The organism is Budvicia diplopodorum (assembly GCF_009800925.1).
Taxonomy (GTDB): Bacteria; Pseudomonadota; Gammaproteobacteria; order Enterobacterales; family Enterobacteriaceae; genus Budvicia; species Budvicia diplopodorum.
Genome location: NZ_WOYF01000001.1, coordinates 346,029 through 576,714 on the forward strand (window position 1 = coordinate 346,029; position 230,686 = coordinate 576,714).

194 protein-coding genes, 2 tRNA genes and 3 pseudogenes (2 of these 199 only partly in view) are annotated in these 230,686 nt (G+C 48.1%); 72 read left to right on the forward strand and 127 right to left on the reverse strand.

All coding sequences use genetic code 11. The annotated features are described in order from the left end of the window. From GVI43_RS01460 to GVI43_RS01480, 5 genes and pseudogenes are all read right to left on the reverse strand, one after another. On the reverse strand, nt 1-2,518 hold the 5' portion of the coding sequence (locus tag GVI43_RS01460; protein ID WP_159564674.1) for a fimbria/pilus outer membrane usher protein. It extends 44 nt beyond the left edge of the window; only the first 2,518 of its 2,562 coding nucleotides appear in the window; its start codon is at nt 2,516-2,518; the stop codon falls past the left edge of the window. A gap of 72 nt (nt 2,519-2,590) precedes the next feature. Beyond that, nucleotides 2,591-3,268: a fimbrial biogenesis chaperone gene (locus tag GVI43_RS01465; RefSeq protein ID WP_159564676.1), complete on the reverse strand. Its 678-nt coding sequence runs from the start codon at nt 3,266-3,268 to the stop codon at nt 2,591-2,593. 395 nt (nt 3,269-3,663) lie between these two features. Continuing rightward, entirely contained in the window at nt 3,664-4,185 is a 522-nt protein-coding gene (locus GVI43_RS01470; RefSeq protein WP_159564678.1) for a fimbrial protein, read from the reverse strand. 127 nt (nt 4,186-4,312) lie between these two features. After that, complete coding sequence (locus GVI43_RS01475; protein ID WP_159564680.1) at nt 4,313-4,834, reverse strand: fimbrial protein; 522 nt, start codon at nt 4,832-4,834, stop codon at nt 4,313-4,315. 1,008 nt (nt 4,835-5,842) lie between these two features. Further along, nucleotides 5,843-6,000, reverse strand: a pseudogene (locus tag GVI43_RS01480) (integrase core domain-containing protein); the annotation flags it as partial. Nucleotides 6,001-7,339: 1,339 nt separating this feature from the next. On the opposite strand from GVI43_RS01480, the gene ptsG reads away from it, so the two are divergent. Then, complete coding sequence (gene ptsG, locus GVI43_RS01485) at nt 7,340-8,800, forward strand: PTS glucose transporter subunit IIBC (protein WP_159564682.1); 1,461 nt, start codon at nt 7,340-7,342, stop codon at nt 8,798-8,800. A 141-nt stretch (nt 8,801-8,941) separates the two neighbouring features. Here the strand turns inward: ptsG and tmaR are convergent, their stop codons facing one another. From tmaR to gndA, 3 genes are all read right to left on the reverse strand, one after another. Further along, nucleotides 8,942-9,259 (reverse strand): PTS system regulator TmaR, encoded by a 318-nt coding sequence (gene tmaR / locus GVI43_RS01490; protein ID WP_029094100.1) that lies wholly within the window; start codon nt 9,257-9,259, stop codon nt 8,942-8,944. Between the two features lie 115 nt (nt 9,260-9,374). Continuing rightward, a complete protein-coding gene (galE, locus tag GVI43_RS01495; RefSeq protein ID WP_159564684.1) occupies nt 9,375-10,394 on the reverse strand; it encodes a UDP-glucose 4-epimerase GalE in 1,020 nt (339 codons plus the stop codon). A gap of 75 nt (nt 10,395-10,469) precedes the next feature. After that, nucleotides 10,470-11,873 carry an NADP-dependent phosphogluconate dehydrogenase gene (gene gndA, locus GVI43_RS01500; protein WP_159564686.1) on the reverse strand — a complete coding sequence of 468 codons (1,404 nt, stop codon included), beginning with the start codon at nt 11,871-11,873 and terminating at the stop codon, nt 10,470-10,472. Nucleotides 11,874-12,294: 421 nt separating this feature from the next. Here gndA and GVI43_RS01505 point away from each other — a divergent pair, with 421 nt between their 5' ends. Further along, complete coding sequence (locus GVI43_RS01505) at nt 12,295-13,872, forward strand: TerC family protein (RefSeq protein ID WP_159564688.1); 1,578 nt, start codon at nt 12,295-12,297, stop codon at nt 13,870-13,872. Nucleotides 13,873-13,963: 91 nt separating this feature from the next. Here GVI43_RS01505 and asmA read toward each other — a convergent pair whose 3' ends face one another. The 3 genes from asmA to apbC all read right to left on the reverse strand — a co-directional run bounded on the left by asmA (nt 13,964) and on the right by apbC (nt 17,896). Then, entirely contained in the window at nt 13,964-15,826 is a 1,863-nt protein-coding gene (asmA, locus tag GVI43_RS01510; RefSeq protein ID WP_159564690.1) for an outer membrane assembly protein AsmA, read from the reverse strand. Between the two features lie 45 nt (nt 15,827-15,871). After that, the gene (gene dcd, locus GVI43_RS01515; protein WP_159564692.1) at nt 15,872-16,453 is read right to left on the reverse strand and encodes a dCTP deaminase; all 582 of its coding nucleotides are present in this window, start codon (nt 16,451-16,453) and stop codon (nt 15,872-15,874) included. Nucleotides 16,454-16,780: 327 nt separating this feature from the next. Beyond that, entirely contained in the window at nt 16,781-17,896 is a 1,116-nt protein-coding gene (gene apbC, locus GVI43_RS01520; protein ID WP_159564693.1) for an iron-sulfur cluster carrier protein ApbC, read from the reverse strand. A gap of 292 nt (nt 17,897-18,188) precedes the next feature. Between apbC and metG the strand changes: the two genes are divergently transcribed. Further along, a complete protein-coding gene (gene metG, locus GVI43_RS01525; RefSeq protein ID WP_159564695.1) occupies nt 18,189-20,228 on the forward strand; it encodes a methionine--tRNA ligase in 2,040 nt (679 codons plus the stop codon). 91 nt (nt 20,229-20,319) lie between these two features. On the opposite strand, the gene cirA is transcribed toward metG, so the two are convergent. The 5 genes from cirA to GVI43_RS01550 all read right to left on the reverse strand — a co-directional run bounded on the left by cirA (nt 20,320) and on the right by GVI43_RS01550 (nt 27,458). Continuing rightward, entirely contained in the window at nt 20,320-22,296 is a 1,977-nt protein-coding gene (gene cirA / locus GVI43_RS01530; protein WP_159564697.1) for a catecholate siderophore receptor CirA, read from the reverse strand. Between the two features lie 414 nt (nt 22,297-22,710). Next, the gene (locus GVI43_RS01535; protein WP_159564699.1) at nt 22,711-23,502 is read right to left on the reverse strand and encodes an ABC transporter ATP-binding protein; all 792 of its coding nucleotides are present in this window, start codon (nt 23,500-23,502) and stop codon (nt 22,711-22,713) included. Beyond that, nucleotides 23,502-24,584 (reverse strand): FecCD family ABC transporter permease, encoded by a 1,083-nt coding sequence (locus GVI43_RS01540; RefSeq protein WP_159564701.1) that lies wholly within the window; start codon nt 24,582-24,584, stop codon nt 23,502-23,504. The genes GVI43_RS01535 and GVI43_RS01540 overlap by 1 nt, the downstream gene beginning before the upstream one ends. 52 nt (nt 24,585-24,636) lie before the next feature. Then, nucleotides 24,637-25,782: an ABC transporter substrate-binding protein gene (locus tag GVI43_RS01545; RefSeq protein ID WP_159564703.1), complete on the reverse strand. Its 1,146-nt coding sequence runs from the start codon at nt 25,780-25,782 to the stop codon at nt 24,637-24,639. A 176-nt stretch (nt 25,783-25,958) separates the two neighbouring features. Next, nucleotides 25,959-27,458 (reverse strand): amino acid permease, encoded by a 1,500-nt coding sequence (locus GVI43_RS01550; protein WP_159564705.1) that lies wholly within the window; start codon nt 27,456-27,458, stop codon nt 25,959-25,961. A 315-nt stretch (nt 27,459-27,773) separates the two neighbouring features. On the opposite strand from GVI43_RS01550, the gene GVI43_RS01555 reads away from it, so the two are divergent. Then, complete coding sequence (locus GVI43_RS01555) at nt 27,774-28,865, forward strand: YeiH family protein (RefSeq protein ID WP_159564707.1); 1,092 nt, start codon at nt 27,774-27,776, stop codon at nt 28,863-28,865. Nucleotides 28,866-28,947: 82 nt separating this feature from the next. After that, on the forward strand, nt 28,948-29,793 hold the full coding sequence (nfo, locus tag GVI43_RS01560) for a deoxyribonuclease IV (RefSeq protein WP_159564709.1): 846 nt from the start codon (nt 28,948-28,950) through the stop codon (nt 29,791-29,793). 105 nt (nt 29,794-29,898) lie between these two features. On the opposite strand, the gene fruK is transcribed toward nfo, so the two are convergent. Next, the gene (gene fruK / locus GVI43_RS01565) at nt 29,899-30,837 is read right to left on the reverse strand and encodes a 1-phosphofructokinase (protein WP_159564711.1); all 939 of its coding nucleotides are present in this window, start codon (nt 30,835-30,837) and stop codon (nt 29,899-29,901) included. A gap of 279 nt (nt 30,838-31,116) precedes the next feature. After that, nucleotides 31,117-31,371 carry a YkgJ family cysteine cluster protein gene (locus GVI43_RS01570; RefSeq protein WP_159564713.1) on the reverse strand — a complete coding sequence of 85 codons (255 nt, stop codon included), beginning with the start codon at nt 31,369-31,371 and terminating at the stop codon, nt 31,117-31,119. 193 nt (nt 31,372-31,564) lie between these two features. On the opposite strand from GVI43_RS01570, the gene mtr reads away from it, so the two are divergent. Then, the gene (gene mtr / locus GVI43_RS01575; protein ID WP_159564715.1) at nt 31,565-32,806 is read left to right on the forward strand and encodes a tryptophan permease; all 1,242 of its coding nucleotides are present in this window, start codon (nt 31,565-31,567) and stop codon (nt 32,804-32,806) included. 195 nt (nt 32,807-33,001) lie between these two features. Continuing rightward, complete coding sequence (gene yeiP, locus GVI43_RS01580; RefSeq protein ID WP_159564717.1) at nt 33,002-33,574, forward strand: elongation factor P-like protein YeiP; 573 nt, start codon at nt 33,002-33,004, stop codon at nt 33,572-33,574. A 100-nt stretch (nt 33,575-33,674) separates the two neighbouring features. On the opposite strand, the gene GVI43_RS01585 is transcribed toward yeiP, so the two are convergent. Further along, complete coding sequence (locus GVI43_RS01585) at nt 33,675-33,998, reverse strand: hypothetical protein (RefSeq protein WP_159564719.1); 324 nt, start codon at nt 33,996-33,998, stop codon at nt 33,675-33,677. A gap of 142 nt (nt 33,999-34,140) precedes the next feature. Between GVI43_RS01585 and GVI43_RS01590 the strand changes: the two genes are divergently transcribed. The 7 genes from GVI43_RS01590 (at nt 34,141) to yejF (ending at nt 42,640) form a co-directional block, all read left to right on the forward strand. Further along, nucleotides 34,141-35,118: a CobW family GTP-binding protein gene (locus tag GVI43_RS01590; protein WP_159564721.1), complete on the forward strand. Its 978-nt coding sequence runs from the start codon at nt 34,141-34,143 to the stop codon at nt 35,116-35,118. Nucleotides 35,119-35,196: 78 nt separating this feature from the next. Next, on the forward strand, nt 35,197-35,904 hold the full coding sequence (locus tag GVI43_RS01595; protein WP_159564723.1) for a phosphatase PAP2 family protein: 708 nt from the start codon (nt 35,197-35,199) through the stop codon (nt 35,902-35,904). A 294-nt stretch (nt 35,905-36,198) separates the two neighbouring features. Then, nucleotides 36,199-36,780: a bifunctional murein DD-endopeptidase/murein LD-carboxypeptidase gene (mepS, locus tag GVI43_RS01600; RefSeq protein ID WP_159564725.1), complete on the forward strand. Its 582-nt coding sequence runs from the start codon at nt 36,199-36,201 to the stop codon at nt 36,778-36,780. Between the two features lie 262 nt (nt 36,781-37,042). After that, a complete protein-coding gene (locus tag GVI43_RS01605; RefSeq protein WP_246201400.1) occupies nt 37,043-38,926 on the forward strand; it encodes an extracellular solute-binding protein in 1,884 nt (627 codons plus the stop codon). Nucleotides 38,927-38,935: 9 nt separating this feature from the next. After that, nucleotides 38,936-40,027, forward strand: coding sequence for a microcin C ABC transporter permease YejB (locus GVI43_RS01610; RefSeq protein WP_159564727.1), 1,092 nt, complete (start codon nt 38,936-38,938; stop codon nt 40,025-40,027). Continuing rightward, nucleotides 40,024-41,049, forward strand: a complete 1,026-nt coding sequence (locus GVI43_RS01615) for an ABC transporter permease (RefSeq protein ID WP_159564729.1) — start codon at nt 40,024-40,026, stop codon at nt 41,047-41,049. The genes GVI43_RS01610 and GVI43_RS01615 overlap by 4 nt, the downstream gene beginning before the upstream one ends. 1 nt (nt 41,050) lies before the next feature. Then, nucleotides 41,051-42,640, forward strand: coding sequence for a microcin C ABC transporter ATP-binding protein YejF (yejF, locus tag GVI43_RS01620; RefSeq protein WP_159564731.1), 1,590 nt, complete (start codon nt 41,051-41,053; stop codon nt 42,638-42,640). 48 nt (nt 42,641-42,688) lie between these two features. On the opposite strand, the gene GVI43_RS01625 is transcribed toward yejF, so the two are convergent. The 3 genes from GVI43_RS01625 to rsuA form a co-directional block, all read right to left on the reverse strand. Then, nucleotides 42,689-43,045, reverse strand: a complete 357-nt coding sequence (locus tag GVI43_RS01625; RefSeq protein WP_159564733.1) for a YejG family protein — start codon at nt 43,043-43,045, stop codon at nt 42,689-42,691. Between the two features lie 349 nt (nt 43,046-43,394). Next, nucleotides 43,395-44,591 (reverse strand): Bcr/CflA family multidrug efflux MFS transporter, encoded by a 1,197-nt coding sequence (locus GVI43_RS01630; protein WP_159565069.1) that lies wholly within the window; start codon nt 44,589-44,591, stop codon nt 43,395-43,397. Between the two features lie 101 nt (nt 44,592-44,692). Continuing rightward, nucleotides 44,693-45,397 carry a 16S rRNA pseudouridine(516) synthase RsuA gene (gene rsuA, locus GVI43_RS01635; RefSeq protein ID WP_159564735.1) on the reverse strand — a complete coding sequence of 235 codons (705 nt, stop codon included), beginning with the start codon at nt 45,395-45,397 and terminating at the stop codon, nt 44,693-44,695. Nucleotides 45,398-45,651: 254 nt separating this feature from the next. On the opposite strand from rsuA, the gene GVI43_RS01640 reads away from it, so the two are divergent. The 3 genes from GVI43_RS01640 to rplY all read left to right on the forward strand — a co-directional run bounded on the left by GVI43_RS01640 (nt 45,652) and on the right by rplY (nt 48,077). Beyond that, complete coding sequence (locus GVI43_RS01640; RefSeq protein ID WP_159564737.1) at nt 45,652-45,891, forward strand: YecH family metal-binding protein; 240 nt, start codon at nt 45,652-45,654, stop codon at nt 45,889-45,891. Then, the gene (gene radD, locus GVI43_RS01645) at nt 45,891-47,651 is read left to right on the forward strand and encodes a DNA repair helicase RadD (protein WP_159564739.1); all 1,761 of its coding nucleotides are present in this window, start codon (nt 45,891-45,893) and stop codon (nt 47,649-47,651) included. The genes GVI43_RS01640 and radD overlap by 1 nt, the downstream gene beginning before the upstream one ends. A 141-nt stretch (nt 47,652-47,792) precedes the next feature. Then, nucleotides 47,793-48,077 carry a 50S ribosomal protein L25 gene (gene rplY / locus GVI43_RS01650; protein WP_159564741.1) on the forward strand — a complete coding sequence of 95 codons (285 nt, stop codon included), beginning with the start codon at nt 47,793-47,795 and terminating at the stop codon, nt 48,075-48,077. A gap of 94 nt (nt 48,078-48,171) precedes the next feature. Here rplY and yejK read toward each other — a convergent pair whose 3' ends face one another. Further along, nucleotides 48,172-49,182 carry a nucleoid-associated protein YejK gene (gene yejK, locus GVI43_RS01655; protein ID WP_159564742.1) on the reverse strand — a complete coding sequence of 337 codons (1,011 nt, stop codon included), beginning with the start codon at nt 49,180-49,182 and terminating at the stop codon, nt 48,172-48,174. Between the two features lie 344 nt (nt 49,183-49,526). Between yejK and GVI43_RS01660 the strand changes: the two genes are divergently transcribed. From GVI43_RS01660 to GVI43_RS01670, 3 genes are all read left to right on the forward strand, one after another. Continuing rightward, nucleotides 49,527-49,754 (forward strand): YejL family protein, encoded by a 228-nt coding sequence (locus GVI43_RS01660; protein WP_159564744.1) that lies wholly within the window; start codon nt 49,527-49,529, stop codon nt 49,752-49,754. 20 nt (nt 49,755-49,774) lie between these two features. Continuing rightward, nucleotides 49,775-51,556 carry an LPS biosynthesis-modulating metalloenzyme YejM gene (gene yejM, locus GVI43_RS01665; RefSeq protein WP_159564746.1) on the forward strand — a complete coding sequence of 594 codons (1,782 nt, stop codon included), beginning with the start codon at nt 49,775-49,777 and terminating at the stop codon, nt 51,554-51,556. Nucleotides 51,557-51,628: 72 nt separating this feature from the next. Beyond that, nucleotides 51,629-51,705 (forward strand) — tRNA-Pro (locus GVI43_RS01670). A 109-nt stretch (nt 51,706-51,814) separates the two neighbouring features. Here GVI43_RS01670 and GVI43_RS01675 read toward each other — a convergent pair. Both GVI43_RS01675 and GVI43_RS01680 read right to left on the reverse strand, forming a co-directional pair. Beyond that, nucleotides 51,815-52,096 carry a type II toxin-antitoxin system RelE/ParE family toxin gene (locus tag GVI43_RS01675; protein WP_159564748.1) on the reverse strand — a complete coding sequence of 94 codons (282 nt, stop codon included), beginning with the start codon at nt 52,094-52,096 and terminating at the stop codon, nt 51,815-51,817. Next, entirely contained in the window at nt 52,065-52,301 is a 237-nt protein-coding gene (locus GVI43_RS01680) for a ParD-like family protein (RefSeq protein ID WP_159564750.1), read from the reverse strand. The genes GVI43_RS01675 and GVI43_RS01680 overlap by 32 nt, the downstream gene beginning before the upstream one ends. A gap of 174 nt (nt 52,302-52,475) precedes the next feature. On the opposite strand from GVI43_RS01680, the gene GVI43_RS01685 reads away from it, so the two are divergent. The 4 genes from GVI43_RS01685 (at nt 52,476) to GVI43_RS01700 (ending at nt 55,825) form a co-directional block, all read left to right on the forward strand. Then, nucleotides 52,476-52,859, forward strand: a complete 384-nt coding sequence (locus tag GVI43_RS01685) for a GtrA family protein (protein ID WP_159564752.1) — start codon at nt 52,476-52,478, stop codon at nt 52,857-52,859. A gap of 6 nt (nt 52,860-52,865) precedes the next feature. After that, nucleotides 52,866-53,825 (forward strand): glycosyltransferase family 2 protein, encoded by a 960-nt coding sequence (locus tag GVI43_RS01690; protein ID WP_159564754.1) that lies wholly within the window; start codon nt 52,866-52,868, stop codon nt 53,823-53,825. A 76-nt stretch (nt 53,826-53,901) separates the two neighbouring features. Continuing rightward, nucleotides 53,902-55,332, forward strand: coding sequence for a glucosyltransferase domain-containing protein (locus GVI43_RS01695; protein ID WP_159564756.1), 1,431 nt, complete (start codon nt 53,902-53,904; stop codon nt 55,330-55,332). 253 nt (nt 55,333-55,585) lie between these two features. Next, the gene (locus GVI43_RS01700) at nt 55,586-55,825 is read left to right on the forward strand and encodes a DinI-like family protein (RefSeq protein ID WP_159564758.1); all 240 of its coding nucleotides are present in this window, start codon (nt 55,586-55,588) and stop codon (nt 55,823-55,825) included. A gap of 86 nt (nt 55,826-55,911) precedes the next feature. On the opposite strand, the gene GVI43_RS01705 is transcribed toward GVI43_RS01700, so the two are convergent. From GVI43_RS01705 to gyrA, 3 genes are all read right to left on the reverse strand, one after another. Next, nucleotides 55,912-56,214 (reverse strand): hypothetical protein, encoded by a 303-nt coding sequence (locus GVI43_RS01705; RefSeq protein WP_159564760.1) that lies wholly within the window; start codon nt 56,212-56,214, stop codon nt 55,912-55,914. 10 nt (nt 56,215-56,224) lie between these two features. Further along, nucleotides 56,225-56,431 (reverse strand): hypothetical protein, encoded by a 207-nt coding sequence (locus GVI43_RS01710; RefSeq protein WP_159564762.1) that lies wholly within the window; start codon nt 56,429-56,431, stop codon nt 56,225-56,227. 317 nt (nt 56,432-56,748) lie between these two features. Next, nucleotides 56,749-59,433 carry a DNA topoisomerase (ATP-hydrolyzing) subunit A gene (gene gyrA, locus GVI43_RS01715; RefSeq protein ID WP_159564764.1) on the reverse strand — a complete coding sequence of 895 codons (2,685 nt, stop codon included), beginning with the start codon at nt 59,431-59,433 and terminating at the stop codon, nt 56,749-56,751. 262 nt (nt 59,434-59,695) lie between these two features. Here gyrA and ubiG point away from each other — a divergent pair, with 262 nt between their 5' ends. The 3 genes from ubiG (at nt 59,696) to nrdB (ending at nt 64,271) form a co-directional block, all read left to right on the forward strand. Next, complete coding sequence (gene ubiG / locus GVI43_RS01720; protein ID WP_159564766.1) at nt 59,696-60,406, forward strand: bifunctional 2-polyprenyl-6-hydroxyphenol methylase/3-demethylubiquinol 3-O-methyltransferase UbiG; 711 nt, start codon at nt 59,696-59,698, stop codon at nt 60,404-60,406. Nucleotides 60,407-60,804: 398 nt separating this feature from the next. Beyond that, a complete protein-coding gene (gene nrdA / locus GVI43_RS01725) occupies nt 60,805-63,090 on the forward strand; it encodes a class 1a ribonucleoside-diphosphate reductase subunit alpha (RefSeq protein WP_159564768.1) in 2,286 nt (761 codons plus the stop codon). A 44-nt stretch (nt 63,091-63,134) separates the two neighbouring features. Beyond that, on the forward strand, nt 63,135-64,271 hold the full coding sequence (gene nrdB / locus GVI43_RS01730) for a class Ia ribonucleoside-diphosphate reductase subunit beta (protein ID WP_159564770.1): 1,137 nt from the start codon (nt 63,135-63,137) through the stop codon (nt 64,269-64,271). 86 nt (nt 64,272-64,357) lie between these two features. On the opposite strand, the gene GVI43_RS01735 is transcribed toward nrdB, so the two are convergent. From GVI43_RS01735 to GVI43_RS01745, 3 genes are all read right to left on the reverse strand, one after another. Next, nucleotides 64,358-64,711, reverse strand: a complete 354-nt coding sequence (locus tag GVI43_RS01735; RefSeq protein ID WP_159564772.1) for a hypothetical protein — start codon at nt 64,709-64,711, stop codon at nt 64,358-64,360. 141 nt (nt 64,712-64,852) lie between these two features. Further along, nucleotides 64,853-66,058, reverse strand: a complete 1,206-nt coding sequence (locus GVI43_RS01740; protein ID WP_159564774.1) for a nicotinamide mononucleotide deamidase-related protein YfaY — start codon at nt 66,056-66,058, stop codon at nt 64,853-64,855. Between the two features lie 222 nt (nt 66,059-66,280). After that, nucleotides 66,281-78,361: an autotransporter outer membrane beta-barrel domain-containing protein gene (locus GVI43_RS01745; RefSeq protein ID WP_159564776.1), complete on the reverse strand. Its 12,081-nt coding sequence runs from the start codon at nt 78,359-78,361 to the stop codon at nt 66,281-66,283. 599 nt (nt 78,362-78,960) lie between these two features. On the opposite strand from GVI43_RS01745, the pseudogene GVI43_RS01750 reads away from it, so the two are divergent. The 5 genes and pseudogenes from GVI43_RS01750 to pabB all read left to right on the forward strand — a co-directional run. Beyond that, nucleotides 78,961-79,912, forward strand: a pseudogene (locus GVI43_RS01750) (transposase); the annotation flags it as partial. A 494-nt stretch (nt 79,913-80,406) separates the two neighbouring features. Next, the gene (tyrP, locus tag GVI43_RS01755; RefSeq protein ID WP_343032120.1) at nt 80,407-81,552 is read left to right on the forward strand and encodes a tyrosine transporter TyrP; all 1,146 of its coding nucleotides are present in this window, start codon (nt 80,407-80,409) and stop codon (nt 81,550-81,552) included. A gap of 541 nt (nt 81,553-82,093) precedes the next feature. Next, nucleotides 82,094-83,539 carry a catalase gene (locus GVI43_RS01760; protein ID WP_170324301.1) on the forward strand — a complete coding sequence of 482 codons (1,446 nt, stop codon included), beginning with the start codon at nt 82,094-82,096 and terminating at the stop codon, nt 83,537-83,539. Between the two features lie 166 nt (nt 83,540-83,705). After that, nucleotides 83,706-84,287 carry an anthranilate synthase component II gene (locus tag GVI43_RS01765; protein ID WP_159564782.1) on the forward strand — a complete coding sequence of 194 codons (582 nt, stop codon included), beginning with the start codon at nt 83,706-83,708 and terminating at the stop codon, nt 84,285-84,287. Nucleotide 84,288: 1 nt separating this feature from the next. Further along, a complete protein-coding gene (gene pabB / locus GVI43_RS01770; RefSeq protein ID WP_159564784.1) occupies nt 84,289-86,016 on the forward strand; it encodes an aminodeoxychorismate synthase component I in 1,728 nt (575 codons plus the stop codon). Between the two features lie 21 nt (nt 86,017-86,037). On the opposite strand, the gene menE is transcribed toward pabB, so the two are convergent. The 22 genes from menE to nuoA all read right to left on the reverse strand — a co-directional run bounded on the left by menE (nt 86,038) and on the right by nuoA (nt 111,833). After that, nucleotides 86,038-87,444: an o-succinylbenzoate--CoA ligase gene (gene menE, locus GVI43_RS01775; RefSeq protein WP_159564786.1), complete on the reverse strand. Its 1,407-nt coding sequence runs from the start codon at nt 87,442-87,444 to the stop codon at nt 86,038-86,040. Then, nucleotides 87,432-88,403 (reverse strand): o-succinylbenzoate synthase, encoded by a 972-nt coding sequence (gene menC / locus GVI43_RS01780; RefSeq protein ID WP_159564788.1) that lies wholly within the window; start codon nt 88,401-88,403, stop codon nt 87,432-87,434. Before menC ends, menE begins: the two co-directional genes overlap by 13 nt. Further along, the gene (gene menB / locus GVI43_RS01785; RefSeq protein ID WP_159564790.1) at nt 88,403-89,260 is read right to left on the reverse strand and encodes a 1,4-dihydroxy-2-naphthoyl-CoA synthase; all 858 of its coding nucleotides are present in this window, start codon (nt 89,258-89,260) and stop codon (nt 88,403-88,405) included. The genes menC and menB overlap by 1 nt, the downstream gene beginning before the upstream one ends. A gap of 2 nt (nt 89,261-89,262) precedes the next feature. After that, complete coding sequence (menH, locus tag GVI43_RS01790) at nt 89,263-90,048, reverse strand: 2-succinyl-6-hydroxy-2,4-cyclohexadiene-1-carboxylate synthase (RefSeq protein ID WP_159564792.1); 786 nt, start codon at nt 90,046-90,048, stop codon at nt 89,263-89,265. Beyond that, nucleotides 90,048-91,721, reverse strand: a complete 1,674-nt coding sequence (gene menD / locus GVI43_RS01795) for a 2-succinyl-5-enolpyruvyl-6-hydroxy-3-cyclohexene-1-carboxylic-acid synthase (protein WP_159564794.1) — start codon at nt 91,719-91,721, stop codon at nt 90,048-90,050. Before menD ends, menH begins: the two co-directional genes overlap by 1 nt. 203 nt (nt 91,722-91,924) lie before the next feature. Further along, a complete protein-coding gene (locus tag GVI43_RS01800; RefSeq protein ID WP_159564796.1) occupies nt 91,925-92,203 on the reverse strand; it encodes a hypothetical protein in 279 nt (92 codons plus the stop codon). 317 nt (nt 92,204-92,520) lie between these two features. Next, complete coding sequence (locus GVI43_RS01805) at nt 92,521-93,126, reverse strand: YebB family permuted papain-like enzyme (RefSeq protein ID WP_159564798.1); 606 nt, start codon at nt 93,124-93,126, stop codon at nt 92,521-92,523. Nucleotides 93,127-93,275: 149 nt separating this feature from the next. Further along, nucleotides 93,276-94,898: a Na/Pi cotransporter family protein gene (locus GVI43_RS01810; protein WP_159564800.1), complete on the reverse strand. Its 1,623-nt coding sequence runs from the start codon at nt 94,896-94,898 to the stop codon at nt 93,276-93,278. A gap of 341 nt (nt 94,899-95,239) precedes the next feature. Further along, a complete protein-coding gene (menF, locus tag GVI43_RS01815; RefSeq protein WP_159564802.1) occupies nt 95,240-96,559 on the reverse strand; it encodes an isochorismate synthase MenF in 1,320 nt (439 codons plus the stop codon). Between the two features lie 286 nt (nt 96,560-96,845). Next, the gene (nuoN, locus tag GVI43_RS01820) at nt 96,846-98,303 is read right to left on the reverse strand and encodes an NADH-quinone oxidoreductase subunit NuoN (protein WP_159564804.1); all 1,458 of its coding nucleotides are present in this window, start codon (nt 98,301-98,303) and stop codon (nt 96,846-96,848) included. Between the two features lie 6 nt (nt 98,304-98,309). Next, on the reverse strand, nt 98,310-99,839 hold the full coding sequence (nuoM, locus tag GVI43_RS01825; RefSeq protein ID WP_159564806.1) for an NADH-quinone oxidoreductase subunit M: 1,530 nt from the start codon (nt 99,837-99,839) through the stop codon (nt 98,310-98,312). Nucleotides 99,840-99,912: 73 nt separating this feature from the next. Continuing rightward, entirely contained in the window at nt 99,913-101,760 is a 1,848-nt protein-coding gene (gene nuoL / locus GVI43_RS01830) for an NADH-quinone oxidoreductase subunit L (RefSeq protein ID WP_159564808.1), read from the reverse strand. Further along, nucleotides 101,757-102,059 carry an NADH-quinone oxidoreductase subunit NuoK gene (nuoK, locus tag GVI43_RS01835; protein WP_029094171.1) on the reverse strand — a complete coding sequence of 101 codons (303 nt, stop codon included), beginning with the start codon at nt 102,057-102,059 and terminating at the stop codon, nt 101,757-101,759. The genes nuoL and nuoK overlap by 4 nt, the downstream gene beginning before the upstream one ends. After that, complete coding sequence (gene nuoJ / locus GVI43_RS01840) at nt 102,056-102,628, reverse strand: NADH-quinone oxidoreductase subunit J (RefSeq protein ID WP_159564810.1); 573 nt, start codon at nt 102,626-102,628, stop codon at nt 102,056-102,058. The genes nuoK and nuoJ overlap by 4 nt, the downstream gene beginning before the upstream one ends. 11 nt (nt 102,629-102,639) lie before the next feature. Continuing rightward, nucleotides 102,640-103,182, reverse strand: coding sequence for an NADH-quinone oxidoreductase subunit NuoI (gene nuoI, locus GVI43_RS01845; RefSeq protein ID WP_159564812.1), 543 nt, complete (start codon nt 103,180-103,182; stop codon nt 102,640-102,642). A gap of 16 nt (nt 103,183-103,198) precedes the next feature. Then, a complete protein-coding gene (gene nuoH / locus GVI43_RS01850) occupies nt 103,199-104,176 on the reverse strand; it encodes an NADH-quinone oxidoreductase subunit NuoH (protein ID WP_159564814.1) in 978 nt (325 codons plus the stop codon). After that, the gene (nuoG, locus tag GVI43_RS01855) at nt 104,173-106,914 is read right to left on the reverse strand and encodes an NADH-quinone oxidoreductase subunit NuoG (RefSeq protein ID WP_159564816.1); all 2,742 of its coding nucleotides are present in this window, start codon (nt 106,912-106,914) and stop codon (nt 104,173-104,175) included. Before nuoG ends, nuoH begins: the two co-directional genes overlap by 4 nt. A gap of 97 nt (nt 106,915-107,011) precedes the next feature. Beyond that, nucleotides 107,012-108,379 carry an NADH-quinone oxidoreductase subunit NuoF gene (nuoF, locus tag GVI43_RS01860; protein WP_159564818.1) on the reverse strand — a complete coding sequence of 456 codons (1,368 nt, stop codon included), beginning with the start codon at nt 108,377-108,379 and terminating at the stop codon, nt 107,012-107,014. Continuing rightward, on the reverse strand, nt 108,376-108,861 hold the full coding sequence (gene nuoE, locus GVI43_RS01865) for an NADH-quinone oxidoreductase subunit NuoE (RefSeq protein WP_159564820.1): 486 nt from the start codon (nt 108,859-108,861) through the stop codon (nt 108,376-108,378). The genes nuoF and nuoE overlap by 4 nt, the downstream gene beginning before the upstream one ends. Nucleotides 108,862-108,863: 2 nt before the next feature. Beyond that, nucleotides 108,864-110,678, reverse strand: coding sequence for an NADH-quinone oxidoreductase subunit C/D (nuoC, locus tag GVI43_RS01870; RefSeq protein WP_425482110.1), 1,815 nt, complete (start codon nt 110,676-110,678; stop codon nt 108,864-108,866). 33 nt (nt 110,679-110,711) lie between these two features. Next, on the reverse strand, nt 110,712-111,386 hold the full coding sequence (locus GVI43_RS01875; protein ID WP_159564824.1) for a NuoB/complex I 20 kDa subunit family protein: 675 nt from the start codon (nt 111,384-111,386) through the stop codon (nt 110,712-110,714). Between the two features lie 15 nt (nt 111,387-111,401). Then, nucleotides 111,402-111,833, reverse strand: coding sequence for an NADH-quinone oxidoreductase subunit NuoA (nuoA, locus tag GVI43_RS01880; protein ID WP_159564826.1), 432 nt, complete (start codon nt 111,831-111,833; stop codon nt 111,402-111,404). Between the two features lie 1,079 nt (nt 111,834-112,912). Between nuoA and brnQ (GVI43_RS01885) the strand changes: the two genes are divergently transcribed. The 3 genes from brnQ (GVI43_RS01885) (at nt 112,913) to yfbR (ending at nt 116,759) form a co-directional block, all read left to right on the forward strand. After that, nucleotides 112,913-114,295: a branched-chain amino acid transport system II carrier protein gene (brnQ, locus tag GVI43_RS01885; RefSeq protein WP_159564828.1), complete on the forward strand. Its 1,383-nt coding sequence runs from the start codon at nt 112,913-112,915 to the stop codon at nt 114,293-114,295. 214 nt (nt 114,296-114,509) lie between these two features. Further along, nucleotides 114,510-116,012 (forward strand): pyridoxal phosphate-dependent aminotransferase, encoded by a 1,503-nt coding sequence (locus GVI43_RS01890; RefSeq protein WP_246201402.1) that lies wholly within the window; start codon nt 114,510-114,512, stop codon nt 116,010-116,012. A 141-nt stretch (nt 116,013-116,153) separates the two neighbouring features. Next, a complete protein-coding gene (gene yfbR / locus GVI43_RS01895; RefSeq protein ID WP_159564830.1) occupies nt 116,154-116,759 on the forward strand; it encodes a 5'-deoxynucleotidase in 606 nt (201 codons plus the stop codon). 62 nt (nt 116,760-116,821) lie between these two features. Here yfbR and GVI43_RS01900 read toward each other — a convergent pair whose 3' ends face one another. From GVI43_RS01900 to yfbV, 7 genes are all read right to left on the reverse strand, one after another. Then, nucleotides 116,822-117,985, reverse strand: coding sequence for an ABC transporter permease (locus GVI43_RS01900; RefSeq protein WP_159564832.1), 1,164 nt, complete (start codon nt 117,983-117,985; stop codon nt 116,822-116,824). Continuing rightward, entirely contained in the window at nt 117,982-118,671 is a 690-nt protein-coding gene (locus GVI43_RS01905; protein ID WP_159564834.1) for an ABC transporter ATP-binding protein, read from the reverse strand. Before GVI43_RS01905 ends, GVI43_RS01900 begins: the two co-directional genes overlap by 4 nt. Before the next feature lie 14 nt (nt 118,672-118,685). Next, on the reverse strand, nt 118,686-119,165 hold the full coding sequence (locus GVI43_RS01910) for a hypothetical protein (RefSeq protein WP_159564836.1): 480 nt from the start codon (nt 119,163-119,165) through the stop codon (nt 118,686-118,688). A gap of 9 nt (nt 119,166-119,174) precedes the next feature. Further along, nucleotides 119,175-120,932, reverse strand: a complete 1,758-nt coding sequence (locus GVI43_RS01915; protein ID WP_159564838.1) for an alkaline phosphatase — start codon at nt 120,930-120,932, stop codon at nt 119,175-119,177. A 256-nt stretch (nt 120,933-121,188) separates the two neighbouring features. Beyond that, nucleotides 121,189-121,839, reverse strand: coding sequence for a sugar phosphatase (locus tag GVI43_RS01920; RefSeq protein ID WP_159564840.1), 651 nt, complete (start codon nt 121,837-121,839; stop codon nt 121,189-121,191). Nucleotides 121,840-121,920: 81 nt separating this feature from the next. After that, nucleotides 121,921-122,427 carry a YfbU family protein gene (locus tag GVI43_RS01925; protein ID WP_159564842.1) on the reverse strand — a complete coding sequence of 169 codons (507 nt, stop codon included), beginning with the start codon at nt 122,425-122,427 and terminating at the stop codon, nt 121,921-121,923. A 326-nt stretch (nt 122,428-122,753) separates the two neighbouring features. Next, the gene (yfbV, locus tag GVI43_RS01930; protein WP_159564844.1) at nt 122,754-123,206 is read right to left on the reverse strand and encodes a terminus macrodomain insulation protein YfbV; all 453 of its coding nucleotides are present in this window, start codon (nt 123,204-123,206) and stop codon (nt 122,754-122,756) included. 398 nt (nt 123,207-123,604) lie between these two features. Between yfbV and ackA the strand changes: the two genes are divergently transcribed. Both ackA and pta read left to right on the forward strand, forming a co-directional pair. Next, nucleotides 123,605-124,807: an acetate kinase gene (ackA, locus tag GVI43_RS01935; RefSeq protein WP_159564846.1), complete on the forward strand. Its 1,203-nt coding sequence runs from the start codon at nt 123,605-123,607 to the stop codon at nt 124,805-124,807. A gap of 181 nt (nt 124,808-124,988) precedes the next feature. Next, complete coding sequence (gene pta, locus GVI43_RS01940) at nt 124,989-127,133, forward strand: phosphate acetyltransferase (RefSeq protein ID WP_159564848.1); 2,145 nt, start codon at nt 124,989-124,991, stop codon at nt 127,131-127,133. A gap of 120 nt (nt 127,134-127,253) precedes the next feature. Here pta and yfcD read toward each other — a convergent pair whose 3' ends face one another. The 7 genes from yfcD to GVI43_RS01970 form a co-directional block, all read right to left on the reverse strand. After that, complete coding sequence (gene yfcD / locus GVI43_RS01945) at nt 127,254-127,790, reverse strand: NUDIX hydrolase YfcD (RefSeq protein ID WP_159564850.1); 537 nt, start codon at nt 127,788-127,790, stop codon at nt 127,254-127,256. 13 nt (nt 127,791-127,803) lie between these two features. After that, nucleotides 127,804-128,349, reverse strand: a complete 546-nt coding sequence (yfcE, locus tag GVI43_RS01950; protein ID WP_159565073.1) for a phosphodiesterase — start codon at nt 128,347-128,349, stop codon at nt 127,804-127,806. 273 nt (nt 128,350-128,622) lie between these two features. After that, nucleotides 128,623-128,775 carry a hypothetical protein gene (locus GVI43_RS01955; RefSeq protein ID WP_159564852.1) on the reverse strand — a complete coding sequence of 51 codons (153 nt, stop codon included), beginning with the start codon at nt 128,773-128,775 and terminating at the stop codon, nt 128,623-128,625. A 46-nt stretch (nt 128,776-128,821) separates the two neighbouring features. Further along, nucleotides 128,822-129,238: a cupin domain-containing protein gene (locus GVI43_RS01960; RefSeq protein WP_159564854.1), complete on the reverse strand. Its 417-nt coding sequence runs from the start codon at nt 129,236-129,238 to the stop codon at nt 128,822-128,824. A gap of 36 nt (nt 129,239-129,274) precedes the next feature. Then, the gene (locus tag GVI43_RS01965; RefSeq protein WP_211959060.1) at nt 129,275-129,814 is read right to left on the reverse strand and encodes an FMN-dependent NADH-azoreductase; all 540 of its coding nucleotides are present in this window, start codon (nt 129,812-129,814) and stop codon (nt 129,275-129,277) included. 17 nt (nt 129,815-129,831) lie between these two features. Beyond that, a complete protein-coding gene (locus GVI43_RS15835; RefSeq protein ID WP_246201407.1) occupies nt 129,832-129,939 on the reverse strand; it encodes an NAD(P)H-dependent oxidoreductase in 108 nt (35 codons plus the stop codon). A gap of 198 nt (nt 129,940-130,137) precedes the next feature. Further along, nucleotides 130,138-130,674 (reverse strand): RrF2 family transcriptional regulator, encoded by a 537-nt coding sequence (locus GVI43_RS01970; RefSeq protein WP_159564856.1) that lies wholly within the window; start codon nt 130,672-130,674, stop codon nt 130,138-130,140. Between the two features lie 193 nt (nt 130,675-130,867). Between GVI43_RS01970 and GVI43_RS01975 the strand changes: the two genes are divergently transcribed. Next, nucleotides 130,868-131,770 carry a TIGR01777 family oxidoreductase gene (locus GVI43_RS01975; RefSeq protein ID WP_159564858.1) on the forward strand — a complete coding sequence of 301 codons (903 nt, stop codon included), beginning with the start codon at nt 130,868-130,870 and terminating at the stop codon, nt 131,768-131,770. 55 nt (nt 131,771-131,825) lie between these two features. Here GVI43_RS01975 and GVI43_RS01980 read toward each other — a convergent pair whose 3' ends face one another. From GVI43_RS01980 to pdxB, 10 genes are all read right to left on the reverse strand, one after another. After that, entirely contained in the window at nt 131,826-132,395 is a 570-nt protein-coding gene (locus tag GVI43_RS01980) for a UbiX family flavin prenyltransferase (protein WP_159564860.1), read from the reverse strand. Between the two features lie 140 nt (nt 132,396-132,535). Next, the gene (gene purF, locus GVI43_RS01985) at nt 132,536-134,053 is read right to left on the reverse strand and encodes an amidophosphoribosyltransferase (protein WP_159564862.1); all 1,518 of its coding nucleotides are present in this window, start codon (nt 134,051-134,053) and stop codon (nt 132,536-132,538) included. Nucleotides 134,054-134,102: 49 nt separating this feature from the next. Further along, on the reverse strand, nt 134,103-134,597 hold the full coding sequence (cvpA, locus tag GVI43_RS01990; RefSeq protein ID WP_159565075.1) for a colicin V production protein: 495 nt from the start codon (nt 134,595-134,597) through the stop codon (nt 134,103-134,105). Nucleotides 134,598-134,730: 133 nt separating this feature from the next. After that, the gene (dedD, locus tag GVI43_RS01995; protein WP_159564864.1) at nt 134,731-135,528 is read right to left on the reverse strand and encodes a cell division protein DedD; all 798 of its coding nucleotides are present in this window, start codon (nt 135,526-135,528) and stop codon (nt 134,731-134,733) included. Then, nucleotides 135,521-136,801 (reverse strand): bifunctional tetrahydrofolate synthase/dihydrofolate synthase, encoded by a 1,281-nt coding sequence (folC, locus tag GVI43_RS02000; protein WP_159564866.1) that lies wholly within the window; start codon nt 136,799-136,801, stop codon nt 135,521-135,523. Before folC ends, dedD begins: the two co-directional genes overlap by 8 nt. Nucleotides 136,802-136,892: 91 nt before the next feature. Next, nucleotides 136,893-137,801, reverse strand: a complete 909-nt coding sequence (accD, locus tag GVI43_RS02005; protein ID WP_159564868.1) for an acetyl-CoA carboxylase, carboxyltransferase subunit beta — start codon at nt 137,799-137,801, stop codon at nt 136,893-136,895. 186 nt (nt 137,802-137,987) lie between these two features. Then, a complete protein-coding gene (locus GVI43_RS02010) occupies nt 137,988-138,650 on the reverse strand; it encodes a DedA family protein (protein WP_159564870.1) in 663 nt (220 codons plus the stop codon). A gap of 13 nt (nt 138,651-138,663) precedes the next feature. Further along, a complete protein-coding gene (gene truA / locus GVI43_RS02015; RefSeq protein WP_159564872.1) occupies nt 138,664-139,479 on the reverse strand; it encodes a tRNA pseudouridine(38-40) synthase TruA in 816 nt (271 codons plus the stop codon). After that, on the reverse strand, nt 139,479-140,489 hold the full coding sequence (locus tag GVI43_RS02020; RefSeq protein ID WP_159564874.1) for an aspartate-semialdehyde dehydrogenase: 1,011 nt from the start codon (nt 140,487-140,489) through the stop codon (nt 139,479-139,481). The genes truA and GVI43_RS02020 overlap by 1 nt, the downstream gene beginning before the upstream one ends. A 116-nt stretch (nt 140,490-140,605) precedes the next feature. Then, complete coding sequence (gene pdxB / locus GVI43_RS02025) at nt 140,606-141,733, reverse strand: 4-phosphoerythronate dehydrogenase PdxB (protein ID WP_159564876.1); 1,128 nt, start codon at nt 141,731-141,733, stop codon at nt 140,606-140,608. Between the two features lie 392 nt (nt 141,734-142,125). Between pdxB and queC the strand changes: the two genes are divergently transcribed. Next, the gene (gene queC / locus GVI43_RS02030; RefSeq protein ID WP_159564878.1) at nt 142,126-142,815 is read left to right on the forward strand and encodes a 7-cyano-7-deazaguanine synthase QueC; all 690 of its coding nucleotides are present in this window, start codon (nt 142,126-142,128) and stop codon (nt 142,813-142,815) included. 89 nt (nt 142,816-142,904) lie between these two features. On the opposite strand, the gene GVI43_RS02035 is transcribed toward queC, so the two are convergent. The 8 genes from GVI43_RS02035 to bolA form a co-directional block, all read right to left on the reverse strand. Continuing rightward, nucleotides 142,905-143,243 carry a ComEA family DNA-binding protein gene (locus GVI43_RS02035; protein ID WP_159564880.1) on the reverse strand — a complete coding sequence of 113 codons (339 nt, stop codon included), beginning with the start codon at nt 143,241-143,243 and terminating at the stop codon, nt 142,905-142,907. Between the two features lie 171 nt (nt 143,244-143,414). After that, the gene (gene ppiD / locus GVI43_RS02040; protein WP_159564882.1) at nt 143,415-145,301 is read right to left on the reverse strand and encodes a peptidylprolyl isomerase; all 1,887 of its coding nucleotides are present in this window, start codon (nt 145,299-145,301) and stop codon (nt 143,415-143,417) included. A 256-nt stretch (nt 145,302-145,557) separates the two neighbouring features. After that, nucleotides 145,558-145,830, reverse strand: a complete 273-nt coding sequence (hupB, locus tag GVI43_RS02045) for a nucleoid-associated protein HU-beta (protein WP_029094964.1) — start codon at nt 145,828-145,830, stop codon at nt 145,558-145,560. Nucleotides 145,831-146,018: 188 nt separating this feature from the next. After that, a complete protein-coding gene (gene lon / locus GVI43_RS02050; RefSeq protein ID WP_159564884.1) occupies nt 146,019-148,376 on the reverse strand; it encodes an endopeptidase La in 2,358 nt (785 codons plus the stop codon). Nucleotides 148,377-148,767: 391 nt separating this feature from the next. Continuing rightward, nucleotides 148,768-150,036 (reverse strand): ATP-dependent protease ATP-binding subunit ClpX, encoded by a 1,269-nt coding sequence (clpX, locus tag GVI43_RS02055; protein WP_159564886.1) that lies wholly within the window; start codon nt 150,034-150,036, stop codon nt 148,768-148,770. 132 nt (nt 150,037-150,168) lie between these two features. Continuing rightward, complete coding sequence (gene clpP / locus GVI43_RS02060; protein ID WP_159564888.1) at nt 150,169-150,792, reverse strand: ATP-dependent Clp endopeptidase proteolytic subunit ClpP; 624 nt, start codon at nt 150,790-150,792, stop codon at nt 150,169-150,171. Nucleotides 150,793-150,897: 105 nt separating this feature from the next. Next, nucleotides 150,898-152,202, reverse strand: a complete 1,305-nt coding sequence (gene tig / locus GVI43_RS02065; protein ID WP_159564890.1) for a trigger factor — start codon at nt 152,200-152,202, stop codon at nt 150,898-150,900. Between the two features lie 314 nt (nt 152,203-152,516). Further along, nucleotides 152,517-152,831 carry a transcriptional regulator BolA gene (bolA, locus tag GVI43_RS02070; RefSeq protein ID WP_159564892.1) on the reverse strand — a complete coding sequence of 105 codons (315 nt, stop codon included), beginning with the start codon at nt 152,829-152,831 and terminating at the stop codon, nt 152,517-152,519. Between the two features lie 372 nt (nt 152,832-153,203). Here bolA and GVI43_RS02075 point away from each other — a divergent pair, with 372 nt between their 5' ends. After that, the gene (locus tag GVI43_RS02075; RefSeq protein ID WP_159564894.1) at nt 153,204-153,791 is read left to right on the forward strand and encodes a lipoprotein; all 588 of its coding nucleotides are present in this window, start codon (nt 153,204-153,206) and stop codon (nt 153,789-153,791) included. 51 nt (nt 153,792-153,842) lie between these two features. Beyond that, nucleotides 153,843-155,321 (forward strand): muropeptide MFS transporter AmpG, encoded by a 1,479-nt coding sequence (gene ampG, locus GVI43_RS02080; protein ID WP_159564896.1) that lies wholly within the window; start codon nt 153,843-153,845, stop codon nt 155,319-155,321. Nucleotides 155,322-155,394: 73 nt separating this feature from the next. Here ampG and araD read toward each other — a convergent pair whose 3' ends face one another. The 3 genes from araD to GVI43_RS02095 all read right to left on the reverse strand — a co-directional run bounded on the left by araD (nt 155,395) and on the right by GVI43_RS02095 (nt 159,723). Beyond that, on the reverse strand, nt 155,395-156,090 hold the full coding sequence (araD, locus tag GVI43_RS02085) for an L-ribulose-5-phosphate 4-epimerase (protein WP_159564898.1): 696 nt from the start codon (nt 156,088-156,090) through the stop codon (nt 155,395-155,397). A 395-nt stretch (nt 156,091-156,485) separates the two neighbouring features. Continuing rightward, entirely contained in the window at nt 156,486-157,988 is a 1,503-nt protein-coding gene (gene araA, locus GVI43_RS02090; protein WP_159564900.1) for an L-arabinose isomerase, read from the reverse strand. A 55-nt stretch (nt 157,989-158,043) separates the two neighbouring features. Then, nucleotides 158,044-159,723, reverse strand: coding sequence for a ribulokinase (locus GVI43_RS02095; RefSeq protein WP_159564902.1), 1,680 nt, complete (start codon nt 159,721-159,723; stop codon nt 158,044-158,046). 396 nt (nt 159,724-160,119) lie between these two features. Between GVI43_RS02095 and GVI43_RS02100 the strand changes: the two genes are divergently transcribed. The 8 genes from GVI43_RS02100 to GVI43_RS02135 all read left to right on the forward strand — a co-directional run bounded on the left by GVI43_RS02100 (nt 160,120) and on the right by GVI43_RS02135 (nt 169,907). Continuing rightward, the gene (locus GVI43_RS02100) at nt 160,120-161,103 is read left to right on the forward strand and encodes an arabinose ABC transporter substrate-binding protein (RefSeq protein ID WP_159564904.1); all 984 of its coding nucleotides are present in this window, start codon (nt 160,120-160,122) and stop codon (nt 161,101-161,103) included. Nucleotides 161,104-161,292: 189 nt separating this feature from the next. Then, nucleotides 161,293-162,813: an L-arabinose ABC transporter ATP-binding protein AraG gene (gene araG, locus GVI43_RS02105; RefSeq protein ID WP_281350968.1), complete on the forward strand. Its 1,521-nt coding sequence runs from the start codon at nt 161,293-161,295 to the stop codon at nt 162,811-162,813. A 17-nt stretch (nt 162,814-162,830) separates the two neighbouring features. Then, a complete protein-coding gene (gene araH, locus GVI43_RS02110) occupies nt 162,831-163,835 on the forward strand; it encodes an L-arabinose ABC transporter permease AraH (protein ID WP_159564908.1) in 1,005 nt (334 codons plus the stop codon). A 17-nt stretch (nt 163,836-163,852) separates the two neighbouring features. Then, entirely contained in the window at nt 163,853-164,761 is a 909-nt protein-coding gene (araC, locus tag GVI43_RS02115) for an arabinose operon transcriptional regulator AraC (protein WP_159564910.1), read from the forward strand. A gap of 653 nt (nt 164,762-165,414) precedes the next feature. After that, a complete protein-coding gene (locus GVI43_RS02120; RefSeq protein WP_159564912.1) occupies nt 165,415-166,398 on the forward strand; it encodes an autoinducer 2 ABC transporter substrate-binding protein in 984 nt (327 codons plus the stop codon). A 94-nt stretch (nt 166,399-166,492) separates the two neighbouring features. After that, nucleotides 166,493-167,974 (forward strand): sugar ABC transporter ATP-binding protein, encoded by a 1,482-nt coding sequence (locus GVI43_RS02125; protein WP_159564914.1) that lies wholly within the window; start codon nt 166,493-166,495, stop codon nt 167,972-167,974. Next, nucleotides 167,967-168,941 carry an ABC transporter permease gene (locus GVI43_RS02130; protein ID WP_159564916.1) on the forward strand — a complete coding sequence of 325 codons (975 nt, stop codon included), beginning with the start codon at nt 167,967-167,969 and terminating at the stop codon, nt 168,939-168,941. The genes GVI43_RS02125 and GVI43_RS02130 overlap by 8 nt, the downstream gene beginning before the upstream one ends. A 3-nt stretch (nt 168,942-168,944) precedes the next feature. Further along, on the forward strand, nt 168,945-169,907 hold the full coding sequence (locus GVI43_RS02135) for an ABC transporter permease (protein WP_159564918.1): 963 nt from the start codon (nt 168,945-168,947) through the stop codon (nt 169,905-169,907). A 190-nt stretch (nt 169,908-170,097) separates the two neighbouring features. Here the strand turns inward: GVI43_RS02135 and GVI43_RS02140 are convergent, their stop codons facing one another. Beyond that, a complete protein-coding gene (locus GVI43_RS02140) occupies nt 170,098-170,589 on the reverse strand; it encodes a YajQ family cyclic di-GMP-binding protein (protein ID WP_159564920.1) in 492 nt (163 codons plus the stop codon). Between the two features lie 117 nt (nt 170,590-170,706). On the opposite strand from GVI43_RS02140, the gene yajL reads away from it, so the two are divergent. After that, nucleotides 170,707-171,294 carry a protein deglycase YajL gene (yajL, locus tag GVI43_RS02145; RefSeq protein WP_159564922.1) on the forward strand — a complete coding sequence of 196 codons (588 nt, stop codon included), beginning with the start codon at nt 170,707-170,709 and terminating at the stop codon, nt 171,292-171,294. Between the two features lie 39 nt (nt 171,295-171,333). On the opposite strand, the gene thiI is transcribed toward yajL, so the two are convergent. Beyond that, on the reverse strand, nt 171,334-172,788 hold the full coding sequence (gene thiI / locus GVI43_RS02150; protein WP_159564924.1) for a tRNA uracil 4-sulfurtransferase ThiI: 1,455 nt from the start codon (nt 172,786-172,788) through the stop codon (nt 171,334-171,336). 249 nt (nt 172,789-173,037) lie between these two features. Next, complete coding sequence (locus tag GVI43_RS02155) at nt 173,038-174,480, reverse strand: protein adenylyltransferase SelO (RefSeq protein WP_159564926.1); 1,443 nt, start codon at nt 174,478-174,480, stop codon at nt 173,038-173,040. Between the two features lie 461 nt (nt 174,481-174,941). Here GVI43_RS02155 and xseB point away from each other — a divergent pair, with 461 nt between their 5' ends. From xseB to dxs, 3 genes are read left to right on the forward strand one after another with little or no spacing between them, the layout of a single operon-like run. Beyond that, a complete protein-coding gene (xseB, locus tag GVI43_RS02160) occupies nt 174,942-175,184 on the forward strand; it encodes an exodeoxyribonuclease VII small subunit (RefSeq protein ID WP_159565077.1) in 243 nt (80 codons plus the stop codon). After that, nucleotides 175,184-176,086 carry a (2E,6E)-farnesyl diphosphate synthase gene (gene ispA / locus GVI43_RS02165; protein ID WP_159564928.1) on the forward strand — a complete coding sequence of 301 codons (903 nt, stop codon included), beginning with the start codon at nt 175,184-175,186 and terminating at the stop codon, nt 176,084-176,086. Before xseB ends, ispA begins: the two co-directional genes overlap by 1 nt. Nucleotides 176,087-176,123: 37 nt before the next feature. Beyond that, nucleotides 176,124-177,989: a 1-deoxy-D-xylulose-5-phosphate synthase gene (gene dxs, locus GVI43_RS02170; RefSeq protein WP_159564930.1), complete on the forward strand. Its 1,866-nt coding sequence runs from the start codon at nt 176,124-176,126 to the stop codon at nt 177,987-177,989. Between the two features lie 88 nt (nt 177,990-178,077). Here dxs and thiL read toward each other — a convergent pair whose 3' ends face one another. The 10 genes from thiL to queA form a co-directional block, all read right to left on the reverse strand. Then, nucleotides 178,078-179,076, reverse strand: coding sequence for a thiamine-phosphate kinase (gene thiL / locus GVI43_RS02175; protein ID WP_159564932.1), 999 nt, complete (start codon nt 179,074-179,076; stop codon nt 178,078-178,080). Between the two features lie 339 nt (nt 179,077-179,415). Continuing rightward, complete coding sequence (gene nusB / locus GVI43_RS02180; protein ID WP_159564933.1) at nt 179,416-179,838, reverse strand: transcription antitermination factor NusB; 423 nt, start codon at nt 179,836-179,838, stop codon at nt 179,416-179,418. A 120-nt stretch (nt 179,839-179,958) separates the two neighbouring features. Then, nucleotides 179,959-180,429, reverse strand: a complete 471-nt coding sequence (gene ribH, locus GVI43_RS02185; protein ID WP_159564934.1) for a 6,7-dimethyl-8-ribityllumazine synthase — start codon at nt 180,427-180,429, stop codon at nt 179,959-179,961. Nucleotides 180,430-180,540: 111 nt separating this feature from the next. Next, on the reverse strand, nt 180,541-181,650 hold the full coding sequence (ribD, locus tag GVI43_RS02190) for a bifunctional diaminohydroxyphosphoribosylaminopyrimidine deaminase/5-amino-6-(5-phosphoribosylamino)uracil reductase RibD (RefSeq protein WP_159564935.1): 1,110 nt from the start codon (nt 181,648-181,650) through the stop codon (nt 180,541-180,543). 8 nt (nt 181,651-181,658) lie between these two features. Further along, nucleotides 181,659-182,108: a transcriptional regulator NrdR gene (gene nrdR, locus GVI43_RS02195; protein WP_159564936.1), complete on the reverse strand. Its 450-nt coding sequence runs from the start codon at nt 182,106-182,108 to the stop codon at nt 181,659-181,661. Between the two features lie 308 nt (nt 182,109-182,416). Then, entirely contained in the window at nt 182,417-183,385 is a 969-nt protein-coding gene (gene secF, locus GVI43_RS02200; protein WP_159564937.1) for a protein translocase subunit SecF, read from the reverse strand. Nucleotides 183,386-183,395: 10 nt separating this feature from the next. Beyond that, nucleotides 183,396-185,246, reverse strand: a complete 1,851-nt coding sequence (secD, locus tag GVI43_RS02205; RefSeq protein WP_159564939.1) for a protein translocase subunit SecD — start codon at nt 185,244-185,246, stop codon at nt 183,396-183,398. Between the two features lie 40 nt (nt 185,247-185,286). Next, nucleotides 185,287-185,619, reverse strand: a complete 333-nt coding sequence (gene yajC / locus GVI43_RS02210) for a preprotein translocase subunit YajC (protein WP_159564941.1) — start codon at nt 185,617-185,619, stop codon at nt 185,287-185,289. A gap of 28 nt (nt 185,620-185,647) precedes the next feature. Continuing rightward, on the reverse strand, nt 185,648-186,772 hold the full coding sequence (gene tgt / locus GVI43_RS02215) for a tRNA guanosine(34) transglycosylase Tgt (protein WP_159564943.1): 1,125 nt from the start codon (nt 186,770-186,772) through the stop codon (nt 185,648-185,650). Between the two features lie 48 nt (nt 186,773-186,820). Further along, nucleotides 186,821-187,897: a tRNA preQ1(34) S-adenosylmethionine ribosyltransferase-isomerase QueA gene (gene queA / locus GVI43_RS02220; RefSeq protein ID WP_159564945.1), complete on the reverse strand. Its 1,077-nt coding sequence runs from the start codon at nt 187,895-187,897 to the stop codon at nt 186,821-186,823. Nucleotides 187,898-188,100: 203 nt separating this feature from the next. Here queA and GVI43_RS02225 point away from each other — a divergent pair, with 203 nt between their 5' ends. Together GVI43_RS02225 and GVI43_RS02230 are read left to right on the forward strand one after the other, a co-directional pair. Continuing rightward, entirely contained in the window at nt 188,101-188,682 is a 582-nt protein-coding gene (locus GVI43_RS02225) for an acyl carrier protein phosphodiesterase (RefSeq protein ID WP_159564947.1), read from the forward strand. 229 nt (nt 188,683-188,911) lie between these two features. After that, nucleotides 188,912-189,514: a peroxiredoxin C gene (locus GVI43_RS02230; protein ID WP_159564949.1), complete on the forward strand. Its 603-nt coding sequence runs from the start codon at nt 188,912-188,914 to the stop codon at nt 189,512-189,514. Between the two features lie 206 nt (nt 189,515-189,720). On the opposite strand, the gene proY is transcribed toward GVI43_RS02230, so the two are convergent. Both proY and brnQ (GVI43_RS02240) read right to left on the reverse strand, forming a co-directional pair. Next, a complete protein-coding gene (proY, locus tag GVI43_RS02235) occupies nt 189,721-191,091 on the reverse strand; it encodes a proline-specific permease ProY (RefSeq protein ID WP_425482112.1) in 1,371 nt (456 codons plus the stop codon). Nucleotides 191,092-191,174: 83 nt separating this feature from the next. Further along, nucleotides 191,175-192,551, reverse strand: coding sequence for a branched-chain amino acid transport system II carrier protein (brnQ, locus tag GVI43_RS02240; protein WP_159564953.1), 1,377 nt, complete (start codon nt 192,549-192,551; stop codon nt 191,175-191,177). Between the two features lie 498 nt (nt 192,552-193,049). Between brnQ (GVI43_RS02240) and GVI43_RS02245 the strand changes: the two genes are divergently transcribed. The 3 genes from GVI43_RS02245 (at nt 193,050) to GVI43_RS02255 (ending at nt 195,428) form a co-directional block, all read left to right on the forward strand. Then, nucleotides 193,050-194,540 (forward strand): DNA-3-methyladenine glycosylase 2 family protein, encoded by a 1,491-nt coding sequence (locus GVI43_RS02245; RefSeq protein ID WP_159564955.1) that lies wholly within the window; start codon nt 193,050-193,052, stop codon nt 194,538-194,540. Next, complete coding sequence (locus GVI43_RS02250) at nt 194,524-195,036, forward strand: methylated-DNA--[protein]-cysteine S-methyltransferase (protein ID WP_246201409.1); 513 nt, start codon at nt 194,524-194,526, stop codon at nt 195,034-195,036. The genes GVI43_RS02245 and GVI43_RS02250 overlap by 17 nt, the downstream gene beginning before the upstream one ends. 68 nt (nt 195,037-195,104) lie before the next feature. Next, complete coding sequence (locus GVI43_RS02255; RefSeq protein WP_159564957.1) at nt 195,105-195,428, forward strand: YnfA family protein; 324 nt, start codon at nt 195,105-195,107, stop codon at nt 195,426-195,428. A 44-nt stretch (nt 195,429-195,472) separates the two neighbouring features. Here the strand turns inward: GVI43_RS02255 and GVI43_RS02260 are convergent, their stop codons facing one another. Further along, nucleotides 195,473-196,381, reverse strand: a complete 909-nt coding sequence (locus tag GVI43_RS02260) for a bifunctional helix-turn-helix transcriptional regulator/GNAT family N-acetyltransferase (RefSeq protein WP_159564959.1) — start codon at nt 196,379-196,381, stop codon at nt 195,473-195,475. Nucleotides 196,382-196,577: 196 nt separating this feature from the next. On the opposite strand from GVI43_RS02260, the gene GVI43_RS02265 reads away from it, so the two are divergent. Both GVI43_RS02265 and GVI43_RS02270 read left to right on the forward strand, forming a co-directional pair. Next, the gene (locus tag GVI43_RS02265) at nt 196,578-197,210 is read left to right on the forward strand and encodes a LysE family translocator (protein ID WP_159564961.1); all 633 of its coding nucleotides are present in this window, start codon (nt 196,578-196,580) and stop codon (nt 197,208-197,210) included. 97 nt (nt 197,211-197,307) lie between these two features. Further along, nucleotides 197,308-197,598, forward strand: a complete 291-nt coding sequence (locus tag GVI43_RS02270; RefSeq protein WP_159564963.1) for a hypothetical protein — start codon at nt 197,308-197,310, stop codon at nt 197,596-197,598. 131 nt (nt 197,599-197,729) lie between these two features. Here GVI43_RS02270 and proA read toward each other — a convergent pair whose 3' ends face one another. From proA to frsA, 4 genes are all read right to left on the reverse strand, one after another. Beyond that, nucleotides 197,730-198,983 carry a glutamate-5-semialdehyde dehydrogenase gene (proA, locus tag GVI43_RS02275; RefSeq protein WP_159564965.1) on the reverse strand — a complete coding sequence of 418 codons (1,254 nt, stop codon included), beginning with the start codon at nt 198,981-198,983 and terminating at the stop codon, nt 197,730-197,732. An 11-nt stretch (nt 198,984-198,994) separates the two neighbouring features. Further along, entirely contained in the window at nt 198,995-200,098 is a 1,104-nt protein-coding gene (proB, locus tag GVI43_RS02280) for a glutamate 5-kinase (protein ID WP_159564967.1), read from the reverse strand. Nucleotides 200,099-200,224: 126 nt separating this feature from the next. Further along, nucleotides 200,225-200,617 (reverse strand): sigma factor-binding protein Crl, encoded by a 393-nt coding sequence (gene crl / locus GVI43_RS02285; RefSeq protein WP_159564969.1) that lies wholly within the window; start codon nt 200,615-200,617, stop codon nt 200,225-200,227. A gap of 55 nt (nt 200,618-200,672) precedes the next feature. Next, complete coding sequence (frsA, locus tag GVI43_RS02290) at nt 200,673-201,920, reverse strand: esterase FrsA (RefSeq protein WP_159564971.1); 1,248 nt, start codon at nt 201,918-201,920, stop codon at nt 200,673-200,675. Between the two features lie 626 nt (nt 201,921-202,546). Between frsA and GVI43_RS02295 the strand changes: the two genes are divergently transcribed. The 7 genes from GVI43_RS02295 to rraA all read left to right on the forward strand — a co-directional run bounded on the left by GVI43_RS02295 (nt 202,547) and on the right by rraA (nt 209,226). Then, nucleotides 202,547-203,083 carry a Csu type fimbrial protein gene (locus GVI43_RS02295; protein WP_159564973.1) on the forward strand — a complete coding sequence of 179 codons (537 nt, stop codon included), beginning with the start codon at nt 202,547-202,549 and terminating at the stop codon, nt 203,081-203,083. A 61-nt stretch (nt 203,084-203,144) separates the two neighbouring features. Beyond that, nucleotides 203,145-203,678, forward strand: coding sequence for a Csu type fimbrial protein (locus GVI43_RS02300; RefSeq protein ID WP_159564975.1), 534 nt, complete (start codon nt 203,145-203,147; stop codon nt 203,676-203,678). Between the two features lie 7 nt (nt 203,679-203,685). Then, entirely contained in the window at nt 203,686-204,279 is a 594-nt protein-coding gene (locus GVI43_RS02305; RefSeq protein WP_246201417.1) for a Csu type fimbrial protein, read from the forward strand. A gap of 28 nt (nt 204,280-204,307) precedes the next feature. After that, entirely contained in the window at nt 204,308-205,099 is a 792-nt protein-coding gene (locus GVI43_RS02310) for a fimbrial biogenesis chaperone (protein WP_159564977.1), read from the forward strand. A gap of 22 nt (nt 205,100-205,121) precedes the next feature. Then, on the forward strand, nt 205,122-207,644 hold the full coding sequence (locus tag GVI43_RS02315; protein ID WP_425482113.1) for a fimbria/pilus outer membrane usher protein: 2,523 nt from the start codon (nt 205,122-205,124) through the stop codon (nt 207,642-207,644). Between the two features lie 5 nt (nt 207,645-207,649). After that, a complete protein-coding gene (locus GVI43_RS02320; protein WP_159564979.1) occupies nt 207,650-208,642 on the forward strand; it encodes a Csu type fimbrial protein in 993 nt (330 codons plus the stop codon). Nucleotides 208,643-208,734: 92 nt separating this feature from the next. Next, the gene (gene rraA, locus GVI43_RS02325; protein ID WP_159564981.1) at nt 208,735-209,226 is read left to right on the forward strand and encodes a ribonuclease E activity regulator RraA; all 492 of its coding nucleotides are present in this window, start codon (nt 208,735-208,737) and stop codon (nt 209,224-209,226) included. Between the two features lie 145 nt (nt 209,227-209,371). Here the strand turns inward: rraA and gpt are convergent, their stop codons facing one another. Together gpt and GVI43_RS02335 are read right to left on the reverse strand one after the other, a co-directional pair. Beyond that, nucleotides 209,372-209,830 (reverse strand): xanthine phosphoribosyltransferase, encoded by a 459-nt coding sequence (gene gpt, locus GVI43_RS02330; RefSeq protein ID WP_159564983.1) that lies wholly within the window; start codon nt 209,828-209,830, stop codon nt 209,372-209,374. Between the two features lie 160 nt (nt 209,831-209,990). Continuing rightward, entirely contained in the window at nt 209,991-210,476 is a 486-nt protein-coding gene (locus GVI43_RS02335; RefSeq protein ID WP_159564985.1) for a glutathione peroxidase, read from the reverse strand. A 336-nt stretch (nt 210,477-210,812) separates the two neighbouring features. On the opposite strand from GVI43_RS02335, the gene GVI43_RS02340 reads away from it, so the two are divergent. After that, entirely contained in the window at nt 210,813-212,273 is a 1,461-nt protein-coding gene (locus tag GVI43_RS02340; protein WP_159564987.1) for an aminoacyl-histidine dipeptidase, read from the forward strand. A gap of 172 nt (nt 212,274-212,445) precedes the next feature. Here the strand turns inward: GVI43_RS02340 and dinB are convergent, their stop codons facing one another. Both dinB and GVI43_RS02350 read right to left on the reverse strand, forming a co-directional pair. Then, on the reverse strand, nt 212,446-213,501 hold the full coding sequence (dinB, locus tag GVI43_RS02345) for a DNA polymerase IV (protein ID WP_159564989.1): 1,056 nt from the start codon (nt 213,499-213,501) through the stop codon (nt 212,446-212,448). An 85-nt stretch (nt 213,502-213,586) separates the two neighbouring features. After that, nucleotides 213,587-214,588 (reverse strand): FAD:protein FMN transferase, encoded by a 1,002-nt coding sequence (locus GVI43_RS02350; protein WP_159565085.1) that lies wholly within the window; start codon nt 214,586-214,588, stop codon nt 213,587-213,589. A 200-nt stretch (nt 214,589-214,788) separates the two neighbouring features. Here GVI43_RS02350 and GVI43_RS02355 point away from each other — a divergent pair, with 200 nt between their 5' ends. Next, nucleotides 214,789-215,529 (forward strand): L,D-transpeptidase family protein, encoded by a 741-nt coding sequence (locus GVI43_RS02355; protein ID WP_159564991.1) that lies wholly within the window; start codon nt 214,789-214,791, stop codon nt 215,527-215,529. On the opposite strand, the gene GVI43_RS02360 is transcribed toward GVI43_RS02355, so the two are convergent. The 5 genes from GVI43_RS02360 to dnaQ form a co-directional block, all read right to left on the reverse strand. After that, nucleotides 215,526-216,293, reverse strand: a complete 768-nt coding sequence (locus GVI43_RS02360) for a class II glutamine amidotransferase (RefSeq protein ID WP_159564993.1) — start codon at nt 216,291-216,293, stop codon at nt 215,526-215,528. The genes GVI43_RS02355 and GVI43_RS02360 overlap by 4 nt on opposite strands. A 67-nt stretch (nt 216,294-216,360) precedes the next feature. Further along, nucleotides 216,361-216,939 carry a D-sedoheptulose 7-phosphate isomerase gene (lpcA, locus tag GVI43_RS02365; RefSeq protein WP_159564995.1) on the reverse strand — a complete coding sequence of 193 codons (579 nt, stop codon included), beginning with the start codon at nt 216,937-216,939 and terminating at the stop codon, nt 216,361-216,363. 104 nt (nt 216,940-217,043) lie between these two features. After that, complete coding sequence (locus GVI43_RS02370) at nt 217,044-217,646, reverse strand: hypothetical protein (RefSeq protein WP_159564997.1); 603 nt, start codon at nt 217,644-217,646, stop codon at nt 217,044-217,046. A gap of 151 nt (nt 217,647-217,797) precedes the next feature. Continuing rightward, nucleotides 217,798-217,874: transfer RNA gene (locus tag GVI43_RS02375), tRNA-Asp, on the reverse strand. A gap of 116 nt (nt 217,875-217,990) precedes the next feature. Further along, a complete protein-coding gene (dnaQ, locus tag GVI43_RS02380) occupies nt 217,991-218,755 on the reverse strand; it encodes a DNA polymerase III subunit epsilon (RefSeq protein ID WP_170324302.1) in 765 nt (254 codons plus the stop codon). Nucleotides 218,756-218,804: 49 nt separating this feature from the next. On the opposite strand from dnaQ, the gene rnhA reads away from it, so the two are divergent. Further along, a complete protein-coding gene (rnhA, locus tag GVI43_RS02385; RefSeq protein ID WP_159564999.1) occupies nt 218,805-219,272 on the forward strand; it encodes a ribonuclease HI in 468 nt (155 codons plus the stop codon). A gap of 13 nt (nt 219,273-219,285) precedes the next feature. Here the strand turns inward: rnhA and GVI43_RS02390 are convergent, their stop codons facing one another. Then, nucleotides 219,286-220,008 (reverse strand): class I SAM-dependent methyltransferase, encoded by a 723-nt coding sequence (locus GVI43_RS02390; protein ID WP_159565001.1) that lies wholly within the window; start codon nt 220,006-220,008, stop codon nt 219,286-219,288. Nucleotides 220,009-220,052: 44 nt separating this feature from the next. Between GVI43_RS02390 and gloB the strand changes: the two genes are divergently transcribed. Continuing rightward, the gene (gene gloB / locus GVI43_RS02395; RefSeq protein ID WP_159565003.1) at nt 220,053-220,808 is read left to right on the forward strand and encodes a hydroxyacylglutathione hydrolase; all 756 of its coding nucleotides are present in this window, start codon (nt 220,053-220,055) and stop codon (nt 220,806-220,808) included. Nucleotides 220,809-220,880: 72 nt separating this feature from the next. Continuing rightward, the gene (mltD, locus tag GVI43_RS02400; RefSeq protein WP_170324303.1) at nt 220,881-222,404 is read left to right on the forward strand and encodes a murein transglycosylase D; all 1,524 of its coding nucleotides are present in this window, start codon (nt 220,881-220,883) and stop codon (nt 222,402-222,404) included. A gap of 22 nt (nt 222,405-222,426) precedes the next feature. Here mltD and GVI43_RS02405 read toward each other — a convergent pair whose 3' ends face one another. The 9 genes and pseudogenes from GVI43_RS02405 to GVI43_RS02440 all read right to left on the reverse strand — a co-directional run. Further along, entirely contained in the window at nt 222,427-223,197 is a 771-nt protein-coding gene (locus GVI43_RS02405) for an endonuclease/exonuclease/phosphatase family protein (RefSeq protein ID WP_159565005.1), read from the reverse strand. A 417-nt stretch (nt 223,198-223,614) separates the two neighbouring features. Further along, nucleotides 223,615-224,067, reverse strand: coding sequence for a type VI secretion system baseplate subunit TssE (tssE, locus tag GVI43_RS02410; protein WP_159565007.1), 453 nt, complete (start codon nt 224,065-224,067; stop codon nt 223,615-223,617). After that, complete coding sequence (gene tssJ / locus GVI43_RS02415; protein WP_246201421.1) at nt 224,067-224,600, reverse strand: type VI secretion system lipoprotein TssJ; 534 nt, start codon at nt 224,598-224,600, stop codon at nt 224,067-224,069. The genes tssE and tssJ overlap by 1 nt, the downstream gene beginning before the upstream one ends. Continuing rightward, nucleotides 224,578-225,663 (reverse strand): type VI secretion system baseplate subunit TssG, encoded by a 1,086-nt coding sequence (gene tssG, locus GVI43_RS02420; protein WP_159565009.1) that lies wholly within the window; start codon nt 225,661-225,663, stop codon nt 224,578-224,580. Before tssG ends, tssJ begins: the two co-directional genes overlap by 23 nt. After that, on the reverse strand, nt 225,627-227,390 hold the full coding sequence (tssF, locus tag GVI43_RS02425) for a type VI secretion system baseplate subunit TssF (RefSeq protein ID WP_159565011.1): 1,764 nt from the start codon (nt 227,388-227,390) through the stop codon (nt 225,627-225,629). The genes tssG and tssF overlap by 37 nt, the downstream gene beginning before the upstream one ends. A gap of 201 nt (nt 227,391-227,591) precedes the next feature. Beyond that, nucleotides 227,592-228,443, reverse strand: a complete 852-nt coding sequence (gene xopAK, locus GVI43_RS02430) for a XopAK family type III secretion system effector (protein WP_246201423.1) — start codon at nt 228,441-228,443, stop codon at nt 227,592-227,594. Nucleotides 228,444-228,478: 35 nt separating this feature from the next. Continuing rightward, nucleotides 228,479-228,697, reverse strand: coding sequence for a PAAR domain-containing protein (locus GVI43_RS15840; protein ID WP_246201425.1), 219 nt, complete (start codon nt 228,695-228,697; stop codon nt 228,479-228,481). Nucleotides 228,698-229,850: 1,153 nt separating this feature from the next. Beyond that, a pseudogene (locus GVI43_RS16010) lies at nt 229,851-230,132 on the reverse strand (PAAR domain-containing protein); the annotation flags it as partial. A gap of 135 nt (nt 230,133-230,267) precedes the next feature. Then, nucleotides 230,268-230,686 carry the end of an ImcF-related family protein gene (locus tag GVI43_RS02440; protein WP_246201427.1) on the reverse strand. 3,031 nt of this gene lie beyond the right edge of the window, so only the last 419 of its 3,450 coding nucleotides appear in the window; the start codon falls outside the window, past its right edge; its stop codon occupies nt 230,268-230,270.

Sequence of the window (230,686 nt, forward strand, 5' to 3'; positions counted from 1 at the left end):
GCGTATCCGGTATACTGTAGTTAACCGCGCACTGCTGGGATGAGTCATCTCCCCACTTCACGTTTAGCTTTCCACTCGTATCCATTCCGCTCAAATAAACCTGGCCTTCTTCTCCTACAATGTTCGCATTATCACTGGTTTTATTCGCACTGACGATTGCACCAAAAGGAACAAACTCGCCGTTGCTTTGGCGTAAGGTCAGTAACCCCCGAAGACCAACGCTAGGGTTGTATTCAGCGCGAACAACCGCACCGCGAGTAGGCGTAACCATTTGGCTGGTCAGGGTCATATCTACGTCATCAGAGAAGGAGGTTGTATCCAGTGATACCACGTTTTTACGATATGCGGTGACGTAAGGAACCACGGCATATCCCCGCCAGTCGGTGCGAACGCCAACGCCGTTGGTTACGCCAATATTATCGGCGCCCGGCGCTTTCACCAGTGCGACCGTCTCACCCATGGATTGAGATAATGTTAAACCATTGGCATGTAACATCATGCCGCCTTCTAGGCCATAATTGACTCGGTTGATATTGCTATCATAGCTATATCCAACGTTAGCCCGACCATATCCACCCCGGTAATCTAGGCCCGCGTTACCGCTGTTGCCCTCGCCCTGACTGGTATAGCCTTGGTTGACGTTATAGGTAAGGTTATTATTTTTTAACAGACTACCGCTGACGCCAACATTATTGCTGGTCTTGCCATTACGGCTGGTGTTTAAACTGTAGTTGGCATAGCTATTGGATAGCCACGCATCTAACGGCACGCTGATATTCAGTGAGAATATATGGTCCGTGAGATGAGTTCGGTCACCGTCGCTATCAACACTATTTTTATTGTAAGAGTAATTTAGTCCGTAGCTAATGCCGGACCAGTTATTGCTATAGCCAAGGCTGGCCGATTGATTACTATTTTCATTCCAGTAATCTTCATCGATGTAGCTGATGGAAAAACTACCCAGACTTTCGCCAATGTCCTGACTTACCGACATCTCCTGCCGACTCTTTCTATGGTCATTGCGGCTGTCACCAATATAACGGCCATTGGTATAGCTATTTAATGTGTCCGTCAATGAATAGAAGCCTTCAGTAGAATAACGGTAGCTGGCTATTGCTAGGTTAGTGCCCGTTTCAATGAAGTTTTTACTATAACGAACGCGCCAAGACTGCCCTTCTTGTTCCCGATCGGGTAGATTATCGACGGTGGCTTTAGCCTGCTCCACATCCACAGACACCGCACCGATATAACTCATGTTCTTGCCCAGACCGAACATAACGGATTGATATACATTACCTGAAGCCTGTACACCACCATAGCCAGTCATCGCCCACGGCAAGCCATAAGCCATTGCGGCCTGAACAAAAGGTTTTTTATCGATGTCAGAACCAGAAGGTCTATATTCCCCACCGACCAGACTGTATTTAAACCGCCCTTCTCGTTGTAAAACAGGAACGGCAGCGTAAGGAACTAAAAAGTTCTGCTCAGTACCATCAGCCTCTTTAATCGTGACGTTTAAGTCACCGCTGCCCGCCGTTGGGTAGAGGTCGGTAATTTCAAATGCGCCGGGAGGAACATAGTCTTGATAAATCTGGTAGCCGTTCTGAGTAATAATCACCTGAGCATTGGTATTGGCAATACCCTTTACGATAGGAGAGTACCCCTGCATGCTGTCCGGCAGCATGCCATCGTCTGAGGCCATCATGGCTCCACGGAAAGGTACGCTATCAAAAATATCGCTTGGAGAAGTGCTATCGCCCATAACTAACTTGCTGTTCAGGGCAATAATATCCCGCTGAACATAAGTATTAATCGAATCCCAACGATCTTCACCGGCCCCATTCCGGCTCCAGGTTGAATAATTACGCAAGCGCCAAGCACCAAGATTCGCGCCTGAACGTAGGTTCAAATAATAATCATTACTATTCTGCCCATTATTATCTTTGCTCTGGTTGGAAGCACCGCTAAAACTATAATTGAGCAACAGCGCATTAATGCCCTGATCCAATTTATCAGGCGCAACGTAACCACGGGCACGAAGGTCTAGCGCCGCTTGAGGAATAGTTAGATTCAGACGCTGTTGACTAAAGTCGAAATATGCCGAAGCCATAGGAAGAGTTTGGGATAAATTGACGCACTGTTCATCCCCAACATATGACGATAGCGCTCTTGACTTAACGCCTAAAATCTTAAGTAGGTCAACACTCAGACAGGGCAACAGTGCATCTTGCCCTTCAGCATTTTTTTGCACTTCAAAATCAATATCTAGTGAGTCAATTTGCTCACTATTAAGAAAAAGGTCAACGCGATATTTACCCGGAGCCTGTGGACCATCCTGCTCAAATACCGTCAGATCCGTATCCGACAGAGCCTGCTTATCGAGTGATAATAGTGCCGGATTAAAATAATCTTTTGCGTACCCTTGGCTAATACTTCCCAATAATAAATTAAGGTAAAGTGCAATTAGCGTGAGTTTAGCGCCACGAGGACGATAAGGATAGCGTACGCCTCCAATCATTTTAAATTGCTCCTATCGAAAAAAAACAATGAAAATCCGCGTTTCACTGATAAAACAGTCATAGTCGTTAACTTATAAATTGCCAGCATATGGTTTAGTGACGCCGCCGAAGTCATTAATAATCGTCCAATTTAATGCACCGCTGCTTACATTCGCTTTTGTCTTAAAACTGGCCGTAGAATTAGGCGCCACCATAGAAACTTCAGGTAACGTAACGCCATTTAACTTAACGGAAAAAAAGGTGATGTAATAAGGGGTAGGATTAGTGACGCTAATTGAGTTACCTCGGCGCTGCCATGTTAACTTACCGGCTGCCTCTTCCAGAGTTCCGGTTACACCTTTAGGGCGATACAACAATTTAATCCGCGTTTTTACTGCAATTTGCAGCGAGTTATCCGTTTTCTCAGCAGAAGGAATTGATTTGATGTTTAGCCAAAAAAGAGATTCTTTATCTTCAGGTAAATTACCACCCGTACGAATTACGCGAATGACGTTTTCCTGCCCGCCACCGTTTAATCGAAATAAAGGCGGAGTGACCACAAAAGGGGGTTTACTGGTAACACCATCCTGATTATCAACCCATGACTGTATCAAATAAGGGATATTGTCAGGATTGGTGACGTTAATCGTAGACTCTTTCGCTTCCCCATTATAAACCAGACGAGTACCACCCACAGTGACGCCCGCCTGCGCTAATGTGCTCATGAAAATTAATAGTGCAGCAGTTAATGTTTTTAGGCCCATTTTCATTGTGTTACCCCTTAGAAATCATCGTAATAAAAGGTAAATCAGGAATGTAACATTACCTCCAGATTTAACTTCGTTAACTTATCAATTAAAATTGAGTTATTAACCTTGAGAATAGTTGAGAGTCAAATGAGCTACAACTGATTCATTAAAACGCTTCACAAAATATTAAAGATAAACAGCAACTAAATTAGCAACCAAATTGGTCTCACCTACCGCCACGTCAACTACTAACTGCGAAATAGTGGGAAGAAGAATCCAATGTATTACTTCTGGTAGTCAATGGAGCCTATGTATTAGATTCTGTGCCAACTCATTCTTCTCTACATAGAACTACAAAAAGCCTGAAGCAATTATCAGGCTAGATTTCTATTTATTTAAAATTACACAAAGTAAGATTAAGGATAAACTAGGGTAAAGTTAGCCATTGAGTTGGCTGCACCTGCCGTCACTGTCGCTGAAGTAGAAATATAATAGGCGGTAAAATCTAAGCTGTTACTACCGACAACCAAAGGTTTTGCAATAGTATCAGAGCCTAATACAACGATATTGCCCAAGCTATCTTTCATCTGTACGCCAACACCAACTGCTCCGCCGGCGGCTATGCTCAAAATATTATTAGTACCTGCAGCGGTAGTCCCCTCAAAACGAACAGATACGCCTGAAGCACTTACTGCAGCGGGGCAATTGTCCAATTTTAAGCTGAACGGCATAGGCGTTGAGGTATTACCGGCTGCGGCAAATACACCCTTAGCAATCTTACCCAAATTCACGTTCAGATTCTGGCTAGTGCTTTGCACAGTACAGGCTGATTCCAGAATAGCTCCTGCAAAATTCACACTACCATCGCCAGCCGCAACGGCTGAACCACTTAATACTGCACAAGCTAACAATGCTGAAGCAATAATATTCTTTTTCATATCCATTTCCTTTATGTATGACGCGATGTCATTCCTCTTTATTTATTACAATTTATTTACAACAATGTTTTAGCCTGACATTGTTATCAGGCTAATTCTTAATTTATTAAAATTACGCGAGGGAATCTTAAGGGTAAATAAGGGTGAAGTTAGCCATTGCGTTAGCGGCACCGGCCGTCACTGTCGCTGAAGTAGAAATGTAATAGGCAGTAAAATCTAAGCTGTTACTACCGACAGTCAAAGGTTTTGCAATAGTATCAGAACCTAATACGACGATATTGCCCAAGCTATCTTTCATCTGTACGCCAACACCAACTGCTCCGCCGGCGGTTATGTTCAAAATATTATTAGTACCTGCAGCGGTAGTCCCCTCAAAACGAACAGAAACGCCCGAAGCGCTTACTGTAGCGGGGCAACTGTCCAACTTTAAGCTGAACGGCATAGGCGTTGAGGTATTACCGGCTGCGGCAAATACACCCTTAGCAACCTTACCTAAATTCACGTTCAGGTTTTGGCTAGCGCTTTGCACTGTACAGGCTGACTCCAGAATAGTTCCTGTAAAATTGACTTTACCATCCTGAGCCGCCATGGCTGAACCACTGAATACTGCACAAGCTAATACTACTGAAGCGATAATATTCTTTTTCATACTGATTCTCTTTACTATTCCTATAATATAAAAATTCGGTCCTGAATTTGTATATACTGCAAATAACTCAGCACTTTCACATAAATTTAAAGATGTTCTTACATATTAGTAAGAACGATATATAGCGGCGGTAGTAACATTTGCTTCTGTTATTCCCTGCTTACTAGATATAAACAACCAATCCACCTCTGCCTGACACATTATTCAGTGTCGAGGTCCAGAAAAACTTCTCACACATACCTATACTTGGTTATATCATCATATAATGATTGTATAAGAAGTTAATGGTGCTGCGTTTAATATTCCAACTGCTTAATTACAGGCGGGAATATACTATTAAAAATATAAAAAAACAAACTAACAAGATAATAATCTCGATCTTAAACATTGAGTTAACAATAGACACAATACGTTGTAATTATTGATTATTTTAATTATCCAGAAAGAAATAATTGAAGATCACTATCAAACTAATTGATAGAAAGCACAATTTGGATAAAAATAATTAATCAATAATAATGCATAAATATACAATATGAATAGTGCATAAAACCGACAAATCCAGATAAAAACCACAAATGTGTAATGATAAAAATCAATTAACTACATAAAAATACAGCAATACTACTTAATAATTAGCCGCAATAGCTCTGCAAGGAGTCACACCCCAAAATTTAAATAACTAGTCATTATTGGAATAATGACAATTAAATTAGTCTTATGAAGAAGAAAATAAATAAAAAACACACGATAAAGAACAAAAAAATAACATATTCACCTAATTAGAATTAGGTATCACAACCAAAAACAACTCTTTATTTAATATCAAATTATCTTAGAAAATTATATTTCATTATAAAACTAAATTTCATCAACTTATGGCGCCAGAAGTAAGCTGCAGAGGCACTCCGTATTAGTTCCATGTACTCTTCGAGCTCCTAACCTAATGCTTCATCGACCGGCATCCTTCTGGCATCAGATTATTTCGCAACTATGAAACATTCATCTGTTATATTCGGCTAGCCACTTTTCTGTTATTTCCCGAACTTTATTCAGCATTATGAACAGATATCCAGTATTTCTGTCCGGTAAATCTGGTTAAATCTCTCGATAAATGCATTCTGCATCGGCTTACCTGATTTGATAAATTCAAATTTCACCGAATGGATACGGCTGGTTGTAATACGATCCAGCACCCTGATGGCCCGCAGTAGGACGAGGCTTCGGATATACCGGTCTCAGATCAGACATTTTTACAATACGTTCGGCTTTAAAAGACTTCAGTACAGTAACGAGCGGGTGTTCGGTGAACCATGCATTTCACATAGCGATCTCCTTCATTGGCACGGCCAGTATGCTGGAATATCTCTAAATGTGAATGAGTCTGTTTTACGGGATGATTACAGTAGGTGTAGCTATCGCGACTGGATCTGAGACTTGATAGTGATAACGGGAATAAGAAAGGTCAGCATATCAACTATAGCCGATTGCTCAATTTATTTGCAGACGGTATTTACTCCTAATGTGTTTTCTACAGCTTTAACACCGAGTAATTGCTCAAAGAATTGGAAAAGCGCCACGTTAGCAATACGAGCAGGTCAGCAGAATCTTGTTTAAACAAAAAAGCCCTGACGTTGCGCCAGGGCTTTTAGGTTACTACATACTTTGAATTTAACATTAATTACTTCAATAATTGATAACTGATACTATTTACTAGATGTACGCGTTCATTAAGAGAAAAATTAAGTATTTGTAGCGGACAATTCCTCCGATTGATTGACTTAAACACATAATTTCTACACGTCTAAACAATTATTTTAGTTTGTCGATTGGCTGACTCACTAATTTAGTACACCACCTACGCGCGATATGCTTTAACTGCATGACCTTACATTCGTCGCGATATTCTAGATTAACGTTACAAACCCCACTAATCGCGAACATTTACTACAACTTCAAGGCCTTTATCACGCTATTTTTCGTTCCCGTTTCGCGATGATACTCTCAACTACGTAGCCCGACTTCCATCACGATGCTATTAACTGTCCCCTATCGTGATTTTGTCCAATTAACATTGGTTAACTACGGGGCCTTTATCGCGATAACTTACTATAACACAGACGCATTACAAATCACCTGAGAGGCTGATTCCATCTGCGTTATAGTCCAATTTAACCCTTTATTTTCACTTGTCAATACTGTTTTTAAACACAGTGAATTATTTTATCAATTCCTACTTTAATCACCCCGCAGGCAGCCTCTGTAGCACCATGTATCCTTTACTATTTTGGTGAATTTAATTTAGTCGACTACACTCATCAAGTGAACGCAATCGATAGTTGTAATTTAAATATAATTAGCAAATTGTGATCATAATCACCCAATGTAATATCTATTTATTTTAGGCTGTAAAATAAATAAACCTAACTGAATTACAAACGTATTCTAGGCGAATTTTAAATACACAGATTTCATCAAAACACACGTGCTCTGGAGCTTTTTTCCATGTTTAATAATCTCTTTGCTAATCTGCAAAAAGTCGGTAAGGCCTTAATGTTGCCTGTATCCGTCTTACCTATTGCAGGTATATTACTCGGCGTTGGTGCAGCCCATTTTAGTTGGCTACCAACAATCTTATCTGACGTTATGGAAAAATCCGGTAGTTCTATATTCGATCAGATGCCTTTATTATTTGCCGTTGGCGTTGCGTTAGGTTTCACTAACAACGATGGTGTCGCAGGTTTAGCGTCCATCGTTGGTTATGGCATTATGATGGCAACTCTGGGCGTTATGGCTGGAGTATTGGGCGTTGATAAAATAGATACCGGCGTGCTTGGCGGTATCTTAGTTGGTGGACTAGCTGGCTATCTGTTTAATCGTTTCTACCGCATCCAGCTTCCAGATTATTTGGGCTTCTTTGCCGGAAAACGCTTTGTTCCTATCATCACCGGCTTTGTCTGTATTGCCTTAGGCGTAGCGCTTTCGTTTATCTGGCCTCCGATTGGAAAAGCAATCTCTGCATTCTCACAGTGGGCTGCCTATCAAAACCCGGCGCTGGCATTTGGTATCTACGGCGTCGTTGAACGTTCGTTAATTCCTTTTGGTCTGCATCATATTTGGAACGTTCCGTTCTTCTATGAAGCAGGTCAGGCTTGCATTATTGATAATAAAGTTGTCTCTACCATTATTAGTGAATCCATCTGTAAAGCAGAAAATGGCCGTTGGATTACCGGCGAAATCCAACGTTATCTGCAAGGCGATCCGACGGCAGGTAATATGGCTGGCGGTTACTTATTTAAAATGTGGGGATTACCAGCAGCAGCGGTTGCCATGTGGCACACGGCTAAGCCGCAAAATCGCGCTAAAATTGGCGGTATTATGATATCAGCAGCGCTGACATCATTTTTAACCGGTATTACTGAGCCAATTGAATTCGCCTTCATGTTTGTAGCGCCAGTGCTGTACGCTATCCACGCCTTATTGGCAGGTTCAGCCTATGTGGTCGCTATACTGTTGGGTATGAAGCATGGAATGACCTTCTCCCACGGCGCAATTGACTTCACGCTGTTCTATCACTTATCAACTAACGGCTGGATGTTCTTTATTGTCGGCCCAATTTACGCCGCGTTGTACTACACCATATTCCGGGTAGCGATTATCAAACTTAATCTGAAAACGCCGGGCCGTGAAGACGATACGCCTAAAGATGCAGTCAAAGGCACCAGCACTAATATGGCTGCCGATCTGGTTGCCGCATTTGGCGGAAAAGAAAATATTACCAATCTTGATGCCTGTATCACCCGCTTACGCGTTGGCGTTGCTGACATTGCCCGGGTCGATCAGGATCAATTGAAGAAGCTAGGAGCCGCCGGCGTTGTGGTTGCGGGCTCAGGCATTCAGGCCATCTTTGGAACCAAATCAGATAACCTGAAGAGTGATATGGATGAGTATATTCGCAATAACTAAGACAGCGAATTTCATCTGACTGATGACAATGCCGTGGCGTTAAACCCACGGCATTGTTACATTCGTTATCCGATACTTATTGAATATCATAAAAAAAGCCTCGTATAAACGAGGCCTTTCAAATACCAATCAATTATGCCGTTACTTAACGTCAGCTTTAGCCTTCATGCTTTGAGAGATATCACGACGCTCTTTTGACAGTTCAGCGTTCTTGATAATGTACTCATCAACGCGCTCTTCATAATCGCTTTTCATGTTTGCGATGATGGCCTGAACGTCTTCAATGCTCATACCCTGCTTGATATAGTCGCTTAAGTTTTCCAGCAACAGAACTCGTTTTTGGTTATCACGAATTTTCTTTTCGTTATCCACAATATCACGCTTCAGTTTATTTTTACGGCGGGACAAACGGACATATTCCAGTACGTTTTGAAATGAAGGTTTGTTCACGTTTTCCATCATAATACCCTTACTTAAGAAATAAGAAATCTTGGCTGATTTAATCAAAAAAGCTATACGTGATAGTACGTAACTAGCGCCTTAACTGCCACTGAAATGATAGCTTTCTACGATATTATTTAGCGGCGTAACCGTTAACGTTATTACGCTGCCAGTTCCAGGTATCGTTCATCATTGCGGTTAAATCACGCGTTGCCTGCCAGCCTAGCTTTTCCTTCGCTAAAGAAGGATCTGACCAATACTCGGCAATGTCACCAGCCCTGCGGGACACCACCCGATAAGGAATTGAGGTTGCTGAAACCCGCTCAAAAGCTTTTATCATCTCCAGAACAGAGTACCCAATTCCGGTACCTAAATTATAGGCGTTAAAACCACGGTGGCTGGACAATACATCGAGCGCATTCAGATGCCCCTCAGCTAAATCCATGACGTGAATATAGTCCCGCACGCCGGTACCGTCTTTGGTCGGATAGTCGCCGCCAAACACCGATAGCTCGGCCAGTTTCCCGACCGCAACCTGAGAAATATAAGGCAATAAATTATTAGGAATACCGTTAGGATCTTCACCAATAAGCCCCGATTCGTGGGCTCCAACCGGATTAAAATAGCGTAGCGTAATGGCAGTAAAATCAGGTTCAGCCCGAACGAAGTCTTGCAGGATCTGCTCAACCATTAGCTTCGACGTACCGTAAGGATGAGTCGTGCCGCCCACCGGTGCATTCTCAGTAATAGGTATCGCTTCAGGCAAACCATAAACCGTAGCAGAAGAGCTAAAAATAATATTTTTAACGCCAGCATTGCGCATCTCTTCCAGCAGCACTAACGAACCGGTGACGTTATTCTGATAGTAATCTAATGGCTTAGCCACCGATTCCCCGACCGACTTCAGCCCGGCAAAATGAATCACGCTATCAATGTCATGCTTAGCAAAAATTTGTTGTAAATCGTTGCGATTAAGAATATCGCCCGGATAAAAGATCGCTTTCTTACCCGCCAGCAATTCAACCCGTTCCAGCGCAACCGGCGATGAGTTAGACAAATTATCTAATATGATAACTTCATCTCCACGCTTAAGCAGAGACAGGACGGTATGAGAGCCAATGTAGCCCACGCCGCCGGTAACTAAAATAGCCATTACGCTTATTCCTTTCGTTCGTTACTGACAAAAAATCCGGGAATTCCCGGATTTTTTTATATTACGTGAAGTCTATCATTCCATCCATTCAGTATGGAATACGCCGTCTTTATCAGTGCGCTTATAGGTATGAGCACCAAAGTAATCACGCTGGGCCTGAATCAAATTAGCCGGTAATACGGCGGCACGATAGCTATCGTAATAAGCAATAGCCGCAGACAGGGTCGGTGTAGGAATACCGTGCTGTACCGCATAAGAAACTACGTCACGCAGAGACTGCTGATATTCATCGGCCGTTTTCTTGAAGTAGCTGGCCAGCAGCAAGTTGGCAATACTGTCATTCTCAGCATAAGCGTCGGTAATTTTTTGCAGGAACTGAGCGCGGATAATACAGCCCGCACGGAAGATTTTAGCAATCTCGCCGTAGTTTAGATCCCAGTTATACTCATCTGACGCTGACTTAAGCTGAGCAAAACCTTGTGCATAGGAAACAATTTTGCCCAGATAAAGAGCGCGACGAACTTTTTCAATAAATTCGGCTTTATCACCGCTGAAAGCCTGAGTTTTAGGACCAGAAAGTACTTTAGAAGCGGCAACGCGTTCGGTCTTCAGCGCCGATAAATAACGGGCAAACACTGATTCAGTAATCAACGATAGCGGTACGCCAAGATCTAAAGAGCTTTGGCTGGTCCATTTACCGGTACCTTTTTGCGCCGCTTCGTCCAGAATTACGTCAACTAAGTAATGACCGTTTTCATCTTTCTTGCGGAAAATATCAGCGGTAATTTCGATCAGGTAGCTATCGAGTTCACCTTTGTTCCATTCGGTAAAGGTTTCAGCCAGTTCAGGGTTAGATAAACCAACTGATTTAAGCAATGCATAGGCTTCTGCAATCAGCTGCATATCACCGTATTCGATACCGTTGTGCACCATTTTAACGTAATGGCCCGCACCGTCAGAACCGATATAGGTAATGCATGGCTCATCTCCGACTCTGGCGGCAATTTTTTCCAAAATTGGAGCCACCAGTTCATAGGCTTCTTTCTGCCCGCCCGGCATGATTGAAGGACCTTTTAACGCGCCTTCTTCACCGCCGGAAACGCCGGTTCCAATGAAGTTAAGGCCTAAGGCCGACAGCTCTTTATTACGGCGGATAGTGTCTTTGAAATAGGTGTTACCGCCATCAATTAAAATATCGCCCTTTTCCAGATAAGGTTTGAGCGAGTCAATGGTTTTGTCCGTTGCTTCACCGGCTTTAACCATTAACAGGATACGACGTGGTTTTTCTAACGAACTAACAAACTCTTCAACGCTGTGGCAAGGAACCAACTTCTTACCCGGATTCTCTGCAATCACCTCATCGGTTTTATCGCTGGAACGGTTAAAAATAGAAACGCTATAACCGCGGCTTTCAATATTCAGTGCCAAATTACGGCCCATAACCGCCATACCAACGACACCGATTTGCTGTTTAGACATAGAGACTCCTAGCTGAGACATAACATTCACCCGATAGAAATGCGCAAGTGAACAACTAATTTATAACAAATATGATAACGCACGAGGGTCACAATTGGTATGACAGAAATTATGATTGCAGAAATCGCTATTGTTGATGATAAATAGCGGCATCAGGTCATTTTTGCAATATAACAATGCTGACACCCCCTTAAATAACCCATTAAAATACAAACAATTAATATTAACCTGACGGTAGCCACTCTTGGTAAGCCGTTTTATTCAACAGGTTACTGGCTAAAAGGTTGTTTTACACCAGATTAGCCAGCAATTTGGCCTCTGCAATGCGGAAGGCAGATACAAATTATTGTCGTGACCGCATTTACACCATACAATTATAGAGCAGCACGTGCTGTTTAACCTGAAGGTAACCACCTGACTTATGGAATGGATCGCAGATCCAACAATTTGGGCCGGCCTGGCAACGCTGGTTGTGCTCGAAATCGTTCTGGGAATAGATAACCTTATTTTTATTGCCATTTTGGCCGATAAACTTCCCAGAGCTCAGCGCGATCGGGCTCGCGTAGTAGGCTTAACCTTAGCATTGTTAATGCGCTTGGTTCTGTTAGCCAGTATCTCATGGCTTTCCACTCTAACTGCCCCACTCTTCAGTATTTTTGAGCATACCTTTAGCGGTCGTGAACTTATCATGCTCGCCGGAGGGGTGTTCTTGCTATTTAAAGCCACCATGGAATTAAATGAGCAGCTAGAAGGAAAGGATAACGATCAGCAGACCCAGCATAAAGGTGCAAAATTCTGGCCGGTAGTTGCTCAAATTGTCGTCTTGGATGCCGTATTCTCCCTTGACTCAGTCATTACCGCCGTCGGTATGGTCGATCACCTTGCCGTCATGATGATTGCCGTCTGTATTGCGATGGGTTTAATGCTGTTAGCCAGTAAGCCGCTAACGCGATTTGTAAACGCTCACCCGACCATCGTCATTTTATGCCTTAGCTTCTTACTGATGATCGGCTTTAGCCTCGTGGCCGACGGCCTTGGCTTCCACATTCCTAAAGGTTATCTGTATGCCGCAATTGGTTTCTCAATTCTGATTGAGGCGTTTAACCAACTGTCGATATCTAATCGCCGTAAGTTTTTGTCATCTAACTCCCCACTTCGCCAACGCACCGCGGAAGCCGTTCTGCGCATGTTAAGCGGTAAACACGAAGAGGCCGAGCTAGACGACCACAGCGCTAACCTTATTGCAGATAAACGAGGAGACGAACTGTTTAACCAACAGGAGCGTCACATGATTGAACGCGTATTAGGTTTAGCCCAGCGTTCAGTCGGCAGTATCATGACCTCTCGTCACGATATTGAAAATCTTGACTTAAGCGATACTGACGAAGATATTCGCCTCATTCTGCATAAAAACCAGCACACGCGTTTAGTGGTCTCGGAAGATGGTTCCGTAGATGAACCTTTGGGCGTACTTCACGTCAACGACCTGTTAAAACAGCAGTTAGAACAAACCGGGCTGGATATCCGCTCACTGGTCAAACAGCCGCTAATATTTCCAGAGACCGTTTCATTGCTCATGGCGCTGGAGCAGTTCCGCCGGGCTAAAACCCATTTTGCCTTTGTGGTCGACGAATTTGGTTCCGTCGAAGGTATCGTAACGCTGACTGACGTAATGGAAACTATCGCGGGTAATCTGCCGGTCGATGGCGAAAATATTGATGCCCGACACGATATTATTCACGAAGAGGACGGGAGCTGGATTGCTAACGGCTATATGCCGCTGGACGATTTAGTGCTCTATGTTCCAATAGATATCGAAGAAAAGCGGGAATATCACACGCTGGCCGGGCTATTAATGGAGCATTCACAGCGTATTCCTGAAGTCGGTGAACAGCTTAAAATTGGTAACTGGCTCTATGAACCGCTGGAAGTATACAGCCACCGGTTATTAAAAGTGCGTATTACCTCGCTGATTAAACCCGAGCCGGAAGAAGAATAGCTTTAATCAGTTCTATCCAATAAAACGAGTAAAAAGAGGAGCCATTTGGCTCCTCTTTTATCTTTATCGATTAATCTCGAACCTCAGCCTATCAAAGCAGCTTATCTAACAGCTTCTTAGCATCCTTCGACTCTTTCTTGTCCTGATTCTTATTAATCCACTTATCGATAGCCTGACCCATTTTATCTTTGATCTGGTCGCGCAGAATTTGCTCTACGTTCAGCTGGTAGTTCAGCTTACTCCACGGGCCGTAAATACGCAGAGGGATGGTGGTATTTTGCAACATCTTAATCACATCGGATTTTCCGCTCCAGCCTTGGGTCACCCGGATGTTCAAATTCATATCACAGGATTTACCCGGTAAATCTAGTGACCCCGTGCCGGCAACGGTTAACAGCTCAGACTCACCGTTCAGACGAGTAACCTTTATTTGCCCTTGGCTAAATACCGTATCAACCACCAGCTCTTTCACTTCAGTATAACGATCGTAATGCTCTTTACCCTGCACATCATTATTACTGCGCGCCACCGCCTGCTGGATAATCTGTTGAATATTAAGCCCACGCAGACGAGCCTCGATAACGCTGATATGAGCGTTACCCTGCCAGCCCCGCTGAAGGTCTAAAATATCATGGCCGCTGCTGCTAAAGGTGCCCTGCATCGATAGTTGGCCGGTTAACGTTTCCGGATATTTCATCGCTGTTATTACTTCGCCTAAAGCAATATTTTGTATCCGGGGCTTGATCGTTACCTGAGGCGTTTTCCCACGACTATCAACGGTACCCGTTACGTTAACTGCGCCGCCCGCCAGCTTAGCCTGTAAATTCTCTATCGTTGCCATGCCCTGTTGGTTATTCGCCTCTAGTACCACTTGGCGCACAGCGATACCTTTGTAGGTCAGGGTATCAACATTAACGGACAGCGAACCATCGAACTGTTTTAAGAAAGTCAGATCGGGCGACTCAGAAAGGCCGTTTGCCGATGACACGACGGGTGAAGGCAACTCCCGCTCGGTTTTACCAGTAGATTGAGTATTGGCATCAGAGACCAAAAAGAGCTGGTCAAGATTAATGCTATCTGACTGGATCTTCACGTCATACTGAGGGACATCGCCTAGCGATGCAGAAATATCGGCCGTAATCTGGTTGTCATTAAATGTGGCGGTAAACGGCGATAAATGCACGCTTTGCGGTGAGCTCAAATAGGCCAGCTTAAATGCGCTATTCCCTTTGATCCCGTCAACGGGAACACCGGCACCGCTGAGTTGATAGTCAATATCGCTAATATCGAGATTGATCTCATGAGGAAATTTATTCAGATCTAAAGCGCCATCAAGAGAAAATTTCAGCTCTCGCTGATCCCGGCTAATCCAAGCTTTAGCCGTTATATCTGCCCGGCGAGAGTCGGTACGGGAGAGGGTTAAGTTAATATCTCGAACGTTAATAACATCGTTATCACCACGTTGCCACACCAGCAAGCTATCAGCGACTTCTATTTTATCAAGCTCCAGCGACCAGGCTGAAGCAGAGGCATGAACCGGTGATTTACTCTGACTATCGCTTTCATCTGGGGCTATGGGGGCATTATCGGAACGCTGGGGCCGACTATCAGGAATCAGTTGAATCACACCGCCTTTAAGCACGACGTTTTTTACCGAAAGTTGGTGTGAGAGCAAAGGCAGTAATTCAACGTCTAACCGCATATTTTCAGCGCCAAGAATCGGCGTTTTCGCTCCCGGCGCAGTTAGCGTTACTTGGCCAGCTAAAATACTCAACTGAGGCCATGCATGCCAGCGCAGATCGCCGTCAATCTTCAGTTGATAACCGGTTTTATCCTCAACTTTTTTCACCATATAACCACGAAAATCATTCGGATTAACCAATAAAACTAGCGCACTCATTCCGGCAATAACAACAACCAGAAGAATCGCTAATGCGGTTAAAAATCGTCTCATGACATAACGTCCTCAATGGATAACAAGCCTAATCCGTTCATTTTTTCAATCTTTATCAATGCGGCTGGCATCAGCACCCTGTTGGCCTTTATATTTAGCATCTTCACGGCGATGATAAGGCCGAGCTGCGGGGCCGCTCAGTGGTTCAAAGCTCAGTGCTCCAATCAACATTCCCGGGCGTAACGCCAGCGGAAGTTTGCCCGAGTTATAAAATTCCAAAACAATTTTACCCTGCCAGCCCGGGTCGATGCGATGAGCGGTAACGTGCACCATTAAACCAAGCCGGGCCAGGGATGAACGACCATCGAGCCAGCCAATTAAATCATCAGGAATAGACACCGACTCAAGCGTAACGGCTAGCGCTAGCTCTCCGGGATGTAGGAAAAATGCCTCATCTCCGGTCAAAATAATTTCATCACTCATCACCCGATCTAGCGCGGCAGAGACCTCTTCTTTTGGCCCGCTCAGGTCTATATAAGGTGCCGCATGACCCAGAAAAACGCGGAACTGGTTACCCAATCGGACATCAACCGTAGCCCCACTAATCCGTTCAATTGGTGGGCGGGGAGTAATCGCCAGCTTACCGCTATCAAGGTAAGCTTCAATATCCCGATCGCATAATCTCATCCGGTACGTCTCCTGTATTGATCTGGTTATAACAGCTTATGGCTTAGGATTCTAAATCATTGGGCGACTAAGTTAAGCCAGACCAATTATTAATAAATACAAAAACTAACGTCAGCCAAGAGAGTTCACCTCTCCCACTTATAGTATATCTACAGAAATCATAAGTTTTTTATCCGATATGATGATTATCAAAAAATATCTCGGATAAAACGCACGGCAGCGAAAAACTAAGGCTAAGTATATGATTTTAAGAAGGCGTACGCCAGACTAAAACGCTGGCGTACGGAGGGAAACCCAAATGATTGATCATCCGAATTTCAACGCTATTTACAATAACGTTCTGATATTAATTTCTGATGGAATCGCGTTGCCTTGCCAGTACATTTCAGCCGCTACACGCCCGGCTAACTGACGATACATCTCACTAAAGTCACTCTGAGGGTTAGAGGCAACCGTAGGCTCACCACGATCTAAGTCTTCACGGATACTGATATGTAATGGAAGCTGGCCCAACAGCTGACTGCCGTGTTTCTCAATCAGTTTAACCGCCCCGCCGGAACCAAAAATAGGTTCCTGATGCCCGCAGTTGCTACAGACATGCATGCTCATGTTTTCAATCACGCCTAATACCGGCACGTGAACTTTTTCAAACATGATTAGCCCTTTCATCGCATCGACTAACGCCACGTCCTGCGGCGTGGTCACAATAACAGCACCGGTAACCGGTATATTTTGTGACAGCGTTAGCTGAATATCACCGGTTCCCGGCGGCATATCAATGACAAGATAATCCAAATCAGGCCAAAGGGTGTCCTGAAGCAGCTGCAGCAGCGCCTTACTGGCCATCGGGCCACGCCATACCATCGCGTTGCCGTCTTCCACTAGGTAGCCAATCGAGTTAGTTGCTAAACCATAAGCCATAATCGGTGCCATATGTTCACCGTCCGGAGAGGTCGGGCGTTCATTAACGGTACCTAACATTGTCGGAATGGAAGGCCCGTAGATATCCGCATCCAAAATACCCACTTTGGCACCTTCAACCGACAGCGCTAACGCCAGATTAACCGCAGTGCTCGACTTACCCACCCCGCCTTTACCAGAGCTAACGGCGATAATATTTTTGACGCCTTTCACTGCGGCCTGATCGTTAGCCCTTTTTAAGGTGGCGATATTATGGTGTAAACGCCACTCGACCGACTTAACGCCGGTAGCCTCGATCAACGCTGCCGTTTTTTCAGCTTTTAGCGTTTCAAAACCGGATTTCCACACAAAGGGCATGTGTAGTTCAATATGCAAAACGTCGTCTAAGATGGTGCAATGATGAAGCGCCCGAAGCTGGCCCAAATCTTTGTTTAACGTGGGGTGGGCGAAAGTGGCAAGTAATTCTGTCACCCGATGGTTTAACGCCTCTGGCGCCGTTGGCCCTTGGGATTGCTGGCTCATCCCTACTCCTTAATATTATCAGTGATTTTATTGATGATTGTTAATGACAACATATCGCCTTCTAGCATAACAGATGGGTGATAAAAACGCGTAAGCGGCTTTTTTGCATCGCCAATCTCGTTATAGTGGACCTTTTGCTTCAAAAACCAAAAAAGTATCACCGCAATATCCGCGGCAGAGTAACTCAAATTTATTGCATCAACCCCGAATACACCCTAGCCGAGTCAGACCCAATCGGTTAACATCTGCAGTTCCCATAAGTTAATCACTCAAAAAAGATAAGACTCTAACTATGACGCAAGTCGCGAAAAAAATGTTGGTGACCTGTGCGCTACCATACGCAAACGGTTCAATTCATCTCGGTCATATTCTCGAGCACATTCAGGCAGATATTTGGGTTCGCTTTCAACGAATGCGTGGACACCAGGTTAACTTTATCTGTGCGGATGATGCCCACGGCACCCCTATCATGCTTAAAGCTCAACAGCTTGGCGTGATGCCGGAGAGCATGATTGACGATATGAGCCGTGAACACCAAAAAGACTTCGCGGGGTTTTCCATCAGTTATGACAACTATCACTCAACGCACAGCGACGAGAACCGTGAGCTATCCGAACTGATTTATGGTCGATTAAAAGCTAACGGATTCATTAAAACACGAACTATTTCTCAGCTATTTGACCCTGAGAAATCAATGTTCTTACCTGACCGTTTCGTTAAAGGCACCTGCCCGAAATGTAAGGCTCCGGACCAGTACGGCGATAACTGTGAAGTCTGTGGCGCAACTTACAGCCCGACGGAGCTTATCGATCCGCGCTCGGTGGTGTCCGGTGCGACGCCCGAAATGCGCGATACAGAGCACTTTTTCTTCGATCTTCCGTCGTTCCAAACCATGCTACAGGCATGGACCCGCTCCGGTGCGCTACAAGAGCAGGTCGCCAACAAAATGCAGGAGTGGTTTGAGTCCGGGCTTCAGCAATGGGATATCACGCGTGACGCTCCTTACTTTGGCTTTGAGATCCCGAATTCGCCGGGCAAGTTCTTCTATGTCTGGCTGGATGCGCCAATTGGCTATATGGGCTCGTTTAAGAACCTGTGCAATAAGCGCGACGACCTGAGTTTTGATGAATATTGGAAAGAAGGCTCCACTGCCGAGCTGTACCATTTTATCGGTAAAGATATCGTTTACTTTCACAGCCTGTTCTGGCCCGCAGTATTAGAGGGTAGCCAGTTCCGTAAACCGACCAACCTGTTTGTTCATGGCTATGTCACGGTTAACGGCGCGAAGATGTCTAAATCTCGCGGCACCTTTATTCAGGCCAGTACCTACCTGAAGCACTTAGACCCTGACTGTTTGCGTTATTACTATGCGGCGAAGTTATCATCGCGCATTGATGATATCGACCTCAATCTGGAAGACTTTGTTCAACGCGTTAACGCCGATATCGTTAACAAAGTCGTCAACCTCGCCTCCCGCAATGCGGGCTTTATTACTAAGCGTTTTGACGGCCAACTGTCGGCTAAACTGGCAGATCCTAAGCTGTACCAAACCTTTACTGATGCGGCCAAAACCATTTCAGAATGCTACGAGCAGCGCGAGTTTAGTAAAGCTATTCGCGAAATTATGGCGCTGGCCGACATAGCGAACCGCTATGTTGATGAGCAAGCTCCGTGGGTAGTGGCGAAAGAAGAAGGCCGGGATGAAGATCTACAGTCCATCTGTTCGATGGGGATCAATATGTTCCGCGTTTTAATGACCTTCTTAAAACCTGTTCTGCCGTCGCTGTCAGAACGTGCTGAAGCATTTTTAAATCAGGAACTTCACTGGGATGGCATTCAACGGCCATTGCTGAACCATAAGGTAAACGGTTTTAAAGCGCTGTTTAACCGTATTGAGGCTGATAAAGTAGCCGAAATGGTTGAAGACTCTAAAGCCGATCTAGAAGCGGCTCAGGCGCCAAAAACCGTGGCGGTTGGTGCACTGGCTGACGAACCGATTGCTGATACTATTACCTTTGACGATTTTGCTAAGGTCGATTTGCGCGTCGCGTTAATCCAGCGGGCGGAAGAAGTTGAAGGCTCGGACAAGCTGCTTAAATTGACGCTAGACCTTGGCGGTGAAACCCGGCAGGTGTTCTCCGGCATTAAGTCTGCTTATCCCGATCCTAAAGCGCTTGAAGGCCGCCTGACCGTGATGGTTGCCAACCTCGCTCCACGAAAAATGCGCTTCGGCATTTCACAGGGCATGGTGATGGCCGCAGGCCCCGGCGGTAGCGATATCTTCTTACTGACGCCGGACAGCGGCGCTCAGCCGGGAATGTCGGTAAAATAAGTTGTTCGTTTCGTGAAATAGCCAGAACAATAAAGGCGATGATAAACTCATCGCCTTTATTGTTTCTATCAATTATCTGCCCGCTGATAGTTTAAAACGTATAATCAGCAGCAATGAAATAACGACGGCCTTCCTCATTGTAGCTATAAACATCGCGGTCTAACTGCTTATCAACTAGGTTAAGTACCCCGGCCCGCAGCTTAAGCTTTTTGGTCGCCTGATAGGCTCCGCCGGTATTCCAGACCATATAACCGCCCGGTGTGGCGCTAGTCGCCGCAATCGCGCGTTGCTTGCCGGTATAGTTGGCCGAAACGTAGAACGACCAGTCATCCAGCGGGTTCCAGTCTACGGTGCCATTCGCCGTATGGAACGGACGCTCCTTCAGCGGCTTATCGCCACCGTTGCTTAAATCGCGGGCATCGTTATAGGTGTAGTTCAGCGTTGCTTTCCACAGTTCACCAATCGGCATCGATATTTCGGTCTCCACCCCGCGAATACGGGCTTTATTTACGTTGTAATAACCAAAAACAGGCGCGCCGGTACGCGGGTCGAATCCAATAAAGTTCGGGTATGACGGAGCCAGTGACCGAGTGCCAGTACGGTTAATGCCAATCATGTCTTCAATGTTATTCTCAAATACCGTCACGCTGGTATTCAGCCCCTCCAGCACGCCTTCATGGCCGGAGTAATAAACACCAAACTCGTAGTTCTCACTGGTCTCTGGCTTAAGGTCAGGATTACCAGAAACAACGCAGGCTCCCCGGCAAGATGGCGACTGCCAGTCCGGGCTCAGTTGGAGCAATGAAGGCGCTTTAAACGCTTTGGCCCATCCGCTTTTTAGCGTCACGCTATCCGTGGCGTTAAAAACGATATAGGCCCGTGGGCTCCAGTGAGTACCGTAATTTTCGTGATTATCCATGCGGGTACCGGCAGTCAACGCCAGACTATCGAGAATACGCCACTCATCTTCCAAGAATACCGCATGCTGTTTAACCGAAGTAGAACCGCTGTTCTTCAAGTTTTCCGGATCGGAAAGCTCATCTTTACGTAGCTCTCCGCCAAAGGTCACGATTTGGTTAATCGCATTCACCGGCAGAACAAATTTGCCATCGACGGTATTATTTTTAGAGGTAATCTGATTAGTGCTGAAGTTATCTAATTTCTCACCGTAAAAACGCAGCTCGGAGTTAGCGATTTCCCAATTACCATGATGGGAAATCCCATAGTTTTGGCGCTCCAGACGGGTTTGACTTAACGAATCAGAATTTCTGTCCTGACGGTCAAAGCCATAGTTGAGTAAAACTTCCTGATTATCTGTTGGCGTAACGGAAAACTCGACGTTACCATCCCGGCTTTTATAACCTTCGATTCCGCCCTGAAATCCCGAGGCATTAACGCTTGAAGGCTTTGGCTGGTCTTTATCGCGTTGAGCAAAATTGCCAAACAGTTTAACGCCCAGCAAATCATCAATCAGTGGGCCGCTGGTATATAGGCTAGTGTTGTAGCTATCACCGGTATCCCGATGTTCCTGAATAGTCGCGTCTACGCTCAGGTTGGTGGACCACGTTTTTTTGGTCTTTTTAGTAATAATATTAACCACACCGCCCAGTGCATCAGACCCGTACAGGGATGACATCGGGCCACGTACAACTTCAATACGCTCAATAGCGTTAGCCGGAACCCAGCTCAGGTCATAGTCATTATGGCGAAATACCGCATTGCGTGAGTTAACCCGTTTACCATCCACCAAAATCAGGGTATAGCTGCTGTCTAGCCCCCGGATGCTGACTCCACGCCGGTTATCACCCTCATTGGTCAGCTGAACGCCCGGAACTTCCTGCAGGATATCTTTCAGGTTTTGCACCGGTTTTTTATCTAAATCTTCACGAGTGATAACGCTAATACTGGCCGGTGCATCCTTCAAACTCTGCTCTACCGACGATGCAGTAACAACCATGGTTTGATCTTCCGATGCGGCAAAAACAGAAACACTGGTAAGTAAAAGCGGTATATATACCGCTGCGCGGATAGCCGGGTTAAGTCTTAGCTTTACCTTATTTAATAACATGGGATCCTCATTCTATTCATGAATTTTTATAATCTTTTTTTATTAAAATACTGTTTATTCATGCCAATACGCTAAAAGGCTGTTTATCTTATCCAGCCCTCATCACCTGAAAAATGGCAAAAAGTTCCCCTCTCTGACTAGGGTTAAATCAGAGAAATAGCATCGACACAAATTGTCACTAAAAGTTACAAAACGGAACGCGCCAACATTAATACAAATAATTCTCATTATCAATAACAATTATTGTAAGGGTATTACTGATGGGGTAAAGGTTGCTTAGCGGACGCTCAAAAAAGGACAGTACGGCGAATGGGGTTTGTGCTATATCAACATAAAGATAACCTACATCGCGGGAGAAAATAATTCCCCAGCGATGTGGGCGTTTAATCGGCCTTATCGCGGCAAACTAGCGCATTAACACTCACAGACTGAATGTTCAATTAGCCCATCAATTAGTACCTGAGGACGACCAAAAGAACAGCGTTCAATACGACCACGAACGCCGTAAACCTTAGCCAGACTCTCTGGCGTAATCACCTCTTCAGGCCTGCCGTCGGCAATTAGATCGCCGTTTTGTAGCATCAGAACATGATCGCCGTGGCGCAAAGCAATGTTGATATCGTGCACCACCACAACGGTCACAATATTTCTCTTCTGGGTCTCTCTGCGAACTAAATCCATCACGTGGAACTGATAGTTAAGATCCAATGCACTAAGCGGCTCATCTAATAGCAACAGTGAAGGCTGGCGAATCAGTGATTGAGCCAACCCGACCAACTGCTTCTGCCCGCCAGAAAGCTGATCTAAATAGCTCAGAGCCAAATGAGAAATGCCCAGCTGTTCAAGTAAACACATGACTTCGCTTTCGCTTTGATCGCTACTGTGGCCTCCCGATGCCCGCTGAGCGACCACAATCGATTCTAGAACGTGCAGGTGCACGCCCGCGGGTAAAGACTGCGGTAAATACACCACGTTTTTAGCCCGTTCAATGAACGGCATTTGCATTAAATCTCGATCGTCAAGCAGCAGCTCCCCGGTAGCATGGTTCAGCCCGGCCAGAGAACGTAATAACGTGGATTTTCCGCTGCCGTTTGGCCCCAGCAGAACGGTTATTTCACCGCGGGATAACATGGGAATAGAGAGATCTTTAATGATCGGCTTTCTTGGGTATCCGGCATTAAAGTGTTTAGCCTGTAAACCGCTCATTACACGTTCCCCCTATGGCGCAAAATAATACTCAGGAAGAACGGCACGCCGACCAGTGATGTCACTATTCCAACGGGAATAATCACGCCCGGAATTAAATTTTTTGATGCAACGGAAGCCATCGACAGCACCAAGGCGCCAATAAGGGCACTGGCCGGAAGATAAAAACGGTGGTCTTCGCCAAAAACTAGCCGGGCAATATGCGGAGCAACCAAGCCAATAAAGCCGATAGGCCCGACAAAGGCAACGGCAAGCGCAGAGAGAATGCTAATACGCAATAATGAGGTTAAGCGTAAACGGCGAACGTCAATACCGAAGCTGCTCGCCCGATCTTCGCCTAGCCTTAACGCCGTCAGCTTCCATGCGTTAAGCATCGACCACGGGAACAGCACCAAAAAGACCGCTAGAAGAACAGCTAGCTTAATCCACGTCGCTCTTGCCAGGCTCCCCATGGTCCAGAACACCAGCCCCTGCAACGTATCTTCTGAAGCAATAAATTGCATCATCGAGACCAGCGCATTAAAGGTGAATACCAACGCAATACCGAACAGTACCACGCCAGAGGTCGCAACCCGAGTCCAGCGGGTGACGGCATCCAGCATAAACGCCGCTAACAGCGCAAAGAGAAAGGCATTGGCCGAAATAAACCACTGCGGGTCAATGCCTGGAATACCAATGCCCAAAACGATGGCTAACGCAGCACCAAACGCTGCCGCTGAAGAGACCCCTAAGGTAAACGGGCTGGCCAGTGGGTTATTCAGAATAGTCTGCATTTCAGCACCGGCAAGGCCCAACGCCATACCGACCACAACGGCCATCAGCGCGTAAGGCAGGCGAATATCCCAAACGATAACCTGAGTACCCGCATCGACCGTTTCGGGATACCATAAGGTTTGCCACAGTTCGCTGACCGCTAGGCCGGAAGGCCCCATAACAAAATCTAATACCAGCGATCCAATAATCGCCACAATGACCAAAGCCATTACCATCAGACGTTGACGTAAAATTCCATGGTAGCGCTGCATCACGCTGATATCAGCCGGGGCCTTCGTTCCTACTATTGAATCTGTACTTAAGCTCATTAATAACAACCATTATTACTTTGTTACCGAATATTTTTTATTCGAATTATTATTATTTTTTATCAGCCTGTGGCCCAACCCAGTACGTACCAGACGGCTCAATGGCTAAGAAATCTTTATATAACGTTTCCATCGTTTTTTGAGTATCAATATCTTTGAATCGCTCAGGATAGAACCATTTAGCAAATTCTTGAATTGCCAGCACATTATACGGCGAATTATAGAAACTATGCCAGATAGCATAAACCCGGCCCTGTTTTACCGCCGGTAGCGTTTCAATCCCCTTGCGGGTTAATACGCTGTTCAGACTGTCGCGCGCTACGTCATAAGATACATCAGCTCCCAGCTTGATTCCGAGGCCTTTTACGTCCGCACCGCGGGCGCCGCTCGCGATATAAACGTCAGGATTAGTCGCAATAATCTTCTCAAGATTCACCGTACCTAATGCCCCCGGCAGCAACTCTTTGGCAATATTAATACCCCCGGCTAAGTCAATAAAATCGCCCATATTACCGTTACCGGCAGTACCACAGCACTCTTCAGCAGTGGCGGCTTTTAGCTCGATAAACACCTTAGGCTTTTTATCCTGTGGAATGGATTGAGTTATATCAGTAATTTTAGCCACATTGTCTTCATAGAATTTGATGTAGCGCTCGGCCTGAGCTTCACGCTGTAAAGCTTTGCCTAACATTCGCATACTCGGTACGGTATTTTTCAGTGGGGAAGTACGAAAATCGATAAATATCACCGGTACGCCGGCTTTTTCAAGCTGAGTGACCAGTTCGCTGTTACGCCCCGGACCATGACCCGAGAGGCCAAAAATAGCCACATCAGGGTTTAGCGTTAACACTTTTTCAGCGCTAACGCTTTCGGCGGTGGTATTACCAATTAATGGAATTTTATCGATTTCAGGGAATTTCTTTTTATAGCTCGCATAGGTATGAGGATCTAACTTGCGAAGATCGCCCTGCCAGCCAGCAATGCGCGATAGCGGTTTGTCGCCTTCAAGTAGCGCAACAGCGTAAATTAAACGCCCTTCACCTAACAGAATCCGGTCTACTTTTTTTGGTAACTCAACCTGACGCCCGGCGATATCGGTAATAGACTCAGCCCATGCCCCGGCGCTCAATAAGAGCGAGCTGCCCAGTAACAGAGATGCGCTAAAACGCTTAGCCTGTGAACTCTTTAGTTGCCCCATAACGGTACCTTTTCCCGACGGATTTAAAGAGTGCAAACAATAATGCAAAAGAGAACGATTATCAATAACGAATACCGTAAAACCCCCAGCTGAAAAGGCTTTATGCGGTATAGATCAAAGAGGTAAAAAAAAAGACGGCATATTCATTGCCGTCTTTAGATTTTAAACGTGGCTCATTAGTCATGTTTAATCAGAGTATCTGGAAATTCCATGTCTTTGTAATGAATGAACTTGGTTCTTTTAACCAGCTTATAGCCAAACCAGATAACCAAGAACACTGGAATACCAATATAGGTTGCGGCTACCCCAGTCCAGTCAATCGTATCCTGCAGGAATGCCTGATAGTTCTGACCTAGCGTGATAATCAAACACAGCACAAACGCAAAAATAGGCCCCAGCGGGAAGAAGCCTGAACGGTAAGGTAAGTCGCTCAGGTCACGCCCTTGCTTAATATAGCCACGGCGGAAGCGATAGTGGCTGATAGCAATGCCCAACCAGGCGATAAAACCGGTCATGCCCGACGTGTTCAACAGCCACAGATAAACCTGCTGATTACCAAACATTGAGGTCAAGAAGCACAGGCCAGCGACGACGGTAGTGGCAATTAACGCATTGCGCGGAACGCCGCCCGCCGAAAGCTTAGCAAAAATCTTAGGCGCTTTACCTTCGCTGGCCAGCGCATACAGCATACGCGTAGACGCATACATACCGGAATTACCCGCAGAGAGCACTGACGTCAGAATAACCGCATTCATCACTGCCGCTGCCGATAGCAGCCCAGCATGCTGGAATACTAAGGTGAACGGGCTAACGCTGATATCAGTTTCATCATTACGCAGCAGGCTCGGATCGGTATAAGGAATCAGCACGCTAACGATCAGGATAGCGAAAATATAGAACAGAAGAATACGCCAGAACACCTGACGCACCGCTCGTGGAATATTACGACCCGGATCTTCTGACTCACCGGCAGCAATACCGATCAGCTCCGTTCCCTGAAAGGAGAAGCCTACGATCATTGCGACACCAATCATGGTAGAAAACCCGCCGGAGAACGGCGCATCGCCGATAGTCCAGTTGTGCCACCCGGATGACGGGCCGCCTTTCAATATGCCAAAAATCATCAACAGGCCAAGCCCAATAAAGATAATGACGGTAACGACCTTGATTAATGAAAACCAGAACTCGGCTTCGCCGAATCCTTTAACTGAAATGTAATTGAGTAAGAATATCAAGCCCAAAAACAGGGCACTCCATATCCAGTTAGGTAAACCCAGAGGAGCTTCCGGGAACCAATATTGCATCACCAGCTGTGCGGCAACTAAGTCAACCGCAACGGTAACCGCCCAGTTATACCAGTAGTTCCAGCCCAACGCGAAGCCAAACCCGGGCTCAACATATTTGGCGCCATAGGTAGAAAAAGAACCCGACACCGGCATATATGCAGCCAGTTCACCTAGGCTAGTCATCAAAAAATAAACCATCAGACCAATGATTGCATACGATAACAGTGCGCCGCCGGGGCCTGCCTGAGCAATAGTTGCACCGGAAGCAACAAATAAACCGGTACCAATCGAGCCACCAACGGCGATCATGGTTAAATGCCGGGCTTTAAGCACTCGGCGCAGTTTAGGCGCACCGCTATGCGTTGAGGTATTAGATTCAACCTGAGCCATTCGTAACCTATATCTACAGCTAAAAGTAAGTAGATTGTAACAAATGATAGGATGCTCGATAACACCAATCCCCCAAATATAAGATTCGTTCATAACTTACAAAAAGTTATTAGCCAGACCCCATAATGTGGAGAGATTCAATTACGCTAAATTTGGGTAAAAATGGATAGCTCAGACGATCTTTCAATAAATTGAGCGCCAATATGTTGCTTTACCGCTTATACCGATAAGTTATAAACATATAATCAATTTCTCTTTTATCGCTAATTCCTTTATTTTATAGCCATCTTTTCAACAATTCTGAGTCACTTTTCCATGCATCAAATCCGTAGCCGGACAGCATTCAAACAACATCCATTCGGATTCATCCCCCCTCTGTTGCCGGGATTATTGCTGGCAGGCCTCATTACCGGAATTTCAATGTATGCCGCTACGCTACCGGTGATGTCTAATCTTGGGCTAAGCGCGCTGACCTTAGCCATCGTCATCGGAATGGTGCTGGGCAATGCGGTCTATCCGTTGATGTCTTCAAGCTGTGGCCACGGTGTTCATTTTGCTAAACAAAAATTATTACGCTTAGGCATTATTCTGTACGGCTTTCGCCTGACCTTTCAACAAATAGCCGACGTAGGCTTGAGCGGTATTATCATTGACGCTCTGACCCTGACAAGCACCTTTCTTCTGGCCTGCTGGCTGGGTAAAAGCCTGTTCGGAATGGATAGACAAACTACCTTGCTAATTGGCGCAGGCAGCAGTATTTGTGGTGCAGCGGCGGTTATGGCAACCGATCCGGTAGTTAAAGCCGAATCAAGCAAAGTGGCGGTTGCCGTCGCTACCGTGGTGATCTTCGGCACGATTGCCATGTTCCTTTATCCATGGCTTTACCAGTTGGATGTCAGGCTCAATTTATCGGGTTTTACCGACGGTCAGTTTGGCGTGTACATCGGTTCGACGGTACACGAAGTGGCACAGGTAGTTGCCGCCGGGCGGTCTATTTCTGACGATGCAGGAAATAACGCCGTTATCACAAAAATGATCCGCGTAATGATGCTGGCACCGTTCTTGCTGGTACTTTCGGCCTATCTGAACCGTAGCGATAGCTCAGCCTCTGCCAGTAAAGCTAACCAAAATAAAACGCCGATCGTTATTCCGTGGTTTGCCGTTTTATTTATCGTAGTAGCCGGTTTTAACTCATTAAATCTACTCCCCGCCGCGTTAGTGAATGTCATTATCAATCTGGATACCGTATTCCTCTGCATGGCGATGGCCGCACTGGGGTTAACCACCCACGTTAGCGCCATTAAACAGGCGGGAGTGAAGCCAATTCTGCTGGCATCCCTGCTGTTCATATGGCTGATTGTTGGCGGCGCGATTATCAATATGCTGATATTGAAATGCGCAATCTGACCTGATGAAGTTACACATTTGTTAATAGATGCGATCGGCAAAAATATGAGATACTGCAGCCTATCAACAGAGGAGAACGGACATGAAATTTATCGGCGCACACGTAAGTGCGGCAGGCGGGCTGGATCAGGCAGTCATCCGAGCCCACGAACTGGAAGCAACCGCATTGGCCCTGTTTACTAAAAACCAGCGCCAATGGAGAGCATCACCGCTAACCGATGAAGTCATTTCTGATTTCCGCAATGCCTGTGAAAAATACGGCTACGCGCCGCAGCAAATACTGCCTCACGACAGCTATCTGATTAATCTGGGCCATCCGGTTGAAGAGGCGTTGCAAAAATCCCGTGATGCCTTTATTGATGAGCTTGAACGCTGCAGCCAGCTTGGCCTAACGTTACTCAATTTCCATCCGGGCAGCCATTTGCTACAGATAGACGAAGACCTCTGTCTGGCCCGCATCGCCGAATCAATCAATATCGCTTTAGATAAAACGCAGGGCGTCACGGCGGTAATAGAGAATACCGCCGGTCAGGGCAGCAATTTAGGTTTTAAATTTGAGCAGTTGGCCGCCATTATTAACGGCGTACAAGATAAGAGCCGGGTTGGCGTATGCATTGACACTTGCCACGCATTTGCTGCCGGTTACGATATCCGTACGGAAGAAGCCTGTGAACAAACCTTCGCCAGCTTCGGGAATATTGTCGGTTTTAACTATTTACGCGGTATGCATCTGAACGATGCTAAAAGTGAATTTGGTAGCCGGGTTGACCGCCATAACAGCTTAGGTGAAGGTAACATCGGTAAAACGGTATTCAGCTACATCATGCGTGACGATCGCTTTAATAACATTCCATTAATTCTGGAAACCACCAACCCGGATATCTGGAAAGATGAAATTGCCTGGCTCAAAAGCCAGCAGAAGCCATGAACATGAAGTTGGTTTGATTTGTGGCTGACGTAACCTTAGCCCGCAAGAAAACGGCGGCAATATTAACGATTTCTTGCGGACTAAGAACGATGTGTGAATGGACCCTTACTTGAACGGCTTTAACTCCACCCGCGACATCATGGACGCCAGTTGCATACGGTCTCGGATCCCCACGTTGCTTTGACTAACCGCCAGCGCCGAAACCGCCGTTGCCAAACGTAAAGTATGTTCGCTGGATTCACGCATCAGCAGTCCGTAGATTAAACCACCCACCATCGAGTCACCGGCACCAACGGTGCTGACAACATCGCAGATCGGCGGCTTCGCCAGCCATGCGCCTGAGGCATTAACCCACAGCGCCCCTTCTACGCCCAATGAAATAACTACGTGCGCGATACCGTCTTCGCGTAGGGCATGGGTCGCTTCAACCACATCGGCTAAGGTCGGCAACGGGCGCCCCATCCAAATCTCTAGCTCACGGCGGTTTGGCTTTACCAGCCACGGAGCAGCCTTTAACCCTGCGGCAAAAGCCTCACGGCTACTATCAAAAATAATACACGGGCACTGTGAACGAAGCTGACGCATCCAGTCACTGAAAGCATCCGGATCGACGCCTGAAGGCAGGCTACCGCTTACGGCAACCATATCAAACTGCCCGAGCCACGATAGCGAATCAGTGGTAAAACGCTGCCAGTCGGCCTGACTGACCTCGAAGCCTGAGAAGTTAAAGTCAGTGACTTCATTATCAGACTCGGTCAATTTTACGTTAATTCGGGTACGGCCGGGTACCACCTGAAAACGGTTGGCAATGCCCAGTTCGCTGAATAGCTGCTGGAATCCGTCCTGATTATCTTTCCCTAAAAAGCCGCCGACGGTGACATCAATGCCCAGATCTTTTAATACTTTGGCGACATTGATACCTTTACCGGCCGCATGTAGTCCTGCGGTTCTCACCAAATTGACTTCCCCGCGTTCTATCTGAGGGCAGTAGCCAACTAAGTCATAGGCCGGATTCAAGGTTATTGTTGCAACACGTCTATTCATCAATCTCTTCTTTTACGCTGATACCGACAGTGAACACTGCCATTGAATGGCAAAAGAAACGCCAAAGCGTTTCTCTATTTACCACCAGTGGATCGTTTCAGGCGATTTTAGCGCTATTTTTGCTCAATTGCTCTAGCCAGACCAACATTTTAGCATCAGTAACTTGATATAAATCTGGTTATTATCGGAAATAAAATCACAAGGATTTGACCAAAATTGGCAAGAAATGACCATACCAGAAGCGTTTGGAACAGGTGGAAGTAATGAAAAATTCCAGCGTCAAGGCGCGGTAAGAATTTCCAACTGATGCAAATAAATTAGCGCTTCATCACGGTTGTTCAGGCACATATCTTCACGCGGCTGAAGCTGAGCACAAACTTTAGGCCTGTCAGGGTGGTGAAAAATCTTACAGCGAAACGCATCATCTAAGTGAATGCAGGCAATGCCTGCCGCTTTGCCGTTAGGCATGCCGGGAATAGAGCTGGATATTGATAATCCGATACAACAGGCACCGCAACCGGGGCGACATTCCATGCAACACGTCCGCAGCTGAAGGAAAAAGTAGCCAGACCATATCAGCAGGCTTGAATAATAACCAGTGATTTACTTCGGCTCGGTGAGTAATCGCGATAATTATCTCAATTCATTGATAAAAAGGTGTTTACAAATAATGACAGTCGCGTATCATCCGGCTAGTACAAAATAATCCCAATCAGGAAAACAGACCATGTCTCAAGCTACGTCCCCGCATAAGCGCCCTTCTATTTTCGGCGGCGCGATGATTATTTCCGGTACTGCCGTCGGTGCAGGGATGTTCTCTATTCCTATTGTGACATCAGGCGTGTGGTTTAGCGGCTCCACGCTGATGCTTATTTATACTTGGTTTTGCATGTTCTTTTCCGGCCTGATGCTGCTGGAGGCTAACCTCAATTATCCGGTTGGTTCTAGCTTTCATACCATGGTTAAAGATCTTCTGGGTAAAACCTGGAACACCATTAATGGCCTGTCAGTGGCCTTCGTCCTCTATATTCTGACTTATGCCTATGTCTCAGCCGGCGGTTCGATTATCAGCCATACCCTTACATCGGTATTTGCGATTAGTCAGACCATGGCCGGGCTATGCTTTGCCATTCTGGTTGCATTTATCGTCTGGTTGTCGACCAAAGCCGTTGACCGCATCAACACCATTCTGATCGGCGGTATGGTTATTAGCTTTGTCTTTTCCGTCAGCGATATGTTTACTCAGGTAAACCCTGAAGTGCTGTTCAATACCCAAGAAACAAACGCGCAATACCTGCCTTATGCCTTAGCGGCACTGCCCTATTTGCTGACCTCATTCGGCTACCATGGCAACGTTCCGGGATTGGTTAAATACTACGAAAAAGATGCGAAAGCGGTAGTTCGTAGCCTGCTATACGGGACGTTAATCGCTTTAGTTATCTATCTATTATGGCAGTTCGTGATTCAGGGAAATATTCCCCGCGCCGGGTTCAAGCAGGTTATTGCTGAAGGTGGAAACATTGGCAACCTGCTCGCCCAGTTAGATAACGGCATCGTTACCTCGACGGTAAAACAGTTACTCAATGCCTTCTCTTATATGGCGCTGGCCAGCTCATTCCTTGGAGTATCTCTCGGGTTACTGGACTTTATCGCCGATTTCTTTAAGTTCGAGGATTCAAAATCAGGCCGGACAAAATCGGCGCTGATAACCTTTGTTCCACCAACTATCGGCGCACTGGCCTTTCCCGACGGCTTCCTATACGCCATTGGCTTTGCCGGCTTAGCGGCGACTATTTGGGCGGTTATTGTTCCAGCCATGCTAGCGCGCGCCAGTCGCCAACGCTTTCCTCAGGCAAGCTACCGAGCACCGGGTGGAAACCTGATGATTTATTTCGTCATTCTGTTTGGCGCGATCAATATCGTAGCCCACGTATTATCCACCCTGCACCTGTTGCCCGTTTACCAATAACGGTCACAGACCTTCTGCAACGGTATCAGGTAAATAGCCCTATTTGCCTGATACCCTGCCCCCGACTGAGTTTTATGATCTAACCCCCAACAGCTAAAATTTTTATCGCTACATAGGCGGATTCTTCTTGCCTGTTTTCATACGCGCGAGTAACTTGTCGCCAATCATTTAAACGGTCAGAAACAGGTTCTTTTTATGCCAAGAGCAAATGAAATAAAGCGTGGTATGGCGATCAACTACAACGGTAAAATGTTATTAGTTCGCGATATCGAAGTGCAAAGCCCAAGCGCACGCGGGGCAAGTACGTTATATAAAATGCGTTTCTCTGATGTCCGTACCGGGCTTAAAGTAGAAGAACGTTTTAAAGGCGACGATATTATTGAAGCAATCAGCCTGAACCGCCGTCAGGTCACTTTCTCTTATATTGACGGTGACGAATACATTTTTATGGACGATGAGACGTTCACGCCTTATATCTTCAAGAAAGAACAAATCGAAGAAGAACTGTTATTTATTCCTGAAGGCGGAATTCCGGGTATGCAGGTGCTGACGGTCGAAGATCAGGTTCTGGCACTCGAATTACCACAAACCGTCGATTTGGAAATTGCCGAAACGGCTCCGGGTATTAAAGGTGCATCGGCCAGTGCCCGTAACAAGCCAGCGACGATGAGTACCGGTCTGGTTATTCAAGTGCCCGAGTATTTAAATGCCGGCGAAAAAATCCGCATTCATGTACCAGAGCGCCGCTATATGAGTCGTGCAGACTAAGAATTAACACTAACGCCATATAGGCTTACTTATATGGCGTTACCTTTCAAATTGGCAAGATTCGCTTCAACCTACCGATAAACCGGTTCCCATCATGGGATCAATGATAGGTGATGGTCGCCAGTCCTAATTTTTGCGATTTATCCACCCAGCTAAAAGCCATCATACTATTGCCTACCAATTTTTGTGATCCATCGGTAACCCGATCGATCCGAATCTTGGAGACTACTGGCTTATTGTTTTCCATGCATGTATTGATTACAGCATTATTATTGTAAGCAACGTCGCACGTAGGCTCAGTAACGGCACCAATAAATGTCACTTGTCCTGAGCTTGCAGCCCAAGCATTCACTGCTGATAACGAAACGATCCCTGTAATAAGTATGAAAAGCCTTTTAACCGAAGTTTTCGCTATATAGTTCATATAAGGCCTCTGGTTATATACTTACTAAAGTCAAAAATTCAACATAAACTATTCAATATGAACCCAGTAAACAATCGCATAAAATTCGCATATCCAACCCATACTTATTAACTATAGCTCGGATTTATAAGGTGATCTTGCCGTGACAAAAACAAATTTAATTACCGGTTTTCTGGGGAGCGGGAAAACCACGACCATTCAGCATTTACTACGTCAAAAGCCAGCAAATGAAAACTGGGCAATCTTAGTTAATGAGTTTGGCGAAATCGGCATTGATGGAACGCTGTTATCAAATCAGGGCGCTACCTTAAAAGAGATTCCGGGCGGCTGTATGTGCTGTGTCAATGGGCTTCCTATGCCGGTTGGCTTAAATATGCTGCTCAAACAGGCTAAGCCTGACCGGCTGCTCATTGAACCGACGGGCCTCGGGCATCCCAAACAAATCCTATCGTTATTGACCTCTGAGTTTTACCAACCGTTGCTCGATCTGCGCGCAACACTTTGTTTGGTTGATGCGCGTCAGCTCCAACAACAACGTTATTATGAAAATGAAAATTTCCGCGATCAGCTGGCCTCAGCCGATATAATCTTGGCCAGCAAGTCAGATACGTATACCGAACATGACACCGCCGCATTTATTCAATGGCACCAGAATAACGCATTAAGTCGGCCCTATTACTTGATTGAGCAAGGAAACGTACCGACTGAAATACTCGACAACCCACGCCTTAATCTGCAAGAATTACCCGATGGTACACACCATCACCATGTGCAAAAAAATGGGTTAGCGGCACTCAGCTTACCGGGAGGCCAAGGCTGGCGTAGAGCACTGAACCAGGGTCAAGGATATTTCAGCTGCGGATGGATATTTGAACCAGAGACTTGTTTCTCTACCGGTGCGTTACTTGATTGGGTTCGTCTGTCGCCCGTTGAGCGCGTAAAGGGCATTATGCGAATTCCTGAAGGAACCATGGTATTTAACCGCCAAGGTTTGGATTTAAAAATTGAAACTCAGCCGGTTGCCCCTGTTGATAGCCGGGTTGAGCTGATTCACAGCGCTGAAGCACCGTGGAATCACTTACAGTTAGAATTATTAAAGGCCCGAATCAACAAATCGTAGCCTGCAAGCCTTAAAAAGCGGTCTACAATGATAATGCTCGGGTTTAGCGTTTAATATTAAATTTATAAAGGTGTTTTGATGGGCTGTAGTAATCTTCCTAAAATTTTGCTTTTGAATCTTTTCGGTATTGGGCTATTCCTTTCCTGGTATTTACCAGAAAATCACGGTTTTTGGTTCCCGATTGACGCTTCAATCTTTCATTATTTTAACGTGCATTTAGTCACCAACAGCGCCTTTTTAAAGGCGATTGCCATTACAAACCACCGAGCTTTCGACGGTATATCACTGATTGCTATGGGCCTGCTATTTGCTCATTTCTTTATGAAACAAGACGCCGCCGGCAAACGTAAGATGATTATTATCGGCGTAGTTATGCTGTTAACGGCGATAATTCTGAATCAGCTAGGCCGGTTATTATCGGTTCAACGGCTCAGCCCGACCCTAAGCTTTAGCGGCATTAACCGCGTTACTGAACTCTCGGGCATTCCGACTAAAGATTCTTCGAACGACAGCTTTCCCGGTGACCATGGGCTGATGTTAATGATTTTTGCCGGATTCATGCTGCGCTATTTTACCCGCTGGTCATTTTTTGTGGCCGTCGCCTACGTCATTATCTTTTCGTTACCGCGCATTATGGTTGGTGCTCACTGGTTTACCGATATTTACGTCGGCGCGCTTTCCGTGGCCTGCGTTGGCCTGAGCTGGTGGTTATTAACCCCTGCCAGTGATTATGTTATTCGCGGCATTAACAGGTTAATTCCCGGATATAGACCACCATCACATTAATATGCTATGTACAATAAAAAGCGTGGTTCATTGTCGGCTGTATGTCACAAAAATAGATAAAAAAATCGTTTTGTAACATTCCAAGCCAAAAAAAGTCTCGCAATCATACGTTGAATACAGTAGTCTTCCCGACGTTTACGTATATTTATCGCGTATAAGAGCATAGCTGGAAGACAGGAATTGTCTCGTTTTGCCAAAAATATAGCCCAACGCCTAAATCAAGCGCGGTGGGGACAGAATAATCATGTTTATAGCGACCTTTGTCGTTAAGGACTCCAAGGGAAATTCACTAAAATGGTCAAATCTCAACCGATTTTGAGATACGTTCTACGATTCGCGCCTGCCGTAGCCGCAATCGTAATGCTATCAGGCTGTGGCACAGTATCATCCAGCGCAGAAGCTTCAAGCGCCAAATATGCAGAGACGAATGCAGTAAAAGACAGACAAGGGCTTTCACTACAATCGTCTCAAGATGAATTTGAATCAATGGTTAAGAATGTTGATGTGAAATCAAAAATTCTTAACCAATATGCCAGTTGGAAAGGCGTCCGTTATCGTATGGGCGGCTCAACCAAAAAGGGCATTGATTGTTCCGGCTTTGTACAAACAACGTTCCGTGAGCAGTTTGGTTTAGTTCTTCCTCGCGATACCTCCAGACAACAGTCAATGGGTAAAGAGATTAATCGCGATAAGCTGCGTCCGGGCGATTTGGTACTGTTTAGAGCAGGTTCAACCGGCCGCCACGTTGGCATTTATATTGGTAACGATAACTTTGTCCACGCGTCGACCAGCAATGGCGTCATGATATCCAGCATGAACGAAAAATACTGGAATTCACGTTACCATCAGGCTCGCCGGGTTTTAACCAAAAGCTAATTGATACTGAAAATTGAAAAACGCCTGAATACGTTCAGGCGTTTTTTTTGTTTTGTATTTCACTTTTGCTCTCAAAACTGTTGGTATCTCCAAACCTATCCCCCACCGACGTTTTTGAGTGCTGATTCCCGTCTCCTCAAACTATGTAACCTCCGTAACATGAGATATAATAAGCACTATTTTGTATCGCATACGCTATCTATCTGGCGGCTTGTCGTCAGATTCGGATAGCCATAAATCCATTACTGAGTCAGAATCCTTTATGAATATGTTACGGTTAAATCAACGTAAGAGTTTGGCATCGCTAACCCTTCTGGTGACAACATTCATATGTTCAGCATTCAGTACCTATAGTTATGCAGAAACGCTGGCGACAGCGACGACCGCCGAAACCATCAAAGAAAGCTACTCTCTGTCACTTTTGGGTGAACCTAAATACGCGGCCAACTTTACCCACTTTGACTACGCCAATCCTTCGGCTCCCAAAGGTGGAAAAATTACCATTGCCGCAATTGGAACTTACGATAACTTTAATCGATACGCCACCCGTGGCAATCCGCTAAGCGGAAATGAAAGGCTAATCGATACTCTGTTTACCTCTGCAGAAGATGAAATCAGCAGTCTTTATCCACTTATTGCAGAATCAGCCCGCTATACTGACACCTACCAGTGGATGGAAATACGCATCAATCCTCGGGCCCGTTTTCAAGACGGCACACCCATCACCGCCGAAGACGTTGCCTTTTCCTTTGAAAAATTCATGACCGAGGGAGTACCTCAGTTTCGTAGTTTCTACAAAGGGGTTAACGTGCGGGCAATCTCAACGTTAACCGTACGAATTGAGTTACCCAAACCGGATCGAGATCAAATGCTAGGCATCGTTGGCGGGCTGGCGATATTTCCTAAACACTTCTGGAAAGATCATAATTTGGGCGAGCCCCTGAACATTCCGCCGCTAGGCAGCGGCCCCTACAAAATTGTCGATTACAAACTGGGCCAATACTTGGTTTATCAACGAGTCAAAGACTACTGGGCTGCTGGTTTACCGGTTAACCGCGGGCGCTATAACTTCGATACTATTCGCTACGATTATTATCTGGATGACAAAGTCTCACTGGAAGCCTTCAAAGCCGGAGCCTATGACCTGCGCATCGAACAGTCGCCAAAAAGCTGGGCAACTCAGTATGAAGGGGGCTATTTTGATAAAGGCTTTATCGTCAAAAAAGATGAAGAAAATCAGGCTGCTCAACAAACCCGCTGGTTGGTTTTCAATATTCAACGCCCGATCTTTGCCGATCCAAGAGTCAGAAGAGCAATTGGCCTTGCCTTCGATTTTGAATGGATGAACAAAGCACTATTTTATGGCGCTAACCAACAGCCACGCAGCTTCTTCCAGAATACTATTTATGAAGCGACCGGAATGCCGGGCAAAGATGAGTTGGCTTGGTTAACCCCGCTAAAGGGTAAAATTCCTGATGAAGTCTTTACCCAAGAGTATCAACCACCTAAAACTGACGGCAGCGGTAATAACCGTAAAAATCTGCTGCTGGCCACGCAGTTATTAAAAGACGCAGGCTGGGAAATTAAAGATAAAGTTCTGGTGAATACTCAAACCGGCAAGCCAATGGAGTTTGAACTATTGCTGCTCAGCGGTAGCAGTTCTAATTCTCTGTATGTACTACCCTTTCAGCAGAGTCTGGCGAAGCTAGGTATCAAGATTAACGTCCGCGAGGTCGACAGCTCTCAGTTTATCAGCCGCCTGCGCAGCCGGGATTTTGACATGCTCCCTCGCCCCTATCCGGCGATAGAATACCCGTCATCTGACCTGATGATCTACTGGAATTCCGCCTATATTAACTCCACCTACAATGCCCCCGGAATTAAAGATCCGGCAATCGATGAACTCACCGGCAAAATTAGCGTCTATCAGGGACAGGCAAAACCGCTCTTGTCTCTGGGAAAAGCTCTCGACCGGGTATTAAGCTGGCATTATCTGATGATCCCGATGTGGTACTCCAGCCATGACAGATATGCCTACTGGAACAAATTTTCTATGCCAGCCGTACGGCCAAAAGGTTCACTGGGGTTTGATACCTGGTGGTACGATGTGAGCAAAGCCGAACAGTTACCTGAACAGCGTCGTTAAGGACCCACAATGACCTCTTATATAACCCGGCGCTTTTTATTACTCATCCCAACCTTATGGGCTATCATTACTCTAAACTTTTTTATCGTCCAAATTGCGCCCGGCGGGCCGGTAGAACAGGCTATTGCGTCTATTGAATTGGGTGAAAAAAGTGGTTTTGGCAGCGGTAACACCGATATGTCCGCAGGCGGAAACTTCTCTTTGACCGCCAAAGGAGAACAAAAATATCAGGGTGGCCGCGGTTTAGATCCTGAAGTCATTGAAGCGATTAAAAAGCGTTTTGGTTTTGATAAACCGCTGCATGAACGCTATTTCGATATGCTTTGGAGCTATATTCGTTTCGATTTTGGCGACAGTCTATTTCGCGGAGCCTCTGTCATGACATTGGTTAAGCAGTCGCTGCCGGTTTCCATTAGTCTAGGGCTATGGAGCATGCTAATCACCTACCTGATATCGATCCCTCTGGGCATTAGAAAAGCGGTTCGAAACGGCTCTGCTTTTGACGTCTGGAGCAGTAGCCTGATCATTGTTGGTTACGCCATACCTCCGTTCTTATTCGCCGTATTGCTAATCATGATTTTTGCCAGCGGTGGCTATTTAGACTGGTTCCCGCTGCGTGGACTGGTCTCTAATAGCTTCGAGAGCCTGACGTGGTATGGAAAAATCGGCGACTATCTGTGGCATATCACACTACCGGTACTGGCAATGGTTATCGGCAGTTTTGCTGGCCTGACTATGCTGACTAAAAACTCGTTTCTGGATGAGATCCATAAACAGTACGTTATTACCGCCCGGGCCAAAGGCCTGACGGAAAAACGCATTCTCTATGGCCACGTGTTTCGTAACGCCATGCTGCTGGTGATCGCCGGTTTCCCCGCTGCTTTTATCGGTTCGTTTTTCACCGGCGCACTGCTTATCGAGGTGATATTCTCCCTCAATGGGCTCGGTTTACTGGGCTACGATGCCACGCTACAGCGCGACTACCCGGTGATGTTTGGTACGTTATATATATTTACCTTAGTCGGCCTAGTGCTGAATATTATCGGCGATATTGTGTATACGCTGGTCGATCCAAGAATTGATTTTGAGGCGCGTGGATGAGCAAGCTAAGTCCAATAAATCAGGTCAGATGGCTTAAATTCAAGCATAATCGTCGCGGTTACTGGTCACTTTGGATCTTTACCATACTGTTTATCATCAGCATGGCTTCAGAACTGATCGCCAACGATAAGCCACTGTTAGTCAGCTATAAAGGGGAGCTCTACACCCCATTTTTAGTCAGCTACAGTGAAACAACCTTTGGCGGCGAGTTCCAATCCGAGGCCGATTATCAAGATACCTACGTCGCTGACCTGATTGATAACAATGGCTGGGCGCTGTGGGCCCCCATTCGCTTTAGCTACAGCACGATTAACTATAAAAGTGATTCACCGTTCCCGGCACCGCCGTCAGCGGCTAATTTGCTGGGTACCGACGATCGCGGTCAGGACGTGCTGGCGAATATTCTCTACGGATTTCGCATTTCAATCCTGTTCGGGCTAATGCTGACAACCATCTCCAGCATCATTGGTATCACCATTGGGGCAACCCAAGGCTACTACGGCGGCAAAGTCGATCTGATCGGCCAACGCCTGCTTGAAGTCTGGTCCGGAATGCCAACCCTGTTCTTGATTATTTTACTGTCCAGCGTTATTCAGCCCAATTTTTGGTGGCTGTTGGGTATCACCGCGCTATTTGGCTGGATGGCGCTAGTGGGGCTCGTTCGGGCTGAATTCCTGCGAACCCGAAACTTCGACTACGTCAGAGCGGCCAGAGTGATGGGCGTTCGGGACAGCAAAATTATGCTGCGTCATATTCTGCCCAACGCCATGGTCGCCACCTTAACCAATCTACCCTTTATTTTGTGCGGCTCAATTACCCTGCTGACTTCCTTGGACTTCTTAGGCTTCGGCCTACCGTTAGGCTCGCCGTCGCTGGGGGGGCTGCTGTTACAGGGTAAAAACAATCTTCAGGCACCGTGGCTTGGTATCAGCGGATTTATCATTGTTGCACTGGTGCTGTCACTGCTGATTTTTATCGGCGAAGCCATTCGTGACGCGTTCGATCCTTCTAAGGCTTACTGATATGACCACCACGCCCATTCTGGATATTCAAAACCTCAGCATCGCCTTTAAACAAGGCGATCAAACGCGCATGGTGGTTGAAGATCTATCGTTACAAATCGCCAAAGGCGAGACGCTGGCGCTGGTAGGAGAATCCGGATCGGGAAAAAGCGTAACCGCTCTGTCGATATTGCGCCTACTCCCCTCTCCGCCGGTAATTTACCCATCCGGAGATATTTTGTTTAACGGCGATTCTCTACTAACGGCCGATGTAAAAACCCTGCGCCAGCATCGGGGTAACAGTATTTCAATGATCTTTCAGGAACCGATGGTTTCACTGAACCCGTTACACCGGCTAGAAAAACAGCTGTCTGAAGTGTTGATTCTTCATCGGGGAATGCGGAAAGAGGCCGCCAGAGGCGAAATTCTCGACGTTCTGGATCGAGTCGGCCTGCGGAATGCGGCGAAACGGCTCAATGCCTATCCGCACCAGCTCTCAGGCGGTGAGCGCCAGCGCGTTATGATCGCTATGGCAATTCTAACTAAACCTAGCCTGTTGATTGCCGATGAACCGACTACCGCGCTGGACGTTTCAGTACAGGCCCAGATCCTGACGCTGCTCAAAGAGCTTAAACAAGAGATGAACATGAGTATGCTGTTTATTACGCATAACTTAAACATTGTCCGCAAGCTGGCCGATAACGTTGCCGTGATGTGTCAGGGACGGTGCGTTGAACAGAATCAGCTAGGCCCATTATTCAGCAACCCTCAGCACCCTTATACTCAAAAATTACTCGATTCAGAGCCATCAGGTCGGGCAATTGCTCTATCGGGTGAGAGCGAAAACCTGCTGGAAATTAATAACCTGAGCATCGACTTCCCCGTATCCGGCGGCTTCTTTAAAGCTAAAACGGTGCATAAGGCGGTGAACAACATTAGTTTTACTATTCGTAAAGGCGAGAGCTTGGGTTTAGTCGGTGAATCGGGCTCAGGTAAAAGTACGACCGGCTTAGCCTTACTCCGTTTACTCAAATCTCAGGGTGAAATCCTGTTCGACCACCAACCGCTGCAAACGCTGAATATGCGCCAAATGCTTCCTTATCGCAGCCGGATACAAATCGTGTTTCAGGACCCCTTCTCGGCCCTGAACCCGCGCCTGACGGTCAGTCAGATTATTGCCGAAGGCTTAGAGGTTCATCAGCAACTGTCTAAAGAACAGCGCGAAGCCCAGGTTATCGCTACCATGCAAGAAGTCGGATTAGATCCGCAAACCCGTCACCGCTATCCAACGGAATTTTCCGGCGGCCAACGCCAGCGGATATCCATCGCCAGAGCGCTAATTTTACACCCCGAGCTATTGATACTCGACGAACCTACGTCTTCACTCGATCGAACCGTACAGGCGCAGATCCTGACGCTATTAAAAAACCTGCAACAGCAACACCGGTTAACCTATATGTTTATCAGCCATGATTTACAGGTTATCCGATCTCTGTGCCATAACGTGGTGGTCATGCATAACGGGGAAATTGTTGAACAAGGCGAATGTGAAACCGTATTTAATCATCCCCAGCACCCTTATACGCAGAACCTGTTGGCTAACTCCCATTAGGAATTATTCATCATGCTGCTAGCTTAAAACGTAAGGGAATGGCGGAAATTAAACGGGGCGATCGGAAGGTTTGGCAGGGGTATACTCGGCAATGGCAATACCCAAATTTTTTAGGCAGCACAGTACTATCGCGTCGTCGTGAGAATTAACAAACAGGCAGGGTTCGCCATCAATATCAATAACGCTATTTTCAATATTAATACCGTTTAGATATTGGCTGATGTTATGCATGACCTGCCAAGAACGCGGCCCCGGATAACTCAATAATTTTAAACCAATGAGACTGTCTCTCTCATTTTGTTCATTAAACACATCAGGAAGTACCGTTAGCTCTACCTTAGTGCCGGCCGGACCGGTATACCAATGGTAGAACTGGGGCAATCGCTGAAGAACCGACAGTTTCATAGTGAATTACTCAAGATTCAAAAAGATATAAAACAATTTTTTCACAATTTAATCACATCGTAAAGTACATCGCGCGTTATTGCACCTTTTTAATGCAAAAGATCAATAATGATCGCATAAATAGTTAACTATGCTTATTTTTTGAGAAAAATAACGTGGATAATTCGGATATTAAGAAATGAGAGCTGTCAATTGCATGACATAGCTGTGGTTGTTAAACCATTGGCCGCGTCAAAGTGATATAAAATGAAACGGCAATAATCGAAAAAAGAGAAAAAGGAGAGAAAAACCATTGAGAAAAATAACTTTATATGGGTATTTGAAATATTATGTTTAATATTCAGTTAAATTAATGTTCTTTTTTGCGCATTGCATACCAGTAAAAAAATACCGCAGCGATAACACAAAATGCCATAGATGAAATCATTGGCCATGCTGACGCTGACGTTACCATAGCTAACAGACCTCCGACGATTGCGCCAACGCCAAATCGTAACGTTCCGGCCAGAGAGGCAGCCGTACCGGCCATATGCGGAAAATCTTCTAAAACCACGGCCATCGCATTCGATGAGATCATCGAAATAGTTCCCATATAACCGGCAACGCCGATAACCAGTAGCCAAAAGCCCAGCCCTAGCATTTGGGTCACAACCAGCCAAGCACCCATAGCGAGCTGCACCGTTAAGCCTAAGCGCAGCATACTAACGGCCCCTTTCCGGCGGACGCAACGGCTGTTGATGGTGGTCATGATAAACAGAAAAACGATATTTAGCGCAAAGTAATAACCGAAATTTTGCGGCGAAACGCCGTTAATACCGATATAAACAAACGGGCCCGCGCTTAAAAAAGAGAACATACCGGCAAATGAAAACGCGCTGGATAGCATATAGCCGATCACCTGACGATGGCGGAACAACGAAGTAAAATTGCGCAACGTGCTCCTCAAATGGAATTTCTGCCGGTTGTCTTTATGCAGGGTTTCGGGAATACAGAACTTAACCAGAATGACGGCCAATAAGGCGGTAATACTTAACACCCAAAAAATAGCGTGCCAGCTAAACCACTTCAGTAACATTCCGCCGATTATCGGAGCCATCAGAGGAGCGATGGTCATCACTAGTGTGACGAAGGACATCATGCGGGAAAATTCCTCTTTACAAAACATATCTCGCATCAGGGCGCAGATAACCACGCTGGCAGAAGCCGCCGCCAGCCCGTGTAAAAAGCGTAATAAAATTAGCTGGTTGATATTGTGCACTAATGCACAGCCGCCGGCGGCCAAAGCAAAAAGCAGTACTCCACTGACAATCACCGGCTTACGCCCTAGACTATCGGCCATCGGACCATAAAGCAGTTGGCCAATGGCAAACCCAATAATATAGGTGCTCAGCGTAATCTGAACCATACCATCGCTAACGCCAAAATCTAGCGCAATCGCAGGCATTGCGGGCAGATACATATCAATAGACAGCGGCATCAGCATAGATAATAGTCCTAAAATAAAGACCAGCCATCTACGTGATACGCCCGGTAGTATACCGGTCATACTTTCATCGGAGTTGGACACAGAAAAGCGCTCCAAACGCCATAAGGCGTTTATTACTACAAAGGAATAGTGGCAATTAGAAATGGTGTAAGCGGCTGTCGTTATTTAGTCAGCCCAATACTGTCGATCTCTTCTTGAGTCAATGCCCGATACTCGCCCGGAGCCAAATCTAAGTCTAATTCAATTTCACCAATGCGTTCTCGATGCAGAGCAACGACGTGGTTTCCCGCTGCGGCAAACATGCGCTTAACCTGATGATAACGCCCTTCCGTAATGGTTAAGCGAACTAAGGATTCTTCAATTTTTTCCAGAACGGCGGGCTTGGTCAGCTCTTTTTCACCGTGAAGCTGAACGCCAGCGGCAAACAGCACGGCGGTGTCGTCGGCTAAAGGCTGAACCAGCGTGACCAGATAAGTTTTTTCACAATGATGACGCGGGGAGGTAACGCGATGCGACCACTGACCATCGTCGGTTAGTAGCACCAGACCGGTAGTGTCCATATCTAAACGCCCGGCGGCGTGAAGCTTTTCAGCCAGCGGCTCATCCATAAAATAGAGTATGGTCGGGTTAATCGGGTCATCGGTAGAGCAGACGTAACCTTCCGGCTTATTGAGCATGTAATAACGTGGACCAAAAATCTGTTTTAACGGATTGCCTTCATAGGCCACTTCATCCTCAGGCTTGAGCTTATAGGAGCCACTTTTAACGATCTCACTCCCTATCGTCACTCTGCTCGCCCTTAGTTCACGCAAAATCAAAGCCCGGCTAATACCTAACTGCTGTGATAAAAACTTATCCAAACGCATTACTTGATTACCCAATAAATAGGCTGACAAACGGCCTGATTAATAAACTATCTGATAAACATACCTACACCAATTCACATCTCAGAGAGGCGGCACGCGAATGCATCAACGGCTGAAAAGTATGGCGGGTATACAAAATTGATGCAGTAGTATACCCCATGCAGGGTAACCAACCTATAAAGACTCGCTCTGATTAACCAGTAAAGGCATAATATGCGCTATCAATCTGACTCTATTTTACAGCGAGCCTAAAAATGTCTTCTATTCACGGTCATGAAGTTTTAGAAATGATGATTGCCTCGGAGCAACCTTACACAACGGCGAGCCTGATTGAAGCCATCACCCAACGTTTTGGTACTGATGCCCGTTTTCATACCTGCTCCGTTCAGGATTTAACCGCTGCCGCTCTGGTTGATTTTCTAGCCGTCAAAGGCAAATTCATTCCGGCAGACGATGGCTTCACCACCCACACAAGTAAAATCTGCCAGCATTAATGGCATTTACGCTTCGCCCCTACCAGCAGGAAGCCGTTGAGGCTACGCTCAGCTATTTCCGCCAACGCCAAGAGCCTGCGGTCATTGTATTGCCTACCGGAGCGGGAAAAAGCTTGGTGATTGCCGAACTGGCCCGGGTAGCTAAAGGGAAAGTGCTGGTGTTGGCCCACGTCAAAGAGCTGGTTGCCCAAAATCATGCTAAATACCGGGCCTATGGGTTAGAAGCCGATATCTTTTCCGCCGGATTACAAAAAAAGCAGAGTTCAGCCAAAGTCGTGTTTGGCAGTATTCAATCCGTAGCCCGCAGCCTAGATGACTTTAATGACAAATTCTCGCTACTGATTATCGATGAGTGTCATCGTATTAGTGATGATAGCGAAAGTCAGTACCAGCAGATAATCCAACGCTTACGCCGCCAAAATCCAAAGCTCTGCCTGCTGGGGCTAACCGCTACGCCCTACCGCTTAGGAAAGGGGTGGATTTATCAGTACCATTATCACGGAATGATCCGCGGAGATAACGACTGTCTGTTCAGAGATTGCATCTACGAGCTGCCGCTGCGCTATATGATTAAGCACCACTTTCTGGTGCCTCCTGAACGCCTTGATATGCCGATTGTGCAGTATGACTTCAGCCGACTGGAAGCCAGCAGTAACGGGCTGTTTCGGGAAGTTGATCTTAACCGTGAACTCAAACAGCAGCAACGAATTACGCCACATATCGTTAGCCAGATTATCGAATATGCCCAAACTCGCAAAGGCGTGATGATTTTTGCCGCTACGGTAGAGCACGCCAAAGAGGTCTACGGCCTGTTGCCTGACGGTAAAGCGGCGTTTATCAACGCCAATACGCCCGGTGATGAGCGTGACCGCTTAATCGAAGCGTTTAAACAACAACGGTTGCACTATTTGGTAAACGTGGCGGTATTGACCACCGGTTTCGATGCACCGCACGTAGACCTGATCGCCATACTCCGCCCTACCGAGTCCGTTAGCCTGTATCAGCAAATTGTCGGGCGCGGGCTGCGGCTATCTCCCGGCAAAGAAGATTGTCTGATCCTCGACTACGCAGGAAATCCTCACGATCTGTTCACCCCTGAAATCGGTTCAGCCAAACCCAAAGGAGATAACCAGCCGGTTCAGGTATTTTGCCCCGCCTGCGGCTTTGCCAATACGTTTTGGGGAAAGACTAACGAATCCGGACAGGTCGTTGAACACTTTGGCCGCCGCTGTCAGGGCATTCTGGAAGATGATGAAGGCCAACGTGAACAGTGCGATTATCGCTTTCGCTTTAAAATCTGCCCCCACTGCGGCGCTGAAAATGATATTGCCGCCCGGCGCTGTCACCAGTGCCACGAAGTTTTGGTCGATCCTGACGATATGCTTAAAGATGCGCTGAAGCTCAAAAATGCGCGAGTGCTGCGCTGTAGCGGGATGCAGTTTAAACGGGGTGAAGATGACAAAGGTGAATGGCTGAGCATCACCTATTATGATGAAGACGGTGCCGACGTTACGGAACGATTTCGTCTAAAAACCCCGGCCCAGCGTACCGCGTTTTTGCAGCTATTTGTCCGCCCACACCTGAAGGCTCCAGGCGTTGCGTTTAGCTGGAATACCGCCGCTGACGTTATCCAACAACAGCACCTACTGCGCCACCCTGATTTTGTCATTGCTTACCTGCGCGGTGAATTCTGGCGGGTACGCGAAAAAATGTTCGACTATCAGGGCCGCTATCGCAGAGCAAATGAGCTGCGGGGGTAACGGTTTTATTTGCTGTGAAGCGCTAATTCCGTTAGAATCCCGCCCGCTTTAGCGTTTGTTCATACAAAGGCAAAGCAGATTTGCTCAACTCACAGCTGGGTCGCCTGTTGTGGGACTTAACATTCTTTAAGAGAAAAGAAAATGTTTACTATTAAAGTAGAAGTACGTACCGAGCAGGGAAAGAGTGCGAGCCGCCGCCTGCGTCATGCAAATAAGTTCCCGGCTATCGTTTATGGCGGAACTGCTAAGCCAGTATCTATCGCTCTGGATCAAGATTCTATTATGAATCTGCAAGCTAAACCTGGTTTTTACGAAGAAGTTCTAACTCTTGTTATTGAAGGCAAAGAAGTCAAAGTTAAAGCTCAGGCAGCACAGCGTCACCCGTTCAAACCAAAATTAACTCATTTAGACTTCGTTCGCGTTTAATAAACCGACCGATGAGTTCTGTTGATTTCATCAACAGTGAACGAAAAAAAACGCCGTTTTATAACGGCGTTTTTTTATACTTCACATTCGGCAATTAGTTACCGCCACCGCTCAGGCGACGCTGTAACTGATCGCGTAAATTCGGCGGCAATCCTTTAATGGTCAGCGAGTCGGTAGACGGATCCCAGAATACGCGCTCACCAAAAAGCAAAGCATCAAAACTCAGGGTAATACCACCGCCGCTGCCGGAAAACTTCGTCAGCTGACGTAGCGTTCCGCGATCTGCCGGAAAGTGGTCTTCTAGCTCATAGCCATTATCGTTAGTGAATTGCTGAAAATTCTTCTCACCGACGGGCGGTAACTCTCGCGCCAAATCTTCAATCGCAATCTCTTCTCCCGACTGCAGTTGGCCGTTGCAGTAGGTATAAACCTGCTGGCGATATGACTGGCGTTCTTTTTTGTCTAACTGACCTTCAGCACAATAGTCATCAACCGCCTGCAACAGGCCGCGATTTTGCGCTTTAGTGTCTAAACCTTCACTGGCTGCCAGAAAGTCCATAAAGAAGTCAGAGACTTTTCTGCCAACTCGGCCGCGTAAAAAGGTTAAGTAGCGGGAAGATTCAGGATTAGTTTCCCATTCGGTTAAATCAATGCGGGCCACAATGTCAGCCCGATCGATATCCAGATAATGCGTGGTTGTAATATCTAATTGGTCGTTAACCAGCGTACTGTTGCAGCTGCTTAAGACCGCAATCAGCAGATACTCGACGGCTAAAAAACGGTACTGGCAAAAAACCACAATGCCGCCTTCAGCAAACGGGTATTTTGCTAACTCATCGCGCAGCCGACCCGTACTGTCGCGGGTAAAATCCACAAAGCTCTGCTCGCCTTTACGGCAATTCTTTAGCGCCTCGGCCAATGGGCTGTCGGCATTGAACAAGCCATAGGCTTTGCTCTTTGCGCTGTAGACGCGGTGCAGTTCGGCGACCATATCCTCAGTCGCCTGATTGTTGTTTAACGGCGAATCACGCAATACCACGTCAAGCGTCTGCTCACCACGCTTAATCATCTGGTGCAAAACGATCTGGTCAAGATCCAGACTCATAAAAACTCCTCTTTCGCGCGCGAAATCTACGCTTGATTAAAATATCTTTTGGTTAACGGATGGCATCATAGTACGCCCGCTTAGTTAGCTCTATTAAAATATTTGCGAATCCGTCAGTGAGTCGATGCTAACGCAGAGTACCAAAGATATCGCATCCATTAACCGAATGAACTATACCTTTTACAGGCCCATTTTATTCACTGATTAACCCTGCCACAAGCTGCCAGACAGCGATGCAATACGGGCAAGCAGAAGATTTTATGTATAAACTACAGAAAATAATGAATTGATACGGTAAGATAGACATACTTAAATCAGCCAATACGCACAGTAAGCACATACCTATGCCACAAGCTTCCCGTTACAGTGATGAACAAGTAGAAAAAATATTGACTGAACTGGTCAACGTACTGGAAAAAAACAAGACGCCAACTGACCTCTCGCTGATGCTGTTAGGAAATATGGTGACTAACTTAATCAATACCAGCGTTGCACCGGCCACTCGGCCCGTTATCGTTCGTTCTTTTATCGACGCCTTACAGGCATCGATCAGAGAAGATAAAGCCCATTAATTGTTTATCTGAAAGCATATATGGTAACCAACCGCCAGCAATATAAAGAGAAAGTCTCCCAGATGATTAGCTGGGGGCATTGGTTCGCTCTCTTTAATATCATACTCAGCCTTGTGCTGGGCAGTCGCTATTTGTTTATCACCGACTGGCCCTCAACGCTGCCGGGCCGTATATATGCGCTGGTCAGCTGGCTTGGCCATTTCAGCTTTATTACTTTTTCTGCCTATTTGTTAATTCTGTTCCCGCTCACCTTTATCATTATGTCCCAGCGGCTAATGAGGGTGATATCGGCCATTGTGGCAACGGCAGGTTTAACCCTGCTCCTTATCGATACAGAAGTATTCTTACGATTCCGGCTGCATTTAAACTCCACGGTCTGGGGCTTGTTAACTAATCCAGAAGAGAGCGAACTCTCCCGCGACTGGCAGATGCTGTTTGTCTGTATCCCTATCATATTCTTAGTCCAGATGCTGTTCGGTACTTGGTGCTGGCAAAAACTACGCAGCCTTAACCGGCGAAAATTTGGTAAGCCGTTGGCTGGTATCCTTATTGTGGCGTTTATTGCGACGCATTTTACCTACATTTGGGCCGATGCTAATTTCTATCGTCCGATTACCATGCAGCGCGCCAATCTTCCGCTCTCTTACCCGATGACCGCCCGGCGTTTTCTGGAAAAACATGGCCTACTGGACGCTCAGGCTTATCAAGATAAGGTGATCCAACAGGGCAGCCCTGAAGCCGTTGAGGTTGAATATCCGCTGGCTAAGCTGGCCTATACGGAGACCAAGAGCAGCTATAACCTGTTAATGATTGTGGTTGACGGTATTCGTAATCAGAATCTGGCTGAAGATATGCCTAATCTGTCTCGGCTGGGTGATAATAATATTGAATTCGTTAATCACTACAGTACCGGTAACCAGCAAGATACCGGCCTGTTCGGGCTATTTTACGGAATTTCACCGACTTACATTGATGGTATTTTGGCCGGTAAAAAATCGTCTGCATTGATTACCGCGCTAAGCCAACAAGAGTATCAATTTGGCCTGTTCTCCGCCTCTGGATTCAACTCACCGCTGTACCGTCAGGCGCTATTATCCGATTTCTCACTGCCGGAACCCATTGCTCAAAGTAACGGTGCAACCACTCAACAGTGGCAGCAATGGTTAGGAACCCGTACCGATCCATCACCATGGTTCTCATATATTCAATACAGTAACAGCGATTTACAGAAAGTCGATGGCAGCAAAACCCCCGATGATTTTATTCGTCGCTATCGTGCGTCGGCTAAAGATGTAGACCAACAAATTGCTGAAGTAATGGAAACCCTGAAACAGCGCGGTCTGTCGGAAAATACCGTGGTGGTGATCACTGCCGCTCACGGAATAGAGTTCAATGATGCCAAACGCGGTGACTGGGGGTTCGGCAAGAACTACAGCCGCTTCCAGCTTGGCGTTCCACTCGTCATACATTGGCCGGGCGCCCCTGCACAACAAATTGATAAACTGACCGGTCATGAAGACATAATGCGAACGCTAATGGAACGTCTGCTACATGTGAAAAATGCGGCCAGTAGCTATTCTCGCGGCGAAGACCTGTTTGCCGATCGGCGCCGCTATCAATGGGTTACTGCCGGTGATGCGCGCCAGCTGGTTGTTATCACCCCAGAGCAAACCATATTAATCAACACCAACGGCCGTCATAAAACTTACGATCTGAACTTCCAGCGTCAGGAAAATGAAAAGCCAAACCTGACTCTGCTGCTTCAGGTGCTAACTGACGTTAAACGGTTCATTGCTAACTGATTAAAATTGAAGCGCTCGTGTGTATGACTACTTGAAATAATAGTAAGAAAAGGTAGTATTAATATCGCGTTTCGGCACGTAGCGCAGCCTGGTAGCGCACCGTCATGGGGTGTCGGGGGTCGGAGGTTCAAATCCTCTCGTGCCGACCAAATTACTTCTAAAAATCAGCTCACTGTGGCTGATTTTTTATGCTAAAAAATTAGAGTAGAGGTAAAACTCCTAATAAAAAACCCCAACGTTTAAGCTGGGGCTTAGCCATTATTTTATCTCATGTGACTCTAGGTTCAGAAGGTACAGCTCAATCTTATTGTCTACCCAGCTATAGCCAAGCAAAGTTAGCTGGTTATTGAGCTTAAACTTATGAACCCGCAGATAGCTAAGATCGCCTTTCTTTTGCTCCCCCAGTTCTGGGTTATCTAAAATCCGGTCAATCTCGTCCTCTCCCCTTTGCTGCAACTGTTCAGGAAGTTTACCTAACGCTTTCTCGAAGCGGTTAGACTGATAAACTTCAGTCTCCTGACCGTGGAGTCTTTCGGACATATCGACTTACCTTTTGGTTATCGACTTCGCCTTTTGCCAGCAGAGTTTCAAGAATAAAGCTATACGGCAAATCTGGATTATCTTCAGCTATACGGCCTATTTTAGCCCAATGCTCAATTTGCTTAGGTACACTCCGACTTGAAGCCTCTGCATAAATTTTGACATCAGTGACAAAGTCATCGTCTAAACGAATACTTGTCGCCATAAATTCCCCCTAACTGCATTTGATGTCCTATATTCCCACACCAAAGCATTCCACATCGCAGATACTCTACCCTTCTATCTACTGATTTGCGTTACTGTCGTTGTTATCTATACTTATTTTCAGTGATTAAAAATGTAGTTTGATTTTTAATAAGATATTCAACAATGAGAAAAAATGATAAGGCCTATCCGGCATTTATTTGCCAATACGATTTTTCTACGTTACGTCTGCACGGGGGGATTAAATACCGTTATTCATTGGTTTTTCTTTTTCCTCCTCACTATCTGTTTCTCCTTTGGACAAGGCATCGCTAATATTTTTGCTTTTTTGGTTGCGGTAACGTTCAGCTATCTGGTGAATGCAAAGTGGACCTTCAGAGCGACAACATCATGGCGAAAGTATGTCATCTATACTTTGTTTATGGCATTTATTGCTGGCCTAGTCGGCTGGGGCGGACAGATGCTTAACCTTCATCCGGTACTAACCCTGTGTCTTTTTTCATGCATAAGCCTTGTATGCGGGTTTATTTATAGCCGGTTTATCGTGTTCAGGGATTAAAGCTTTATGATTTTATCTATCGTTGTTCCTGTATTTAATGAGGAACTCAGTATCTCACCGTTTTATCAGGCAGTGCGTAATCTCCATCTAGCCCACGAAGGATATACCGTGGAGATCATTTTTATAAATGATGGAAGCACTGATAACACACGCTCCGCTATTTGTTCACTACAGCAGCAGGATCCGCACATCATCCTGATAAACTTTAGTCGGAATTTCGGCAAAGAAGCGGCCTTGTTTGCAGGACTGAAACATGCATCTGGAGACGCCGTTATCCCGATGGATGTTGATTTGCAGGATCCCATCAGTCTGTTACCCGATCTGGTTGCCAAATGGCGGCAAGGTGCCGATGTGGTCTTGGCCAAACGTATCGATCGCCGTACGGATAATTTTCTAAAGCGCATTTGTGCACAGGGTTACTATTTCATTCATAACGTACTTAGCCACGAGAAAATAGAACATAACGTCGGCGATTTTCGCCTTATGTCGCGTGGAATAGTACAGGAGATTATTAACCTCCCTGAAAGAACTCTGTTTATGAAAGGGCTCATGTCTTGGGTTGGTGGAAAGACGGCCACGGTCGAATACAGTCGGCCTGAAAGACAGAATGGCGAGACAAAATTCAGAGGATGGAAACTGTGGAATTTTGCCCTTGACGGAATAACGTCATTTTCAACGCTTCCACTTCGGATATGGGTATATATTGGATCATTAATCGCGGCTGGCTCTGTTTTATATGGTTTCTGGGTCATTATCTCAAAATTAATGTGGGGTAACGCTGTTTCTGGTTACGCCTCTCTGATGACCGTGCTGCTTTTTCTTGGCGGGGTACAGCTCATCGGAATTGGTGTTCTCGGTGAGTACATCGGACGTATTTTCACAGAAGCTAAGCATAGACCGAGATATATTATCGAAAGTATTTTACCCGAGACGCTCAATACCGAGGGAAATGATAGTGAAGAATAGCATCAAAGATATTTTTTCCTTCAGTGCGCCATCAGGACCGTGGCTCTCGCCCGCCGGCCGGTCACGGCTGATAAAAATGTTTCTCTTCACTCTCGCGTTTGCTCTTTTCATCAGCGTTCCACTCTGGAGTAACAAGAACTATTACGGTGATGATTTTATGCGTCTCTATACCGGAGAAGGCATTATCTGGACGTCAAACGGGCGCCCGTTAACATCGGTATTGCATTATTTTCTAACGTTTAGTACCACACTAAATGACATTTCACCGGTACCCCTGCTGGCTGGGCTCGCAGTGCTGAGCTTCTCTGCCGCTCTGTTTGTTTACAGCCTTCGGCTTAATCTCCCGTTCGTTCTGACCGTACTGCTGTCAGTGGGCATCGTCGCCAATCCCTTTCTTGCACAGCCGATGCTGTATATCTGGGATTCCGTCAGCATCCTTGGCGCATTTTCGCTGGCAATGCTGGCCGCCATACCTTATTCCAGTCGGCCGCTGAAATATTTCTTTATTACCGCCGTCCTACTTTTGTCTATGCTGATGTTTTATCAGATCGCCATTAACCTCTATCTATCCTGCGTGATTATCACGGCCTACTGTCTTATTCTCCGACAGCAGCCGGTGCTGCGCTTTATGATAGCGAAGATCTGCGCATTGGTGCCTCCGATACTGATATACAAGTTCATTATTGCTCCCGCGATAATAGCCGACTCCTACAGCTTAACCAGTAGCCAGCTGATCGCTCCCGGTATCGACGCCATTGCGGTTATGCAAACCACCCTGCTGAACTTCGTTACCCTTCTGCAAACTACCTTTCCGGGATGGAAAATGGTGTTTGTTGCGCTGCCGGCACTCCTGACATTCCTTTGTATCATCCACAAAATCAAACATCTGCTCAGCGATAAAACGCAGCCTCATCGTATCGCCGTTGCAGTCTTCTACCTGCTTTCTCCGATATTGGTAATAATGATGCTTCCCGGAGTATCGATACTTTTGAACAACGCCGTAGTGGCCCCCAGAACGATGCCCGCTTTCAGCACCGTCACGCTGTTTTTTATGATAGTGCTCTTTTCGACCACTCCGCGCTGGCTACACTCAACGCTCTTCACCGGTTTTATTGCCAGCCTGATGTATACTTCGGTAATGATGGTTGCAATTTTCAATACCATGATAAAGGAGCAGGATTATCTGTCATCCGTCGCATGGATGATCAAAGCGGATCTCTCGCGTGTGCGCGATGTGGAAAATGTTACTTTTCTAAGCGTGCTTCGAACATTTCCTGACACAACAAATTCCCGCCAAGCCTTTCCGTTAATCGACGCAGTCAGTCCTGCGGTTTCGAGTTACACCTATCCGTATTTTTTCCAGAGCAGAAATGTAGGTCTACCTATTATCAAACCTACGTCAGAAATACGCAGCTACCGCCCGGCAGAGTACATATCAAAAAACTGTGATTACCGGCTATTCACATATCAAAAAACGGCCGTAGTGGATTTTAGTGACGGCTGTTAACCAAATAGCTGCGCCAATTACCGCCCTACCGTAACGCTGTCGTTATGATGATTGTGTCTAATGCCCGCTTATTCATAGCGGTAGATTGCCCAGCGTTAGTCACACGGCCGTCATATTTTCGTTAGCACAATGCAATACGCCTCAGGAAACGACCAATAATAGCGATCGGTTAACTATCAAATATTGCTATTGCAAAATCACTTGAATATACTATATATATATACAGTGTTAATGGATGTTACTGAGGTTCACCATGCAAGTTGAAATTTCAATCCGTAAAGACGATAAACTACCAAACGGCGCTGAAGCCGCGCTAAAAGAAGAGCTAGAGAAGCGGCTTAACTGCCATTTTGCCGATGTCCGGGTCAAAGTTCGCCGCGGTAGCGGCAACGACATTACGGTGTTAGGCGGGTTAAAAAGCGATAAAGAGCTAGTGACAGAAATACTCCAGCAAACCTGGGAAAGCGCCGACGACTGGTTTGATAAAGATTAATCAACAAAAACCGCATAACGATTAGATAAACAGCCTTATATCACGCGTTTTGAGATATAAGGCTTAACCGCTTTGCGTTAGACAGCTTATTTAAACTTACTTTTAAAACCAGACAGAAAGCCGGACGCAGCGCCTTCAATAAAAGCACCGGAACCGAAGCCAATCATACGCCCGATGGTTGAACCGGACAGCAATCCGAATGATTCAAGCATGCTAATACCGGTACCTAGTGCAGGAAAAACAGCGTTTGCCAGCCCTTTCGCTACCGATACGCCCACATCGCCAAAAATCGTTCCTACTTTCTCACCGATATCGGCTAATGAGTCCTGAACAAAACCGGCACCATTAACCTGTTCAATTTCAGTTGAATTTAAAACTCTGATTGTCATTTTTTATCCCTTAACGAAACTTACCGAATATGGATGATATAAAATTAAACGGTGCTGCAATAATGCCACCGAAAAAGCTTCCGGCAGCATTACCCATCGCGCTACCCACCGTGCGGGCGGGCAAATCAATCGCCTGATACACAAGATTCCATATGGCATCGCTAACAATACCGGCTCCATTCACCTGTTCTATTTCAGCGCAAGAAAGCTCTCTCATGATTAATCCTTTTATTTAGTTAAAATAGGAAAAACTATTCGTCATATTTTCTAATCCAGAGGATATTTAGAAAAAATTCCAGCCTACTAATATCGGCAAAATAATCAATAAGCAATGATTTTTTAGATAAATATCAATATGATAAAAAATCCCTTAGCCATGGGGATATATAGTAAGGAACATTCAGATAATTTATTTAGAAAGGGTAAGAAGCTTTACTTCAGCTAATTTAGTACAGGAAACGCACCTCGTAGAAAAACCAACGGATACAAAAATGCCAGCGTAAACGCTGGCATTTTTCTTAACCACCGGGGAAGTTAATCCTCTTCCGGCTCTTCTGAATCGTCACCATCATCAAGCTCTTCAGAATCGATAGCATCAAGCTCCTCATCAATTTCTGCAGCGACTATCAGCGCAGGATCGATATTGGATACTTCATCATCTTCTTCTGGCTCAACGACGCGCTGCAATCCAACAACGCTCTCGTCTTCAGCAGTACGGATCAGGGTTACACCGTGAGTGTTACGACCAACAACGCTGACTTCTGATACGCGGGTACGAACTAAAGTACCGGCATCGGTAATCATCATTATCTGGTCACACTGATCGACCTGAACTGCACCCACAACGCGACCGTTACGCTCACTCACTTTAATTGAGATAACGCCCTGAGTTGCACGGGACTTAGTCGGATAATCGGCCAGCGCGGTACGTTTACCATAACCATTCTGCGTCACGGTTAAGATTTCGCCGTCACCACGAGGAACAATTAGAGAAACCACGCGATCGGCTGCGCTAAGCTTAATACCACGAACGCCTGCTGCAGTACGACCCATCGGGCGAACGCCGCGAATAGAACCGTCTTCCAGCTTTTCTTCTTCCAGGAAGCGTACCACTTTACCTTCAGCCGAGAACAACATAATTTCGTTGCTTCCGTCCGTCAGGTCAACGCCGATCAACTCATCACCTTCGTTCAGGTTAACGGCGATAATGCCTGCGCTACGCGGACGACTAAAGTCAGTCAGTCTGGTTTTCTTCACGGTACCATTCGCGGTAGCCATAAAGATATTGCGCCCTTCTTCATATTCACGCACCGGCAGAATAGCGGTAATACGCTCATTTTGCTCCAGCGGCAGTAAATTGATAATTGGACGACCGCGGGCTCCGCGGCTGGCTTCCGGTAATTGATAAACCTTCATCCAGTACAGGCGACCACGGCTTGAGAAGCAGAGGATCGTGTCATGCGTGTTAGCCACTAACAGACGCTCGATAAAATCTTCTTCTTTAATGCGCGCCGCTGACTTACCTTTACCACCGCGACGCTGTGCTTCATAGTCAGACAGCGGTTGATATTTCACATACCCCTGATGAGACAATGTCACGACGACGTCTTCTTGCGTTATCAAATCTTCGATATTAATATCGGCGGTATTCTCAGTAATTTCAGTACGACGCTTGTCGCTATATTGATCGCGAACCGCTTCCAGCTCTTCGCGGATCACTTCCATCAAACGTTCCGGATTTTCAAGAATATAGAGCAGCGCGGCAATTTGCGTCAGCAGCTCTTTATATTCATCAAGCAGTTTTTCATGCTCAAGACCGGTCAGGCGATGTAAGCGTAACTCAAGAATAGCCTGAGCCTGCTGTTCGGTTAAGTAGTAGCGACCGTCACGGATGCCATACTCTGGTTCCAGCCATTCAGGGCGGGCAGCATCGTCACCGGCACGTTCCAGCATCGAAGAGACGTTACCCAATTCCCATGATTGAGAAATCAGGCCAATTTTTGCTTCTGCCGGCGTAGCCGCCGCACGGATTAGCTCGATAATCGGATCAATATTGGCTAAAGCAATCGCCAGACCTTCAAGGATATGAGCACGATCGCGGGCTTTACGCAGTTCAAAAATAGTACGGCGAGTAACAACTTCACGGCGGTGGCGAACAAACGCCTCCAGCATGGCCTTCAGGCCTAACAGCTTTGGCTGACCCTGATGAAGCGCAACCATGTTAATGCCGAAAGTCACCTGCATTTGGGTTTGTGAATACAGGTTATTCAGTACCACTTCGCCAACGGAATCGCGCTTAATTTCCACCACGATACGCATACCGTCTTTATCAGACTCATCGCGTAGCGCACTGATGCCTTCAAGCTTTTTATCTTTCACCAGCTCGGCAATCTTTTCGATTAGCCGTGCTTTATTGACCTGATAAGGGATCTCGTGAACGATAATAGTTTCGCGCCCGGTTTTTTCATCGGCTTCGACTTCAGCACGGGCTCGGATATAAATTTTACCGCGACCGGTACGGTAAGCTTCTTCGATACCGCGACGACCGTTAATGATGGCGGCAGTCGGGAAGTCAGGCCCCGGGATGTGTTCCATCAGCCCTTCAAGGCTAATGTTTTCATCTTCAATAAAGGCTAAGCAGCCGTTAACCACTTCAGCAAGGTTATGCGGAGGGATATTGGTTGCCATACCAACGGCGATACCAGAAGAACCATTCACCAGCAGGTTAGGGATTCGGGTAGGCAGTACCGTTGGAATTTGTTCTGTTCCGTCGTAGTTTGGCGAGAAGTCAACGGTCTCTTTGTCGAGATCCACCAACAGGTCGTGGGCAATTTTCGACATCCGAATTTCGGTATAACGCATTGCCGCAGCCGAGTCACCGTCGACGGAGCCGAAGTTACCTTGGCCATCCACCAGCATATAACGCAGGGAGAACGGTTGGGCCATACGAACAATCGTATCGTAAACCGCAGTATCACCATGTGGGTGGTACTTACCGATAACGTCACCGACGACGCGCGCCGATTTTTTATATGCTTTATTCCAATCATTACCGAGTACGTTCATCGCGAATAATACGCGACGGTGTACTGGTTTCAGTCCATCTCGAACATCTGGAAGAGCACGCCCTACAATAACGGACATGGCATAATCTAGATAAGAGTTTTTAAGCTCGTCTTCGATATTGACCGGTGTAATTTCTTTGGCAAGGTCGCTCATGGAGCCGCTATCCCTCTATTATTATCAGCCCGGAAAGGTGCAAAATTATATCACACCTAACCGATTGTTTCTAATATTCACCAAGCTACCTGACCGATTGACTCTAAAAGCTGGGCCAGCTATCACTACCGGTACCCTCTACAGCCAGAAAGCTAACATCTTTATTTGGTTAGAAAAGATTCGTACCCCGACAGATACCACTACTTTATGGCTAATTGATGTATAATTCTGGCTATCAACATCAGGCAGTTAGGTAACCGCTATGCATTCACCGGAAAATGTCGATCACAAAGAAATTGCTAAATTTGAAGCGGTGGCTTCCCGCTGGTGGGATTTAGAAGGCGAATTTAAGCCACTACATCAGATCAATCCCCTGCGCCTTGGCTATATTCAACAGCGGGCAAACGGTGTTTTTGGTAAGAAAATTCTAGACGTCGGCTGCGGTGGCGGAATACTGTCCGAAAGCATGGCTCAGGAAGGCGCTCAGGTTACCGGCCTAGACATGGGCAGTGAACCCTTACTGGTTGCGCGCCTGCATGCGTTAGAAACCGGCGTTGCGGTTGAATACGTTCAGCAAACCGTTGAAGCCCATGCGTTAGAAAACGCTGGTCGGTACGATATCGTTACCTGCATGGAAATGCTGGAACACGTTCCTGACCCGGCGTCCGTTGTTCGCGCCTGCGCTCAGTTGGTCAAGCCGGGTGGGCATGTATTCTTCTCTACCATAAACCGCAATACCAAAGCCTGGCTGATGCTGGTTGTCGGTGCAGAATATGTGATGAACATGGTGCCGAAAGGGACTCATGACCCTAAGAAATTTATTCGCCCTTCTGAGCTAATTAGTTGGATCGATCGAACCGCGTTGCGCGAACGCCATATAACCGGCTTGCACTACAACCCATGGCTTAAAACATTTAGGTTAGGCAGCAACGTAGACGTTAACTACATGGTTCACTGCACCAAAGACGAGTGAACCATAATATAACCCTGTTATTCGTCGTTTCTGGCCGTTATTTATCTTTAGGATGCGGCGAATAACATTGACCGACAAGCCCGTTAAGCATTGGTTTCCCCACCGTTGAATAAACCCGCCGCGATCAATTTTTGTATATAATCGTTAAAAATATATTTCAAGTATGTAAGCAAGAACCTCCAATGAACACGGGAACTTAGCTCCCTTATCCAACAAGTTATCCACAAAAACACCCCATTTTGTTCACTTGCAAAAATCATCATTAAACACTATCTTGTATTTCATCAACCAACACACCACTATATGTTGTGTTTTTGGCATATAACCACGCCGTTAGGCTCCACGCGGCATCCGGTTATGTAAAGCACAAATTCTCACGGAAAGGTACGTATTACGCTATGAATCAAAGTCTATTAGTCACCAAACGCGATGGCACCAAAGAGCGCATCAATCTCGATAAAATTCACCGCGTCATCGATTGGGCAGCCGAAGGCCTGAATAACGTTTCAGTCTCTCAGGTTGAGCTTCGCTCACACATTCAGTTCTATGATGGCATCAGAACGTCTGATATCCATGAAACCATTATTCGTGCTGCTGCAGACTTAATTTCGAGCGATACCCCTGACTACCAGTATCTGGCTGCGCGTCTTGCCGTGTTCCATCTGCGTAAAAAAGCCTACGGTCAGTTTGAACCACCGGCTTTATATACTCACGTCAAAAACATGGTAGAAATGGGCAAATATGATAGCCATCTTCTGGAAGACTACTCGGTCGAAGAGTTTGAAGAGATGGAAACCTACATTGACCACTGGCGTGATATGAACTTTTCTTATGCTGCCGTTAAGCAGTTAGAAGGGAAATATCTGGTCCAAAACCGCGTTACCGGCGAAGTATACGAAAGCGCTCAGTTCCTCTACATTCTAGTGGCGGCCTGCCTGTTCTCGCGCTATCCGCAAGAAACTCGCCTTGGCTATGTTAAACGCTTCTACGACGCAATTTCGACCTTCAAAATTTCGCTGCCTACGCCAATTATGGCCGGCGTACGTACGCCAACCCGCCAGTTCAGCTCATGCGTTCTGATTGAGTGCGGTGACAGCCTTGATTCAATTAATGCCACCGCCAGCGCCATTGTGAAATACGTTTCTCAACGCGCCGGTATCGGTATTAACGCCGGTAGAATCCGCGCGCAGGGTAGCCCAATCCGTAACGGTGAAGCCTTCCACACTGGCTGTATTCCGTTCTATAAACACTTCCAAACGGCGGTGAAGTCCTGCTCTCAGGGCGGCGTTCGCGGCGGTGCTGCTACCGTGTTCTATCCGCTATGGCATCTGGAAGTGGAAAGCCTGCTAGTGCTAAGAAACAACCGGGGCGTTGAAGAGAACCGGGTTCGCCATATGGACTACGGCGTTCAGCTCAACAAGCTGATGTATCAGCGTTTGGTTAAAAACGAAAACATTACCCTTTTCAGCCCGTCCGACGTACCGGGGCTGTATGACGCGTTCTTCGCCGATCAGGACGAATTTGAGCGCTTATATGCCAAATACGAAGCTGACTCTTCAATTCGCCAGCGTCAGGTTAAAGCGGTCGAACTGTTCTCACTAATGATGCAGGAACGCGCTTCTACCGGTCGTATCTATATACAGAACGTCGACCACTGTAATACCCATAGCCCGTTTGACCCAATGGTTGCGCCGGTTCGCCAGTCAAACCTGTGTCTGGAAATTGCCCTGCCAACCAAGCCATTGAACGACATCAACGATGAACAAGGCGAGATTGCACTCTGTACGCTTTCTGCCTTTAACCTCGGCGCCATTGAGCGTTTAGATGAGCTTGAAGAGCTGGCCACCCTTGCCGTACGTTCTCTTGATGCGCTGCTGGACTATCAGGATTACCCAATTTTAGCCGCTAATCGCGGTTCAATGGGCCGTCGTACGCTGGGTATTGGCGTGATCAACTATGCTTACTATCTGGCGAAAAACGGCGTTCGTTACTCTGACGGCAGCGCCAACGGCCTGACCCACAGAACCTTTGAAGCCATTCAGTATTACCTGTTGAAAGCCTCGAACGAACTGGCCCGTGAACAGGGGCCGTGCCCGTGGTTTAACAAAACCCGTTACTCCCAAGGCATTTTGCCCATTGATAACTACAAAAAAGATCTCGACGGTTTATGCAACGAACCGCTGCGCTATGACTGGGAAGCGCTGCGTAACGATATTAAAACCCACGGCTTGCGCAACTCCACGCTGTCAGCCCTGATGCCGTCAGAGACGTCATCACAAATTTCTAACGCCACTAACGGTATTGAACCGCCGCGCGGCTATATCAGCGTTAAAGCCTCTAAAGACGGTATTTTGCGCCAGGTTGTGCCTGACTATGAAAAGCTAAACGATGCCTACGAGCTGCTGTGGGATCTGCCGAACAACGACGGCTACCTGCACTTAGTTGGCCTGATGCAGAAATTTGTCGACCAGTCGATTTCGGCTAATACCAACTACGATCCGAGCCGTTTCCCGGGCGGAAAAGTGCCGATGAAGCAAATGCTTAAAGACCTTCTGACCGCTTATAAATACGGCGTAAAGACCCTTTACTATCAAAACACCCGCGACGGTGCTGACGATGTACAAGGCGATCTATTACCGGCAAAGCAGGACGATGACTGCGAAAGCGGTGCCTGTAAGATTTAATCTATTTGTGGGGCAACTCAGCCCCCGATTTTAAGGGATTTATTATGGCTCATACCTACACTACATTCTCTCAAAATAAGAACGACCAGTTAAAAGAACCGATGTTTTTCGGTCAGCCGGTTAACGTAGCCCGCTATGACCAGCAAAAGCATGAGCTATTTGAGAAACTGATTGAGAAGCAGCTCTCCTTCTTCTGGCGCCCTGAAGAGGTTGACGTTTCCCGCGATCGCATTGACTATCAGGCGCTGCCTGAGCATGAAAAACACATTTTCATCAGCAATCTCAAATATCAGACCCTGCTGGACTCCATTCAGGGGCGTAGCCCCAACGTGGCATTCCTGCCGCTAATATCGATTCCTGAATTAGAAACCTGGGTAGAAACCTGGTCATTCTCAGAGACCATCCACTCCCGCTCGTATACCCATATCATCCGTAATATCGTTAATGACCCCTCTATCGTATTTGACGATATTGTGACTAATGAAGAGATCCTGAAGCGCGCTAAAGATATTTCGGGCTATTACGATGACCTGATAGGTATGAGTAACTACTATCACATGCTGGGAGAAGGCACCCACCAGATTAACGGTAAAACCGTTACCGTTAATTTGCGTGAACTGAAAAAGCAGCTCTATCTGTGCGTGATGAGCGTTAATGCGCTGGAAGCGATTCGTTTCTACGTCAGCTTCGCCTGCTCTTTTGCCTTCGCTGAACGCGAACTGATGGAGGGTAACGCCAAAATCATCAAGCTTATCGCCCGCGATGAAGCCCTGCATCTGACCAGCACCCAGCATATAATTAACCTTATGCGCAGCGGCAATGACGATCCTGACATGGCTGAAATTGCCGTTGAATGCCAACAGCAGTGCTACGACCTGTTTGTACTGGCCGCGCAGCAGGAAAAAGAGTGGGCAGACTACCTGTTCCGCGACGGTTCGATGATTGGGCTGAATAAAGATATTCTGTGTCAGTACGTTGAGTACATCACCAATATTCGTATGCAGGCAGTAGGCTTACCGCTACCGTTTGAAGCCCGCTCTAACCCAATCCCATGGATCAACGCTTGGTTAGTTTCTGATAACGTTCAGGTCGCACCGCAGGAAGTTGAAGTCAGCTCCTATCTGGTCGGCCAGATCGATTCAGAAATGCACGCCGACGACCTGCGTGATTTTGAACTGTAAGTCAGTCAACGGTAAGCCAGCCGTTACGTTATTAATAACAAAAGAGCCCGTTAATTAACGGGCTCAGCTCAAACCAACTGCCAGTCTCACTTAAACAAATTGGCTACCCAGCGGTCGTCTACCCATTCAAAGCCAATCTTATCCAAATTAGTCTCAACTGCGCCAGACTCAGGAATTCTAAAATCCGAGTAAACATCGCAAACAACCATTTGGCCCTGCTGAACGTGACAATTCTCAAGTTGCTTAACCCGAATACAGCCGATATCCGCTTTAACCATATCAACGGCAAAAGCGCTATCGTGGGCCTGCGCATCGTTCAGCAACGTTGATTTTATCGCTGAATCAGCTTCAGCAACGGTCGGTAATTTAGGCACAGAAGTACAGGCAGCCAACAGAAATAACGGGGTGACAGTCAGGCTAAATAAACCGAATATTCTCATCAACCTCTCCATGTTAACTATCCAACCGTTGAATCAACTTTCGATACCATAGCTAAGCCGGATAAATAAAGAAAGCGCCACATACGGTGTGGCGCTCGACCTGCTGCTGATAAGCTAGCCTTGTATGCCATAAACCAGCACTCAGTCCGCTGGCCCGACCCTTTCCACCACTTCCAGCCATTCATAATTACCAAATAGCTCTCGATTATTCAGCCAACGCGATAGCATATCCAGCGCCAGCATGACGCTGACATCCTGCTGGATCTTCGCATCATGATGACGAGGCATATAGCGAACCCGTTGAGCATAACAGCCTTGAGCAGTGGCGATCGCCAGCGACAGGCAGCTTTGATTGTAATCGCCAATCGCTATGCCTAACGACGTACCCTGAGTGCCTGCCAGCGCCCGTGCTTCCGCCATCAGTTGCTTTAACGCCTGAGGCGAATTATCCGCGCTGACCATCGCCTCCCGCACCGGTGCTTTAGCCGATAACAAATTCCAGCTTAATAGCCCGGCGCTAAAGCGCTCGCTTAAGGCTAACGTTAGCCCCCGTTCATTTAAGGTTTTGCTGATGATCGACGCTAACCCTTCGGTCCCTTCATACAGCATATTGTCACCAACGCCCTGCCTGATGATTTGCCAGCTTTTGAGCATCGGTTCGCGCTGTGACGCCGGGCCGGTAAGCTTAAGCTCAATGATCGGCATGGATGAACGATAGCCCATCACGCAGCCTTCCGGTAACGTCAATACGTCAAACTGTTGAGCTAAGCTACTTTCGGTACGACCAAAGCTGGTCAAACGAAGGCACAGCGGCGATTCAGGCAAGGTATAGCGTTGACGAAGGCGGGGTAATATTTGGTCGTTAATCATCACTTTGAATTCAGAAGGAACGCCGGGTGTAAAAAACATCAGGCAATCGTTAATAACGATCGAGAAACCACAGGCCGTTCCCACCGGATTATCCACCAGCTCTGCGCTTGCGGGGATCATCGCCTGCTTACGGTTAGTCACTGACATTTCACGCCCGCGGGAGGCAAAGTATTGCTCCATATACGCAATCCACTCCGGATGCTCAACCAGCGGCTCTCCCGCTGCGGTTGCCGCAGCCAACGCGCTCAGATCGTCACTGGTTGGCCCTAAGCCGCCGTTCACAATCAATATGTCGGCGCACAGGCTTCGCTCGAGGAGTTTTTGAACCAGACTCTCAAGGGAGTCGCCCACCGTTGAACGGCTGCTTAATGGGATTCCCTGTTGGAAAAAGCGGTCGGCCAGCCATGCCGCATTGGTATCGACAATTTGCCCATGCAGAACTTCATCGCCCGTACTTAACATTTCAACCATTAACATTGGCTCACTCCCAACTTTATTCGTTTGAATATTATTATAGTTATGCTTCTACGGCATATTGCCCCTATTTTTAGCCGAATGCTATAACCAGCCGGGGCAGCGGTCGGTTAAAAACGGGATAACGCCTGGCTGAATCCAGCATAAAATAAACCCGGTGATATAAAAAAACCAATCACCGGGCTTATCAACAACGGCCGTTCTATAAATAGGTTAGCTTAACCGCTACCAATTATATTTAACCCCCACCAGACCGGCGTAGCTACGATAGCCATTATCTCCGGTTTGCCCGCTGACGTTACCCCACATTTGTAGATTTTTAGACAGATTGCCCTGTAAACCTACTTTAGCTTCAAAACGGTTGTTCGGCACATCATCGTGCTGGCTCTGGCCATCGAACGCGATGGTATTTGCGACCTTACCGTTCCACCAGTTAACTTCAGCAAACGGCTGAATCGCAGCCCCGTTCGGGGTAATATTGCCGATCAAACGCAGGCCGGTACGGGTGATGAGATTGTTATTGCCACCCTGCTGAGCAACCTGAGTTCCGTTGTCTTCAGTAATATCGTCACTATTATAGTTAATATAAATCGCCTGAACCTGAGGCTCCAGAATCCATTGGTTAGAACCATATTTTGCCAGCTCAAAGCCATATCCGGTTTCAACCGATGTCGTCATGGTCTGGCTGTTATAATTCTCTTCAGCCAAGCCCTTACGGTTAACCTTATTGTTATACCAACCGTATTGCATCCAGCTGTCAACGTAGGCCCCGGTGCGGGTTTTGTCATCCGCAAACCAAGTACCATAAACGCCAACGCTATAGCCATCAACCTGCCCGTTTGCTTTTGCGCTATTGCCGTCGGCATGAACGTCGGTTTTGCTCTGGCCGATACCGCCCATTACGCCCACTTTAAGCAAGTCGCTACCGTTTGAGCTCCAACGCCCGACATCTCCGCCAAGCTGAACCAGCGTGGTATTGGTTTTTTGGTCAATCACACCGTCGGCGGCTTCACTATCAATATGGTCATTGACTATACGGCCCCAGATTGATGATTCCTCATCCGACCCACCCGTTCTAGCCTGCTCTCCTTGACGATCTTTAAAGGTATGCAGGAACATGGTTTGAGCGACCATTTGGTTACCCAGATAGGCGCCGATTTCCGGGCGCAATAACAATCCTGGAACCGGGTTTGGTACCGGGCCGTCACCGGTCACTGAACGCAGATACCAGTTACCATCGGTCGGCTGGCTGGCGCTACCCAGATAAAGCCGATACTCATAAGAACCGGCCACCACCGGGTTAGACAGTGAGAATCTACCGTCGGAAGCCCCACCGCTGACGCTGACAACCTGAATGCCTTCGGTGGTTGGAGCGCCGCGACCGCCAAGGTTATTCACCCGCAGGTTAGTGCTGCCGCTGCTTCCCCCCAGAAGTACCAGTTTGTCAGATTTGGAATTATCACCGCCCAGCACGCTGTTCAACTCAACGGTGCCGTTATTACCGGTATAATGACCGTTGACCGTCAGCGTATTCCCCACTTGAGAACCGGCCAGCACCACCGTACCGCTATTGTTCAGCGTACCCAACAGCGTTAAGTTGCTGGCGCTGGCTGACGAATAATTACCCAATGCGTTAAGCGCAGAAATAGTGCCGTGATTCATCACGTTACCGGTGACGCTACCGGTACCGGCCAGTGTTCCGCCGCTATTAACGGCCACATCACCTGCACCGCTCGCACCGAGAGTCGCACCAGACATTGTCGCGTCACCGATAATCAACGCACCGCTATCTACCACCGAGGTGCCGGTATGGCCTAGCTGATTAACCAACAGTTCCCCGCTACCGGCCTTAACAAAATCACCGCTACCGGTCAGCGCATTGGTAAACGTCCAGTTACTGCCGTTGGCGACGGTAAAATGCCCGTTATCAATAACCGCTGCGCTGCCAAGGTTTTCAGACTGACTAACCGTCATCGCGGCACCGCTATCAATACTGTAGATACCGCTAAAGCCTGCATTGGCTCCGGTGATATTGACGTTAGTCCCGCTGCCCAGCACCACATTACCGCTACCGTTAATGGCATTGACAAAGTTTCCGGCAACGCTCTTACCGTTAAAGGTTATCAGGCTGAGAATAGCGTTAGTCGCCGTCAGGTTAATTCCGCCGCTACCCAGACTCTGAGCGTCATTTAGCCGCACTTCTGAACCACTACTCAGCGTGGTTGTCACGCTCAGCGTCGAATTTGCACCGTCAATGCTAACGATGCTTGGATCAATAATGAACTCGCCGCTGCCGATCAGTTGTCCGCTAATCATACCGCCGTCAGTGCTGCCGGCACTGCGCAGCGCGCCATCGATGGTGAACGTACCGCCGTTAAAGTTAAACAGAGTACCCACCGCGCTGTTAAGCGCACCGACCGACTGGGAGACACCGTTTAAATCTAAGCCAACGCCGCCGGTGGTCAGAGCCACCGACTGGGTATGCCCCAGAGAATTATTGGTGCCCAGCCGTAACGTGCCGCTATCAACGGTGGTGACACCGGTATAATCGTTGGCCGCATTGGCCAACGTCGCCGTACCCACCGCCAACACGTTAAGATTGCCTGAACCAGTAATTTTGGCGCCGAGCGCATTGTCCGTCGCAGAACTATTTTCCAGTACCAACGTTTGCCCGGTCTGTATATCCAGCTGTTGAAGGTTAAAACCTATCCATAAACCATTGGAGCGCACGTTAGCCGTGTAGTCATAGCTGGCAATAGCCGTGATAGGACTGGTGATATTATTGCCGCTGTGAATATTAATTTCATAGCCAGCACCTACCGGCGAGCCATCCTGAGCGGTTAACGCCAGCTGAGAGCCAACGCCCGTCACAGTACCGCTGGCGGCAACCACCTGCAGCAGTATGTTGTCATCCTGATCAAAGAAGTTATCGTTAGCTTCCGGCATCACGCCCGACGGGTTAGGATAATCAGTCGGTACACCGGCAGCCAGCGTACCGCCAGCAATGGTATCTAAACGATTAACGCTCAGCACGCCATCGTTATTAAATCCGGTCATGTTGGCCGACAGCGTACCGCCATTAAAGCTCAGACCACCGATAGTCCGGTTATCGGCCAGTAAAGAGCTACCGCCAGCATCCAGCTTAAGCGTGGCATTAGCCATCGCCGCGTCAGAAGCGGCATTCAGCTCAAACTGCCCAGTCACCATCTCCAGCGTGCCGTTAAATCCGGCGCTAACGCCCGAAGCAAAGCGGAAGATATCGGTGACAGAAGAGAGATCCGCAGCCAGCGTACCGTGGCCCGCCAGAGTATTAATAAAAGTAAAATTACCGGCTACGGTTGGATCAAGGGTTAATCGACCGTTAAGCAGCACATCGCCGCTACCCAAGTTTGCCGATTGAGTGATATAAGCGGAGCCCGCGTTGGCGATCGTCCAGTTACCGCTGTATCCGCCATTAAGCCCAGTGATACTCAGGTTAGTCCCGCTGACCAACGTACTGCCAACGCCGGTCAGAACGCTGTTTAACTGAAGAGTATTACCGGTTATCTGAAGCTGTCCGTCGTTATTGATAGCATTGCCAAAGCTGGTAGTACCAACGTTCAGGTTGAGTACCCCGGCACTATCAATATCGATAGCACCACCGCCTACGCCACCCGCGTTACTCAGAGTTAGCGTACCGTTATTCACCTGAGTGGTGCCGGTCATCCCGTTGGCCGTAGAGATAGTCAGATTACCCGTTCCCGTTTTCACCAGCGCGCCAGCGCCGGATAACGCATTAGCCAGCGTCCAGTTGGTTGCGCTGTTGATGGTCAGAGTTCCGGCGTTGGCCACGCTGGCCGTTCCCAAATTATTGGCGACCCCGGCAATCAGATTAGCGCCCGAATTAACCGTGAAGTTACCCGCAAAGCCGCTGCTATTGCCGGTGAGGGTTGCTCCGTTAGTCTGAACAATCACGTTTCCTGCGCCTGATAGTCTATTGGCCAGCGTCGCCGCACCGGTAGCCGCTAAGGTCAGACTATTAGCCGTGGCGATATCAACATTGCCGCTGCCAAAGCCTGATAGATTATTCAACGTGGCATTACCACCGTGTAAATTTACCGTCGCATTTAGCCCGCTATTGGCCGCATTCACCGTCAGCGTGCCGCCGGTCAGATTCAACAAACCGCTACCGGTTAATCCACCGTTGATTTGCCCGCCGTTACTGATGGTTAAGCTACCGCCGCCCAGTGAAATATTGCTGGTCGCCGTATCGCTCACGCCGCCAACAGTTTGGCTATGGCCATTTAATGCCAGCCCGCTGGCTGCCGCTAGCGTTAATCCACTGGTGACACCGAGAGCGTTATTGGTACCCAGCGCTAAGGTACCCGCGCTAACGCTGGTTAAACCGGTATAACCGTTGTTACTGTTAGACAGGGTGACCGTCTGACCGGCCGCCGCGCTGGCATTCACATCCAGACTACCGCTACCGATAAGTAGCGCCTTCAGGGCCGCGGCATTGCCCGTTGCACCAGCGCCAGCGGCTAAATGTAAGGTTTGTCCGCTTTGTAGATCCAACTGGGTCAGACCGTCATTAATATACAGACCATCATTATTGGTGCCGCTGCTCAGGCCAAAATTGTAGCTAGCTACGGCCACGATATTGCCGCCTTCGGTCACGTTGATGATTTTCGGGCTACCGACTGGATTTCCGCTCTGATCGACCAGTTGAAGATTACCGGCACTGCCGGTCACTGAGCTAGCGCTGACGATCTTAGTCAACAGATTGGCATCATCCTGTTCCAACAGGCTTAATCCAGAAGGCAAAGGGTTCGGGTTCACAAACCCGGTATTGGTCACATTCACCTGAACCTTGCCGCCGTTAAGCGCCAGATCGCCGGTGGTAATCGAGCTTACCGGAGTACCATTCCCCGGCAGGCTAACGTTAAAGTTCAGCGTACCACCGTTAAGATTGAGGTTGCCGATAGCCTGAGTGCCGCTGCCCACGACGGTGGTGTTGCCGCTATTCAGTTTTAACGTAGCGTCGGTCAGGGCCAATGTATTCACACCCGATAAGGCGAACTGGCTATTGCCCAACGCGACCGTACCGCCAAAATCAACGCCCGCGCTCAGGGCAAAGTTAAAGGCATCGGTTGCGCTGAACATACCGACCGTCAGGGTGCCGTCGCCGGTCAGCTTATTGGCAAAGCTGTAGCTCCCCGCCGCCGTTGGGTTGATAGATAGCCCGCCGTCAAGGTTAACCGCGCCGCTGCCTAAGTTGGCCGCCTGCCTGATGGTCGCCGAGCCGGTGCTGGCGATATCCCAGTTGCCGGAGTAGCCGCTGTTAGCGCCGCTAATCGTCACGCCGCTGCCGCTAAGCGAGGTATTGCCGCTGCCCGTTAGCGCGTTGGCAAAAGTGGCGCTGTTAAAGGTTAAATCCAGCTCACTGCCGCTCGCAATGGCAATGCCACCGCTGCCTACTCCGCCCGTATTGCTGAGGGTTAGCGTGCCGTTATTCACCTGCGTTGCGCCGGTTCGGCTATTGGCGGTAGCGATAGTCAGGTTGCCGGTGCCGGTTTTCACCAGTGCGCCAGCGCCGGATAAGGCATTGGCCAGCGTCCAGTTAGTTGAACTGTTGATGGTCAGGGTTCCGGCGTTGGCCACGCTGGCCGTTCCCAGATGGTTAGCGACCCCGGCAATCAGATTAGCGCCCGAATTAACGGTGAAGCGACCGGCAAAGCCGCTGTTATTACCGCTTAGCGTTGCGCCATTGGTCTGAACGGTGACGTTTCCTGTGCCCGACAGGCTATTGGCCAGCGTGGCGGCGCTGGCTACCGCCAGAGTCAGGTTGCTGGCCGTAGCGATATTAATATTGCCGCTGCCAAAACCTGCGATGTTATTCAGCGTGGCGTTGCCGCCGTTTAGGTTCACCGCCGCACTCAGCCCGCCGTTGGCCGCATTCAGCGCCAGCGTTCCACCGGTCAGGTTTAGCGCGCCGCTGCCGGTTAATACTCCGCTGCTTTGCCCGCCGTTACCGATGGTTAAGCTACCGCCGCCCAGGCTGGTAGTGCTGGTGGCGGTATCGTTAAAGCTACCGATAGTCTGGCTATGGCCGTTTAATAACAGCCCGGTATTGGCCGTTAGCGACAGTGCGCTGGTCGCGCCCAGTGCGTTATTGCTGCCGAGGCTTAACGTACCGGCGCTGACGTTTGTCGCACCGGTATAGCCGTTAGTGGCGTTATTAATCGAAATCGTTTGACCGGCCGCCGCGCTGGCGTTCACATCCAGATTACCGCTGCCAATTAACCGCGCGGTCAGCTGCGCCGCGCTACCCGTGGCCCCTGCCGCAGTATTCAAGTGCAGAGTCTGGCCGCTTTGCAGATCCAGCTGGGTCAGGCCATAGCTCAGATACAGGCCATCGTTATTGGTACCGGTTTGCAGACCGAAGCTATAGCTGGCTTTGGCAACGAGGTTCGCCCCTTCCGTCACGTTGATAATCTGCGCACCGTTAACGTCAACGTCAGCACCGTTCTGATCGATCAACGTCAAATTTCCCACACTGCCGGTCACGCTAGCGGCAGCAATCAGCTGTGACTGTAAATTCCCGTTATCCTGCTCTATCAGATAGGTACTGCCCACCCCCGGGGTTAAACCGGAGGTGGTCATCTGAACCTTGCCGCCGTTTAAATCCAGATTGCCGGTAGTAATCATGCCCGCAGGATCGGTATCGCCCGGCACGCTAATATCAAACACCAGCGTGCCGCCGTTAAGATTGAGGTTGCCGATAGCCTGAGTGCCGCTGCCCACGACGGTGGTGTTGCCGCTATTCAGTTTTAGCGTCGCGTCGGTCAGGGCCAATGTATTCACACCCGATAAGGCGAACTGGCTATTGCCCAACGCGACCGTACCGCCAAAATCAACGCCCGCGCTCAGGGCAAAGTTAAAGGCATCGGTTGCGCTGAACATACCGACCGTCAGGGTGCCGTCGCCGGTCAGCTTATTGGCAAAGCTGTAGCTCCCCGCCGCCGTTGGGTTGATAGATAGCCCGCCGTCAAGGTTAACCGCGCCGCTGCCTAAGTTGGCCGCCTGCCTGATGGTCGCCGAGCCGGTGCTGGCGATATCCCAGTTGCCGGAGTAGCCGCTGTTAGCGCCGCTAATCGTCACGCCGCTGCCGCTAAGCGAGGTATTGCCGCTGCCCGTTAGCGCGTTGGCAAAAGTGGCGCTGTTAAAGGTTAAATCCAGCTCACTGCCGCTCGCAACGGCAATGCCCCCGCTGCCTACGCCGCCCGCATTGCTGAGAATCAGCGTGCCGTTATTCACCTGCGTTGCGCCGGTTCGGCTATTGGCGGTAGCAATAGTCAGGTTGCCGGTGCCGGTTTTCACGATCAGGCCTGCACCGCTCAGAGCATTGGTCAGGGTTGCGGCACTGGCTACCGCCAGCGTCAGGCTATTAGCCGAAGCGATATCAATATTGCCGCTGCCAAAACCCGCGATATTATTCAGCGTGGCGTTACCGCCGTGTAAATTTACCGCCGCACTCAGTCCGCTGTTGGCGGCATTCATCGTCAGCGTGCCGCCGGTCAGGTTTAACGCGCCGCTGCCGGTTAATACTCCGCTGCTTTGCCCGCCGTTGCTGATGGTTAAGCTCCCCCCCCCCAGATTGGTCGTGCTGGTGGAGGTATCGTTAAAGCTACCGATAGTCTGGCTATGGCCGTTTAATAACAGCCCGGTATTGGCCGCCAACGACAGTGCGCTGGTCGCGCCCAGGGCATTATTACTCCCTATGCTTAACGTACCGGCGCTGACGGTTGTCGCACCGGTATAGCCGTTAGTGGCGTTATTAATCGAAATGGTTTGGCCGACCGCCGAACTGGCATTCACATCCAAATTACCGAGGCCGATTACCCGCACCGATAGTTCAGCTGCGCTGCCGGTGGCACCGGCTGAGGCATTTAAATGCAGGGTTTGATTATTCTGTAGATCTAACTGGGTCAGGCCATAGCTAACGTACAAACCGTCATTGCCAGACCCGGTATTCAATCCTATGTTATAGCTGGCTTTAGCAACAACATCGCTACCTTCAATAACGTCGCCTATCTGAGCAGCAGTGATAGCAACGCCGTTCTGGTCGATTAGCTGTAAATCACTCACATTCCCCGTGACGGTATTCGCTGAGATCATCTTCAAGCCCAGCGTTTGGTCATCCTGTTTCAATAGGTTGGTAGTACTAGAGGCCAGCGTGCTAAGGCCGGAGGTATTAATCTGAATGTTGCCGGGAGTCGCTGAAATATCTAGATTATCAGTCGCAATTCTCGCCGTTACAGTGCTGGCGGAGAGGTCATTTAACCCAAAGTTTAACGTACCGCCGTTAAGAGTAAGGTTGCCGATCGCCTGAGTGCCGCTGCCCACGACGGTGGTGTTGCCGCTATTCAGTTTTAACGTAGCGTCGGTCAGGGCCAGTGTATTCACACCCGATAAGGCGAACTGGCTGTTGCCCAACGCGACCGTACCGCCAAAGTTAGCGCCCGCGCTCAGGGCAAAGTTAAAGGCATCGGTTGCGCTGAACATGCCGACCGTCAGAGTACCGTTGCCGGTCAGCACGTTGGCAAAGCTGTAGCTACCCGACGCCATTGGGTTAATGGATAGCCCGCCGTCAAGGTTAACCGCGCCGCTGCCTAAGTTGGCCGCCTGCGTAATGGTGGCCGAGCCGGTGATATCCCAGTTTCCGGTATAGCCGCCGTTGACGCCGCTAATCGCTACGTTGCTGCCGCTAAGCAAGGTATTACCGCTGCCCGATAGCACGTTGGCAAAAGTACCGTTACTCAATGCCAGATCCAGTAGCGCACTATTGGCAATCGCAACGCCACCGCTGCCCGCAGCAGCCGCGTTGTTTAACTGCAATATGCCGGCATTAATCTGAGTGTCACCGGTGTAGGCATTTGCGGCACTGAGCGTTAGGCTGCCGGTACCCGATTTGGTTAGACCGCCGCTACCGGTAATTTGACCGGCATAGGTCGAGTTACCGTTTTGATTAAAAACCAGCGCGCCGTTGTTAATAATATCGCCGGTTACGCCGCCGGTAAGCGCGCCGGTGCCGATCTGCAGCGTTCCCGCATTGATGGTGGTATCGCCAGTATAGGTATTCAGAGCCGATAAAATCAGGGTGCCCGCGCCGTTCTTAGTTAAGCCGATGCCGTCCCAGCTAGCGGTAGGATTGGCCAATTGATCGTTGAGAACCACATCAACATTAAAAACGTCGCCGGGATTGGTTAGGGTAAAGGTACCGCTTGAGACAGGAAGCGGAGAAAACCACGCAAGGCTTAAACCCACGTTATAGTCTTGATCGCTGTTGGCTTTGCTTCCTATTAGCCTGAGATAGTCTACCGTAGTAGTACCGCCGAGGTTAAAGTTAGTGAAATCACCGCTGATGCCGTTAGCCCCGGCGGTGTGGATGATCGTTTGTTGGATCGCGGCCAGAGCGCTGGCGCTGGAGGCTTGGCTGGTCACAAGCCCGGAAATCGCTAACGTTCCGCCCAGGCTCGCAGTACCGCTGGTAATCGGCGTACTGCTACCCAAATCAATACTCAACGTTGAATTGGCGGCCTGAGTAAACAAACCGCCAACGTTCAGGGTTGAACCGCTAGATATCGAGGTTGTCGCGTTGCCAGAGGTCGAGTAACCACCGGTGGTACTGAAAACGCCGGCCTGCGCCAGATTCAAGATACCCGAAGTCACGCTTGCCGCGTTCACAGAAGAGCCCGTACCGGTTAGCGTGAGCGTGCCGGTTCCCTGCTGAACAAGTGATTGCGTATTGATCGAACCGCTAAAACCAAATATATCGCTACGGTTAAAGGCCAAAGTACCGTTAGCTCCGGTGACGTTACCCGTAATACTACCGGCGGTGGCGCCATTACCAATTTGTAAAGTACCGGCGCTTATTGTCGTACCGCCGCTATAGTTATTCTCACCGGCGAGAATTAAGGTTCCCGCCCCTTGCTTGATAAGCGCCCCCACGCCAGAGATAACCCCTGACAGCGTATTGGTGTTGGCCTGAGTATCGATACTGCCAGCGCTATTGAGCGTTACCGCACGGCCCGAAGTAAAACCACTGCTGAACCTCAGCGCGCCACCGTTAAAAGTAAGCTCTCCGGCCGCAGCACCAAGGTTATTATCCGCGCCTACGCTAAGGATACCGGCGTCCAGATGGGTTCCGCCGGAATAGGTATTTACGCCCGAGAGCGTTAACGTACCGCTACCGGCCTGAGTTAATACGCCCGAACCGCTAACAATGTTGCTAAAGGTCAATGCATTGGAGCGATTAAAGGCCAATATGCTGTTATCAACCACGCTTCCCAGAATGCTACCGGTCGTACCACCGTTACCAATTTGCAGCGTACCGCCGCTGATAGTCGTGCCACCAGTGTAAGTCGCCGTACCGGTTAACGCCATAAGCCCGTCGCCTAGCTTAGCAATGCCATAGCTGCCGGACTCTTCGTTCACATTGGCGCTAACCAATAGATCAATACCGGCAGCGCCATTGGCTACGTTAAAAACGGCCGCATTGCCGGGATTACTGTCATAGATGGTAACCAGTCCGGCAATCTCAGAGCTATTGGTTGAGGCCAAAGTATTAACCGTGGTACCGCCACCAAAAGAAAAATTCCCGCTTCCCGTGGTCTGCATCAACGCACCGGCCAGATTGTAGGTTACTCCCCACCCGTTGGTGTCATTACCGGCATGAGTCAGCGTACTGCTATTAAGATTAATAGTCCGAACGCTGTTAGTCGGCGAGCTATATCCCAGAACGTCTGAGCCGTTTAGTAATAGAGTGGCACCTGAATTAACGGTGATTTCACCAACAAGAAGCCCGGCACCGGTGTATTGAGAGGCCGGGTTATTGCCTAATTGCAAAGTCCCGTGATTAACCACAGTACCGCCGGTAAAGGTGCTGGCTCCGGTCAGTATCGTCGTTCCCGTTCCTTGCTGAGTAAATGAACCGGTACCGTCGATCGGATCGGTATAGAAATAGGTATTACTATGATTGACGATTAGGTTTCCATTAACGTGCAACCCGGTAACGACATCACCAAGAGTTCCGCCATTGCCCAACTGAAGCGTGGCCCCGCTGGCGACGGTGGTACCAACCGCAATAAGGGTTCCAGTGACTATCAACGCTCCGTTGTTCACCGCGATAACGCTATTTCCGCTGCCGGTGAAGGTAGCATTACCGCTAAGCGTCCAGCTGGAACCTATCATTGACAAACTGTTAAGGCCGATCATATTGCTGGCTACGCTGCCCGCATTTTGTAATGTTAGCGTATTACCGGTACCCGAACTGTTGATATCACCGGTTAAGCTAGAACCCGTATCTAAGGTTATGGCGTTATTATTGCCAACAATATTGATCGCGTTACCACCCAAGCCAATGATAGTCCCGCTATTGATTACGCTATTATTGCTACCCGAGAGTAAAATACCGGAACCTGACGTACTGGAAATACTACCGCTATTGGTGATAAAGCTATTGCTCTGTAGGTTAATACCAGCATTGCTAGATCCCTGAATTTGTCCAGTAACGCTATTAGTAACGGTAGTGACACCCGTAGCCGCTAACGTATTGATACCGAATAAATATCCATTAAGTAAACCGTCATTATTGACGGTGCTAGAACCGACTTCTAATTGAATGGCTGAAGGATAAAATGTATTACCTATCCCTGTAAGGATAGATGCACCGGCGTGATTATTGATGGTGGCGCCTGTCGACGTGCCGGTTACCGCTATTCCTACCGATGTGGTTGAACTGCCGATATTGCCATTGATGGTACCAAAATTATCAACGGTACCCCCTCCGCTGCGATAGTTGATACCATAACTACTGGTACCGCTAATATCTCCATAGTTGGTGACATTGTTATTAACACCGCTAGCAGCAGCCATGGCAACACCGTATGTGTTGCCCGTTATTAAACCGGTACTTTGATTAATTAAAGATCCTTCGATAGTAAACCTAACAGCGGAATTACTGCCACTAGTCTGAGTAATAGAACCGGAATTGGTTAACGTTACGGGTGCTATACCAGTAATTTCGAGAGTCGCGGGTCCTAGCGAGGAAGTGATAACCGTTCCAGCATTAACCAGATAGTTACTATCAGTACTTAGAGTTTGAGACGTTGTTGAACTACCTATCGTTACCGTTGCATGCGCTGACAACGATAGGCCAAACAGTGGGGCGCTTAGCATACAGCTACGGATTGCTCGATACAGTAGCGTATAGCGTATAAGTTTCTTAAACCGTACATTAGTTTTACCGTTAGGTAGCCTATTCATTTTATTTATCTCCCGCCTTAAACAAATTACTCCACACCATTATTAAGTTATTAGAAATCAATAAACTGATAAGAATGCATTGCAGAAATATAGTTATCTAAAAGCGCCTATAGCTACTAAACAATTACCGGCAAAAGCCATAAGACAACGCTTACCAACAAATTAAGTCAGAAAATTATTATTAGTAAATATTTCTAATTATAAAAAAACAAAACGCATAATTACAGAACATCCAATGGGTTGCAATATACCTCCATCAACCCATTGTAAAATCTAATCCGATACCATTACCTTTAGCTATGAAATATAATATATTTCCCACAGATATCTTGACATACAAAAAATAGGACATAGCAATGCGTGTTATTTAAATGGAACTTTCGTATCATAAACAAAATATCCAATATAATTAATTAGTTGAAATTTACAACCAACACCACACCACCTCTTGATATGTGTTGTAACATATTATAATAATAAGCGAAATTAATAAAACAGATGAAAGAATAGAAAATAAAACAGTTTGGGATTTAAACTACCCTTAAATCGAGGCACATATAATTAGACTATCTATTTTAACTTTACAATTAGGAGTGCTTATGAAAAAAACTCGTTTTACAGAGGCTCAAATCGCCAGCATCTTAAAAATGGCTGATTCAGGAATAAAAGTAGATGATATTTGTCGTCAACACGGCATTAGCAATGCCACCTACTATAATTGGAAATCAAAGTATGGATGTATGGTGAATAAGGATATAAATAGAATAAAACAACTTGAAGAGGAAAATATAAACTTAAAGAAGTTGTTTTCTGAAGTCAGTCAGGAAAATCATGCTATGAGGGAACTTTTTGTAAAAAAGGGTTGGTAATGGCAGAGCGAAAATCCTGTGCTGAAACGTTAGTTACATCAGGATTATCTGTCATGAAAGCCTGTCAGATGACGGCATTAACACGTTCTGGTTACTACCGACAGCCCGTTGACTGGAATGAAAAAGATAGCCAAGTTATTGCAGCCATCCAGTCTATTTTAGCCAAATACCCACAGGCTGGATTCTGGAAATGCTACTTTCAGCTTCGTATTGAAGGCTATCAGTTTAATCATAAACGAGTTTATCGCGTTTACTGTCGTTTAGGGCTAAATTTAAGGCGTCGGACTAAAAGGTCCGACAAAAACAATAAAGACGACCTCAATGAATCGCCATAATAGCGAATTCTCATTGGGTTTGATGCATGATGAGTTGTATTACCAGAAACAATTTTAGACATTGTCTATTTAAGATGAAGAGGCTCGGGAATATCTAACGATTGAAGCTGAACCATTATTGCCAGCAAAACGGGAATTCCCGTTCTGGAACCTTTAAAAGTAGAACACGGCTAGCGAAACATATTGTTATTGATAATGGTCCGGAGTTTATTTCGGTTAACTGATTAAAATGAAATGAAGGAAACAATATCCAATGGGTTCATATTCAGCCGCACCCAACAAAACGGACTTATTGAGCATTTTAATGGTTTTTTCATCGTGAGTTTTTAAATGCGTACTGGTTTGATTGATTAAGCCCGGTTCTCTAACTGGTCTAATTTTGGCAACAAATTAAACAATGAAAAAATACGCAAGAAAATGAAAGAATACGTGAAAGCATAGGAACTATGCCCACGGCGGAATTCAGAAAACAACTGGCAAACGCTAATTAAAGAATGTCCCAGTAACGGGGAAGCCAACATTATATCAGCGGGGCTTGTCGTAAAATCTCACTAACAAAAAATATAGGGTGTGACTTTTCTATTTACTTTTATCGCTGATTAATTAACCGTAAAGTTTAAAGTACAGCTGTACCTATAGTTTGACACGCCAATATATCTCACTTACCCTAACCGCATCTTTAAACAGCTGGCGCTATGCCGTTGTTTAAGCATGATTATAAAACCGTCAGAACGCAGCTTAACTGACTTCGATAACACCATTAAAATAATCCGAGGTTCGGGTGAGAAATCGCACTTTAGGCAGTATTTTTATCGTGGCCGGCACCACTATCGGTGCAGGAATGTTAGCCATGCCGCTGGCGGCTGCCGGAGTAGGCTTTGGCGTTACCCTGATGATGCTGATCGTGCTGTGGGGGATGATGTGCTATACCGCATTACTATTAGTAGAAGCCTATCAATATGGTGATTCTGCTGATGGACTCGGTACGCTGGCAAAACGCTATTTGGGTGCAAAAGGAAATATGCTTACCGGGCTGGCAATGCTATTTCTGATGTACGCTTTGGTTGCTGCCTATATCAGCGGCGGCGGCGAACTGGTGTTAGTTAGCCTGAATGAGTCTTTCAATCTTAACTTGCCTCCGATAGCGGGTCCGTTAGCTTTCACCATTATTGGCGGCGGCGTGGTATGCGTCGGAACTCACTCGGTAGATATTATTAACCGTGGTCTATTTACCACAAAAATTATCTTCTTGGTCGTCATGCTGACCGTCATGATGCCCCATGTAAAAAGCGCCAATTTGCTCACCCTCCCCATCGAGCAAGGGCTGGCTCTGTCAGCCATTCCAGTAATTTTCACCTCTTTTGGCTTTCACGGCAGCATTCCCAGCATCGTTAAATACATGAACGGTGATATCGCCAAGCTGCGTAAAATATTTATTATTGGTAGCGCCATTCCGCTAGTTGCCTACATTCTGTGGCAACTGGCAACCTTGGGTGCCATTAGTTCCCATACCTTTATGGGCATTATTGCTGCAGAATCGGGGCTTAATGGCCTGCTACAAGCGGTGAAAGAAGTGGTGGATACGCCTTCGGTTGAAATTTCAGTGCGTTTATTCTCTGCGCTAGCGCTGGCAACCTCATTTCTTGGCGTCGCGCTAGGGCTATTTGACTACCTTGCTGACCTGTTCAAACGCCGTGATAACGTATCCGGCCGTTTACAAACCGGGCTCATTACCTTCCTGCCTCCGCTGATGTTTGCCCTGTTTTATCAAAAGGGTTTCATTATGGCGTTAGGCTACGCCGCTATCGCGCTGTCGGTCTTAGCCCTTCTGCTACCGGCAATGTTAGTCATGCAAACGCGTAAGCAGCACGCTGATGGCTATCGCGTTCTGGGCGGTTCGTTCGGGCTGTTGGTTGCCTTCTGCTTTGGATTGGGTATTATCGCCATTCAGCTAGGCATCGTATTTGGCTGGTTACCACAACACTAATTTTTCTAGCGCTACTGGGTTCAGCGGAGTAAGCGATTGTTCCGTTGAACTCGCTGACATCGTTGTTTAATTTGAAATTCCGAACAATCGTTAAGCAGAAGCACGCATATTCCCGTCCCTGTCATCTTACTATTTCTCCAAAAAGCGCAATTTGTGATCCAGTTAACTTCATGGTACAAAACATATCCCCACGTAAGTAGCTACACTAAATAGTTAGAGCGACTTTTTATCCGCTCCTAAAACAATAAAAATTGATAGCGTTTTTTTGACCAACAGACCATTTCTGTCAAAACCTGCCTTCCATATGATGGAAAATACCGCAGGTATATTATGACAAACTGAATTATTTCATCGAGATATGCAGGGTATCTACTCAATATGAACTTATATTGAAAATGCTAATGGTCATAATAGGCCGTAACGATTAGCCATTACCTGACAATATCTCTATTAATGGTAGTAGTTTTAAGGAAGAGAGCGTTCCGGCTCCACTACAGGGTCAATGAACCTACACTTATTTGATGTTTAACAGGAGAAAATGATGAGCGAAAAAAAGCTAACCACGACAGCAGGCGCGCCAGTCGTAGATAATAATAATGTAATTACCGCAGGTCCCAGAGGCCCGATGTTATTGCAAGACATCTGGTTTTTAGAAAAATTAGCCCACTTTGACCGAGAAGTTATCCCTGAGCGTCGAATGCACGCAAAGGGTTCCGGTGCCTACGGTACATTCACCGTAACCCACGATATTACCCAATATACCCGCGCTAAAATCTTTTCTGACATTGGTAAAAAAACCGAAATGTTCATACGCTTCTCTACCGTCGCCGGTGAGCGCGGTGCGGCAGACGCTGAACGTGACATCCGTGGCTTTGCCATGAAGTTTTATACCGAAGAAGGCAACTGGGATTTAGTCGGTAACGATACCCCAATATTCTACCTGCGCGACCCGTTAAAATTTCCCGATCTGAACCACGTAGTAAAACGCGATCCGCACACCAATTTACGTAATCCGACCTACAAATGGGACTTTTTCTCCCAAGTGCCAGAATCACTTCACCAGTTAACCATCGACTTTAGTGACCGCGGAATACCAAGATCTTATCGCCATATGCACGGTTTCGGCAGCCATACCTTTAGCTTTATCAATGCAAATAACCAACGTCACTGGGTAAAATTCCACTTCCGCACTCAGCAGGGTATAGAAAACCTGATGGACGATGAAGCGGCAGAATTAATCAGTAAAGATCGCGAAAGCTCACAGCGCGATCTGTTTAACGCCATCAAAGAAGGCAACTTCCCGAAATGGAAACTGTACATTCAGGTTATACCGGAACATGAAATATCAAAACTGCCTTACAACCCGTTCGATCTGACTAAGGTGTGGTTCCATAAAGACGCACCGCTGATTGAAGTTGGCGAATTTGAGCTGAATCGCAATCCGGATAACTACTTCTCTGAAGTAGAACAGGCGGCCTTTAACCCGGCTAACGTCGTTCCCGGCGTTAGTTTCTCTCCGGACAAAATGCTACAGGGTCGGCTGTTCTCCTATGGTGATACTCAACGCTACCGTTTAGGCGTTAATCATTTTCAAATCCCGGTTAATGCTCCGCGTTGCCCATTCCATAATTACCATCGTGACGGCGCAATGCGCATTGACAGCAATAGCGGTAACGGTGCGACTTATGAACCAAACTCTTTTGGCGTATTTAAAGAGCAGCCTGACTTCAGCGAACCGCCGTTAACCATTGAAGGCTCCGCTGACCACTGGAATCATCGTGAAGATGACGATTACTACAGTCAGCCTCGCGCACTGTTCAACTTACTCAGTGCCGAAGAGCACCAGCGTATGTTTAACCGTATCGCCAGTGAGCTGATCGAAATTCCGGCTGAGATTCAACAGCGCCAAATTGGCCTGTTCACTAAAGTCCACCCGGACTACGGTACGGGCGTCGCTAAGGCGCTGGAAAATCTGAAAAATTGCTAATCGGTTAAGCTAAACACAACGCCCGCATCCGTGCGGGCTTTTTTACTTCAGGCCTCAGCCCCAATACTCAGCGCAGACGAAACCCACGCCAAAATAAGATTTATCCGCTAAGATAGCCCATCAGCCTGAACGCCCCGTCAAACAGTAGCGGTGAATATTCTTCCTCATGATTTTATTGATTGATAATTACGACTCCTTTAGCTATATCCTGCTCGATAACCTTCGCCAGTCCGGCGCGAACGTAGAGATCGTTAAAAACGATGAGCTAACGGTGCAACAAATCGCGGATATCAACCCATCGGCAATCGTGCTGTCGCCGGGCCCCGGTACGCCCGACGATGCCGGTGTGACCTTAGAAGCGATCGAACGGTTTGCCGGCAAAATTCCCTTACTGGGCGTCTGCCTAGGGCATCAGGCAATTGCTCAGGCCTTTGGCGCTAAAATCGTTCAGTGTTTCCCGCCGGTTCATGGCAAAACGGCGCTAATACAGCACGATGGAAAAACGCTATTTAACCACCTCCCCCTACCGCTACGGGTAACCCGCTACCATTCGCTGACGATCGACCCACAAACGTTACCCGATGAGTTTGATATTTCGGCCACCGCTGACCCCTGCATCATCATGGCGATTCGACACAAAACGCTGGCGATTGAAGGGGTTCAGTTTCACCCCGAAGCTATTCTGACCGAGTGCGGCTTAGCGATGCTTAAGCAATTTATAGCTACTTATACCAATGAGCTGATTTGATATGACCTTACGTTTTGACTTCAACCATAAGCCACTACGGTTTGAGCGGCCGGTTCGAATAATTCAGACTTCAGACATTGCGCATGTGATCGATAAACTGGCGGAAATTGAGCGGGCGACCGAACAAGGGTTTTACGCTGCTGGCTATTTATCTTATGAAGCCGCAAGCGCATTTCAGCCCTACTATCAAACGCCACCGCAGGGAGATATGCCGTTACTCTGGTTTGGAATCTATGATGCCGTAAGCCAAATGAACGCTACCGATGAAGCCACGCCGCCGCCGGTTAGTCTGGAACAGTGGCAGCCCCAAACCAGCGTCAGCCAATATCAAAAAGCCATTGAGAGAATTAAGTCTGAAATCGCGGCCGGTAATACCTATCAGGCTAATTACACCATCCGTTTAGAAGCCGATTCTCACCACGGTTCAGCCCAAAGCAGCTATGACTTTTATCGCTATTTGCTCAGCGTTCAACAGGCTAACTATGCCGCCTATCTGGATACCGGCAGGTTTAAGATTTTATCCGCTTCGCCTGAACTGTTTTTCCACTGGCATCAGGGGATCCTGACGGCAAAACCGATGAAAGGAACGGCCGAAAGAGGCACCGATTCAGCTAACGATCTGATGCGTAAAGCACGATTACTGGCTTCGGAAAAAAATCAGGCCGAAAACGTGATGATTGTCGACCTGCTGCGTAACGATCTCAGTCAGGTGGCTAAGCCGGGAAGCGTCAGGGTCACCGAACTGTTTAACGCCGAGCAGTACCCAACGATCTGGCAGCTCACGTCCACCATTACGGCCGAAACCCGAGCACAAACCACCGTAACCGATATCTTCCGAGCCCTGTTTCCCTGTGGTTCCATTACCGGTGCGCCGAAAGCCAGCACCATGAAACTGATCGCCGAACTAGAACCGCAGGCCAGAGAGGTGTATTGCGGGGCGATAGGCTATATAACACCCGGTAAAGAAGCGCTGTTCAACGTTCCGATCCGTAGCGTAATCATCGACAGCCAAAAGAAACGCGCCCGCTATGGCGTTGGCGGAGGCATCACCTGGGATTCAACCGCAGAAGATGAGTATCAGGAAGTGCTGGATAAAGCCGCGATTTTACGCCGGGTGAATTTACCCACACGACTGCTAGAAAGCCTGTTACTGCAGGACGGTGCCTACCACCTTGCCGATCTTCACCTTAACAGGCTGAGCGCTTCAGCCCGGTACTTCAACTTCGCGTTTGACCGTAATCAGACCGTTAACCAGCTCAAGCTGTTTGCTCAGAAAAAACCTGAACAGTCATGGAAAGTCCGGCTACTGCTGAGTAAAAACGGAGAAACTACGCTAGAAAGTGAAGCGATTACCCCGCTGACTCAACCGCTGGCCGCATCGTGGGCCAATGAACCGGTTAACAGCGATAACCGCCTGCTGTATCACAAAACAACGCTGCGAGACCTCTACCCAAAAGTCACCATAGACCATGAACGCCTGATGTATAACCAGCGCAATGAGATCACCGAATTCGTTAACGGTAATGCGGTGCTGCTGATTGACGGCCAATGGCTGACGCCCGCCCTCACCTGCGGGCTGTTGGCCGGAACAGAGCGCCAAGCTCTGTTAACCGCAGGGAAAATTGCTGAAGCGGTACTGAGCAGAGAGGCCCTAAACAGAGCCGAAAAGATTGGGTTTATTAATAGCGTAAGAGGCTGGCGGGAGGTGGTATGGGTTGGCGAGAAGTAAAGGTAAACCCCAATTGTCCAACTAAAGCGCCCGGTGGACCTTGTTCACCCATTCCCTCACCGCCAGTCGGGAAATCTTAATCCCGCCGGTCTTCAGCCCTGAAGGCAGAAAGTAATAGGCATCGGGAATCTGAAAGCGGGCGATTCTTCCCCGTAGCCAGTCAGATAGTTGGGCTAAATCCAGCGCTGCATTAGCGTCAATCACCGCTACCGGCCGCTGGCCAAACTCCACGTTATCCACCGGTACCACAAAAGCCTGATCGACCTGAGGATGGCTAACCAGCACCCGTTCAATGTCTTCGGGCTGAATGCCTTCCCCGCCGCTGAAAAACAGATTATCCAGACGGCCTGAAATATACAGCTCATCGTCTTTCCATTCTCCGCGATCCCTGGTGTGGAACCAGCTTTCTTGATCGGTAAACGGGTGAATTTTTCCGTTGCGCCAGTAACCGGACGCCTGACCGCTACCGCGTAGCCAGACTTCGCGCTCGACAATGCGCATTTCCCGGCCCGGCAGCGGAACCCCAACGCCGGAGGTATCATTCGCCCGCTTAGCGCACACCGTCGATGCCATTTCCGTCATACCGTAACCACACCAACAGGCAATACCCTGCTTAGTTGCGCGATCGGTTAATTCAATCGGGATCGCCGCCCCGCCGAGTAACACCTGCTTAAGCGCGAAGCTATCGGCGGTCTGTTCTAACAGTCGCCAAAGCTGCGTGGGAACTAACGAGGCGTGAGTACAGCCGTACAGTGCGTCGGTCAACGGATGCAGCTCCCGCTGAACCAGCGTCGCGCCTTTTAGCAGCCAGCGCCATACTATGCCCTGCCCGGAAACGTGAAACAGCGGTAACGATAATAGCCAACTGTCACCCGCTTCAAATTCCATCATCTGCAGTAACCCATCGGCATTGGCTAAATGCGCCTCTGGCCGATGCACGGCCGCTTTCGGCAAGCCGCTGGAGCCTGAGGTCAACGTCATCGTCACCGCACAGTCAGACGGCCATGGCGCAATATAGTTAGACAACGGCCGTTCGCCCGATGAACGCGGAGAAGACAACGGCTGAACGCCGATTGGCCACTCATTGCGCTGAGCACACCAGCCATAATCAATATTGAGCAAAGGGAAAAGCTGAGCCTGTAGCGAATCAGCAAGCAGAGGATTAACCGGTAGCACGCGGGCACCAAGCTGTAGTGCAGCAAGGTAGGCAACTAAAATCTCAGGGCTGTTCTTGCCGCGCAGTGCCACGCCGTGGCCCCTGCGGACTCCGCACTGATAAAAACCGGCGCTGACGGCGTTTACTTCATCAATCAGCCGATGCCAGCTTACCGGCTCCAGCCCGCGAATAATCGCCGTGGCATTCGGGCGGTGAGTGGCCCAGAACCGCCACGGCCAGTCGCTAAAATGCTGGCAATCTAACGACGCCATACCACTTCCAGCGAATCAATGTCGACCAGCGGCAGATCGCTGTCGGGCCATTTACGCACTAACTGAGCCTGCATAAGCGACAGCGTATCTAAGCCCGGAATAGTCTCCGGCGTTAGCCACGCCGCCATGCGGGCCAGTTGGGTCAAACCTAAGCTGGTCTCAATCGATGAGCTAATCACCGCGTTTAACCCGGCATTATGGGCCTGATGGATCAGCGAGTGGCAGCGCTGAATGCTGCCCACTAGCGTTGGCTTAATCACAATGGCAGCAACGCCCGGCTCGGCCTTAACCATAAAGTCGGCTTCACGCACGCTCTCATCCCACGCGATAGCGATACCGGTTTCACGGGCGAACTCACGGGATTCATCGCGGGTTTTACAGGGCTCTTCTAAAAACTCGATGCGTGAGCGAAACTCAGGCGACACATATTTAGCAAAACCGTCGGCCTTCGCTTTGGTCCAGCTACGGTTGGCGTCTAACCGAAGTTTTAAATCGGGTATGGCTTCCAGCAGCAGGTTAACGATCATACCGTCTCTGACGGCTTCATACAGGCCAACCTTGACCTTGGCGACCTTCTCACCCGCCATAGCGCCCAACGCGATAAACAGCTCGTCAGGATCGCCATTACACAGCGGAGCCTTACGGTAATCCGCGGTTTCAGGCAGGCGACCGTCCAGCTCGGCCAGCGCACAGCTGGTGCCAAAGGCCACCGACGGTAACGCGCTTTCAAAAGCCTGATCGCCGGTTACCCAGCTGTGCAGCCAGCCTAGCGTTGCTTCTTCAGCCTCTTCCAGCGTTTCATGCGAAAACTCCGGCAAAGGTGAAATCTCACCCCATCCCTGTTTGCCATCCTGCGTCAGGCACATTAGCAGGCCATCGCGGGTTTTCAGCCGCTGATTGCGCAGAATTACGCCCGCCTCCATCGGCAGGCTAAAGCGATAAAGTTCGACTTTGCGCATTATGGATTACGCTTAAATTTGCTGAAGTCAGGCTGACGCTTTTCATTAAACGCGTTACGCCCTTCCTGACCTTCGTCGGTCATGTAAAACAGCATCGTGGCGTTACCGGCTAACTCTTGCAGACCGGCCTGACCGTCACAGTCAGCGTTCAGCGCGGCCTTAAGGCAACGCAGCGCCATTGGACTGTTTTGCAACATTTCACGACACCAGCGTACGGTCTCTTTTTCTAAGTCAGCAACGGGAACCACGGTGTTCACCAGCCCCATGTCTAACGCTTCTTTCGCGTTGTACTGGCGGCACAGAAACCAAATTTCACGGGCTTTCTTCTGGCCGACAATACGCGCCATATACGAAGCACCCCAGCCACCGTCGAAAGAACCGACCTTAGGACCGGTCTGGCCAAAAATAGCGTTTTCTGCCGCTACCGTTAGGTCGCACAGCATGTGTAATACGTGACCGCCGCCGATAGAATAACCGGCAACCATCGCTACCACAGGCTTAGGACAGGTACGGATCTGGCGCTGAAAGTCCAGCACGTTAAGGTGATGAACGCCGCTGTCATCCTGATAGCCGCCGTAGTCGCCGCGAACTTTCTGATCGCCGCCTGAACAGAACGCTTTCTCACCTTCACCGGTTAAAATAATGGTGCCAATATTGTCATCATAGCGGGCATCGGCCAGCGCCTGAATCATCTCTTTAACCGTAACCGGGCGAAATGCATTGCGCACTTCCGGGCGGTTGATGGTGATTTTAGCAATACCGTCGGCGGACTTGTGATAACGGATATCCTGATAACCTTCGGAGCAATCCAGCCACTCAATCGGGGCGTACAGTTCTTGTTCACTTGGATAAAGCATAGTTAGCATTCCTTCAAAAATGAAAGCAACCGTTCGGCAAACCCTGCAGGATTCACTGAATGGGCATTATGACCCGCAGCGTTTACCATACGCAGCGGAAAACCATTGTCGCGAGCAATTTGCTGAAACTTCACATCCTGCTCACCACAGAGATAACAAAAGGGTATATTCCGGCATTCAACTAACCGCTGAAGTTCTTCAACCAGCCAAGGCTGATGCCCCAAAGAGGTGGCCTCCAGCATATGGGCAACGGCAGATCCGCTATTGTGGCTACGACGCATAATTAGCCGACTGCGTGCCGGTTCGCTTAATTCGGCAAATACCGGCTGGCGATACCACTCAGACAGCGCGTCTGGCAGCGGCAGACGGCGGAATTTATCGGCCCACTGGCGATCGTGTTCCAGACGGGCTTCGCGCTCATCAAAACGGCGCAGCCCGGGGTTTCCCCCTTCAATCGCTAACCCTTTGAGACCCGCACTGTCACCAAAACAGGCGTGATACATCGCGCTGCGCCCACCCAATGAGTAGCCGATTAACACGTAGTGGTGAATATTATAGGCCAATAGCGTTTCGCCGATCTGCTGGCTTAACGCCGCGAAGGCATCTTGACTATTTAATGACTGCGAGCCACCGTGCCCCGGTAAATCTAGCGTAATGCAGGACCACTGGCTAAAGTAGGGTAATACTGAAGCCCAGTCTTCACCGCTTCCCAGCAGGCCATGAATAAACACCAGCCACGGGCGTTGCTGATTATCACCCGATGCAGGATAACATTTTGCCGCCAGCATCAGAATGCCGCCGCGTCGTTAACCAGCTGGCGTAAGGCTTCGGCGCCATCGTGCGGCGCAACCCGCAGTTCAAGCAGCAGCACGCCCTGCCGGTTCCAGCGTTGCTGAACGGTTGCCAACAGGCTATTCCAGTCCTGCGGGCAAGCGTAGTCTAAGCCAAACATTGCCGCCGCATGTTCAAAATTAAGATGGTGAGGCATGCGGTAAAAGCGCTCTCTTTCCGCTTCCGGCGTGGGCAGCAGCGAAAATATCGAACCACCGTTATTATTCACCACAATCAATACCGTTGGCGCAGTGCACTGGCTGATTAATGCCAGCGCGTTTAAATCATATAGCGCAGAAATATCGCCAACCACCGACAGCATCGGTTGATTGGCAGCGCGCTGAACCCCGGCGGCAGTGGAGAGCAAACCGTCGATACCGCTGGCTCCGCGATTGCTATACACCGGATAACCCACCGGCAGCTGCGCCAGTGCGTCAATCAGTCGCACAATCAGGCTATTACCGGCAAAAAATAACCCGTTTTCCGGCAGTAACGCGGGCAGCCTGCTGGCCAGTTGGGCTTCACCAAACGATGACTCCAAACGTTCAGCGACCCGTTGGTGCGTTTGATTGGCTATGTTACTCAACGGCGCGGCCCATGGCTGATGCTTAACCGCCGGATGAAGCGCCAGCCAATGGCCGATATCAGCCACTAAGCGACGCCCCCGATGGTTAGCCGGATCCAGCCGGCCTTCGATATGATCAATCAGCCAGTATTCCTGCGGTTTGCAGCTCGCCTGCCACTGCGATATCCGCTTACCCGTCAGGCTAGCGCCAAACTGGATCACCATGTCACACTGTTCTAGCAGCCGCTGAGCCTGAGGATTATTCAACCACAGATCGGCACAGGGCAACGGTTGGCCGGAGCTGGAAAGCACATCGCCTAACAGCGGCCACCCCAAGGTTTCGGCCCACTGAGCGACCAGTTTTCCCTGTTCAGCACTCATCCGTGCGGCAATCACCACGCCACGACGGTTCTGCCACTCAGGCCAGTCATTCTGGCGCACGGCCACGCCGTTGCTGCCACCGCACAGCCAAGGCTTGTGCCCTTGCCACCAGTCGCCTAAACCGGCAGACCACGAAGCATAGGCTAACTCATCGCCGCCGTATAACGGCTCAGCAAACGGGCAATTAACGTGCAAAGCGCCCTGTTTCAGGACTGACATCGCGTTGTCGAGCGTAGAAGCCAGCCACGCAGCAGGAATATCGGGCGTCGGCCGAGGTAAAGAGAGGGTTGCCGTTGGGTGATGAGAAAAAATACCGTCCTGACGAATCGCCTGATTGGCCCCGCAGTCAATCAGCTCTGGCGGGCGATCTGCGGTGAGTAGCACCAAACGTTCACCGGTCAGGCTAGCTTCAATCAGCGCAGGATAAAGATTAGCTACGGCGGTACCGGAAGTGACAATCACCGCCACCGGCTGACCTGTCACTTTTGCTAAGCCTAAGGCCAAATGCCCGAGGCCACGCTCATCAAAGTGGGTATGACAGGTTATTTTGGCGTTGGCTGCCGCTTCTAGCGTCAGAGAGGTAGACCGTGAACCGGGTGCAATACAAACATGCTGAACCCCGTGGCGGGTTAATGTTTCTAACAGCACTGCCGCCCAGCGGCGGTTAAACACACTAATTGACATGGTGGGCCCACCGAAGACAAACTTAATTAGTTGATTTTAATGAAATAATAGAATCAGGTATTGGACACTATGGTACACCAACCGCCAGACATCGACAATAAATCGAAATAGGCATATTAGGCCGTTATAGAAACGCGTTGATTTATAAGTAAATACAAAAATAAAAATTCAATCAACGGACAGCGGGTGAATAAAAACGGGCCTTAGCTGACCACTTTCTTATACGCCCCATACAGTAGGCGAATCACTTTCAGCACCACCAGCTGCACCACCATGATGATGAAAAAAATTAAGCCCGCCTGCCTTCCTATTTTGCAGTAATTCCAGTCACAGGATAGCTCTGACTCATCAAGGCAAAAGACGCCGTTAACGTTATGGTCAATAGCCAGATCCATATACAGATAGCTGGCAATAAGCGCACTAAAAAGGGTCAGATAAAGAATAAACCGAGACTTCAGCTGAAAGTATAAGTCGCTAAACATATAAACCATAAAAATGGCTGGAACCAGCAGCTTTATACCGTGTGAAAAATAGAAGAAAAATGTGGGATTAAGGTGAACGGACAAAAAGTCATTAAAATAATAGGTTATACACAACAAAATGAGCCATAGGCTTACGCTCAGCGGGTGGAATAATCTCTTTATTAACCTAGTTATCATTTTCCACCCAATAAGCCTGAATGAGACACTTTAATACTATAGCTAATTGGTCACAGTATGGGCAACAACAAACGCTTGTTTAATCAGTATTAAACCTGATATATACGTATTCTCATCGGCCTTTTTTTACGGTGATTGACTTAACGTTGATACCAGTCAGGCCGATTCTCTGCGGCCTCAGGGTGACTATTAAATACCGAGAACAGCGACGGAAAGAACCATAGGCTGGCAGGCGTAACGGTTTTGCGCTCCCAAGGAATAGACCCCATAAACCACAGGTGCCAGAACTGTAATCGGGCATCAGGATTATTACTGAGCAGCGTATTGAAGGTTTCCACTTTGCCTATCGGTACCGATAACGCGTCGCGGTAAATATCAAACACAAATTTAGAACAAAACTGGCGCGATGATTCATATTTGAAGCCGGTGTGATACAGCACGTTAAGCCGTTCTGGAACCTGCTCAACAATCGCCCGTTTTTGAGCTTCACTCAGCCCGCCGTTCAGCCGACGAATGCCATAGCGCCCGTCAACGGAACGCGCAATAAACTTACTCAACGTCGTCGTCTGGGACAGCGGTACTTTACTCTCGGCCACGATATAGTCTTCACCGTCATGGCCGATAATAATGCCAACGTGGTTACTCCAGCAGGCCGATGCCGCTGAAACCTGACGAAACAGAAGATTACCAATACAGGTAAACACCACATCACCCACTTCATACGCTACTGGATATTCAACGTTCATCATCATTCCTTTGCTAATAAGCCATTGTTTAAATAACCAAATTCTCCATAAACTAGCGAATAACCAAGAGTGAATCAACGAAGACGACAAACCTTTACTTTGGCTGACATATTTATCAGTTCCCGCAGTTATTGATACTGCACAACGCCTCAATCCGCCCGTTCATCATCATTCACTTCCAGCACATAGTACGCTACCGCACCGAATAAAGAGTTGAGCCGGGTCATATCGGCCAATAGCCCCATATGCAGCGAACTGGTTTCCAGACTCTGAACGTCCTGCTGATGCAGGCGATCGACGTGGGCATGGGAATAACGCTGGCTGTGTAAACGAAACCTATGCTTAGCCCGGCGCAGGCGCTTAGCATTATCCACATCGCCGGTAAGAAAAACCGACATTGCCAAATCGAGATTTTTCACTAACCGCGCGTGCTGGGTATTCAGCTCTATCGCCCCTTCGGCGGAAAACGAACGGCGGGCAATCAGCGATTTAGATGAAACGTCGGACGTCATACGCTCAATAATATCGCCAGCCTGCTCGAGGTTAACCACGGTATCAATAATCTCAGCCCAGCGGCGTGAATCCTCTTCGCTCAGCTCGTCCTGTTCAATACGTGCCAAATACAGCTTAATGGCACCAAACAGCATATCCACTTCATCTTCCAAATGGCTGACCTCCCGCTTTTTATGGGGATCGCCTTTCATCACTTCATTAAAGCCGTTTAGCATCTGTCCGATAACATCGCCCAAGCGTAACGTTTCGCGCACGGTATTAGACAAAGCCAGTGAGGGCGTATCTAAGGCAGAAGTATCGAGATAGCGCGGAGCCAGCGGCGCATCAACCGATAAATCATTGGGAATCAGCCAAGTGGTCAACCGGGCCATCGGCGCCACAAACGGCAGCATCAGCAAACAGCGCAGTAGGTTATAAACCACGTGGAAGTAGATAACGACCTCGGCGGTACGCAATGGATACGGCTTGATCCATTCGCTCAATGCGCCTATCCACGGCAGCACCAGCAAACAGCCGATAGCTTTAAATAATAAGCTGCCCAGCACCAACCGCCGGGATACTGCCCCCTGTCCCCGACTGCTCATCAGCGCCAGAAATCCGCTGCCTAGGTTGGAACCGATAACAATCGATAAGGCAATATACAGCGAAACCATACCGGTCGCGGCCAGCGTTGCGGTCAGCAATACGGCGGCTAGGCTGGAATAGCTGACTATCGCAAACAGTGCGCCGATCAGCAGGGCAAGGATCACATCGCTGGCCAGAGAAGAAAAAACCACCTGAACGGCAGAAGCCTGAGCGATCGGTTCTGCCGCAGCAACAATGAGCTGTAGCGCCTGAAGAATTAAGCCAAGGCCGATAGCCACGCGCCCCATCTGGCCAACGCGGCTTTTGCGCTGGCTAAGAAAGGTCATCACGCCAAACAGAATAAGCAGCGGGGATAGCCATGAAAGATCGAAGGTCAGCACCCGGGCCATCAGGGCAGTACCCACGTCTGCGCCCAGCAGTATCACTAGCCCGGGAGAGAGGGAAATTAACCCCTGAGAGACAAAAGAGATCGTTAATAATGCCGTGGCATTACTGCTCTGAACCAGCGCGGTCACGCCGATACCGGCAATAAACGCCTGCCACTTCCTGTGTATGCTCACGCTTAATATGCGGCGCAGATCGCTGCCGTACACCCGCATAATGCCGGTACGAACAATATGAGTGCCCCATACCAGCAGGGCAACGGAAGAAAGAAGGTGAAGCAGCGTCAACATAGTAATTTCCTGTTATTCAACGACGAATAAACAGCCTGTGCCGTTGAACGATATTACGTCGATTCATCAACGAATAGCCCCGATAGAAAATACGGCAGCCTGTCGCATAGGTCGATAAACCGAACGTTATTCACGAGTGACAATGACTCAAATGATAATAGCCTGCGAAGGCAAACGTAGTTTGAGTTTTGCTAGCCTGATAATTTTAGCCTCCCTGAATTCCGGTCAAGCCAAGCGCCGAATGGGTCATTCGGCTTGAAAGAAAAATGCGTAGCTGAAAATTAGTGATACTAAGAAGTATAGGAGCAGAATCGAATCAGGGATGGTTGCGTTTTTCTGTGTTACTCATCTTGCTCTAATAACGTTCTTAATCCGGCGGCCTTATTCTCTATTTCTAGCCACTCCTGCTGCGGGTCTGAACCGGCAACGATACCGGCTCCGGCGTACAGATGAACGTTATTGCCTTCCACTAACGCGGAACGTAGCGAAACGGCAAACTCGGTTTGATTGAGGGATAAATAACCCGCGGAGCCCGCGTACCAACCACGGGTAAAGGGTTCCTGACGCAGAATAAACTGGCGGGCCGGTTCACGAGGAAGCCCCGCAACCGCGGCCGTAGGCTGTAGGCGCTGTAGGCTATCTGCATCATCAACCGTTGCAAGCTCGGCATGAATGCTGCGACGCAGGTGCTGTACCTTGCGCAAACGAACAATCTCAGCGGGTAAAACGTCTATTGCCAACGTTCCGCCCTGCAGGCGTTGGCAAATATCGTCAACTACCAGCAGATTTTCATGCTGGTTTTTCTTGTCCTGCATCAGCCAGTCGCCCAGCGCTTTGGCTTTCTGATTATCCGGTGAACCCGAAGCAGTACCGGCCAGCGCTTCGGTTTTTAACTGGTTACCCACGCGCAAAAACAGGCACTCAGGAGACGATCCCAAAAATGCCCTATCCCGGTCCATTCTCATCATAAAATGAAAACAGTGATGGTTAACCTTGGCGCTGGCATTCAGAAACGCGGCCGGATTGAGCGGCTCATTAAGAGATAAGGTTGAACGACGGGCCAGTACTACTTTTTCAAATGAACGGTTACGAATAGCTTCCAGCGCTTGTTCCAGCAATGAACACCACCCCGGCTTATCGGGCAAATGGGTAACGCCGTTAATTTTTACGTTCAGCGCAGCCAGCGGTTCACTGGTGGTCAGCCGTGCCAGACACTGCTCAGCCAGCGCGATGTCGTCAGCTAAAGAGGTTTCACTGTATAGATTAACCACCAGACGTTCGCCATCTCTATCGCGCAGTAGCTCGATGCGAGGCAAAAACAGCGCGCTCTTTGGCGTATTGGCCGAAGGGATTTCAACCTGATCGAAGGTGTTCAGCCCCCAAATGCGCATATCGGCAACGCTGTTATTCACCAGAAACTGATGGGCAGACTCGGCGTCATTAAAGCGGATAACTTCACCGCACACCGCCGCCTCTTCGAGATCGTCGCGCTGACGCCAGTAAAATTGAGGAAATATTGGCTGAGCCGCTAACCAGCTCAGCAAGGAAGAGCGTTGTTGAAGCGTTAGGGGAATGGTAATACGCTCCCTGCCTGGACCCGGACGAGCAACGTCTTGTAAACGTTGATGCAGTTGCTTTACCAGCTCAGAAATTTGCTTCACTACAACCTCTCGTCCAAAACTAACTGTATAAAATTTGCCATAAGCCTCAGGAAACGGATTATACGGCGGATCGCGCTGAAAAACAGGTAAAAAAATACCGACCACCGGCCTAGTGCAGTCGGTTAAGCATTCTTACATCATGCGGCCTTATTATGTCGTACTATGTCGTCATCCCGGCGAAAGCCGGGACCTAGGTTTTAGCTAACAAATTAGCGCTTGGCTTAAAGACCGAGCCCCGGTTTTCACCGGGGTGACGAAGAGGAGAGAACAACAATAATCAAGCAGATTACATCGGCAACGCATGTTTCACTAATGCGATCAGCGGCTCCGGATACAAACCAAGCACCACCACCGCAATAGCAGACAGCAGAACAACAACGCCGCCGGCGGTTAATGCCCAGTTACTTGGCGTATCGCGGCGCAGCGTTTTCGGTGCGCTCAGGTATAGGCTGACCATCACTCTCAGGTAGTAGTACAAGCCAATCGCACTACCCACCACCACCGCACCGGTTAACCACCACAGTTCAGCGCTAACGCCGATAGCAATAACGTAGAACTTACCGATAAAGCCTAAGGTCATCGGTATACCGGCCAAAGACAGCATCATCACGGTTAATACCGCAGACAGAATCGGCTTATGCCAGAACAGCCCACGATAGGAGAACAGTGATTCTGCGTCCGGGCCGCTATACGGGCTAGACATCAGGCTAACTACGCCAAAGGCACCCAGACTGGCAAACAGATAACCGGCCAAGTACACATTAACGCTTTCAATAGATAGTCCGGTATGGCTTTGAACCGCAATCAGCGCCACCAGCAAATAGCCTAAGTGAGCAATTGAAGAGTAACCCAGCATACGCTTAATGTTACTCTGGCTGATGGCCATAATATTACCGAACAGAATGGAACAGAACGCAATCACGGCCAGCACCAAACGAACGGATTCACCGTCAGAGACCGGCGCGTACAGAAACATACGCACTAAGGCACCGAAAATAGCAATCTTACTGGCGGTTGCCAAAAAGGTTGATACCGGCGCAGGCGCGCCCTGATAAACGTCCGGCGTCCACAGCTGGAACGGAACTAACGACAGCTTAAAGCCAAAGCCAACCAGCATCATACCCAGACCGGCCAGCAGCAGCGGCTGATGCAGTGACGCATCGCTCATGCTGTGCCCCAGCGTGGCGAAAGAGAGGCTACCTGTTCCGGCATACAGCAGCGCCATACCAAACAGCAGGAAGGACGAAGCCGCCGCCGACAGCAGCATGTACTTGATTGCCGCTTCCAGCGATCGACGCTGACGGTATGCATAGCCCACCAGCCCAAACAGCGGCAGGGAGATCAGCTCAATACCGATAAACAGCGAGGCTAAATGGTTAGCGCTGGCTAACAGCAGGCCACCCAGTGCCGCAATCAGGACTAAAAGATAAAACTCTTCTTTATTATCCGGATAGCCGCTCAGCCACGGGTAGGCAAAGGTACAGGTTGCCAGACTGGCCAGAAGCACTAGCCCGGTGAAGAAAGAGGAAAAACCGTCCACCCGAAGCAGCGGAGTCACATCCATTGGAGGCTGCTGCCCGACGAAAAACAGCGAGAGCAGAGCAACGTTGAGGCCAATAACCGCAATGGTTGCATTAATGAAGTGGTCGCGTCGCCACGCAATGGAAAGCATCACGATTACCACGGTTAATCCAACGATTAACAGCGGTAACAGAGCGATCATATGTTGTGCAGTTAAAGTCATGGCGATTTACATTCCTATAGACATTTCTGGAGAAACGGGAGCCGCAGCGCTAAACCACTGCTGGATTGTGTTCACCGCAGAATAAGACGTATCCAGAATCGGCTGAGGGTAAACGCCTAACAAAACTAACAGCACCACCAACAGCATAACCATAAGCAGTTCACGAAGGTTCATACCGGCAATTGGCGTATCCGACTTAGGCGCACCGTAGTAAGCGCGCTGCATCATAACCAGTGAATAGATTGATGCGAAGACCAGACCAAAAGTTGCAATAACGGTAATGACAGGCACTACGCTATAGCTTCCGAACAGAATCATAAACTCACCGACGAAGTTACCGGTTCCCGGCATACCCAACGTCGCCACGGCAAAAAACAGCGACAGCGCAGGCAGATAGCGAATACGTTTCCATAAACCGCCCATCTGGCGCATATCACGAGTATGTAAACGCTCATACAGTTGACCACAGATAATAAACATACCGGCGGCCGACAGGCCGTGTGCAATCATCTGCACCACCGCACCTTGGTAAGCCAACAGGCTGCCGCTGTATATTGCAATCATCACGAACCCCATGTGGGATACGCTGGTATAAGCAATGAGGCGCTTAATATCGGTCTGAATAAAGGCCATCCACGCGCCGTAGAAGATACCCACAATGCCCAACCACATCGCGATCGGGGCAAAGGCGTGAGAAGCTTCAGGAAACAGCGGCAGGCAGAAACGTAGCATACCGTAGGCCGCCGTTTTCAGCAGGATACCCGCAAGGTCAACGGAACCGGCGGTTGGTGCCTGACTATGGGCATCCGGTAACCACCCGTGTAGCGGCACCACCGGCATTTTAACCGCAAAGGCAATAAAGAAGCCCAGCATGATGACGTACTGCGCGCCGTACGACATTTCTGTATTCAGCAAATCTTCATAACCGAAGGTTAAAACGCCGGTCGCCTTGAAGTGCACAAATACCAGTCCAATAATGGCGATCAGCATGATCAAACCGCTGGACTGGGTATAGATGAAGAACTTGGTTGCCGCCGTGATTCTGGTTTTACCGTCTGACGCTTTGTGCCCCCACAGCGCAATCAGGAAGTACATTGGAACCAGCATCATCTCCCAGAAGAAGAAGAACAGAAACAGGTCCATTGCCAGAAACACGCCCATCACGCCGCCCAGAATCCACAGCAGGTTCAAATGGAAGAACCCTTGGGAACGCTGGTCTTCTGACCATGAGCAAAGAATAGCCAACACGCCTAAGAACGCGGTCAGGACTACCATCAGTAACGACAGGCCGTCTAGTGCGAGAGATATCTTAATGCCGAGGCTTGGAACCCAGTCCACCGAGAACGAATCCAGCCATAAAGACTTAGGTGCCGAGAACGTAAACCCGGTGGTCATCCACAGATAAATAGATAAAACCAGCGTTAGCCCCATTGCGATCAACGCAATCCAGCGAGGCACCTGTTTACCTAAGCGCTCGCTCGGCCAGCAAAGAAAACCGCCGATAAAGGGTAAAAGAATTAGCCAAAGTAGTAGCATGGCGTTTTATGTCCTTTATTTGAATAAGCTTTATTTAAATAAGCTCTAAAAGCTTTCATTTTCAGTTATTCAGTTAAACCAACAACAACAGAGCCAATACGACCACTGCACCCAAGCCCATTGACGCAACGTACCAACGCAGCAGGCCATTTTCACTGACTGCCAGCGTACGGTTACTCATTCGAGTAATAACCGCGGTGACGTTCATCAGTGAGTTCAGTGGATCACGATGTAATAATTTGGCAACGGCCAGATAAGGTTTGACAAATACCTTGTCGTACAGCCAGTCAAAGCCCCATGCGTTATACCACCAGGTAGAGAGCAATTGGCCCGGCGCACTTCGTGCAATGCTGGTAACCAGCTGACGTTTACCAAGATACAGCGCAGCGGCCAGTATGATACCCACCGTGGCAACGCCGCCGGAAATCATCTCCAGCATCAGCTTGCCCTCTTCGCCAAACTCATGAACCGGCAGCACGCCGTTCAGTGGCAGAGCAACAAAAGCGCCCACCGCGGTCGATAAAACCAACAGCACGATTAACGGTAAGTTATGAGAAATACCGCCAACGGAATGCGCTTCGGTTTTAGCTTCGCCGTGGAACACAATAAAGATCATGCGGAAGGTATACAGCGAGGTCAGGAATGCCCCGACTAAGCCGGCCAGCATCAGATTAAAGTGGCCTGATGCATAGGCATCAAACAAAATTTTATCTTTACTGAAGAAGCCTGACGTCACCACCGGTAGCGCAGACAGCGCCGCACCGCCCACCAGAAAGCAAACATAAACCAATGGGATCTTCTTGCGAAGGCCGCCCATTTTGAAGATGTTCTGCTCGTGGTGACAGGCCAGAATCACCGAGCCCGAGGAGAGGAACAGTAAGGCTTTAAAGAACGCATGGGTCATTAAGTGGAATATTGCCGCATCCCACGCCTGAACGCCCAAAGCCAAGAACATATAGCCCAACTGGCTCATGGTGGAATAGGCTAAAACCCGTTTGATATCGGTCTGAACCAGCGCGGCAAAACCGGCCAGCAGCAGCGTAACGCCGCCGATAACCCCAACCAGATTCAGCACTTCCGGCGCCAGCAGGAACAGCCCGTGAGTACGCGCTATCAGATAGACACCGGCGGTGACCATGGTGGCCGCATGGATTAATGCAGAAACCGGCGTCGGACCGGCCATCGCATCGGCTAACCACGTTTGTAACGGTAGCTGTGCCGATTTACCCACCGCGCCGCCCAGCAACATCAGGGTGGCCCAGTTCATCGCCGTAGAACCAGCGGCAAACTTCTGCGGCGCTAGCTCCATCAGGGTACGGATATCCAGCGTACCGAATTCGGTAAACAGGATAAACAGACCGATAGCTAAGAACACGTCGCCAACGCGGGTCACGATAAAGGCTTTCATCGCTGCCGCACCGTTTTTCGGATTAGTGTAATAGAACCCGATTAACAGGTAGCTGCACAGCCCTACCCCTTCCCAACCCAGATACATCAACAGTAAGTTATCGGCCAGAACTAAAATAACCATGCTGGCGATAAACAGGTTGGTGTAAGCAAAGAAACGGGAATAGCCCTCTTCTCCACGCATATACCACGAAGCATACAGGTGGATTAAGAAACCAACGCCCACCACCACGGACAGCATGGTGACAGACAGGCTATCAAGAGTCAGGGTTACGCTGATATTAAAATTATCAACCGACATCCAAGTCCAGAGCACCTGTCTGGAAACCTCTGAATTATCGCCCTGAGCCACAAAGTTATACACTATCCACGCCGTGACTAATGCCGCTAAGCCGATAGAACCCACACCAACGGTAGCTGAGGTGTTTTCACACCAGCGGCCGCGGGAGAAAGCCAGCAGTAAGAAGCCCAGCAGTGGTAGCAAAATGGTTAAATACAATAGGTTATGGTTCATCCGCGCATCTCACTGACAGAATCAATATTCAGGGTTTGACGACGACGATGAAGCTGTAGCAACAGAGCAAGACCAATACTGGCCTCTGCTGCTGCAAGGCTAATAACCAGAATGTACATCACCTGTCCATCCGGCTGTTGCCAAAAGCTACCCGCCACTACAAACGCCAACGCTGCGGCGTTAATCATGATTTCTAAGCTAATCAGCATAAATAACAAATTACGGCGAATCAGCAATCCGGTCAGGCCTAGCACGAATAAAATCGCAGCCAGAATCAGACCATGTTCCAATGGGATCATGCTTGTTCCTCCGCTCTGCTACTGTCTTTAGTGCTGTCTTTAGCGCTTTCTTTATTGCTTTGTGCATCAGCGCTCTTATTTTCGCGCCCCAGATGGTAGGCAACCACAATGCCCGCAAGCAGCAGCATTGAAGCCAGCTCAACGGCAAGAACGTAAGGCCCAAACAGGCTGATACCAACCCGCTTCGCATCCACCATCTCACCCGTAATCGCGCTACCGCTGCCGGACACGCTAAGAATAGCCACCCACAGAATGATCAGTAGAACAAAACACAGTAGCGCCGGGCCAATCCAAACGCTCGGTTTCAGCCACTCACGCTCTTGCTCTGCCACTGAGTTGCCCAGATTTAGCATCATGACAACGAAAACGAACAGCACCATGATGGCACCGGCATACACAATAATCTCAAGCGCACCGGCGAAGTAAGCGCCCAGCGAGAAAAACACGCCAGAAATCGCTAACAGTGACACGATTAAATAGAGTAATGCGTGTACCGGATTGGTATGGCTTATCACCCTTAGCGTTGCCAGAATGGCGATGGCCGCTGAAATATAAAATGCAAATTCCACGCTAAGCTCCTTTAGGGTAATAGACCTTTGAGGTCAATCGGTTTAGATTCATTTTCCGCTTCACCCTTAGCTTTACCGTCAATAGACATACCGGACATGCGGTAGAAACTATATTCAGGGTATTTACCCGGACCCGAGATCAGTAAATCTTCTTTTTCGTACACCAGATCTTGGCGCTTAAAATCAGCCATTTCAAAATCGGGCGTTAACTGAATCGCCGTAGTCGGACAAGCTTCTTCGCACATACCGCAGAAAATGCAGCGTGAGAAGTTGATGCGGAAAAACTCCGGATACCAGCGGCCATCCTGCATCTCTGCTTTCTGTAATGAGATACAGCCAACGGGACAGGCAACGGCACACAGGTTACAGGCTACGCAGCGCTCTTCACCGTCAGGATCGCGGGTCAGAACGATACGGCCACGGTAACGAGGCGGTACATAAATAGGTACGTCAGGATACATTCTGGTATCACGCTTATGGAAAGCGTGTAAGAAAACAATCCATAGACTGCGCAGTTGGGTACCAAAGCCAACCACTAACTCTTTTAACGTCATGGTTAATCTCTCTCCCTTATTGCGCTCTGAGAAGAATCACTGCCGCAGTTACCAGCAGGTTCAACAGGGTCAACGGTAAACATACGCGCCAGCCAAAGGCCATTACCTGGTCATAACGCGGACGAGGTAATGAAGCACGCACCAAAATAAACATCATCATGAAGAACCCGGTTTTCAGCGCAAACCACAGAATCGGTGGTAAGAACGGCCCCTGCCATCCGCCAAAGAACAGCGTTACGATTAAGGCAGAAATGGTCACGATACCAACATACTCACCGACGAAGAACAGACCGAACTTCATGCCTGAATATTCAATATGGTAACCGTCGGCGATTTCCTGCTCGGCTTCCGGTTGGTCAAACGGATGGCGGTGACATACCGCAATACCCGCAATCACAAAGGTACAGAAGCCAAAGAACTGCGGAACAACAAACCACAGGTCAGCCTGAGCGGCGACGATATCGCGCATATTGAACGAACCGGTGACGGCAACAATCCCCATCAGCGACAGGCCTAAGAACACTTCGTAGCTTAGGGTCTGAGCCGAGGCACGCATGGCGCCAAGCAGTGCGTATTTATTGTTACTTGACCAACCGGCGAACAGCACCGCATACACCGCCAGACCGGCCAGCATAAAGAAGAACAGTATGCCGATGTTCAAGTCTGAAACGCCCCACGTAGGCGTTACCGGAACAATAGCAAAGGCCAGCAGCATGGAGCTGAAGGCGATCATCGGTGCCAGCGTAAAGATCATCTTGTCAGAGAAATTAGGTACCCAGTCCTCTTTAAAGAACATCTTGATCATATCTGCAACGATCTGCAGCGATCCGAATGGCCCTACTCGGTTGGGTCCGTAGCGATCTTGAAACAGAGATAGCAGGCGGCGCTCGCCAAAACTCATCAACGCGCCGCAGGTTACCACTACCAACAAAATGACCACGGCCTTACCGACTGAAATCAAGATATCTGCCGTTTCCGGAGCTAGCCAACTCATAGCGTTGCCTCCCTCAGATTTTCGACGCGCTCGCCGGCTAAAACAGGGGAAATGCCCGGTAAACCTAACGGTAATCCGATCAAACCTTGTTCCAGAGACTCACTGATTTTTACCGGCAGCGTCAGGTCTGTACCTGAGCAGCTAAAGGCAACCAATGAACCAGCGCTAACGCTTAACGCCGCTGCATCCTGTGGATTGAGCATCACATAGGCCTGCGGCATACGCTGTTGAATCACGTCTGAACGCTGAGACATTTCATCACTACCAAACAGGTGATAGTAAGGAGCTACCCGCCAGCCGTTTTCGACCTTCACCGGCGCTTTGGTTACGGCATCGAAATAGGCCAGAGAAGCATCGCTCTGCGGCTCAATTAAGCGAATTCCCGGGTCACCGGCACGCAGGCTGCCGCCCACTTCAGACTGGAATTTATTCCACGCCTGCGGTGAGTTCCAGCCAGGTGCCCAGGCAAACGGAATCTGCTGACGATTGGCTTCCGGTGCGCTGTAGCCTTCCATAGAATAGGCAAATGCGGTGTCGTTATCTTTAGGCTGGCGTTTTTCATGCACGTTAACGTCGGCCAACATCGCGGTACGGCCGCTGTAACGATGCGGTTCACGGGCAATTTTCATGCCGCGAATGCGGAAAGACGCATCAGGAGCCGCATTGACCATACCGGCGAGTTCAGGAAACGCGTCGGCACAGGCGGCGATCACGTGATCGAGCAAAGTCCAGTCCAGTTGACGGCTGCTATACACGCTTTGCAGCGAATGTAACCAGCGCCAGCTTTCGAGAATGTAGATCTTGTTTGCCGGGTCTTTATCGTAGAAGGACGGTTCGTAAACCTGAAAGAACCGCTGAGCGCGGCCTTCTTGGTTAACTAAGGTACCGTCGCTTTCGGCAAAGCTCGCCGCAGATAAAATCAGCGTCGCCTTATTCATTATTGCCGTGCGCTGATGGTCAACCACAATCAGGTTTTCAACTTTGGCTAACGCGGCATCGATGCGGGCGGCAGAAGCATGACGATAAAGGTCATTTTCCATCACAATCAGGGTGTCCGCTTCGCCGTTTTCAATCTGGGCCAGTGCGTCATTGATTGAGCTGCCGCCCATCATTGCCACACCCATGCTGTTCGACTCTGCCGCCACAAAGGTGATGCCGGTTTCTATACCTTTTTGCTTCAGGGCTAAAGCGATGTTAGCCGCAGCCTGAATGATATCGTCGCTGGCCGCGCCGCAGCCGGTGACAATCAGCGGCTTCTTGGCGCCAGAAAGCGCTTGAGCAATGATATCCACTTTTCCGTTCAACGAAGTCGGTAGTTCAGACGCGTTCGGCGCTTTACCGTCAATGGCGTGAGCAATCGCAAAGCCTAAGCGTGCCTGCTCTTCAACCGAAGCACAGTAGTTCCACGCCGCAATATCATCCAAACGGGTTTTATCTACGTTAGTGGTAAACAGCGGGTACTTAGCGTGCTGGCCGATATTCTGAATGGCGGCGATTTGCCAGTCGGCCACGCGCTGTGCGGCGGCCATTTCGCGAGCCTTGCCTTTCACTGCCTGACGCAGAGCCAGTGCGATACGAGCGCCGGTTTGAGTCACATCTTCACCCAACACCAACACCGCGTCGTAGCTCTCCATTTCACGCAGCGAAGGCGTATAAATTCCGCTTTCACGCAGCACTTTTTGCATCAGTTGAACGCGGGCCAATTCACCGGCATTCATGCCGGTTGAGAAGTTCTCAGCGCCCACCAACTGACGTAAAGCGAAGTTACTTTCTAAGCTGGCGCGCGGTGAACCGATACCGATAGTTTTCTTCGACTGACGTAAAACGTCTGCCGCACCCTGCATCGCCTGCTCAGGGTTAAGATTCACCCAGTCCTGACCGCGCAGTTGCAGTGGATGGCGCGGCCTATCTTTCGAATTCACATAGCCATAGCCGAAGCGGCCACGGTCACACAGGAAGTGGTGGTTTACCGTTCCGTTATAGCGGTTCTCGATGCGGCGAAGTTCGCCATAACGCTCGCCGGGGCTAGTATTACAGCCGACGCTGCACTGTTGGCAAATGCTCGGTGCGAACTGCATATCCCATTTACGGTTATAGCGTTCTGAGTGGGTCTTATCGGTAAATACGCCGGTAGGACACACTTCAACCAGGTTGCCGGAGAATTCACTTTCTAACGTGCCGTCTTCAGGGCGGCCAAAGTAAACGCTGTCGTGAGAGCCGTATACGCCAAAGTCTTCGCCGCCCGCATAATCTTTATAATAGCGAACGCAGCGATAGCAGGCGATACAGCGGTTCATTTCATGGTTAATGAAAGGCCCCAAGTCCTGATTGTTGTGCGTACGCTTATTAAAGCGATATTTGCGGAAGCTATGACCGGTCATGACGGTCATATCCTGTAAATGACAGTTTCCGCCCTCTTCACAGACTGGACAGTCGTGAGGATGGTTTACCATCAGAAACTCCACCACCGCTTCGCGGAATTTCTTGGCTTCTTCATCTTCAATAGCAATATAGCTACCGTCAGATGCCGGAGTCATACAAGACATCACCAAACGCCCGCGTTTATCATCAGGCCCTTGGAATTGCTTAACCGCACATTGGCGGCAAGCGCCGACGCTACCTAACGCCGGATGCCAGCAAAAGTAAGGAATATCGAGGCCAAGTGAGAGACAAGCCTGCAGCAGGTTGTCAGCTCCATCAACTTCGTATTCTTTGCCGTCTACATGAATCGTTGCCATAGTCAGCATGCTTCCCGTAGCCCGCAACTGCGGGCATATAACTTAGAAAATTCGTTACCAGATATCGTCTCTATATGCTCTGAGCTTATAGAGCTGACTACCAACGCTGCTTGAGCAGGTTTGGTTGGATACCGGCGATAGCGTTCAGATTATTAAAGGTTTTAACTTTGATGCCCGCTTCAAACTCTTCGCGGAAATACTTAATCGCACTTTGCAGCGGCTCAACGGCTCCCGGCGCAAGGGCACAGAAAGTATGACCCGGCGACAGGAAGCGACACAGCTGTTCAAGGGTTTCAACGTCACCCGGCTGGCCTTCCCCGCGCTCTAAGGCGGTTAAAATTTTCACGCTCCACGGTAAACCGTCGCGGCAAGGCGTACACCAGCCGCAGGATTCGCGCGCGAAGAACTCTTCAATATTGCGGGTTAACCCGACCATATTGATTTGGTCATCAACCGCCATGGCTAACGCCGTACCTAAACGGCTCCCTGCTTTGGCAATATTGGCAAAATCCATCGGTAAGTCGAGATGCGCATCGGTCAGGAAGTCCGTACCTGCACCGCCCGGCTGCCAAGCCTTAAGCTTCAGGCCATCTTGCATACCACCGGCGTAGTCTTCCAGCAGCTCACGCGCGGTAATGCCAAACGGTAACTCCCACAGGCCCGGATTTTTCACCCGGCCGGAGAAGCCCATTAGCTTAGTGCCCGCATCCTGACTCTTACCGGCAGACAGTCCGCGATACCACTCTGGACCATGCTCGATAATTGACGGCACGTTACACAGCGTTTCGACGTTATTAACGCAGGTAGGCTTGCCCCACGCGCCGGACGTAGCCGGGAACGGTGGCTTAGAGCGCGGATTAGCGCGGCGGCCTTCAAGGGAGTTGATCAGCGCGGTCTCTTCACCGCAGATATAGCGCCCTGCACCGGTATGAACAAACAGCTCAAAATCGAAGCCGCTGCCCAAAATATTTTTACCGAGGAACCCGGCCTTTTTCGCTTCGTCGATCGCTTTACGCAGATTCTCAGCGGCTTCAATGTATTCGCCGCGCAGGAAGATATAGCCACGGTAGGCTTTAAGCGCAAAAGCACCGATTAGCATGCCTTCAACCAGCAGGTGAGGTAATTGCTCCATCAGCAGGCGGTCTTTATAGGTGCCCGGCTCCATTTCATCCGCATTACACAGAATGTAACGAACGTTCATGCTTTCGTCTTTTGGCATCAGGCTCCACTTCAAACCGGTGGAAAAACCTGCACCGCCGCGACCGCTCAGACCGGAGTCTTTGACGGTTGAAACGATGTCATCCGGAGACATGCCCTTCAGCGCCTTTTCAGCACCGACATAGCCGCTCTTAGCGCGATACTCATCAAACCATACCGGCTGCTGGTCAGCGCGCAGACGCCAGGTTAACGGATGCTGCTCTTCAGTAAGAATGCGTTGAGTTCCTAACAAAGTTGGCCCGCTCATTGATATTGCTCCAGTAGTTTCTCAATATCTTCCGGCTTCAGATGCTCGTGAGTGTCTTCATCCACCATCATGCTAGGCCCTTTATCACAGTTACCTAAACAGCAGGTCGGTAACAGCGTAAAGCGCCCGTCAAAGGTGGTCTGGCCCGGTTTAATGTCGAGCTTTCTCTCAAGAGCGGCCTGAATTCCCTGATATCCATTGATATAGCACACCACGCTATCGCAGTAGCGAATCACGTGACGGCCAACCGGACGACGGTAAATCTGGCTATAAAAAGTCGCAACGCCTTCAATGTCACTGGCGGGAATGCCCAGCACATCGGCAATCGCAGTAATCGCACCGTCCGGGACCCAGCCGCGCTTTTTCTGCACGATCTTCAGCGCTTCAATCGATGCGGCACGCGGGTCTTCGTAATGATGTTTCTCGTGCTCAATAGCGTCGAGTTCTTCGGCGCTCAGCGTGAAAATTTCTTTATCGGTCATAGCTAGCGATCCACGTCTGACATAACAAAATCAATGCTGCCCAGATAGACAATTAAGTCTGAGACTAAACAGCCACGAATGACGGACGGGATCTGCTGCAGGTGTGCATAGCTTGGCGTACGAACCCGAGTACGGTAGCTCATGGTGCCGCCGTCGCTGGTTAAGTAGTAGCTATTGATCCCTTTGGTTGCTTCCACCATTTGGAAAGACTCATTGGCCGGCATAATCGGACCCCATGATACCTGTAGGAAGTGGGTAATCAGGGTTTCAATGTGCTGTAACGAGCGCTCTTTCGGCGGAGGCGTAGTAAGCGGATGATCGGCTTTAAACGGCCCTTCAGGCATGTTGTCTAAACACTGCTGTAAGATGCGCAAGCTCTGGCGCAGCTCTTCAACCTTGAGCATCACGCGGTCATAGCTGTCGCCGTTATGGCTGACCGGAACTTCGAAGTCAAAGTTTTCGTAGCCTGAATAAGGGCGAGCTTTACGGATGTCAAAATCGATACCCGTTGCGCGTAGCCCAGCACCGGTTACGCCCCACGCCAGCGCTTCTTCTGCGCTGTACTGGGCAACGCCGATGGTACGGCCTTTCAGAATGGTATTTTTCAGTGCGGCTTTAACGTAAGACTCCAGACGCTTTGGCATCCAGTTTAAGAACTCACGCAATAGCCCGTCCCAACCTCTCGGCAGGTCGTGCGCAACGCCGCCAATGCGGAACCAGGCCGGATGCATACGGAAACCGGTAATGGCTTCTACAATGTCATAAATACGGGCGCGGTCGCTAAAGGCGTAGAATACCGGCGTCATGGCGCCGACGTCCTGAATATAGGTAGAGATATACAGTAAGTGACTGTTGATACGAAATAGCTCAGACAGCATCACGCGGATCGTTTTTACGCGATCCGGAACTTCAATACCGGCCAGTTTTTCAACGGCTAATATATAAGGCATTTCGTTAATGCAGCCGCCAAGGTATTCGATACGGTCGGTAAACGGAATGTAGCTGTGCCACGACTGGCGCTCACCCATTTTCTCGGCACCGCGGTGGTGGTAACCGATATCCGGCACGCAGTCGATAATCTCTTCACCATCCAGCTGCAAAACGATACGGAATGCACCGTGAGAAGACGGATGGTTAGGCCCCAGGTTCAGGAACATGAAGTCTTCATTTTGGGTGCCGCGCTTCATGCCCCACTCTTCGGGCTTGAAGGTCATGGCTTCCATTTCCAGATCTTCTTTGGCTTTGGTCAATACAAAGGGATCGAACTCGGTAGCACGGGCAGGATAGTCTTTACGCAGCGGGTGCCCTTCCCAGCTGTCCGGCATCATGATGCGGCGCAGGTTCGGGTGGCCATCGATAGTGATGCCAAACATTTCCCACGTTTCACGCTCATACCAGTTAGCGTTCGGGAACAGTTTGGTGACGGTCGGTACGTGAAGATCGTTTTCTGCCAGCGCCACTTTCAACATAATGTCTTTGTTGCGCTCGATTGAAATCAGGTGGTAGAAAACGGAAAAATCCGCCGCCGGTAAACCGTTGCGGTGGGTACGTAAACGCTCATCAACGCCGTGTAAGTCAAACAGCATGACGTAAGGCTTAGGCTGTTTGCGTAAAAAGGTCAGGATTTCTAAAAGTTGCTCACGCTTCACCCACACCACCGGAATACCGGTACGGGTAGGCTGAACGGTAAAGGCATCTGGCCCAAAACGATTGCGCAGTTCACCGATTACCGGATCATCAAGATGATCCCGGGTTCCCCACGCAGGTTGGGCGAGCTCTTGCGTCATTGGATCTGTCATATTGTTTTCGCCGCTCATTACTCAAAATAAATTCGGGTGTTGCTTCAATAGTTAAATTTCGTCTGGCGTACGCAGATTAGTTACCGCAATACGCTCACCGCGCTTGCGCTCTTTTTCTGACTGCATATCTGCGCGATACACGCCCTGCTCACCCACAACCCATGAAAGCGGACGACGCTCTTTACCAATCGATTCTTGTAATAATAATAGCGCTTGCATGTAGGCTTCAGGGCGAGGCGGACAGCCGGGAATATAAACGTCAACCGGTAAAAATTTATCAACGCCCTGAACCACGGAATAAATATCGTACATGCCGCCCGAGTTTGCACAGGCGCCCATTGAGATAACCCACTTAGGCTCAAGCATTTGCTCATATAAACGCTGGATTACCGGTGCCATTTTGACAAAACAGGTACCGGCAACCACCATGAAGTCGGCCTGACGCGGAGAAGCACGCAGCACTTCGGCACCAAAGCGTGAAATATCGTGAACGGCGGTAAACGACGTTACCATTTCAACGTAACAACAAGAGAGGCCAAAGTTGAAAGGCCAAAGAGAGTTTTTACGCCCCCAGTTAACGACATCGTTCAGGGCGGTGTCGAGCTTGCCCATATAGATACCTTTATGGACATCTTGCTCTAGAGGATCGGCGACGATTTCCTGCTTTTGGAGCGGATAACGATCGTTTTCACCGTCAATATCTACGCGAGTGAGCGTATATTTCATCTTCAAGCCTCGCTGTTACTGAAAATTGCTAGGAGTATTATTTGTGTTTTTTAGCTGGCGTTTGGAGCGCTGAGGCGTCCAGTCAAGTGCACCAATGCGCACTAAATAAAACAGTCCGGCTAAAAGAACAAAAATGAAAATGGCAGCTTCGATAAAGCCAATCCAGCCGCTTTCACGAACGGAGACCGACCATGCAAACAGATAGAGGGCTTCAACATCGAAGATGACGAAAAACATGGCAACCAGATAGAATTTAGCAGAAAGGCGCAGTCGCGCTGACCCTACCGCATCAATACCCGATTCATAAGGCGTATTCTTGGTTCTTGCCCTGGCACGTCCACCGAGGAAGTACGCACCAACCAACATTAAGGCACACAGGCCCAGCGCTACGACAAGGAATACGGCAAAAGCCCAATGATGGGCAGCAACTTCAGTACTTGTAGGCATATGCTCTTACTACTCTTAAAAATAGTATTTACCGGATTACTTTGCTTAGCCAATCCGATGACTATGTCGATTAAAGGGAAAAAAACGTCCATACCCAAAAGCGGTTCATTATCTTATGCAATGATTAGTGTGGCGCCCTACTCTTTTAGGTAACATTTTGTCAACGTCGACAAAACATTTATCAATACAAGTCACAAAAAGAACTCAATAACCTCTGCTACCAACTAAATCGAGTCAGCAAAATAAATAGAGCGACTCAACCAGCCCGCTATTTTGACAGAAATAGATATTTTTATCACCTCTGTAACAGGTTTTTTTCTTTGAGGCAGAGCACAGGAATAAACATTTCTTACATAAAAATAGATAAATACATAAATTTCTCAGTCATTGGTTTTGTGTGTCACTGCATCTTTTTAAGCATAGACGGTGATGTGCTGTTCGCATAGCTAAACGACCAACGATCGAAAAAAATTTTAGCATAAAGAAAGGCGGCGATTAGCCACCTTTCTAATACATTACGATAACATTAAAGCGTTAGGCCAGCCCAAATCGACAAAGCTCATCGCTACGTTGATTATTGCGGCCATGACCGTAGGAATAACCGGTAATACAAACATTCTTTGAATAGATTAACCATAATGAGTTACTTCACCTGATTTATCCGGCTAAATACTAAACAATCATCGGTAAAAATGCGTATAAACCAATGAATAACCTTATCCGGCTCAACGATCAATAATGGGCTTAATGATACTTTATGGTTTTAACATCCATTAAATAAGTTAAATACAGTCATATAATTCACAAAAATCGCATCACACCCGAATAATTACATATTTTATGCTAAATCTATTGCGTTAACTTTATCAATCAAGGAGTATCCACCGTGACAGGCAATAGCATGGTTTTTTCATCAATCATTGAGATAAAAACCAATTTTACTCTTAGCATCTAACGTTGAATGCCATATGAAGCGCTTATTGCCATAAAAATGAATAATTCAGTCCCATACTCGTCACTTACGCTCAGCTTTGGCGTAGTAAATATGGCGTTTTTGGTTGAAAAATAAAGGAAAAATCATGAATCAGCGTTTAAGCCTGGCCGATACCATCGGCTTAGGTCTAATGACTTTCGCCTTCTTTTTGGGTGCAGGAAATATTATTTTTCCCCCGTTAGAAGGCCAGCTAGCCGGTAGCAATGTGTTATACGCCATGCTCGGGTTTTTAATGACTGCCGTAGGTCTCCCTCTGGTTTCTATTATTGCCGTGGCCCGGGTTGGCGGTGGTTTACCCGCGATGACCACCGATCTGCCGAAAGGTACCGGAACCTTCGCTGCCATATTACTGTTTATTATCATCGGCCCGGCATTTGCCACGCCGCGAACCGGCCTGGTCGCTTATGAAATGGCCATCAAGCCGCTATTAGGCAGCTACAATATTGCCGACAGCCAATTCTATATATCGGCGCTAAACGTTACGCTGGACCGAACTCAGGCTATCATTACGACGCTGTTCTTTGTTGTGACGCTGATGTTTTCATGGAGCCGGGGAAAGCTGATTGATAACATCGGAAAAATACTCACTCCTGCGCTATTTTTACTGCTTATTTGTCTGGCAGTCGGCGTGGCTGTCGCACCACAGGGTGATATTATTGCCCCAGTGGAAAGCTATAAAGACACGGCATTCAGCAAAGGTTTTATCGGTGGCTATAACACCATGGATACCTTCGCCGCACTGATGTTTGGCATGCTGTTAGTTGACGTACTTCGCGGTAAAGGCGTTACCGAACAAAGCGCTACCTACAAATATTTAGTGATCGCCGGTTTCATTGCCGCAGCAGGATTAGCCTTTGTCTACATATCCCTCTTCTGGCTGGGAGCAACATCGTCAACGGTTGCACCAGACGCCGCTAACGGCGGAGTAGTTCTGGCGGCTTACGTTCAGGCGCTTTTCGGGCAACCGGGGCAATGGATTCTGTCGTGGGTTGTTATGCTGGCCTGTTTAACTACGGCGGTAGGACTAGTAAGCGCCTGCGCTGATTACTTCTCAACGCTAACGCCATTACGCTATCGCCAGTGGGTGATTCTGCTTTGTATTATCTGCGCTACGGTGGCTAACGTTGGTTTAAGCCAGCTGATAGCCCTGTCAGTACCGGTTTTATTAGCGCTATACCCGCTGACTATTGCGTTAGTAGCCCTCACCTTCATTCGTCGTTGGTTGCCAAACCCTAAGTACGCGTTTCGTACCGTTATGTTTGTCGCGCTGATTTTCAGCCTGCTAGACGGCATTCGTGGCATTGAAGCGTTGAAAAACGTAGGATGGATTAAATACCTGCTTGATGCCCAAACCACGTATATGCCTTTGGCCGATCAGGGAATGGCGTGGGTGCTGCCGACGGCAATTATTATGGCGCTGTCGTTCCTGATTCCGGCGTCTAAAAAGCCGGTGCTGGAAAATCAATAGCCCAGCAAAAAGCCTTATTTGATGGTAAAAAGCAGCGGAAACGCTGCTTTTTTTACTTTTCAGCCCTTCTGTATATACATATCCCTATTTACCCCGATAAAACGCCAAATAATATTTTTATTGAGGAAATATCCATCATCCACTTGTAAAGGCGTATATCCGAATGTAATATTCACCATATACAATGGTATATACAAAAATAAGGAAGCGTAGTATGACGATCTCAAACGAATGGATAGACCTTGCATCGTTTAAAAGCGGTAACTCTCAGGCACTACGTTTAAAGAAAGAGCTATTAGACGCCGCACCAGCCTTCGCTTCCGGTGCCACCCTACGGTTATTATCCGACAGTACTGGCATTATCGTCGCGTCAGAAGAAAACCAAACTGAATCTAAAAGCGATAACCCGATGGTAACCGCCATGCTGGATGCCGCCGAGCACAGCCTGACGGCGCCTAAAATCATTCAAACCGGCGGCAAAGAGTCACCCGCAGTTGGTAATAATAAAGCCATCGAGAAATCCAGAAAGCTGGACAACGTTTGCTATGACATTCGCGGACCGGTCCTAAAAGAAGCTAAGCGCCTGGAAGAAGAAGGCAATAAGGTTCTTAAGCTGAATATCGGTAACCCCGCCCCTTTCGGCTTTGAAGCTCCCGATGAAATTTTGGTCGACGTGATCCGTAATCTGCCTACCGCTCAGGGTTACTGCGACTCTAAAGGTTTATACTCCGCCCGCAAAGCCATTATGCAACACTATCAGGCTCAGGGAATTATGGACATTACCGTTGAGGATATTTATATCGGCAACGGTGTGTCCGAATTAATCGTGCAGGCGATGCAGGCTCTGCTAAATATTGGCGATGAAATGCTGATCCCGGCTCCCGACTATCCGCTTTGGACCGCCGCAGTTTCGCTTTCCGGTGGCAATGCCGTTCACTACATGTGCGACGAAGAAGCCGACTGGTTTCCGGATATCGACGATATCCGCAAAAAGATTACCCCACGTACCCGCGGCATTGTGGTGATTAATCCAAACAACCCTACGGGCGCGGTTTACAGCAAAGAACTACTGATGGAAATCGTTGAGCTCGCCAGAGAACATAATCTGATTATTTTTTCCGATGAGATATACGATAAAATTCTTTATGACGACGCTCAGCATCACCCGATTGCCGCGCTGGCTCCGGACGTTTTAACCATTACCTTTAACGGCCTGTCTAAAACCTATCGGGTTGCTGGCTTCCGCCAAGGCTGGATGGTGTTAAGCGGCCCGAAAAAGCATGCAAAAGGCTATATTGAAGGTCTCGAAATGCTGGCGTCGATGCGCCTGTGTGCCAACGTACCAATGCAGCATGCTATTCAAACGGCGCTGGGCGGGTACCAAAGCATCAGTGAATTTATTCAACCGGGCGGCCGCCTGTATGAACAGCGTAATCGTGCGTGGGAACTGATCAATGATATACCGGGTGTATCCTGCGTGAAGCCGCGCGGTGCGCTGTATATGTTCCCGAAGATTGATGCGAAGAAGTTTAATATCCAGAATGACCAGAAGATGGTGCTTGACCTGTTATTACAGCAAAAAGTTTTGCTCGTGCAGGGTTCTGGCTTTAACTGGCCTTATCCGGATCACGTCCGAATTGTCACGCTACCGCACGTTGCCGAACTGGAAACCGCTATCGGCAAGTTTGGTAAGTTCTTAGAAACCTATAGTCAATAGCGCCACGGTTCATGCATATGGCGGTGATAGCTTCACCGCCATTATTATCGGATGAATAAATTCCCACTTTCAATTTGCACTTCGCGCCATAACTCCCCACAATCAAGCCTTCTTTTTGTTGTTTGCTCCATCGAGGTCATTATGAGCCAGAACCAAAGCCACTTTTTTGCCTATTTATCACGACTAAAGCTAATTAGCCGCTGGCCTCTGATGCGTAATGTCCGTACTGAAAATGTCTCAGAGCATAGCCTTCAGGTCGCCTTCGTTGCGCATGCGCTGGCGGTGATTAAAAACCGGAAATTTAACGGCAACGTCAATCAAGACAGGGTCGCCCTGCTGGCGATGTACCACGATGCCAGCGAAGTGCTCACCGGCGATCTGCCCACGCCTATCAAGTACTACAACCCCCAGATTGCCCACGAATATAAAAAAATTGAAAAAGTCGCACAACAAAAGCTGATTGAAATGCTGCCTGAAGAAATTCAGGAGGACTTCCGCCATATTCTGGATGATAGCTATTACACTGAAGATGAAAAACTGGTGGTCAAACAGGCTGACGCGTTGTGCGCCTATCTGAAAAGTCTGGAAGAGCTGTCAGCCGGAAACAACGAATTTAAGCTGGCTAAAAAGCGGCTGGAAAAAACTCTAAAGCTCAGAGCCAGCCCGGAAATGGACTATTTTATTAAGGTATTTGTCCCGAGCTTCAGCCTCTCGCTAGATGAAATTAGTCAAGATAGTCAGATGTAACCCCTCGCAAGAGATACCTTCAGAAGCTATGAGCATATCGTTCTGAAGGTTATCCGGATGTATCAGTTCTGCGCTCTTAATGCCTGAGCTGGCGAATAACGGTAGGTCGTCAACGCCGGAATCAGTAGGATCAAACCTAAAATACACCAGAGCGACAGAATGAATAATCCATCGCTGCCGGTCAGGGTCACCGGTAACTTCATGCCATAAAGCATCGAGACGCGAGAAGATATCCATAACGCGGCTAAATATCCGGTTCCGACCCCGAGAATGATGCCACTGGTGACCATAGACATCAGCCCAATCCAGACTAAACCGACAATACCACGGCGCGGCGCGCCAAAGGCTCTCAGCGCTCCCAACTGACGTTTGCGTTGTTCAAGATGAATAACCACCACCAGCAGCATAGCAATAACCACCAGAATTTGGGCTCCAATGGCTATCGATGAAATCACCTGACGCGCATCTCCCAGCGTACTGTACAAACGGGTCAGTATTTCGGCCGGGAAGACTGCCTGAGTTTCACCGCCCCGATATTGAGATCTTAACTGATAGGCTCCGGCAATCGTTTTGGGCTTAACCACCACCGCCGACACCCCGGGCATATTTTCGCCCTGCGCCTCTTGGTGATGTAATTCCCACACGGCTTCAATCGGAACCAATATTGCTTTATCCCACGCGTCGTTGGTGGCCGATAGAATACCGGTCACAGTGTAGGACGCATGTTCATGCTGATGGGCACCCTCCATACCGATCTGACCGTGTACCGGTACCACTTTATCGCCGATGGATAAGCCGGTTGAGGCACCGACAATCGCATCCTGTCGCCGGTTAAAAACGCCGGAACCGGTGACAGCCTGTTGTCCAATAAGATGGTTATCAACCCCGATAACCGGCATCCCCATATAGCTATCGCCCAACGCAATAGGCGCAGCGCGCTCGACCAAAGGATGACGTTTAAGCGCCGTAAGATACTTGCCTGACAGCAATGGTAAAGCGGATGGCTGGAGAAATACCGTTGACAGTACCAGTTGGGTTTCGCTTCCGGCAGCGCCAATAATCAAATCAAAACGATCGGCGGCTCGGGCACTTCCTTCACGCAGTGCCCGTTCCTGCAAATTGATGACCATACTAAAGGCCACTGCGGCGGCGATTAGCAGGACTAATACCACCGCGCCGCCCCATAATCGCCTAAAGTCAGCGTAAATGATTTTCAACGGGATCATAGTCGTTTTCCTACGGTTGAATCCTGAATCGGGCGACCGGCATCCAGCAAAATATGACGACGCACGGTCTGAGATAACCGTAAATCATGAGTAATACAAATCAGCGTCGCTTTGGATTCAGATGCCAGACGAGTAAGAAGCTTAATCACCTGCATGCCATTCTCGGCATCAAGGCTGGCGGTCGGCTCATCGGCAATAATAATGGGTGGAGACTGCAACAACGCCCGGGCAATGGCGACGCGCTGTTTCTCACCTCTGGAGAGTAAATCAACTGAAGTACCGTTATGCTCAACGCCCAATCTGGCGAGTAGCGCCTTCGCCTTTATTTTTAACGCTGCGGGTAAACGCCAGTGATAAAATTTTAGCGGAAGTAAAACGTTATCCAACGCACTCAGGCCGGGATAAAGATGGAAATCTTGCATCACTAACCCAACGTTAGTGGCCCGCCAGCGATCCAACTTAGACTCAGAATAAGCGCCAATATCAATACCGTCCCAGAAGACCTGCCCGCGTGCGCAGCGTTCCAACCCGCTGATGGCATTAACTAACGTGGTTTTTCCACTGCCAGAAACACCGCTAACCGCAACCTGCAAACCGGAACGAATCACCAGATCGGGAATTTCCAGTATCGGCTCTGGCGTTCCATTGAACCGGACGCTCAGATGATTGATAAACAGTTCAGACATTCTATCCTCCCGGATTATAGCGAGCTGAATTCAGCATTACGTAAACGTAGCTGGCTGATAAAGCCGGTTTCAGGATCTCGCCACGAACCATATTCCAGCGTTCCTTTCACCCGTATCATGCTGTTGTTTTGCACAAAGGTCTGACGTTCAGATAAATAGATCACTAAGATATCCTCGGGCCAGTCAGCGTCAGAAGAGCAAAAGGGACAGATCGCCATTGGCATTTTAGTTAATACAAAGAACTGAGATTCCGCTTTTAACGGCGGTGCCATAAATCCCTTAATTTCAACTTCACTACCGGCCAGTTTTTTAACCTCGTCTGAAAAAGTCAGGCCTAGAACGCCAACGTGGCTATAGAACCGATCGAACGTCAGGCTGGGCAATGCTTGCCCTTGGGCAGGCACTAGCCACAGGAAGAAAGCCAGTAGCATCGACGAAAAGAGAGAACGATAGAGAGAGCCGGAAAATCTCCAGCTCTGATTAAGGTAAGCCATTATCATCGGTCAGCCTTGGCGGTTGCCGTGCCCCAGAGACAGGGCGTCCGCAATTACCCGAAATATTTCCGTATTGTCCATATAGCCACGAATACGTTCAGAGCCGGGGCCTGAAGCCTGTACTACCATGTCATCAACCGAATGAACGCCGGTATCCGCACTGCGAGGGAGATTTCCAGTGCGTAGTACGGCACCCGGAATATCTTTATAAGCCGCATTGGCAATATATTGGCCTTTCTCATTCTGAATGGCAGGGACAAACCGGCCTTCCAGCTTCGGCCGAAAGGTTTCATAGTAGTCAGGGAAATTATTGAAGAACACGGCGAGCCGTTTAGTGACATCCACTTTATCCGGATAGCCATCTGCGTTAGCGTCCTGATAGTTCGGGTAACCGGCCGTTTCATACACGCCAACTTTTTCTCGCATATCGGTTCCTGGCTTGTTGTCATCAACCGTACCGATAATCGAAATGCCGTGAGTATGATCGCCGGTCACAATGATCATGGTATCAGGGTGAGTTTCAGCGAATTTTTTCGCGATAGCCACTGACCGATCCAACATGATGGTATTGTAGATGGCCCGCTCCCAGTCGAGCGGATGGGAAGTTTTATCAATCAGTGCAGATTCAACCATCAAAAAGAATCCATTGTCATTCTTCGCCAGAACGTCCAGCGCGGTTTGAGTCATTTCGGTCAAGTCAGGCTGATCGGGAAACTTTTTAGCCACATCATTGTTAAGAAAACGACGATCTAACACATCATCCATATTGCCGGTGTGAAATAGCCCTAGCAGTTTGTCAGCCTTCGCGCCGTCACGTTTTAGCGACGTTGCATCGGTGACCAATTGATAGCCGTCTTGCTGGAAGCGTTTAATATAGTTGATGTCGTCTTTACGCTTAGAACCCGGCGTGGTTGACGGTAAGAAATAGGCCGATCCCCCGCCCAATATCACATCGGGTTTGACATCGTAAAGCATACCGACAATTTCGGCTTTGTCGGCTCTTCTGCGAGTATGGGAAACCACCGCCGCTGGCGTTGCATCTTCTAACTCTGCATCGCTGACAATACCGACTGACATTTTCGTGGTGCGCTTAATTAACTCACCTAAGGTTTCCTGCTTAGGGTGGTTCAGCGAATTTTCCGCCCGGCTAACGTAAACGCCCAGCGCATTGACTCCAGACTTATGCCCGGTCATGTAAGCGCTCATCGTATTGGCACTGTCTGCGGCAATAGAGTCCGTGCTTGATGTACCAATAAAGGCCATGTTGGGTAAATCATCTATGGCTAAACGCCCGTTGGCCTTCCCTTCAGTAATCCCCTTAGAGAGAATCCGCGCCCCTGTCCGGTGCGCAACGGATAAACCATCGCCAATAAATAGAATGACGTTTTTTGCCTGCCGTTTCTCCGGCGTTTGGTAAACGTTCCAGTTCACTGAACTCTTGTTATCACCAGAACTTACTTCGATTTTGTATTCACCGGGCGCGGTTAAATCAACATTTTTTACTACCAGAGCAGAGACGTTCTTACCATCTTCATTCTTAATAAACTCTTCGGTCTGGTTCCAGACCTGCTTGTAATCTGCTCCATTCACTAAGATTTTAATGCCGTCAGGGTTAACGACTTCATCAAACTCCACCTTGAAGTCAAATTTCCCGCCCGTTAGCATCGTCGCGCGATCGATGGGATAGATAGTTTGTGCGAAGGCTGAACCGGTAAAAAATACCGGCGTTAGCGCAAAAGTGATAGGAAGTAACCAGCGTGCTTTCATACATCTCTCCTGATGTTTTGATTTTTTCAGGGGAAATATTACCTACGCCAGATTTCAATTTTATGAAGAAAATATGTCTGAATTATGTATATCTAAATTACGTGGGGTTGCAGTGAGGAGCTACGGTGAGAAGTTACAATTAGAAGCTACCAAGAGGAGTTACGGCAAGGCTGTAACTCCACGTAAAAAGCGATTTCAGAATGGGAGCGAACGAAGCCTACGCCTCCCAAACATTAAACCACTCGATTCATAAAGCTTACCCAAACTTCACGCTGGCAATGCCATCGGCATATTCAACAACCATGTGTTCTAGGGAGTCTAAAACTTTATCAACGCGCGTTAAATCAGGCGTTTTTTCCGGGGCAACGGCAATCACCAGACAGCCAGCAGCCAGCCCGGAAGCAATACCGGCAGCCGCATCTTCAACAACGATGCATTCGGCCGGTAAAAAGCCTAAACGCTCTGCGCCTATCAGATAAGCGTCCGGCTCCGGTTTACCGCGGGCAACCATCTCGGCGGTGACAAAAACGTCAGGAAAAGGAATGCCTGCGGCCTTACAGCGGGCATGGGCAATCGGAATAGTCCCTGAAGTCACTATCGCCCAAGGTACGCCCAGCGTATTCAAACGGTTTAATAGCTCAATCGCGCCGGGTAAAGCAACAACGCCTTCAGTATCGCTCGCTTCAATCTGTTCCAGCCGTTTAAACTCTTGCTGAATTACCTCTTCACTTTGACCGGCCATAAAGTGACGCAAGGAGGTAATCGCCTGCTTACCGTGAATAAAATTTAAAACATCCTGCGGATTCACGTTTAAGCGCTTGCCAAAGTCCAGCCATGCTCGCTCAACTACGGCTAAAGAACTAACCAACGTGCCATCCAGATCGAATAAGAAACCTTTACAATTCAATTTAGCTCTCTCATAAACAAAGAAAAATCAAAAAAAACAGGCCTGACGATCCGCTATCAGCAAACTGTCAGAGACCGGATATCAGGCATTAATGATTTGGGAAATCTCAATCGCGCACAGGTGATACTGACGCGGGCAAGACTGCCAGATCGCCAGCATGCGCTGATATTTTTCCCACATTTTAGTCTGGGAGTTAAAACCGTGAGTACCGGAATCAAAGTGGGTATAGCGCCCTTCCGTATTCACCAGAAAACGCACATAGCTTAAATAGCGGGCTTCAGTCGCGGCATCAAAGCCGAGAAAATGAGTACGACGCTCGTCAATTTCTGCCTTGTCCTTCAGGTTATCCCGTAGGTTTTCCAGCGAAACGCCCAAAGCATGATACATTTCCATAATATTAATAATGGTACGGCAAGTCTCTTCCGTAAGTTCACCAAATTCACGTTCTAATTCATTCATCTGCAAACCAAAGCCGCGTTCAACAATGGTCTGTAAACGACGATAGCGCTCGCCGTTTTCCGGATCTAACATCGTCATCATTTTGTACTGGTTTGAAAGAATTAACCGTTGAGCATTAGTCATTTCCACGATAACAACTCCTGAGATTTAAAAATAAAAGCAAATCTTTATGTGAATATACCTTAATTAAGCCGAGTTGCTTGGCGCCGACTGGATAAGCCGAATAGCGCGCGACCAATGACACCGGAAGCTTGACGAATGACAGAAATAAAAGGTTATCACCCATGCCTAGAGGATGTCATATTGCGCAATAGAGTGGTACTGATTCGTCGAAATTTTTCTCTATCTGGAGTTAATGGCAGGTAATTAAACAGAAATAGTAGTAGCCATCTGAACTGAGGCTCAGACAGCCACTCATTAGCGGTTACAAACAAAAACGCGACCGGCCACGCAGCCTATAGCTCATCTAAAAAAGTTTTATCTAACTGCTTAAACGCACGGTCCAGTAGATCGGCCAAATTCTGGTAGGTAGGTTCCTGCTCTAACGGTGCCATGACCTGCCCAGCCTCAGACAATTTTCCCCTGATATCCTGAAACCATTGATTTAATGACGGCGGCAGCTTAGACACAGCACGATTTCCTAACCACCATAACCCTTGCATCGGCAAACTACAGGCAATCATGGCGGTGGTAATCGCCGGACCAAGCTGACCACTCATTGCAACCTGCCATGCCAGAGTAAAAATAGCTATAGGTGGCATAAAGCGCACGCCGAAACGGGTAACGCGGGTGATGCGGTTCTCAGGAAAAATCACGGCTAAACGCTTATCGTTTGGCCATGTTTTCATATAGTTTTGTCCGCATTGAAATATCTGAACCCAGCGAATCGGACCTGATGAACGTAGCATTTTATTTGCCGCCTTTGTTACAGAATAATCGAATATGTGTATGCCGAATCGATCGGTAGTACAATACGAATTCAAAAAAATTAGTAAAATTTAAAATAAACGCACAAGAAACTTGATGTAGTTTAATAAATATCAATTTATTTTGTATTTTAGTTTTATTTTTACCGGGTCAGGCAGTATTCTAGCACCGTCCCTACGGCTGAGTGTTTGCTGTGTATAAAATGATACCAATAAGCCACTTTTAGGCAAATTGTGTACAATAAAGATCGATACGCGGGTGCGCAACTTATAGTCATTAGTAAGGGTGATGTACGTCATAAATCCCCTCCTGATACTTATGTTACGCTTACCCTACTTTACGCTTTTTCAATTATGAATAAATTAAATAGGTACTTCTTATGTCGAGTAAGCTAGTTCTGGTTCTTAACTGCGGTAGTTCTTCTCTGAAATTCGCCATCATTGATGCTGCCAATGGAGATGAACACCTTTCTGGTTTAGCCGAGTGTTTCAATCTGCCTGAAGCCCGTATTAAATGGAAAATGGACGGAGGCAAACACGAAGAAGCACTTGGAGACGGCGCTGCACACAGTCAGGCTCTGAATTTCATCGTTAATACTATTCTGGCCCAAAAACCTGAACTGTCAAACAGCCTTACCGCTATCGGCCACCGCATTGTACACGGTGGCGAGCAATTCACTCAGTCAGTCATTATCAATGATGATGTTTTAAAAGGTATTCAAGCCGCCTCTCCGTTTGCACCACTGCATAACCCGGCCGGCCTGATCGGTATTGATGAAGCGTTCAAAGCGTTCCCTTCGCTGAAAAATAAAAACGTGGCCGTTTTTGATACCGCTTTCCATCAAACCATGCCTGAAGAATCCTATCTTTATGCTCTACCGTACAATCTGTATAAAAAGCACGGTATTCGCCGTTACGGTTTCCACGGCACCAGCCATTTCTACGTCAGCAACGAAGCGGCTAAAATGCTGAACAAGCCGGTAGAAGAACTGAACATCATTACCTGCCACTTAGGCAACGGTGGTTCAGTTGCTGCTATTCGTAACGGTAAATGCGTTGATACTTCTATGGGTCTGACTCCGCTGGAAGGTCTGGTTATGGGTACCCGCAGTGGTGATATCGATCCTGCTATCATTTTCCATCTGTACGACGTGATGGGTCTGAGCATGGAACAAATCAACAAGATGCTGAACAAAGAATCTGGTCTGCTAGGTTTGACTGAAGTCACCAGCGACTGCCGTTACGTTGAAGATAACTATGCACAAAAAGAAGATGCCAAACGCGCAATGGATGTGTTCTGCCACCGCTTAGCGAAATACATCGGTTCTTACACGGCGCTGATGAACGGGCGTCTTGATGCGGTAGTGTTCACCGGCGGTATCGGTGAGAACGCGGCCATGGTTCGCGAACTGAGCCTGGCTAAATTAGGCCTGTTAGGCTTTGACATTGACCACGAGCGTAACCTTGCGGCCCGCTTTGGCAAATCAGGAAACATTGCTAAAGATGGCACTCGTCCAGCCCTGATTATTCCGACCAACGAAGAGTTGGTCATCGCTCAAGACGCCTCTCGTCTTACAGCGTAAAAACTACTAACACCGTCAGCATCATGCTGGCGGTGTTGTTTTGACGAAAGCATATACCCAACGTAATTGGCTCTATAGCCAGAGAGCAAAATCCGATGAGCTTACTCAAGTAAGTGATTTCGGTGAGCAACGCCGCTACAGCGTCAAGTATCAAGGGCCATAACCCAGAAGAGGTTTAGTCGTGTCTCGTACAATTATGTTAATCCCTACCGGCACCAGTGTTGGTCTGACAAGCGTCAGCCTGGGTGTTGTTCGCGCTATGGAGCGCAAAGGCGTTCGTTTAGGCGTATTTAAACCCGTTGCACAATCACGTACCGGCGGCGATGTGCCTGACCAGACAACCACCATCATTCGTGCTAACTCAACGGTTTTCACCGCTGAACCGCTGAGCATGAGTTATGTAGAAAGCCTGCTGAGCAGCAATCAGCAAGACGTCTTAATGGAAACCATCGTTGAGCGTTATCAGGAATGTGCAAAGAATTCCGAAGTTATTTTGATCGAAGGCTTAGTCCCTACTCATAATCACCAGTTTGCTAATGCGCTTAACTATGAAATTGCCAAAACCCTTGGCGCTGAAATTGTTTTCGTTATGGCGTTAGGTACTGACTCTCCGGCCCAGTTAAAAGAGCGTATTGAATTAGCGCGTTCTAACTTTGGCGGCGTCAAAAATGAGCATATCACCGGCGTTATTATTAATAAGTTAAATGCCCCGGTTGATGAGCAAGGCCGCACTCGCCCTGACCTATCCGAGATGTTCGATGATGCAGCCAAGCCAGCAATTAGCGTGGTTGATACCGCTCAATTATTTACTAATTCCACCCTGCCAATCTTAGGCTGCATTCCGTGGAACTTAGACCTGATTGCAACCCGCGCTATCGATATGGCCCATCACCTGAAAGCCAAAATCCTTAATGAGGGTCAAATCCGTACCCGTCGGATTAAAGCGATCACATTCTGTTCCCGCAGCGTGCCGAACATGTTGGCGCATTTCCGCCCGGGTTCACTGTTAGTCACCTCAGCCGACCGCCCTGACGTATTAGTATCAGCCTGTCTGGCAGCCATGAACGGCGTTGAGATTGGTGCGGTATTACTTACCGGTGGCTATGAAATGGACGAGCGCATTCATAAGCTGTGTGAGAAAGCCTTCCAAACCGGCCTGCCGGTATTTATGGTTGAAACCAACACGTGGCAAACCTCGCTTTCGCTGCAAAGCTTCCGTCTTGAAGCCCCTGCGGACGATCACGAGCGTATTGAATCGGCACAAGACTATATTGCCAGCCACATTAACAGCGAGTGGATCGACACCCTGACGGCGAACTCTGAAGGTTCACGCCGCATGTCTCCACCGGCATTCCGTTATCAGCTGACTGAACTGGCCCGTAAGGCCGCCAAGAGTGTGGTTCTGCCTGAAGGTGAAGAACCGCGTACCATTAAAGCAGCCACCATTTGTGCTGCCCGTGGTATTGCCCGATGTATTCTGCTGGGTAACCCGGAAGAAATTAAACGCGTTGCGGAAGCTCAGGGCGTTGAACTGGGTAAAGGCATTGAGATTATCGATCCGGATCGGGTTCGCGAACAGTACGTTCCGCGCTTAGTTGAACTGCGTAAAAGCAAAGGTATGACCGAAGTGGTTGCCCGTGAACAATTACAGGACAACGTCGTGCTGGGTACGCTAATGCTAGAACAGAGCGAAGTTGATGGTTTGGTATCAGGCGCAATCCACACCACGGCAAACACCATCCGCCCACCGTTACAGTTAATCAAAACTGCGCCGGGAAGCTCTTTGGTTTCGTCGATCTTCTTTATGCTGTTACCAGAGCAAGTGCTGGTTTACGGTGACTGTGCGATTAACCCGGATCCGACCGCCGAGCAACTGGCTGAGATTGCTATTCAGTCTGCTGACTCTGCAGCAGCCTTTGGCGTTGAGCCTCGCGTTGCGATGATCTCTTACTCTACGGGAACCTCTGGTACCGGTAGCGACGTAGATAAAGTACGCGAAGCAACCCGAATTGCTCAGGAAAAACGCCCGGATCTGATTATTGATGGCCCGTTACAGTACGATGCCGCCATCATGGAAGACGTTGCCAAATCTAAAGCACCGAACTCGCCGGTTGCAGGTAAAGCCACGGTGTTTATTTTCCCTGACCTGAATACCGGTAATACCACCTATAAAGCCGTTCAGCGTTCAGCCGATCTGGTTTCTATCGGTCCGATGCTACAGGGCATGCGCAAACCGGTTAATGACCTGTCTCGCGGTGCATTAGTAGATGATATTGTTTATACCGTTGCGTTAACGGCTATTCAGGCGGCTCAAAACGAAGCTTAATGGCTGATTGACTTAAAGGCTAAACGAAACTTCGGCTTAGCCTTTAACAAAATCAATACCGCACGCAATAAAAAGAGCCGGTATCTTTAACAGATACCGGCTCTTTCTTTTACGCTTTATTTAAGCCATGTTGCCTACGGCCTCTTCAGGATTGCGCGTCAGCCACAGCTCCAGCGCTTTAAGAGTGTCTGGCGTAAACTCAGCGGCACGGGCATTAATTTCATCAACCGTCAGCCAGTAAACGCTATCTATCTCTTGTTCCTGTAGCGCGAACGGCCCGTGGGATACGCAGCTAAACAGCGCGGCCCAAACCATACAGTCGTCAGACTCATAGTAGAACATGCCGTGATCGGCTAAAGGCACGTCGGCAATACCCAGCTCTTCTTCTGCTTCCCGACGGGCTGAAGCCAGCATCTCTTCCCCCTGCTGAACCACACCGCCCGCCGTTGCATCTAACCATCCGGGGAAGAAATCTTTGCTTTCAGTACGCCGCTGAACCAGAATTTGCCCCATGCCATTATGCACCACAATATAAGTGGCCCGGTGGCGCAAATTCTGCCGTCGCATTTGTTGACGGGTGACCTGAGCCATAACGTTATTATCTTCATCAACAACGTCTACCCACTCAACGAACTCTGTCTGGCTTTGTTCTACCATCTATAAAAACCTTTCATAAAGATGTCTGAACAACGGATTCTGCCTGCTGCAAACTAAGCACTTGCAGCACACCATCAGTCAGCATACCGAAACTTGTTGGATACCCGCCCTTAGGCAAACTGGCAGATCCCGGATTAAATAAATAGATATTCCCCTGCTTTTCAGCCTTAGGGATATGCGTATGACCATAAACCAATACGTCACCGGCGCGAAGCGAAGGACGCTTTTCCGGATTATACAAATGCCCATGGGTCAAAAACAGCCGCCGGTTATTCGTCAAGACCTGTTGCCAAGAAGCGTCAATCGGGAAGTCTAATAACATCTGGTCAACTTCGCTATCGCAATTGCCCCGAACGGCAATAATTCTATCAGCAAACCGGTTAAGTTGCAGCGCTACTTCCGCCGGATTATAACAATCCGGTAACGGATTGCGCGGACCATGATAAAGCAAATCACCTAAAAGTATTAGCCAATCAGCGCCCGTACGTTCAAATTGATTTAAAACCTGTTCAGTTGCAGATAAAGAGCCGTGCAAATCAGAGGCAAATAACAATTTCACTGGCCTATCCTTCTGAGACTTTTGAGCCATGGCTGACTTCATCAGATATTACCGCCAAGGCTCAAATAAAACAAAACGCGTCAGGCTATTGCGAGCGTCATAAACATAACGCAGTCAACCTGAAACCCGAGAATTGTACCTGATTAGCGTCATTTTTAATGCCGAAATGTGCCGATAAAACCGAAATATGTCACTGTCCTTAGGCTCATCACACAATGAAAAAAACCGGACAGTGCCGGGAAATCTTATAAAAATGGTGGTGTGGCAAAAATATTAATCAAGGGGAAGTCGTAATACCGGACAGCTCGGGGCAATCAACATACCTGAAATGGTAATCAGCTTGATGATCATCGGCAGCTTCCCTTCGTCACCGCGGTGAAAACCGGGGTCCCGGCTTTCGCCGGGATGGCGGCATGGTAAAGCCATATGATGTCAAAATGCTTAACTGACGGGCATTAATGCGGGGAAGTCGCTATTTTTTATCCAGTTCAACCAGCTTTTTTTCATCAGCATCGGCAACAAAAATGGCTAATAGCTTTGCAGGTTCGGTTTTACTGGCATTATCACTCATCTTATGGTGCGCTCCCGGCGCTTCCTGCCAGCTATCACCGGCTTTATAAACCATAGCTTTGCCGTCATCAAGCTGGCTACGAATGGCACCAGACAGAACATAGCCAACGACAAAAGCTTGGCCATGACGATGAACCGGCGTAGTCCCACCCGAAGGGTAATCTACTATCAGCGCGGTCATGGTCTTGCCGGGTACGTTAGGAATGGCATATTGAAATGCCGGGCTTATGGTTTCACGACCGCCGGAGTTTCCATGCGCCACAGCGCCAAAACTGGCGACGATCAGCGCAGCAGATAACAGTAATTTATTCAAATTCATATTTAATTCCTTCTCATGTTCCCTAGCGATTGTTTATCAGGCCATTTCGGTTTGTTTAACGTTGGCAAACAGTTTTGCCCACTGGGCGACAACGGCGTCTAAATCGTGGTGTGCCCGAACCAAAGCCGCCTCGCGTGACGCCTCATCTGAAAACTGCAAAGGCTGTGCATCAACAAACTGTGGCGCATCGACACCAATAAAGGCGAAAGAGGATTTCAGTACCGGCGTCATGGCATCCATCCATGCAAAAGGACTTTCACCGCGCAGATCGGCACCGCGAGTCGTGATGAACAGAACTTTTTTATCTACCATTCGCCCTACAGTGGTACCGTTTTCCAGTAAATCGTAAGTCACTCCGGTGCGGGTAATCGCATCGATAAAGGTCTTAAAGGTCGATGGAATGGTCCAGTTATACATTGGCATTGCATAGACTAAGGCATCGGCCGCAAGTACCCGCTCACACATCGCATCGGACGAAGCTAATACACGATGCATCGCCTCAGTACGCTGCGCTTTCGGCGTGTAGGTTGCCTGAGCAAATTCGGCGGATACGTGAGGCTGAACGTCTTCCGTCACGTCCAGATAGTCAATGTCTAGCGCAACGCCGTGCTGGCCAGCTGTTCAACAAAATAGCGGCCTAATGCCCGGGAGTTAGACCATTTGTGATATTTAGAACTTGCATCAATGTGTAACAGTTTCATTAGATTTCCTGAGGCCAAATCGTTTAGCTCATTCATTATACTTTAACTACGATAATTTTTGTCGTAGTTAAAGTATAGAAATATCCTCAGCTCTGCAATAACTTTTTGATCTGTTTTGCTAATGGTGAAAACAACAACGCCCGAACGTGATGTCGGGCGTTGTTGATTAATCAATGACTTTATCCCATTAAAAGCACGCTAAGCCTTAGCGCTGCCGGGAGATAAACGCCGGGCAGATGGCCTTTCATCAAACCACTTAACTATTTGAACCGCATAGTCATCTCTGACCTTAGGCGCCACCTCAGCAGCTATATCGGCTAAGGTATATTTAGCCAGCGCTTTTTGCATCTGCTCTTGAGCATCGAGCATCACTGCATGTATAGAACACACTCCGCTGGTCGCCCACTCTGGCGCATTCCCCTCAAATACGGCGCAGCGGGCACGGATCTCTTTACACTCAAACAGGGCCTTCTGACCATCTATCGCCACCACGACCTCATTCACCGTAATTTCACCGGCAGGCTTGGCTAACATAAATCCGCCCTTCGCGCCTTCGGTTGCCACAACAAGGCCAGCTTTATGCAGTTTAGTGAACACTTTAGCCAGAAACTCAGCGGGAACCCCCTGCAGTTCAGCCAGATCGCGAACGTTAGCTTCTGCAACGCCGGGCAACGGCTTAGTCAGATACAGCAAACAGTGTAAAGCGTATTCAACGCCGCTACTAATATGGGACATATATAATTCCGACAAAAATAATCTTAGTTAAGCCTAAGGGTTTTTAGTCGCCCAATCAAGGAGGATGACGATATGCAAAACCAAAAAAATAATAAAGTTGTGAGCAACAAGAATATTTTAGCGTCACTATCCGCTATGATTATTAATAAATTCACAACGGTTAACCCCTCTCGACTGCTTCAGGAGCTCACCCATGCATATCCTTATTACTGGCGCAACGGGGCTAATTGGTAGCCACTTAACCCGAGATTTGTTATCTCATTTCCACCGGGTCACTATCCTTACCCGTCATCCTGAACGAGCAAAAACGCTGTTTGCCGATAGCGTTGAATATCTCAACTCGTTAAATCATCTCAAATCGCTTGATGGCTTTGACGCCGTTGTGAATCTGGCCGGTGAACCTATCGCCGATAAACGCTGGACGCCACTGCAGAAGAAGCGCTTGTGCAACAGCCGCTGGGAAATTACCGCTCAGCTCAGTAACCTGATTCAGCAAAGCAAACAGCCTCCGGCGGTTTTTATTTCCGGCTCAGCCGTTGGTTACTATGGCGATCAGGGGCAAAGCATTGTGACCGAAGAAGAGATGCCCCACCCTGAATTTACCCATACGCTCTGTCAACGCTGGGAAGACGAGGCGCTAAAGGCCAAAAGCGCTCATACCCGCGTTTGCCTGTTACGCACTGGCGTAGTGCTGGCGGCACAGGGCGGAGCCTTAGCCAAAATGTTACCCATATTTAAGGTAGGCCTCGGCGGCCCGTTGGGATCTGGCCAGCAATATATGCCGTGGATCCATATTCAGGACATGGTCGACGGCATCCGGTTTTTACTGACTACTCCCGGCCTCAGCGGCCCGTTTAATATGGTCTCACCTTATCCGGTGCACAATGAACTATTTACCGATCAGCTGGCTTCAACGCTGGATCGACCACACTTCTTCCGTACGCCAGCATGGGTGATTAAATTACTAATGGGAGAATCATCGGTATTAGTTTTGGGTGGGCAGCATGCGCTACCGAAGCGGCTGGAAGATGCTGGCTATCGCTTTAAATTTTCCATGCTGGAAAAAGCGCTGGAGAATTTATTTCCTAAGCCTTAAGCCACTAGCTGACCGACGGGCTCGCCGTCGGTCACAGTATGAAAATCGGTGGTGATTACTGACCTTCCCAGCGGGTAAACAGATCTTTTTCCAACTGAATATCAAACTGATCCAGAACCCGGTTAACCGTTTGATCAATAATATCCTGTACGCTTTCAGGACGGTGATAAAACGCCGGTACCGGCGGCATAATTACCGCCCCCAGTTCGGCGGCCCGAGTCATTAAGCGTAAATGCCCCAAATGCAGCGGAGTTTCCCGCACGCACAGCACTAATGGTTTACGTTCTTTTAATGTGACATCCGCCGCTCTGGTCAGTAGATCGTCAGTATAGCTATTCACCACGCCGGACAGCGTTTTCATTGAACAGGGTAAAATCACCATACCGTGGCAACGAAAAGATCCGGAAGAAACGGAAGCCGCGATATCCCGCACATCATGAACCACCGAGGCCAGCTGGGTCACATCCCGCAGGCTGAAATCGGTCTCTAAGGCTAACGTTTGACGGGCAGCATTGCTGATAATAAGGTGAGTTTCGACCTCATCACAATGCTGCAGAACCTGCAGTAACCGCACGCCGTACGCAGCACCGCTGGCTCCCGATATTCCGATAATTAAACGTTTCATGATAGCAAGCTCTTATCGTTCTGAATTTGTTGATGACTTTGCCGCAATTAGTCTCGTTAATCAATAGCAAAGCCAATACGCTTCATATACAGATCGATATCTGACGGTAACCGCGCTGAACCTCAGCAATATCGGCTCAGTTACCCTTCGTTATACAGCTCCAGATTTTCTGCATTATGATGATCGATATTGGCCTTCACATCGTCGTTGCGTAAAGAATCCAGATAATCGAGGTAGTTTTGATCGATGTCTTTAGTAACATAAATTCCGTCAAACACCGAGCATTCAAATTGCTCAATATCGTGATTATCATCGCGAACGGCTTCGATTAAATCACTCAGATCCTGAAATATTAGCCCATCAGCACCGATGATTTTTGCAATTTCATCAACCTCACGCCCGTGAGCAATCAGCTCGTTGGCGCTTGGCATATCGATACCGTAAACGTTTGGAAAGCGAACCTCTGGGGCAGCCGACGCCAGATACACCTTCGTCGCTCCGGCATCACGGGCCATTTCAACAATCTGCTCAGAGGTGGTACCGCGCACAATAGAATCATCCACCAGCAGAACGCACTTACCTCGGAACTCGGCCCGGTTAGCATTGAGTTTACGGCGCACCGACTGACGGCGGGCCTGCTGCCCCGGCATAATAAAGGTCCGGCCAACGTAGCGGTTTTTCACAAAACCCTGACGATACGGCTTATCCAGAATCCGGGCTATTTCCAGCGCAATATCGCAAGAGGTTTCAGGAATAGGAATAACGACGTCAATCTCCAAATCTTCCCACTCACGGGCAATTTTTTCACCCAGCGTGGTTCCCATACGAACCCGAGCGCTATAAACCGAGATCTTATCCATAAACGAATCTGGCCGGGCAAAATAGACATACTCGAACAGGCAAGGATGATTTTGGGGGTTGTCCGCACACTGCTGGGTAAACATCTGGCCCTGTTCCGTCACGTAGATAGCTTCACCCGGCTCAACGTCACGCATAAAGTCAAAGCCTAACGTGTCCAGCGCCACGCTCTCAGACGCGACCATATGCTCGATACGGCCATCGTCGAGAGTTCGCTTACCAATCACTAAGGGCCGAATGCCGTTAGGATCTCGAAACGCCAGCATACCGTGGCCGATAATCATCGCTACGCAAGCATAAGCTCCGCGAATTAACTTATGCGTATTGCGCACTGACGTGAAAACGTCTTCGGGTTTTAGCGGATAGTGACGGAAATTGTCGAGCTCACTGGCCAAAATATTCAGCAAAACTTCAGAATCGGAAGTGGTATTAATATGCCGACGGGCGACTTCAAAAATCTTCTTTTTCAGCTCGTGGGCGTTAGTCAGGTTACCGTTATGGGCCAGAGTAATGCCGTAGGGGGAGTTAACGTAGAACGGTTGGGCCTCAGAGGCGGTAGAACCACCAGCGGTAGGATAGCGCACGTGGCCAATCCCCATATTGCCCTGTAGCCGCTGCATGTGCCGCATTTCAAACACATCTTTGACCAACCCGTTGGCTTTTCTGAGGCGAAAGCAGTTATTCTCATCAATAGTGACAATGCCTGCGGCATCTTGCCCACGGTGCTGGAGCACCGTGAGCGCATCATAAATGGATTGGTTAACAGGTGTAAAACCAACAATACCGACAATACCACACATGCTGTCTTTTCCTCATCAGTATCACCGCACTCCCACCTGACGATTGTGTCTATTGCGTAGGGTGAGGCAAGAAACTCGACGTGCTTTGCAAGTAGTCAAAAAACCACTTGATGATGTGACTAAATTGCGGGATCAACTGAGACTGAGTCCAGTCAGCAGTGTGTGAGAATGATGTAAATGAATCGAGGAAAAACAGCAGAGCCGCAACAACCAATACGCCGCGTAATGCGCCAAAGCAAACACCCAACACGCGATCGGTACCGGAAAGTCCGGTGTGTTTAACCAAAGAGCCAATCACATAGTTAACAATCGCACCCACAATTAACGTAGCAATAAATAGCGCCGCAATCGCAATTCCATTACGAACCAGCTGATCTTCAAACTGCGTAAAGTAGACGGTCAGATAGGGGTAAAACTGACTGGCAACAAAAAACGCAGCGATCCAGGTAATCAATGACAGAGCTTCTCGGACAAATCCACGAATCAGGCTCACCAGCGAAGAGAACGCAATCACGCCGATAATCACATAATCAACCCAAATCAACATATGTACATCCATGTATTCGTATCACGACACTTCATAAAATCAGCCTATAAATATTGCGCTGTCTGATTTGCAGCGCATTCTATCAGAAAAAGAAAACGTTTGCGTAGTGTAATTACGCCTTAAGCAAACGTTATCGTACGGTACTAAATGCTTTAACTTCACCATTTAATCCACTGAGCCTATTTAGCTCAGGAAGTGCCGCTTCTAGCTTTTGCCTTGACGGATCCGGGCCAACCACTACCCGAGTCACTTTTCCCTGAACGGGCACTGTCGGAACGGTATAAACCCGATAGCCTGATAGCTTAAGCGTGGCGACAATTTCATTCACTTTATCGGCATTTTTCAATGCGCCAAGCTGAACGATAAACGCCTGACCAACCGGAGGCTTCTCTTTCGGCTTTTCAGCTTCAGCTGGTTTAGTTTCAGCTGGTTTAGCCTCAGCAGGCTTAGTTTCAACCGGTTTGGTCTGAACGGGCTTAGCTTCAACTGGCTTAGTCTGAACAGGTTTAGTCTCAGCAGGTTTTGGCTTAGCTTCAGCCGGCTTAGATTCCACAGGCTTAGGCTCTACGCGCCTAGATTCCGCCGGTTTGGTCTGCTCCGTTGGGGCTGGAGGAACGACGTCAGGATTAGCCGGAGCCGAATTATTACCCGCCGTGGTTGACGCTAACGGTGGTGATTCAACCCTACTCGCATCCGGTTGCCCATTCCCTGCCGTTTGCGTAGCGCCGTTTTCCGGCGGCAACGAGTGATTTACCGTTGGTAAAATCTCGGCATTTTGATCGTCTCCTTCTTTAGGCACTATGGGAATAGAGGCGAACTCGTCTTCATAATGCTTTTTCTTACCATCAAACAGGCTGGGAAGGATAATTACGCCGACGGCAACAATCACCACGGCACCAATCAGCCTGTTCTGAAATTGACTAGCCACACTGTTCTCCTTTCTCTAACTCCAGCGCTTCCATAACGTGCGCTACAGTATGGAATGAGCCGCAAACGATAATGACATCCTGAGGCTTGGCGTCCTTCAAGGCCTGCTGCCAGGCATGAATAACGTCAGCAAAGCTGCTCGATCCGGGTAAATATTGTGCCAACCGTTCGGCCTTCGCACCGCGCGGCCCGTCAAGCGACGCACAGTACCAAACGTCCACTAACGGTTTAAGCAACGCCAGCGTGCCTTCGATATCTTTATCGGAAAGCATACCAACGACAGCATATATTTTTCCCCCACGATCCGGCAATGCAGCAAGGCGCTCGGCCAAATAGCCAGCAGCATGAGGGTTATGAGCAACGTCTAATATTCTGAGGGGCGATTCGCCTACCGTTTGGAAACGCCCCGGCAAAGAGGCCTGATTAAGCCCTTGAATAATGGCACTGTCGCTGATCTTCAGAGATGAATAATGCAACGCCGCCAGCGCCGTCGCCGCGTTCGCTACCGGCACATTCGGTAGCGGCAAACGTTCAAGCCTGCGGTTACCCGACTGCCAGCACCACTCACCCGATAGGGAATTTAGCTCAAATGACCACTCATAGCCACGCCGGTAAAGCGGTGCGTTAAGCCCAACGGCAACGTCACAAATGGTAACGGGCATATCCGGCTCACCGACAACGGCAGGTTTGCCTGCTCGAAAAATACCCGCCTTCTCCCGGCCGATACTTTCACGATCGCAACCCAGCCAGTCGGTATGATCCAGCGCAATGCTGGTCACCACGGCCACATCAGCATCGACAATATTTGTCGCATCCAGACGCCCGCCTAACCCGACCTCTAAAATAACAACGTCCAGCCCGGACTGTTTGAACAGCTGGAGCGCCGACAGCGTGCCGTATTCAAAATAGGTTAAGGAGATATCTCCTCGTCCCTTTTCAATTAAAGCAAAAGCCTGAGTATGTTCATGCTCTGCCAGTTCCTGCCCCTGAATTCTAACTCTTTCACTATAGCGAATCAGATGAGGGGAACTATAAACGCCGACCCGATAGCCTTGAGCCATCAGAATAGTTTCCAGCGCCCGGCAGGTGGTGCCTTTACCGTTAGTACCGGCAACGGTAAAAATATAAGGGGCGGGCCTGAACAACCCGAGATTATCGGCCACAGTACGAACGCGATCTAACCCTAATTCAATCGCTTTAGCGTGTAGATGCTCAAGATAGTAAAGCCACGAAGCAAGAGGCGACGTGGCTTGAGGTATATCCAGATCTTTCATGATTCCCGTTCACTTAGCTACGGTTTCATTTTTTTCAACCCGGTAGCAAAAAAGCAACCGGGCTGTGCGTTTATCATTAGCGGCTAACTAATCAGGCATGTTTTGCATCATTTGAAGAGGCATCAGATTGAATCTGCGCTCCTTCAAACGGCTGCGGCTGATTAGTCAATTTGGCTAAAATGCTGGCTAAGCGCGGGCGCATTTCCGGACGGCGTACAATCATATCAATCGCACCCTTTTCAATCAGGAATTCACTACGCTGGAAGCCCGGCGGTAACTTCTCACGCACCGTTTGTTCAATAACCCGAGGACCAGCAAAGCCGATCAGCGCTTTTGGTTCAGCAACGTTAATGTCGCCCAACATCGCTAAACTAGCAGATACTCCGCCCATGGTCGGGTCAGTTAACACCGAAATATAAGGCAAACCCTGCTCTTGCATTTTCGCTAATGCCGCACTGGTTTTGGCCATTTGCATCAGTGAAAACAGCGCTTCTTGCATACGGGCACCGCCGCTGGCAGAAAAACAGACCAGAGGACAATTGTCTTTCAGCGCTTGCTCAACGCCGCGAACAAAACGGGCACCGACAACCGACGCCATCGAACCGCCCATAAATGAAAACTCAAACGCCGCAACAACGACAGGCATTCCGTAAAGTGTGCCTTTCATTACAACCAGCGCATCTTTTTCATCCGTTTCTTTCTGTGCAGCAGACAGACGGTCTTTATATTTTTTAGAGTCTTTAAACTTAAGCAGATCTTTCGGCTCAAGCTCGCTACCCAGCTCGGTGTCGCTTCCTTTATCAAGGAAGCTGTGTAAACGCACGCGGGCGGTCATTCGCATGTGGTGATCGCACTTAGGACAAACGTCTAAATTACGATCTAATTCGGCGCGGTAAAGCACCTGCCCACAGCTGTCGCACTTAGTCCATACTCCCTCAGGAATCGTGGCCTTACGCGTTGGCGCGCTACTTTTACTTAAAATTCGTTCAATCCAGCTCATTGATGACCTTTCTGTTTGAACCTAGCATAATGCTGGTCTGTTATTCAAACGGATATCTATCCGTTGCGACAATCAGTGTCTGACACGGATAAGCCGCCCATTAAACCATATTGGCCCGATAGAGTGGACTAAAAACTTATCGGAGCCGTTCATTCTCTCATAGCCGTAAAATAATACATTGAATTATTATGAATTATTGTTTTTTCCAGCCGTGCGCCTGTGGCGTAAAACTTCAATTACTCCCGGCAGTATTGAGATAATAATAATCGCTACTATCAATAACTTTAAATTTTCTTGTACGATCTTCAAGTCGCCAAAAATATATCCTGCGTATGTGAATAGCACAACCCACACCACCGCGCCGATCACATTATAGGCAGCAAAATGGCGATAGCTCATATGCCCCATTCCGGCGACAAAGGGAGCAAAAGTGCGAACAATCGGAACAAAGCGGGCCAGAATAACCGTTTTGCCGCCGTGTTTTTCATAAAACGCATGGGTTTTATCGAGGTAACTTTTGCGAAATATTTTAGAGTTCGGATTTCTGAACAGTTTTTCACCAAAAATCCGGCCAATGGTATAGTTAACCGCATCCCCCAAGATGGCGGCGGCGATCATGAGAACAACCATGGCATGCACATTAATATCGTTGGTCGGTAGCGCCGATAGCGCACCAGCAACGAACAATAATGAGTCTCCCGGTAAAAATGGCGTCACGACTAGCCCAGTTTCACAGAATAAAATCAGAAATAAAATACCGTAGACCCAAATACCGTAGTCGGCAAAAATCTGAGCCAAATGCACGTCAATATGCAGAATAAAGTCAATTAGAAAAGTGATGTATTCCATAGAAGGTTATCAATCATCCACAAAGGTTGTTATCTAAAAATAGCGGGCCAAAAGAAACTGCAGGTAGATTAAATTGGTCCGGGTAATCGACTGAAACTAAGTATAGACCTTCAGCTTTGCCAGTGGCGGCAGCCAGCTTACGATCCTTTGCGGCTAGCAGCTCAGCCATCCAGCTTTCATGTTGATTACCACAGCCAATCTCTAACAGGCTACCTACTATATTTCTTACCATATGGTGTACAAAAGCATTGGCTTTTATATCTACCACCACATAGTTACCCTGCCGCGTCACCTTTAAATGTTTCACATTTCGCCAAGGCGTACGCGATTGGCACTGAACCGCACGAAAAGAAGTAAAGTCATTTTCACCCAGTAAACACTGCCCTGCCCGGTGCATACGCTGCTCATCAAGCTGCAGATGAAAGTGCGTAACCCCATGGCTCAATATGGCAGGACGAAAGCGGTGGTTATAAATAATATAGCGGTATCGGCGGGCCGTTGCACTAAATCGGGCATGAAATTCACTATCAACCTCTTTAACCCAGCGCACGGCGATATCTGAAGGTAAGTTAGCATTTACCCCCATTGTCCAGGCAACCTCTTTACGAACAGCATGAGTCTCAAAGTGTACAACCTGGCCGGTAGCATGAACGCCAGCGTCGGTTCTGCCGGCACAAAAAACGCCGATTGGTTCATTCGCTACCTGAGTCAGCGCTTGCTCCAAATGCCCCTGAACGCTGGCAACGTCTTGCTGGCGCTGCCAGCCATAGTAACGGCTGCCGTCATACTCTATACCGAGCGCAATCTTGATTTTGCCTTCGGCGGACATTAGTACATATACTCCTGAACCATCAGCTCGGCCGTTTTAACCACCATTAACGCCCCGCCAAAGCGGACATTATCAGCCACCGACCAGAACTGAATAAGCTCAGGAATACCATAATCATTTCTTAAACAGCCAACGCTTAAGTGTGGATTTCCCGTCGCATCGCCAACCTGAGTAGGATAATCATCACTCTCACTAATCTGAATGTCATCGGCGTTATCCAGCGCATCGGCCGCTTCCTGAGCCGACAGCGGGCGCAGGCCTTCCAGATGAACTATTTGAGCATTGCCATAAAATACCGATGACTGAATGCACGACACCGAAATAGGAAGCCCACTGTCTTGTAATACTTTACGCACTTCATTCACTAAACGGCGCTCTTCTTTTACGCTACCTTCGGAGTCAGGCAGTAACGGTAATAAATTGAACGCTAGCTGTTTGGGAAAGAAACCCTCTTCTACCGGTAACCCGTTCAGTAAGCGCGCACTTTGCCCGGCCAAATCGTCAACGGCAGCCTTGCCATGAGCAGATGCTGCGAGCATCACCGTCACCTGCAGGCGAGCCAGATCGGCAAGATCGGACAACGGCTTAATGGCGGTTAAAAGCTGGCTGGTTAAGCTGTCAGCAACGGCAACGATATTACGGTTACGATACTCAGCAAGCGCCTGAGGATTCACATCCGGTACGACTAAAGGCACATCGGGTTCCAGAGAAAACAGCCCGCTATTATCAATGACCAGACAGCCATTATTAGCGGCTTCTTCGGCGTACAGATTCGCAGCCTGAGGACCGGCAACGAAAAATGCTAGTTGGGCCTGTGACCAGTCAAATTGGGCGGCATTCTGAACAATAATACTTTTACCGTTATAGCGAATAGTTTCACCAGCGGTACGCTCACTGGCTAAAAGGTAGAGCTCTCCGACCGGGAAATTACGCTCTTCCAATAACTCAATTAACGCTTCTCCCACTGCTCCGGTGGCACCAAGTACGGCAATTTGCCAACCATCAGTCATGCTGAATTCTCCGAAAAATAACCATAAGTCGATCCGAGGCGAGATTGTCCGCAGCTTTAGCCGCGGAAAAAACGCCGTAATATAACGCTGAACTACATGAACTATGTCCGATGGAATTAAATCAGTTTGGTGCTGAACCCTAGCTGTTGCAGTAATGCCTGACTGTTTGCATTATCGCACTCAACGGTCAGCGAAGACCATTCCCGACGTTCGATATACTCTTTGCGTAAGCGGTCAAACTCGCCGGGCTGACCGGCAACCGCTCTCAGCGGAGCATCATCACGGCGGACATCATACACCAGATGAATCAATCGTTTGAGCCTGCTCTCGTCCAATTCACCATTTAATGTAATCCGGTTGAACTCGGCTTCAGGCAGCAGAGAGGATAATTCAATACTTTTTGGCTGCCCGATATGCTGGCTGAACGCTTGATAAATTTGAGTAGTACCGCGCGCTTTACCCTCAAGGGAGTAACCGGCAATATGCGGTGTGCCAACATCAACCAGTGCTAACAGCGGCAGCAGTAGCTCAGGCTCCTGTTCCCACACGTCCAGAATCGTACTGAGATTTTTGCCCTGCTCCAGCGCATTGAGCAACGCTTGATTATCAACGACTGCCCCGCGTGAGGCATTGATCAATATACGCCCTTCCGGCAATGCTGACAGTAAATCAGCATCTACCATATGATAGGTTTTATCTTGCCCTTCACGATAAAGCGGAGTGTGGAAGGTTAAAATATCGGCCTCTTTAACCAGTTTATCCAGTGGCCAAAAGGTTTCACTACTGTCGACACGCGCCCTTGGCGGATCGCACAGTAGCGTATTAACCCCCAACGCGTTTAAACGAGCGTTTAAACGGGAACCCACGTTGCCGACGCCGATAATCCCCACCGTTTTATCTTTTAACGAAAATCTATCCCGCTCGGCTAGCATCAGTAGCGCTGAAAACACATATTCAACCACAGCAATCGCATTACAGCCGGGCGCACCGGAAAAACCGATCCCTTGCTGCGTGAGCCATTTATCATCTACGTGATCCGTTCCTGCCGTTGCGGTACCAACAAAGCTAACCTTAGAACCCGCCAGCAATGCCTGATTCACTTTGGTAACTGAACGTACCATTAAAGCATCGGCATCGGCCAGCACGGAGCTATTTAGCTGTCGACCGGCAACTAAACGCACATCCCCCAACTGCCCGAATAGCGTTTGGGCGTAGGGCATATTTTCATCAGCCACAATTTTCACGTTATTTTTCTCTTATGCATTCCGGCTAAGCGCCAGAGGGTTCATATTGTTGAGACGACCCATCGCAAAACATGGCATCATAGCCGCGTTATCAGCCCTAGCGAACAATATAACCAAGTTAGGCGTACGGGCCGTTTCGGTAATACCGAGCTATTATATACCCAAAATAGTCCGAGTTGCAGGAAGGCGGCAAGTGAATAGAGCCCGATGAGCATACTGGAGTAAGTGATTCGGGTATACCTACGTAGCCAACGCACCTGCAGCTTGAACTATTAGGGGTATAACCCCCCTTAGCCCATTTATTGGGCGTAAATATTCAGTAATCAGGTATGAGGCACATGCCCTACCAATAAAAACAAAAGTCAGCATCGCGTTAAATTTATGGAGCTTACATGAAGCGTGCAGTGGTAGTTTTCAGCGGCGGACAAGATTCAACAACCTGCCTTATTCAAGCGCTCAAGCAATATGATGAAGTGCACTGCGTCACTTTTGACTATGGTCAACGCCATCAGGCTGAGATTGATATCGCCCGGGAACTGGCAACAAAGCTTGGCGTTACCGCGCATAAAGTGATGGACGTACGGCTCCTGAATGAACTGGCTATCAGTAGCCTGACCAGAGACAACATTCCAGTCCCCAAAGCCGCCGACGATGGGATCCCCAATACCTTTGTGCCCGGCAGAAATATCCTGTTTCTGACGCTGGCCGCTATTTATGCCTATCAGATAAAATCTGAAGCGGTGATCACCGGCGTTTGTGAAACTGACTTCTCTGGTTATCCGGACTGCCGTGATGAATTTGTTAAAGCGCTCAACCATGCCGTTTCATTAGGAATGGCCTACAACGTTCGGTTTGAAACTCCGCTAATGTGGCTGGATAAAGCCGAGACTTGGGCTTTAGCCGATTATTACGGTCAACTGGACCTAGTTCGCCAGCAAACCCTAACGTGCTATAACGGCATTCAAGGTGACGGCTGCGGCGAATGCCCTTCCTGCCATTTGAGAGCCAACGGGCTTACTCATTATTTAGCCAACAAGCCGAACATCGTTAGCCAGCTCAAAGCTAAGCTGGCGCTAGAATAACGAGCACATTGGTTTTCTCCATACTGTTTCATATCGATATGCCGCATATCACACCAGCCGGTGAAATATGCGGCCCGCTTAGTAGAAAATTAAAGCTTCAGTCGAGATAAGTTGCGTTCCACCGTTGCGGCCCCGATACCGGGAACCTCTTTAAGCTGGTCGATGGTGGCAAACGGGCCGTGTTTCTCCCGGTAGCTGATAATATTTTGCGCTTTCTTCAAGCCTATACCATCCATTACGTCTGCCAGCTGTTCTGCCGTTGCCTGATTTAAGCTGACCTGAGACTCTTTCGGCTCCGCCACCGTTACGCTGGTTGCCGGAGTTGGCTCTTTCACGGTGGTTTTTGCCGGTGCGGCGTTGCCGATAGCCGGAATCAATAAAGTGCCTGTCAGTAACACATTAATGAAAATTGAAGACAATCTTTTCATACGGAAATCCTTAATATCAAAGTTAACTGTGCCAGTTGGTCACAGAACCCGTACATTGCCAATATTGAGAACAACCAACAATCGAGAGATTTCAGATATGCAAAAGGCCACCGAAGTGGCCTTTGAATAGAAGCAAGCTATTACAAAAATTTGCGAAGCTTATTGCACATTTTACTGTGCTTCACCGATGTCACCCATCTTAATTTTCGCCTGCTGACGAAGATTACTGACTAGTGAATCTAGAATAACTCCGCTAGTTTGCTTCACAAGCTCATCGCTAAAGGCTTTCGCCTCTTCACCGGTTAACGTCCCGCTATGAACTGCATCGAGAGCAACTAACACAACTTCGTCATCTTTATTGGTTGAGACGCCATAAGTCGGTTTATTATCTTTAGGCAGAGCCAGAGCAAACGTGCTTTCAGCCAGTTGGGCGTCGTCTGAGCGACGGGTGATAACCTGCTTGTCGCCAAACTTAACGTTAGCTGCGCTAAGGGCTTCATTGCCTTTATCGGAGCTTAACGCCACCAGCAGCTTATCAGCCTGCTCGCGCGCCATTTTCATCACGTTCTGACGCTTTAATAACGCCGTAATATCAGCAGAAACTTGCTCAAATGGTTTAATCGCTTCCGGGCGATGTTCAGCAATACGCAGTACAAAGGCGCGGTCGCCTTCAACGGTAATCACATCAGAGTTCCGGCCCGGAGCGCCGTTAGTACCAAACAGGGAACCGCCAAAGATTTCCTGAGCGATTTCAGGGTATGAGAGCGCTTTTGGAATATTGTCACGAGTAAACCAGTCGCTTTCAACCGCTTTAAGACCGGACGCCTTCTCTGCATCGGCCAGAGACAAATTATTACTTCCGGCACCGTCAATCAGCTTAGCCTGCAAGTCTTCATATTTGTTATATGACTTCTCCTGAAGCAGATTCTGAGTGATTTCCTTCTTCACGTCATCAAGCGGCTTTTGTTGCTCCGGCTGAGTATCATTCAGGCGCACAACTAAATAGCCTAAATCAGAATGGATAAGGTCAGAAATTTGGCCTTTCTCCGTTAGTTTCGCTTTGGCGATATCATCAGTGACTGCGCTGGCTTCTAGCCATCCGAGCTCACCGCCTTTAGCCGCGGAGTCTTTGTCTATCGATTTTGCTTTAGCTACGTCAGCAAAGTTTGCACCGGTCTTTAATTGCTCCAGAACAGACTTCGCGTCACTCTCTTTCTCCAGCACAATAATACTGTAGTTAAAACGCGGCTTTTGCATATACATCGGTTTGTTTTTTGCGTAGAAATCAGCAATTTCCTGAGCGGTAACGGTGAGACCGTCCGTCAGCGATGCCGCATCAACCTCAATATAGTTCACTCTGACGCTTTCAGGCGCAGTGAAGCGGTTCTTGTTCTGCTCATAGAAGTCTTTAACTGCCTGTTCAGAAGGCTCTGCCGTTTTCTGAGCGGCCAATGCAGCCATATCGATGTTAGCGGTACGTATATCGCGCTTTTGGTCAATCAGAGCAATAATCGATTGGGCTTCAGACGGTAACGCAAAGTTAGTACCGGAATAGCCTTCAAGCAGTTGCTGAGTCAGAAGCTGTTTACGCATCAGTTCAGCATACTGTGGAGGCTGATACTGGAACTGGTTAAGCAACTTCAAATATTTATCGTTATCAAACTTACCGTTGGTCTGAAATTCAGGAGATGACTGAATAGCCAATCGCACCTGATCGTCGCCGATAGCCAAACCAATTTTTGCTGCATATTGGTCAAGCAAAACGTCATTGATCATTCGATTCAATACTTGCTGACGCATTTGCTTCATATAGCCTTCATTCGAGGCTAATTGGGAGAATTGATCGCCTAGCTGTTGTTGTAAACGACTACGTTCACCGGCTAAAGCCTGTTCAAAATTCGCACGGCCGATTTCTTGTCCGTTGACTTCGGCGGCATACTGTTGAGAACCACCACTGAGGTAGCCGCTAACGCCGGTCAAAACAAACGATACGATAATCATGGCCAAGATAACTTTAAGTACGACGTGATTGGCGGCCGCACGTAGATTGTCCATCATAGGGTGATAACACTCCGCTGTAATAGGCTAAACCATGAAACCTTGTAATAGCGGCTAAACGCCGACAGGTTTGCATTTCTACCAGTGCAGCATGTTGCTTAGCACAGGTAATGGTTATGGGTTTATGATCACCTTAAAAAAGGCATAAAAAAAGCGCATCTTAAAGATACGCTTATATTCTATCAGTTCATTGCGATTAGGTAATGCTTTAGCGCTAAAAATAATAAGCGCAATAAAACAATAACCGACAAAGAACTTAGTTAACTGCGTCTTTCAGTGCTTTACCAGCACGGAATGCAGGAACTTTCGCTGCTGCGATTTTAATTTCTTTGCCAGTTTGTGGGTTGCGGCCAGTACGCGCAGCGCGCTCACGAACAACAAATGAACCAAAACCAACTAAAGCAACCTGATCTCCGCTCTTCAGCGCTTCAGTTACAGCTTCAATGATTGCATCTAACGAACGGCCCGCTGCAGCCTTAGAAATATCTGCTCCCGCAGCAATTTGGTCGATCAGTTGTGACTTATTCACTATTAAATCCCCTTTACGATAAATTGTCGTCCCTGATCATCGATAGGGATACGACGCCACTGCTGTTATATCAGGCAAGACCTGCCATAGCAAGTCATCTTGACACCTTAATTTAACGGCACATAAAAAAACTGGCAAGAGAGAATACCCTTGCCAGCACCAGTTTTATCTAGAATATTTGCTGTCTGTCACTGTTTTGGGCTAACAGGCTGCGCACCGAAGGCCGGATTGACCAACGCAAGCGCCAATACTTCCTCAATTCGCTCCACGGGGTGGATGTCCAAATCGGCAATAATGTTGTCTGGAATGTCTTCCAAGTCGCGCTTATTCTCAAAAGGAATCAGAACCGTTTTGATTCCCCCCCGGTGAGCAGCCAGCAATTTTTCTTTCAGGCCACCAATGGGAAGCACGTGCCCGCGCAGCGTAATTTCACCGGTCATCGCCACATCAGCACGCACCGGGTTACCTGTTAAGCAAGACACTAACGCAGTACACATTGCGGTACCGGCACTTGGGCCATCTTTTGGCGTAGCGCCTTCAGGTACGTGTACGTGAATGTCGCGTTTTTCATAGAAGTCGGCATTGATGCCTAACTTCTCTGCTCTGGCGCGAACCACGGTTAATGCAGCCTGAATGGACTCTTGCATCACTTCACCCAGCGAACCGGTATAGGTTAGCTTGCCTTTACCGGGAACACAGGCCGTTTCGATAGTCAGTAAGTCGCCACCAACTTCGGTCCATGCCAGACCGGTAACCTGCCCGATGCGATTTTCGCTGTCTGCACGGCCGTAGTCAAAACGTTGAACGCCTAAAAACTCTTTTAAGTTATCGCCGTTAACGGTGATGTGCTTAATGCTCTTATTCATCAACAGCGTTTTAACCGCTTTACGACAGACTTTAGAAATTTCACGCTCCAGGCTACGTACGCCAGCTTCGCGGGTATAGTAACGAATCATTGACACAATCGCCGAATCATCGACGGTTAACTCACCTTTTTTCAGTGCGTTACGCTCAAGCTGTTTCGGTAATAAGTGCTGCTTAGCAATGTTTAGCTTTTCATCTTCGGTATAACCCGACAGGCGAATCACTTCCATACGGTCCAATAACGGTGCAGGAATATTCATCGAGTTAGAGGTTGCCACAAACATTACGTCAGACAGGTCGTAGTCCACTTCTAAATAGTGATCGTTAAACGCCACGTTTTGCTCTGGGTCCAACACCTCTAACAGTGCTGATGCCGGATCGCCGCGCATATCCGAAGACATCTTATCAATCTCATCAAGCAGGAACAGCGGGTTTTTAACCCCGACTTTTGCCATTTTCTGAATCAATTTACCCGGCATTGAACCAATATAAGTCCGGCGATGACCGCGAATTTCAGCCTCATCACGAACGCCACCCAGCGCCATACGAACGTATTTACGTCCGGTAGCATTAGCAATGGACTGGCCCAAAGAGGTTTTACCCACGCCCGGAGGCCCGACTAAGCAAAGAATAGGCCCTTTGATTTTGCTAACGCGGCTTTGAACTGCCAGATACTCAAGAATACGATCTTTGACTCGGTCGAGCCCATAGTGATCGGTATCGAGAATTTCCTGCGCTTTGTTCAGATCCTTTTTTACTTTACTACGGGCATTCCACGGAACTTGAATCATCCAGTCGATATAGCCGCGTACCACCGTTGCCTCTGCGGACATCGGTGACATCATTTTTAGCTTTTGAAGCTCAGCCTCAGTTTTATCACGGGCCTCTTTTGGCATCTTGGCCGCTTCGATTTTGCGCTTCAGCATTTCGTTCTCATCGGGCGCATCGTCCATCTCACCCAACTCTTTTTGAATGGCTTTCATTTGCTCATTCAAATAGTACTCACGCTGGCTTTTTTCCATCTGCTTTTTGACCCGATTACGGATCCGTTTTTCAACCTGTAGCAGATCGATTTCTGATTCCATCATCGCCATTAAAAATTCCAGACGTTCGCCTACGTCCGTCATTTCCAAAACGGTTTGCTTATCGCTGAGCTTCAAGGACATATGGGCAGCAATGGTGTCGGCCAAACGCGCTGGATCTTCAATACCGTTCAGCGAAGTCAGAACTTCCGGCGGGATCTTTTTATTCAGCTTGATATAACCGTCAAACTGATTGATTGCCGTACGAATCAGTACTTCTTGCTCTTGCTCATCAATGCCGACGCTGGATAAATATTCTGCCTGTGCGGCAAAATGCTCGCCGTTATCAGCAAGCGTAGTAATTCGGGCACGCTGAATTCCTTCAACCAGTACTTTCACCGTACCGTCTGGTAATTTCAACATTTGTAGAATAGAAGCCACGGTTCCCACAGCGTAAAGATCGTTAACGCCCGGCTCATCCTGAGTGGCATCTTTCTGAGCCACCATGAGAACTTTCTTGTCCTGCTCCATAGCAGCTTCAAGACAGCGAATAGATTTTTCTCTACCAACAAATAATGGGATAACCATGTGCGGATAAACCACTACGTCTCGTAATGGCAGTGCCGGAATTTCAATGCGTTCGGAACGCTCAGCATTCATAGAGCTCTCTCTTTGTTAGTTTTTCACCCAAAAATATTGGTTGAAAAAGGATATTCGCCATTAACGTAATACTATAGAAGAGTATATGGGGACAATTAAGGTACATTCAACGGTAGAATTAGATAAAAAAATAGGATAGTTGAAACCTGTTCCAGTCATGTTTGATAGCGCGCGCGTTATCCGCAAAGACCGAAGCCATTAATCTCCCTTACTTAATCTATACAGTAGAATAAAGATTAACAAAATCAATATGTAAAATAGGCCAAATTTGTATTTTTCCTATTCTAACCTTCAGTCACAGCGCTCATTTCTACCGGTACGGAATAACGCGATAAGAAAGGCCCGATAAACGTTTCGGTTTATCGGGCCTTTTAACTGCAGTGCTAAATCGTTATTCGCCTGAAGCCTGAGCTTCGGGTTTTCCATAGATTAGTAACGGCTCTGAATTAGATTCAATCACCGATGCATCAATAACGACTTTTTCAACGTTTTCCAGCGATGGAATTTCATACATCGTATTCAACAGTGCAGCTTCAACGATAGAACGCAGACCACGAGCACCGGTCTTACGTGACATTGCTTTCTTCGCGATAGCCACTAGCGCTTCGTCTCGGAACTCAAGCTCTACGTTCTCAAGATTGAACAGCGCCTGATACTGCTTGGTTAACGCATTCTTAGGTTCATTCAGAATCTGAATCAGCGCCTGCTCGTCGAGCTCACCCAAGGTGGCAACAACCGGCAGACGGCCGATAAACTCTGGTATAAGACCAAATTTAATCAAATCTTCAGGCTCAACCTGTCTAAACAGTTCGCCTTCCGTTGCTTTATCAGAATCTTTCTTAACCGTGGCAGCAAAGCCAATACCCGTTCCGGTTTCAACGCGCTGACCGATGACTTTATCTAAGCCGGCAAATGCACCGCCGCAAATAAATAGGATCTTGGAGGTATCAACCTGCAAAAACTCCTGCTGCGGATGTTTACGCCCGCCCTGTGGAGGAACTGCAGCAATGGTACCTTCGATCAGTTTCAGTAAAGCCTGTTGTACACCTTCACCGGATACGTCACGGGTAATGGATGGATTATCTGACTTACGAGAGATCTTATCGATTTCATCGATATAAACGATGCCCCGCTGAGCTTTTTCAACGTCGTAATCACATTTTTGCAGCAGCTTTTGAATAATATTCTCAACGTCTTCACCTACATAACCAGCCTCGGTTAAGGTAGTGGCATCGGCCATAGTGAAAGGAACGTCAAGCAGACGGGCCAACGTTTCTGCCAGCAGCGTTTTACCGCTACCGGTTGGGCCAATCAGCAGAATATTACTTTTAGACAGCTCAACGCTACTGTTGCTAGAGCTACGCAAGCGCTTGTAGTGATTATAAACCGCTACGGCTAACACTTTCTTAGCCTGCTCCTGCCCGATGACATAGTCATCCAGGTGGTGACGAATTTCATGCGGAGTCGGGAGCGCGCTACGATCTTTATGCGGCACTAACTCTTTGATCTCTTCACGAATAATATCGTTACATAAGTCGACACATTCATCGCAGATATACACTGACGGCCCAGCGATTAATTTGCGAACTTCATGCTGGCTTTTACCACAGAAAGTGCAATACAGCAGCTTTCCTGAACCGTCTTTGCCCTTATCTGTCATTAGTAAACCTCATAGATTTAATCTTAATTCTGTGCATCCTGCTTGGCTGACCTTCTTTAGCAATAGCATGCCGCTATGATGATACGTTTTGGATCGAGCAACGGCATCAATGTCGCTTATCAAACATCACGACTATAAACGATTAACCAAAACTTCATCAACTAAACCGTATTCCATTGCTTCTTGTGCGGATAAGAATCTGTCACGGTCGGTATCACGCTCAATGGTTTCCAACGGCTGGCCGGTATGTTTAGCCATCAGCTCATTCATCAGTCGTTTAGTTTTTAAAATTTCTTCTGCATGAATCTGAATATCAGAAGCCTGCCCGCGGAAACCGCCTAAAGGCTGGTGGATCATGACGCGCGCATTAGGCTGACAGAAACGTTTACCTTTAGCGCCGGCCGCTAATAGGAAAGATCCCATTGAACAGGCTTGGCCCAAGCATAGAGTGCTAACGTCCGGTTTAATGAACTGCATGGTGTCATAAATCGACATGCCAGAAGTAATAACGCCGCCCGGCGAATTGATATAAAGGAATATATCTTTTTCTGGGTTTTCGGCTTCTAAAAATAGCATTTGAGCCACAATCAGGTTAGCCATATTGTCTTCAACTTCACCGGTTAAAAATATAATTCGTTCTTTTAACAGGCGAGAAAAAATATCAAAGGAGCGCTCTCCGCGGGAAGTCTGTTCAACGACCATCGGCACTAGAGCCATATTTGGTGAAAAATTATCTTGATTGCCACTGTAAGACATTACGGTCCCCTAATAGAAAAATGGCCCGGAAACAAAGAGTCCGAGCCATAATTAGCAGAAGAGTAGAGACTAAGTCAACTATCTAACCTGCTCTCGAAAGAAGCATTATGCAGCCGGAGTCTGATTCATCAGTTCGCTGAAGGTTGTTGCTTTTTCGGTTACTTTAGCTTTAGCAAGCAGCGTTTCAATCGCTTCTTCTTCTAAGGCTACGTTACGCATATTGTTCATCAGCTCTTTATTTTTGCTGTAGAACTCGATTACTTCTTGCGGATCTTCATACGCAGAAGCCATCTCTTCAATTAATGCGTTAACGCGTGACTGATCGGCTTTCAATTCATTTTTACTGATGACTTCGCCTAACAGCAAACCAACAACAACGCGACGCTTAGCCTGCTCTTCAAACAGTTCGCGAGGTAATTCCATCGCTTGCTGCTGATTGCCGCCGAAACGCTGAGCCGCCTGCTGGCGCAGAACGTCGATTTCACCGTCAACTAATGCAGAAGGGACATCGATTTCGTTAGCGGCGATCAGACCATCAATAACCTGAGTTTTAACGCGGTTACGGATGGCACCTTTCAGCTCGCGATCCATGTTTTTACGCACTTCAGCCTTTAAGCCGTCAAGGGTACCGTCAGCTACGCCGAAACGAGAGATGAACTCTGGAGTAAACTCTGGGAGCTCACGCGCTTCAACTTTCTTTATAACTATAGCAAATTTAGCCGCTTTGCCTTTCAGGTTTTCAGCGTGGTAGTCTGCCGGGAATGCTACGTCAATCGTGAACTCGTCACCGGTTTTGTGACCAACAACGCCGTCTTCGAAGCCTGGAATCATGCGGCCTTGGCCCATGGCCAGAACGAAATCGGTCGCTTTACCGCCTTCAAACTCTTCACCATCGATGGATCCGATGAAATCAAGCGTAATACGGTCTTCGGTCTGTGCGGCCGCATCGCTATCTTTCCACGTTGCCTGCTGCTTACGCAGGGTATCCAGCATTTCCTGAACGTCTGCGTCGCCAATTTCAACAACAGGTTTTTCAACCTCGATGCTTTCTAAATTTTTAAGCTCAACCTGCGGATAGACTTCAAACTCAACGGCATAGCTGAAATCTTCGCCCAGCTTGTATTCACCCGGCACGTACTTAGGAGCACCGGCTGGATTAATTTTTTCTTTAACGATAGCATCGATAAAATGACGCTGCATCAGTTCGCCCAGAACGTCCTGACGTGCTGAAGCACCATAGCGTTGAGCAATGATGTTCATTGGCACTTTGCCTTTACGAAAGCCGTCAATGCGTACTTTCTTAGCAACATTAACTAATTCTTTTTTTACTGCTTCTTCAATTGCGTTGGCCGCAACAACAATTGATAGACGGCGCCCAAGGCCTTGAGTTGTTTCAACTGAAACTTGCATCTTGTTACCTCAAAAAATCACAGTGCTCGGTCAACTCCAGAAGCCATTTTCAATATATGCACTGAGCTATTTTGAAAAAGCCTCTTAAAACAAGGACGGCCGCATTGCGGTACCTTGTCCCCTGTCGTCAGAAGCATCCCGAATAAAGTCCGGAAAATTAGACGCGACATTATAGCCGCGCATTGTTAATGAGTCGAGAAAAGAGCAAATATTGATGAGAGATAAATAACGATGTTATTTCTCATGCTCCCGAACCAGAATCTCAATAAGACAAAAAGTCTGTCAGAACAGTAGTCTAACACTAATAAAGACATTTATGCTAAACGACTACCGCCGCGGCATGCCGGTGAGTCTGGAGCATCGTTTTTCAACTCATCCCACTCCGTTGGCGTATAGGTGTGAAGCGCCAGCGCGTGAATATGTTGATCCAGCTCCGCTTGCAGCAACTGATAAATCATCCGGTGCCGGGCAATCAGGCGTATACCATCAAAAGCTTCAGCGCTTATCACCACTTTAAAATGGCTCTCGGAGCCAACGGGCACGCTATGCTGATGGCTTTCATCAACCACCTCAATATAGTCTGGCGACAGGCCCTCTCGCAGCTTTTTTTCAATTCGGTCACACATCATAAATGCCTCCAAGCATGACAACTCGTTGAACGGTCAGCCACTAATAATAGCCGTTTTTTTAGCCACGGCAGGCCTATTAGCCTCAACTTAGGTAAAAAATAACAATTTACCCTAATGATTTATCATCATCCCTCTTTCGCAACATCTGAGCAGTGATATGATACCCGCTGTTTGGTATCGGGTGACAAAGGTTCTTCCCTCCGATAACCGCGTAGAAATATGATGTAAACTCGTGGTTGTTGTTATCGTTGTTATAGAAGAAAAATAACCATTGGTGGATACCCGTGGTGTATGTAGCCGACTGATGATGTCATCATCAATGCGGTACACATGAAAAATAAATTAAATTTTAAAAGGTCTACCGTGAAAAAAATGACTAAATTCCAACGTATCCTTTTTCCTTTATTGGCGCTGTTTATTTTGGCCGGTTGTGCAAATAAACCCAATACCAAGCTGACAATCGATCCCCCGATGGCGATGCCTCAGCAAGATCCGGGCCTGATGGGTGCCACCATCAGCGTTAATAGCTCAGACATTCGTCCAGATGCCGCACTGGCTAAAGTAAACCGTGACGGTCAGCTACTGGTGCTAACGCCTTCTCGGGATCTGCGTTTCTTAATGCAGGAAGCGCTTGAAAAGCAAATGCGCGCCCGTGGCTATATGGTGGGACCAGACGGTAGCATTAACGTCCAAATTGTTATCAATCAACTGTTTGCCGATGTGAAAGAAGGCGATCTTCGCTATAACATCACGACCAAGGCGGACTTCTCAATTATCAGCCAGTCAAAGAATGGTGCCAGCCAGACTAAAAACTTCCGATCAAGCCACAGCGTTTCTGGCGCGTTTACCGCAACCAACAAGAATATTGAGAAAGTCGTCAACGATGCGCTGGCCGACATTTTCAACGAAATGGCTCAGGACACCAGCGTCAGTGAGTTCATTAAACAAAATGCCCGCTGATCGCATCATCCCGTCCCCTGTTTGCGTTAGCAACAGGGGAACTCAAGACGTATGATTGATTACCGCTCAAAAACCAGCAAAGGCCGCGATACGCTTATATTGCTATTGCTCGGTTTTGCTTCCGGTTTGCCGCTTGCCCTGACGTCGGGTACGTTTCAGGCATGGATGACCGTAGCCGGTCTGGATTTAACCACCATCGGTTTTTTCTCACTGGTTGGTCAGGCTTACGTCTTCAAGTTTCTCTGGTCACCCGTGATGGACCGCTACAGCCTGCCATACCTTAGCCGCCGCCGCGGGTGGCTATTGCTCACCCAGATTTCGCTGGTTATTTTAATTTTTGCTATCGGCTGTTTGAATCCTCAAAGCGATCTGTGGTTAATGGCCGGACTGGCAGTCTTTATCGCCTTCTTTTCCGCCTCTCAGGACATCGTTTTTGATGCCTATAAAACCGATATTCTGTCGGCCGAACAGCGTGGCAACGGTGCAGCCGTTTCGGTATTGGGCTACCGAATAGCCATGCTGGTTTCAGGCGGATTAGCTCTGTGGATTGCCGACGCCTATCTTGGCTGGCGTTCAACCTATTGGCTAATGTCAGCATTAATGATTATCGGTATTATCGCAACGTTGAATGCTAGGGAACCGTCTTCTGCCGTCACGACCCCACGCACCATCGAGCAGGCGATTGTCGAACCGCTAAAAGATTTTTTTGGCCGCAACAACGCATGGCTAATTTTACTATTGATTGTGCTATATAAAATGGGCGATGCCTTTGCCGGTAGCCTGAGCACCACCTTTTTAATTCGTGGCGTAGGGTTTAGTGCCGGTGAAGTCGGGCTGGTGAATAAAACCTTTGGCCTGCTGGCGACAATTATCGGCGTATTAATCGGCGGAGTGCTCATGCAACGCCTAACGCTGTTTCGCGCGCTGATGATCTTTGGCGCACTTCAGGCGGTATCTAACTTCGGCTATTGGATCTTAGCCGTGACCGACAAAAATATCGTTACCATGGGCAGTGCGATTTTCTTAGAGAACCTGTGCGGAGGAATGGGGACGGCGGCATTCGTTGCGCTGTTGATGACCCTGTGCAATAAATCGTTCTCAGCCACACAGTTTGCGCTGCTATCGGCCCTTTCCTCCGTTGGGCGGGTGTATGTGGGGCCGGTTGCCGGTTGGTTTGTCGAGCTGTATGACTGGCCGCTGTTCTATCTATTCACTATTTTTGCCGCCGTTCCCGGCCTACTGCTGCTGGCTATTTGTCGACAAACGCTGGCATATACGCAGATAACTGACGGCTTTATGCCAAGAGAATCCTTCTCTGCCCAATACAAAATCGCTATTAAGTTGGTCACCGCGGGGGTTGCTTTGCTAGCGGGCTGGCTTATTCTGCTGTTCTGGAATGCTGACCACCTCAGCCCGCTATTTTACGTCAAACAATGCTTGCGCAACGGTGGAGCACTGATTTGTATCATCGGCATCACCGTAGGCTGCCTGCTAGACTACCTCGCCATTAAGCAAAAACGGCTCGTGTGAGCGCCTGATAAAAATCGGCCCTGTGGTTAACGCCAACAGGGCCGATTTTTAAGCTTTCTAACATATCTCGATCTTACTGGCCGTAATAGGCGTTTTTACCGTGCTTACGCAAATAGTGTTTATCCAGCAGTTCTTGCTGCATGGAACCTAACTCCGGCGTCAGCTGTGACGTAAACAGGTTCATATAGGCGATCTCTTCCAGCACCACCGCATTATGCACCGCATTGTCAGGATCGGTTCCCCAGGCAAATGGGCCATGGGAATTCACCAGCACGGCGGGAACATCTTTCGCGGTAATTCCCCGAGCAGCAAAGGTATCAACAATCACGTTACCGGTTTCACGCTCATATTCACCGGCGATTTCTGCCGACGTCATTCTGCGGGTGCATGGGATTGCACCGTAAAAATAGTCGGCGTGAGTGGTTCCCCACGCGGCTAAATCACGACCGGCCTGAGCCCAGATAGTCGCATGACGTGAGTGAGTATGCACAATGCCGCCTATTTCAGGAAAAGCGCGGTACAGCACTAAATGAGTTTCAGTATCTGATGATGGCTTTTTAGTGCCTTCCACCACCTTTTCGGTTTCTAGGCTAACCACAACCATATCGTTAACGGTCATATGCTCATATTCAACGCCCGATGGCTTTATCACAATCACACCGTGTTCACGGTCAACGCCGCTTACGTTACCCCAGGTAAACGTGACTAGGTTGTGGCGAGGCAGAGCCAGATTAGCGTCGAGGACTTTCTGCTTTAGTTGGTCATACATGAGTAAAAAACCTTATAAAAATTAATTTTATCAAACCCATAATTTCTCTTTAACACTGCGTCTGAAATTAAGAACTTACGAGAAAATAAAAAATCTCCACGTAAGAACGGTGAAGTGTTCGTTCGCTAAAAGCAAGCCGTCACCATAACCCAAATCATACGCGACCGAGCAGGATGCGAGCGCGCACCCTGCACCCGCGCCTCCGCACGGGAACTCAGGTCGCTTAAGCGACTTCCTGCCATAAAAAATTTGCCTTGACGCACCGGCAGAGAGCCGCTCCCGGCGTCGCTCTGCCTTTCGCAGCATCCATGCTGCTCATGCTAGCAAATTGTTTACGTCAGCTGAGTTCAAGTGCTCGTTAGAAGGACAAGGTCAAAACCCTGAATATCCAGCTATCAACGACACAATTTATAGTAAACCTCATTCCAACGGATCTGATTCTTAAAGTCCGAAATACGAGTTTCATTATCAATCACCAACATCTCAATCCCACACATTTCGGCATAAATCCGTAAATGCTCAATATCCAGCGACTGGGTAAACACCGTATGGTGTGCGCCACCCGCCAAAATCCAGGCTTCGGCAGCAACCGCCAGCGACGGCTGGGCTTTCCACACCGCATGGGCAACCGGTAGCTTAGGCAATGCATGAGGCGGTTCAATAGTATCAACCGCATTCACCAACAGGCGGAAGCGATCGCCCATATCAATCAGGCTAGCATTGAGCGCCGGGCCTGCCGGAGCGGAGAAAATCAGGCGAGCAGGATCGTCTTTACCGCCAATGCCGAGATGCTGTACGTCCAACAGCGGTTTCTCTTCGCGGGCGATAGACGGACACACTTCCAGCATGTGCGAACCCAGCACCAGATCGTTACCCGGTTCAAAATGATAGGTGTAATCTTCCATAAAGGAAGTTCCGCCTTTCAGGCCCGATGACATGACTTTCATAATGCGTAGCAGCGCCGCCGTTTTCCAGTCTCCTTCGGCACCAAAGCCATAGCCCTGCTGCATTAAACGCTGTACTGCTAGCCCCGGCAGCTGCTTTAAGCCGTACAGGTTTTCGAAGGTGGTCGTGAAGGCACCAAAGTTACCCTGCTGTAAGAATGTTTTGATCCCCAGCTCAATACGAGCTGCATCCAGTAAATTAGCGCGCTTAGCGCCGTTAACCTTCACAACGTCGGTCAAACGATAGCTGGCTTCGTATTCATCAACCAGCGCATTAATATCGCCTTGAGAAACGGCATCAACCACCGAGACTAAATCTCCGAGCGCATAGCCATTAACCGCATAGCCAAACTTAATCTGAGCGGCGACTTTATCGCCGTCGGTTACCGCCACTTCGCGCATGTTATCGCCAAAGCGGGCTACTTTTAGATTCTGACTCTCATACAGACCCGCAGCAACGCGCATCCAACGATCCAGCTTCTGGTGAACCTCTTTATCTTTCCACGAACCCACAACCGCAGCGTATTCATTGCGCATCCGCGCGCCAATAAAGCCAAACTCACGGCCACCGTGGGCGGTCTGGTTCAGGTTCATAAAGTCCATGTCCATGGTTTCCCATGGAATTTCATTGCGGTATTGGGTGTGCAACTGTAGCAACGGCTTTTCTAACAGGCTTAAACCGGCAATCCACATTTTTGCCGGGGAAAAGGTATGTAGCCAGGTCACAATACCCACACAGCTTTTCGCATAGTTAGCGTCACGGCACAGGGTAACAATCTCGTCCGGCGTGGTCGCCAGCGGTTTAATCACCAGCCTGATGGGCAATTTCGCTTCTTTATTTAAACCGTTAACAACTTCCTCTGCCTGCTGGGTAACCTGTTTCAGAGTCTGCGGTCCGTACAGGTGTTGGCTACCGATAACAAACCAAACTTCTAACTGATTAAACACGTTCATATAAACTCCTATTGATGTGGCCTACTCTTCAGCAAGCAAAGCGTGAATTCGAAAATTAGCTATTGGACGGTGCCGCATAGCAAGGCTCTGCCGCTGCGCCCCACTGTTGATAACGTTGATATAATTTTTCGTATTGAGCGGCGCGGACCGGATCCGGAGTTAACGTACGTTCGATCGGGCTAGCCATATGTTCCTGAGCGTCAGGAATAGAAGCATGGACGCCTGCGGCCACGGCGGCAAAAATTGCAGCGCCCAGCGCACAGCACTGATCCGACTCAACAATTTGCAGCGGGCGATTCATCACGTCGGTACAAACCTGCATAATCACCGGTGATTTGCGGGCAATCCCGCCTAAGGCTAAAACGTTTTCTACCGGAATATCCTGCTCGATAAAGCATTCCATTATGGCCCGAGCACCAAAAGCGGTGGACGCAATAAAACCACCGAATAGCGTTGGCGCGTCAGTGCCCAAATTCAAATCGGTAATCACGCCTTTCAGTCGCTGGTTAGCAAACGGCGTTCGGCGGCCGTTAAACCAGTCCATCACCACCGGCAGTTTATCCAGTGACGTTTGCTGAGCCCAGGCTTCAGTTAATGCTGGCAACAGGTTAGATTCAATTTGCTTAAGGGCCGAAGACAGCTCCGGATTTTGCTGAGCCGCGTGATTTAACGGCCATGAGAGTAAACGGCTGAACCAGGCATACATATCACCAAAGGCAGACTGCCCGGCTTCCATACCAATAAGCCCCGGCACTACGCTACCGTCCACTTGACCACAAATACCCGCAACGGCGCGATCGCCAACCAGTTCATCATCTGCCAGTAAAATGTCACAGGTTGAAGTACCGATCACTTTCACTAGCGTATAAGGCTGTGCGCCTGCGCCTACCGCGCCCATATGACAGTCAAACTCACCGCCGGAAAGCACTACCGTATCCGGTATGCCCAAACGATCGGCCCACTCTTTAGTTATGCGCCCTACCGCCTTCTCTGCGGTATGGGTTTCAGTAAACATCGGGTATGTGAGGTCCTCCACCAGCATCGGGTCAAGCGCATGAAGGAAATCGCGCGGAGGTAAACCGTTCCACTCCGGGTGCCATAAGGCTTTATGACCCGCGGCGCAGCGGCCGCGCATAATATTAGCCGGGGCCTGAGTGCCGCTTAATAAGGCAGGAATCCAGTCACAAAGCTCAATCCATGACGTTGCCGCTTGGCGAACCGCGCTGTCTGCACGAGATACGTGAAGAATTTTAGCCCAGAACCATTCCGAAGAGTAAACGCCGCCGATATAGCGGGAATAGTCATGAAAGCGGCCGCTGTGGCACAGGCGGTTAATTTCTTCAGCCTCTTCGATGGCCGTATGGTCTTTCCATAAAACAAACATGGCGTTCGGGTTATCGGCAAATTCAGGTCGAAGCGCTAACACCCGGCCTTCACTGTCAATCGGAGCCGGCGTTGAACCGGTGGTATCTACGCCAATACCCACAATACTCAGGCGCTGTTGTGGCGTTAGCATGGCGACAACGGCCTTAATCGCCTGCTCCATCGACTCAATATAGTCCAACGGATGATGGCGGAACTGGTTCTCCGACGCGTGGCAAAACAGCCCTTGTTTCCAACGCGGGTAATAAACCACTTCCGTGGCAATTTCAGAGCCTTCTATGCAATCGACTGCCAGAGCACGTACGGAATCGCTTCCAAAATCAAGTCCTAGGGTAATAGCGCCTTTTGACATAAGAAACCCCTAACAAATAAGTGAATAAAAGACTGAGGGATACCATAAGAAAATCCCGAGGAATCAGCGAGGAGTCATTGGCTAGATATATGCATTATTCTGCTTTTGTAAGCAAGATTGTGATCTACTTCAAAGGATAAATACATCACGTTTTGACTGAATATATGAACAATCTTGCTGTAATTTCTATTTGTGATGTCGGTCTAATAACTATTGTCAATTTATGGTTAAAACTTACCACACGTTGCGAAGCCTAAAAAACAATACGCCGATAAAACATATGATATCAGGTGATTATTTTATTTTTAGCGCTACTCAGCAATAGTGAATCTCGCTGCATCTACACCAACACAACGAAATTTGGCTACATAGAAACGCACAGGAGAGATAAAAGATATGCATAAATTTACTAAGGCCGTTGCAGTCATTGGATTGTCGCTGATTATGTCACATTCAGCTATTGCCGAATCGATAAAGCTAGGCTTTCTGGTCAAACAACCGGAAGAACCTTGGTTCCAAACTGAATGGGCATTTGCCGATAAAGCGGGTAAAGATCTTGGCTTTGACGTAATCAAAATTGCCGTTCCTGACGGCGAGAAAACCCTTAATGCCATCGACAGTCTGGCCGCCAGCGGTGCAAAAGGCTTTGTTATCTGTACTCCCGATCCTAAGTTAGGCTCAGCCATCATGGCTAAGGCTAAAAGCTATAACCTGAAAGTCGTTACCGTTGACGATCAGTTTGTTACCGCCAAAGGTAAACCGATGGAAAATGTGCCATTGGTCATGATGGCCGCCAGCAAAATCGGTGAGCGTCAGGGCAACGAACTGTGGAAAGAGATGAACAACCGTAAATGGAATATCGCCGACACGGCGGTAATGGCCATTACGTCAAACGAGCTGGACACCGCCCGTCGCCGTACTAGCGGCTCGATGGATGCCCTGAAAGCCGCCGGATTCCCTGAAAAACAGATTTATCAGGTTCCAAGCAAGTCTAACGATATCCCGGGTTCATTTGACGCCGCTAACTCGATGCTGGTTCAGCACCCGGAAGTGAAAAACTGGCTGATTGTCGGCTTTAACGACAACACCATTTTGGGCGGCGTTCGCGCGACCGAAGGCCAAAACTTTAAGCCTGAAAACGTGATCGGTATCGGCATTAACGGCGTTGATGCCGTTAACGAACTTTCTAAGTCTAAAGCCACCGGCTTCTACGGTTCACTGTTACCAAGCCCAGATATCCACGGCTATAAGAGCATTGAAATGCTTTATAACTGGGAAACTAAAGGCGTTGAGCCAGCAAAATTCACCGAAGTGACCGACGTGGTACTGATTACCCGCGATAACTTTAAAGAAGAGTTGAAAAAGAAAGGCCTGAACTAATCGCACCTTCCCAACGTCGCTGATGCTGCAACGTCAAACACAGAGGGAATAAACCGGGCAGGCTAACCCCGTTAGCCTGCCAACCTACATTAATAGAGCGTGACATAAAAATAGAAAATGCTGGCTCATCTGCATTCAGGCTTTTGCCTAACGCGAAAGACAGGCCATACGAGCATTAAGGAACATATTATGCCTATGCAGCAAACGCCTTATCTCGAATTCTGTAACATTAGCAAAACGTTCCCGGGCGTAAAAGCCTTGCAAAACATTAGCTTCAGCTGTTCATCAGGTGAGGTCCATGCGCTAATGGGGGAGAATGGTGCCGGTAAATCAACGCTGCTAAAAATACTCAGTGGTAACTACGATCCCACCGAAGGTGAAATTAAAATTAACGGACAGCCGGTAAAATTTAATAACACCATGGATGCCTTAAACGCGGGGGTCGCCATTATTTATCAGGAATTACATTTAATTCCTGAAATGACGGTAGCCGAAAATATTTACCTCGGTCAGCTCCCCACTAAGGCGGGCATGGTCGACAAAAAGATTCTGAACTTTGAGTCCCGGGTTCAGTTAGAGCATTTAGGATTAGATATTGATCCCGATACGCCGCTCAAATACCTGTCTATCGGGCAGTGGCAAATGGTAGAAATTGCCAAGGCGCTGGCCCGAAACGCTAAAGTTATCGCCTTTGATGAGCCCACCAGCTCCCTGTCGGCCCGAGAAATTGAACAACTGTTTCGCGTTATCCGCGAACTGCGCTCCGAAGGTCGGGTGATTCTGTATGTCTCTCACCGTATGGAAGAGATCTTCGCCCTGAGCGATGCCGTCACCGTATTTAAAGACGGTTGCTACATGAAAACCTTTAGCGATGTGCCAAATCTCACCCACGACGCACTGGTTCAGACCATGGTCGGCCGCGACATCGGTGATATTTATGATTATAAACCTCGCCCGCACGGCGACGTCCGTTTTGAACTGAAGTCGGTTAAAGCGCCGGGCGTTAAAAGCCCGATTAGCTTTCAGGTCCGTCAGGGGGAGATTGTCGGGCTATTTGGTTTAGTCGGCGCAGGCCGAAGTGAACTGCTTAAATCCCTGTTTGGAGCAACAAAAATTACGACCGGAAGCATCGAACTCGACGGCCAGCCAATCCATATTGCCACCCCTATCGACGGCATTACTCAAGGCATTATGCTATGTCCTGAAGACCGTAAAACCGACGGCATCATTGCGGTTCATTCGGTCAAAGACAACATCAATATCAGCGCTCGTCGCAAGACACTAACCGCCGGTTGCCTGATTAATGAGAAATGGGAAAACGAAAATGCGCATATCCGCATTAACGAACTGAATATAAAAACGCCGACCGCAGAACAGCTGATTATGAACCTCTCCGGCGGCAACCAGCAAAAAGCCATTCTTGGCCGCTGGTTATCCGAAGAGATGAAGGTGATTTTGCTCGATGAACCAACCCGCGGGATCGACGTTGGCGCTAAGCACGAGATCTACAACGTCATTTATGAACTGGCTAAACGCGGCATTGCCGTGGTGTTCGCCTCCAGCGATCTGCCGGAAGTACTCGGTCTGGCCGACCGGATTCTGGTGATGCGCGAAGGTGCCCTGTCAGGAGAGTTAACCCATGACGGAGCGAGCGAACAAAAAGCATTAAGTTTAGCCATGTTAAATACTACCGCCGATGCGGTTGCCTAACACAGAAGGAAGTCTTCATGTCGACAATACGTACCACGCCAATATCAGCAAAAGAGCCGGGCTCCAAAGCCGATAGCCAGATGAGCCTGTCAAAAATTTGGGACAGCTACGGTATGTTAGTAGTTTTCGCCGTACTGTTTATTGCCTGTGCCCTGTTCATCCCTAACTTTGCCTCTTGGATTAACATGCGAGGCTTAGGCTTAGCCATTTCCATGTCGGGCATGGTCGCCTGTGGCATGCTGTTTTGTCTGGCATCCGGCGACTTCGACCTGTCCGTCGCTTCCGTAATTGCCTGCTCCGGCGTCACCGCGTCCGTGGTCATTAACCAAACTGAGAGTATCACGCTGGGCATTGCCGCCGGTTTATTACTGGGCGTTGTCTTTGGGTTACTGAACGGTTTTGTGATCGCCCGTTTAAAGATTAATGCACTGATTACAACGCTGGCCACCATGCAAATGGCCCGGGGTTTAGCCTATATCATTTCAGACGGCAAGGCCGTTGGCATTGAAGATGAGCGTTTCTTTACCCTAGGCAACACCAGCTGGCTTGGTATGCCGGTGCCTATCTGGATCACCCTATTCTGTTTTATTCTGTTCGGATTCTTGCTCAATAAAACCACCTTTGGCCGCAATACGCTGGCAGTAGGCGGTAATGAAGAAGCCTCACGCTTAGCTGGCGTTCCGGTGGTTCGCACCAAAATCATTATCTTTGCCTTATCCGGATTAATTTCTGCCGCCGCCGGTATTATTCTGGCTTCGCGTATGACCAGCGGACAGCCAATGACCTCGGTAGGCTACGAGCTGATCGTTATCTCTGCCTGCGTATTGGGCGGTGTGTCGCTGAAAGGCGGTATCGGTAAGATTTCTTATGTTATTGCTGGCGTATTGATTTTAGGTACGGTAGAAAACGCCATGAACCTGCTGAATATCTCGCCGTTCTATCAATATGTTGTACGTGGTCTAATATTACTTGCCGCCGTCATTTTTGACCGCTATAAGCAACTGGCGAAACAGAAAGCTTAACTGCCCGAGGAAAAAACGTGTATCAAAGAATAGCACCTGAGTTACAGCCAAACCCTCTACTGCCCGGATACACGTTTAATGCCTATCTGGTGGCGGGCCTAACGCCAATTATCGTTGACGGGCCGCTCGATTTCTTTATCGATCGGCCAAACGGAATGAAAGGTTATATTTTAAATTTAACCGTTAAGGGACAGGGGCAAATTTTTGACGGTGAGCAGGCATTTTTTTGTAATCCCGGCGATATGCTGCTGTTCCAGCCTAAAGAATCCCACTACTACGGGCGTTCTCCCAATAGTGATTGTTGGTATCACCGTTGGATCTATTTTCGCCCAAGAGCCTATTGGGCAGACTGGTTAGAGTGGTACAGCCAAACGAATAGAGTTGGCCGTATGACGCTTCCGTCCGAAGCTCTTCAGGAAGAGTTTGAGCAGCTGTTTACCTCAATTGAAAAAACTCACCAGTCCGGCAGGCGTTTATCCGAAGAGCTGGCAATGAACCTTCTGGAACGCCTGCTGCTGCGCTGCATGGAAGAAGACCCTCAGTCACCGCAAAAAATTATGGATCCACGCATTATTGAGGCCTGTCAGTTTATGACCGGCAACCTGTCAGACGACGTACGCATTGAAGATATCGCCAATCACGTTTGTCTTTCCCCTTCCCGGCTAGCGCATCTGTTTCGTGAGCAGGTTGGCATCAACATGCTACGCTGGCGTGAAGATCAGCGGGTTATCCGGGCTAAGCTGCTACTGCAGACCACGCAGGAATCCATTGCTGGCGTAGGCCGTATCGTTGGTTATGATGACCAACTGTATTTCTCCCGAGTCTTTCGTAAGCGGGTTGGCGTCAGCCCCAGTGATTTTCGCCGACGCAACGTGGAACTGACCACCTATACGGAATCAGCGACGGAGTTCCAAACGGAAGAGTAACGCATTGAGCACAAAATAACCGACGGGAAGATAGCGTTATTATCTTCCCGTTTTTTTATTATTATTCGGCAATAACCTTATATTATATGTAGGTGTCTCGTTTCAGCTTTATTTAAAAACAAATAAATAACACTCATTATTTATCCTATTTATTAAAAACAGCAGATTTATTATTGTTAATAATAGAAATAAAACGCTTACAAATTAAAAGCCAATTTATTACAAATGAAATTAGATAAACAACCAACCATTTTGGCTATTTTAATAAATAGCTGATTAATCCCTATGCATAACAAACTATTATCCGCTGATTTAACCACTAACAAAATTGTGATCGGCCTCCCAAACTAGAATGGAGACATAAAAATCCATATAAATAGCAAATATATACATAACCATTTTGTCAGTAAATCTCTACAGTCCTTATGTGATAGCAATATAAATCTAGGAATTAACTAAAAATGGTTAAGCTTTACTAATTTTATATTCAGCCCTATTTTGTAGCTAACTTTTACATAACACCGCTTAGCATAATATGAAAATCTCCCTTTTTTCTTCACATGGAGTGATGAAAAATAACACCGTACCCTCCTATCTAATGAGAAAGGGTGCAATATCTGTTTGCTATTATTAGCACCAGCCAGAGGTATACAATGAGTCGAATGAATTTAAAAAAATTATTGTCCGTCAGTTTGCTGGGAATAATGGTTTATTCCACCGGAGCAATGGCAAAAGAAGTTGAAGTAGTTAATATTTCAAAAATAGCCGGAATGCCTTGGTTTAACCGTATGGGTGATGGCGTAGCGAATGCCGCTAAAGATCTTGGTATTAAAGCCTATCAGGTTGGTCCGTCAAGCACCGATGCACCACAACAGGTTAAAATTATTGAAGATTTAATTGCTAAAAACGTTTCTGCTATCACTATCGTGCCGAATGATGCCGATGTGTTGGAGCCGGTATTCAAAAAAGCGCGCAGCGCGGGGATCGTGGTATTAACCAACGAATCACCGGGGCAGCCAAGCGCCAACTGGGACGTTGAAATCATCGATAATGCTAAATTCGCCGCAGACAACGTAGAAGAAATGGCTAAAGCGATAGGCGGTAAAGGCGGCTACGTTATCTACGTGGGCGGATTAACCGTTCCTCAGCACAACCTGTGGGCTGACCTGTTCGTAAAATATCAAAAAGAGCACTATCCGGAAATGTTCGAAGTGACCAGCCGTATGCCGGTTGCTGAAAATATCGATGACGCTCGTCGTACCACGTTAGACCTAATGAAAGCTCACCCGGACATGAAAGGCATTGTTGCTTTCGGTTCTCAGGGCCCAATCGGTGCTGGCCGTGCGGTTAAAGAGAAACGTGCCCAGGGTAAAGTATTCGTATTCGGCATGATGATCCCTTCACAGGCAGCCTCTTTAGTTAAGAGCGGTGACATTGCGATGGGCGTAACCTATGACCCAGCTTCGGCTGGCTATGCGTTAACCGCCGTAGCAAACAAAATCATCAAAGGCGAAGCAATCACCAAAGACTTAGAAATTCCAAACCTTGGTAAAGCCGATGTTGACATGGAAAAGCACATCATTAAGTTCCACAAAATTCTGCGCGTCACTAAAGATAACGTAGATAGCCTATATTAATAGATGTACCAACACGCCCCTGCCGATAACCTGCGGCAGGGGCGTGTTGCATTGGTTCACTCAATTTGGTTGTACAGCCAAGTAAGAGGTAGAAATGAAACCCTTTATTTCACTGGGAAATATCAGTAAAACCTTCTATGGCGTGAAGGCTTTGGATAACATGGCATTGACGCTACTCCCCGGGGAAGTTCACTGTCTGGCCGGGCAGAATGGCTGTGGAAAATCAACGCTGATAAAAATTATCTCCGGCGTTTATCAACCGGATGCCAACGCTGAAATTGTTATCGATGGCAAACGGTACTCGCACCTTTCACCGATAGATTCCGTTAAAGCGGGCGTTCAGGTTATCTATCAGGACTTGTCACTGTTTCCTAACCTGACCGTTGCTGAAAACATCGGTATTAACCAGTATCACCACCACCTTATCGTTAACAAAGGTGAAATTCGTCGCATTGCCGAACTAACAATAAAAAGTATCGATGCCAATCTGGATCTCGATGCCACGGTAGAATCGCTGCCGATAGCTCAGCGTCAGATTGTGGCTATCTGCCGGGCCCTTTCTCAGGAAGCGAAGCTTATCATTATGGATGAGCCAACGGCTTCGCTGACCATGCAGGAAGTTAAAGGCCTACTGCGGGTCGTTCATGACCTGAAAAAACAAAACATTTGCGTGGTTTTCGTTAGCCACCGTTTAGACGAAGTGATGGAAATTTCTGACCGAATTACCGTGCTTAAAGACGGTAAGCTAGTAGGAACCTACCCTGCAGCCGAAATAGACAATAAGAAACTGGCGTTCCTGATGACCGGAAAAGAGTTCTCTTACGCCGTGCTCCCTCCCATTACTGAAAAAAACGATCTGGCGCTGGAAGTTCAAAACCTCAGCCGCGGGCATGAATATAAAAACATTTCCCTTAGCGTACATAAGGGAGAGATTGTCGCCATTACCGGCCTGCTGGGAGCCGGGCGAACCGAGCTATGCCTTAGCCTGTTCGGGCTCACCAAGCCAGACTCTGGCCAGATTCGGCTGGAAGGTAAACCGGTAAGCTTTTCCAGCAATCGTGACGCGGTAAAAGCGGGCATCGGCTACGTATCAGAAGACCGAATGAGCACCGGACTGGTGATGGAGCAGTCGATCAATGACAACATTATTTCAACCGTACTAGATCGCCTAAAAACCCCGTTCCGCCTGCTAGATAGAACCAAATCCGACAAGGTGGTGAACGATCTGGTCGAGCAGTTGACCATTAAAATTGGCAGCATCCATTTGCCGGTCAATACCCTGTCGGGCGGCAATGCCCAGCGCGTAGCGATTGCTAAATGGCTGGCGATTAATCCTAAGGTGTTGATTCTCGATGCGCCGACCGTTGGCGTTGATATCGCCAACAAAGCGGGGATTTATCAAATTATCTCAGCCCTGTCGCAAAAAGGTATTGCGGTGCTGATGATCACCGATGAGATCGATGAAGCCTTCTTTAACAGCCATCGAATTTTAGTCATGCGTAAAGGCGAAATAACCGCGGAGTTCTTACCGGGTGAAACAACGGAAGCCGCACTGGCAGAGGTGGTAAATGGTTAAGAAGCTAGGGATAAAACCCCATGAGATATTTTTGGGATTAACCATTCTGGTCATTGGCGGTTACCTTTCATTTTCTACCGCTGACTTTATGACGTTTGGCAATATCTATGATTTAGTCAACAACTACGCGATGTTGACCATTCTAGCCTGCGGCCTGTTTATCGTTCTGATTTCCGGCGGCATTGATATTTCATTTCCGGCCATGACGATTATTTCTCAGTACGTTATGGTGACGCTGATTCAGGGCACTACCGGCAATTTTGCCATAGCCTTTGCGCTTTCCGGCGGTCTTGGCCTGCTGCTCGGGCTGGTGAATGCGGTATTGGTGAACCGGCTAAAAGTCCCGTCGATCATCATCACCATTTCAACCCTGAATATTTTCTACGGCCTGTTGCTGTACCTGACCAAAGGTATCTGGCTGTATAGCTATCCGGAGTGGTTTGAAAAGGGCATATCTCTATTCAAGTTTACCGCCGCTGACGGCTATGACTATGGGCTAACGCTGCCGCTGATTACGCTAACTGTCGTGGTGGCACTAACCGGTTTTATCATGAATAAAACCAGCGTTGGCCGAATGATTTATGCGATGGGCGGCAATAAAGAAGCGGCTTCCCGTATGGGTTTCGGCATCTTTAAGCTGCAGCTGTTTGTCTATGGCTACATGGGGCTAATGTCCGGCGTGGCCGGCGTTGTTCAATCCGCAACCGTACTAACCGTTGCGCCTGACTCGCTGCTCGGCTATGAGCTTACCGTTCTGGCCGCCGTGGTATTGGGCGGAACCAGCATCGTTGGCGGGCGAGGCACGCTGTTGGGTACCCTGCTCGGCGTAATTCTATTAGCGGTGTTACAAAACGGATTGAACCTGCTGGGCATTTCCTCTTACTGGCATACGGTGGTCACAGGTTTAGTTATTGTCGTTAGTATCAGTATGACGGCATGGAGCCAGCGTAAAGGTCAGGGGGCATAAACCATGAGCGCAAGAAAAGTAAAAGATAACGTCGAGATCTACTTAAGCCTGTTAATCGGCGTGGTGGTGGTTGCCTTTAGTATTCTGATGCCAAGCATCTTCTGGTCATCGGCTAACTTTCAATCGATAGCCTCTCAGATGCCGGTACTCGGCGTTTTAGCGCTGGCGATGGCGGTGACCATGCTCACCGGCGGTATTAATTTGTCGATTATTGCCACCATGAACGCCTGTGGCTTAGTGATGGCGTGGGTCGCTACTAGCTATCCGCCCACCGCCGGTAGCATGGCTCTGGTTGTGCTGGTCGGCATGGCAATGGCGATGGTGATTGGCGCAATCAACGGGTTCTTAATCGCCGTGGTTCGCGTTTCGCCGATTCTGGCTACGCTGGGTATCATGACGCTGCTGAACGGCATCAATATTCTGATCTCCAGAGGCTCAGCTATTTCGAACTTCCCGGACTATATACTGACGATTAACAGCGCTAATTTACTCGGCATTCCGGTTCCCCTGTTAGTGTTCTTAGCCGTGGTCGCCATCATGTGGGTCATATTAGAGAAATCGGCCTTTGGCCGGACAATCTACTTAATCGGCTCCAACGAACAGGCTACCCACTATTCCGGGATCAATACCCGAAAAACTATCGTTTGGGTTTATATTTTGTCATCGATCCTGTGCGTTATCGCCGCCCTGCTGATGATGTCAAAGCTTAACTCGGCCAAAGCCTCTTACGGCGAGTCTTACCTGCTGGTATCGATTCTGGCGGCGGTATTAGGCGGAATTAACCCTGACGGCGGGTTTGGTAAAGTCTTTGGTATGGTGATGGCGCTGATATTGCTACAAATGCTGGAGAGCGGGCTAAATATTCTCGGCGTGAGTAGCTATATTACTATGGCGATGTGGGGCGGACTGTTGCTGGCGTTTATCTTTTTGAAGGGGATAAACCTTTCGCGGGCGTTTGGGAAATAAGTTTTCTGTTTCACGAAAAAGGTCTGACTTTGTCGGGAATGCCTATCGGTTAAGCACCTCGACATTAGTATGCCCTTCCAAGTTTTTGGGGTCAGTTCAGAAAAACGGGATCTAGGTTTTAGCTAACCAACTACGCTTAGCCTAAAAGCTGGGCCCCGTTTTTCAACGGGATAATGACGAGGAGTAACGATTAATCCCTAAAATTATTAAACTGGAACGGCTGGCCCAGCTCTGCGCCTCGGATCAACGCCATCACGCCCTGTAGGTCGTCGCGCGCTTTACCGGTTACCCGAACCTGATCGCCCTGAATTTGAGCCTGTACCTTTAGCTTGCTGTCCTTGATTAGCTTAACCAGCTTCTTGGCCATTTCGCTTTCAATACCCTGCTTAAGCTTAACCTCAACGCTATAGGTTTTACCGCTGTGTACAAACTCTTCCGGGATCTCCAACGCACCGGCATCAATGCCGCGCTTGGCTAATTTCTCGCGCAGGATGTCCAGAAGCTGCTGTACCTGAAAGTCAGACTCACTGATCGCCTTGATGGTTTCGTTCTTTTCATTCAGCTCAAAGCTGGCGGGAACGTTGCGGAAGTCCCAACGGGTAGTCAGTTCACGGCTGGCGTTGTCTACGCCGTTGCGGACTTCGGGCATATCAATTTCAGAAACAATATCGAAAGATGGCATAAAATTCTTCCTTTTTAATAATGGCGCTTTTAATGATAAACATTGTTATGCATGATACCCGTTATACACCGGCCTGCAAAACTTCAGGCGGAAAAAACTGATTAAAAGGACGACAAAATGACACCAAGAGCGCTGGTTTGTCTGGCCCACGGTAGTGAAGAAACCGAAGCCGTTACTACCATTGACCTGCTGGTCAGAGCCGGTATTCAGGTTACCACCGCCAGCGTAGAGGGTGACGGCTGTTTGCAAATCGTCTGTTCGCGGGGAGTAAAGCTACTGGCCGACTACCCGCTGGTTGAGATCGCAGATGAACACTTTGACGCGGTTATTCTGCCCGGCGGCGTCAAAGGCGCTGAATGCTTTCGCGACAGCCCGCTGCTGATAGAACGGCTGCGCCAGACCCATATGAGCGGTAATGTTGTTGCCGCTATTTGCGCCTCTCCGGCCTTAGTGTTGGAGCACCATAAGCTCTTTCCGCTGGGAAATATGTCAGTCAATCCTGACTTCAAGCATCTGATTCCAGAAAATAAGTGGGTTGACCGTCGGGTTACCTACGATGAGCGGGTCAATCTGGTTACCAGTCAGGGAGTTGGTACTTCCATTGATTTCGCGCTAAAGCTGATAGAAGTGCTGGTTAGCCGGGAAAAAGCGGCTCAAGTGGCGCGGCCGCTAATGGTAGCGCCGGGGATTTACGCCTATATCTGATTGCGTACCGGCGTTATAAGCAATAACGCCGGATTTTTATTACGCCTGAGTCCGATAAACCTTCACGTTACTATGGCCCTGCTCAATTAAATAAAGCGCCTGTAGGCGGCTCATTACGCCGCGATCGCAGTACAGCAAATAGGTCTTGGTTTTATCCAGCTCGCTGAATGCGGTTCCCAGCTTATAAAACGGGATTTTTTCGACTTTGACTTGCTCAAGCATCAGTGGGTTACTGTCGGTTTCATCCGGCGCACGAATATCCAGAATCACATCGTTACTGCCAAATGCCGCAACGGTTTCAACTTCCGCTACCTGCTCTTGGGTTTGTTCAGCAATCTGGCGGATATCGATATTAACCGCTTCATTCACTACCCGTTCCAAAATAGAAAAATCAAACTTCGCTTCTTCCGCTTCAATTTTGGCTTTAACCGCTTTAACCGTCGGGCTCTTAGAAATCACACCGCAGTATTCCGGCATAGTTTTGGCAAAATCTTCAGTACCAATTTTGCGCGCCATATCAATGATGTGCTCTTTATCATGAGAAATGAGCGGGCGCAGAATTAAGGTGTCTGAAGCATTATCAATCAGTCGCAGGTTAGTTAATGTCTGGCTGGAAACCTGACCTAGTGCTTCGCCGGTGACCAGCGCCTGAACGCCATAGCGCTCAGCCATGGCTGAAGCGGCACGAACCATCATGCGCTTAAGCACCACGCCCATCTGGCCGTCGTCTACGTTCTCCAGAATTTGTCCGACAACCGGAGCGAAATCTATCGAGATGAAGCGAACCTTATGCGAGCTGCCGAACCGACGCCACAGGTAGTAAGCAACCTGCTTAACGCCGATCTCATGGGCTGCTCCGCCCAGATTAAAGAAACAGTAGTGAACCCGGCAGCCGCGGCGCATCAGCATATAGCTAGAAACCCCAGAGTCAAAACCGCCGGAAATCAACGATAACACGTCTTCCTGAGTGCCGATCGGGAAACCGCCAAGGCCGGGATAGCGGCCCTGAACCATAATCAGGCGATCGCCTTCAATTTCCAGATTCACCGTAACGTCAGGGTGGTTGAGCTTAACTTTGGCCGATTCAATATGTTGGTTTAACCCGCCGCCCACGTAGCGCTCAACGTCTTGGGAGTTAAACTCTTGCTTACCGCGGCGTTTAACCCGCACGCAGAAAGTTTTACCTTCCAACTGATCGCGAAAGTTAGCTAACGTTTGTTCGAAAATATCATGCATATCGGTGTAAGGCGTGTCGTCCACCGCAAGAATGTGGTGAATACCGGGAATTCGCATCAGTTCGTCGCGAATGATCGGGCACTTAGACTGATCTTTGGTGGTGACTTCCAGATGGTCCCAGTGGCGGATAACCGAACACTCTTCATCGTGTAGTCTCAACACGTTGCGGACGCTCCCGGTTAAGATTTTGATAAAGCGCTTGCGTACGGTCACGCTTTTGATAGTAATTTCCGGGAACAGCTTGATGATAAACTTCATGATAGTTGCGAGTACTTACGTAGTTAAGGCGAATGAAAAAGGGTGTTATGGCAACACTGACCATAGCGTTTCTGGGCGGGGAGTATACACCGGGATCGGGGTTTTAGTCACAAAACTTCTGCATCAGCGGGGAAGATTTATCGGGCAATTTATCAGGAATAGCGCCGTTTGTTTCCACGTTTCGCCGCAGAAGAAGCAGGCTTGAAGTTAGCGCGCGCTGCGACGAAAAGTGATATTGGCCTCAGGAGATCAGCTGGAACAAGAGATAGTTAACGTTTTACCCCATTCAGGAGGTAATGCCGCCAGATCGTCATATTCCGGTAATTCTGAATACGGATCCAGCAACCCATGGTGAAGGCGCTTTAATACGCTGACATCATCGCGTTCAGCTGCCTCAATGGCCTGCTGGGCCAGATAGTTACGCAAAATGCGCTTCGGGTTAACCGACTTCATTAGCCGTTGGCGCCGTTCATCGCTCACCTGCTCCGGTTGAATACGCGTGCACCACCGTTGGTACCAACTATCAAACGCCTCGCGGTCGATAAAATCATCGCGCAGGGCAAGCCGTGAGCTACCCTGCTCAACGTCGCTTAACCGGCGGAAAGTGCGGGTATAATCGCGCTTTTCTTTAGCTATCAGGCTAAGCAATTCGTTAAGCAAGTCGTTATCTTGACTATGCTGAGTAAATAGCCCCAACTTAGCGCGCATCTGTTTGCCAAAGGCCGCCACTAATTCAGGCTCATAGGCAGCCAAACCGCGCTGAAGCTGTTCCATGGTCATCAAACCCGACAGCGCATTGGCCAGCTTATGCAAATTCCAGAAAGCGACCGCAGGCTGATTACTAAAAGCATAACGCCCCTGATAATCGCTGTGATTACAGATATAGCCCGGGCTGTAATCATCCAAAAAGCCATAGGGGCCAAAATCAATGGTCAGCCCCAGAATGGACATATTGTCGGTATTCATTACGCCGTGGGCAAAACCCACCGACTGCCACAGTGCGATAAGCCTCGCCGTACGTTCAACAATATCTTTGAACCATAGGAAGTAGCGATCGGGCTCTTGTTCTAGCTCAGGCCAATGGTGCCCAATGGCATAATCGGCCAACTGGCGCACCTGCTCCGGCTGATTCCGATGATAAAAATGTTCAAAATGACCAAAGCGAATATGGCTTTCAGCAACCCGAAGCAGCATTGCTCCTCGCTCAGGCTGCTCACGGAATACCGGATTCTGACTGGTAACAATGGTTAATGCGCGGGTAGTGGGAACGCCCAAATTATGCAGGGCCTCTGAAGCCAGAAACTCACGAATGACCGAGCGTAGCACCGCCCTACCGTCACCCATTCGGGAATAAGGCGTTAATCCGGCCCCTTTCAGATGCCAGTCAACCTTGTTACCGTTACTCAGCAGTTGCTCCCCGAGCAAAATGCCCCGCCCGTCGCCCAATTGCCCGGCCCACGAACCAAACTGATGGCCGCTGTACACCTGCGCCAGAGGCTTCATGCCGGGCAACAGCGTTTCACCGTTCCATAACCCTTGGTTTTCACGGCTAAACAGTGCATCTGTCAGGCCCAGCTCCGCGGCCAGCGGAGCGTTATAATAAAGTAAGCGTGCATCGTTTAGCGGCGTAGGATTCAGTGCGGTATAAAACCCATCCAGCTCATCGTGGTAGGTGTTAACAAATTTCAGCATGATTGGCCTTATCACCCTCGTTCTTTGAATATCTCTCAGTGTAGAACGAGTTACCGTTGATTAACACGGACTGACCGTAGGGGAAATCACTATTTACTCAAAGAATCTGTTTAAACAAAGCGTTATTTGTTTATGCCAGCGGCAAGAATCAATTTATCCAATCAATATCTCTGATACATAGGTAAAAGATGATAATTTCGGACAAGTGCACAAATTCACCCTTATTTATCCTTTGTATGAATTATTTAATGATAAACTGCACGACAGAAACTCTTTTTTCATGCGGTTACCACAACCCGTTAGCACCAACCATCGTGATACATAGTGTTATACTGTGATAACGCTTTCTGCTACTGGTATACCTTCGCAATAGCTTTATACTAGTCCGGTTATTTTAGGTATAGCTAGCGCTATGGTTCAGAACGACAACATTTAATTGAAGCCACTTATATATGCCCAAGATGCCAAAAAAATCGCCTCCGGCAGCCAGTTTTGAAACTGCGCTCGGCGAGTTAGAACAAATCGTTAACCGCCTTGAAACCGGCGAACTTCCGCTAGAAGATGCGCTAAACGAATTTGAGCGCGGTATTCAACTAGCCCGTCAGGGCCAGCAACAGCTACAGCAAGCAGAACAGCGGGTTCAAATACTACTTAACAGCGATCCAGACGCGCCGTTAGTTCCGTTTACTTCGGACGACGCCTAATGCAATCATTCAGCCAACTTCAGTCAGCATACCGCCACCGCGTTAATACTGCGCTTGAGGGGTATATTAACGCTCTGCCTTATAATCAGGCTCCGCTGGTAGACGCGATGCGCTATGGAGCACTGCTAGGGGGAAAGCGTTTACGTCCATTCTTAGTCTACGCTACGGGTGAAATGCTCGGGCTATCGCTAAATAATCTGGACGTTCCTGCCGCAGCGATTGAATGCATTCACGCCTATTCTTTAATCCATGACGATTTACCCGCCATGGATGACGACGATTTACGCCGGGGCCAGCCGACCTGCCATGTCAAATTTGGTGAAGCGCATGCTATTTTGGCCGGTGATGCATTACAAACCTTGGCTTTTTCAATCCTTTGTGATGCCGATATGCCCGCCGTTAGCGTTACCTCTAGGCTAGCTATGGTCAGCGAACTGGCCCTTTCCAGCGGAGCCGCTGGTATGTGTGTAGGCCAGGCGCTGGATTTAGAAGCTGAAAAAAGAAAAATTGATTTATCTGAACTGGAACGGATCCACCGCCACAAAACCGGCGCTCTGATCCGCTCATCTATTCGCTTGGCCGCATTAGCTGCCGGTGAACACGGTAAAGCGGCGCTTCCTCTGCTGGACCGTTACGCTAACGCTATTGGTCTGGCTTTTCAGGTTCAGGACGATATTCTTGATATTGTCGGCGCAACGGAAAAAACCGGTAAACGTCAGGGTGCCGATATTCAACACGAAAAGAGCACCTATCCGGCGCTGCTTGGCCTCGAAAAGGCACAGGAAAAGGCATTGGCCCTGTATCAGGAAGCGATGGATTCACTATCTCTATTAGCTTCACAATCATATAATACCGATTCACTGGAAGCGCTTGCCGGTTTTATTATCGAACGTGATAACTAAGCGGTATTCTTAAGCCCACTATTTAAACGAGTTTTGGATGAGCCTTGATATAACCCAATATCCAACCTTGGCGTTAGTTAATAATCCCGACGATTTACGCCTGATATCAAAAGATAGCCTGCCGAAGCTGTGTGATGAGCTGCGGCAATATCTGCTGAACAGCGTTAGTCGATCCAGCGGCCATCTGGCTTCTGGCCTTGGCACTGTAGAGCTGACGGTGGCACTTCACTATGTCTACAATACGCCATTCGACCATCTTATCTGGGACGTTGGTCATCAGGCTTACCCGCATAAAATTCTGACCGAACGCCGCGACCGTATGCCAACCATCCGCAAAAAAAATGGGCTTCACCCCTTCCCTTGGCGTGAAGAAAGCGAATATGACGTGCTGTCCGTCGGCCATTCTTCAACCTCTATCAGCGCCGGGCTAGGGCTTGCCGTTGCCGCACAGCGCGAAGGCAAAGGCCGTCGTACCGCCTGTGTTATCGGCGATGGCGCGATGACCGCGGGCATGGCCTTTGAGGCCATGAACCATGCCGGAGATATCAAGCCCGACATGTTAGTGATTCTGAACGACAACGAAATGTCGATTTCAGAAAACGTCGGTGCGCTCAATAATCATCTGGCCCAAATTCTTTCCGGCAAGCTTTATTCTTCTCTGCGCGAAAGCGGCAAAATGATGCTTTCCGGCCTACCTCCGATTAAAGAGCTGGTAAAACGCACCGAAGAGCACCTGAAAGGCATGGTGGTACCGGGTACGCTGTTTGAAGAGTTTGGGTTTAACTATATCGGTCCGGTTGACGGGCATGATGTGCAAGCGTTAGTGCAAACCCTGAAAAACATGCGCAGCCTGAAAGGGCCTCAGTTACTGCATATCATGACCAAAAAAGGTAAGGGTTATGCCCCTGCCGAGAAAGATCCGATTGGCTGGCACGGTGTACCTAAGTTTGATCCTGAAACCGGAACCCAGCAAAAAGGCGGCAGTTCACACCCAAGCTATTCTACTATTTTTGGCGACTGGCTATGCGAAACGGCGGCCACTGACGACAAACTGATGGCCGTAACGCCCGCCATGCGTGAAGGTTCAGGCATGGTGCGTTTTTCAAAGGAATACCCAACGCGGTATTTCGATGCCGCCATTGCGGAACAGCACGCGGTCACCTTTGCCGCCGGTCTAGCCATTGGCGGTTTTAAACCCATTGTTGCCATTTACTCTACCTTCTTACAGCGCGGCTACGATCAGGTTATTCATGACGTGGCGATTCAGGGGCTACCGGTGATGTTTGCCATTGACCGTGGCGGCATCGTCGGTGCCGACGGCCCAACGCATCAGGGGGCCTTCGATCTCAGCTTCCTGCGCTGCATTCCCAATATGGTGATTATGGCTCCAAGCGATGAGAATGAATGCCGCCAAATGCTGCATACGGGTCATCACTATCAGGATGGTCCGGTTACCGTACGTTACCCGCGTGGAAATGGAACCGGTGCAGCGCTGGAGCCGTTAGCCATACTGCCTATCGGCAAAGCCAAAGTACATCGCACCGGCGAGAAGCTGGCGATCCTTAACTTCGGTACCTTATTGCCAGACGCGCTGAAAGCTGCCGAACAGTTAAACGCCACCGTTGTGGATATGCGCTTTGTTAAACCGCTCGATCAATCGCTGATTCTGGAGCTGGCACAAAGCCACGATGCCTTTATTACGCTGGAAGAGAACGCCATTATGGGCGGGGCCGGTAGCGGCGTTAACGAGCTGCTGATGGCTAACCGAAAAGCGATTCCGGTACTCAACCTCGGCCTGCCGGATTACTTTATTCCACAGGGCGATCAGGATGAAATTCGGGCCGATCTGGGTCTGGATGCGCAAGGTATCATCAAACAAATCAAAGAATGGTTAGCCAAGTAGGGTCTTAATCACCAAGCCCACAAACAAGAACGGTGAAGAGCGCCCTGCTCCTCACCGTTCGTTCAAGCCTTAGCGCAAATAAACACGGTTAACACACGTCGCTATCCTGCAGATTGCTACCAAAATGGTCAAACCCGTTCAGGTCTAATAATACGGGTTCATTATTGTCACAAATTTGAAAGCCAGTATGTTCAGGCGTAATTTGCCCGATACAGGTGTAAGGCACGCCTAGATCGGCCAATGCGGTATCCATCGCGCCCCGGTTTTCTTCAGGTATGGTGAAGCATAATTCATAGTCTTCCCCACCGGATAACGCCCACGTAAGCGCCTGTTCACGGCTACAGCAAGACCTCAACGCGGGTGACAAAACCAGCTGATCCAAATGGATCTTTGCGCCACATTTACTCGCTTTCAGAATATGCTGTAGATCGGAGATTAATCCATCGGATAAGTCGATAGCCGACGTTGCCAGCTGACGTATGCCTTGCCCCATCAGAATACGCGGCTTAGGCCTGAGATGGCGCTTAACCAAATAGTCGCGGGTCTTTTCATCTTCCACCGTCAGGCGATTTTGTAAAATAGCCAAGCCAGCGGCGCTGTCGCCCGGCCAGCCGGTAACATATATCCAGTTACCGATCTTTGCACCGCTGCGGGTCAGCTCCTTTCCTACCGGGATCCAGCCATTAATGGTCAGAGTCAGGCTAAGCGGGCCTTTGGTCGTATCGCCGCCGATAAGCTGCATACCATAGTAGTCGAGCACGCTAAACAGGCTATCGCTAAACCTTTTCAGCCACTCTTCATTAACCACTGGCAACGTCAGGGCCAAAGAAACCCAGGCAGGATCGGCCCCCATGGCGGCTAAATCACTAAGGTTAACCGCCAAAGATTTATAGCCCAGATCGGCGGGGTCAATGTCAGGAAGGAAGTGGGTGCCGGAGACTAAGGTGTCAGTACTTATGGCTAAATACTGTTTTTCTGAAGGAATCAATAAGGCACAGTCATCACCAATGCCTAAGCGAACGTCTTTTCGGGAGTTACCCTGCCGGTTAAAATAACGGGCAATAACGTCAAACTCACCACATGACATAATAGCAGTACTCCAAACAAACTCAGAAATAAGGCCGGCGGTGCCGTAGTACCTGTCAGTTAAGGGTAATCAACATACTGGAAATGGTAATCGGCTTAGCTATCATCGGTCCATCCCCGTCGTCACCCCTGCGAAAGCCGGGGCCCAGCCTTTAAGCCAAGAGTTAACCTGTTAGCTAAAATCTGGATCCCGTTTTTCAGCGGGATGACGACAGAGAGAATTTTGAGATAATGAGGCAGATTACTCTTTCAAGCATATCCCTTAGCCTTAACTAATTGGCATTACGACAGTGCCAGCCTTATTGAATTGTTACAAACTAGTCTATTAAATCGCGACAAACTATTTCGCATTCCGTACGCGGATACGAGGAACGACTTTATCCAGCACCCCGTTCACAAACTTGTGGCTATCTTCAGCACCAAAGATTTTCGCTAACTCAATTGCTTCGTTAATCACAACTTTATAAGGCACATCTTCACGTTTACTCAGCTCATAAACAGCAACGCGTAAAATTGCTCTTTCAATCTGGCCCAGCTCATCAAGCGTGCGGGACAGGTACGGAGCCATTAGCTTATCCAGTTCACCAGCGTTGGTTGCCGCTCCGGTAAAAAGCTCGCGGAAGTAGGTTAAATCAACGTCTTTGACATCCTGTTCTGTTAAAAATTCTAATTCAACATCGGCGATATCATTTTTGGACAACTGCCAAGAGTATAGCGCCTGAACGGCGCACTCGCGGGCGCGGCGGCGAGCTGCAGGTTTCACGGAATTCCCCTTAAATAGGTCAGACAATCAAATCCAATTGAGCTTATACCTCAAATAATTCGAGTTACACAAACGCAACCAACGCATCGGCAACCAGAAATTTGACGGGTAACATCGCTATTACGATTTGATTGCCTTAATAACATTAATCATTTCTAGCGCAGTCATCGCAGCCTCTGCACCTTTGTTACCGGCTTTAGTTCCGGCGCGTTCGATCGCTTGTTCGATGCTTTCAGTGGTTAATACGCCGAATGAAACCGGGATTTTACCGTTGATAGCAACGTTAGCTAAACCGGTACTTGCACCACCAGCAACGTATTCAAAGTGAGCGGTACCACCACGAATTACGGTTCCTAATGCAATAATAGCATCATACTTATTGGTGTCAGCCAGCGTTTGAGCGGCTAAAGGTAGCTCATAAGCGCCAGGAACCCAAACAACGGTAATATTTGAATCAGAAACCTGACCAATACGTTTTAATGCATCAATAGCCCCTTCAAGCAGGCTATCGTTAATAAAATTGTTAAAGCGAGCAATAACAATAGCAACGCGAGCCTGCGGTGCAGCAACAATACCTTCGATAACGTTCATAAAAGCATTTCCTTGGTTTATTGATTCAATAGCCCGACAAGGGGGCGGATTCTATCATATTCTTTTGGCTGCCGCGCTTTGGATTTGCTCCTCCGGGCAGAATTAGTCAGATTACGATTGGGGTAATAAGCTTAACCGTATGTCATCACCAATTTGCCGCACCTCTTTTAAGGTAAATACCGGCGCCTGAGACAGCGTATTTAGTCCGGGCAGTTTACATAATCCCAGCGCATCATCCCCTAACAATTTTGGTGCAATATATAAAATTAATTCATCAACCAGACCCGCCTGCAGCAAAGCACCCGCCATAGTTGGGCCAGTTTCAGCCCAGACGGTATTAATCTGGCGTCGGCCTAATTGCATCATTAATACAACCAGATCGATACCGGCGTTGTGGGCAGGAATAACCAACTGTTCAACGTTAGCGGGCCAGGCTTCATCACTTTTTTCAGTTCGCACCAGCAAGATGTCACCGGCGAGAGAAAACAGGTGAAAATCAGGGGTAATCCGGTTATTACCGTCAAGAATAACCCGCAAAGGCTGGCGTAAATCAGCTTCATGATACTGCTGGCGAATTTGGCTATCCAATGCGCTCCAACGCACGTTTAATGACGGATTATCGGCTAATACCGTTGCGCTGGTGCTCAAAATAGCCGAGCTTTCTGCCCTGAATTGCTGAACGTCGGCTCTTGAGGCGCCAGAGGTTATCCACTGGCTTTCACCCGAAGCCATAGCGGTTTTACCGTCCAAAGAGGCGGCAAGCTTAAGCTGGAGATAAGGAAAGCCGGTGCGCATGCGTTTAAAAAAACCACGGTTAATGGCTTCCGCTTCCGCCATCATCAGGCCGTGCTCAACCTCAATTCCGGCCTGCCGCAGCAGAAATAGCCCTCGTCCGGCGACTTCCGGGTTCGGGTCTTGCATAGCGGCAACAACCCGAGAAACGCCGGCGTTAATCAGGGCTTCGGCACAGGGGGGGGTACGGCCGTGATGGCTACAGGGTTCCAGCGTGACATAAGCCGTTGCGCCGCGAGCTTTATCGCCAGCGATGCGCAAAGCATGAACTTCAGCGTGGGGTTCACCGGCGCGAAAATGAAACCCTTCACCAACCACTTCATCGTTACGAACTAAGACACAGCCGACGTTGGGGTTTGGTGACGTGGTAAAACGACCAGACCGCGCAAGCTCCAGCGCCCGGGCCATATAGAAGGCATCATTTTGCATTAGCGTATTTAGTCCTGCAGTTTTGCAATCTCTTCACCAAACTCACGAATATCTTCAAAGCTACGATAAACGGAGGCAAAGCGAATATAGGCTACTTTATCCAGTTTTTTCAGCGCGTCCATCACTAGGTTTCCAACCGTAGAGGCAAGCACTTCTCGCTCACCGGTAGCCCTTAGCTGTGATTTAATATGGCTGATGGCCATTTCGATATCGTCAGAATTCACCGGGCGTTTCTCTAATGCTTTGAGCATGCCCCGGCGTAATTTCGCTTCATCAAAAGGCTCACGGATCTCATTACTTTTAATGATGCGTGGCATAACCAGCTCAGCGACTTCAAAGGTAGTAAAACGCTCATTACAATCCAAACATTGGCGGCGACGGCGAACCTGTGATCCCTCACCAACTAAACGTGAATCAATCACTTTAGTATCAACCGCAGCACAAAATGGGCAATGCATAACGTCTCCTGAAATTATTCATGAACCAAAGGTGCAACTATTATTTAACTAGCATTCTAAACGGCTACGCACAATAGTGATATACCTAGCCCATTTGAAAATGGACTTTAATAGTGATTCTCCGCAGGACTATCCGTGCGTAAAGTAAAAAAGCCGGAACAATTCCTCTGAGTTGGTCCGTTTATTACCCTGAGCGACGGATATGTACCTGCCGATTTTACGGGCACAGGAATACGCCAGATTGTCTCTCTAACGCCCACAAAAAAGCCCTCAACTAAGAGGGCTTATGATTCAAACAATTATCGCCATTAAGGCAAGATCGAAGGCTGATCTGCACCCTCTTTCTCTACTTTTTGCGTCAGCATATGTTCACGTTTAACACCCAGTTTAAGCGCCATAAATGCAGCAACCCAAATAGATGAAATAGTTCCCAGCAGGATACCAATGGCTAATGACTCCGAGAAGCCTTTAAGCATTTCGCCGCCGAAGAACAGTAGACACAGTACGGCCAGCATCGTTGTACCTGAGGTCATCAACGTACGGCTCAGCGTCTGGGTCAGTGAAACGTTCATAATTTCATAAGACGTACCGCGACGGATCTTACGGAAGTTCTCACGTATCCGGTCAAATACCACGATAGTATCGTTGAGGGAATAACCGATAATTGACAACATTGCCGCAACGATGGTCAGGTCAAGCTCGCGTTGGAAAAGCGAAATTATGCCGAGCGTAATCACCACGTCGTGAACCAGTGCAAATACGGCACCAGCGGCCAAACGCCATTCAAAGCGGAAGCCAACGTAAATCAGAATACACAGTAAACAAACGATAATTGCCATCAGGCCCGACTCAGCCAGCTCAGCACCAACGCTAGGGCCAACAAACTCGATACGCTTAACTACCGCGCCCTGATCTGCGTTCTGATGAACAATCTCAAGCACCTTAGTGCTTAGCTGATTGCTGTTCATTCCTTCGATAGGCGCTGTACGAATCATTACGTCGCGCGTGCTACCAAAGTTCTGAACTACCGGATCTTTAAAGCCTTGCTGATTTAACTCGTTGCGGACTTTTTCTAGGTCGATCGGCTGAGTCAGCCCGACCTCAATAACCGTACCGCCGGTAAAATCCAGACCCCAATTAAACCCTTTCACGCCCATCACAACAAATGACAGAACGACTAAGATCATTGAGACAACGAAAGCGGCATTACCCACGCGCAGGAAGTCATACACTCTCCGGCCATGGTTAAGCTGCTCTACTTTATATTCCTCTGCCACAACAGGCTCCTTAAATAGACAGCTTAGAAATGCGCTTGCCACCGTAGATTAAATTAACAATGGCTCGGGTACCAACAATCGCAGTAAACATTGATGTTAATACGCCGATAGACAGAGTAATCGCAAATCCTCGAATCGAACCGGTACCAACAGCATACAGAATGGCGGCGGTAATTAGGGTTGTCAGGTTAGCATCTAGAATACTGCTAAATGCGCCGTTATATCCCTCATGAATAGCCTGCTGCACGCTGCGGCCATTCTTCAGCTCTTCTTTTATTCGTTCATTGATCAGTACGTTTGCATCCACCGCCATACCGACCGTTAGTACGATCCCGGCAATGCCCGGCATACTTAACGTAGCCCCCGGTAACATCGACATAATACCGACAATCAGGATAACGTTGACCAACAGAGCCGCACTCGCCATCAGACCAAAGAAGCGATACACGATCAGCATAAAGATCACAGAAGCCATCAGCCCCCAGAAGCACGCTTCCAGACCTTGGGTAATATTCTGCTGACCTAAAGAAGGACCAATTGTACGTTCTTCAACAATCTGAATTGGCGCAATCAACGCACCGGCACGTAGCAGTAATGACAGCTGACGGGCTTCCGTCGCGTTATCAATTCCGGTAATGCGGAAGCTGTTAGCCAAACGAGACTGAATAGTGGCAACGTTAATGACTTCTTCATGCTTTTCAAGGACTGAACGACCGTTAGCATCTTTTTTACCGCTGTCTTTATACTCAACGAATAGCGTGGCCATATTTTTGCCAACGCTATCTTTGGTGTAATCAGACATGATATTACCACCGGCGCTATCAAGAGAGATGTTCACCTGAGGGCGGCCATACTCATCGGCGCTGGAAGTAGAATCGGTAATATGGTCACCGGTTAGAATCACTTTCTTCAGTAACACCACCGGAGAGCCGTCACGACGGTATTTAACCTCTGACTTACTGCGGTCACGACCATTTAGAACAGACTGAGCATCAATATTGGTGTTTACAGCCCGGAACTCTAAGGTTGCCGTTGCGCCAAGAATTTCTTTAGCGCGGGCGGTATCCTGAATACCTGGCAGTTCAACCACGATACGTTCGGCTCCCTGACGCTGCACGACAGGTTCAGCCACGCCCAATTGATTCACACGGTTACGTAAGATATTCACGTTTTGCTGTACCGCATATTCCCGGGCTTCGCTTAAGCGTTGTTCGGTCATGGTTGCGGTAAAGGTATTTTTATCACCGGTGGTAAAAATTAAATCACGATGACGCGGAGTCAGGTAGTCAATCGCTTGAGAGAGGCTATCTGCATCGCCAAAGCGTGCGACAACGCCACCATCATTGCTTTTGACCACTTCGGCATAGGCAATGCCTTTCGCGTGCAATTCGCTTTCAATTGAATCCTGAGTTTGTTCTTGCAGCTTAGACATGGCGGTTTCCATATCCACTTCCATTAAGAAGTGAACGCCACCGCGCAGGTCCAGCCCCAATTTCATAGGGTCAGCACCAATGGCCTGTAACCAATGAGGGGTCGCGGGCGCAAGATTAAGCGCAATAATAAAATTATTGCCCAGCGCTTCAGCCAATACTTCCTGAGCGCGTAACTGAACATCGGCGCTATTAAAGCGGATCAGCAGAGAGCCAGTACTCTCTAAAACTGACGATTTAATATCGATGTTCTGTTTTTGTAAGACATCTTCAACTTGACCCAGCGTAGTACTACTGGCGGCGACTCCGCGCGCACCAGTAATTTGAACGGCCGGATCCTCACCATAAAGGTTAGGAAGTGCATAAAGCAAGCCTATGCCGATAGCAAAGACCAGCATCAGATACTTCCATAAAGGATAACGGTTTAACACAATAGTTTCCCTTCGGGAAAATCAAAAAACATAGCGCATCTTAGAGCGCTTTCATCGTGCCTTTTGGCAATACGGCAGCAACGAAATCCCGTTTAATTGTAACTTCAGTGGTATCGTTCAGCGCGATCACAATGTAACCGGTGTCAGATACTTTAGTTACGCGGCCTAGTAAACCACCGGTAGTCAACACTTCGTCACCTTTACCAATGGAGGCCATCAGGTTTTTATGCTCTTTGGCCCGCTTTTGCTGTGGACGCAGAATCATAAAATAGAAAATCAGACCAAATACGGCCAGCATAGCGATCATTGGTATTGGGCCCTGCGCCGAAGCAGGACCAGCAGAAGCGACTGCGTCAGAAATAAACAGACTCATTAAAGAGATTCCTCATTTGTTATGTGAATTAATTAGCTAAAGGTGGAACAGTTTTACCAATACGACCATAAAAATCTGAAACAAAGTGCTCTAATGTACCCTGCTCAATAGCGTCGCGTAAACCCGCCATTAAACGCTGGTAGTATCTGAGGTTATGAATCGTATTTAACCGGGCACCCAGAATTTCATTACAGCGGTCAAGATGATGCAAATAGGCCCGACTATAATTGCGGCACGTATAGCAATCACAGTGTTCATCGAGCGTTGACGTATCATCTTTATGTTGAGCATTACGGATTTTAACCACACCATCGGTAACAAACAAATGTCCGTTACGCGCATTTCGGGTCGGCATCACACAATCAAACATATCAATACCACGCCGCACGCCTTCAACCAAATCTTCAGGTTTACCAACACCCATCAGGTAACGCGGTTTGTCAGCCGGAATTTGAGGACAAACATGCTCAAGAATGCGGTGCATATCCTCTTTTGGCTCACCGACGGCCAAACCGCCAACAGCGTAACCGTCAAAGCCGATATCTACCAGCCCTTTTACCGATACATCGCGTAAATCTTCGTATACGCTGCCCTGAATAATACCAAACAGCGCGTTGTTGTTATTTAGCTCATCAAAACGAACCCGACTACGTTTAGCCCAGCGTAATGACATTTCCATTGAACGTTTCGCATAGTCCCAGTCGGCGGGGTATGGCGTACATTCATCAAAAATCATCACGATGTCAGACCCCAAATCGTATTGGATTTCCATCGATTTTTCAGGGCTAAGAAAGATAGCATCACCGTTAATCGGGTTGCGGAAGTTCACGCCTTCTTCAGTAATTTTACTGATATCACCCAGACTGAACACCTGAAAGCCGCCTGAATCCGTTAAGATCGGGCCATGCCAGTTCATGAAATCATGCAGGTCGCCATGTTTACGCATGATGTCCTGACCCGGGCGTAGCCACAGGTGGAAAGTGTTACCGAGCAGAATTTGTGCACCGGTTTCGGTCACCTCTTCCGGTGTCATACCTTTAACCGTGCCGTAAGTACCCACGGGCATGAATGCTGGGGTTTCTACTACACCGCGTTCGAAAACTAAACGCCCGCGTCTGGCGCGCCCGTCCGTTGTTTGTAGTTCAAACTTCACTTAAAACCTCCGCCACCAGAAAAACAGTCTGGAGCTTGTTTTGGCTAATTATAATTCCCGCTGGGGAATTTCATTTATCGCATCAGGATTACGCGTAATAAACATCGCATCACCATAGCTAAAGAAACGGTATTTCTTCTCGACTGCCTGCCGATAAGCGCGAAGCGTGTTGGCATAGCCAGCAAAGGCCGAGACCAGCATAATCAGCGTTGATTCAGGCAGGTGAAAGTTCGTAATCAGGGTATCAACAATTTTGAACTGATAGCCCGGATAAATAAAGATACAGGTGTCACCGAAAAACGGTTCAAGCAGACTATTTTTTGTCGCCTGAGCCGCACTCTCTAAAGAACGTACTGAAGTCGTACCGACGGCAATCACTTTATTGCCTCGGGATTTACAGGCCAACACCGCGTCAACCACGTTTTGTGGCACCTCGACGTATTCGGAATGCATAACGTGTTGTTTAATATCATCAACGCGAACTGGCTGAAAAGTCCCGGCACCAACGTGCAGAGTGACAAATGCCATCTCAATGCCTTTATTGCTCAACGCATCGAGCAATGGCTGATCAAAATGCAAACCGGCCGTTGGCGCAGCAACGGCACCGGGGCGTTCGCTATACACCGTTTGATATAGCTCGCGGTCTGACTCTTCATCAGGACGGTCGATATACGGCGGCAGTGGCATATGCCCGGCCGCATTTAAAATGGTCAGTACGTCACGCCCATCGTCAAAGCTCAGTTCAAACAGCGAATCGTGACGGGCAATCATGGTAGCCGGAATAGACTCATCGTCGCCCAATAGCAACCGCGTTCCGGGCTTAGGCGATTTTGATGCCCGAACGTGGGCCAGAACTCTGCGATCGTCTAACACTCGCTCAACCAGTACTTCAACCTTACCGCCGCTGGCCTTACAGCCAAATAGCCGCGCCGGGATCACTCGAGTGTTGTTAAACACCAGCAAATCGCCGGGCTCAAGCTTATCAAGCACGTCGGTAAAAATATCGTCAGACAATGAACCACTGATGCCATCAAGCGACAATAAACGGCAAGCGCTCCGCTCGGCCTGAGGGTATCGGGCGATGAGAGACTCTGGAAGTTCGAATGAAAAATCAGTAACGCGCATGGGTTTTCAAATCTCAAAAAACAAGCGGCCTAGTCTAGAGCCACTTGGATAAGGCTGCAACTAATAAGGCAACAAAAACGTAATATTAGCTACCCAAAATCATTTAAATTGCAGGAAGACGGCCAACGCATCTGCAACGTAAAGTATGGCGGGTATAACAAGAAAAACGGCTAATTCTGGCAGATTACACTATAATGCAGGACATGAATTTTCTAGCCCACCTTCATCTTGCCTCTTTGGCCGAAAGTTCCCTGTTAGGGAACGTACTTGCCGACTTCGTTCGCGGAAACCCAGAGGCCAACTATTCCGGCGACATTGTCAGCGGCATCAGGCTACATCGTCGAATAGATAAGCTCACCGATAGCCTAGAGCCAGTAAAACAGGCGCGAAGCCTGTTTAGCGTTCAAAATTATCGGGTTGCACCCATTGCCCTCGACGTTCTCTGGGATCACTTTCTCTCGCGGCACTGGGCAAAAATGGAACCTAAAATAGCCTTAACTGACTTTATTCAATGCGCTCAGGACTCCATTACCCCCTCTCTTCCCTCTACGCCTGAAGATTTTCAGCATATGAACCAATATCTCTGGAGAGAGCGCTGGCTGGAACGCTATGCCGAACTGCCGTTTATTGATAATACGCTAAAGCGCATGGCCGCCAGACGCCCCAAGCTTAGCGCGCTGGGGGAATGCATTTTGGATATTCAGCAAAACTATACTGATTTAGAAGCGATATTTTTTCAGTTCTATCCAGAAATGGCTAATTTAGCCAAAACAAAAAACTTATGATCGGGTTATCAGCTTAAATCTCGGTACTAACGTAAATTAGCGTATAGCGGCTTTACTGCATCATCGGCCTTGAGTAGGGTTAACGCCTTAGGTGAGCAAGATATTCGTTGATAGGTAAAAGCTATCTCATCAATCGGCCATATATCTTTGCAGCTAAAGCTTATCGCCCTATACTGGCACACAATTTCGAACAATCACTCATTAACCTATTATAGACAGGAGAGTTATTATGGTACTGGTTACTCGCCAAGCCCCTGATTTTACCGCCGCAGCCGTTCTTGGTAACGGTGAAATCGTCAACGATTTCAATTTTAAAAACCACCTGAATGGCAAGCCAGCCGTCCTGTTCTTCTGGCCAATGGACTTTACTTTCGTATGCCCATCAGAGCTGATTGCCTTTGATCACCGTTATGATGAATTCAAAAAGCGCGGCGTTAACGTTGTTGGCGTTTCCTTTGACTCTGAGTTCGTTCATAACGCATGGCGTAAAACCCCGGTAGACAACGGCGGCATCGGCGAAGTGCAATACGCAATGGTTGCTGACAGTAAGCGTGAAATTCAACAGGCTTACGGTATTGAACACCCAGAAGCTGGCGTGGCATTACGCGGTTCTTTCTTAATCGACAAAAACGGCGTTGTTCGTCACCAGGTTGTTAATGACCTGCCGTTAGGCCGTAATATTGACGAAATGCTGCGTATGGTTGATGCACTGCAGTTCCACGAAGAGCATGGCCAAGTTTGCCCTGCACAGTGGGAAAAAGGCAAAGAAGGTATGGATGCTGCACCGGAAGGCGTAGCTAAATATCTTTCTCAGAACGCAGCTAAACTGTAATTCTGAACCAACAAGTCTTTAAAAAGCCGCTTACAGCGGCTTTTTTTATGGGCATTGTCTAATGCTTTAATGTATATGCTTAGTTCTGCGATAGACAAAGCGCTTCCTCTAGCTCCTCTAAATCATTCCCAACAACAAAAAACCCCGGAGATCTTTCAATCGCCGGGGCTTTCGACATCATAAGTTAGCTAATTAGTCAGCGGTTGTTATCGCTGTTTGTTACCGGCAATCGCCTTACGCAAATAGTAAGCCACGACTAACAGTACAATCCATGCCAGACCAACATACAGCGAAACGCTGGTCTTAGGAGAGTAACCAATCAGGCCGATAATCCCGAACAGGAACACTAACGCAACGGCGGAAGTGGTTATGCCACCGCGCAGCGGGAAGTCTAATTCGGCTATCTGCTTTGGCGTAAGCTTACGACGAAAACCAATTTGCGACAGCAGGATCATAATCCATACCCAGACGGTGGCAAAGGTAGCCAGCGACGCAATAATAACAAAGACGTCTTCAGGAATAATGTAGTTCAGGTACGCCGCAAACAGTAATCCAACCATCATAAACAGTACGGTTACCCAAGGCACGCCACGTTTAGATACTTTGGTAAACACCTTCGGCGCATGGCCTTGTTCAGCCATGCCAAACAGCATACGCCCTACGCCAAATACGTCACTGTTAATCGCCGATAGCGAAGCGGTGATCACCACAAAATTCAGAATGCCCGCCGCAGTTTTAATGCCTAAGTTTTCAAAGGTTAAAACAAACGGACTACCGTGGGTACCCACTTCGTTCCATGGGAAAATCGACATAATGACAAACAGCGTTCCCACATAGAAAATCAGAATACGGAAAGGAACCGAGTTAATCGCTTTAGGAATGGTCTTTTTCGGGTCTTCAGCCTCACCGGCCGTAATACCAATAATTTCAATACCGCCGTAGGCAAACATCACCATCTGTAACGACAGAACCATACCGACAACGCCGTTGGCAAAAAATCCACCGTTAGCCCATAGGTTGTGAATACCGGTAGGTTCTCCCTGATTGCCAAAGCCCCAAACGATAATGCCGATGCCCGCCACGATCATAATGATGATGGTGGCAACTTTAATAAAGGATAGCCAGAATTCAAACTCGCCGAACACCCGGACATTAACCAGATTAATCGCACCGATAATTAACACGATGCTAAGCGACCAGACCCAAAGTTCGACGTTAGGGAACCAGAAGCTCATGTAAAAGCCAAACGCAGTAACGTCAGCAATCGCAACGATTAATATCTCAAAGCAGTAGGTCCAGCCGGTAATATAGCCAGCCAGAGGGCCTAAATAGTCTTGAGCATAACGAGAGAAGGAGCCTGCCTGAGGATTATGAACCGACATTTCCCCCAGCGCGCGCATAATGATAAAGGCAAAAATGCCGCCTATCAGATAAGCCAGTAAAACGCTCGGCCCGGCCATTTGGATTGCACCTGCAGAACCATAAAACAGCCCGGTTCCGACAGCTGAACCCAGTGCCATAAAGCGAATATGACGGGCCGTTAACCCTCGTTTAAGCCTGTTGGTTTGTTTTTTCATGCCGTTTTCCATGCAATAGTTACTCGTTTTTTCTCGTTATAACGCCGCAGAGACTATCCGCGACGCCTTTTTATACCCATGAATCAGTGCGACTCGGTACTGGTCGTTTCAGCAAACTCAGGCATAACTCGATCGGCAATAGCCGCAATAACCAGCACGGCAATGGCAAATGGGAGCCAAGTTAACCCCTGTTGAGCGCCGGGAACCTGCTCGAACTGGTGTAATACCCAAGCAAACTTTTGCTGTTGAGCGGGAAGCCCGCCGTTCCATACCGGCAAAAACTCCGCCAATGCAGACGCCTTAATGCCGTCCAAAATACCGATCAGCGATGTTACCAGCATCACCGGTATCATTATACGACTTTCAGAACGCCACATACGGCTGGTAAAACTTAACACAACCAGCGCAATACAAGGTGGATAAATGGCGGTTAATACCGGAGTGGAGAATTTAATTAAGTGGCTTAAGCCTAAGTTCGATACCACCATGGAGAAAATTGCCAATATGAACACGAGCTGGCGGTATGTCAGTGGAACCAGCTTAGAAAAGAACTCAGCGCAGGCGCAGGTCAGGCCGATAGCCGTTACCATACAGGCAACAAAGATCAGAATGGCTAAAAACAGGCTGCCGTAAATACCAAAGGTTTGCTGAATATAGGCATGGAGAATTTCAGCGCCGTTAGTTGCATCAGGCACCAAAGAACCGCTGGTTGCGCCCAAATTAAACAGGCTCAGGTACACCAGAGTCAGCCCTACGCCGGCAATTAGCCCTGCAATAATAGTGTATCGGGTCAACAAACGCGTACTGGTTATACCTCGAGAACGGGCCGCATTAACGATAACAATACCAAATACCAAAGCGCCCAGCGTATCCATCGTCAGATACCCTTCAACGAATCCTTTAGAAAATGGAATTCGTTGATAGATATCAAGCGCCGGCAGAGGGTGCCCGGCTGACCAAAACAGCGCGGCCAGACCCAACACAGCCAAAGAAATTATTTTTATCGGTGCCAGAAAACGCCCCACTGAATCCAGCAGCTTGCCGGGATAAAGCGAAACTAAAATCACCAATGCAAAATAGACTAGGCTATAGATAAACAGAGACAATTCACTATTGCCGAATAGCGGCGCAATGCCAAGCTCGAAGGATACGGTGGTGGTGCGCGGCGTAGCAAACAAAGGCCCGACGGCAAGATAACAGATGGTCGCCAGTACCAGACCGGCCGTTTTGCCAATCGGAGAACTCAACGCTTCCACACCGCCGCCAACCCGGGCAAGCGCGATAACGGTAATAACCGGCAATCCCACCGCGGTAATCAAAAAGCCTACCGAGGCTATCCAGACGTTTTCACCGGATTGTAAACCGACCATCGGAGGGAAAATGATATTGCCTGCGCCAACGAACAGGGCAAACGTCATAAAGCCCAGCGCAATAATATCTCTTGGGGTTAAGTATTTCATAGGTAACCGTAATTAGTATCTATCTACAGTGAAGTTGCATTAAGCAATATGCATAAAAAATAGCCGCTCATTGGCACGCCAAACGGCGCGTTAAAGGACAGAGCCGTTAACCGCGGCGCTAAGTAAACACAATAACCCCGATGAAATACAAGTCCAAATCGCCACCACAATACAATTAACCAAACAAACACAAAATTACGGTCACATTACCAGAATATACAGAACAAAATTCTGATATTCGATAAAGCTATCGTCCAGATTTTAACCGATAATGTTATGAGATATTTCTATTCCTATGATAATCAATTTCTATCAGAATAACGTCACGCCCATAGGCATCTAACCCACTCAGCGATAGCCGAACGCTATTAAAAATATCTAACGGTCTAATTGAGAGGAATCCATTATCAACTTGATTCACACTAAGGTCGTTAACAATCAGGTATTCACCATCGTATTTAAATAAAAACTAACGGCAAATATACGGGAAGGTAAGAAATGAAATTGAAATCCCTGCGCTGGAGCGATGATTTCATGTATCAGACCATACTGAATCACGATAAAAGCTACGATGGTAAGTTTTTAACCTGCGTGAAATCGACCGGAATTTATTGCCTCCCCTCCTGCCCGGCACGAAAACCGCTGTTGAAAAACATCCGTTTTTTGTCCACACAGCAAGAAGCAGTTGCCGCCGGTTTTCGCATTTGTAAACGTTGCCGCCCTGACCTGTTCTATCGGGGAGAACATCCCGATCGTCATTTGTTCAGCGAGATGTTAATACGTATTCGCTCACGTCCCGATGAGATCAAAAACGTGACGATATTGGCAAAAGTCTGCGGTATCAGCACCACAAAGCTCAATGAGCTAGTGCGTATCCATGCCCATCGGTCACCCGCAGAGCTACTTAGCAGAGAACGTATTACCGCCGCCTGCCAGCGCTTAATTAACACCAATGAACGGGTTCTCGATATTGGCCTGTCTGTCGGATTCGATAGCGAAGCGAGCTTTCATCGTCAGTTTTTATCGCAAACGGCCATGACGCCCAACGCCTACCGCCTTCTACGGGAATCCAGCGGTTTTACGCTTAAGCTACCGGCTGATTTCTCAGCGCCGGATATCTGGCGTTACCACCTGCGCGACCGTGATAGCCTGTCGGAGCGACTGGAAAATCAAACGTTCAGTAAAGGACTGTGGGTTGAGGGTAAGCCCGTACTTATTCACCTAACGATTGACGATAACGGAGCACATTGCCGCTGGGAAACCTCCGCCAGTCAGCGGTTGGAAAATAGGCTCACCGAAGGGGAAATTATCCACCAACAGGTGATGCGCCTGTTGGGCTTAAATACCGATATCAGCGGCTTCCGGGGATTAGCTAAATCTAATAATCATATTGCGAAATTACTCGCTGTTTCTGAGCCTAAAAATATCTATGTCCCTTTAACCGCAACGCCTTTTGAAGCGCTGACATGGGCAATTATTGGTCAACAAATCAACCTGACGTTTGCCGCCACGCTCAGGCAGGCTCTCATTAAACTTGCTGGCCCTGAAATACCCGGCAGCAGCCTAAAGATGCATCCGACCCCGGTAGAAATCGCTCAGTTAGCGCCTCAACAACTGAGCGATATTCGTTTCTCTCGGGCTAAATCAGAATATTTAATTACGGCGGCTAAAGCCATCATGAGCGGTGAGCTGAACTTTGATGAATTAGAATCAGGATCGGCGGTGGTCGCAGAAGAAAAATTGTGCAAACTCAAAGGAATTGGCCCATGGACTGCCCGTTATACGTTAATGCGCGGTATGGGATTTGCTGACTGCGTTCCCGTCGGCGACAGCGGTCTACATACTGCGCTACAGCAGTTTTATCAACTCGATGCGCGCCCTACGGCAGCGGAGGCCGAGCGCTTAATGCAGCCCTTTATTCCTTTCCGTACGTTAGCAACGGCTTACTTATGGGAGAGCCTAAGGAAAAAACATGAGACAGAAAACTAATACGTTAAAGAACGCGGCCGTCATCGGTATATTCAATAGCAAATTTGGCCCGATATCCGCCGGGTTAGACCATTGCGGTAATCTCATGCGGCTATCGTTCCATACGGAGAAAGACTTGGAGTGGGCAAGGCTAACCGGCGTGGCCCGCGATGATTCTCAGGTTGAGTTCATTGCCCGCCAGATCCATGAATATGAACAGGGCCAACGGATTGAGTTTGATATACCGCTACGGCTGCAAGGTACTGCGTTTCAAATGAGAGTCTGGCAGGAATTGAGTAAAATCCCCTTCGGCGAGACTATCAGCTATCTCACGCTGGCCACCCGGGTTGGTAACCCTAAAGCGTCCAGAGCGGTTGGTGGAGCCAATGGATCTAACCCGATCAGTCTGATTGTTCCCTGCCATCGGGTTATCGGTAGTAACGGCTCCCTGACCGGCTATGAAGGGGGAATTCCCATTAAACAAAAGCTATTGGCCTTTGAAAAAGGGACGGAATAAGCCGTCCTGGCTGTGCTAAAATCGCAGGCGCTCGGGATTTAGCCCAAGCGCCTGCGATAAGGGTTCCCATGGTCAAAACGCTGTTACTGTTCTTTGCCACGGCACTGGCTGAGATTATCGGATGTTTTCTTCCCTACTTATGGCTAAGAAAGTCAGCCACCGTCTGGCTATTACTGCCGGCTGCGGCAAGCCTGACGATATTTGTTTGGCTACTTACGCTACATCCGGCGGCCAGCGGAAGAGTCTATGCGGCCTACGGTGGAGTTTATGTTGCGACTGCATTAGTTTGGCTTAGGGTCGTGGATGGCGTAAAGCTGTCAATAGTTGACTGGCTAGGGGCAGGAATCGCACTCATCGGCATGCTGATTATTGTGTCAGGCTGGCGAACGTAGCCGCGCAGCCTGCGATGTTATTACGGGCTAACCCATGCAATTTATCACTGTAAGCTTTTAAGCATCAGTATTTCACATGCGTGATGACCACTGTCGCCAATCCGTTGATTAACCAATTCAAACCCCAGAGACTGGTACAACGTTATCGACTCTTTTAGTTCGGCGGTGCTCTCGAGGTAGCAATCGCGATAGCCTTCCTGACGGGCAAACTCCAGCGCACTGACTATCATACGCCTGGCGATCCCCATTCCCCTGACCGAAGGAAGAAAGTAGAGCTTTTGCAGTTCACAGTAGCCGTCCTGCATGGGGGCAATACCAACGCCGCCGGACACCACGCCGTCGAGCTCAACTACCCAATAGCCGCTTCCTTTCTGACTGTATACTTCTGATAACTGATACAAACTTGGATCGGAAAAGCTAAACCCTTCACGATCCAGCAAACCATATTCGCCAAATACTGCCAGTATAATTTCGGCAATAGCCATGTTATCACGGGCTTCAATATGACGAATGGTAATGGTTCTTTCGGCCTGCTTAGTCACGCTTCGAATAGCCGATAGGTATTTCTTCATCGACTGCACGATCGCGTCATATTCAGTACTATCTAACTGCCGGATTATCTTAGCGCTATAGGCATTCGTTTTATCGTTCAAATCAGCCAACTGCAGGCGCCCCTCGGCGGTTAACTGACTAATGATGCTTCGCCCGTCATCAGGGTTAGGCAACGATTCAACTAATCCCTCCCGTTTCAAACTCTGCAACATTCGGCTGACGCTAGATTTATCAATTTTAAGTATTGATGACAGCGCTAGCCCGCTCAGCGGCTCATCATTCAGTTCAATCAGACAGTGGGCCTGTAGGGGAGATAAACGCGTTCCACTCACCGATTTATCCATAACTCCTAACTCTCTGACTAACTGACGGGACAGGCAGCGCAGTGCTTTTGGTTCCATCGTCACCTCTGATAATAGTTAATAGCAACTTAATTTAGTTAACATAAACAACCAAATCAAGAGGCATCTCAATAATAAAATATATATCGAGAAGCTAATCGCAATAAACTGCTTATCTCTCCGTGAAAAATCAGATATAACCATAAAGCCTGCTTTCGCCCGTCATTTTCCTGCGTTACGCACTGAGGAGCCACCGATGCCAGATATCGCTCATCTTGCCGCTTTTGCTTTATTATCTTTAGGCATGGCGTTAACGCCCGGCCCAAACATGTTGTATCTGATTTCCCGTTCTATTTCTCAGGGGCGGGCAGCAGGGCTAATATCTCTAATTGGCGTTGCCGTCGGCTTTGTGTTTTACATGCTCTGTGCCGCTTTTGGCATCACAACCTTGATGATGGCCGTTCCCTATGCCTATGACGCCTTGAAAATATGCGGCGTCGCCTATTTGCTCTATCTGGCGTGGCAGGCAGTAAAACCCGGCGGGCGCTCACCGTTTCAGGTTAAGAATCTTCCTAAAGACAGCCCTAGAAAGCTGTTTATGATGGGGTTTATTACCAACCTGTTTAATCCTAAAATCGCCATTATGTACGTATCGCTAATGCCACAATTTCTGGTGCCAAATCATGGCAGCATCCTGACTCAATCACTAGCACTAGGATCGATTCAGATTATTATCAGCGTTACCATTAATGCCATTATCGCCATGACCGCCGGTTCTATTGCCATTTTTCTAACCGGAAGACCGGCTTGGGTAGTGATTCAGCGCTGGGTAATGGGCACCGTTTTGGCAGGGCTCGCCGTACGAATGCTATTCGAAAGCAGGAAATAGCTCATTGACCGTGAAGCGTTGATAGAAGTGCTCATGGGAATTGATTATCTGGTCTATATTTAAGGTAACTAAGACAACGATATCTCACGGAGTTTCCATGAAAAAAATATTACTTGTCTCTTTATTTCCCCTGCTGTTATTAACCGGGTGTAGCAATTCAAATACGGGAAATTGGTTTAAGCAAGATACGTCCGCCGAAATGGCCGATCAAGACAGGGAACATTGTGAAACACAGTCAAGATCCTCGGCGAACAGGAGCCTACAGTCAGATCCTCTGGGTGAAGTGAATACGAGTGATAACCAGATCAGCAAAATTCTGGAAACTGAACAACATCAATTTAATCTCATTGGCGAGTGTATGCGCTCAAAAGGTTATGACAGTTTCTAATCTTTACCCGGAATGCGAAAATGCCAGCGGTTAACCGCTGGCATTTTAATAGTTAGTCTGACAGGATTTAAATAGAAAGGCTGCTGCGAAATACCCATATTCACCACAGCAGCCGTTATGACAAAGGATAGTCAGAGGCGTATAAGATCGTCGCCAAAACCAATCCATTTATAGGTAGTCAACGCTTCCAACCCCATTGGGCCGCGCGCGTGAAGCTTTTGCGTGCTTACCGCAACTTCTGCGCCTAATCCAAATTGTCCACCGTCGGTAAAACGGGTACTGGCATTAACATAAACTGCCGCAGAGTCGACTTCAGCAACGAAGCGGTTCGCGTTGGCTAAAGAGCGAGTCAGAATCGCATCGGAGTGAGCGCTGCCGTGAGCACGAATATGTTCGATGGCTTCATCCAACCCCTCGACGATAGTCACGTTCAGATCTAATGATAACCACTCTTTCTCATAGTCTTGATCGGTTATGGGTACAACGTTAGCCTGCCCGCCGATCAGATACATCATCGCCTCCGGCGAGGCGTGTAGGGTTACGCCGTCCCCTTTCATCTTTTCGCTTAGCTTCGGCAAAAAAGTGGACGCAATGCTGCGCTGAACTAATAGCGTTTCGAGCGTATTACAGGTACTCGGCCGCTGGGTTTTTGCATTTTCGATAACCATTAACGCTTTTTCGACATCGGCACTGTCGTCCACAAAGGTGTGGCAGATACCGATCCCACCGATAATCACCGGAATAGTGGAGTTTTCACGACACAGTCGATGCAACGCAGCGCCACCGCGCGGGATTAACATATCGACATAGCGATCGAGCTTAAGCAATTGATTGATTAATTCCCGATCCGGGTTATTAATGGACTGAACCGCTGTGGCCGGTAAACCGCACTGGCTCAAAGCAAGTTGGATGACTTCGACCATAGCCTGATTGGTGTGAACCGTCTCTTTACCCCCGCGTAAAATGACCGCGTTACCGGTTTTCAGGCATAAAGAGGCCACGTCAATAGTCACATTCGGGCGGGCTTCATAAATAACACCAATAACGCCAAGAGGTACGCGGCGGCGCTGGAGGTTAAGCCCGCTATCTAGTATCGAGCCGTCAATCACATGGCCAACCGGATCGGTCAAGCGGCAAACGTGACGAACATCGTTGGCGATTGCCGCTAAACGAGACGGCGTCAATAACAGACGATCGAGCATCGCTTCGCTCAGGCCAGATGCTTTAGCGGCATCCATATCCTTCTCATTGGCAGAAAGAATCATATCGCTGTTAGCTTCCAGCGTATCGGCCATTACGGCCAGCGCCTGACTCTTCTTAGCAGAGCTTAATACGGCTAACTGATAGGAGGCTTTCTTCGCGGCCTGCCCCATTTGCTCTAACATCGGTGTACTCCTTAGCTGATAATCATATCGTCGCGGTGAACGGCTACCGGACCATATTCATAGCCTAAAATTGCATCTATCTGCTGGGAATGGTGCCCGGAGATCATACGTAGCGCATCGCTGTTATAACGCGTAACGCCGTGGGCGAGATCGCGACCGGCCAGATTACGGATTCGGATCACTTCACCGCGGGAAAAATCGCCCTTAACGCTTTTTATGCCCTTAGGCAGTAAAGAGCTTCCGCGTTCAAGCATCGCCAGAACCGCGCCATCATCAACGCAAATCTCGCCTGCCGGTGGTGCTCCGAAGATCCAGCGCTTACGATTTTCTAGCGGAGAAGGCTGGGCGTGAAAACGAGTGCCAACGGAGAGATCGTTAATCACATCGCCAATAACGCCGGGCTTAACGCCTGCCGCAATAATAACGTCAATGCCAGCCCGGCAGGCTACGTCTGCCGCCTGAAGCTTGGTCGCCATACCTCCGGTGCCCAAACCAGAAATACTGTCGCCCGCAATACCGCGCAGCGCGTCGTCAATATGGTGAACTTCACGAATGAGTTCGGCATCAGGATTATGGCGCGGATCGGCAGTAAATAAACCGGGCTGATCGGTCAGCAGCAAGAGCTTATCCGCTCCGCCCAAAATGGCCGCCAGCGCTGACAGGTTATCATTATCGCCCACTTTGATTTCAGCGGTAGCGACCGCATCGTTTTCATTGATAACCGGTACAATTTGGTTATCCAATAAGGCCAGCATGGTATCGCGGGCATTGAGAAAACGCTCACGATCTTCCAGATCGGCTCGGGTCAGCAACATTTGGCCAATATTAATGCCATAAATAGAGAAAAGCTGCTCCCATAGCTGAATCAATCGACTCTGCCCCACCGCGGCCAATAGCTGCTTAGATGCGATAGTTGCCGGAAGCTCCGGATAATTGAGGTGCTCACGACCGGCCGCAATAGCGCCCGACGTGACGATGATAATCCGATGCCCCAGCGCATGCTGCTGCGCACACTGGCGTACCAGTTCAACAATGTGGGCCCGGTTTAAACGCAGAGAGCCGCCCGTAAGGACGCTGGTGCCTAATTTGACAACCAAAGTTTGGCCGTTATTCATAATTGTTCTGCCGTTGAATTTTAAGAATAAAGCAAGAAAACCTTTTTAGCAGGAGTGACGCGTTATGCCAACAGGCATAACGCAAAATAAGCAAGAATAGAGCAAATAATTTATCAGGCGGGGATATTAATTAATATTTTTGACCTCATCGTCACCCATAGGACGAAGGGTAAGCTTAATCGAGCTTAAAAAGTCTTGAAGCTTTTGTTTAAACTCTTGCAGATTCCTATCAATCTCTTTCTTAATTTCAGCATCTTTAATAGCTTTCGGCTGCCAATCGCCTAATTTGTCAAAAAGCCCGGTCTGGCAGTGGAAAACGAAGCCTTCTTCGTCGGCTTCGATGTCTATCCACCAGCCCCAAAACTCTCTTTTTTCGGGTGAAGGCTTACTGTTTACGCACACCGCCAAACAGTCAAAAAAATAGCGATTGCCTTTGCACTGAGATTCCCGAATATACGGGCCTAACCCGATAAACTCTTTCATTAAGCGACTTCTGGAATGACCATTTGGTAATATCATAGCGCGGGCTCCTGAGATTCAATTCTTTAACAATTTGTTAAAAACAAGCTAAATCTTAACATAATTTTTGATGAATCCACTCTGTTAGTTGCTCTAATCCAAGATTAAAACTACTTTTTAGTGGCGTTGCAGCAACCTTAATAGTTTTACCTTCGCTGGCTGAAGAGGTAATCAGCTTAGATTCAGATAAAGGGCTAAAAATATCGTTCTCAAAAGCCATTGAACACATTGGTATTGCACAGCGTCGGCCTAGTAGCCCTTGGATCTTTAATGAATAGCGGCTCAGTTCTACGTACAGCAGGCTGTCTGCAGTCGAATCCAGCTTCAAGCGGCTGGCGATAATATCCAGATAAACATCCGGAGTACGGTGTTGATTCTCTTTATTGGTCAGTAAATCGTGGACAATTGGCCCAATGCAGGCAACGCCGCGCAAACGGCGCGTTTCAAGATAGCCCAAACGAACCGCTACGTTAGCACCAAAGCGAACGCCTAACGCCACCACCCGCTGGTGATCAATCCAAGGAACCTTATCTAACTGAATCAAAACCTGCTGATGTAGCTGACTGGTATCTTCAGTCAGCGTCCAGCGCGAAGCTGAGCCAATAGAAGGCAAATCAACGTACAGCATGGCTATGCCCTTCGGAGCCAGATAATCACGAAACAGGGGATAATAGTCACTTTGGAAATTATCCAGACCACCGCACAGTAATACCGTCGGATAAGGCGCATCCCCGGTTGGCGGGATATGCAAAAACCCGGTCAAGACATTGCCATCAACGTTAAAATCGATCGGTTTGAGCTCAAATGGCAGACATTCGGCCGCTTCCCGATAAGCCCGGTCGGCTAACAGTGCAGCCTGCTCAGCTAACATATCGCCACGCAAGTGAGGATAACTGGCAATACTGTAGAAGTTAGACGCTTTTATCCAGCAGTTACCCGCCTTTTCCGGCTCGTTACAGGCAAGGTTCTGAGCCTCTTTTTGCCACTGCATGCCCTCTTTCGCCCATTCATAAATCCAGTTTCCACCGCGATAGCCAACCACCGTATCCAGCAAGGCCTCGTTAGTACGGCGATTACCCGATACCGCAATACGCGATAAAACGGTTTCAACTTCAATCGGGTCAATACCGCGCCATGCCCACATAGGGAGATTGATCATGCGATACCAGTTAGACTGCGATTCACCGTCTAATGATGAATGAGCTTTCGCCGACGCCTGCGTCACCCGCTTTACCAATGTGGACGTTTCCGGGTGCTTAAACGAAGGCTTAAACAGGACTTCTGAAAGGTTAGCTTTTGGCATAGTAGTACAACATTCTCCGGCGTCGAGTAGACTGATGGACGAGCATGATAACTAAGTGTAACCAATAAACGGGAGCAGAAGAAGGTGCCAATGGGTACCTGACAATATCAGAATTTAAAACCACGTTACCTAGATGATATCCAGAGTGGCTGAGATATAAAATGGGGAAACGGTAATACTGATATTTTTTGCACTCAAATCTCAAAAAAATGGCAGATAAATAATCGCTAATAAAAAGAAAACCGACCAAAATTACCGTTTAACTTCACAATAAAAAAACAAAAACAAATTAATAAAAAACCGAAACAAATCACAATTAAATGCTTATTAAAATTGAAATACCGAATAAACCACATAATAAACAATACAAACTAACCTATAAAATCATTAAATATTAAGCTGCTAATATTATTGAATTGGTCAACTACAACTTATTCCTTTAATGATGACCGCGGTCAGTTGAACTTTCAAAGATACTTACTATATTTACTTTTAATACATTATAAGAACTAGCAATAGGCTTATTGGTGTTATTCCTATTATGACTATTATCAGAGCGCGTTGTTTAACGCTGGCGCTTACGCCATGGGTCATATTATTAAGCAAAATTATTTTGAGGGTTTGGCATGAAAAAACTATTCATTGCGTTAGGCTGCGCTGCGGCCATGTTATGTAGCTCAAATATTTTTGCTGCGGGCACGATCAACGGAAATCTGAATGTCCAGCTAACCATTGGTAACGGCTGCTCCGTTACTGGCGGCAGTACGGGAGGCTCAGTCAACGATTTTGGTACATTAAACTTTGGTCAGTACTCTTCGCTAGCCAATCTTATCAACGGACAATCTACCGGCACCAGCGGGGCAGTACAAATCCAATGCACTACCTCTCTGCCTTATACCGTTATACTTGATAACGGCCAAAATGCCTCGGGTTCACAGCGCCGGTTAATCGGCGGCGTTAGCCCAAGCAATGCCTATATTAGCTATTCCTTATTCCAGGATGCAGCCCGTACCCTTCCGTGGAACAGTACCGGTGCAGGCATACTGAGCGCAGTAGGAACGGGTGCTGCTGTCGATATAATCGTCTACGGACAGGTACCTAGCCAAACAACGCCTGCCCAAGGCTTATACAGTGATGTTGTCTTAGTTACCGTTAACTGGTAAATCAATACGTTATCATCATCGAGTGCGATGTATAGGAAGCGAAGCGATCATAGGTGAATGAATGAAGCCTCAGCGAAAACGGAACCAGCCAAGGATACTGTTATTCATTCTCCTACTGTGGACCATCTCTAGCACCGCAACAGCGGCGACAAAATCAGCTACGGTAACCGTATCGGTTAATGTTTTACCCGCCTGCACTGCGGGTACAACAGTTTCAGGGACAACCACCTTCGGTACCCTCAATTTTGGCACGCTCTACTATCTGAATAAGACCGTCAGGCTGATCGGGCAACCGAATGCTGGCGCTATTTTGGTTCAGTGTGCGTCTGGCGTGGATTATCAGGTGGTATTCAGTGCCGGCAATAGCGGAAACGTAGCTCAACGCTATATGACAGGAAACACCTCAGGCCAGCACGTCAATTACAACCTTTATAGCGACGCAAACTATTCGACCGTTTGGAATAATACTACCGGAGTAACCCGTTCGGGAACGGGGCAACAAGAGTGGATCCCGGTCTATGGGCAGATTCCAGTCCAATCAACTCCCGTCGTCGATATCTACACCGATACGGTCCAAGTCACCGTGAACTGGTAGCGCAAATATGCTGATGAAACCCATTGCGCACATTCCATATCATCACCATTGGAAACGCCCTGCCCGAATTATTTACCTGCTAATCAATCTATTAGTCGCTATATCAGTCATGCCTCAAGCGACTGCTCAAACGCTGAATAGTCCATTTACCGTTAATGCTTCCGTTGTCAAAGGCTGCATGTTAGGCAGCGGAAGCAACGATCCTACAACCTTTGGCAACATCAGTTTTGGCAATATTTCAGCCTTGTTCAGCGATATTAACGTGGTCTCAGCGCAAAACGCAGGGTCTGTGGTAGTGAAATGCACGCCGGGTATTAGCGTGAGTATCGCTATTGATGCCGGACTCAACAGCGGCGGTAGCGTCAGCAGTGGCCGTTTGATGAAGATAACAACGGGAACCAATACCTTGAGGTACCAGCTCTACCAAGACAGTAATTACAGCACCGTTTGGGGAAATGGCAGTAACGGCGGCCAGGTTTACAGCTATACCGCTGACGGTACCGTGAAACCGTTTAGTCTATATGCCCGCCTGTTTGCTACTACGACACTGCCGGCCGTAGGCCAGTACAGCGATACGGTGAATGTCACCATAACCTACTGAATAGTTTTCAACTTTATGGAAAACCGAAATGAAAAATATAAGATCGTTAAAGTGGCTTTTTATTAGCACGCTTGTTTCAGCGTGCTTCTATTCAATACCGCAGGGATATGCGAGCTCAATCCTTATTTGGCCCATCGATCCGGTAATCGAAGATGACCAGAATTCAGCCGCTCTTTGGCTGGAAAACAAAGACGATAAGCCGGTATATATGCAAATCAGAGTATTTGAATGGAAGCAGTCAGATAATGACAACCAATATACTAAGCAAACCGATATTGCGGTAAGCCCGCCGTTTGCCCTGATTGAACCCGGTAAGCGCCAGCTAATTAGGTTAATCAAGAACATAAAGGTTCAGCCTAATCAGGAAAGAGCCTATCGAATCATCGTTGATGAAACACCCCGGGCTAAAAAACCGGATGAAATAGCGGGTTCATCACCCGCTAGCGTTGGAATTAACTTCCAGATGCGTTATTCGGTACCGCTTTTTGTTAGCGGACAAGGCGTTTGGACCAACCCTGATTACAGTAAAAACAGAGATATCCAAAAAGCAACGGCGCCTAAACTAAACTATCGAATCGTCAATCAGAACAATCACCCCTTCCTTGAGGTTAAAAACGAGGGAGTGGTACATGCCCGCTTATCGCATCTGACTAACGTTTCTAACGGGGATAATAAAGTTCTGGCCGACGGTCTGTTCGGCTACGTTCTAGCGCATTCAACCATGGCGTTACCGTTACCAACAAATCAGATTGATAGTGCTGGAAAGCTTCAGGCGCTGATCAATAACAATCCAGCGCCGATAATATTAGAAAAACGCTAACTCGATGCTGATAAAGCTAAAAATGATTAACGGAGCTGGCTCCGTAAAAGCCCCTGCCCCCGATTCAGCGGTATTATCTAAAATCATTTTTTGCTCAAGCATTCTATTTTCATTTAATTGCGCAACGGTTTTGGCCGATTTACCTCCACCTCCGGATAGGGAAAACGCCGAATCAGAGCTTAAAGCCCTACCCGCTGAACAAACTGGCAGCCCCAAGCCATTGCCGGACATGTCGTTAATGTTGGAAATCGTCATCAACGGTAAGCAGACACAGCAGGTTGTGCCAGTGAGATATCGGTCTGGCCATTACTCTATTTCATCCGAGAATTTCAACGGTCTGGGATTACCCATGAAGTTCGATGACTCACCGGAGGTTGAAATTGACACGGTCAAAGGCCTAGATGTGACCTACGACAGTGCGGCACAGCAGCTTTTGATCAATATTCCTACTGAGTGGTTACCTGAACAAAATATATCGCAGTATGAACAGGCAGGTTATGAAGCCTCAGACAGTACCTTAGGCATGCTGTTTAACTACGATGTCTATGCCAGCCACTCAACCGAAATGACTCAAAACGACGCTATCTCTGCCTTTACAGAGCAACGTTTGTTAGGGCCATTCGGTATCGTGTCTAACAACGGCGTTTATAACCAACAGGTTAATGGTGAAAATATAAGTACCTCACAAAATCGCTATATTCGCTACGACACGAAGTGGTTTTACAATGATGAAAAATCCATGCTGAGATACAGCGCCGGAGATATCATCACCGGTTCTTTACCCTGGAGTACCTCGGTCAGGCTTGGCGGGCTGCAGCTTTCTCGTAACTTTGCTACCCGACCTGATTTAATTACCTATCCTCTTCCTCAGTTTGCCGGTCAGGCTGCGGTTCCAAGCTCGGTCGACGTTTATATTGATAGCTACAAGAACTCGACGTCTAACGTCAATCCGGGGCCATTTACTATCTCAACCATTCCGTTTATTAACGGCGCGGGCAACGCTTCGGTGGTTGTCACCGATCCGCTAGGCCGTCAGGTCACTACCTCTGTTCCCTTCTATGTTTCCAGTGAGTTATTGCAAAAGGGATTAGTCGACTTCAGCCTATCTGCGGGAAAAATCCGTAATAACTATGGCTTAGAAAATTTTGACTACCAGAACAATGCCGCCAGCGCCACGCTCCGTTATGGCCTAACCAACTGGCTAACGCTGGAAGGAAGGGCTGAAAATGCTAGCCAACTGACGGTTGGCGGCGCTGGCGGCAATATTATGCTCGGCCAGTTTGGCGTACTGGGTGGTTCGTACACCACCAGCAAGGCCAAAGACGATGCGTTTAAGCCAGAGAATCAAGGCTATTACTATTACGACGATATCACTGATTCAAATGATGCTTACAACCAAGGAAATAGCGGAAATCAGCGTTCACTCAGTTATTCCTATACTCAGCGCTATTTCAGTATTAATGCTCAAAAGATAATACGCAGCGATGGTTACGGAGACCTTTCGAACTATAAAAGCAGCTACCGTTCCAATAAAAAAACCGACCAGATTACCGGCAGCACAACGCTGGGTGATTTTGGCTCCCTCGGAATGGGCTATTTCGACGTCGAACGCTTCGATAGCTCGCGTTTACGCTTAGTTAATATTTCTTACAGCACCACGGTATTGAGACAAAATACCCTCTATACCTCAATCAACCGTGAAATCGGTCAATCAGGCTATAGCGCCCAAATTATTCTTAGCATTCCGCTAGGTAGCTGGGGCGGAGCCTCAATGAGTTCTAGCCGCGATAGCAATAATAAATGGACTCACCAAGCTTCTTATAACCGCGCAGCGCCAACCGACGGTGGTATGGGATGGAACCTGTCCTATGCCAAAAACTCAGGAGATCAGAGTGATTACAAACAGGCCAGTCTGGAATATCTGGCACAAAAAGTCAGAGCCCAAGGCGGCGTCTACGGGGACAAAGACTATACCTACTGGGGAGAGCTAAGCGGCTCATTTGTCGCTATGGGCCAGAGCGTTTACGCTTCCAGACCGATTAATGATGCTTTTGCGTTAATATCAACCGATGGTTACCCCGATGTTCCGGTTCGCTATGAAAATCAACTGCTGGGTAAAACGGATAACAACGGATATTTGCTGATCCCCTCGGTCACCTCTTATGCCAATGGTAAATATGAAATTGACGCGGTGAATCTCCCTGCCGACGTAAAAATCCCCATGGTAGAACAAACGCGCTCTATCAAAGAGAGTAGCGGCACGCTAATTGAGTTTCCCGTCACCAAAATTACGCCCGCAACCCTGACGCTAGTGGATGAATCAGGTACGCCACTGCCGAAAGGCAGCATTATTTATTTAAACGGTCAGGATCAGGCGAGCTACGTTGGCTGGGACGGTGAGTCCTATCTGGAAGATGTAGCCAAAGACAACAAGTTAACTATCCAACGGGCCGATGATAACAGCCAATGTCAGGTGCATTTTACGCTGCCTGAACGTCCGGTTAATGGCATTCAGTCCCTCAATACGCTGGTATGTAACAGGTGAGAATTATGAAGATAAATCGCAATATCCGGCCTACCAATAAATTTAGCCTGCTGAGAAAAGCAGTATTGAATTGCGCTATCTTATGTCTGCTATTCATCACCGCAATAGCCCGGGCAGGCTGTACTATTACGGCGACGCCTACGCCACAAAATTTAGGTACCACGTCCGCCTCTAACGTTTATAACGCCAGCATTAGTACTTCAGGGCCGGGCGGGCTTAGCTGTTCAGGATTAAGTATCGGTCTGGCAGCAACCAGTACGGTTAACGGAACTGTTACCAGTACCACTAATGGCTTCAATTTAGTGAATACCGGAAATGCCGCGGCAAAAATTCCTTATAACCTTTATGGCGACAATACGACTAACTTTCCGTTTAGGCTGAACTCCACGATGGACTACGGTTCCGGCGGCTTAAACCTACTGAATCTGTTATTGGTTGGTACCGGTGGTTCAACCACGGTCTACGTACGAACCTCTCCCGGAGCCAATATTCCCGCCGGTTTATATACCGACACCATTGTCATCAATTGGTATGCACGCATGTGTTTACTCAATGCGTTAGGCGTCTGTGTTACACTCGATCCCCCGGCTACCGGCACCAGCACGATACAAATCAGCCTAACCGTAACCAATAACTGTGTGATAAATAGCACCCCTAACGTTCAGTTTACCAGCAGTCCACTGGTTGAACAGTTTCAGCCGATTACGCAAAGCGTTACTCTGACCTGTACATTACAAGCCCCCTATAAAGCCTATTTCAGCTCGGGAAGTAATTTCCAATCGCCATGGCGTCAGATGAAAGGCAGTTCAACCAATATGTTGCAATACAACATTTATTATCCGACTACATCAACGGTTTGGGACAGCACAACGCCATTACTAGCTAACGGTACGGGCTTAACCCAAAGCATCAGCTACACCACCGCGATTAATCCTAACCAATTACAACAGCCACAGGATAACTATACCGACAGCATCAATTTTACCGTTGAATACTAAATCTATTAGATAAAACCGACGGCTTGCGCTATGTTGCCTGTAGCTCCTTTTTCCAGCTTTTTTACAGATCTCTCTATTACAGGAACGTAGCCATGAATAATAAAAACAATACGCTAAAAGTCGCCGACCTGTGTGATGAGCACAGAGAACAGGTTCGATTGTTTGCCCCTATTTTTAGTGATTTTGGCGGAAAGGCCGCATTTAGCGGTCAGGCTAAGACAATAAAATGCTTTGAAGATAATACCTCGGTAAAAGCGCTAAGCTTAACGCCCGGGCATGGTCGAATACTGGTGGTAGACGGCGGCGGTAGCGCAGGTTGCGCACTGTTGGGCGACAATCTGGGCGCTAATCTGGCCAAGAATGGCTGGCAAGGTGCTATCATTTATGGGTTTATCCGCGACAAGGCTGAACTGGCACTGTTACCCATCGGTGTAAAAGCGTTAGGCTCAGTACCGCTCGGGCCGGTTAAACTCAAAGAAGGTATTATCGGCCAACCGGTTGAATTTGCCGGGCAGGTGATTAACGATGGCGATCGGATTTTTGCCGATGAAGACGGAATTATTATTCTCAATCTATCGGATTAGCGGCTTTTGGCATGAAGACGCGGTCAGTCAGGAAAATCGACTAATAATACCTTCTTGCTAAACCGCCGGTTACTCATCGGACAGTAAAAAGCCCCGTAGAACGGTTCTACGGGGCTTTTTATTAAAATCAGGTACGGCCTGTAACTCAGTTATCACCAATTGGCTTAACGAAGGTAATTCCCATATCCCATGGCTGCTCAATCCATGTATCTTGAGGAATATCAACCACGTAATCATCGACCAGTGGCTTACCGGCAGGCTTAGCGAAAATAGTCACAAAGTGAGCTTTTGGATACATATCGCGGATGGCTTTTGCCGTACCGCCGGTATCAACTAAATCGTCAATCACGATAAAGCCATCACCGTCACCTTCAGCGCGTTTTAATACTTTCATTTCGCGTTGGTTATCATGGTCATAGCTTGAGATACACACGGTATCAACGTGACGAATTCCTAACTCACGCGCCAGCAGCGCTGCGGGTACTAATCCACCGCGACTGACGGCGATAATACCTTTCCATTGTTCTCTTGGCAGTAAGCGGCGGGCTAGCTTACGGGCTTCCATTTGCAACATATCCCACGTGACGACGTATTTTTCGCTCATATGAATCGTATCCCAGCCAGTAAGATGGCCTATAAAATCAGGGGAAAAAAGTTGCAGGGGATTATAAAGAGGCTGGCCCATAAAAACCAGCGGTTCTATCAGAGAAATATAAACTTCTCGGCTGTAAATTAGGCCAAACCGGCAATAAGCTAAAAGAATATTATTTTAATATCTCTTTAATTTTGGCGCTTAACTCTTCGGGTTTAGCGGTTGGAGAAAAACGCTCAATGGTTTTGCCTTGGTTACTAATAAGAAACTTTGTAAAGTTCCACTTAATTTTTTCGCTTCCCAATAGCCCCGGAGCCCGCTTTTTCAAATAAACAAACAGAGGATGCGCATTTTCACCGTTGACCTCTATTTTCTCAAACAGCGGAAAAGTAACGCCAAAGTGAGTTTCACAAAACGTAGCAATTTCCTGATTACTGCCCTTTTCCTGCCTGCCAAACTGATTGCAGGGAAACCCCAACACCACCAGACCTTGCCCGTTATAGTCCTGCCACAGCCGCTCAAGCCCTCTATATTGCGGAGTGAAACCGCACTCACTGGCGGTATTAACCACCAAAATAGCGTTGGCAGAAAAATCGGCTAACGTTCGCTGCTCTCCGGTTATCGTCACCAGCGGAATAGTCCAAAAATTGTCAGTCATTACGCTTCTCCTGTCGGTATAAATACCCATATATTAATTATAGTGAACAAGTACCACGGCACGGAAATTCACCCGAAATGCGATTGCAAATCAGCCCCGACAGAAATAAACGCGGGTAACGAATATCATATGGTCAAATACTGTTCACTTAGTGAAGAAAAAAGCAAAAGCGTGACCAATAAGCGTATTTACTAAGAAAATTCTTAGCCTTTCGGTGTTATTCTGACTGACAACTGGCTAACAAAAACTTATCTTTAGCTATCCCTTTATTGTTTATAGTCAATAGCACCGGTAATTCACGGGCGCAGTACAAAACATCGTTACAGGAGACTTATCGTGTCTGATTTAGCTCAACTTACGCCATCCCTACTTTGGCAACACTTCGCAAAAATCTGCTCTATTCCACATCCCTCTATGCATGAAGAAGCCTTAGCTCAACACATTGTTAGCTGGGCTAAAGAAAAAAACCTTCATGCCGAGCGTGACGCCGTGGGAAACATCCTGATTCGTAAGCCCGCTACTGCCGGTATGGAAAATCGTAAATCCGTGGTGCTACAGGCCCACCTGGATATGGTTCCGCAGAAAAATAATGACACGGAACACAACTTTGAAAAGGATCCGATTCAGGCCTACGTAGACGGCCAGTGGGTGAAAGCCCGTGGAACAACATTAGGTGCCGATAACGGTATCGGTATGGCTTCGGCATTAGCCGTTCTTTCTGACGAAAGTTTGTCTCACGGCCCGATAGAAGTACTACTGACCATGACCGAAGAAACCGGTATGGACGGCGCTTTTGGGCTACAGCCAAACTGGTTGCAGAGTGAAATTCTGATTAATACCGACTCAGAGACTGAAGGTGAAATCTATATGGGTTGCGCCGGTGGCGTTGACTGCGTCACCAATCTTCCGCTCACTCGTGAAGCCGTTCCCGCTGGTTATCAGACCGTTAAAGTCTCATTAAAGGGGCTAAAAGGCGGCCACTCCGGCGGTGATATTCATCTGGGTTTGGGCAATGCCAATAAGCTGATGTCCCGTTTGCTATTTACCCATGCGCAATCACTCGGACTACGTCTGCAATCCTTTAACGGCGGCTCATTGCGTAATGCTATTCCCCGAGAAGCAACGGTTACCCTCAGCCTTCCTGCCGCTAATATTGAACGATTAAAACAAACCTGCGCTGAGTTTCTTAGCATAATCAAACATGAACTCGATGCCGTAGAGAAAAATATCGACCTGATCGTTGAGCCGTTTAACTGTGGTTTTAAAGCCTTAACGCTAGATAGCCAGTCACGTTTGCTTGGCCTGCTCAACGCTAGCCCTAACGGCGTGATTCGCATGAGCGACTCGGTGAAAGGGGTGGTAGAAACCTCGTTAAACGTTGGCGTGGTGACAACCGATGAGGATCGGGCACAGGTTATTTATTTAATCCGCTCGCTGCTCGATAGCGGCAAAGAGTACGTAGCAGAAATGTTGATTTCGCTGGGCCAGTTAGCCGGGGCTCAAACCAGTGCTAAAGGCGGCTACCCGGGCTGGCAGCCAAACCCGAATTCACCGATTATGACGCTGGTTTGCGAAAGCTATAAAAAACTGTTTGATACCACCCCTCACATCATGGTGATTCATGCGGGTCTGGAATGTGGTCTGTTTAAACGCCCATACCCGGATATGGATATGGTTTCGATCGGACCAACGATTACCGGTCCTCACTCTCCGGACGAACAGGTGCATATTCCAAGCGTTAGCCGTTACTGGCAACTACTGACGGAATTGCTTAAATCAATTCCTGAGCGCAGCTGATAGGCTCTGTTTTTAGGCGATTCTGTTTTAGACAATCACAAAACAACGGCGGATATATCTCCGCCGTTGTTTTTTTAGCCGTTTTTTCTATAACGAAGTGAGCGCTAACGATGCGAGTTCGGCGAGGTCGTTTAAGGCAATTAGTCAAAATAAATTGGCCTGATGATAATAACTATGAAAACAATGCCAGCTGCTTATCAACCTGAGGATCTATCAGCGTAACGTGCAGCCCGACAAGGCGAACGCCTCGACTATGCCGCCGCTGTAACCAAACCTGCTCAGCTACCGTCAAGAGGTCATCTCGGTCGAGCTTATGCCATACGTGCTCTTGAGTGGTTAACTGAAAATCATCAAACTTAAGCTTTACGCCCTGCCGGGCAATTCGCAGATCGGGGTTAACGTTCGACAGTCGGCGTTCCAGCTCGGTATATAATTGCTCGACGATGCTTAAACAACTGCCCCAATCGTAAATATCCTTTGATAACGTCGTTTCAACGCCAATTGATTTTCGCTGGCGATCGCTACACACTTCCCGTTCATCGATACCGTTACAGCGCTCATACAATACCCGGCCAAACTTGCCAAAACGGCGTAATAGATCGGCTAAATCATAGTTCTGAACGTCCGTGCAGGTCTGTAATCCTAACTCAGCCAGTTTCTTTCCGGTTACCTTGCCCACCCCGGATATTTTGGCCAAGGGTAATTGAGCAAGAAAAGCGTTTACCTGACCCGGGGCGATAACGTATTGCCCGTTAGGTTTATTGATGTCAGATGCAATTTTAGCTAAGAATTTAATTGAAGCGACCCCGGCCGACGCGGTCAATTGCAATTCGTTATAGATAGCTTGGCGAATATCTTGAGCAATCAACGTAGCTGAACCGCTAAACTTGGGGCAATCAGTGACGTCCAGATAGGCTTCATCTAAAGATAAAGGCTCAATTATTGAGGTATAGCGTAGAAATATATCGTGGATTTGATGGGAAATTGCTTTATAAACCGCCATTCGCCCGGGCAGGATTTTTAACTGCGGGCAAAGCTTACGGGCTTGGGATACGGGCATCGCGCTGTGAACACCATAGCGCCGGGCAATATAGTTTGCGGTACTGACAACGCCACGTTGCTCCGAGCGCCCGGCAACGGCAATAGGAATATCGGCTAACGAAGGATCGTCACGCATTTCAACCGCCGCATAAAAGCAGTCCATATCAATATGTATGATTTTGCGCACCCAGCACCCTTACTACCTGACAGTTTAGACTGTACAAATATACAGTTTAAACTACCATTGCTCAAGTCCATCCGTAAGCATGGGCTTACTGCTTGATTAACTTATCCTTAAAGCCGTCCGAATAGCGTTCAACAAAGCCTGACTCCGACTTTGTAATGATCATCACTGGAATATTTAACCGGTTAGCCATCGCCATAGCCTCTTCAGCCCCTAAAACACCCAATGCGGTAGATAGCCCGTCAGCCGTCATGCAGGAAGGGTTTAAAACGGTAATCGAAACAATATTATTTGAAATAGGTCTGCCGGTCCGGGGGTCAATCGTATGGGAATAGCGAACGCCATTAACCTCAAAAAAATTCCGATAATCCCCGGACGTAGCCATGGCCATATCGCCCGGCTCAATAATTTCTTGCACCTTTTGTTCAATACCGGCAACCGGCTTCTCAATGGCTATTCGCCACGGTGTATTGCGATCGTTATGGCCTTTGGTCCGAACCTCTCCGCCGATATCAACCATATAGTCATTAATACCCAATGAGGCTAAATAATCCGCCACGGCGTCAACGCCGTAGCCTTTAGCAATCGAGGAAAGGTCGAGATAAAGTTCAGGCACATGTTTAATAAGGCTATGTCCTTCCACGCTCAGCTTATCCATTCCAACCCAGGCTTTACGCTTTTCCAGTTCACCGTCTGAAGGTACTTCGTCCGGGCGGGCTTCTGGCCCGAATCCCCATAAATTGACCAGCGGCCCAACGGTAATATCTAGCGCACCCTGGCTCAACCGACTAATTCGCATAGCTTCATTAACCACCTTGACCGTTGCCGCTGATACGGGAAAAGGCTGATTAACTTCCCGGCTGCTATTAAACCGGCTTAATTCAGAACCGGGCCGATAAGTAGACATTTGATCGTTAACCTGTTCGAGCAATTTATCTATCTGTGACTGGAGCGCTTTTTCATCAGGGGAATCTGGCTTGCCAACATATTTAATAGAATAATAAGTGCCCATCGTTTGGCCGCTAATTGCCGACTGAGAGGGATTACAGGCGGTAAGAAAAATAGTACTGGTTAAAACTAATAATGACATCAATAGATTAGATAAAATTGTCAAAATTTTTACCTTAATATACATAAAGTTAAAAACAGAAAATAACGGCTTTCCATAAAAAAGAATTACTCTTTTTATATAATCTGACTTACACTAGCGCGCAAGAAAATTGGTTATAAATATAGCAACATTGTATTAATTAACTCTCCGGATATATGCCGTTAACAACAGGAAGAACGATGGGCAAATACGCATTCATGCTCAGCCTATTATTATTGTTGCCCGTTTCATTTTATTCAAATGCAGAAACGCCAACAGTAGAACAGCCAACAGCACCACAACTATCAACCGAAAAACAAAAGCTATTAGGCTTACCTGTCTATATTCGAATTCTTAAAGAAGATAAAACCCTTGAGCTTTTTGTTAAAAATCAGGGCGGCTATAAGCTGGTTCAATCCTATCCGGTATGTAATTACTCCGGCGGACTAGGGCCAAAGCACTCTCAAGGTGACTTCAAAAGCCCCGAAGGATTTTATCAGGTCACCATGAAAAGCCTGAATCCGAACAGTAAATTCTATCGTTCGTTTAATATTGGCTACCCTAACCAATACGATCAGGCCCACGGCTATACCGGTAAACATTTAATGGTACACGGTAACTGCGTATCTGAAGGCTGCTACGCCATGACGGATGCGCAGATTGCTGAAATCTATCAGTTTATCGAATACGCGCTCGTCAACGGCCAACCGGAAGTAGATATCAATATATTTCCATTCCGGATGACTGATGCAAATATGCAGCGTTATAGCCATTCGGTCCATTATGAATTCTGGCAACAGCTTAAAACCGGCTATGACTTCTTTGAAAAGAACCGGTTACCACCAACCATGGTAGTCAATAACGGGCGCTACGATTTAGCACCTCAGGGCTTACTGGCCCATAATCAGAGCCAAGCTAGCGGTAACCCCTTCGCCCACTAGAGTACTCGCTCACCAAAATGAAACAGGGCAAATTCTCCCTTCAGGATTTTTTGCCACTGTTCATTACCGGTTAGTGGCTGCGTTGCAATCAGCGTCACCACGTCATTTGGCGTAGTCTGCTTCTGGAAATCAATTTCAACGTCTTCATCTAACAGCGTCGCCTTGCCAAACGGAGCCCGCCGCGTCAGCCAATATAAATTGGTTGAGCAGTAAGCCATGACATAGTGACCGTCTGAAAGCAGCATGTTAAACGTGCCTTTATCCCTCAGTTGTTCAGCGCATTTTGCGACAAACTTAAATACGGCAGGCCAGTTTCCCGGCCTGCGCGAATAGCGCTGTTTCAGCTGTTCCAGTATCCAACAAAAAGCATACTCACTGTCAGTTTCACCAATAGGTTGGAAGAACGGCATGTTAAGCCTGCGATACCCAGTGAGCTGCCCATTGTGAGCAAAAGTCCAGTTTTTCCCCCACAGTTCTCGGGTGAAAGGATGGGTATTTTCTAACGCTACCGCCCCACGATTTGCCTGACGAATATGTGAGATTACGGCACAAGACTTAATCGGGTAATCCTGAACTAACTTGGCTATAGGAGAGTTAAAGCTAGGCTGTGGATCTTTGAACGTCCGGCAGCCCTTTCCTTCATAAAACGTAATACCCCAGCCATCCTTGTGCGGGCCAGTACGACCACCGCGTTGAATCAGGCCGGTAAAGCTAAAACAGATATCTGTTGGCACATTGGCACTCATTCCGAGTAACTCACACATACCGGCCTCCTGTATTTATTTCAACGCGATCTTTATTTAAACCAAATGCAATAACGCGGAGAAAAGCCTATTTAACCATCTCTTTCTCAACCAGCAGCATCAGGATATGGATAACTTTAATGTGAACTTCCTGAATGCGATCCGCATAGCCAAAATGAGGAACACGCACTTCGACATCGGCCAAACCGTCCATCTTTCCGCCGTCTTTGCCGGTTAGCAAAATCACTTTCATCCCTTTGGCGCGAGCGGCTTCAATCGCTTTTAATATATTGGCTGAATTACCTGAAGTTGATAGGCCAAACAGTACGTCACCTTCACGACCTACGGCTTCAAGATAGCGTGAAAACACATAGTCATAGCCAAAATCGTTACTAACACAAGAGATATGACTAGGATCGGAAATAGCAATGGCCGGATAGCCCGGTCGATTTTCACGATACCGTCCGGTTAGCTCTTCGGCAAAATGCATCGCATCACAGTGAGATCCACCGTTACCACAGGAAAGAACTTTACCGCCGGCTTTAAAAGAGTTCGCCAACAGCATGGCTGCACGCTGCACAGATTCAATATTAGCGCTGTCACTCAAGAATTTTTGTAATACATCGGCTGCTTCATTCAATTCACTACGGATTAGATCTTGATACATGAATAACCTCTTATATTGAATAAAATTTAATAAACCGCTGGGCCCAAGTTTAGCGGATAGCTTAGGCCTCGAGAAGCGCTATCACTGAATATTAGCGTTCCCAATCAATTTACCGATGTGTTGGCTTCATTCTGGATATACAAACTGGCAAGCTGTTGTCTGTTTGATGCCATAACTAAGGGTAATAGAAGAAGAGAGCCGGGCACTGACGCAATCATGCTCAGGATCCAGACGGTAGCACATAAGCTACGTAGGTTATTAGACCAGCGAGAACGGTAAGCGATTATCATTAGAATCGTTCCCATCGTGACGGAAACAACGGAAATACGGTGTACTAAGCCAATGGTCCCGCTATAAGCGACCAGAGAACTTAGCGCTAATAAAAAATAGAGCAGCGCACCAATAACGCCGGGAATAAAGTTAGGCGTTTCACTGCCCAATTTATACTCTTTTGCGACGTCGATTAGAGCCTGACGATCTTCACCTGAAAAAAGGACATCGATCCATCCGCTACGCGGATTCTGAACGAATAAAACCCGCCGCCCTTTTTTAATCACTGCCGATGAGGCATCCTGCTTTATTACCGCTGAGCCGCCCTTTTTCCAGACAATCTCTAAGCCGCTTATACGTTCGGATAAAGCGTAAAAGAACCGTTCAATGAATGGTGAATCAAAACGCTTTTTAAATAGAAATCTGAGAAACCACATAAAAGCCTTTGAAAAGGAAATTGATTTTATCGAGTGAATTTATAAGATGATTAAGGCGAAATAAAGAGTGCGTGTAAAGTGAAATGTGCTATCAGCAATAGATTCAGGCAAAAAAAATCCCCTGAGCGATTAACTCAGGGGACTCAAATAGTGGCGGAACGGACGGGACTCGAACCCGCGACCCCCTGCGTGACAGGCAGGTATTCTAACCAACTGAACTACCGCTCCACAGTTGCTTTCTTTGAAAGCGAGGCAGATAGTACGGTTACGCTCATAACGAGTCAATGAAAATTTGCTAAAACAGAATCAATTGGACACAAATTCAACGAAGTCCGTAAATCTGACTAATTTATTATTTCATTATCGATTGCCGTACGCCAAAGGCAGCTACCCGCTTTTTTAGCAATAAGGTCTAATCTGGACTCATGAGCTTCAATTTCATTTTCACTGGCATAGATCACTTTCAATGCCGTTTCTGCTCGAATAATACGTTGTACCTCCGCCCCGCGGGTCTGAGATGCTGACTCGCCTTCAACAGAAAATGACAGCGATGTTTGACCACCGGTCATGGTCAAATAAACTTCAGCCAGTATCTCGGCATCGAGTAATGCGCCGTGGAGAGTTCGGCGGCTGTTGTCGATATCTAAGCGGTTACATAATGCATCTAAGCTATTTCGCTTACCCGGGAACATCCTACGGGCAAGCGTTAAGGAGTCAGTGATAGTACAGAAGGAATCAACCTTGGGATAATCACTTCGCAGCTTACGGAATTCATGGTCCATAAAGCCGACGTCAAACGATGCATTATGAATAACTAATTCAGCACCGTTAATAAAGTCATAGAAATCATCGGCTATGTCGGCAAACGTCGGTTTATCAGCCAGAAATTCATCGCTGATACCGTGAACACCATAAGCTTCAGGATCGACTAAGCGATCGGGCTTAACATACACATGGAAATGCCTTCCCGTCAGCCGCCGGTTAATCACTTCGACGGCACCGATCTCAATAATCCGATGGCCTTCATAATGAACGCCGACCATGTTCATACCCGTTGTTTCGGTATCCAGAACGATCTGGCGTGTAATTTCAGTGCTTATTGGTTCCATTTTATGTCAGACTTACCGTTTTCAAACTTATAGGACGAGTCTACCAGAAATGCAAAAACAGGTAGAAATATTCACCGACGGTTCCTGTTTGGGCAATCCCGGACCAGGAGGCTATGGCGCTATTTTACGCTATAAACAGCATGAGAAAACCCTCAGTGCTGGATATTTTCTTACAACCAACAATCGCATGGAGCTTTTAGCTGCAATCACGGCGCTCGAATCGCTAACATCTGCCTGTAATGTCATACTCAGTACCGACAGCCAATATGTTCGTCAGGGGATCATGAGTTGGATCCATAACTGGAAAAAACGCGGCTGGAAAACGACGGATAAGAAGCCGGTTAAAAACGTTGACCTCTGGTTGCGCCTCGATGAAGCAATTACTCGCCATAATATAGACTGGCAGTGGGTCAAAGGTCATTCAGGCCACGAAGAAAATGAACGTTGCGACCAGCTAGCCAGATCGGCAGCAGAAAAACCAACGTTGAAAGACGAAGGCTACAAGCCGGATGCATAACGAAAAATAAACGCTAATCGTTATTATGCATCTTTTTCGTCGCGCCAACGGCGCCACGATTAACCCGAAATCGCTTTTGAAATGTCAGAAGCGGATTCAAGGTTAACGGAATGGTTCTCTTACGAGCAATAATCAAGGTTTGGCACCCCACTGCAGGTATATGAGCGCTTAGCAACGAATGCCCTTCTGGCCCCCATGGAACAACCTGAAAATGCGATTGATATAACACTTCATAATTTAGCAAACTCAGCCAGTCTATCATCCGCATTTTACTAAATACCCGGCAGCAATATGGATGCTTGTTTCTGATAAACGGAATCAGCTTTCCAGCCCCAACGATACTGAACGGATTAAAACCACTAATAATAAGCCAACCATCATCAATCAGAACCCGATCAACCTCGCGCAAAACACGGTGGGGATCCTCGGAATAAGACAACGTATTAGCCAATAAACAGGCATCAATGGTTTTATCAATAAACGGCAACTGAAAGTTATCGGCATAAACCTGAATATCTGAGCCAGAAGAAGAAACGTTAAAATGGTGTGAAATCAGGCATTGTTCAGTATTTACGCTGGCGCTTAGCCGCCCTAACTTCATCAAATGGAACCCGAATAGCTTTGGCCACCAAGGTTCAAGCTGTAGCTCTAAAGCCTGATGATAGGCATGGCCATGAGATAGCTCATCCCAAGATAATGGAGGTGATAAAATCTTTGAGGTACGTGCAACATTCATGACGTATTATCTCTATTGTCTTCATCTAAAAATCAGGGGCTATCATGCATCTTATCAGGATTCCAGCATTCCAAGACAATTACATTTGGCTATTAGCTAATCATGAACGTCTGGCTATTATTGTTGACCCAGGTGAAGCACAGCCCGTTATCGATGCACTGAGCCCAAATAAGCTGGTACCAACAGCGATTTTATTAACTCACCACCATAATGACCATACCGGTGGCGTGATGGAGCTGGTTAAACAATATCCTGAATTAAAGGTTTATGGCCCAGAAGAAACACGCGTTAAAGGAGCACAAATAATAGTAAAAGAAGGCGATGAGATTAACCTTCTCGGTATAGCGTTTAACGTTATTGAAGTTCCTGGCCACACTCTTGGTCATGTTGCCTACCATTCAGCCCCTTACCTCTTTTGCGGAGACACGCTCTTTTCTGCAGGCTGTGGACGAATATTTGAAGGTACGGCAAAGCAGATGTATCAATCACTACAAAAACTGGCTGCCCTGCCTGATTCAACAAAAGTGTGCTGTGCTCACGAATATACACTATCAAATTTACGCTTTGCTCACACAATTTCACCAGAAAATATCGAAATTAAAACATATCAGAAACAAATAGAGCGATTACGTTCAGAAAATCAAGCTTCCGTGCCAACAGAGCTACGGTTAGAAAGAAGAATTAATCTTTTCTTACGATGTCATGACGTTGATTTACAAAGAGAGTTAGATATCAATGAGCCAACTATTGAAATCTGGCAGGTTTTTGAGCGATTAAGGTCGATGAAAGACAACTACTAATGCTTTTAGTTGAGTTATCTCGCTAGGCACAGTATTATCGCTCGACTTTTAATCAACAAATGAAGCGTATAAATGAAGGCAAAAGCGATTCTATTCGCTTCTGTGCTACTTGTTGGTTGTCAGGCAACAAATCAAGATGTCTCACAATTACCCAAAGTAGACCAGAATCTGTCTTCAGCTAGTGACTTTTTCACAGCAACTTCTCAGGTAGACAACGTTGATTGGCTAATGAATGATGATGGCCTGACGGAGAAGAATATATGGAAAGTAGTCAGTGAAGAGCTGAAGATGGAGGTTCCGGAAAATGACCGGATCCGCGTTCAAAAAGACTATTACTTAAAGCATAAGAGCTATCTCCACGATGTAACATTACGGGCTGAACCGTACATGTACTGGATCATCAGCCAAATCAAAGAACGTGATATGCCGATGGAACTCGTACTATTACCCATAGTGGAGAGCGCTTTTAATCCAAATGCCACCTCATCGGCGCGTGCCGCTGGATTATGGCAAATTGTGCCCACTACTGGTCTTTATTACGGTCTTAAACAAGATAAATGGTACGATGGCCGTAGAGACGTAGCACAATCAACTACCGCAGCGTTAGACATGCTAGAACGCCTTAACGGTATGTTTAACGGTGACTGGCTCCAAACGATTGCGGCCTATAACTGCGGAGAAGGCAGAGTTCTTCGTGCAATCAAAGAAAATGAGGCGAGAGGTCTTCCAACGGACTATTGGTCGCTTGATCTACCAAAAGAAACGTCTTTCTACGTACCCAAATTACTTGCGTTAAGCGAGATGATTAAAAATCAAGATCGCTATGACATTTCCTTACCTAATAGCACCATAACCCGAGCGCTAACCCGTATTGAGGTTGGGCAGCAAATTGAGTTAACTCAGGCAGCTAAAATGGCAGGAATGCCGTTGCAAAAGCTTCAAACTTATAATGCGGGCTATAAACACAACATCACGGCTCCAGATGGCCCTCATACCATCATGCTACCAATAGACAATGCCAAACGGCTAAAAGCGTCATTAAGTAGTGGTGAGCTCAGTTTAGTTAATTGGGGTCAGCATCGGGTTGTTAACGGTGAAACCGTTGAGATATTAGCGAAACGCTATGGCATTGCGGCAGAAGATATCCGACAGGCAAATGGTTTAACCTCCCAGATATCTTCCGGGCAGATTATTACATTACCCATATCCGGGGAATATATTAGTCAGATAGCCGCTCAGCAAACTCAAGTTGCTCAAAATGCATCTAAGCAAGCAATATCTAAAACTAAATATACCGTACGAACGGGCGATACCATCGCTTCAGTTGCTAAACGTCACAAAGTCAAAGCCAGCGACATCCAACTTTGGAATAAAATGGCTAAAAACAGCAAATTGAAAGTTGGTCAGCCTTTACAGATAGTGACCACGAGTAACCGAAGCAAGGCTATTACTTATAAGGTTCGTAAAGGTGATTCATTAACCAGCATCGCTAAGCGTCATAACGTCGATATCAATGATGTTTTAGACTGGAACTCGGCGCTGGCAGACGTTCATAACCTGCAACCCGGCGATACGCTAACGTTGTATAAACGCTAAAATCTAAAACCACGCTAATCTTCTATGGGTTAGCGTGGAATTGAACAATTAACGGGTTATGATCCGATGCCTGAGTGGCTAATACTGATGCATCGGCAACCTGTAATCCCCGATAAAAAACAAAATCCAGCGGCCGGCCAAACGCTTTCTTTCGAAGATCGTCAGTAAAACGAACTTCTTGTAAACCAGTTAACGTCGAAAACCGATATAACGAGTAAAGTCGTTGTCGGCTCCACGCATTAAAGTCTCCCGCTAAAATAACTGGCCCCCGATGCTGTAAAATCTGTTCACCAATGGGCTTTAGCTGTTGTTGATAAATATCAACGCCAAAACTAAAGTTAACCGCATGAATATTCACCACCATTAGTTGTCGACCATCTTCTAATGGATACACCGTCACCAATGCGGATTTAGATAAACGTAAAAGCGGCTCACGCTCTCTTAACGGGCAACAATAGATAGGATTAGCCGAAGATAACGTCATCACGCCAGAGGCCGACTGAGGCATAACAATTGCCGGTACTTGATCGACAGCTAAATAGCTTGAAGTAGCAAAATTAATCAATTCTGGGGTAGTCTGAGCCTCTTGCAATAAAACTAACTGGCTATCTAGACCATACTTTTTCAATACTTTTAGCCAATCAGCCCGCTGTTGTTTGAATATATTCCAAACCATTACCTGTAACAAACCCGTTCCGGGTAAAACCACACCAGAGGAACTCGCTGAATGAGGAAAAATTCGTTCAGCCGGGTTCGCTGCCGTATATCTGAGCGCATATGTAGGCTTTGGCACGTGACTTAACCACCTCTGTTGTGCATGTACAGTCATTAACGTTAATGGCCAGTTTACCCAAGCTATAAAATCAACGCTAAGCTTGGTTAAATAAAAAAGTAATGTGCGATTATGATACTTAACAAGAAAGGAATGAATATATCTAGAAACAGAATATCATTTTTGGACAATAGCAAATCATACAGCTATTCCGATGAGGTGCATTATAGGCCATTTTGAAAAAGACTTGCACGCAGGATTTAGTGTCAAGACTTTACATTCACGGCCAGCACGCATAGAGACTATGTACGGATGCTTCAGTATCAACAATGTACATCCTTTACGGTTTTCTTCCCTTATATAGCCCTCTCATACAGCTCCTAGCCGGAAAAAGGCCTCGTTTGGAAAATGAACAAAAACACTTCGGTTAAACGCGGGTCACTGCCCGCTAATATCAAGGTAGTGTTGTTGTTTTAAGTGCCGTATCAGGATCTTCCCCTCTGGCATAAATTCCGTCCCGTAGCGCACCAACCCCACGCCCTTCAGCTCCGCTTCAATGTCATAAGCCAGTTTTCCAGACTGCGTTAGCGGCAACAAAACAACATTGATGCTTTTCAGCCGGGGTTCATACTTAAGTAACACTGCCGACAACAGGGTTATCAGTTCATAAGCCATACCGGGCATACCGTGTAAAATTTTGCTCATATCCGGCAAACCATAATCCGGTAAATGAGCCAGCGTTCCCACACGACAGCTGAGAATACGCTGCATGTTATCGAGAACCGACAGAATGACCTGATTCTCCCCACTGACCTGATGAAGATTAAGCCCACCGACAAAATTACCGAGCAGGCTTTCATAAAGCGAAGGTCCGTTATGTCCGGCAGGCATTACTCCTCCTCAGGTAACAGTTTCAGGGTGTTTTTCCCCAGTTCAATGCGGCGAGGCTTATCTGAGTCAAGTTCATCCCGCGCCAACACCAGACGCCAGTGGTCTTGTTCCATATCAGGCGCACGGAATAAGCCGACGATCGCCACATACTGAGCCTCTTTTTTCATTGGCTCATCAAGTACACTGGCGTTGCCGGGTGCCACCACTCGACTGTGGCTGGCCAGTAAATCAGCCGCCAACGTCGTCTCCCCCTCGCGCACCAGCTGTTCATAGCTGGCGCTATCAAAGGATTTCCGGTCCTGTAACTGATAAACCCGCAGCATAACCGGTTGGGGATGTGAATTTTCCTCACGGCTGTCGATATTGAGGGCCGAACGGGCAGTAATATCCAGATGCAGTGTATTTACCCGTTCAAAAAATAGGTAATTTTTTGCTGACGTTGCACCATCCGTCACGGACTGCGTCAACCCACAACCCATCAGCAATAACGCCAGAAAAGGATAAACACATCTATATTGCTTTATAGTTAACACGTTGATTTCCTTGTGTTGGGATGGAAGGTAGCAGGCCATTATACCGACCCAGCTCTACGGTAAATTGCTGTGGCATCGCCGCCGGAATATCGCCCCCGGTCAGCCCCACCACTGCGTTTAACCCTAGCCGGATAGCGTTGTTCCCCAGAACAGGCACAGGTAATAATGCTGTAGGCAGCGTCAGTTGCATTCGGACCTTATAGCGCCAGCCGAGATATACCCGCAGCAGCACCAAAAAATCCTTATAGCACGCGCCTTCAGGAAACCAGCCCTGCGCTTCCCGTGAATTTTCCGTATACAGTGCGATAAGAAGCTGGCTGTTAGCATCCAAGGTCTCATCACCCAACACCGAGCGCCCGTCAAGCCGCAACGGTACGTCATCAAAAAAGCCGGCAGGTGAGGTCACCGGTACGGTTCGCAGACAGTGAGGCGTCACCGTCGCCTGCGTATCCGGGGCCAGCAGCCTCACCAGCGCCTGAATACCTTCAGCCGTACGGGCTGGCTGGCGCATAATCCCCAGCAGCGCTAGAAAACGCGATACCGGAGTGGCAACGTGATTCTCGGTGCCCGGAATACCCAGTCCGATTAAACCCAGCAGGCATTGTGAGGTGTTATCCGTACCGCCCTTCTCAAAGGTTGCCGGATACGAATACTTACGCCAGATGCGATAAAACTGCGTCAGGATGCGGTGGTTAAAGATATCGAGAAAAGCTTCCAGTGCTTCATGTCCTTCACGCTGTTGCGTGATGTCATCGATATAACCGGTCGGCAGCGGCGAATCGACGCCGTACAGCCCCATAAATGTGGTACGAACCGTCTGCGGGGCGTCTGGCTGCTCTTCATCATATTCAATGGATTTAAGCTCGCTGACAGGAAACCCCATACCCGGATGGGGGCGAAAACGCACCGGGTCATCGGCGGGGTGAACGGTGCTGCCCAGCGGAGGCCTCTTTGGCGCAGCCAGTTCCAGTAACTGGCAGAAACGATAAAAGTTAATGCGTCCGATATCGCCGCGCAGCTGCGGCATTAACCGGGAATGCGCCGGTTGTGATTCTCGTTCCATTCCAGACATTCTCCCGTAGGTTGCAGCGTCAATATCAGACGGTTAAATAAATGAATGTCGGTGTACAGCGCAAAAAAACGGCTAAGCATTTCACCAAACAGGCAGATATCACCGCGACCGGCAAAACCGTTGCTGTCGAGCGTGATATCAATCTGTACTCCACGCAGAAGATAACCCTGTTCAAAGCGTTCAATTTCACCGTGCTTCACATCAACAATTGCCGCCAGCCTGCGACGATTCATTTCATTATCAGTCCAGTCATACAGTGCCAGTGTGCCACGCAACACCTCCGGATTATCCATCATCCACAGAAAACTGCTGCCCAAATGGCTCAGTACCCGCCAGTGGAAACGATCTCGATTCGGCGGGTAGCAGGGCATGGTTGGCGCACACAGATTACGCACGCCTACATTCGCGGCCGTGCTTTTCACCACCGTATCCAGCACCGTACTTTGTAATGCTTTGCGAGGTAACTGACCGTTGGTGCCGGTCAGGCTCAGAGAGAGATTTTCATCTTTCGGCACCGTGTGATTATCAAACGCTTCCCCCCCCAGAATCAGCCAGGTATCGTGCAACCCGGATGGACCGCGCTTAACCCGCGTGTGGTAGTAATATTCCGGTGCGTCATGACGCAGCATGCAGCCCTTGTGCCGGAAGCTACTGAAGGAAACATACGTCTGTTGCCCAGAATGGCGTGAAGACATCACCGCATCGACCGAATAAATTTCCGTGTGTCCGTCCTGAACCCGCATCGGATGGAGCAGATAGTCAGTTTGCAGAGAGTCCAGCCTGAGCGGGTCGGACTCCAGCGCAAACAGATTGATAACCGGCACGCTGTGCAGGCGCAGATGCTTTTCAGAAAAGCTAAAGTCATACTCCCAGCGCTTTTCTAGTACCACATCAATCTCAAACCAGGACAACTCAGCGGGCAGCGTAACGTTCTCTAAGCCACACAGCGCAACAAACATGAATTTTTCGCGGAAAGTGAAATACTCCAGCAGAAGCTGATAACCGCTGAAGCTACTTTCCCCTTTGGGCCATAAATTGTCCTGTTCACTGAACCCCTTAGGAGCAAAAAAACCATCCAGCGGTTGGCACTCCACCTGCCCCGGCAAACGTATCCATAATCGGGCCACATTGAGCGTCAACGCTTCATGCAGCGCACAGGCCAGCCGTGCATCAGCATCCAGATAAAGCGACAGACGGCGTAAGTCAATACGACTCCAATCGGCCAGCTCCCCGCACTGAAAACGCAGGCGTATTACTGAGTGACCGTCAGGCTCGGCGCTCAACCTGACCTGTTGCAAAGACAGCGGCAACAGGGTGATATTCTGGCTGGTAGTGTAGCGGCAGCGGGTCTGGTGCTCGCCAACAGGCCGAGAAAGCACCTCCAACCCCTTGGGTACTGACAGGCACTCTTTCATGCCCATCCAATCCGGAGTGAACTCCACAATGGAGAGCGACGGAATAGTACGCAAATAATGGGGCCATAGCAGACTGACTAACCCTTCGGTCAGTTCCGGCAGGTCATCGTCCAGTTTTTCACGCAGGCGGCCCATTAAAAAGGCAAAGCCTTCAAACAGGCGCTCCACATACGGGTCACGCGCACCGGCCTTATCCAGATTTAATCCGGCAGCCTGATCGGGGTGAGCGCGGGCAAATTCTTCACCCGCTTCACGCAGGTAACGCATTTCAGCGTCAAAATAACGCAGGGTTAAGTCATCCATAATATTCTCAAAATAAACTATTGGGATAGCTGCCTGTATCAGAGTTTATGGTTCTCTCCGTACATAAAATCTAATTTGTATAACCAAATTAAAAACAGAATAAACATCACCAGAGAAAACGCCCGGCTTAATATGTATTTTAAAAATTATGCTAAATATAAAATAACAGGCGATTCACCATCATTAATAAATTAAACATCTTCAATACATTGGGTTATGCCTGAAATATATTTTATCTGTCGTCATTACAACATCGACTGATTTATTCTCCTGATAACCTTCGACATCAGTCTCATCTCCCAGGCCTTCCGACACGTGGAGTCGGACCCCTTTAATATTAAATTTCCCTTTCAGTGCCAGCAGTCCGGCCTCTGTTTTTAGCGTTATTGCATCAGGCATCATCATCCCCCCGACCAGATAATACTCAATATCACAGGCACCGAAATCCTTCATTTCATCGTCTACGTCTTCAAGTATTTCTTCAGGTTTTTCCAGACCAGAATAATGGCTAAGCCCGAGCAGCAGCTCATCGTTTTTTGTTTTGCCATACGCGCAGATTGCGATACAGGGGCCAAGCCCGGTGGTACCAATAGCCTTGCGCTCTCCGGAAGTATTGATGACCGTTGTTTCATCCATATCTACATCCTCAACATTTTTAAAAACAACATCAATATCTTCAGGCAAACGTTGGATATACTGATTCTCAAACAGGTCTGGATATTGAGTCTCAAGCTCCTGATAGGATTTACGATCTGCTGCAGTAATGCCGTTACTATTTGTGTCCTCCGGAACATTAATCACCGGTGGCAACGAAGGTTCTTCAGACTCTGAGGATTCTGATATATCCATCAATTCATATTGATTAGCCGCCAGAACCGCACCAGCAAGCCTCATCTGAAATTCCGTATTATCTTCCACAGGATCCGCCGGATTATATTCATTTTCCCACCGGCTGTTCGCACCCAGAGGGGAAACAGCCGATTCTTCCTGATTTGATATAGCCGTTTGCTCAGAAAACTCAGCAGCTCCCTTCTCATAAAAATCATTCATCATTGACGGTACAAACCGCGCCCGGCACGGACAGGTACTTACGCTGTCCAGCGTTCCGGCGATTTTTTGCCGAGAATACTGTCATTACCAATGCCTCCGGCAATGTAATATGTGCCGGGATGTTTTCCACAGGTAACCCGGTGTGTTTCACAGGCGATAGCCATACCGAGAATAGTGTGTGTGGGTTCCCCTTCGGTAATGATCCCCCCGCAGGTGGTTTTGTCACCCACCACCAGATAATAGCCTTTTGCTGCCATAGTCTTCTCCTTAACCACACAACACGGCGGTACGCGCCGGGTCAAGTCGTCCATAATAATGGTTCAGTTACTCAGGAAAGGGGTTCAGAAGTATTTAGAGGTTCAGCAGATACGCGGTATCTGATTGGGTAAATTGCCACCAGAAAACAAAAAAATATTTCAGGTAATAGCCATATCTGCTCATTTATAGCTATCACGAATATCCAGTACTGCAAATACGCCTAATTTGCTGATAACAATCTCCTTGTTCATCTCAGCGCCCCGTTCTTTTTCTGAACAAGCCCGAGAAAACATTGCCAATCGATTTCTTATTTTTTGCTTTTACTACGTCATTGACAGGCGGAACCATACCGGAAGCAGAAGGAACTACTTTAGGAATATAGCTGCTCCATAAAACTGGATCGGCTTCCCAAGGGGGAAGAACTTCTTGATAGTCCTGATAAAAATGGATTTTACCCACAAGGCGAGAACGATTACGATACGCGTAACGCAGCTCAGACGCAGTGATTGAAAAACCATAAGGTGGCGTTTTATTCACGATCTCAGGCAGTGATAAGCCATCCAGAATAAAATGCAGGTGATGTGACGCATTCTTAGCCGTCATTTCAATACCCAATTTGCTACCGCGTTTCCATAATAGCTGTGGAACATAGCCCGCCATAGTGTTGCCGGTATCCACCACATGATAGATATCCTTGTTATAATTACTCGCCACTTCGTTATAAATGGATCTGATATTAAATTTTGGATTCTCTTCTCCACCCTTAAAATACTCTGTCCACAGATAGTTATCACCATCCCGCATTTTCCTGACGTCAGCCTCTAGCGTGTCAGGTATTACCAGTTTGCGAATGAGTTTTTCCGGCCTATCGCTCAGTTTTGATATTTTGCCTAAATCGTTCCCCCCTGTGATCGCGATACTGACACTGTTGTTATACACATCAATAACCGCGGGTGGCAGCGACTTATTCTCAGTTGAGTATCCGGGATAAAGTTTACCAATATAATTACCCCTCTTCCTTTTGACACCATACACCAGATCCCCCCGCTCAACCTGATAGTTCTGGCTGAAAGCGTCAGGAGCCAAATCTTGTGCTGCGGATACCTGTGCCTGTGCCTTTTCCTTTATCCGCAGTTCAGCCTCAGCAGCAGACAGCTTCTCATACGAATCATTCATCATTGACGGAATAAACCGCGCTTGACACGGACAGGTACTCACGCTGTCCAGCGTTCCAGCAATTATTTTGCCGAGAATACGGTCATTACCAATTCCTCCGGCAATGTAATATGTGCCGGGATGTTTTCCACAGGTAACCCGGTGTGTTTCACAGGCGATAGCCATACCGAGAATGGTGTGCGTGGGCTCCCCTTCGGTAATGATCCCTCCGCAGGTAGTTTTGTCACCCACCACCAGATAATAGCCTTTTGCGGGCATATTCTTCTCCTTAACCGCACAACACGGCGGCACGCGCCGGGTCAAGCACTATCAGTCCTGCTAGCAGTGCATCATCACCCACGGCGCATGATGTGCCCGTTTCGCCGCAATGGATTTTGTCACTCTCTGCTCTGCTCATTTATCTTCGTCATGGATAAGCGTATCGGCTTCATCAGAAATCTCCGGAGAAACCTCCATTGCCTGCGGTTTACTCGCATCAAATATCTGTTCCGGTAACCGAAAACCGGCCAGTTTCAGCAATGCCAGCGGCCCTTCCCCTCGCTCCGTACGCAATATCCACGTCAACTGGAGCTTGTCCGGTGCAGTGACGGTAAGCTGCCAGCGGCTTGCATCCAGCTTCTGTTTTTTTGCCTGTGACAGCCAGCGAATAAATCCCCAGCTTCCTGAATAGTGACCAGACAACCGCGCACCTGCATCAACGCTGGTCCATGTCAGCCGGGTTGCGGGTTGATAGGTATCGCCAGGCCAGCGAAAATTCTGCCAGCTTTCCATCTGATTGAAATAGTGTAATACCTGCCCATCAATCGTCAGCA

What these genes read in the sequence shown, in the direction of transcription:
- GVI43_RS01465 (WP_159564676.1), bottom strand. Translation starts at nt 3,268, where the DNA reads ATGAAAATGGGCCTAAAAACATTAACTGCTGCACTATTAATTTTCATG.
- GVI43_RS01470 (WP_159564678.1), bottom strand. Translation starts at nt 4,185, where the DNA reads ATGAAAAAGAATATTATTGCTTCAGCATTGTTAGCTTGTGCAGTATTA.
- GVI43_RS01475 (WP_159564680.1), bottom strand. Translation starts at nt 4,834, where the DNA reads ATGAAAAAGAATATTATCGCTTCAGTAGTATTAGCTTGTGCAGTATTC.
- ptsG (WP_159564682.1), top strand. Translation starts at nt 7,340, where the DNA reads ATGTTTAATAATCTCTTTGCTAATCTGCAAAAAGTCGGTAAGGCCTTA.
- tmaR (WP_029094100.1), bottom strand. Translation starts at nt 9,259, where the DNA reads ATGGAAAACGTGAACAAACCTTCATTTCAAAACGTACTGGAATATGTC.
- galE (WP_159564684.1), bottom strand. Translation starts at nt 10,394, where the DNA reads ATGGCTATTTTAGTTACCGGCGGCGTGGGCTACATTGGCTCTCATACC.
- gndA (WP_159564686.1), bottom strand. Translation starts at nt 11,873, where the DNA reads ATGTCTAAACAGCAAATCGGTGTCGTTGGTATGGCGGTTATGGGCCGT.
- GVI43_RS01505 (WP_159564688.1), top strand. Translation starts at nt 12,295, where the DNA reads ATGGAATGGATCGCAGATCCAACAATTTGGGCCGGCCTGGCAACGCTG.
- asmA (WP_159564690.1), bottom strand. Translation starts at nt 15,826, where the DNA reads ATGAGACGATTTTTAACCGCATTAGCGATTCTTCTGGTTGTTGTTATT.
- dcd (WP_159564692.1), bottom strand. Translation starts at nt 16,453, where the DNA reads ATGAGATTATGCGATCGGGATATTGAAGCTTACCTTGATAGCGGTAAG.
- apbC (WP_159564693.1), bottom strand. Translation starts at nt 17,896, where the DNA reads ATGAGCCAGCAATCCCAAGGGCCAACGGCGCCAGAGGCGTTAAACCAT.
- metG (WP_159564695.1), top strand. Translation starts at nt 18,189, where the DNA reads ATGACGCAAGTCGCGAAAAAAATGTTGGTGACCTGTGCGCTACCATAC.
- cirA (WP_159564697.1), bottom strand. Translation starts at nt 22,296, where the DNA reads ATGTTATTAAATAAGGTAAAGCTAAGACTTAACCCGGCTATCCGCGCA.
- GVI43_RS01535 (WP_159564699.1), bottom strand. Translation starts at nt 23,502, where the DNA reads ATGAGCGGTTTACAGGCTAAACACTTTAATGCCGGATACCCAAGAAAG.
- GVI43_RS01540 (WP_159564701.1), bottom strand. Translation starts at nt 24,584, where the DNA reads ATGAGCTTAAGTACAGATTCAATAGTAGGAACGAAGGCCCCGGCTGAT.
- GVI43_RS01545 (WP_159564703.1), bottom strand. Translation starts at nt 25,782, where the DNA reads ATGGGGCAACTAAAGAGTTCACAGGCTAAGCGTTTTAGCGCATCTCTG.
- GVI43_RS01550 (WP_159564705.1), bottom strand. Translation starts at nt 27,458, where the DNA reads ATGGCTCAGGTTGAATCTAATACCTCAACGCATAGCGGTGCGCCTAAA.
- GVI43_RS01555 (WP_159564707.1), top strand. Translation starts at nt 27,774, where the DNA reads ATGCATCAAATCCGTAGCCGGACAGCATTCAAACAACATCCATTCGGA.
- nfo (WP_159564709.1), top strand. Translation starts at nt 28,948, where the DNA reads ATGAAATTTATCGGCGCACACGTAAGTGCGGCAGGCGGGCTGGATCAG.
- fruK (WP_159564711.1), bottom strand. Translation starts at nt 30,837, where the DNA reads ATGAATAGACGTGTTGCAACAATAACCTTGAATCCGGCCTATGACTTA.
- GVI43_RS01570 (WP_159564713.1), bottom strand. Translation starts at nt 31,371, where the DNA reads ATGGAATGTCGCCCCGGTTGCGGTGCCTGTTGTATCGGATTATCAATA.
- mtr (WP_159564715.1), top strand. Translation starts at nt 31,565, where the DNA reads ATGTCTCAAGCTACGTCCCCGCATAAGCGCCCTTCTATTTTCGGCGGC.
- yeiP (WP_159564717.1), top strand. Translation starts at nt 33,002, where the DNA reads ATGCCAAGAGCAAATGAAATAAAGCGTGGTATGGCGATCAACTACAAC.
- GVI43_RS01585 (WP_159564719.1), bottom strand. Translation starts at nt 33,998, where the DNA reads ATGAACTATATAGCGAAAACTTCGGTTAAAAGGCTTTTCATACTTATT.
- GVI43_RS01595 (WP_159564723.1), top strand. Translation starts at nt 35,197, where the DNA reads ATGGGCTGTAGTAATCTTCCTAAAATTTTGCTTTTGAATCTTTTCGGT.
- mepS (WP_159564725.1), top strand. Translation starts at nt 36,199, where the DNA reads ATGGTCAAATCTCAACCGATTTTGAGATACGTTCTACGATTCGCGCCT.
- GVI43_RS01605 (WP_246201400.1), top strand. Translation starts at nt 37,043, where the DNA reads ATGAATATGTTACGGTTAAATCAACGTAAGAGTTTGGCATCGCTAACC.
- GVI43_RS01610 (WP_159564727.1), top strand. Translation starts at nt 38,936, where the DNA reads ATGACCTCTTATATAACCCGGCGCTTTTTATTACTCATCCCAACCTTA.
- GVI43_RS01615 (WP_159564729.1), top strand. Translation starts at nt 40,024, where the DNA reads ATGAGCAAGCTAAGTCCAATAAATCAGGTCAGATGGCTTAAATTCAAG.
- yejF (WP_159564731.1), top strand. Translation starts at nt 41,051, where the DNA reads ATGACCACCACGCCCATTCTGGATATTCAAAACCTCAGCATCGCCTTT.
- GVI43_RS01625 (WP_159564733.1), bottom strand. Translation starts at nt 43,045, where the DNA reads ATGAAACTGTCGGTTCTTCAGCGATTGCCCCAGTTCTACCATTGGTAT.
- GVI43_RS01630 (WP_159565069.1), bottom strand. Translation starts at nt 44,591, where the DNA reads ATGACCGGTATACTACCGGGCGTATCACGTAGATGGCTGGTCTTTATT.
- rsuA (WP_159564735.1), bottom strand. Translation starts at nt 45,397, where the DNA reads ATGCGTTTGGATAAGTTTTTATCACAGCAGTTAGGTATTAGCCGGGCT.
- GVI43_RS01640 (WP_159564737.1), top strand. Translation starts at nt 45,652, where the DNA reads ATGTCTTCTATTCACGGTCATGAAGTTTTAGAAATGATGATTGCCTCG.
- radD (WP_159564739.1), top strand. Translation starts at nt 45,891, where the DNA reads ATGGCATTTACGCTTCGCCCCTACCAGCAGGAAGCCGTTGAGGCTACG.
- rplY (WP_159564741.1), top strand. Translation starts at nt 47,793, where the DNA reads ATGTTTACTATTAAAGTAGAAGTACGTACCGAGCAGGGAAAGAGTGCG.
- yejK (WP_159564742.1), bottom strand. Translation starts at nt 49,182, where the DNA reads ATGAGTCTGGATCTTGACCAGATCGTTTTGCACCAGATGATTAAGCGT.
- GVI43_RS01660 (WP_159564744.1), top strand. Translation starts at nt 49,527, where the DNA reads ATGCCACAAGCTTCCCGTTACAGTGATGAACAAGTAGAAAAAATATTG.
- yejM (WP_159564746.1), top strand. Translation starts at nt 49,775, where the DNA reads ATGGTAACCAACCGCCAGCAATATAAAGAGAAAGTCTCCCAGATGATT.
- GVI43_RS01675 (WP_159564748.1), bottom strand. Translation starts at nt 52,096, where the DNA reads ATGTCCGAAAGACTCCACGGTCAGGAGACTGAAGTTTATCAGTCTAAC.
- GVI43_RS01680 (WP_159564750.1), bottom strand. Translation starts at nt 52,301, where the DNA reads ATGGCGACAAGTATTCGTTTAGACGATGACTTTGTCACTGATGTCAAA.
- GVI43_RS01685 (WP_159564752.1), top strand. Translation starts at nt 52,476, where the DNA reads ATGATAAGGCCTATCCGGCATTTATTTGCCAATACGATTTTTCTACGT.
- GVI43_RS01690 (WP_159564754.1), top strand. Translation starts at nt 52,866, where the DNA reads ATGATTTTATCTATCGTTGTTCCTGTATTTAATGAGGAACTCAGTATC.
- GVI43_RS01695 (WP_159564756.1), top strand. Translation starts at nt 53,902, where the DNA reads ATGTTTCTCTTCACTCTCGCGTTTGCTCTTTTCATCAGCGTTCCACTC.
- GVI43_RS01700 (WP_159564758.1), top strand. Translation starts at nt 55,586, where the DNA reads ATGCAAGTTGAAATTTCAATCCGTAAAGACGATAAACTACCAAACGGC.
- GVI43_RS01705 (WP_159564760.1), bottom strand. Translation starts at nt 56,214, where the DNA reads ATGACAATCAGAGTTTTAAATTCAACTGAAATTGAACAGGTTAATGGT.
- GVI43_RS01710 (WP_159564762.1), bottom strand. Translation starts at nt 56,431, where the DNA reads ATGAGAGAGCTTTCTTGCGCTGAAATAGAACAGGTGAATGGAGCCGGT.
- gyrA (WP_159564764.1), bottom strand. Translation starts at nt 59,433, where the DNA reads ATGAGCGACCTTGCCAAAGAAATTACACCGGTCAATATCGAAGACGAG.
- ubiG (WP_159564766.1), top strand. Translation starts at nt 59,696, where the DNA reads ATGCATTCACCGGAAAATGTCGATCACAAAGAAATTGCTAAATTTGAA.
- nrdA (WP_159564768.1), top strand. Translation starts at nt 60,805, where the DNA reads ATGAATCAAAGTCTATTAGTCACCAAACGCGATGGCACCAAAGAGCGC.
- nrdB (WP_159564770.1), top strand. Translation starts at nt 63,135, where the DNA reads ATGGCTCATACCTACACTACATTCTCTCAAAATAAGAACGACCAGTTA.
- GVI43_RS01735 (WP_159564772.1), bottom strand. Translation starts at nt 64,711, where the DNA reads ATGAGAATATTCGGTTTATTTAGCCTGACTGTCACCCCGTTATTTCTG.
- GVI43_RS01740 (WP_159564774.1), bottom strand. Translation starts at nt 66,058, where the DNA reads ATGTTAATGGTTGAAATGTTAAGTACGGGCGATGAAGTTCTGCATGGG.
- GVI43_RS01745 (WP_159564776.1), bottom strand. Translation starts at nt 78,361, where the DNA reads ATGAATAGGCTACCTAACGGTAAAACTAATGTACGGTTTAAGAAACTT.
- tyrP (WP_343032120.1), top strand. Translation starts at nt 80,407, where the DNA reads ATGTTAGCCATGCCGCTGGCGGCTGCCGGAGTAGGCTTTGGCGTTACC.
- GVI43_RS01760 (WP_170324301.1), top strand. Translation starts at nt 82,094, where the DNA reads ATGAGCGAAAAAAAGCTAACCACGACAGCAGGCGCGCCAGTCGTAGAT.
- GVI43_RS01765 (WP_159564782.1), top strand. Translation starts at nt 83,706, where the DNA reads ATGATTTTATTGATTGATAATTACGACTCCTTTAGCTATATCCTGCTC.
- pabB (WP_159564784.1), top strand. Translation starts at nt 84,289, where the DNA reads ATGACCTTACGTTTTGACTTCAACCATAAGCCACTACGGTTTGAGCGG.
- menE (WP_159564786.1), bottom strand. Translation starts at nt 87,444, where the DNA reads ATGGCGTCGTTAGATTGCCAGCATTTTAGCGACTGGCCGTGGCGGTTC.
- menC (WP_159564788.1), bottom strand. Translation starts at nt 88,403, where the DNA reads ATGCGCAAAGTCGAACTTTATCGCTTTAGCCTGCCGATGGAGGCGGGC.
- menB (WP_159564790.1), bottom strand. Translation starts at nt 89,260, where the DNA reads ATGCTTTATCCAAGTGAACAAGAACTGTACGCCCCGATTGAGTGGCTG.
- menH (WP_159564792.1), bottom strand. Translation starts at nt 90,048, where the DNA reads ATGCTGGCGGCAAAATGTTATCCTGCATCGGGTGATAATCAGCAACGC.
- menD (WP_159564794.1), bottom strand. Translation starts at nt 91,721, where the DNA reads ATGTCAATTAGTGTGTTTAACCGCCGCTGGGCGGCAGTGCTGTTAGAA.
- GVI43_RS01800 (WP_159564796.1), bottom strand. Translation starts at nt 92,203, where the DNA reads ATGTTTAGCGACTTATACTTTCAGCTGAAGTCTCGGTTTATTCTTTAT.
- GVI43_RS01805 (WP_159564798.1), bottom strand. Translation starts at nt 93,126, where the DNA reads ATGAACGTTGAATATCCAGTAGCGTATGAAGTGGGTGATGTGGTGTTT.
- GVI43_RS01810 (WP_159564800.1), bottom strand. Translation starts at nt 94,898, where the DNA reads ATGTTGACGCTGCTTCACCTTCTTTCTTCCGTTGCCCTGCTGGTATGG.
- nuoN (WP_159564804.1), bottom strand. Translation starts at nt 98,303, where the DNA reads ATGACTTTAACTGCACAACATATGATCGCTCTGTTACCGCTGTTAATC.
- nuoM (WP_159564806.1), bottom strand. Translation starts at nt 99,839, where the DNA reads ATGCTACTACTTTGGCTAATTCTTTTACCCTTTATCGGCGGTTTTCTT.
- nuoL (WP_159564808.1), bottom strand. Translation starts at nt 101,760, where the DNA reads ATGAACCATAACCTATTGTATTTAACCATTTTGCTACCACTGCTGGGC.
- nuoK (WP_029094171.1), bottom strand. Translation starts at nt 102,059, where the DNA reads ATGATCCCATTGGAACATGGTCTGATTCTGGCTGCGATTTTATTCGTG.
- nuoI (WP_159564812.1), bottom strand. Translation starts at nt 103,182, where the DNA reads ATGACGTTAAAAGAGTTAGTGGTTGGCTTTGGTACCCAACTGCGCAGT.
- nuoH (WP_159564814.1), bottom strand. Translation starts at nt 104,176, where the DNA reads ATGAGTTGGCTAGCTCCGGAAACGGCAGATATCTTGATTTCAGTCGGT.
- nuoG (WP_159564816.1), bottom strand. Translation starts at nt 106,914, where the DNA reads ATGGCAACGATTCATGTAGACGGCAAAGAATACGAAGTTGATGGAGCT.
- nuoF (WP_159564818.1), bottom strand. Translation starts at nt 108,379, where the DNA reads ATGAGCGGGCCAACTTTGTTAGGAACTCAACGCATTCTTACTGAAGAG.
- nuoE (WP_159564820.1), bottom strand. Translation starts at nt 108,861, where the DNA reads ATGACCGATAAAGAAATTTTCACGCTGAGCGCCGAAGAACTCGACGCT.
- nuoC (WP_425482110.1), bottom strand. Translation starts at nt 110,678, where the DNA reads ATGAGCGGCGAAAACAATATGACAGATCCAATGACGCAAGAGCTCGCC.
- GVI43_RS01875 (WP_159564824.1), bottom strand. Translation starts at nt 111,386, where the DNA reads ATGAAATATACGCTCACTCGCGTAGATATTGACGGTGAAAACGATCGT.
- nuoA (WP_159564826.1), bottom strand. Translation starts at nt 111,833, where the DNA reads ATGCCTACAAGTACTGAAGTTGCTGCCCATCATTGGGCTTTTGCCGTA.
- brnQ (WP_159564828.1), top strand. Translation starts at nt 112,913, where the DNA reads ATGAATCAGCGTTTAAGCCTGGCCGATACCATCGGCTTAGGTCTAATG.
- GVI43_RS01890 (WP_246201402.1), top strand. Translation starts at nt 114,510, where the DNA reads ATGACGATCTCAAACGAATGGATAGACCTTGCATCGTTTAAAAGCGGT.
- yfbR (WP_159564830.1), top strand. Translation starts at nt 116,154, where the DNA reads ATGAGCCAGAACCAAAGCCACTTTTTTGCCTATTTATCACGACTAAAG.
- GVI43_RS01900 (WP_159564832.1), bottom strand. Translation starts at nt 117,985, where the DNA reads ATGATCCCGTTGAAAATCATTTACGCTGACTTTAGGCGATTATGGGGC.
- GVI43_RS01905 (WP_159564834.1), bottom strand. Translation starts at nt 118,671, where the DNA reads ATGTCTGAACTGTTTATCAATCATCTGAGCGTCCGGTTCAATGGAACG.
- GVI43_RS01910 (WP_159564836.1), bottom strand. Translation starts at nt 119,165, where the DNA reads ATGGCTTACCTTAATCAGAGCTGGAGATTTTCCGGCTCTCTCTATCGT.
- GVI43_RS01915 (WP_159564838.1), bottom strand. Translation starts at nt 120,932, where the DNA reads ATGAAAGCACGCTGGTTACTTCCTATCACTTTTGCGCTAACGCCGGTA.
- yfbV (WP_159564844.1), bottom strand. Translation starts at nt 123,206, where the DNA reads ATGCTACGTTCATCAGGTCCGATTCGCTGGGTTCAGATATTTCAATGC.
- ackA (WP_159564846.1), top strand. Translation starts at nt 123,605, where the DNA reads ATGTCGAGTAAGCTAGTTCTGGTTCTTAACTGCGGTAGTTCTTCTCTG.
- yfcD (WP_159564850.1), bottom strand. Translation starts at nt 127,790, where the DNA reads ATGGTAGAACAAAGCCAGACAGAGTTCGTTGAGTGGGTAGACGTTGTT.
- GVI43_RS01955 (WP_159564852.1), bottom strand. Translation starts at nt 128,775, where the DNA reads ATGGCTTTACCATGCCGCCATCCCGGCGAAAGCCGGGACCCCGGTTTT.
- GVI43_RS01960 (WP_159564854.1), bottom strand. Translation starts at nt 129,238, where the DNA reads ATGAATTTGAATAAATTACTGTTATCTGCTGCGCTGATCGTCGCCAGT.
- GVI43_RS15835 (WP_246201407.1), bottom strand. Translation starts at nt 129,939, where the DNA reads ATGAAACTGTTACACATTGATGCAAGTTCTAAATATCACAAATGGTCT.
- GVI43_RS01970 (WP_159564856.1), bottom strand. Translation starts at nt 130,674, where the DNA reads ATGTCCCATATTAGTAGCGGCGTTGAATACGCTTTACACTGTTTGCTG.
- GVI43_RS01975 (WP_159564858.1), top strand. Translation starts at nt 130,868, where the DNA reads ATGCATATCCTTATTACTGGCGCAACGGGGCTAATTGGTAGCCACTTA.
- GVI43_RS01980 (WP_159564860.1), bottom strand. Translation starts at nt 132,395, where the DNA reads ATGAAACGTTTAATTATCGGAATATCGGGAGCCAGCGGTGCTGCGTAC.
- purF (WP_159564862.1), bottom strand. Translation starts at nt 134,053, where the DNA reads ATGTGTGGTATTGTCGGTATTGTTGGTTTTACACCTGTTAACCAATCC.
- folC (WP_159564866.1), bottom strand. Translation starts at nt 136,801, where the DNA reads ATGAAAGATCTGGATATACCTCAAGCCACGTCGCCTCTTGCTTCGTGG.
- accD (WP_159564868.1), bottom strand. Translation starts at nt 137,801, where the DNA reads ATGAGCTGGATTGAACGAATTTTAAGTAAAAGTAGCGCGCCAACGCGT.
- GVI43_RS02010 (WP_159564870.1), bottom strand. Translation starts at nt 138,650, where the DNA reads ATGGAATACATCACTTTTCTAATTGACTTTATTCTGCATATTGACGTG.
- truA (WP_159564872.1), bottom strand. Translation starts at nt 139,479, where the DNA reads ATGTCCGCCGAAGGCAAAATCAAGATTGCGCTCGGTATAGAGTATGAC.
- GVI43_RS02020 (WP_159564874.1), bottom strand. Translation starts at nt 140,489, where the DNA reads ATGACTGATGGTTGGCAAATTGCCGTACTTGGTGCCACCGGAGCAGTG.
- queC (WP_159564878.1), top strand. Translation starts at nt 142,126, where the DNA reads ATGAAGCGTGCAGTGGTAGTTTTCAGCGGCGGACAAGATTCAACAACC.
- GVI43_RS02035 (WP_159564880.1), bottom strand. Translation starts at nt 143,243, where the DNA reads ATGAAAAGATTGTCTTCAATTTTCATTAATGTGTTACTGACAGGCACT.
- ppiD (WP_159564882.1), bottom strand. Translation starts at nt 145,301, where the DNA reads ATGATGGACAATCTACGTGCGGCCGCCAATCACGTCGTACTTAAAGTT.
- lon (WP_159564884.1), bottom strand. Translation starts at nt 148,376, where the DNA reads ATGAATGCTGAGCGTTCCGAACGCATTGAAATTCCGGCACTGCCATTA.
- clpX (WP_159564886.1), bottom strand. Translation starts at nt 150,036, where the DNA reads ATGACAGATAAGGGCAAAGACGGTTCAGGAAAGCTGCTGTATTGCACT.
- clpP (WP_159564888.1), bottom strand. Translation starts at nt 150,792, where the DNA reads ATGTCTTACAGTGGCAATCAAGATAATTTTTCACCAAATATGGCTCTA.
- tig (WP_159564890.1), bottom strand. Translation starts at nt 152,202, where the DNA reads ATGCAAGTTTCAGTTGAAACAACTCAAGGCCTTGGGCGCCGTCTATCA.
- bolA (WP_159564892.1), bottom strand. Translation starts at nt 152,831, where the DNA reads ATGATGTGTGACCGAATTGAAAAAAAGCTGCGAGAGGGCCTGTCGCCA.
- GVI43_RS02075 (WP_159564894.1), top strand. Translation starts at nt 153,204, where the DNA reads ATGACTAAATTCCAACGTATCCTTTTTCCTTTATTGGCGCTGTTTATT.
- ampG (WP_159564896.1), top strand. Translation starts at nt 153,843, where the DNA reads ATGATTGATTACCGCTCAAAAACCAGCAAAGGCCGCGATACGCTTATA.
- araD (WP_159564898.1), bottom strand. Translation starts at nt 156,090, where the DNA reads ATGTATGACCAACTAAAGCAGAAAGTCCTCGACGCTAATCTGGCTCTG.
- araA (WP_159564900.1), bottom strand. Translation starts at nt 157,988, where the DNA reads ATGAACGTGTTTAATCAGTTAGAAGTTTGGTTTGTTATCGGTAGCCAA.
- GVI43_RS02095 (WP_159564902.1), bottom strand. Translation starts at nt 159,723, where the DNA reads ATGTCAAAAGGCGCTATTACCCTAGGACTTGATTTTGGAAGCGATTCC.
- GVI43_RS02100 (WP_159564904.1), top strand. Translation starts at nt 160,120, where the DNA reads ATGCATAAATTTACTAAGGCCGTTGCAGTCATTGGATTGTCGCTGATT.
- araG (WP_281350968.1), top strand. Translation starts at nt 161,293, where the DNA reads ATGCCTATGCAGCAAACGCCTTATCTCGAATTCTGTAACATTAGCAAA.
- araH (WP_159564908.1), top strand. Translation starts at nt 162,831, where the DNA reads ATGTCGACAATACGTACCACGCCAATATCAGCAAAAGAGCCGGGCTCC.
- GVI43_RS02120 (WP_159564912.1), top strand. Translation starts at nt 165,415, where the DNA reads ATGAGTCGAATGAATTTAAAAAAATTATTGTCCGTCAGTTTGCTGGGA.
- GVI43_RS02125 (WP_159564914.1), top strand. Translation starts at nt 166,493, where the DNA reads ATGAAACCCTTTATTTCACTGGGAAATATCAGTAAAACCTTCTATGGC.
- GVI43_RS02130 (WP_159564916.1), top strand. Translation starts at nt 167,967, where the DNA reads ATGGTTAAGAAGCTAGGGATAAAACCCCATGAGATATTTTTGGGATTA.
- GVI43_RS02135 (WP_159564918.1), top strand. Translation starts at nt 168,945, where the DNA reads ATGAGCGCAAGAAAAGTAAAAGATAACGTCGAGATCTACTTAAGCCTG.
- GVI43_RS02140 (WP_159564920.1), bottom strand. Translation starts at nt 170,589, where the DNA reads ATGCCATCTTTCGATATTGTTTCTGAAATTGATATGCCCGAAGTCCGC.
- yajL (WP_159564922.1), top strand. Translation starts at nt 170,707, where the DNA reads ATGACACCAAGAGCGCTGGTTTGTCTGGCCCACGGTAGTGAAGAAACC.
- thiI (WP_159564924.1), bottom strand. Translation starts at nt 172,788, where the DNA reads ATGAAGTTTATCATCAAGCTGTTCCCGGAAATTACTATCAAAAGCGTG.
- GVI43_RS02155 (WP_159564926.1), bottom strand. Translation starts at nt 174,480, where the DNA reads ATGCTGAAATTTGTTAACACCTACCACGATGAGCTGGATGGGTTTTAT.
- xseB (WP_159565077.1), top strand. Translation starts at nt 174,942, where the DNA reads ATGCCAAAAAAATCGCCTCCGGCAGCCAGTTTTGAAACTGCGCTCGGC.
- ispA (WP_159564928.1), top strand. Translation starts at nt 175,184, where the DNA reads ATGCAATCATTCAGCCAACTTCAGTCAGCATACCGCCACCGCGTTAAT.
- dxs (WP_159564930.1), top strand. Translation starts at nt 176,124, where the DNA reads ATGAGCCTTGATATAACCCAATATCCAACCTTGGCGTTAGTTAATAAT.
- thiL (WP_159564932.1), bottom strand. Translation starts at nt 179,076, where the DNA reads ATGTCATGTGGTGAGTTTGACGTTATTGCCCGTTATTTTAACCGGCAG.
- ribH (WP_159564934.1), bottom strand. Translation starts at nt 180,429, where the DNA reads ATGAACGTTATCGAAGGTATTGTTGCTGCACCGCAGGCTCGCGTTGCT.
- ribD (WP_159564935.1), bottom strand. Translation starts at nt 181,650, where the DNA reads ATGCAAAATGATGCCTTCTATATGGCCCGGGCGCTGGAGCTTGCGCGG.
- nrdR (WP_159564936.1), bottom strand. Translation starts at nt 182,108, where the DNA reads ATGCATTGCCCATTTTGTGCTGCGGTTGATACTAAAGTGATTGATTCA.
- yajC (WP_159564941.1), bottom strand. Translation starts at nt 185,619, where the DNA reads ATGAGTCTGTTTATTTCTGACGCAGTCGCTTCTGCTGGTCCTGCTTCG.
- queA (WP_159564945.1), bottom strand. Translation starts at nt 187,897, where the DNA reads ATGCGCGTTACTGATTTTTCATTCGAACTTCCAGAGTCTCTCATCGCC.
- GVI43_RS02225 (WP_159564947.1), top strand. Translation starts at nt 188,101, where the DNA reads ATGAATTTTCTAGCCCACCTTCATCTTGCCTCTTTGGCCGAAAGTTCC.
- GVI43_RS02230 (WP_159564949.1), top strand. Translation starts at nt 188,912, where the DNA reads ATGGTACTGGTTACTCGCCAAGCCCCTGATTTTACCGCCGCAGCCGTT.
- proY (WP_425482112.1), bottom strand. Translation starts at nt 191,091, where the DNA reads ATGAAAAAACAAACCAACAGGCTTAAACGAGGGTTAACGGCCCGTCAT.
- brnQ (WP_159564953.1), bottom strand. Translation starts at nt 192,551, where the DNA reads ATGAAATACTTAACCCCAAGAGATATTATTGCGCTGGGCTTTATGACG.
- GVI43_RS02245 (WP_159564955.1), top strand. Translation starts at nt 193,050, where the DNA reads ATGAAATTGAAATCCCTGCGCTGGAGCGATGATTTCATGTATCAGACC.
- GVI43_RS02250 (WP_246201409.1), top strand. Translation starts at nt 194,524, where the DNA reads ATGAGACAGAAAACTAATACGTTAAAGAACGCGGCCGTCATCGGTATA.
- GVI43_RS02255 (WP_159564957.1), top strand. Translation starts at nt 195,105, where the DNA reads ATGGTCAAAACGCTGTTACTGTTCTTTGCCACGGCACTGGCTGAGATT.
- GVI43_RS02260 (WP_159564959.1), bottom strand. Translation starts at nt 196,381, where the DNA reads ATGGAACCAAAAGCACTGCGCTGCCTGTCCCGTCAGTTAGTCAGAGAG.
- GVI43_RS02265 (WP_159564961.1), top strand. Translation starts at nt 196,578, where the DNA reads ATGCCAGATATCGCTCATCTTGCCGCTTTTGCTTTATTATCTTTAGGC.
- GVI43_RS02270 (WP_159564963.1), top strand. Translation starts at nt 197,308, where the DNA reads ATGAAAAAAATATTACTTGTCTCTTTATTTCCCCTGCTGTTATTAACC.
- proA (WP_159564965.1), bottom strand. Translation starts at nt 198,983, where the DNA reads ATGTTAGAGCAAATGGGGCAGGCCGCGAAGAAAGCCTCCTATCAGTTA.
- proB (WP_159564967.1), bottom strand. Translation starts at nt 200,098, where the DNA reads ATGAATAACGGCCAAACTTTGGTTGTCAAATTAGGCACCAGCGTCCTT.
- crl (WP_159564969.1), bottom strand. Translation starts at nt 200,617, where the DNA reads ATGATATTACCAAATGGTCATTCCAGAAGTCGCTTAATGAAAGAGTTT.
- frsA (WP_159564971.1), bottom strand. Translation starts at nt 201,920, where the DNA reads ATGCCAAAAGCTAACCTTTCAGAAGTCCTGTTTAAGCCTTCGTTTAAG.
- GVI43_RS02295 (WP_159564973.1), top strand. Translation starts at nt 202,547, where the DNA reads ATGAAAAAACTATTCATTGCGTTAGGCTGCGCTGCGGCCATGTTATGT.
- GVI43_RS02300 (WP_159564975.1), top strand. Translation starts at nt 203,145, where the DNA reads ATGAAGCCTCAGCGAAAACGGAACCAGCCAAGGATACTGTTATTCATT.
- GVI43_RS02305 (WP_246201417.1), top strand. Translation starts at nt 203,686, where the DNA reads ATGCTGATGAAACCCATTGCGCACATTCCATATCATCACCATTGGAAA.
- GVI43_RS02310 (WP_159564977.1), top strand. Translation starts at nt 204,308, where the DNA reads ATGAAAAATATAAGATCGTTAAAGTGGCTTTTTATTAGCACGCTTGTT.
- GVI43_RS02315 (WP_425482113.1), top strand. Translation starts at nt 205,122, where the DNA reads ATGATTAACGGAGCTGGCTCCGTAAAAGCCCCTGCCCCCGATTCAGCG.
- GVI43_RS02320 (WP_159564979.1), top strand. Translation starts at nt 207,650, where the DNA reads ATGAAGATAAATCGCAATATCCGGCCTACCAATAAATTTAGCCTGCTG.
- rraA (WP_159564981.1), top strand. Translation starts at nt 208,735, where the DNA reads ATGAATAATAAAAACAATACGCTAAAAGTCGCCGACCTGTGTGATGAG.
- gpt (WP_159564983.1), bottom strand. Translation starts at nt 209,830, where the DNA reads ATGAGCGAAAAATACGTCGTCACGTGGGATATGTTGCAAATGGAAGCC.
- GVI43_RS02335 (WP_159564985.1), bottom strand. Translation starts at nt 210,476, where the DNA reads ATGACTGACAATTTTTGGACTATTCCGCTGGTGACGATAACCGGAGAG.
- GVI43_RS02350 (WP_159565085.1), bottom strand. Translation starts at nt 214,588, where the DNA reads ATGTCATTATTAGTTTTAACCAGTACTATTTTTCTTACCGCCTGTAAT.
- GVI43_RS02355 (WP_159564991.1), top strand. Translation starts at nt 214,789, where the DNA reads ATGGGCAAATACGCATTCATGCTCAGCCTATTATTATTGTTGCCCGTT.
- GVI43_RS02360 (WP_159564993.1), bottom strand. Translation starts at nt 216,293, where the DNA reads ATGTGTGAGTTACTCGGAATGAGTGCCAATGTGCCAACAGATATCTGT.
- lpcA (WP_159564995.1), bottom strand. Translation starts at nt 216,939, where the DNA reads ATGTATCAAGATCTAATCCGTAGTGAATTGAATGAAGCAGCCGATGTA.
- GVI43_RS02370 (WP_159564997.1), bottom strand. Translation starts at nt 217,646, where the DNA reads ATGTGGTTTCTCAGATTTCTATTTAAAAAGCGTTTTGATTCACCATTC.
- dnaQ (WP_170324302.1), bottom strand. Translation starts at nt 218,755, where the DNA reads ATGGAACCAATAAGCACTGAAATTACACGCCAGATCGTTCTGGATACC.
- rnhA (WP_159564999.1), top strand. Translation starts at nt 218,805, where the DNA reads ATGCAAAAACAGGTAGAAATATTCACCGACGGTTCCTGTTTGGGCAAT.
- GVI43_RS02390 (WP_159565001.1), bottom strand. Translation starts at nt 220,008, where the DNA reads ATGAATGTTGCACGTACCTCAAAGATTTTATCACCTCCATTATCTTGG.
- gloB (WP_159565003.1), top strand. Translation starts at nt 220,053, where the DNA reads ATGCATCTTATCAGGATTCCAGCATTCCAAGACAATTACATTTGGCTA.
- mltD (WP_170324303.1), top strand. Translation starts at nt 220,881, where the DNA reads ATGAAGGCAAAAGCGATTCTATTCGCTTCTGTGCTACTTGTTGGTTGT.
- tssE (WP_159565007.1), bottom strand. Translation starts at nt 224,067, where the DNA reads ATGCCTGCCGGACATAACGGACCTTCGCTTTATGAAAGCCTGCTCGGT.
- tssG (WP_159565009.1), bottom strand. Translation starts at nt 225,663, where the DNA reads ATGGAACGAGAATCACAACCGGCGCATTCCCGGTTAATGCCGCAGCTG.
- tssF (WP_159565011.1), bottom strand. Translation starts at nt 227,390, where the DNA reads ATGGATGACTTAACCCTGCGTTATTTTGACGCTGAAATGCGTTACCTG.
- xopAK (WP_246201423.1), bottom strand. Translation starts at nt 228,443, where the DNA reads ATGATGAATGATTTTTATGAGAAGGGAGCTGCTGAGTTTTCTGAGCAA.
- GVI43_RS15840 (WP_246201425.1), bottom strand. Translation starts at nt 228,697, where the DNA reads ATGGCAGCAAAAGGCTATTATCTGGTGGTGGGTGACAAAACCACCTGC.